Below are 178,204 nucleotides of genomic sequence, written 5' to 3'. Positions count from 1 at the left end.
GTGTTTCCGACTCTATCAGACTCTTTCGTGTCCGATTCCCCGTCGGAGCGGGGTTTGCCTTCCAGTTCTTCGCTTTCGCGTTTCCCTTTCCGGCGATTCCGACTCTATCAGATCCTTTCGGGCCTGATTCCCAGTCAGAGTGGGTTGTCTTTCCGGCTGTTCGGCCGTTCCGACGAGTGAGACTTTAGCGAATCCTTCTCCCCGACGCTAATCGGGACTGCGTCCCTTCGAACGCGGATTCCTCATTTCGCAAAAGCGCACGGAAAGCAGAACGACAGCAATGTGCCGTTCGCTTCTAGTGGTCTTGCGGAATGGCTGTCCGGGGCCGACCGGGGTCGGTGCTCACGTCGGACAACTCGGAGAACACTACGGACGGCGGAATCCCGTGTCAACCCGGGGCCTGCCCCGGACCCCGAGGCGTGTCAACTGGCTTGTGGGTGACGGAAAGAGGCCCGGTAGTCGCGGGGGCTGGTGGCCAGGTGGGCGGCGAAGTGCTGGCGCATGGTGACATCACTGCCGAAGCCCGCGCGGCGGGCGACCTCCGGGAGGGGGTGGTCCGTGAGCTCCAGGAGCTTCTGGGCGGCGGCCACCCGCTGGGTGATCAGCCAGTGGAGCGGGGTGGTGCCGGTGGTCGCCTGGAAGTGGCGGGCGAAGGTGCGAGGGGACATGCCGGCGCGTGCGGCGAGGGTCGCGACGGTGTGGGGTTCGTCGAGATGGGCGAGGGCATAGGCGCGGACGGTGGCGAGGGTGTCGGCCTCGCGGTCGGCGCGTGGGGTGGGGTGCTCGATGAACTGGGCCTGAGTGCCGGATCGGAAGGGCGCCGTGACCATCGACCGGGCGATGGTGGCGGCGGCTTCGGCGCCGTGGGCCGTACGGACGAGGTGCAGGCAGAGGTCGATCCCGGCGGCGGTGCCGGCCGAGGTCCAGATGTTGTCGTCGTGGAGGAAGAGGGCGTCGGGGACGACGGTGACCTCGGGGTGGTGCGAGCGGAGGAGGTCGGTGAGGTTCCAGTGGGTGATGGCCCGGCGGCCGTCGAGGAGGCCGGCCTGGGCCAGGGTGAAGGCGCCTCCGCACAGAGCGGCGAGGGGCGTGCCGCGTCGATGGGCGGCACGCAGGGCTTCCAGTACGGGGAGTGGCGCGGGGCTGAGGTGGTCGTCCAGGCCGGGGACGACGATCAGGTCGGCGGAGTCCAGCCACTCGAGGGTGCGGTCGGGCGTGAGGGTGAGGCCGCCGCGCATGGGGACGGGACCTCGGTCGGCGGCGGCCCTGCGTAGGTCGAAGGAGGGGACTCCGCGGTCGGTGCGGTCGACGCCCCACACCTCGGTGATGACGGAGACGTCGAAGGCGCGGATGCCGGGGAAGGTGACGAGGCCGATGCGCTGGGGGGCCGTGCGGCGGTTCGACGCGGACGGTGTCACCGGGGCTGTCACGGGGGTCGCCATGGATGGCAGTAAACCATCGATCGATGGCATTCATACGTCTGGGGTGCGGGGCCTCCCGGCGGCACCATCGAGGTATGGAGATCAACGAGAACGCAGCGCTGGTGGTCGTGGACGTGCAGAAGGGCTTCGAGGAGGAGGACTTCTGGGGGCGGCGGAACAACCCCGGGGCGGACGACAACATCGCCGCGCTGATCGACGCGTGGCAGACGAGCGGGCGGCCGGTCGTCTTCGTACGGCACGACTCGGTGAAGCCGGGTTCGCCGTTGCGGACGGGATATGAGGGCAACGGCTTCAAGGAGTACGTGGAGGAAAGGAGGGGGAAGGGCGCGGGCGACGAGCTGTTCGTGACGAAGAGCGTGAACTCCGCGTTCTACGGGACTCCCGATCTGCACGCGTGGCTGCGGGAGTCGGAAGTGCGGCAGATCGTGGTGGCCGGTATCCAGACCAATATGTGCGCGGAGACGACGGCCAGGATGGGCGGGAACCTGGGGTACGAGGTGTTCTTCGCGCTGGACGCGACGTACACCTTCGATCAGGCGGGGCCGTTCGGGTGGACGCTCACCGCGGAGGAGCTGGCGCGGGCCACCGCCGTGTCGCTGCACGGCGGTGGGTTCGCGCAGGTCGTGGCCACGGAGGAGCTGGTCGGGGCCGCGAAGGCGTGACGACCGGGCCGCTTCCTGTCGGGCGTCCCTGGCGTCAGCCGTTGCCGGAGGCGAGCTCGCGGCTGCGGTCGCGGGCCGCTTCCAGGGCGGCGATGAGGGCGGCGCGGACGCCGTGGTTCTCCAGTTCACGGATGGCGCTGATGGTCGTGCCGGCCGGGGAGGTCACGGCTTCGCGGAGCTTGACCGGGTGTTCGCCGCTGTCGCGGAGCATCACGGCGGCGCCGATGGCGGCCTGGACGATCAGGTCGTGCGCCTGGGCGCGCGGCAGGCCGAGGAGGATGCCGGCGTCGGTCATCGCCTCCACCAGGAAGTAGAAGTACGCCGGGCCGGAGCCGGAGAGGGCGGTGGCCGCGTCCTGCTGGCTCTCGGGGACGCGGAGCGTTTTACCGACGCCGCCGAAGATTTCCTCCGCGTGGGTGAGGTGTTCGGTGGTGGCATGGCTGCCGGCCGAGATGACGGACATGCCCTCGTCGACGAGTACGGGCGTGTTCGGCATGACGCGGACGACGGGGGTGCCGGCGGTGAGGCGCTCCTCGATGAAGGAGGTCGGGATACCGGCGGCGGCGCTGATGACGAGGCGGTCGGCGGTGACATGGGGGGCGAGCTCGTCGAGGAGCTTGCCCATGTCCTGCGGCTTCACGGCGAGGATGAGGGTGTCGGCGCGCTTGGCGGCGTCGGCGTTGGTGACGGGCTCGACGCCGTATCGGGCGCGGAGTTCCTCGGCGCGCTCGGTGCGGCGGGCGGTGACCAGGAGGTTGGCGGGACGCCAGCCGGCTCGGATCATGCCGCTGAGAAGGGCTTCGCCGATCTTGCCGGTGCCGAGGACTGCGACTGTCTGGGTCATGGCTCTGTTCACCTCGCCGGTGGGGGTACGTGTCGCCATCCTCGCACCGTGGGCGGGGGCCGGGGCGGGGTGTCCGAGGGGCGGTACGGGCCCGTCGGCTCGTATGGCGGCGGTCCGGTCAGCCCGTGCGGCGGCGGGGTCAGGCCGTACGGCGGCGAAGGGTGGCCGCGCCCAGGGTGAGGACGAGGACGGCGCAGGCGGCGACGACGAGGGCGTCGCGGATGAAGTCGCCGGTGACGTCGGCGTGCTTGAGGACCTCGTTCATGCCGTCGACCGCGTACGACATGGGCAGGGCGTCGGAGATCGCTTCCAGGACCGGCTGCATGGTGTCGCGCGGGGTGAACAGGCCGCAGAGGAGGAGCTGCGGGAAGATCACGGCCGGCATGAACTGGACCGCCTGGAACTCGGAGGCGGCGAACGCCGAGACGAAGAGTCCGAGGGCGGTGCCGAGGAGCGCGTCGAGCAGGGCCACCAGGAGCAGGAGCCAGGGCGAGCCGACGACGTCGAGGCCGAGGAGCCAGAGGGCCAGACCGGTGGCGAGGGCGGACTGGACGACGGCGAGGAGTCCGAAGGCGAGGGCATAGCCGCCGATGAGGTCGCCCTTGCCGAGCGGCATGGCGAGCAGGCGCTCCAGCGTGCCGGAGGTGCGTTCGCGGAGGGTGGCGATCGAGGTCACCAGGAACATCGTGATCAGCGGGAAGATGCCGAGCAGCGAAGCGCCGATGCCGTCGAACGTGCGGGGGCTCGCGTCGAAGACGTACCGGAGCAGGAAGAGCATCACGCACGGTACGAGGAGCATGAGGGCGATCGAGCGCGGGTCGTGACGCAGCTGGCGCAGGACGCGGGCGGCGGTGGCGAGGGTACGGGCGGTGCTCATCGGGGGGTCTCCTGGCGGGCGGTGTCCGTGCCGGTGGCGGCCGCGTCCACGGTGTCCGTGCGGGTGGTGTCAATGCCGGTGGTGACTGTGCCGGCGGTTCGGTCGCGGGTCGCCCGGTCGCGGGCGGCGGCCGCGTCGACCAGGTGGAGAAAGGCTTCCTCGACGGTCGCGGTGTCGTTGCGGCGGCGCAGGGCGTCGGGGGTGTCGTCGGCGAGGATCTCGCCCTCGCGCATGAGGAGGAGGCGGTGGCAGCGTTCGGCCTCGTCCATGACGTGCGAGGAGACGAGGAGCGCGGCGCCGCGCTCGGCGGCGATGCGGTGGAAGAGGTTCCACAGGTCGCGGCGGAGTACGGGGTCCAGGCCGACGGTCGGCTCGTCGAGCACCAGGAGCTCCGGAGTGCCGAGGAGGGCGACGGCGAGGGAGACGCGGCTGCGCTGTCCCCCGGAGAGGTTGCCGGCCAGGGAGTCGGCGTGGGAGCCGAGGTCGACGTCGTCGATCGCCCGGGCGACGGCGGCGCGGCGGGTGGCGTGGTGCCGGCGGCCGGGCTGGAGGACGGACGCGAAGTAGTCGAGGTTCTGCCGGACGGAGAGGTCGTCGTACACGGACGGGGCCTGCGTCACGTATCCGATGCGGGAGCGCAGCGACGCGTCGCCCGCGGGGCGCCCGAGGACGTGGAGGGTGCCGGTGACCTTGGCCTGAGTGCCGACGATCGCGCGCATGAGGGTCGACTTCCCGCAGCCGGACGGCCCGAGGAGCCCGGTGATCTGGCCCGGCGGCACGGTGAAGTCGAGACCGCGGAGGACGGTGCGGTCGCCTCGGACGACGGTGAGGGAGTGGGCCGAGATGGCCGGGGTGGCGGGACTCGGGCCCGCTTCGGGCGGGGCGGCGGCGCCGGGGCTCCCCGGCTCACCGGAGTAATTCATCATGCGATGAATAGTGCGCCTGGCGGGTGGGCGCGTCAAGGGTGGCGCGGGGACCGGGGTTGAGGGTGGGGGGAGGGAGCTCGACGGTGCTCCTCGCGGTCGGCGGAGCAGCGCCGGGCCTCGTCGCGGGGCCGCCTCGTCGCGGGGCCTCGTCGCGGGTTTCGCGCCTGCGGGCGCGCCCTGCGGGAGGCCGGCTGTCGTACGAATCGGGCGTGCGGCGCCGACGACCTCGGCGATCCCACGGAAGGCACGTCGAAGACGTCAGGACGGTGAAGAGCGCGATGCCGGCGGACTCGTCGGGCGGGGCGCGGTCCTCCGGGCCGGCCACGGCGAGTACGGCTCCGGGGAGCCGGGGCCGACCTGCATCTTGCGGCGGAACGCGCGGGCGTTTGCCGGTCCGTGGCAGAGGCGGCTGACGACGGTCGTCGGATGGGCGCGCGGGCCGGGGGCTCGTTCTCGATGTCGGCGCCCGAGCCGGTGACGCGGTACGCGATCCCCCGCAGGCCGGGGCGTGTTGCTCGAAGACGGCCGGGTCGGCCTGGACGCGCCAGCCCGGCTGCCCGCGGGGCCTACTTGCGCTTCGGCTTCTTGCGGGGTGCCGTCTTGCCCGCTCTGGTCGCCCGGCGCTTCTCGTACCGGACGCGCGCCGTCTCGTACTCCGCGCGCCGCAGCTTCTCCCCCGGCGCCTCGACGAGCGAGCGGAAGAAGTAGGCGAGGAGCGAACCGATGAAGCCGATCGCCTTGAGGCTGCGCAGCGAGTCCTCGCGGGCGGGGTCGGCCGGGCGGCGTGAGAAGCCCTCCCAGGTCTTGCGGAAGGCGATGGCGCTGCAGACCGCGAACATGACGACGAGCAGGGCGTTGACGAAGCCGCCGACCTCGGCGACCTCCAGGCCCTGGTAGGCGAAGCGGAGCACGAGACAGCCGGCGACCGCGGCGGCGAGCGAGCCGAGGGCGACGGCGGCGCGGCGCAGGCCGTACTGACCGTCGTGGTCGACCCACGTGGTCCCGAAGAAACGGATCTCTTCGGGGTGGGGGCCGGGGGCCGAGGCCGGTGCGGCGGGCTTGGCCGGGGCCGGGTGCTCGTTCTGGTCGTCGCTCACCCGTCGATTATCCCCGGGGCACCGTGTTCCCCGGCCCCCAGCCGCTGAGCCCACCCGACCACCGGCTCAGGCCACCAGTTCAGGCCGGCCGGTCGGGTCACCCGGTCCAGGTCACCCGGTCAGGAGCAGCGCGGGGCCACGTACCCGTCGCTGCCGGTCTTCACGTACGCGTCGGAGACGTACTCCCCGCTCGCGATGTTGTCCCAGAGCGCTGTGGTGCCGTACGGACCGCTGACGCGCTCGCCCGGGCGCTGGCAGCGGATCGCGACGGTGGACCCCTCCGGGAGCGTGCGCACGATCCGGTACTGGGTGCCCGGGCCGCTGCGGACGTTGACGCGGTAGCCCGGTGCGATCGGGTAGCGCGTCCCGGCGGCGGTCTCCGCGAGCGCCCCGGCCTCTTCGACGGTCATGTGGTTCTCCCCCGTGGACATGTGGTGCTCCTGTGTACGACGCGCGCAGGCTAGCAAGCTCCCCCGGGCTTCGACGCACCATGGACTAGGCTCCGTGCGTCGTGCACGCGCACGAATAAACGGGGAAAAATACGGGGTGGGGCTATGCCACCGTTGCGCGGTACCGGCAGGAGCCGGGAAGCGGAGGATCCGGAATACGCCGGCACATACCGTCTCGAAGCCTGTCTCGGCTCCGGCGGGATGGGGGTCGTGCATCTGGCCCGCTCCGCCTCGGGACTGCGGCTCGCGGTCAAGGTCGTCCATGAACACTACGCGTCGGACCCGGAGTTCAGAGCCAGGTTCCGGCAGGAGGTGGCGGCCGCGCGCCGGGTGAGCGGCGCCTTCACCGCGCCGGTCGTCGACGCGGACCCCGACGCGGCCCGCCCGTGGATGGCCACGCTCTACGTACCCGGGCCGACGCTCGCCGCGCAGGTGAAGCGGAACGGACCGCTGGCTCCGGCCGAGTTGCGGCGGCTGACGGCAGGACTGGCGGAGGCGCTGCGCGACATCCACCGGGCCGGGGTCGTCCACCGGGATCTCAAGCCGGGGAACGTTCTGCTCACCGACACCGGACCGAAGGTCATCGACTTCGGCATCTCACGGCCGGTGGACAGCGATCTGCACACGGAGACGGGCAAGTTGATCGGCTCGCCGCCGTTCATGGCACCCGAGCAGTTCCAGCGGCCCCGCCAGGTGGGGCCGGCCGCGGATGTGTTCGCGCTCGGGTCGGTGCTGGTGCACGCCGCGACGGGGTGCGGGCCCTTCGACTCCGACAGTCCGTACATCGTCGCGTACCAAGTGGTGCACGACGAGGCGGACTTGACGGGGGTGCCCGAGGACCTGGCGCCGCTTGTGGCGCGCTGCCTGGCCAAGGAGCCCGCGGAACGACCCACTCCGGACGAGATCATGTCGGCGCTGCTGCCGCCGTCGTACGAAGCGGCAGCGTTCATACCGGCTCAGCGGCGGCCGGAGAGCGTGCCGGCCAGGGACTCCGACACGCGGGCGCTGACGCCGCCCGGCGGGTCGGGGTCAGGGGCGGGGGCGGGTGCTGAGGCGGGAGCCGGGGCCGGGAGCGGTACGGGCGCGGCGCGGAGCGTGCGTCGGCGCCGGTGGCCGTTCGCCGTCGCCGCGCTCGCGGTACTGGCGGCGGGAGGCGTCCTCGCGGTGCAGCAGGCCGGCTCGGACGCGCGTACGGCCCGGCCGCAGCAGGCCGGGATGGCGGAGCCATTCGGCACCTGGCAGACCCCGCTGCTGCCGCGGGGGGACTCGGCGCCGGTCTGCGATCACACGAACGGCGGGCTCTACTGCACCGCGCGCGGCATCGGCGCCACCCGGCTCGACCCGGCGACCGGGCGGATTCTCTGGTCACGGCCCGCCCGGACCGAGGCCGAGATCGAGGCCCCCGCGTTCTCGGGCGGGCTGGTCGGCACGACGACCGCCGACGGGCGGTACCGGACGTACGATCCGGCTCGCGGCACGCCCGGGTGGAGCACGGACGTCTCCGGCTTCCTGGACGGCGTCCATCACGCGGGCGACACGCTGCTGTTCGGCTCCCGCTCCGGGACGGTGACGGCCGTGGACGCGGCCACCGGCAAGCAGCGCTGGCGGCACGCCCTGCGCGGGCACGCGGAACCGCGTTTCGGCCCGTACGACGCCGGGACCGGACTCGTCCATGTCTTCGAGGCGTCGGGCAGCGGCTCCGAGACGCTGGTCAGCGCGGTACGCGCGCGGACCGGGGAGACCGTTTGGCAGCGGCGGCTGAACGGGACGCTCTTCCCTGTCGGCACGGGCGCGGGCGGCGCGCTGTTCCTGACGTCCTCGCAGCGCGACTCGGGGACCGACGCGGTGGTCCGCTACGACCCCGAGCGGCGCAGCGCGCGCCGTGTGGCGCTGACCTTCCGGATGCCGGAGGCACAGGCCGCCGTGCGCGGGGACACGGTGTACCTCGTCTCCGGCGACGGCACGCTCCTGGCCGTCGACACGGCCGGTGACGCGGGTGGGGACGGGCGGGGGCGTGAGCTGTGGCAGCTGGAGATGGGCGGCCGCGTGTCGGCGCCCGTCATCGGCGAAGGCGACCGCCTGTACGTGTCGGCGGCGGACGGACGCCTCCTTGCGGTGGACACCGCACGCGGCGCGCTCCTGGGCCAGACGAAGCCCAAGCTCCGCGCGGGGAAGCTGGGTTACGCGGCCACCCTGCCGTCCCCGGTCGCGGCCTCGGGCGCCGTCTTCGCGACGGCCCCGGACGGCTCGGTCTTCGCGGTACCGGCGAACGACCCGGCGTCGTGGTGAGGGGACGGGGCCGGCGGCCGCCCGGGGCGCCCGGAGGGCCGCGGCACAGGCGGGTGGGCTGCGGCTCCGGGTAGCGGGCGCCCGGCAGCGCCACATGGGCGGGCGGCCGCGGCACCGGGCAGCGGGCGGGGGCCGGGGCGCCCGGCGACCCGCCGCATGGACAGGTGGCCGCGACACCGCGCAAAGCACCCCGGACCGGGACTCCGACACGCATGGGCTGGGGGCCCCGCACCGCACGGTCGGCGCCCGGGACGGTGCCGGCGCATGGACAGGTGGCCGCGACACCGCGCAAAGCACCCCGGACCGGGACTCCGGCCCGCAGGCGCCGGCACCGCCCCAGCAGGTCGGGTGCGGCACCTGACGTGCGGCCGGGCCGCGCACCGTGGTGGAGCGCCCGGGGCGCCCGGAGGGCCGCCGCATGGACCGGTGGCGCGGCAACGCCCGGCAAGTCGGGGTCAGGGTGCCTGGCTCCGGCGGCGCGCGCCGGGCGGTCGGTGCCGGCCGCCGCCCGTCGAGCCGCGGACACGCGGGCGCGGAAAGCGAAAAGCGGGGAGGGGCGTCGTCCGCCCTCTCCCCGCCTGGTCAGCTGTCTGGGCTCAGCCGAGCTTCGACACGTCCCGCACCGCGCCCTTGTCCGCGCTCGTTGCCATCGCCGCGTAGGCCCGCAGCGCCGCCGAGACCTGGCGGTCGCGGTTCTTCGGGGCGTAGACGCCGTTCAGGGCCTCGCGGCGGGCCGCCAAGTCCTCGTCGGAGACGAGGAGTTCGATCGAGCGGTTCGGGATGTCGATCCGGATCCGGTCACCGTCCTCCACCAGCGCGATCGCGCCGCCCGACGCCGCCTCCGGCGAGGCGTGGCCGATCGACAGGCCCGACGTACCTCCCGAGAAGCGGCCGTCCGTCACCAGGGCGCAGGCCTTGCCGAGGCCCCGGCCCTTCAGGAAGGACGTGGGGTAGAGCATCTCCTGCATGCCGGGGCCGCCGCGCGGACCCTCATAGCGGATGACGACGACGTCGCCCTCCTTGATCTCCTTGCGGAGGATCTTGTCGACCGCCTCGTCCTGCGACTCGCAGACGACCGCCGGACCCTCGAACGTCCAGATCGACTCGTCGACACCGGCCGTCTTCACGACACAGCCGTCGACCGCCAGGTTGCCCTTGAGGACCGCCAGGCCGCCGTCCTTCGAGTACGCGTGCTCGGCGGAGCGGATGCAGCCGCCGGCCGCGTCCAGGTCCAGGCTGTCCCACCGCTCGGACTGCGAGAACGCGGTCGCGGAGCGGACGCACCCCGGCGCCGCGTGCCACAGCTCGACGGCCTCGGCGGACGGCGAGCCACCGCGCACGTCCCAGGTCTTCAGCCAGTCGGCCAGGCTCGGGGAGTGGACGGAGTGGACGTCCTCGTTGAGCATCCCGCCGCGGTAGAGCTCGCCCAGGATCGCGGGGACGCCGCCGGCCCGGTGGACGTCCTCCATGTAGTACGTGCCGCCGGGGGCGACGTTCGGCGCGACCTTCGCCAGGCAGGGCACCCGGCGCGAGACGGCGTCGATGTCCTTGAGGTCGTAGTCGAGCCCGGCCTCCTGGGCGGCGGCCAGCAGGTGCAGGATCGTGTTGGTCGAGCCGCCCATCGCGATGTCGAGGGCCATGGCGTTGTCGAACGCGGCGCGGGTGGCGATGTTGCGCGGCAGGACCGACTCGTCGTCCTGCTCGTAGTAACGCTTGGCGATCTCGACGACCGTGCGGCCGGCGTCCTCGTACAGCGCCCTGCGGGCGGTGTGCGTGGCCAGGACGGAGCCGTTGCCCGGCAGGGAGAGGCCCATGGCCTCGGTGAGGCAGTTCATCGAGTTGGCGGTGAACATGCCGGAACACGACCCGCAGGTCGGGCAGGCGTTCTCCTCGATACGCAGGACGTCCTCGTTCGACACGTTCTCGTTCGCCGCGTCCACCATGGCGTCAATCAGGTCGAGCTTGCGGACCGTGCCGTCCACGAGGGTGGCCTGACCGGCCTCCATCGGACCGCCGGAGACGAAGACCACGGGGATGTTGAGGCGCAGCGCGGCCATCAGCATGCCGGGGGTGATCTTGTCGCAGTTGGAGATGCAGATCAGGGCGTCGGCGCAGTGCGCCTCGACCATGTACTCGACCGAGTCGGCGATCAGGTCACGGGAGGGGAGGCTGTAGAGCATTCCCGCGTGGCCCATGGCGATGCCGTCGTCGACCGCGATCGTGTTGAACTCGCGCGGGACCGCTCCGGCCGCCTTGATGGCGTCGCTCACGATCCGGCCGACCGGCGCGAGGTGGGTGTGGCCCGGGACGAACTCGGTGAAGGAGTTGGCGACGGCGATGATCGGCTTCCCGATGTCCTCGCTCGCTACGCCCGACGCCCGCATAAGGGCGCGGGCGCCCGCCATGTTGCGGCCGTGGGTGACAGTGCGGGACCTGAGCTCGGGCATCGTCGCTCGCTCCTTAGACAGATAGGGCTGTCTTCGAGCGTACGCCGCGACTCCAAGATCTGGACCGTCTGTCCGGAATACGAGACAGGCGGCTCAGTCTTCGGTCACCCCTCCGGGAGGGCCCCTGTGACCCTGGCCCGGGATCCGCTCACGCCTCGGTCAGGTAGCGCTGGAGCGTCGGCGCGACCATCCGCACGATCTCCTCCGGGTCCGCCGAGGCCAGCGGCTCCACCTGGATCACATACCGCACGATCGCGATCCCGATCATGTGCGAGGCCGCGAGCTCCGCCCGGAATTTCGGGTCCGGGACGTGCAGGTCCGCCGCCACGCGTTCCAGCATCCGCCGCAGGACGAACCCCCGCAGCACCTTCGCGGCCGCCTCGTGGGTCAGTGCCGACCGGATGACCGCCACCAGCGGGGCGCGGGTCGCCGGATTCTCCCAGACCCCGAGGAAGTACCGGGCCAGGCGCTCGCCCACGGCGTCCTTCTCCGCCTCCCCGCCGATCAGGGCGGGGATGGTCAGGGCCGGCTCGAAGGAGACCTCGATGGCGGCGGCGAAGACCTCGTCCTTGGTACCGAAGTAGTGATGGACGAGCGCCGGGTCCACCCCGGCCGCCTTGGCGATGCCACGGACCGACGTCTTGTCGTAGCCGCGCTCCGCGAACTGGGTCCTGGCCGCCTCCAGGATCAGCTCGCGGGCGCTGGGGCCGCCGTCCTCGGCCGCGCGGGCGGGCCGGCCGCGGCGCCGGGGAGCCGACGCGCCGGTCATGACCGGCGGGCGCGGGAGGAGGAGGCGGACGCGAGGTGCAGACGGGTGAAGGCCAGCGCCTCGGCGAGGTCGGCCTCACGTTCGGCGGCGGACATCGCGCGGCGGGTGTTGACCTCGATGACGACATGGCCGTCGAAGCCGTTGCGGGCCAGCCGTTCGAGGACCTCCGCGCACGGCTGGTCGCCGCGGCCGGGCACGAGGTGTTCGTCCTTGGCCGAGCCCTTGCCGTCGGCGAGATGGACATGCCCGAGCCGGTCGCCCATGCGGTCGAGCATCGCCAGGGTGTCGGTACGGGCCGTCGCGGTGTGCGAGAGGTCGATCGTGTAGTGCCGGTAGTCGTCCTTGGTGACGTCCCACTCGGGGGCGTACGCCAGCATCTCGCGGTCCTTGTAGCGCCAGGGGTACATGTTCTCGACGGCGAACCGGACGTCCGTCTCCTCGGCCATGCGCCAGATGCCGGTGACGAAGTCCCGGGCGTACTGGCGCTGCCAGCGGAACGGGGGGTGCACGACCACCGTGGACGCCCCGAGCTTCTCTGCCGCGGCCTGCGCGCGCTGGAGCTTCACCCACGGGTCGGTGGACCAGACGCGCTGGGTGATCAGCAGACAGGGCGCGTGGACGGCGAGGATCGGGACCTGGTGGTAGTCGGAGAGGCGGCGCAGGGCCTCGATGTCCTGGCTGACGGGGTCGGTCCAGACCATGATCTCGACACCGTCGTAGCCCAGGCGCGCGGCGATCTCGAAGGCCGTCGCCGTCGACTCCGGATAGACCGAGGCCGTCGACAGGGCGACCTTCGCATCCGGGATGCGCACCACTGGTTCTGCCACGAGGGACAGCGTACGGGCCACCGCCGGGGGACGGGGAGGCGGTCCGCACGGCGAGCGGTGGCACGGGGTCAGGCGCGAAGCGGGGCGGGCTGCGGGCGGGCTTCGGAGCGGGGCGGGGCGGGGCTGCGGACCGGCAGGGGCCGGGGCGGGGTTCGTACGAGCCCCGCCGGGGCCGGGGCGGGGCTGCGGACCGGCAGGGGCCCGCGCGGGGATTCGTACGGGCCCCATCGCGGGCCGGGGCGACCTCAGCCCGTCGGCAGGTGGTCCAGGCGGCGCAGGATGACGCCCTCGCGGAGCGCCCAGGGGCAGATCTCCAGCTCGTCCACGCCGAACAGGTCCATCGCGCCCTCGGCCACCATCGCTCCTGCCAGCAGCTGTGGTGCCCGGCCCTCGGAGACCCCCGGGAGGCTCGCGCGCTGGCCCACGGTCATGGCCGCGAGCTTGGGCACCCACTCCTCCAGGGCCTTGCGGCTCAGCACGCGCCCCACGTAGAGCCCTTCACCGGAGCCGGGCGCCCCGGCGATCCGGGCCAGTTGCTTGAAGGTCTTGGACGTGGCCACGACATGATCCGGCTTCCCGAAGCGGCTGAACTCGCCGACCGTGCGCGCGATCTCGGCCCGGACATGACGCCGCAGCGCCCGTATGGCGGTGGAGTCGGCCGGGTCCCCGGGCAGCCACGCGGCGGTCAGGCGGCCCGCGCCGAGGGGGAGGGAGACGGCCGCGTCGGGTTCCTCGTCCATGCCGTACGCGATCTCCAGCGAGCCGCCGCCGATGTCCAGGAGCAGCAGCTTGCCCGCGGACCAGCCGAACCAGCGGCGCGCGGCGAGGAAGGTGAGACGCGCCTCCTCCTCGCCGGTGAGGACCTGGAGGTCCAGGCCCGTCTCGTCCTTCACACGGGCCAGGACGGCCTCGACGTTGGTCGCCTCGCGCACCGCGGAGGTCGCGAAGGGCAGGACCTCCTCGCATCCCTTGTCCTCGGCGGCCTGAACGGCGTCGGCGAGCGTGGCGATCAGCCGGTCGACCCCGTCGTCCGCTATGGCGCCCGACCCGTCGAGCAGCTCGGCGAGGCGCAGCTCCGCCTTGTGCGAGTGGGCGGGCTGGGGGCGGGCGCCGGGGTGGGCGTCCACCACCAGCAGGTGCACTGTGTTCGAACCGACGTCGAGGACTCCGAGTCTCATGGGCGGAACGCTACTGCGCTCGCGCGCATACGCTTGGCGTGTGCCAAAGACGAAAAAGGCGAAGCCGGGCAAAGCCGATATCTCGGCGGTCCCGATGACTTCCAAGGCCTCCAAGAAGCCGATCAAGACCCTCGAACCGGACGAGAAGGGTCTGGATTTCGCGCGCGCGTGGGTCGAGTTCCCCGATCCCGCCGACGACGAACAGGTCTTCCGCTGCGACCTGACGTGGCTGACCTCGCGCTGGTCCTGCATCTTCGGCAGCGGCTGCCAGGGCATCCAGGCGGGCCGCGCGGACGACGGTTGTTGCACGCTGGGAGCGCACTTCTCGGACGAGGACGACGAGAAACGCGTCGCCTCCCATGTGGAACGCCTCACTCCGGATCTGTGGCAGTTCCATGACGTCGGCACGTCGAGCGGCTGGGTGCAGAAGGACGAGGACGGTGAGCGTCAGACGCGCCGCTGGGAGGGTTCCTGCATCTTCCAGAACCGTCCGGGCTTCGCCGGTGGCGCGGGGTGCTCGCTGCACATCCTGGCCCTCAAGGAGGGCAGGGAGCCGCTGGAGACCAAGCCGGACGTCTGCTGGCAGCTGCCGGTGCGCCGGACGTACGACTGGATCGACCGGCCCGACGACAGCCGGGTGCTCCAGATCTCGATCGGCGAGTACGACCGGCGGGGCTGGGGCCCCGGCGGCCATGACCTGCACTGGTGGTGCACCTCGGCGACTTCGGCGCACGGCGCGGGCGAGCCGGTCTATGTGACCTATCGGCCGGAGCTGACCGAGCTGATGGGCAAGGAGGCGTACGACGTGCTGGCGGGGCTGTGTGCGGCCCGCCTGGCGTCCCAGCTGCCGCTGGTGGCCCCGCACCCGGCCGACCCCACCGTCTGAGCCCGGCCTCCGGTCAGGCCCACCCGAGGTCCGGCCCTGCCCGCCCCAGTCCGGCCCCCGGCCCGCCCAAAGTCCGGCCCGGCCCTCCCGATTCCCGTTTCCGGATCAGTTCGACTGCGATGGTGACTCCGGTTCGCTCGGCGCCTGCGTCGAGTCCGACGGGGTCGGGTCCGGCACGGGCGGGGTGGGTGTGGGATCCGGCCCCGGCGGCGTGGTCGACGTCGGGTCCGGGTCCGGCGGCGTGGGCGTCGGGTCCGGGTCGGGCGGCGTCGGCGTGGGGTCCGGGTCCGGCGGCGTGGGGGTCGGCGGACGGTCCGGGCCGTATCCGTCGATCTCGACGATCGCGCCGGCCGGGTCGATGCCCACGCGCGCGCTCCACGGGCCCTGCGGCTCGCGGTCGTGGTCCACGGCGATGTAGATCGTGACGGACTCTCCGGGGCGGAGCGTGCCCGATGTCCGGCTCACGAACAGCCAGGAGGCGTTCGTCCACAGCGACCAGGCGACCGGGGCGCCGCCCGAGGCGGTGAGCGTGAGGGTCGTCGTGTCGCCTGCCGGGTGCGCCGCGACCGTGATGCGGCCGGGGCCCCGCCCGGCGTGGCCGGGAGGCGCCGGAGTACCGGCGCTGATCACCTCGACCGACACGTCCGGGGAACGGCTGCCCTGGGTGAAGCGCGGTTCGGACCGGGTGCTGGCGTTGCCCGCGTTCTCGTAGTGCTGGTACGGCCGGTCGTCGCCGCCGGGCACGTCCGCCTCGCTCGCCGTGACGGTGGAGACGTCCCGGCCCTCGCCGGTCAGCGGCGCACCCCGGTAGGCCGCCCACAGCGCGAGCACCGGCGCGGCGACCACGGCCGCGACGACCGTGGTCGTCACCGCCCGGGCCCTCATCCGGTCGCGGCGCGCCGCGTGGTCCTTGGGGTCCATCGGGAAACCGGTCGGCCCGAAGCGAGGTGCGCCGGCACGCGCCCGGGGGGCGTGCAGCATCGCCACGTACACGGCCGCCCTGGGCGCCTCGACCAGCGGGAGCTTCGCCGGGGTGACGGTCGCGCCCGGCCAGGGGGACGCGGCGCCCGCGCGCTCGGCGGCGCGCCGGCAGCGAGGGCAGTCGTCGACGTGGCGGACCAGCTCGCGGCGCAGGGTCGCGGAGAGCAGGACCCGCTGGTCGCCGGTGAGCTGGGCGACGCTCGGGCAGGTGCCCGTCTCGACGACCGCGAGCGCGGCGCGGGTGCGCTCGACCTCGCAGGCGGCGGAGGCCAGCAGCTCACGTGCGGCGAGGGCGCCGAGACCGAGGACGGAGGCGACCTCCTCGGGGGCGAGCTGGTGGCGTACGGCGAGCTCCAGGGCCTCGCGCTGCTCGGGGGTCGTACCGGCCGCCTCGGGCCAGGCGAGCAGGGCGAGCTCCGCGTGGCGGCGCTCGGCGGTCTCCTCGGAGACCGCGGGTGCGTGCGGCGGGACGACGGCGGGGCGGCCGGTGTGGGCGCCCGGACGGCGGCGGCGCTGCTCGCCGAGCGTGCGCAGGCATGCCCAGCGGGCCAGGGCGTAGAGCCAGGCCCTGCGCCCGGAATCGTCCCGCGCCGGACATCGGCCGTGATGGCGTTCCGCGATGGCGAGTACGTCTCCGAGGACGGTGGTCGCCGTGTCGTGGTCGCACAGCACCGCGAGGCAGTAGGTGAACAGTCCGTCCAGATGCGCCTCGTAGCGAGCGGGCGGCTGCTGCGCGAGCGTGCGGGGGCCCGCGCCGGCCGCCGCGGTCGCGTTCGGCGCGGGCGTGTTCGGCGCGGTCGTGTCCGCCGCGGTGGACATGCGGTCCTCGGTGGTCCGGGTGGCGGTGGGGGACGCGGTGGCCGTCGGGCGCGAGCCGGCCGGGGTGTCCGAGGCCGACCGGGGCGCGCGACGGTGCGCCCGGTGTGCGCCGGTGGTGTGCGTAGGGGGTTCCAGCCTGCTGCTCGTCACCCGGCGACGGTAGGCAGGCGAAGGCACACTCTTCGTACCTCTTCGGCTCTTTTAACACTTACGGGTGAACGTATCCCTCAAAAGGGGACAGTCACGGTTGCCTTGGTCCCGGCCGAAGCGTTATGGGACAACGGCGGCGAACGGGGGCGGAATGGACTGCGGGACGGAGTGTCAGTGGGTGCGGCTACGGTTTCCGCATGGCTGCCCGTACTAAATCCGCCAAGGACAGGCCGTCCTACCGCTGCACCGAGTGCGGGTGGACGACCGCCAAGTGGCTCGGCCGATGCCCCGAATGCCAGGCGTGGGGCACGGTCGAGGAGTACGGCGCGCCCGCTGTCCGTACGACCGCCGCGGGCCGCGTCTCCACCGCCGCGCTGCCCATCGGCCAGGTCGACGGCCGCCAGGCCACGGCCCGCAGTACCGGCGTGCCCGAGCTCGACCGGGTCCTCGGCGGTGGGCTGGTGCCGGGCGCGGTCGTGCTGCTCGCGGGCGAGCCCGGCGTCGGCAAGTCGACGCTGCTGCTCGACGTCGCGGCGAAGGCGGCCAGCGACGAGCACCGGACGCTCTATGTGACGGGCGAGGAGTCGGCCAGCCAGGTGCGGCTGCGCGCGGACCGGATCAAGGCGATCGACGACCACCTCTATCTCGCGGCGGAGACCGACCTGTCGGCGGTACTGGGGCATCTGGACGCGGTCAAGCCGTCGCTCCTGATCCTCGACTCGGTGCAGACCGTGGCGTCCCCGGAGATCGACGGGGCGCCGGGCGGCATGGCCCAGGTCCGCGAGGTGGCGGGCGCGCTGATCCGCGCCTCCAAGGACCGCGGCATGGCCACGCTGCTCGTCGGCCATGTCACCAAGGACGGCGCGATCGCCGGGCCCCGGCTCCTCGAGCACCTCGTCGACGTCGTCCTCTCCTTCGAGGGCGACCGTCATGCGCGGCTGCGGCTCGTGCGGGGCGTGAAGAACCGCTACGGCGCGACGGACGAGGTCGGCTGCTTCGAGCTGCACGACGAAGGGATCACCGGGCTCACCGACCCCTCCGGGCTCTTCCTGACGCGGCGCGACGCGCCTGTGCCGGGCACCTGCCTGACGGTCACGCTGGAGGGGCGCCGTCCCCTCGTCGCCGAGGTGCAGGCGCTGACGGTGGACTCGCAGATCCCCTCGCCCCGGCGGACCACCTCGGGTCTGGAGACCTCCCGGGTCTCGATGATGCTGGCGGTCCTGGAGCAGCGCGGGCGGATCACGGCGCTCGGCAAGCGCGACATCTACAGCGCGACGGTCGGTGGCGTGAAGCTCTCCGAGCCGGCGGCGGACCTGGCGATCGCGCTGGCTCTCGCCTCGGCCGCGAGTGACACCCCGCTGCCGAAGAACCTGGTCGCGATCGGCGAGGTGGGCCTCGCGGGCGAGGTCCGGCGGGTCACCGGCGTCCAGCGCCGGCTGACGGAGGCGCACCGCCTCGGCTTCACCCACGCCCTGGTCCCCACCGACCCGGGCCGGATTCCTCCGGGCATGAAGGTCACGGAGGTCGCCGACATGGGCGACGCCCTGCGGGTGCTGCCCAGGAGCCGCAGGTCGGCCCCGAAGGACACGGCGGAGACGAACGGCTGAGGCGGGAGCGAGGCGGGAGCGAGCCGGGGCCGAGGCGCGGGCCCGGGTGCGCGCAGGCCCACCGCCCGGCCCCGGCCCAGGTACGCGCGGGGCGCCGACCGCCCGGCCCGGGGACGAGTGCCCGCAAGGCCCCCACTGCCCGGCCCCGGCCCCGGGCACGCCGGGGCGCCTTACGCGCAAGGCCCCGACCACCCGGCCCCGCCCGAGTGCGCGCCGGCCGCCCGGCCCGGGTACGAGTTCCCGCAAGGCCCCCACCACCCGGACACGGTTCGGATACGCGCACGCCCCCCGGCTCCCCGCCCTCGGTTCGCGGTCGCGCCACCGGGGTAGGGACCGCCCCGCGGGGCCGGGTCCGCAGGGGGCGGCGCACGGGCCCCCGGCCCGGTCGCAGACGTCCTCGCAGCACCCCGCTGTGCCGCGGCGCAGCCCGGGGGCTAGCGGGGTCGCTAGACTTTGCCCTGGTCTCGCCCATCCGTACGAGCCGGAGGAGTGCAGTGGCAGCCAAGGACGGGGCATCAGCTCCCGGAAAGTCCGGCGGAGGCTCCGGCAACGAAGCCCTGATGCGTGCGTCCCTGAGCGCTGTCGCCCCCGGCATGGCCCTGCGTGACGGTCTGGAGCGCATCCTTCGCGGAAACACGGGCGGCCTGATCGTTCTCGGCATGGACAAGACCGTCGAGTCGATGTGCACGGGCGGGTTCGTGCTGGACGTGGAGTTCACCGCGACCCGGCTGCGCGAGCTGTGCAAGCTCGACGGCGCGCTCATCCTCGACAAGGACATGACCAAGATCCTGCGGGCGGGCGTCCAGCTCGTCCCGGACGCGTCCATCCCCACCGAGGAGACCGGCACCCGCCACCGCACCGCCGACCGGGTCTCCAAGCAGTGCAACTTCCCCGTGGTCTCCGTGTCCCAGTCGATGCGGCTCATCGCCCTGTATGTGAACGGTGAGCGCCGCGTCCTGGAGGAGTCGGCCGCGATCCTCTCCCGGGCCAACCAGGCACTGGCGACCCTGGAGCGGTACAAGCTCCGCCTCGACGAGGTCGCCGGCACCCTCTCCGCCCTGGAGATCGAGGACCTGGTGACGGTCCGGGACGTCACGGCCGTCGCGCAGCGCCTGGAGATGGTGCGCCGGATCGCCACCGAGATCGCCGAGTACGTCGTGGAACTGGGCACGGACGGCCGGCTGCTCTCCCTCCAGCTCGACGAGCTGATCGCGGGCGTGGAGCCGGAGCGGGAGCTCGTCGTACGGGACTACGTGCCGGAGCCGACGGCCAAGCGGTCCCGCACCGTCTCCGAGGCGCTCACCGAGCTGGACGCCCTGAGCCACACCGAACTGCTCGAACTGCCCGTCGTGGCCCGCGCGTTGGGTTACAGCGGGTCGCCCGAGACGCTGGACTCCGCGGTCTCGCCGCGCGGCTACCGGCTGCTGGCCAAGGTGCCCCGGCTGCCGGGCGCCATCATCGAGCGGCTGGTGGAGCACTTCGGGGGTCTGCAGAAGCTGCTGGCCGCGAGCGTCGACGACCTGCAGACGGTGGACGGCGTCGGCGAGGCCCGGGCCAGGAGCGTCCGCGAGGGTCTCTCGCGGCTCGCCGAATCGTCCATCCTCGAGCGGTACGTGTAGCGCGGTCCGCAAGGGGTTCCGCGCACCGCGGAGACCGGGAGAAGCGCGGCGGGCACTCCCGGCCCGCCAGGCCCGGCAAGTACCGAAAGGCAGGTCCTCAGTCCTTCGCCAGGGTGAAGGACGCCGGCAGCACCTTCACGCCCGGCACCTGCGCCTCGACCAGGTACGTTCCGGGGCCGGCGACCGCCGCGGGCGGCGTCGCGCACTGCGGAGCGCTCTGCCTGCGGTCCCACTCCACGGTGTACGTGACGGTCCCGCCCGCGGGGACACTCAGCAGCACGCTGCCGGCGCCGCGCGGGCAGTCCTTGGACGACCACACCTCGTCGTCCTGGTTGTCACTGATCGTCAGTACGGCGTGGACCGGCCCGAAGTCGGCCTTGCAGCTGACGGTGGAGGTGTTGCGGGCGACCAGCTGGAACTGCGGCTTCTCGCCGGGCTCGTACGAGACCTTCATGGAGCGCAGGGTCAACTGGAGACCGGCGGGCGCGCAGTTGGGCAGTGGCGAGTTCGCCGGGACCTGCTGGCCGGTGCCCGTGCCGGCGCCGCCGGAGCCGCCCGTACCGGTGGTGTCGCCGTTCTTGGCGCCCTCGGCGCCGCTCGCCGTGCCGCCCCCGGTGCCGCCGCCACTCGCGCCGGAATCGCCCGACTCGTCGCGTCCGCCCGGCTGTTCACTGATCGCGGGACCCGACGAGGAGGGCCCTGGGGTGATGGCGGGCGGCTTGGGAGAGGCGCCGTTGGCGCCGTCGCTGCCCTGCTTCGAGCCACCGCCGATGGAGGAGACGGACCACACCGCGAGCAGGACCAGCAGGGCGATCAGGCACAGCGCGACCGCCCTCCGTCGCCAGTAGATGGAGGAGGGAAGCGGCCCGACCGGATTGCGCATAGATCCCACGGACGGAACCTTACGAGAGATCGACGCCAACTCCCGCCCCACCCGCCGCCTCGCGGCCCAAGTTTTACGGATGATCACATCCGAACGCCCGTCAACGGGGCCCGGAGGGCCGTCGGGGCGTCTTGGGCGGCCGTCGCGCCGAGGCCGCGCGTGAGGTCGTGTCCCGGCCAGGTACGGTCCATCAGATGAGCCAGGACCTCTATCTCGACATCACCGACTTCGCCCGCACCACACCCTCGTGGTTCCAGACGCTCGCCGAGCTGTGGACCGAGGCCGGACTGCTCCTGTTCGGACTGCTCTTCGTGGTCGGCTGGTGGCTGGCGCGTTCCGCCGGCTCGCGGGTGATGGCGCTCGCGCTGCTCGCCCCGCTCTCGACCGCCTTCGGCTATGTGGTGAGCGAGGCCCTGAAGTCCCTGGTGGACGAGGAGCGGCCGTGCCGGGCCGTCGCCGGCGCCGGCCGCCCGCTGGTGGAGTGCCCGCCGTACGGGGACTGGTCGTTCCCCAGCAACCACTCCGCGATCGCGGGCGCCGCCGCGGTCGCCGTGACCTTCGCCCTGGTCGCATTCTGGCGGTGGATCGCCTGGCCGGCCGCGGTGATGGCCGTACTGATGGCGCTGTCCCGGGTGTTCGTGGGCGTGCACTACCCGCACGACGTGGCGGCGGGCCTCGTACTCGGCGCGACCTTCGCGTTCGTCTTCGTACGGCTGCTGACCCGCCCCGTCCTGGCGCTCGTGGAGACGGCCCGGACCAGCCGCAACACCCTCGCCGTGTGGTGCGTGGGTCGCGGGCCGCGCGCACACGCCTCCGTGCGCCCTGAGCGGGTGCCGCACCGGTCGTTGTGAACGTGTCAGGATCGGAGGTGCCATGACTGCCACTGACGCCCCCATCCCGGTCGACGACCCGGTCGACGCCCCCCTCGACGCCCCCGCGGCTGCCCGCCTCCACGCGCCCGTCCTCGCGTGGTTCGAGCAGCACGCCCGTGACCTGCCCTGGCGCCGCCCCGAGGCGGGCGCCTGGGGCGTGATGGTCAGCGAGTTCATGCTGCAGCAGACCCCGGTCGCCCGGGTCCTGCCGGTGTACGAGCAGTGGCTGGCCCGCTGGCCTCGCCCCGCCGACCTGGCCGTCGCCGCGCCCGGGGACGCCGTGCGCGCCTGGGGCAGGCTCGGCTATCCGCGCAGGGCCCTGCGGCTGCACGGGGCGGCCGTGGCGATAACGGAGCGGCACGGCGGAGACGTACCGAAGGACCACGCCCATCTGCTCGCGCTGCCGGGCATCGGCGAGTACACCGCGGCTGCCGTGGCCTCGTTCGCCTACGGACAGCGCCACGCCGTGCTCGACACCAATGTGCGCCGGGTCTTCGCCCGGGCCGCGGCCGGGATCCAGTACCCGCCGAACGCCACCACGGCCGCCGAGCGCAGGCTGGCCCGCGCCCTGCTGCCCGACGACGACGCGAGGGCGGCCCGCTGGGCGGCGGCCTCGATGGAGCTCGGCGCGCTGGTGTGCACCGCGAAGAACGAGGACTGCGGGCGCTGCCCCATCTCGGGGCAGTGCGCGTGGCTGCGGGCCGGGAAGCCCGCCCATGACGGGCCGGCGCGGCGCGGCCAGACGTATGCGGGTACCGACCGCCAGGTGCGGGGGCGGCTGCTGGCCGTCCTGCGTGACGCGGTGGGCCCGGTGTCGCAGGCGGCGCTGGACGCCGTGTGGGACGAGCCGGTGCAGCGGGCCCGGGCGCTGGACGGGCTGGTCGCCGACGGGCTGGTGGAGCCGCTGGCGAACGGTGCGTACCGGCTGCCGGCCTCGCGGCCCGTCCAGCCGGGAACCGCTCCCGTTCCCCCGGCCGGATCACGGCCCCGCGAAGCCTGACACAAACGCTGTTACACAACCGATGGGCAGCCGTGCGTCCGCCGACGGCTGCCCCGGACAGCCCCGTGACAACCGCTCCGTAGCTTCAGTGGCGCAACGGAAAACAGGCTGTATCACGGGGATCGGAGGCGGTTGAGAATGGCGCACGGCGAGGTGCTCGAATTCGAAGAGTACGTACGCACGCGACAGGAGGCCCTGCTGCGCAGCGCCCGCCGCCTCGTCCCCGACCCGGTCGACGCCCAGGACCTGCTCCAGACCGCGCTGGCCCGTACGTACGGCCGGTGGGACGGGATCGCGGACAAGTCGCTCGCCGACGCGTACCTTCGCCGGGTGATGATCAATACGCGGACCGAGTGGTGGCGCGCCCGGAAGCTCGAAGAGGTGCCCACCGAGCAGCTTCCCGACGCGAGCGTCGACGACGCCACCGAGCAGCACGCCGACCGGGCCCTGCTGATGGACGTCCTGAAGGTCCTCGCGCCCAAGCAGCGCAGTGTCGTGGTGCTGCGGCACTGGGAACAGATGAGCACCGAGGAGACCGCCGCCGCGCTGGGCATGTCGACCGGTACGGTGAAGAGCACGCTTCACCGGGCACTGGCCCGTCTGCGCCAGGAACTGGAGAGCCGCGGCATCGACACCGACGCCCGCGCCCTGGAGCGGTCCGGTGGACGACACGACGAAGGGTGGCGGGAGCGGTGCGCGGCGTAGCTGCCAGACGCGAGAGCGACGGCGCGAGCCACACGACGACGAGCCCCGGCCGCATGGCGGACCAGGGGCTCCCGCACGGCGGCGGCAGCCGGCACGGTGGCGGGATCAGGGCGGCGGGCACCACGGCACTGGCCGGGCTCGCCGCCATCGGCCTGCTCGTGGGCGGGTGCTCGTCCGGTGGGACGGGCTCGCGCGACGAGGGCGCCGCACGGCCCGACCAGGGAACGCCCACGGCCTCCCTGCCCTCCCCGTCGGCATCGTCGCCCCCGCCCTTCAAGAAGGTCGACGCGGCCCGGCTGATCAAGAGCGACCCGAAGGTCAGCGACCGGGTGAAGGACGATCTGAAGCCCTGCGCGGCACATGCGTACCCGGTGGACACCACGTACGGGAATCTGACGGGCGGCTCGTCCCCGGATGTGGTCGTCAACGTGGTGACCTGCGGTGATGCCGTGGGCATCGGCACGTATGTGTACCGCCAGGAGAACGACACGTACAAGAATGTCTTCGCGGTGGAGGATCCGGCGGTCTACGCCACCATCGACCGGGGCGACCTGGTGGTCACCAAGCAGGTGTACGCCAAGGGCGACCCGGTGGAGTACCCCTCCGGCGAGGACGTGGTCACGTACCGCTGGTCGGGGAACAAGTTCATCCAGCACGACTGGGTGCACAACGACTACAGCAAAGCGGTCGGCGACGGCGACGGTCCCGCGCCGTCCGCGCCGAGCGAGAACTGAGAGCGGACGATGGCCGAGACCCATGTCCTGTTCGTCGAGGACGACGACGTGATCCGCGAAGCCACCCAGCTCGCCCTGGAGCGGGACGGCTTCGCGGTCACCGCCATGCCGGACGGCCTGTCCGGGCTGGAGGCGTTCCGGGCGCGGCAGCCGGACATCGCGCTGCTGGACGTGATGCTGCCGGGCATGGACGGCGTCAGCCTGTGCCGGCGGATCCGTGACGAGTCGACCGTCCCCGTGATCATGCTCTCGGCGCGGGCCGACTCCATCGACGTGGTGCTCGGCCTGGAGGCCGGGGCCGACGACTACGTCACCAAGCCGTTCGACGGCTCGGTGCTCGTCGCCCGGATTCGTGCCGTTCTGCGGCGCTTCGGGCACGCCGGCGGGCCGGCGGGGGGCGCGGCCGACGCGGGCCAGCCGACGCGCGACGAGCAGGGCGGCGTGCTGGTCTTCGGCGACCTGGAGGTCGACACGGACGGCATGGAGGTCCGCCGCGGCGGCGCCCCGGTGGGTCTGACGCCGACCGAGATGCGGCTGCTGCTGGAGTTCTCGGGCGCGCCGGGGACGGTCCTGTCGCGGGACAAGCTGCTGGAGCGGGTCTGGGACTACGGCTGGGGCGGTGACACCCGGGTGGTGGACGTCCATGTCCAGCGGCTGCGGACGAAGATCGGGCAGGACCGGATCGAAACAGTCCGCGGTTTCGGATACAAGCTGAAGGCGTGAGCTGAAGGCATGAAGCGACACGCGGTACGCGTCGGGGCCATACTCGCGGAACGGGACCCACTCGTATGAAGCCGCTCGCCCTTCGTATGAAGCCGCTCGCCCTGCGCACCGGGGTCCGCTGGAAGATCGCCATCGCCATCGGGGCGGTCGGCGCGCTGATCGCCGTGACGCTGAGCCTCGTCGTGCACAGCGCCGCCCGTATCTCCATGCTCGACAACGAGCGTGAGGTGCAGATGGAGCGGCTGCTCTTCGCGCAGCGGATGTACGAGACGTCCAAGCCGAAAGAGCCCAAGTTCAACACCGAGATCAACGACCGGGCCCTGCCGCCGCAGCTCCACCGGCTGATGCGGGACAAGCGGCGCGGCACGTTCGTGCAGGAGCAGACGGACGGGGGCCCGCCCGACATCTGGGCGGCCGTGCCGCTCGCCAACGGCGATGTGCTGTCCCTGCACACCCGTTTCACCGACCGCAGCACGACGATCATGAAGGACCTCGACCGGGCGCTGATGATCGGCTCAGTGGCGGTCGTCTTCGGCGGCTGCGCGCTCGGTGTTCTGATCGGCGGGCAGCTCTCCCGCAGGCTCCGCAAGGCCGCGGCGGCGGCCGGGCGGGTCGCCCAGGGCAACACGGAGGTACGGGTACGGGACGCCATCGGCGGAGTCGTACGGGACGAGACGGACGAGCTGGCCCGGGCGGTCGACGCGCTGACCGACGCGCTGCAGGAGCGGATCGAGGCGGAGCGGCGGGTCACCGCCGACATCGCGCACGAGCTGCGCACCCCGGTGACCGGACTGCTCACGGCCGCAGAACTGCTGCCGCCCGGCCGCCCCACGGAGCTCGTACGGGACCGGGCGCAGGCGATGCGCACCCTGGTCGAGGACGTGCTGGAGGTGGCCCGGCTGGACAGCGCGTCGGAGCGGGCCGAGCTTCAGGAGATCTCGCTCGGGGAGTTCGTGGCCCGTCGGGTCACCGCGCTCGACCCGGAGATCGTGGTGCGGGTGGTTCACGAGTCGTGGGTGAGCACCGATCCGCGCCGGTTGGAGCGCATCCTGATCAATCTGCTGGCCAACGCCGCCAAGCACGGCAAGCCCCCGGTCGAGGTGACCGTCGAGGGCCGCGTGGTCCGGGTCCGCGACCACGGCCCGGGCTTCCCCGAGGCGCTGCTGCGGGAGGGGCCGAGCCGTTTCCGTACGGGCGCGAGCGACCGGGCGGGCCAGGGGCACGGCCTGGGCCTGACGATCGCGGCGGGCCAGGCCCGCGTCCTCGGCGCCCGGCTGACGTTCCGCAACGCGGCGCCGGAGGGGGCGGAGGGCTCGACCGGGGCGATCGCGGTCCTCTGGCTCCCGGACCATGCCCCGACGAACACGGGCAGCTTCCCCATCCTCCAGTTCCCGGAGGGGACGCTGCCGTAGGCGGAAGGCCGCCCTCTCTCCACCGGGAAGGCCCCGGGCGCTCATGCGCCCGGGGCCTTCCCTTCGTATCCGCTTGTGCCTCGCCGGTCAGACCGTCTCCGCGACCTTTCCGTCGGACGTCGGGCTCGGTGCGGCGGTCGGCTTCGGACCCGCGCCCCTCAGCGGGACCTCCTTGACGAAGAAGGCCGCGAGGAAGCCGACGATCGCGATGGCCGAGCCGAGCAGGAAGGCCCCGTGCGTCCCGGACGCCACCGCGACCTGGTACGCCTCACGGAGGTCCTCCGGGAGCCGCGCCAGGCTCGCCGCGTCCAGCTGCGCGGACTGCTGCGTCAGCTGACCGCCGCCGTGTCCCGCCATCTCGGACTGGACCCGGCTGGTGAAGAGGGCGCCCATGATCGCCACGCCGAAGGAGGAGCCGAGCGTACGGAACAGGGTGGCCGACGAGGAGGCGACGCCCATGTCCTTCATCTCGACGCTGTTCTGCGCGACCAGCATGGTGATCTGCATCAGGAAGCCCATGCCCGCGCCGAGCACCGCCATGTAGAGGCCGGAGGTCAGCCGCGAGGTGCCGGTGTCCATCTGGGCGAGCAGGAAGAGCCCGACCACCATCAGCGCGCCACCCACGATGGGGAAGATCCGGTACTTGCCGCTGCTGGTCGTGACCCGCCCCGCGATCAGTGAGACGACCATCATCGACATCAGCATGGGCAGGAGCAGCAGGCCGGAGTTGGTGGCCGACGCCCCCTGCACCGACTGCTGGAACAGCGGCAGGAAGAGGACCGCGCCGAACATCACGAAGCCGGTCAGGAACCCGATCACCGACATCAGCGAGAAGTTGCGGCTGCGGAAGATGTGCAGCGGCAGGATCGGGTCGGAGGCGCGGGTCTCCGCGTACAGGAAGCCGGCGAGCGAGACGACGCCGGTGGCGATCAGGGCGAGGATCGTGCCGGAGCCCCAGGCGTACTCCGTACCGCCCCAGGTGGTGACCAGCACGGTCGAGGTGATGCCGACGGTGAGCAGCGCGGCGCCGAGGTAGTCGATCCGGGTCTTGCCGGTCCGCTCCTTCTTCGGCAGGTGGAGCACGGCGGTGACCATGGCGAGGGCGACGACGCCCAGCGGCAGGTTGATGTAGAAGGACCAGCGCCAGCCCCAGTGGTCGGTGATCGAGCCGCCGACGAGCGGTCCGCCGATCATCGCGAGCGCCATGACGCCGGCCATCATGCCCTGGTACTTGCCTCGGTCACGGGGCGGGATCAGGTCGCCGATGATCGCCATCACGCCGACCATGAGCCCGCCGGCGCCGAGGCCCTGCACGGCGCGGAAGCCGATGAGCTGGGCCATGTCCTGAGCCATGCCACTCAGCACGGAGCCGATCAGGAAGATCACGATCGAGGTGAGGAAGATGCCCTTCCGCCCGTACATGTCACCGAGCTTGCCCCAGATCGGGGTGGAGGCGGCGGTGGCGAGGGTGTAGGCGGTGACGACCCAGGAGAGATGCTCCAGGCCCCCGAGCTCGCCGACTATGGTCGGCATCGCCGTGCCGATGATCATGTTGTCGAGCATCGCGAGCAACATCGCGATCATCAACGCGAGCAGAACCACCCGCACGCTGCGGGGTGCGGCCGAGCCGTCCGCCTCTTTCCCGGTGTCCGTCGCTGTTGCCATGGTCCCTACTCCCCTGTGGTCCCGGTACGTGGTGCCGCCGGGCACTTACTTGCCGCCCGGCTAGTTGACTACAATGGGGAAGGTAGCCCCGTAACTAGCCGGGCGTCAAGTAAGTTTGTGGGATGTAGGAGAGCAGCATGGCCCGAGGCAATACCCGCCAGCGCATCCAGGACGTAGCCCTCGAACTCTTCGCCGAGCAGGGGTACGAGAAGACCTCCCTACGGGAGATCGCCGAGCGGCTCGACGTCACCAAGGCCGCGCTCTACTACCACTACAAGACCAAGGAAGACATCCTGGTCAGCCTCTTCGAGGACCTGACCCGGCCCATGGACGAGCTGATCGCCTGGGCGCAGGACGAGCCGCGCACGCTCGAGACCAAGCAGGAAGTGCTGCGCCGCTACAACGACGCGCTCAGCGGCGCGGCCCCGCTGTTCCGCTTCATGCAGGAGAACCAGGCGACCGTGCGCGAGCTGAGCGTCGGGGAGTCCTTCAAGGACCGCATGATCCGGATGCTGGCGCTGTTCAAGGAGCCGGACGCCGCCCTGGTCGATCAGGTGCGCTGCATCAGCGCGCTGTTCACGCTGCACGCGGCGCAGTTCGCCATGAAGGACATCGAGGGCGACCCCGAGGAGAAGCGCGCGGCTGTCCTCGAGGTCGCCCTCGGTCTGATCACTCAGGCTCACACCCCGTAGGGCCCGGGCCGCGTCAGACCACGACGCCCGCGGAGCGGAGGAAGGCGACCGGGTTGAGCGCGGAGCCGTAGTTCGGGGTGGTGCGGATCTCGAAGTGCAGGTGCGGGCCGGAGGAGTTTCCGGTGTTGCCGGAGCGGGCGATGACCTGGCCGGCCTTCACCTTCGAGCCCACGCCCACGCCGATCTTCGACAGGTGCGCGTACTGCGAGTACTTGCCGTTGGCGTGACGGATGACGATCGCGTTGCCGTACGCGGGGCCGTCGCCGCCACCGTTCGGGCCGGCCTTCACCACGGTGCCGGAACCGGCGGCCTTGACCGCGGTGCCGATCGGCACGGCGAAGTCCTGGCCGGAGTGCTTGTGGGACCACATCGAGCCGCCCTGGTTGAAGCTGGCGGTCTTCGTGTACGAGCTGACCGGCTTCACCCACGCCGGGTTCTTCTTGGCCTTCACGACGGCCTTCTTGACCTTCGCGGCAGCCTTCGCCTTCGCGACGGCCTTCGCCTTGGCGGCGGCCTCGACCTTCGCCGCGGACACGGCGGCGGCGTGGGCCTGCGCGTCCGCCTGGGCGGCGATGGCGGCGGACGTACCGGCCACAGCGGCCCCGGCCTGGCTCTCGGCGGCGAAGGCGTTCCCGGCTCCGGACACGACGGTCGCTCCGAGGCCGGCGGCGATCAGGGAGACGACGGCGGTACGGGCGGGATGCTGGACGCGCTTCGACATACGGGGGAGACCTCCGGACATGAACGGACCCGACGCGAGCGGTGCGCCGGGCGGTGGTGCCATCCCTTGGTAACCCGAGCCCCCATCTCGGCTCAAACACCCCATCTACGACATCGTGTCGTAGCGATCTCCTCCGGATGGCGGGTCTTGACGCCGCCGGATGCGCTTCCCCGAATCCGGGCAAACCGCTCTCGATCAGAGGTTTAACCCCATGTCCGGCCTGCCCGCATTCGACAGCGGGGCGGGGTCGTCGGACCCATGGAACCCGGGGGCCCGAAGACCCCCTCCTGGGTGCGCCAAAAGTCCCGAATCGACACTTAACATGACGACTATTCCGGCTAGTACCGCCGAAATCGCCTGTGCGCCTTGTCACGGCCGGTGGGCCGAAAGACCCCCGATCCCGGGACCACCGGCCGCCACCGTCGCTAGGCTGGCCGGCCGGACACACAGGGGAACGGCTTCGGGGGACGCACGTGGATCCAGCGCTTATCGGTACCCGTCTGGCATCGAGCGCGATCGGCCCGCTGATCAAGAAACTGCTGGTCCAGGAGGCGCCCGGGGCCGGGCTCACCGAGCGCCGCATCCGGCTCTCCCGGCTCTTCTCCTTCCGCGGCGAGAAGCGCACGCTCACCGAGCGGGACGTCCGCACACTGGCCGCGACCCTTGTCGGGGACTCCCTCGCCACCCCTGGTGAGCAGCCGTTCCCGCCCGACGAGGCCGAGGCCGTCGCCGGCGCACTGAGCCGTACGCTGCTCTCCCTGGGCGACCTCGACATGGACGACGTCCAGGCCGTCCGCCTCGGCCACCGCGAGCTGGCCCGCCGGCTGCGCACCGCGGGCCCCGGCCCCGACGGCCTCTCGACCGACGCCGCGCTCTACCTGGACTCGGTCACCGAGTGGGCCTGCCTGCACATCCTGCACTTCTTCACCCAGCGCTCGACCTTCGTGGCGCGCACCCTGGTCGAGCAGAGCCGCGACCAGGCGGAGCTGATCGCCAAGGTAGACGAGCTGATTGCGCGCACCCCGAGGGCGGACGCGCGCGACGGAAAGTTCGAGCGCCGCTACCTCTCGTACGTGGCGAAGAAGCACGGCAGGCTCACCATCTACGGCATCGACCTGCACCACTCGCCCGACGCGTGGCCGCTGGACGTGGCGTACCTGTCACTGGAGGCGAGCGTTCCGGAGCGCGAGCACGTCCTCGGCCAGGACCAGGTCGCCGGCGCGCCCGAGGCCACCGCCGCCCACGCCCGAGCCCTCCCTCCGGGAGCGGCACCGGTCCTCGTCCGCCACCAGGGCGACTTCCGGGACATCGGCCATCTGATCCCCCACGCCGCCCCGGTCTCCGCGGACCAGGCCCTCGCCCGCCACGACCGCGTCCTGCTGCGCGGCGTCGCCGGCTCCGGCAAGACGACCCTGGTGCAGTGGCTGGCGGTCTCCGCCGCCCGCCAGGACCTCGACGAGCGGATGTCCTACCTCCGCGACCGCATCCCCTTCGTCCTGCCGCTGCGCACCCTGACCCGCCACGGCGGGCGTCTGCCCGCGCCCGACGCCTTCCTCTCCGCCGTGGGCTGCCCCCTCGCCGCGCCCGACGGCTGGGCCGACCGCGTCCTTGCCGCCGGACGCGCCCTGATCCTCATCGACGGCATCGACGAGGTCCCCGAGGCGGAACGCGACCGGACCCTGCGCTGGCTGCGCGACCTCCTCCTCACCTACGAGGGCAACCGCTGGCTGGTCACCTCCCGCCCCTCCGCCGTGCGCGACGACTGGCTCACCCCCGACGGCTTCACCGAGCTCACCCTCTCCGCCATGAGCACGGCCGAGGTCACCACCTTCGTGCGGCGCTGGCACCAGGCCGCCGGCCCGGGCTCGGAGCCGTACGCGCAACCCCTCGTCGACGCCCTGCGCACCACCAAGGACCTCGCCCTCCTCGCCACCAACCCGCTGATGTGCGGCCTCATCTGCGCCCTGCACCGGGACAGGCGCGGGTACCTGCCGCACGGTCGCAGAGCCCTGTACGAAGCCGCCCTGTCGATGCTCCTCAGCCGCCGCGACCGGGAGCGGGACATGGGGGCGCCGTACGGTGTCGAACTGGGCGAGGCCGCCCAGATCCAGCTGATCCAGCGCCTGGCCCACTGGCTCACCGTCAACGGGCGGGCGGTGATGGACCGTTCACGCGCCGAGTCGATCGTCCGGAGCGCGGCCCCGTCGATCCGGGAAGCCGCCGCACACGACGCCGGGGCGGTCTTCGCGCACCTGCTGCACCGCAGCGGCCTGCTGCGCGAACCGGGCCCGGGCCAGGTCGACTTCATCCACCGCACCTTCCAGGACTATCTCGCGGCGAAGCACCTGGTGGACGAGTGGCACATCGGCGTCCTGGCGGATCACGCCGCCGACGACCAGTGGGAGGACGTCATCCGCATGAGCGTGGCGCACGCCCGGCCCCGCGAATGCGCCGAAATCCTCCAGGAGTTGATGGCGACGGCGGACCGCGCGAAGGACCGCTCCACCCAGCTGCGCATTCTGGTCGTCGCGGCGACCGCCCTGGGCCACGCGACGGAAGTGCCCACGACCGTGCAACGGGCGCTGCGGGAGCGCACCTCGGCCGTGATTCCGCCCCGCTCGGCCGACGAGGCCCGCGAGCTGGCGGCGGCCGGGCCGCTAGTACTGGAGTTACTGCCGGGACCCGAGGAACTGGACGACCCCGCGGCGGAGATGGTGGTCATCACCGCCTCCCACGTCCCGGGCGAGGCCGCGATCCCCTTCCTGGCCCGGTTCACCGCCCACCGGTCGCTCCGGGTCCGCTCCCAGCTGATGTGGGCGTGGGGCCGCTACGACACCAGGCAGTACGCCGAGGAGATCGTCACCCGGCTCGAGCCGACCGGTCTTCGCTTCACCGTTCGCTCCGACGAGCACGCCGACGAGCTCCTGCGCCAAGGGCTGCGCCCGGAGATCCTCGACATCCGAGAGGACGTGTCCGAGGGCCGGTTCGCCACGCTCCTCGCCACGGTGTCCCCGAGCTCGATCCTCCTCACCCCCTCCGGCCGGCTGCCGGATCTGCGCCTGCTGCACGAGCACCCGACGGGGGTCAGCCTCGACCTGATGGCCGTCGACGACCTGTCGCCGGAAGACTGGCGGCGGCTCGCCGAGCTGCCCCACCTCGACGTGCTCTTCGCCACCGCGCGGACGTTCCGTTCGCTGCCCGCGGGGTTCCGGCTGCCCGGTGTATCGGCCATGTCGGTCTACCTCCGCCACACCGAGGACGTCCTGGGTCTGGTGGCCGGGGCCTTTCCCGGCCTCCGCGCGATCGAGGTCTTCAGCGGCCGGCCCGGCACACAGCTGGATCTGCGGCCGCTGGCCGCGCTCCCGCACCTGGAACGCGTCCTGGCCCCCGCCCACAAGGTCGTCGGCACGGAACATCTTCCTCCGACCGTCCAGGTCGTGTACTGACCCGTCGGGGCCGCCACAGGACGCCGGCACAGGACCGACAAAAAAAGGGGCTGCCCCGGTCCGTACGTCTCCGTACGGACCGGGGCAGCCCCTTCAACCACTCAGCGAAGCGTCACGCGTCCTTCGAGAGGTTCGGCCCGGCTCCGCCGGCCGCCTGCTCGATCGGCGGGACGTCCGGCAGAGCGGACTTCTCCTCGCCGCGGAAGGTGAACTTCTTCGCCTCACCCTCGCCCTCGGTGTCCACGACCACGATGTGACCGGGGCGCAGCTCACCGAAGAGGATCTTCTCCGACAGCGAGTCCTCGATCTCACGCTGGATCGTCCGACGCAGCGGACGGGCGCCCAGCACGGGGTCGTAGCCCTTCTTGGCGAGCAGCTGCTTGGCGTCCGCGCTGAGCTCGATGCCCATGTCGCGGTCCTTCAGGCGCTCGTCCACCCGGTTGATCATCAGGTCGACGATCTGCAGGATGTCGTCCTCGGTCAGCTGCGGGAAGACGATGACGTCGTCCACACGGTTGAGGAACTCCGGGCGGAAGTGCTGCTTCAGCTCGTCGCTGACCTTGTTCTTCATCCGCTCGTAGTTGGACTTCGTGTCGCCCTGGGCCGCGAAGCCCAGGTTGAAGCCCTTCGAGATGTCCCGGGTCCCGAGGTTGGTCGTCATGATGATGACCGTGTTCTTGAAGTCCACCACTCGGCCCTGGGAGTCGGTCAGGCGACCGTCTTCCAGAATCTGGAGCAGGGAATTGAAGATATCGGGGTGGGCCTTCTCGACCTCGTCGAAGAGGACGACGGAGAACGGCTTCCGGCGCACCTTCTCGGTGAGCTGGCCACCCTCTTCGTAACCCACGTATCCGGGCGGGGAACCGAAGAGACGGGAAACCGTGTGCTTCTCGCTGAACTCCGACATGTCGAGGGAGATCATCGCGTCCTCGTCGCCGAAGAGGAATTCCGCGAGCGACTTGGAGAGCTCGGTCTTACCGACACCGGACGGGCCGGCGAAGATGAACGAGCCACCGGGGCGCTTGGGGTCCTTCAGACCGGCACGGGTACGGCGGATCGCCTTGGAGAGGGCCTTGACCGCGTCCTGCTGGCCGATGACGCGCTTGTGCAGCTCGTCCTCCATGCGCAGCAGTCGCGAGGACTCCTCCTCGGTCAGCTTGAAGACCGGGATGCCGGTGGCGGTCGCGAGGACCTCGGCGATCAGCTCGCCGTCGACCTCGGCGACGACGTCCATGTCGCCGGCCTTCCACTCCTTCTCCCGCTTGGCCTTCGCCGCCAGCAGCTGCTTCTCCTTGTCGCGGAGAGACGCCGCCTTCTCGAAGTCCTGGGAGTCGATCGCGGACTCCTTGTCCCGGCGCACGCCGGCGATCTTCTCGTCGAACTCGCGGAGGTCCGGCGGCGCGGTCATCCGGCGGATGCGCATCCGGGAACCGGCCTCGTCGATCAGGTCGATCGCCTTGTCCGGCAGGAAGCGGTCCGAGATGTACCGGTCGGCCAGGGTCGCGGCCTGGACCAGCGCCTCGTCCGTGATGGAGACGCGGTGGTGGGCCTCGTAGCGGTCGCGCAGACCCTTGAGGATCTCGATCGTGTGCGGCAGCGACGGCTCCGCGACCTGGATCGGCTGGAAGCGGCGCTCCAGCGCGGCGTCCTTCTCCAGGTACTTGCGGTACTCGTCGAGCGTGGTGGCACCGATGGTCTGGAGCTCACCGCGCGCGAGCATCGGCTTCAGGATGGAAGCCGCGTCGATCGCGCCCTCGGCGGCGCCCGCACCCACCAGGGTGTGGAGCTCGTCGATGAACAGGATGATGTCGCCGCGGGTGCGGATCTCCTTGAGGACCTTCTTCAGGCGCTCCTCGAAGTCACCGCGGTAGCGGGAGCCGGCGACCAGCGCGCCGAGGTCGAGGGTGTAGAGGTGCTTGTCCTTGAGGGTCTCGGGCACCTCGCCCTTGACGATGGCCTGCGCCAGTCCCTCGACGACGGCGGTCTTGCCGACGCCGGGCTCGCCGATGAGAACGGGGTTGTTCTTCGTCCGGCGGGACAGCACCTGCATGACCCGCTCGATCTCCTTCTCGCGCCCGATGACCGGGTCGAGCTTGGACTCACGGGCGGCCTGGGTGAGGTTCCGGCCGAACTGGTCGAGGACCAGGGACGTGGAGGGGGTGCCCTCGGCAGGGCCGCCCGCCGTGGCGGCTTCCTTGCCCTGGTAGCCGGAGAGCAGCTGGATGACCTGCTGCCGCACCCGGTTGAGATCGGCGCCGAGCTTCACGAGGACCTGGGCGGCGACGCCCTCGCCCTCGCGGATCAGGCCGAGCAGGATGTGCTCCGTGCCGATGTAGTTGTGGCCCAGCTGAAGAGCCTCCCGGAGCGACAGCTCCAGGACCTTCTTGGCACGAGGGGTGAAGGGAATGTGCCCGGACGGGGCCTGCTGGCCCTGACCGATGATCTCCTCCACCTGCTGTCGGACCGCCTCGAGCGAAATCCCGAGGCTCTCCAGGGCCTTAGCGGCGACACCCTCACCCTCGTGGATAAGGCCCAGGAGGATGTGCTCGGTGCCGATGTAGTTGTGGTTGAGCATCCGGGCTTCTTCCTGAGCCAGGACGACAACCCGCCGCGCGCGGTCGGTGAACCTCTCGAACATCGTTAATCGCTCCTCAGAGCGGTCAGTCAGTTAGGGGTCGATCCCCTCCCTGTCCTTCCGCAGCTTAGTCCCGCAAGCGGGGACCGCTCATTCCAACTGCCGACACCGTCCTTGGCCTCCTGACCCCGAACGCCGACATCTGCTCCAACCCGATGGTGCGAGACGATGTTCCCGCAGGCCAAGCAGTTACCCGCGCCTTGTGTACGCCCATGGCGAACGTGAGACGTGGAAGCCTGCGTGTCGCCCCTTCCCACTAGGAATGTCTTACCCGTAAGCACTGACACTCCATGCGGCATACCCGGGTTCCCTCCGCTACGGGCGAACATCCTTGCGCTGCCGAATGCGTCCGCACGCCCCCATTGCGGACACTCTTCGCACACCCGCCAGTACGCTGGGTAGCGGAACGCGTAACCAAGAGTCCCGCTCGGCAGTTGCCCCGGGTATGGCCATCACTGTTCCGCTCCCCCGGTCGCCCCTCGACGGCGGCACTGCCCGGTGGTACGAGAACGAGCTCGGCTGGGCCATCCTGAGCGGCCCCCCGGTGCAGCTGCTCACGGGACTGCGTTTCGATGTGCTGGAACTACCGGCGGCCGCGGGCTTCGCCGTGCTGCGACGGGTGGGCAGCACGGGCCCTGTGGCCCTCTTGAGGCACCGCATGGGGCTGCTGGTGGCCGCGGGGAGCGCGGAGGAGCTGCCGGGGCTGCTCGACTGGCTGGAGTGGGGCGGCATCGCCCTCGATCTCACGATCCGCGGCGCGGGCGGCCGGATCACCGCCCCGGTTCCCCCAGGAGAGAGCGGTTCCGGCTCGCGGGGGGCCGCCGTGTGGCTGCGGCCCCCCGAGCCCGGACGCGAGGTCGAGTCGTCCCTGCCCGCCCTGCCCTCGATCGGGGGCGGCGGCGCGGCGCACTGGGGCTCCGGGCTGGTACGACTCGTGGACGCGGCGGCGACGGAATGCCACCGGGCCCGGTTGCTGCGAACTCAGCCGTTGGCCTTCTCGTAAGCCTCACGCACCGTGGCCGGAACGCGGCCGCGGTCATTCACCTCAAAGCCGTTCGCCTTCGCCCATGCGCGGATTTCGGCGGTGTCCTTGTTCCCGCCGGTGGCGACACGGCCCTTGCCCCGGCCGGTGGCGGAACGGCCACCGGTACGCCGGCCGCTCTTGGTGTACGGCTCGAGCAGGCCGCGGAGCTTGTCCGCGTTGGTGGTGGTGAGGTCGATCTCGTAGGTCTTGCCGTCCAGCGCGAACGTCACGGTCTCGTCCGCCTCGCCACCGTCGAGGTCATCGACAAGAAGGACCTGAACCTTCTGTGCCACCGGATTTCCTTTCATCGAAAATGCAGTACGCGGAAAGGAAACCGCTTTTCCCTGAAAAACACAAACCCCTGGGAGAGGTTCAGAACCCCGGGAACGCGGGAAACGTGCGCGATTCGGACATAGGGTTCCGCGCGATCGATACGATCACAGGTGCAGAAGCATCCGGCTGTTGCCCAAGGTGTTCGGCTTCACTCGTTCGAGACCGAGGAACTCCGCGACACCCTCGTCATAGGAACGCAGCAGCTCGCTGTAGACATCTCCGTCGACCGGTGTCTCACCGATCTCGACGAAGCCGTGCTTGGCGAAGAAGTCGACTTCGAAGGTGAGGCAGAAAACCCGGCGCACACCGAGCCAGCGGGCCGTGTGCAACAACTTGTCCAGCACCTGGTGGCCGACGCCGGCGCCACGGAAGTCGGGGTCCACCGCGAGAGTGCGGACTTCCGCGAGGTCTTCCCACATCACATGCAGTGCGCCGCAGCCGACGACCAGTCCGTCCTCGTCGCGTTCGGCGACCCAGAACTCCTGGATGTCCTCGTAAAGCGTGACCGTCGCTTTGTCGAGCAGGATGCCTTCGGTGACGAACGGATCGACGAGTCGGCGGACCGCCGCGACATCGCTGGTCCGCGCCCGCCGTACGGTGACGGCTTTCGCTGCGGGATTGGGTGTGTGGGGCGTCGGAGGCGGAGGCACGGAGGACGGCATGGGTGGACGCTATCGCCCCGGCTCCGCCTCGCCGTCGGCGCCCTCCGGCGGAAGTGGCGAAGGCTCGCCGGGAGGTTCGGGGCTCTGCTCGGTGGGCAGTTCCGGGGCGTCGGGCTGGACCATACGGACCGCGTCGTTGAGTGCCACGCGCTGCTCGGCCGACATCATGCCGAAGAAGGCCACCAGAGCGGCGGCGGGGTTGTCGCTCTGCGACCAGGCTTCGTTCATCAGTGCGGCCGCGTAGGCGGCTCGGGTGGAGACCGCGGTATATCGATAGGCGCGGCCGTCGACTTCCCTGCGCACCCAGCCCTTCTGATGGAGATTGTCCATTACCGTCATGACGGTGGTGTAGGCGATGGAGCGTTCCTGCTGCAGATCTTCCAGGACTTCCCGGACCGTCACCGGCCGGTTCCATTGCCAGACGCGGGTCATGACGGCGTCTTCCAGCTCTCCCAATTGACGGGGCACAGCGCCACCATAGTGGGCGATGTCGGAATGGCCCACTATTGACGTAACAAAAAGGACGTACGACTTGAACGCAGTCGTACGTCCTCGGAGGTGGCGCCCCGGGCTACGGGGTGCCCTCCGCCTGGCGGGTCGCCTCGGCGCGGGCGAGCGCCGCGTCCACGGCGGCATCCTCCTTGGCCTTGTTCGGGCCGCCCTGGCTCTTGACGATCGTCACGACGAGCCCGATGAAGAAGGCGGCCATCACGACGGGGGGCAGGAGCGCGGATACGTATTCCATGCCGTCCAGGGTAGCTATCCGGCGGCGCGCTGTGCGGGCGGGGGCGCGGGGCGGCGGCGGGGCGGGAAGACCTCGGACGGTTTGGGGACCGGCTTCTCGGTCGGGGCGGGCTCCGGCGGCTTCGGCGCGGGCTTCGGCTTCTCCTCCTCGCCCGACCGGCCGCCCTGCAGGGCGAAGAGCCGGGTGCGAGGCGCGGTGACACGGGCCAGGCGCGCCCGTACGGAGTGCTCGGCGAGGAGCCGGCAGCGGTCGAGGAGCGCCGCGCCGACGGGCGTGGAGCGCAGGGTGCGCAGTGCGCCGAGATCCTCGGGCTGTGGGTCGTACCCGGCGGCCAGGGCGTCCTGGAGCAGCTCCAGGTAACCGGGGGCGGTGCCGGGCAGGGCGTCGCGGTAGCGGGCCAGGTCGGCGAGGAGGAAGGCGCGCAGCCGTCCGGCTTCGCGGACCGCCTCGTCCAGGGAGTCGGCGAGGCGCAGGCAGTCCTGGACGTCCTCGTCATCGAGGGGGGTCGGGTGAAGGGCAACGGCCAGGGCGCGTCGGAGCACACGCAGCTCGTCTGCGCCGAACGCCATGCCGCCGCGGGATCCGTAGGGCGTGGGCATGGGCCGACGATACGCGCTAATCAGACAAAATTCCCTTAACGGACTTTCCCTGGCGCGCCTCGCCGGCCCGGCCGCTCGCGCGGCGGCGCGGCCGTCACATCCGGGCGATGTTCCGTTCGTAGACCAGGCGCAGACCGATCAGCGTCAGCCAGGGCTCGTGCTCGTCGATCATCGACGACTCGCTCAGCACCATCGGCGCGAGGCCGCCCGTCGCGATCACCGTGACGTCCGACGGGTCGCCGCCCGGGCCGGTCAGCTCGCGCTTCATCCGCTCCACGACACCGTCGACCTGTCCCGCGAAGCCGAACACGATGCCCGACTGCATCGCCTCCACCGTGTTCTTGCCGATCACGCTCCGCGGCGGGGACAGCTCGATCTTCCGCAGCTGGGCGCCCTTGACGCCCAGTGCCTCGACCGAGATCTCGATGCCGGGGGCGATGACGCCGCCGGTGTACTCACCGCGCGCGCTGACCGCGTCGTACGTCGTCGCCGTGCCGAAGTCGACGACGATCGCCGGGCCGCCGTAGAGCTCGACGGCCGCGACCGAGTTGATGATGCGGTCCGCGCCGACCTCCTTCGGGTTGTCCGTCAGGACGGGCACGCCCGTCTTGATGCCGGGCTCCACCAGGACGGCGGGGACGTCGCCGTAGTACCGGCGGGTCACCTCGCGCAGCTCGTGCAGGACCGAGGGAACGGTCGAGCAGATCGCGATGCCCTCGATGCCGTCCCCGAGCTCCACGCCGAGCAGCGGGTGCATCCCCATCAGGCCCTGGAGCAGGACCGCCATCTCGTCGGCGGTGCGGCGCGGGTCCGTGGAAATGCGCCAGTGCTCGACGATCTCCTCGCCGTCGAAGAGGCCGAGGACGGTATGGGTGTTGCCGACGTCGATGGTGAGCAGCATCAGACGTTCGCCTCGTTCGCCTCACGCAGGTCGAGGCCGATGTCCAGGACCGGGGCGGAGTGGGTGAGCGCGCCGACCGCGAGGTAGTCGACGCCGGTGGCGGCGTACGCGGCGGCGTTGTCCAGGGTGAGGCGGCCGGAGGACTCGAGCGCGGCGCGGCCGGCCACCAGCGCGACGGCCTCCTCGGTCTCCAGGGGGGTGAAGTTGTCGAGCAGGATCAGGTCGGCGCCCGCCTCCAGGACCTCGCGGACCTGGTGCAGCGTGTCGACCTCGACCTCGATCGGGACGTCCGGGGTGCCCATCTCGGCGAGCGTCTCCCGTACGGCCTTGAAGGCCTGCGCGACGCCGCCGGCGGCGACCACGTGGTTGTCCTTGACCAGGGCCGCGTCGGAGAGCGACATGCGGTGGTTGACGCCGCCGCCGCAGCGCACCGCGTACTTCTCCAGGGCGCGCAGGCCCGGCGTGGTCTTGCGGGTGTCGCGTACCCGGGCGCCGGTGCCTTCGAGGGCGTCGGCCCACGCGCGCGTGGCGGTGGCGATGCCGGAGAGACGGCCGAGGATGTTGAGGGCGCTGCGCTCGCCGGTGAGCAGGTCGCGGGTGCGGGTGGTGACGGACAGCAGCTTCTGGCCGGGCTCCACGCGCGCGCCGTCCTCGACGTGCCGCTCCACCTCGAAGGTGTCGGTGCAGACGATGGAGAGCACCGCCTCGGCGACGCGCAGGCCGGCCACCACCCCGTGCTCGCGGGCGGTGAAGTCGGCGGTCGCGACGGCGTCCTCGGGGACGGTCGCCACGGTGGTGACGTCCACACCGCCGTCGAGGTCCTCCTCGATGGCGAGGTGCGCGATGTCCTCGACCTGTACGGGGTCCAGGCCCGCGTCGGCCAGGAGCTGGGCCAGCGCCGGGTCGAGCCCGCACTCGTAGACCTCGTCGCCACCGCAGCCGCAGCCGTCACCGCAGCCGGCCTCCTCGGCCTGGGCACTGGGGGCGCTGATCTGGATCAGCGGTACGTCCACGGGGCGCGGGCGTTCTTCTTCGGGCGTGCTCACGGTTACGGCTCCCTGGGGGCGTCGGCGGCGGTCGGGGGGAAGTCTTGGGTGCCGGTGGGCCGGACGTCCAGGGTCCGGTCGGGGCTGAGGCTCACGACGAGGTGGCGGCGCCAGGTGGTGTCGTCGCGGTCGGGGTGGTCCTCGCGCCAGTGGCAGCCGCGGGTCTCCTCGCGGCGGCGGGCGGCGGCGACCAGGACACGGGCGACGCACAGCAGGTTGGTGGTCTCCCAGGACTCGACGCCGGGCTCGGAGGACTTGTGGTCGTCGCCGTCCCCGGCGACGGCGTCGGCGTGGAGGTTCTCCAGGGCCTCGGCGGCGGCGGCCAGGCTCGCGGCGGAGCGCAGCACTCCGGCGCCCCTGGTCATGATCCGCTGGATACGGACGCGGGCGCCCGGGTCGGGCAGCGGCAGCGTGACCGGGGCCGGGTGCGGGACCGGCGCGCCCGGGACGGCGACGGTCGCCGCGGTGATGTCGTCGGCGATGCGCTCGGCGAAGACCAGTCCCTCGAGCAGGGAGTTGGACGCGAGCCGGTTGGCGCCGTGGACGCCGGTGCAGGCCACCTCGCCGCAGGCGTACAGGCCGGGAACGGTGGTGCGGCCGTGCAGATCGGTGCGGACACCGCCGGAGGCGTAGTGCGCGGCGGGGGCGACCGGGATCGGCTCGGTGACCGGGTCGATGCCGTGGGAGCGGCAGGCGGCCAGGATCGTCGGGAAGCGGTGCTCCCACATCTCGGCGCCGAAGTGCCGGGCGTCCAGGTACATGTGCTCGGCGTCCTGCTCCCGCATCCGCCGCATGATCGCCTTGGCGACGATGTCCCGGGGGGCGAGCTCGGCCAGCTCGTGCTGTCCGAGCATGAAGCGGGTGCCGGACGCGTCGACGAGATGGGCGCCCTCGCCCCGTACCGCCTCGGAGACCAGCGGTTGCTGGCCTTCGGCGTCCGGGCCCAGGAAGAGCACGGTGGGGTGGAACTGCACGAACTCCAGGTCGCTGACCTCGGCGCCGGCCCGCAGCGCGAGCGCGACCCCGTCGCCGGTGGAGACGGCCGGGTTGGTCGTCGCGGAGAAGACCTGGCCCATGCCGCCGGTGGCGAGGACGACCGCGGGGGCGTGGACGGCGCCTACGCCGTCGTGCTGGCCCTCGCCCATGACGTGCAGGGTGACGCCCGCCGTACGGCCCTCGGCGTCCGTGAGGAGGTCCAGGACCAGCGCGTTCTCGATGGTGCGGACGGAGTCCGCACGGGCCGCCTCGACCAGGGCCCGGGAGATCTCGGCGCCGGTCGCGTCGCCTCCGGCGTGCGCGATCCGGCGGCGGTGGTGGCCGCCCTCGCGGGTGAGCGCGATGTCCCCGTCGGGGTCCTTGTCGAAGTCCGCGCCGGTGGCGATCAGCCGGCGCACGGCGTCGGGGCCCTCGGTGACCAGCGTCCGTACGGCCACCTCGTCGCACAGGCCCGCGCCCGCGACGAGCGTGTCGTCCAGGTGCTGCTCGGGGGTGTCCCCGTCGCCGAGGGCGGCCGCGATGCCGCCCTGCGCCCAGCGGGTGGAGCCGTCGTCCAGGCGGGCCTTGGTGACGACGACCGTACGCAGCCCGGCGGCACTGCAGCGCAGGGCGGCGGTGAGTCCCGCGACGCCGGAGCCGACCACGACGACGTCGGCGTCGATGGCCCAGCCCGGCGCGGGCGCGTGCAGCCGTATTCCGGTCACTTGGGGGCTCCGAAGGTCAGGGGGATGTTGTCGATGAGGCGGGTCGAGCCGACGCGGGCGGCGACGGCGAGGATCGCCTCCCCGCCGTGGTCGTCGGGAACTTCGGTGAAGTCGGACGGGTCGACCAGCGCCAGATAGTCGAGGACCAGCGGCGGGTCGGCCTTGGCCGCGTCATCGAGAACCGCGCGGGCCGCGGCCCGTACGGCGTCGGCGCCGCCGCTCTCGGTGGCCTGGGCGACCGCGTGCGCGTCGGCGGCCGCGCGGGCCTCGCCGATCCGGGACAGCGCGGCGGCCCTGGCCTGGGGGGCGGGCAGCGACTCGGCACGCGCGCGCAGCGCCAGCTGGGCGGCGAGCCGGTCCTGGGCGGCGAACAGGGCACCGGACAGGGCGAGCGCGGTGTGGCGCTCGGCCGGCGAGAGGTAGCGGTTGCGGCTGGAGAGCGCGAGACCGTCCGGCTCCCGCACGGTCGGGACACCCGCGATGTCGACCGGGAAGTTGAGGTCGTGGGCCATGCGCCGGATCAATGCCAGCTGCTGGGCGTCCTTCTGGCCGAAGAGGGCGACATCGGGGCGGGTGAGGTGGAGCAGCTTGGCGACGACGGTCAGCATGCCGTCGAAGTGGCCGGGCCGGGAGGCGCCTTCGAGCCGCTCGCCCATGGGGCCCGCGGTGATCCGGACCTGCGGCTCCCCGCCGGGGTAGACCTCGTCGACGGAGGGGGCGAAGACGGCGTCGGCGCCCGCCTCCTCGGCGGTCCTGAGGTCGGCGTCCAGGGTGCGGGGGTAGCGGTCGAGGTCCTCGCCGGCGCCGAACTGGAGTGGGTTGACGAAGACGGTGACGACGACGAAGCCGTCGGGGCCGACCTGCCCGCGGGCGTTGCGGACGAGGGTGGCGTGGCCTTCGTGGAGGGCGCCCATGGTCATGACGACGGCGCGCCTGCCGCCGTTGCCCAGCGCGTGGAGTTCGGCCGCCGTGCGGACCGGTGCGAGGCTCATCGGTCGTTCCCCTCGGACCCCTCGGGCCCCTCGGCCAGGACACTTTCCGCCAGGACGCCCAGCAGGTCCTCGGCGAGCTCGGGCTTGAGCAGGCCGTGGGCGAGCGCCCGGTCGGCGGTCGCCCGGGCCATCGCGAGATAGCCGGCGACCGTGGCGGGCGCGTGCGTGCGCAGTTCGGCGACGTGTGCGGCGACCGTGCCGGCGTCACCCCGGGCCACAGGGCCGGTGAGCGCGGCGTCGCCGGACCTGAGCGCGTTGTCCAGGGCCGCGCCGAGCAGTGGTCCGAGCATCCGGTCGGGGGCGGCGACCCCGGCCGTACGCAGCAGCTCCATGGACTGGGCGACCAGGGTGACCAGATGGTTCGCGCCGAGGGCGAGGGCCGCGTGGTAGAGCGGGCGGGCCTCCTCCTCGATCCACTCGGGCTCGCCGCCCATCTCGATGACGAGCGCCTCGGCGGCCAGCCGCAGCTCCTCGGGCGCGGTGACGCCGAACGAGCAGCCGGCCAGCCGCTGGACGTCCACGGACGTGCCGGTGAAGGTCATCGCGGGGTGCAGGGCGAGCGGCAGAGCCCCGGCGCGGCGGGCCGGGTCCAGGACCCTGGCGCCGTACCGCCCGGAGGTGTGCACCAGGAGCTGTCCGGGGCGTACGGCTCCGGTCTCGGCGAGGCCCTCGACGAGGCCGGGCAGGGCGTCGTCGGGAACCGTCAGCAGCACCAGGTCGGCGGCGGCCATGACCTGCGCGGGCGGCACGATCGGCACGTCCGGCAGGAGCGCGGCGGCGCGGCGCACCGACGCCTCGGAGACGCCGGACACGGCGACCGGGTGGTGGCCGGCGAGCCGCAGGGACGCCGCGAGTGCGGGTCCGACCCGGCCGGCGCCGACGACGCCGACGGTCAGGCGGGCCGGGCGGGGTTCTGGTGGTGCGTTCACGCTGACGGTGGCCTTCCGTTCCAGTCCGCGGGGGGTACCGGACGATTTCTCGTCATGCTACGCCAGCGTTTCGCGACCTTCCCCGACTGTCCACAGGGTCCGGGCGGCGATGTGATGATCGGTGGATGGACGATGAGCCGGGCGAGGACGAGCGGAACGCGAGGCGCCGGAGGATCGAGGCCTGGCGGTCCTCCACGAGGACGTTGTGGCGGCCCTCGGTGGACCTTCCCCTCGGGGAACGGCTGAGAGCGCTCGCGGACGACGCGGCCTCGGTCGCCGACGTGGCGGCGCCCGTCGACGTGTACGGCGACGGGGTCGTCGCCGAGGTCGAGCGGCGCGTCGCCGACCTGCTCGGTTTCCCCGCCGCCGCCTTCTTCCCGACCGGGACGATGGCGCAGCAGGTGGCGCTGAGGTGCTGGGCGGGCCGGACCGGGAACCCGGTGGTCGCCCTGCACCCGCTGGCGCATCCGGAGGTCCACGAAGGGGGTGCGCTCGGCGCGGTGAGCGGCCTGCGGACGGTCCATCCGACGGACGCGGCGCGGCTGCCGACGGCCGAGGAGATCCGGGACCTGGCGGACCCCTTCGGCACGCTGATGCTGGAACTTCCGCTGCGGGACGCCGGATTCGTCCTGCCCTCGTGGCAGGAGCTGGTGGACGTGGTGGAGGCCGCGCGGGAACGCGATGCGGTGGTGCACTTCGACGGCGCGCGACTGTGGGAGTGCGCCCCTCACTTCGGACGCGAGCTGGCCGAGATCGCGGCCCTCGCGGACACCGTGTACGTCTCCTTCTACAAGTCCCTCGACGGGCCGTCGGGCGCGGCCCTCGTCGGATCCGAGGACCTGATCGCCGAGGCGAGGGCGTGGCGGCACCGGTACGGCGGGCTGGTCTTCCAGCAGTCCGCGGCGGCGGTGGGAGCCCTGGCCGGGATGGCCCGGAAGCTTCCACGGCTGCCCTCGTACGTGGCGCACGCGCGCGTGGTGGCGGCGGGACTGCGGTCGGGGTTCGAGGCGGCGGGAACGGCGTGGTTCCGCGTCCATCCCGAGGAGCCGCACACCCATCAGTTCCAGGTGTGGCTCCCGTACGACCCGGACGCCCTGACCGAGGCGTCGGTCCGGCAGGCCGAGGACACGGGCGTCACCCTCTTCCGCCGCTGGTTCTCCCCGGGCGCCGGGGGCCCGCCGGGGGTGGCGGTCACCGAGGTGACCGTGGACGAGCCGGGGCTGGCGTGGACGGAGGCGGACGTCGCGGAGGCGGTCGAGGGATTCATGGCGCGCCTGCCCTGAGCCGGACGCGGCCCGGGGAGTGGTCCACGAGGTGGCGTCGTCCGCCGGAGGCGGACGGGGCTCCGGCTCCACGGACACGGCCTAGCGGCAGCCCCTCGCCGACGGCGGGCGGTGCGACCCGTGCGGCAGAGGCAGGATGTGGGAGAGAGCCGAGAGCCGGGACACCAGCCGGGTCAGCGCCGGCCCGGTGCGGCCCCCGGCGGGGCGGCCGGCGACGACCGCGGTGAAGCGGTGGTGGTCGCGGACCGAGGCGAGCGCCGACCAGTCGTGCGCGCCCGGCAGCGGTGGGGCCGGCTCGCCGTGCTGGGCCGAGCGGTAGGCGTCGATCATGTGCTGCTCGATGGCGTTCATGGCATTCACGATGCGCCCGGACGGCCCAGCGCGCCCGTCGATCGACGAGGCCTGTCAAACGACGCGACGCCGCACCCCCCGCTCGCGGCGGTCGCCCGGATCGGCAGCGGCTTCCTGGAGACGGTGCTGCGCCAGGTGCCGCGCCGGGGACGCTCCTCGCCACCGGCCCCGTCCTCGCCCCCCGTGCCGAGCGTCGCCACCGGCCCGCGCGTCGCCACCTTCGCGGTCCTCGCCACCGCCTCAGTCGAAGCGGATGTGGGCGAGGCCCACCCGGATGCGCCGCAGCCGGTGGCGCAGCGGCCCGTCCTCGTTCGGCAGCAGCCGCAGACCGGCCGAGCGTGCCACCGCTTCCGCAACCTGGGGGATGCCGAGCCGGTCCGTACGGATGTGCTCGGCGAACTCCGGTCCGCTCAGCCGCTCCAGGCAGTGGTCCAGCTTGCGCACCGCGAAGCTCTCGCGCTTCAGACCGCGCCCCAGGCCGCGCTCGGTCAGCCGCCGCAGGACCGTCTCGCGCTCCGCGAGCAGCGCGAAGTGGTGCACCTCGTGCCCCGCCTCGGTGCGCAGCCGGCCGACGATCTCCTGGAAGTACCCGGCGTCCACCAGCGTCATGGGGGCGATCACCGGCCCGCCGCGGTGCTCGCGCAGCGCCAGGTCCAGCACCTCGTACACCCCCTCCCGCCAGGACCGCAGATCCTGGAAGTCACCGCGCAGTTCGCGCGGCAGCATCCGGTGCAGGCCGAATCCGACGTGCTCCGGATCGCACACGACACTGCCCGGCAGCCGCCGCCGGAGCTCGTACGCGGTCTGGGTCTTGCCGCCCCCGAAAGGGCCGTTGATCCACAGCAGCATCGGACCAGGATGCCCGATCAGGAGGCTCCTGCGCCGCCCGCCCGAACGAGGCCCGTCTCGTATGCGAGCACGACGACCTGCACCCGGTCGCGGAGATCCAACTTCGTGAGGATGCGCCCCACATGGGTCTTGACGGTCGCTTCGGAGAGGACGAGACGCGCCGCGATCTCGCCGTTCGACAGGCCCTGGGCGACCAGCATCATGACCTCCCGCTCCCTTTCCGTCAGCTTCGCGAGTGACGCGTGCTGGGGCTCCTTGCCACCCGAAGGCAGCATCGGCGCGAAGCGGTCGAGCAGGCGCCGCGTCGTGGACGGAGCGACGACCGCGTCGCCGCTGTGCACCGACCGGATCGCGCTGAGCAGTTCGGACGGCGGCACGTCCTTGAGCATGAAGCCGCTCGCGCCCGCCTTCAGCCCCGAGAAGGCGTACTCGTCGAGGTCGAAGGTGGTCAGGATCAGGACCTTGGGGGCGTCCGGTTCGGCGCAGATGCGGCGGGTGGCCTCGACGCCGTCGAGCTTCGGCATACGGACGTCCATGAGCACGACGTCCACGCTGGTGGAGCGGAGGTTCTGGATGGCCTCGACGCCGTCGCCCGCCTCGGCGACGACCTCCATGTCCGGCTGGGCGGCCAGCACCATACGGAAACCGGTGCGCAGCAGCATCTGGTCGTCGACGAGCATCACGCGGATCGTCATGTCAGGGGTCCTCGGGATCGGGTGCGGCGGGGGCGGGGCGGGGCTGTCCTGGCCTGGGCTGGGCCGGGCTGGGCTGGGCTGACGGGTGCGGGGCGTGCGGGGCGTGCGGGCTCCGGGCGGACTAGTGGGCGGCCTTGAGCGGAAGCAGGGCGCTGATCCGGAAGCCGCCGCCGGGCCGCGGTCCCGCGTCCAGCGTGCCGCCGACCATGCCGACCCGCTCCCGCATCCCGATCAGGCCGTGGCCGCGGCCGTCGGCGCCGCCGTCCTCGTACATCTCGTGGGTCGCCCCCCGGCCGTCGTCCTCGACCAGCAGGCCGAGTCCGTCGTCGAAGTACACCAGCCGCACGCTCGCGCCCGCCTCCGGGCCGCCGTGCTTGCGGGTGTTGGTGAGGGCTTCCTGCACGATCCGGTACGCGGTGAGCTCGACGCCGCTCGGCAGCGGCCGCGGTGTCCCCTCGATCTTGAAGTCGACGGTGAGGCCGGAGCCCCGGACCTGCTCGACGAGGTCACCGATCTGCTCGACGTCGGGCTGGGGGACGTACTCCCCGGCTTCCTCGTGTTCGCCGGTGCGCAGGATGCCCAGGAGCCGGCGCATCTCGGCGAGCGCCTGCCGCCCGGTGCTGGAGATCGTCTCCAGCGCCTGCCTGGCCTGGTCGGGCGCGGCGTCCAGGACGTACGCGGCGCCGTCGGCCTGCACCACCATCACGGACACGTTGTGGGCCACGACGTCGTGCAGCTCGCGGGCGATGCGGGCGCGCTCGGCGGCCACGGCGACCTTCGCCTGCGCCTCGCGCTCCCGCTCCAGCCGCGACGCCCGTTCCTCCAGCTGTGCGAAGTAGGCGCGCCGGGTGCGCACCGAGTCGCCGAGCACCCAGGCGAGGGCGAACGGCACCGTCATGATCATGGAGAAGAAGATCTTGGATCCGATGCCCATGCCGCTCTCCTGCCAGCGCAGCTGCGACAGGGTCGCGGCGCTGAGCCCGCCCGCCAGCGCCACTCTCGACGCCCAGCGCGGGCCGTCGTGGGCGGCCACCGTGTAGATGATGACAAGCATCGCGAAGTCGGCGATGGTCGGCACGATGTCCAGCGCGAGCTGGCCGACTCCCACGGCGGCCGCGAGGAGCAGCATCCGCTCGGGGGCGCGGCGGCGCAGGGCGACGACGAGGGAGAGCAGCAGGGCGACGCACACATGGCCGGCGACGGGTTCGCCCGTGGGAGCCTTCGAGATCACCCACAGCATGGAGAACCCGAGAAGGACGACGGCCCAGAAGGTGTCGACGCCCGTCGGGTGTCTGCGGAGGAAGTCGTAGAGGCTCTGCACGTGACCAAGCGTAGGGAAGGCCGATAGGTGCATGGGTCAACCGGAGGGGCGATCCCGTCACCGGAGGCGTACTCCGCAAGGTGGAGACTGGTGCCCGTGACGGATGAGACGTGTAAGTCCGCGGGGTGGAGCGGCTGGCGGCAGGCCGCCGAGACGGCGTTGTACGGGCCTGACGGCTTCTATCTGCGGCCCGAGGGACCGGCCGGCCACTTCCGTACGTCCGTCCACGCGTCCCGGCTCTTCGCCTCCGCCGTCGCCCGGCTGCTGGAGCGGGTCGCGCGGGAGATCGGCGGGGACGAGATCGCGCTGGTGGACGTGGGCGCGGGCCGTGGGGAGCTGCTGACCGGGGTGCTGGCGGAGGTGGATCCCGGACTGCGGGTCCGGGCCCACGCCGTCGAGCGGGCCGCCCGCCCCGAGGGCCTCGACCCGCGCATCGCCTGGAGCGACCGGCCGCCCGCCGGAGTGCGCGGGCTGCTCTTCGCCAACGAGTGGCTGGACAACGTGCCGGTGGACATCGCCCAGGCCGACGACGCGGGCGTGCCCCGGTACGTCGAGGTGCGGGCCGACGGCACCGAGCGGCTCGGCCCGCCGGTCGCCGGCCCGGACGCGCGCTGGCTGGAGAGGTGGTGGCCGCTGGGAGAGCCCGGTGAGCGGGCCGAGATCGGGCGTCCGCGCGACGAGGCCTGGGCGGCCGCGGTCGCCACCCTGGACGAGGGCCTGGCCGTCGCCGTCGACTACGCGCACGTCCGGGAGGCCAGGCCGCCGTTCGGGACGCTGACCGGATTCCGGGGCGGGCGGGAGGTGCGGCCGGTCCCGGACGGGAGCTGCGACCTGACCTCCCACGTGGCCCTGGACGCCTGCGCGGCGGCCCCCGCGCTGCCCGGCACCGACCTGCTGTCCCAGCGGGAGGCGCTGGCCGGCCTGGGCGTGAGCGGGGGCCGGCCGCCCCTGGCGCTCGCCTCCTCCGACCCGGTGGCGTACGTGCGGGCGCTGTCGGCGGCGGGCGAGGCGGCCGAGCTGACGGCGAGGGGCGGCCTCGGGGACTTCACCTGGCTGACGCAGCGGGTGTCCGGCGCCCCGGAGAAGTCCGGGGGACCCGCCACGTCCGGGGCGCCCGCCGCACCCGTCCCACCCGGCACGGAATAGCGCGTACCGGCGAGGGATACTGTCCGGCATGACGGAGACCACGGTCGGCATCGGCGGCGCGGCGGAGAGCACCGACATGGTGCTCAACATCGGCCCCCAGCATCCCTCCACCCATGGCGTGCTCCGCCTGCGCCTGGTCCTGGACGGCGAGGTGATCCGGCACGCCGAGCCGGTCATCGGCTATATGCACCGTGGCGCCGAGAAGCTCTTCGAGGCGCGGGACTACCGGCAGATCGTGATGCTGGCCAACCGCCACGACTGGCTGTCCGCGTTCTCCAACGAACTCGGTGTGGTCATGGCGGTCGAGCGGATGCTCGGCATGGAGGTCCCCGAGCGGGCGGTCTGGACGCGCACCCTGCTCGCCGAACTGAACCGGGTCCTCAACCACCTGATGTTCCTGGGGTCGTACCCCCTTGAACTGGGCGGAATCACCCCGATCTTCCACGCCTTCCGCGAGCGCGAGGACCTCCAGCACGTCATGGAGGAGGTCTCCGGCGGCCGGATGCACTACATGTTCAACCGGGTCGGCGGCCTCAAGGAGGACCTCCCGGCCGGCTGGACGGGCCGTGCCCGCGAAGCCGTCGCCGCCCTCCGCTCCCGGATGGACGTCTACGACCGGCTGGTTCTCGGCAACGAGATCTTCCGCGGCCGCACGCGCGGTGTGGGCGTCCTTGCCGCCGAGACGGTGCACGCCTACGGGGTGAGCGGGCCGATCGCCCGCGCCTCCGGGGTCGACTTCGACCTGCGCCGCGACGAGCCGTACCTCGCGTACGGGGAGCTGGCGGACGTACTGAAGGTCGTCACCCGTGAGGAGGGCGACTGCCTCGCCCGCTTCGAGTGCCTGCTCGACCAGACGCACAACGCCCTCGACCTGGCGGACGCCTGCCTGGACCGGATCGCGGAGCTGCCGCCCGGCCCGATCAACCAGCGGCTGCCGAAGGTGCTCAAGGCGCCCGAGGGCCACACCTACGCGTGGACCGAGAACCCCCTCGGCATCAACGGCTACTACCTGGTCTCCAAGGGTGAGAAGACCCCGTACCGCCTCAAGCTGCGCTCGGCGTCGTACAACAACATCCAGGCGCTGACAGAGCTGTTGCCCGGGACGCTGGTCGCGGACATGGTGGCGATCCTGGGCTCGCTCTTCTTCGTCGTCGGCGACATCGACAAGTAGCCGGATCCGAGGCGGCGACCGGCAAGTTCCCAGCCTGGACGGCCGGGATGTCCAGAGCCTGGACGGCCGCGACGTTCAGGGCCCGAGGGGCCCGGTCAGGAGTTCACGGCCCCGCGCAGCTCGACCACATCGATCTGCTCGGTCTCGTCGTGCGCGGTCAGGTCGATGACCTGGCCGACCGCCCGGTCCTCGGAGCTCGTGTGCACGGCGAGGGCCTCCTCGCCCACCACATCGGCGAGGTCCTCCTGCGCCACCGCCTCGATCGCGGCCGCCGCCTTCTTCTGCGTACCGAAGAAGTCGAAGCCTCCCTCGGGGCGCGGGGCGGGACGGCGCTGGGCGGCGTACGGCACGATCGCCGTGGCGGCCGGGACGACACGGACGGCGGGCAGCGCCGACATCGGCCGGGCGTGCTGCTCCGACCCGCCCGGAGCGCTGTGCGCCGGGGCACCGCCCGGCTGTGTCGGGGCGCTGACCGCCGCGTGCTTCCCCTGCGGTTCGTCCGCCTCCCGTGCCCGCTCGGCCAGGTCCCGGCGCCGCGCCTCCTCGGTGGTGCGCCGGGCCTCCTGGGCCGCCGCGTTCCGCGTGAGGTTCTCCAGCGCCTTCGCCGCCTGCAGATACGCGGCCGGCGACGGCGTGGAACCACCCGCCGTCAGCGCCTTGGCGGGGGCGGCCGCCTCCAGGGCGAGCTGCCTGCGGCCCTCGAGGGCGCTGGCCCGCTCGGTCTCCGCGGTGGCGTACCGGCGCAGCAGCGCCGCGTGCTCCCCGCGCAGCGCGGCCAACTCCACCCGCTTGGCCCGCAGCTTGGCGTCGAGCCTGGACCGCAGCTCGCGGGACTCCTCGATGTCCGCCTCGAGTTCGGCTATGCGCTCCTCGGTCCGCCACTCGTCACCGAGCCGCGCACGCATCAGCTCCGCGACCTTGCGGCCGGCGCTGCGGTCCCAGCGGCGCATGAGGACCGCGCCGGTGACCGCGGCGCCCGCCGCAGCGGCGACCAGCACCCGGAGCAGTACCGGATCGGCGAACAGCCAGGCGCCGGCGGCACAGAGGACCGGAGCTCCGGCGACCGCGGAGGGCGGCAGGAGCCTGTGGAGAGGTGGGGAATGGCGGTGGCGTCCACGTGGCATGGCCTGAAATTTACCGTGCGTAGGCGCCGTATGGGGTGTCGGCCCGGCATTCTCTTGCTCACTTGTCGGCAACAAGCGGAACGACGGGCGACGAACTGCGTCGCCTCCCGGCGCGGGCCGACTCCTTCTTCCCCGCGCGGGCCGACTCCGCTTACCCGCTCCTTACTTCTTGATCAGCCCCTTGGACTTCAGGTACTCCTTCGCGACGTCCTGCGGCTTGGCCCGCTCGGCGTCCACCTTGCGGTTCAGCGCGATGAGATCGGCGGTCGTCAGCGTCTTGGTCAGCTTGTCCAGAGCGGCGGCTATCCCGGGCGCCCCGGCGTCCTTCGCATTGACGACCGGCAGCACATTGTCGGCATTCTGCAGCTTCTTGTCGTCCTGGAGGAACACCAGCCCGAAGGAGTCGAGGGTGGCGTCCGTGGTGGTCGTCAGCACCAGCTGGTCCACCCCGTCCTTGACGGCCTGCTTGGACTGCGGCGTACCGACACCCTTGGGGTCGACTCCGGTGACGTCGATGCCGTACGTCTTCTTGAGACCGGGCGCGCAGTACGGCCGTATCGAGCATTCGTCGGCCGCGGCGATCTTCACCTTCAGCTTCGACCTGCCGAGATCGGAAAGCGTCGTGAGCTTGTTCTTCTCGGCGAATTCCTTGGTCACCGCGAACGCGTTCTGATCGACGGCCTCTCCGGCGGTGAGCACCTTCAAACCACGCGGTTCGGCGAGCTTCTTCAGCGCCTCGACGGTGGCGGCCGCGTCACCGGAGGCGACCGGCTTCTCTTCCGGCGCCTTCGGGCCGTTCACCTTCGCGTTCAGGAATTCCGCGATCGTGGCGGCGTATTCCGGCACGACGTCGATGTCGCCCTTCTCCAGCGACGGCTCGTACAGTTCGCGATTCTTCACCGTGGTGATCGACGTGCCGTAGCCGGCGTCGGCGAGGACCTGTGCGTAGAGCTCCGCCAGGACCTTCGACTCGGTGAAGGCCGCCGCGCCGACGACGAGCGAACCCTTCTTGCCGTCGCCGGAACCGGACGAACCGCCCGACTTCTCCTTCTCCAGGCTGTCGCCGCCGCACGCGGCGAGACCCGCCGTCAGCGCCGCAACGCCCAGTACCGCACCCGCGATACGCGAGATCCTGCTCACGAGCTCACCATCCAGTCATACGTCTCAGCCGCCAGGGAGCGTCCGCAAAGTATCGTCGTCCGCCCGGAGTGCGGGCGAGACTTTGCGGACACGACCTCGGGCTTCGGTCAGGGGTCGTCGGGTCTGTCGGAGGGGTCACGGTCCGGCGGTGGGGATCTTGCGGTCGGGTCCCGTCGCAGGGGACCGGGTGGAGGCCGGGCGCGGCGAGGGGCGTCCGGGGCTGAAGAGTCGGTCCACGCCCACCAGCGCCGCCTCCACCAGCAGGGCGAGCAGGGCCACGAGCAGCGCGCCCGCCACCACCTGCGCGGTGTTGTACGTGTTGAAGCCGGCGGTGATGATCCGGCCGAGGCCGCCCTGGCCGACCATCGCGGCGATGGTCGCCGTGGCGACCACCTGGACCGCCGCCGAGCGGAGCCCGGTCATGATCAGCGGGTGGGCCAGGGGCAGTTCGACCCGGAGGAAGAGCTGGCGCCCCGACATCCCCATCCCCCGCGCGGCCTCCACGACCGCCCGGTCCACCTCCCGCATTCCCACATACGCGTTGGTCAGCAGCGGCGGCACGGCGAACAGCACCAGTGCGATCACCGTGGGCAGATAGCCGGCGTTGCGCAGCGGCGACACCATGAAGAGGGCGAGGACCGCGAAGACGGGTATCGCCCGCCCCACGTTGGACACGTTGATCGCCAGTGTGCCGCCCCTGCCGAGATGGCCCAGGAACAGCCCGAGCGGCAGAGCGATCAGACAGGCGACGGCCAGCGCCACCCCGCTCACGTACACATGCTCGCCGAGCCGGTTCCAGACGCCGCCCTCCCCCGACCAGTTGGCGCCGCTGCCCAGCCAGCTCCACGCCTCGCCCAGAACCCCCATCAGCCGCTCCCCTCGGCGGTACGCATGCGCGTCCAGGGCGTCAGCATCCGCTGGAGCCCCAGCAGCAACAGATCCGCGACGACGGCGAGCAGGACGCACAGCACCGAGGCGGCCAGCACCTGCGCCTTGAAGAAACTCGGCAGCGCGTCCTCGATGAGATTGCCCAGACCGCCCCGGCCCACGATGGAGCCGACGGTCGTCAGCGCGATCGTCGACACCGTCGCCATCCGTATGCCGGCCATCAAGGCGGGCAGCGCGAGAGGGAGTTCGACCTCCCACAGCAGCCGGGCGGGGCCGTAACCCATCCCGTGCGCGGCCTCCCGCGCCTCGGCGGGCACCGCCTCCAGGCCCGCCAGCATGTTCCGCACGAGAATCGTCAGCGAATAGAGCACGAGGCCGGTCACCACGAGCGCCGCCGAGAGCCCGAAGAACGGCAGCAGCAACGAGAACATCGCCAGCGAGGGAATCGTGTAGAGCACGGTCGTCAGGCCCAGCACCGGTCCCGCGAACCTCGGCCGGGCCCGGGCGACGAGCGCGAGCGGCACGGCGATCACCAGCCCGATCAGCACCGACACCACGGTGATCCCGACATGCTGGAGCGTCGCGTCGGTCAACTCCTGGCTACGGGTGCGGAGGTACTCCCCGCAAATCCAGTCGTTCGTCGCCAGACAGCTCATGTGCCCACCCCCCACCACGGACCGATCCGCTGTTCGACTGGAAACCGACCCTATCCCCGACCACTGACAATCGCCGAGGCCCGCCACAGTGCGGCAACATGGCCTTCACACACTCCCCCGTCCGACCGGCCACAATGGGGAACCATGATCCGATTCGAGAACGTGACGAAGCGGTACGCCGACGGCACGACCGCCGTGGACGACCTCTCCTTCGAGGTCGCCGAGGGTGAACTGGTCACGCTCGTCGGTCCTTCCGGCTGCGGCAAGACGACCACGATGAAGATGGTCAACCGCCTCATCGAGCCCTCCGAGGGCCGCATATACGTCGGCGGCGAGGACATAGCCGCGATCGACCCGGTACGGCTGCGCCGCCGGATCGGCTATGTCATCCAGCAGGTCGGCCTCTTCCCCCACAAAACCGTCCTCGACAACACCGCGACCGTGCCGCATCTCCTCGGCGTCAGCCGTGCCAAGGCCCGCGAGCGCGCCGCCGAACTCCTCGACCTGGTCGGCCTCGACCCGAGGACGTACGGCGACCGCTACCCCGAGCAGCTCTCCGGCGGCCAGCGTCAGCGCGTCGGTGTGGCGAGGGCACTGGCGGCCGATCCGCCGGTCCTCCTCATGGACGAGCCGTTCGGCGCGGTCGACCCGGTCGTCCGCGAGCACCTGCAGAACGAGTTCCTCAAGCTCCAGTCCCAGGTCAAGAAGACCGTCCTCTTCGTCACCCACGACATCGAGGAAGCCGTCCGGCTCGGCGACCGCATCGCCGTGTACGGGCACGGCAGGATCGAGCAGTTCGACGCCCCCGCCACGGTGCTCGGAGCGCCCGCCACCCCGTACGTCGCGGACTTCGTCGGCGCGGACCGGGGGCTCAAGCGCCTGTCCGTCACCCCGATCGAGACGGGTGACCTCGAACAGCCCCCCGTCGTCCATCTCGACGACCCGCTGCCCCGGGACCTCGGCTCACGCTGGGCGGTCGTCCTGGACGCCGACGACAATCTGCACGGCTGGATCTCCGCCGAACAGGCCGCGTCCGCCCCCTCGGGCGGCACCGTACGGGCACACGCCCGACGCATGGAGGCCTGGCTGCCCGTCGGCGCCTCCCTCAAGCAGGCCTTCTCGACGATGCTCCAGCACGACGCGGGCTGGATCGCCGTCATCGACCGCGAGGAGACCGGGCGCTTCCTCGGCGTACTGACGCCGGCCCGGCTGCACGAGGCGCTGCGCCGCTCCATCGACGCGGACGCCCAGGACATCGCCCGCGCGGAGGTGGCGCTGGAATCGGTCAGCTCGCGCTGAGCCGGCCGCTGATCCACTCGAGGGCCGGCGGGATCTCCCGGTTCCAGGTGTTGAAGTTGTGCCCCCCGCTGTCGAGCGTGATCGAGGAGACGCGCGCGGGCTTCCTCACCTTGGAGACGAAGGCCAGGGTCCCCTTCAGGTTCCCCTCGCCCTGCTTCGACGTCGTGACCAGGAAGGACGTCGGGCCCTGGGGCAGGTGGTCCAGGGACCACAGCAGGTTGGCGCGGTTGCGCTTCTTCCTGTCGCCGTGGAAGAGGTCGCCGGTGGTCATGTCCTCGGCGGCCTTGTAGTACGCGGAGAGCCCGACGCCCGCGGTGAACTGCTCCGGGTGATGCAGGGCGAGCTTGAGCGCGCAGTAGCCGCCGGTCGAATTGCCGATGAAGCCCCAGTTCCGCGCCGCCTTGCCGACCCGGTACGACTCAGAGACGGCCTTCGGCAGGTCCTTCGCGAAGAACGTCTCGGTCTGCGGGCCGCCGGGGATGTCGACGCACTCGGTGTCGCGCGGCGGAGCGACCGTCGGCCGCATCATGACCAGGATCATCGGCTGCGTCTTCCCCGCCTTGGCCTGCTGGAAGGCGGTCTTCGGGTACTTCAGGCCCTTGAGCAGGTTCTCGGCGGTGCCCGGGTATCCGGTCAGGACGACAGAGGCCGGAAAGGTGCGCTTCGCGTACTTCGGCTGGAAGTACTCCGGCGGCAGATAGACGTATGCCGGGCTGTCGATCTTCGACTTCTCACCCGCTATGACGACCTTCTGGATCTGGCCGCCGGTCGCCGGCCGGCCGCCCCCCGGCACGTCGACCTTCTGCGTGGCCACCACCTTGACGTCCCTGGCCCCCGCCGAGTGGTCCACGACCACGCCCAGCTCCTGCTCCTGGCCGAAGAGGTCGGCCCACGACCCGTAGAAGAGGAACGAGTTGTTGGCCGCGAGGCCGACCGAGGCGAACAGCGCCACCTGGGTCGCCAGCAGCAGGCCCACCCGGCCCAGCACCGCGCGCCAGGTGCGGCCCGAGAGCCGCGGCCAGAGCCAGATCGTGGTGGCGAAGAGCACCACGGCCAGCACGATGGCCAGCGCCAGGACTGTGTTGCTGGTGAGACCCATGAGTCGATTGAGCTTTCTGCCTTGAGTTGCTTGAGAATTTCCTGAGAGCGAGTGAACCCACTCCCCGGAAGTGCCGTCCTAGAGAGCGCAAAACGTCCGGTTCGGCCCCTGCCACGCACGGCGGCCGGTGGGCCGGACTCCAAGAATTCTCTCGCGGAGCCACGGGAAGCGATGTCTGTCACGGTAGATGGGGACAAAACAGGATTGGTTCCGGATCAGGTACGCCGGATACTGCGCGGACCGCGACCGGAAGTGGTCCCCGCACTGGTCGGGACGGCCTGCACCTTCATCGGCCTGATCGACATCGCGGCCGGGGTCTTCCCCCGCTTCCGCGCCAGCCGCATGCACGCGTTCGCCGAAGTGCTGCCGGGGACCCTGAGCCCGCTCTCCGCGGCCCTCTCCCTCAGCGCCGGCGTGCTGCTCCTCCTGCTCGCGCACGGCCTCAAGCGCCACAAGCGCCGCGCCTGGCGCGCGGCCGTGATCCTGCTGCCGGTGGGGGCGGCCGCCCAGTTCATCTACCGCCACTCGATCATCGGCGTCCTCTTCTCCCTCGTCCTCCTCACGCTGTTGCTGCGGCACCGCGGCGAGTTCGCCGCCCTGCCCGACCCGCGCAGCCGCTGGAAGGCGCTGGCGAACTTCGTCCTGATGGGCGCCGGGTCGATCTCCCTCGGTCTGGTCATCGTCAGCGCGCACCCCGGCCGGGTGGTCGGCAACCCCGGCATCGCCGACCGGCTGGAGCACGTCCTGTACGGGCTCTTCGGCATCGAGGGCCCCATCAGCTACTCGGGCAACGTCGACTGGACCGTCGGCTACTCGCTCGGCGCGCTCGGCCTGCTGACCGCCGTCACCACCATCTACCTGGCCTTCCGCCCCGAGCACCCGGCCGCCCGGCTCACCGAGGACGACGAGACCCGGCTGCGCGAACTGCTCGCCAAGCACGGCGGCCGCGACTCCCTCGGCCACTTCGCGCTCCGCCGCGACAAGGGCGTCGTCTTCTCCCCGAGCGGCAAGGCGGCCGTCTGCTACCGCGTCGTCTCCGGCGTCATGCTCGCCAGCGGCGACCCGATCGGCGACGTCGAGGCCTGGCCAGGCGCCATCGAACGGTTCATGGACGAGGCCAAGGCCCACTCCTGGACCCCCGCCGTCATGGGCTGCTCCGAGACCGGAGGCGAGGTCTGGACCCGCGAGACCGGCCTGGACGCGCTGGAACTCGGCGACGAGGCGGTGGTCGACGTCGCGGATTTCTCCCTCTCCGGACGCGCCATGCGGAACGTTCGCCAGATGGTGAAGCGCATCGAGCGCAATGGTTACGAGACGCGGGTCCGGCGCGTCCGTGAACTCTCCGAAGGAGAGCTGGAGCGGATACGGCGCGCGGCCGCCGACTGGCGCGGCACCGACACCGAGCGGGGCTTCTCCATGGCCCTCGGCCGGATCGGCGACCCCGGCGACGGCGACGCCGTCATCGCCACCGCGCACAAGGCGGACGCCGAGGGCACGAACTCCCCGTACGGCGACCTGAAGGCGATCATCCACTTCGTGCCCTGGGGCAAGGACGGGATGTCGCTGGAGCTGATGCGCCGCGACCGCTCCGCCGACCCCGGCATGAACGAGCTGCTCATCGTGGCCGCCCTCCAGGAGTCCCCGCGCCTCGGCATCGAGCGCGTCTCCCTGAACTTCGCCATGTTCCGCGCGGCCCTGGCACGCGGCGAGAAGATCGGCGCCGGACCGGTCCTGCGCGTCTGGCGCGGCCTGCTGGTCTTCCTCTCCCGCTGGTTCCAGATCGAGTCGCTGTACAAGTTCAACGCCAAGTTCCAGCCCCGCTGGGAACCGCGCTTCGTGGTCTACCGCAAGAGCCGTGACCTGCCCCGCATCGGCTTCGCCGCGATGCAGGCCGAAGGATTCGTCACCCTCGCCCTGCCCCGCCCGTTCGCCCGCCGCGGCGCCCCCTCCCAGCCCCGCCCCTGCGCGCACATCGTCCCCGCGCAGGCCGTCGACCAGGAGGCCCGGGCGGCCTGACCCTGGCCGCCGGCCCCCGCCCGCGGAGTGATCCGGCCACCGACGGCCCTAGGCTGGACATATGAGTACGTTGCGCGGACGGGGTACGGCCTGGGGCCTGCCGGAGTGGGATCGCTGTGCGGTCATGGGAGTCGTCAATGTGACGCCGGACTCCTTCTCCGACGGCGGCCGCTGGTTCGACACCACGGCCGCCGTCAAACACGGCCTGGACCTGGTCGCCGAGGGCGCCGACCTGATAGACGTCGGCGGCGAATCGACCCGGCCCGGCGCCAGCCGCGTCGACGAGGCAGAGGAGCTGCGCCGCGTCGTACCGGTCGTGCGCGGCCTGGCGGCCGAGGGCGTCACCGTCTCCGTCGACACCATGCGCGCCTCCGTCGCCGCCCAGGCCGTCGCCGCCGGGGCCCTGCTCGTCAACGACGTCAGCGGCGGCCTCGCCGATCCCGGCATGGTCCCGGCCGTCGCCGCGGCCGAGGTTCCCTTCGTCGTCATGCACTGGCGCGGATTCAGCCAGGACATGAACAAACTCGCCGTCTACGACGACGTCGTCGCCGAGGTCGTCGCCGAACTGCGCACCCGGATGGAGGCAGTCATCGACGGCGGCATCGCCCCCGAACGGCTCGTCGTCGACCCCGGCCTCGGCTTCGCCAAGCAGGCCCCCCACGACCTGGCCCTGGTCGCCCATCTCCATGAGCTGCGCGAACTGGGCCGGCCGCTGCTCGTCGCCGCCTCCCGCAAGCGTTTCCTCGGTCACGTACTCGCAGGTCAGAGCGGCCCGCCCCCGGCCCGAGAACGCGACGCCGCCACCGCCGCCGTCTCCGCCATCGCCGCCCACGAGGGCGCCTGGGCCGTCCGGGTCCACGAGGTCCGGGCCACCGCCGACGCCGTACGCGTGGCACGAGCCGTCGAGGGAGCCGCGTGACCCGGCCGACCGACACCGAGGCCGTCGAGGCCGCCAACACCGCCTTCTACGAGGCGATGGAACGCGGCGACTTCGAGGAGATCTCCGACCTGTGGCTGGACGACAACGGAGACCTCGCGGGCGAGATCTCCTGCGTCCACCCCGGTTGGCCGGTGCTCACCGGCCGCGGCGAGGTCCTGCGCTCGTACGCCCTGATCATGGCGAACACCGAGTACATTCAGTTCTTCCTCACCGATGTCCAGGTCTCCCTCGCCGGGGACACCGCCCTGGTCACCTGCACCGAGAACATCCTCAGCGGCGGCCCGGCCGAGGACGGCGCCGAGCTCGGCCCGCTCGTCGGACAGCTCGTGGTCGCCACCAATGTGTTCCGTCGCACACCCGGCGGCTGGCGGATCTGGTCCCACCACGGCTCGCCCGTACTCGCCGAATCAGGTGACGAAGAAGGCGACGACACCGCCGCCTGAGTGGGTAGGCGGCCGGTAGACGCACCCCATGGGCGGGCACTGTCAGTACCCGCAGGTAGATTCGAAGTGGTCACAACGCCGTCCGCACGCGGCCGCGTGCCCGCAATTCCTACGAACAGCAGGAGTGATTCGCGTGGATCGTGTCGCGCTGCGCGGCCTCAAGGCCCGCGGGCACCACGGCGTCTTCCCCCGGGAGCGCGAGGAGGGCCAGACCTTCATCGTGGACCTGGTGCTCGGCCTCGACACCCGCCCCGCGGCTGCCGACGACGACCTGGCGAAGACCGTGCACTACGGCGTGGTCGCGGAAGAGGTCGTCGACGTGGTTCAGGGCGAACCGGTCGATCTGATCGAGACGCTCGCCGAGCGGATCGCCCAGCAGTGCCTCAAGCACGAGGGCGTCCAGCAAGTCGAGGTGGTCGTGCACAAGCCGGACGCACCGATCACCGTCCCCTTCGACGACGTGACCATCACCATCACCCGGAGCCGAGCATGAGCGACCCCACCGTCCAGCCGGTCCCCGCGTCGGTGACGGAGACGGTCGACGCGGCGGACATCACCCTGTCCAACCCCAAGCGGGCCGTGATCGCCCTCGGCTCCAACCTCGGCAACCGGCTGGAGACGCTCCAGGGCGCCATCGACGCCCTGGAGGACACGCCCGGCCTGCGGGTCAAGGCGGTCTCCCGCGTGTACGAGACGGAGCCCTGGGGCGTCGACCCCGGCTCCCAGCCGTCCTACTTCAACGCGGTCGTCGTGGTGAAGACGACCCTGCCGCCGTCCTCGCTCCTGGAGCGCGCCCACGCCGTCGAGGAGGCGTTCGCCCGCGTCCGCGACGAGCGCTGGGGCCCCCGCACGATCGACGTCGACATCGTCACGTACGCCGATGTGCTCTCCGAGGACCCGACCCTCACCCTGCCCCACCCGCGCGCCCACCAGCGGGCCTTCGTGCTCGCCCCCTGGCACGACGTCGACCCGGAGGCCCAGCTGCCGGGGCGCGGCGCGGTCGCCGAGCTGCTCGAGGAGGTCGGCACGGCCGGGGTCGTCCCCCGCGCCGATCTGGAACTCCGTCTGCCCGAGTAGTCGTTGGTCCCAGCGACAGCCACGACGTGAAAGGCACCCGGTGAAGCAACTGAGGCTCAAGGTACTGGCCGGACTCTTCGTCGCCGCCGGCGTCCTCTCCTGGGGAGGCGCCCGGCTCTGGGAGTCCTTCGCCACCCTGCCCAGCGTGCCCCTCGCCGCCCCGATCGTCCTGGCGGCGATCGCCGTGGTCCTCACCGCGACCGCCCTGTCGATCCGCGCGCGCCTGAAGGCCCAGCGGGAGCGCCGACCCGGCGCCAAGGGCGTGGAGCCCCTGATGGCGGCCCGCGCGGTCGTCTTCGGCCAGGCCAGCGCCCTGGTCGCGGCCCTGGTCGCCGGGATGTACGGCGGCACCGGCGTCTTCCTGCTCGGCTCGCTCGACATCCCGGCCCGCCGCGACCAGGCGATCTACGCGGGCTTCTCGGTCCTCACCGGCATCGCGGTGATCGCGGCGGCGTTCTTCCTGGAGCGCGTCTGCAAACTCCCGGAGGACGACGAGCCGGCGGGCACGGCGACGGCGTAGGCAGGCGCCTCACCGGCTCCGGTGTCAGTGCGCCATGATCAGGCTCATCGCCTCGTTGCGCGTGGCGGGGTCCCTGAGCTGGCCGCGCACCGCGGACGTGATCGTCTTCGCGCCGGGCTTGCGGATGCCGCGCATGGACATGCACATGTGCTCGCACTCGAAGACCACGATCACCCCGCGCGGCTCCAGGATCTCCATCAGCGAGTCGGCGACCTGGGTGGTCAGCCGCTCCTGGACCTGCGGGCGGCGGGCGTAGACATCGACCAGCCGGGCCAGCTTGGACAGACCGGTGATCTTCCCGGAGGTCGAGGGGATGTAGCCGACGTGCGCCACGCCCCGGAACGGGACCAGATGATGTTCACAGGTCGAGTACACCTCGATGTCCTTGACGAGCACCAGCTCGTCGTGGCCGAGGTCGAACGTCGTCGTCAGGACGTCCTCGGGCCGCTGTCGCAGCCCCGCGAATATCTCCTGATACGCCCGGGCCACCCGCGCCGGCGTCTCCCTCAGTCCCTCGCGGTCCGGGTCCTCACCGACCGCGATGAGGAGCTCCCGCACGGCGTTCTCGGCACGCTTCTCGTCGAATTCGCCGATCGTGCCCTCGCCGTCAAGCGTCACCGGGTCGGTCATCTGTGCCTCGTTCCATTTACCTAGTACGCGAAATGCCGCGCCCCCACAGGCTAAAACCTGGGGGGCGCGGCATCCATTCCGGGGCTGCCGGGGGCCAGCGGGCGGCCGTCAGGCCTCCGGGCGGTCCTCCGGGGCCACCTCGATGCCGGGCGCCGCCGGGGCGGCGTCGGCGGAGGTGGTCGCGTTGGAACCGTTGGCGCCGTTGGTCAGCGCCAGCTCCTTCGGGGAGAGCACCGGCGGGCGCGTGGAGGGCGTGCGCCGGGAGGAGCCGGTCCACGCCGGGCGGGCCGGGCGCTTCACGATCGGGGCGAAGATCTCGGCGATCTCCTCCTTGCCCAGCGTCTCCTTCTCGAGGAGCTGGAGGACCAGGTTGTCGAGAACGTCGCGGTTCTCGACGAGGATCTCCCACGCCTCGTTGTGCGCGGTCTCGATCAGCTTCTTGACCTCTTCGTCGACCAGCGCCGCGACCTCTTCCGAGTAGTCGCGCGGGTGCGACATCTCGCGGCCGAGGAACGGCTCGGTGTTGTCGCCGCCGAACTTGATCGCGCCGAGCCGCTCGGTCATGCCGTACTGCGTGACCATGGCGCGCGCCGTGGCCGTGGCCTTCTCGATGTCGTTCGCCGCGCCCGTGGTCGGGTCGTGGAAGACGAGCTCCTCGGCCGCGCGCCCGCCCAGCATGTACGCCAGCTGATCGAGCATCTCGTTGCGCGTGGTCGAGTACTTGTCCTCGTCCGGGAGGACCATGGTGTAGCCCAGGGCCCGGCCGCGGGACAGGATGGTGATCTTGTGGACCGGGTCGGAGTTCGGCGAGGCCGCCGCGACCAGGGCGTGACCGCCCTCGTGGTACGCGGTGATCTTCTTCTCCCGGTCGGACATGATCCGGGTCCGCTTCTGCGGGCCCGCGACCACACGGTCGATCGCCTCGTCCAGGGAGTGGTTGTCGATCAGCTTCTTGTCGCTGCGCGCCGTCAGGAGCGCCGCTTCGTTCAGCACGTTCGACAGGTCCGCGCCGGTGAAGCCGGGCGTGCGCCGGGCGACGGCGCCCAGGTCGACGTCCGGGGCGACCGGCTTGCCCTTCTGGTGGACCTTGAGGATCTCCAGACGGCCCTGCATGTCGGGGCGGTCGACGGCGATCTGCCGGTCGAAGCGGCCCGGGCGCAGCAGCGCCGGGTCGAGGATGTCGGGCCGGTTGGTGGCGGCGATCAGGATGACGCCGCCCTTCACGTCGAAGCCGTCCATCTCGACGAGCAGCTGGTTGAGCGTCTGCTCGCGCTCGTCGTGGCCACCGCCGAGGCCCGCACCGCGGTGCCGGCCGACGGCGTCGATCTCGTCGACGAAGACGATCGCCGGGGCGTTCGCCTTGGCCTGCTCGAAGAGGTCACGGACCCGGGAGGCGCCGACACCGACGAACATCTCGACGAAGTCGGAACCGGAGATCGAGTAGAACGGCACCCCGGCCTCGCCGGCGACGGCGCGGGCGAGGAGCGTCTTGCCCGTACCGGGCGGGCCGTAGAGCAGCACACCCTTCGGGATCTTGGCGCCGACGGCCTGGAACTTCGCCGGCTCCTGGAGGAACTCCTTGATCTCGTGGAGCTCCTCGACCGCCTCGTCCGACCCGGCCACGTCGGCGAAGGTCGTCTTGGGGGTGTCCTTGGTGATGAGCTTGGCCTTGGACTTCCCGAACTGCATGACCCGGGAGCCGCCGCCCTGCATCTGATTCATCAGGAACAGGAAGACCACGACGATGAGGACGAAGGGCAGCAGCGAGAGCAGCACCGAGATGAACGGGGACTGCTTCGACGGCGAGACCGTGTAGCCCTTGTCGATCTCACCCGCCTCGAACTTCTTCTGCAGCGTCGTGGCCAGATCGGAACCCTGGGTGCCGATGTAGCTGGCCTGGATCTTGTCGCCGCCGTACTTGGCCTTGTCGGCCCCGTCCTTCAGCTCGACCTTGATGACCTGTTCATCGCCGGTTGTCAGCTTGACCTGATCGGCCTGATTGTCGTCGATCGCCTGGACGACCTTGGCGGTGTCCACCGTCTTGTAGCCGCCGGACGAGCCGACGACCTGCATCAACACGACCACGGCGAGGACGGCCAGCACGATCCACATGACCGGCCCACGGAAGTATCGCTTCACGTCCATCCATACGGAGCGAGAACGCCCCGTCCCTCCTGCCCGTAGGTAAATGCTGCTGTGAGAAAAGACTGTTCTTCGGACGGTACCCCAGCATTGTCACCCGTGGCCGTCTTCCCTTGCTCCAACGGCGGGAAGGGGCTGTGGGTTCCCGTGCGGTCCGGCGGGTTCAGCCGCCGTAGACGTGCGGGGCGAGCGTGCCGACGAAGGGGAGGTTGCGGAACTTCTCCGCGTAGTCCAGGCCGTAGCCGACGACGAACTCGTTGGGGATGTCGAAGCCGATCCACTTCACGTCGATCGCGACCTTGGCGGCGTCGGGCTTGCGCAGCAGCGTGCAGACCTCGAGGGACGCCGGCTCGCGCGAGCCGAGGTTCGACAGCAGCCACGACAGGGTCAGGCCGGAGTCGATGATGTCCTCGACGATCAGGACGTGCTTGCCCTTGATGTCGGTGTCGAGGTCCTTGAGGATCCGTACGACGCCGGAGGACTGGGTGCCCGCGCCGTACGACGAGACGGCCATCCAGTCCATGGTGGCGGGGGTGGACAGCGCGCGCGCCAGGTCCGCCATCACCATCACGGCGCCCTTGAGGACTCCGACGAGGAGCAGATCCTTGCCCGCGTACTCCGCGTCGATCTTCGCGGCCAGCTCGGCCAGCTTCGCGTCGATCTCTTCCTTGGTGATGAGCACCGACTTGAGGTCGGTGCCCATGTCCTTCTCGTTCACCCGGGTCACTTTCGTTGCAGCGTGCGTCAGCCTTGCCGAATGACCAGTCTGCCACCCTGCCGACGTGCCTCGACGCGGCCGGGCAGATTGATGGCCCCCTGGCCGCGCCAGCTCGTGATCAGCCGGTCGACTTCTTCGATGTGGCGGGCGAAGAGGGAGCCGGCTGGGGCGCCCTCGGCGATGACCGCGCGGCGCAGCACGCGGCGGCGGACGGCGGGCGGCAGTCCGAAGAGCTTGGCGCACTCCAGCTGGCCGGCTTCGTCGCGTACCGAGGAGTCCGCCTCGGCAGCCCAGGAGTCCAGGGCGTCGGCGTCGTCGCGGGAGAGCCGGGCGGTCCGGGCGAGGGCTTCGACGACACCCTTGCCGAGCGCCTTCTCGAGGGCGGGCAGGCCCTCGTGGCGCAGCCGGGAGCGGGTGTAGGCGGGGTCGGTGTTGTGCGGGTCGTCCCAGACGGGCAGCTGCTGGACGAGGCACGCCTTGCGGGCGGTCTGGCGGTCGAGCTGCAGGAAGGGCCGCCGGTAGCGGCCGGCGGCGCCGGAGACGGCGGCCATCCCGGAGAGCGAGCGGATGCCGGAACCCCTGGCGAGACCGAGAAGGACGGTTTCCGCTTGGTCGTCGCGGGTGTGGCCGAGGAGGACGGCGGCGGCGCCGAGCCGGTCGGCGGCCTCGTCGAGCGCGGCGTAGCGGGCATCGCGGGCGGCCGCCTCGGGGCCGCCTTCGCGGCCGACGCGGACGGCGATGGATTCGACGGGGTCGAGCCGCAGCGCGTGGAGGCGTGCGACGACCTCGGCCGCGCGGAGGTCGGAGCCGTCCTGGAGGCCGTGGTCGACGGTGATGCCACCGGCCCGGACGGAGAGCTTGCGGGACTCGAAGGCCAGGGCGGAGGCGAGCGCCATCGAGTCGGCGCCTCCGGAGCAGGCGACCAGCACGAGAGGGGCGAGCGGCTCGCCCTGCGCGGAGTCGCGGTCGGTGTGCTCGGTGATGTCGTTCAGTACGTCGTGGAGTACGCGGCGGACCGCCAGGCGTATCGCCGCGACCGCAGGATGGGGACCCATGTCCGGTGCCCTTCGTGGAAGTTGGGGGTGCCTCGGTCGGAGTCTTAACGGTCGTAACAGGGGGTTCGGTCACTCAGAGTGCGTCGATGGTGACAGAACACGGCCGTTCCCCGAGCATTGCACGCCTACCCATGCCTCACGGTCCCTCGGATGGGTGATTAGGGGGGCGTTCCTGTGCCGTCCGGCCGTAATGGGCTCATGAGTCCGTCCTGCGGTGCACCCGCGCGATCCAGTCCGCCGGTTTGGCGATCTCCGCCTTTGTGGGCAGCGTGTTGGGGGAGGTCCACACGCGGTTGAAGCCGTCCATGCCGACCTCCTCCGCCACGGCGCGTACGAACCGCTCGCCGTCGCGGTACTGGCGCAGCTTGGCGTCGAGGCCGAGCAGCTTGCGCAGTGCCTGGTCGAGGCGGGAGGCGCCGCGAGCCCGGCGCTGCTGGAACTTCTCGCGGATCTCGGCGACGGAGGGCACGACCTGGGGACCGACACCGTCCATGACGTAGTCGGCGTGGCCTTCGAGCAGGGACATGACGGCGGTGAGGCGGCCGAGGATCTCGCGCTGCTCGGGGGTCTGCACCAGTTCGACGAGGGAGCGCGCCTCGTCGCCCTCCTCGGCCTCGGGGCGGCCGCCGGAGAAGGCCTGGACGGCCTCACGGAGGCGTTCCAGCACGGTCGTCGGGTCGATGTCGGTGGCGTTGAGGAATGACTGGATTTCGCCCTGAAGGTGGTCGCGGAGCCAGGGGACGGCGGTGAACTGGGTGCGGTGGGTCTCCTCGTGGAGGCACACCCAGAGCCGGAAGTCGTGCGGGTCGACCTCGAGTTCGCGCTCGACGTGGACGATGTTCGGGGCGACGAGCAGGAGCCGGCCGCCGCCGTTGCCACTGCCGGGCAGCTCACGGGTGACGGGGGCGAAGGTCTCGTACTGCCCGAGGACGCGGGATGCGAGGAAGGACAGGAGCATGCCCAGCTCGACGCCGGTGACCTTGCCGCCGACGGCGCCGAACACGGCGGCGCCGGGGGTGCCGGAGCGCCGTTCGCGCATCTTGTCCAGGAGGGGGGAGAGCAGTTCGCGGAAACCGGCGACGTTGGCCTTCACCCAGCCGGCCCGGTCGACCACCAGGACCGGGGTGTCGTCCGGTTCATGGCCCTCGGGCACCATCCGCGTGTAGGCGCGGACGTGTTCCTCGGCGGCCTTCGCGTGCCGCCGCAGCTCGGCGACGACCTCTCTGGCCTCTTCCCGGGTCACCTCCGGCCCGGGACGCACGAGTCGGATCGCGGTCGCGACCGCGAGGTTCCAGTCGACCATCTCGGCACCACCGATGCTCGTCATGCGTCAACCGTACGTGGTGACGACCGCATCGGTGAGAGTCATGCGGGACGCGGCGGTCAGCTGTTCGGGGCGAGTGCGGCGGAGAGCCGGTCGAGGGCGGGCTGTGCGGTGTACGGGGAGGGAGTGCGTCCGGCGAGGAACGCGAAGGCGAGGAGGCGGCCTTCGGCGGTCACGACGGTCCCGGCGAGGGCGTTCACGCCGGTGAGGGTGCCGGTCTTGGCGCGGACCAGCCCGGCGCCGGGCGAGTGGGCGTCGAAACGGGTCCTGAGGGTGCCGCTGAAGCCGCCGACCGGCAGGCCGGTGAGCACGGGCCGCAGCCCGGGGCGGGCGGGGTCGGCGGCGCGGGTGAGCAGCGAGGTGAGGAGGGCGGCGGAGACCCGGTTCTGCCGGTCCAGGCCGCTGCCGTCGGTGAAGCGGGCAGCGGTGAGGGGCACCTTGAGCCTGGCGAGGGTGGTCCGGACGGCCTCTCCGGCGCCCTGGAAGCTCGCCGGCCGGCCGGTGGCCAGGGCGGTCTGGCGGGCCAGGGCCTCGGCGAGGTCGTTGTCGCTGTAGGTCAGGGTGCGCTCGACGAGGGCGTCGAGCGGGCGGGACTGGGTCCTGGCGATCGGGGTGCCCTTGGGGGCGCGGCCGGGCACGGAGGCGGACCCGACGGAGACACCGGCCTCGGCGAGGGCGCCGGCGAAGGCGGCCGCCGCGTCGCCCGCCGGGTCGCCGCTGCGGGGGGCCGGGCCGCTGTTCGACGTGTCGAGGCGGCCGGCGTTGAGCATCAGGGCGCTCACCGGGGCGATGTTGTCGTTGACTCCGATGCGGTGGAGCGCGGGTCCCTTGTAGAGGGAGGTGTCGTGGCTCAGCCGGACGGTGGTGACGCCCCGGTCGCGCAGGACGCGGGCGGCGCCGGCGGCGAGGGCGCGCAGCCTGGTCCGGTCGAGGGTGGGGTCGCCGCCGCCGACCAGGGTGATGCTCCGGTTGTCCGGGGACGCGACGACGGTGGTGGGGATGCGGTGGTCGGGTCCGAGCGCGGTGAGCGCGGCGGCCGCGGTGGCGATCTTGATGGTGGAGGCGGGGGTCATGGGGACGGCGTCGCCGTTCCCGTACAGGCGCTCGCCGGTGGTGACGTCGACGACGGAGGCCGTGCGCAGCGGTCCGAGTCCGGGGTCGTTCAGCAGCGGGCCGAGGGTGGCGGCCAGACCGGCCGGGCCGCGGTGCGAGGTGCCGAGGGCGGTGAGTACCCGGGCGGCGCTGGGCGCGGGGGCGGGGCGGTGGACGGAGGGGGTTTCTTCGTGATGTGCGCCACCTGTTCGGCCCTGGGCGGCTGCCCGGGACCGCTCGGCCTTACGCTGACCGGAGTCCCAGGGCCCGGCCGTGGCAACCGCTCCGGCCGCCAGGACCAGGCCGAGTACGGCTGAGCCTGCCGTGAGCTGCCACAATCTCGGCTCCGGCATCGCTGACCAGCCCCTTTCGCGATCACACACATGCGTGAGGGACACTTAATCACTGCGCCCTGTCGCAAGCAGACATATGTGTTGATCAGGAGGAGCCACCCGTGGAGTTCGACGTCACCATCGAGATCCCGAAGGGATCGCGGAACAAGTACGAGGTCGACCACGAGACGGGTCGGATCCGGCTGGACCGTCGCCTCTTCACCTCGACCAGCTACCCGGCCGACTACGGCTTCGTGGAGAACACCCTCGGCGAGGACGGCGACCCGCTGGACGCGCTGGTGATCCTGGACGAGCCGACCTTCCCCGGCTGCCTGATCAAGTGCCGGGCGATCGGCATGTTCCGGATGACCGACGAGGCGGGCGGCGACGACAAGCTGCTCTGCGTGCCGGCCTCCGACCCGCGTGTGGAGCACCTGCGGGACATCCACCACGTGTCCGAGTTCGACCGCCTGGAGATCCAGCACTTCTTCGAGGTCTACAAGGACCTGGAGCCGGGCAAGTCGGTCGAGGGTGCCAACTGGGTCGGCCGCGCCGAGGCCGAGGCCGAGATCGAGGCCTCGTACAAGCGCCTCGAGGCGCAGGGCGGCGCCCACTGAGTGGGGCCCCATTGAACGTCTGACGGGCGGTGCACCGATACGGGTGCGCCGCCCGTTGCGCGTGGGACGGTCTGCTCGTGCCCATACTGGGCAGACAGTCCGAATGGGAGCGAGGGCATACACAGTGGTGGCGGAGCCGGACGGCCCGGAAGACCGGAAACCGCAGTCGGACGAGGCGCGCAGCGCGTTCACTCCGCCGACCGGGGTGGAACAGCCGGCCTTGCCCGAGGAGGAGCATCCGACCTCGGAGTTCGCCGTTCCGGACGGGCTGTCCCCGGAACCGCCGAGCGAGGCGGAGGGCTCGGCCTTCGCGCCGCCGTCCACGTACTCGGCACGGCAGTCGCCGCCCGCGTTCACGCCCGCGCACGGCATCCCGATGATCAGGATGTCGAAGGACGCGCCGTGGCAGGACCGGATGCGCACGATGCTGCGGCTGCCGGTGAGCGAGCGGCCGGTGCCGGAGCTGACGCGCAAGGACGACGAGGCCGGGCCGCCGGTGGCGCGCGTTCTCGACCTCACGCTCCGTATCGGCGAGCTGCTGCTGGCGGGCGGCGAGGGCGCGGAGGACGTCGAGGCGGCGATGTTCGCGATCTGCCGTTCCTACGGCCTCGACCGGTGCGAGCCGACCGTCACCTTCACCCTGCTGTCGATCACGTACCAGCCGTCCCTGGTGGACGACCCGGTGACCGCGAACCGGACCGTACGGCGCCGCGGCACCGACTACACCCGGCTGGCGGCGGTCTATCAGCTGCTCGCCGACATCAACGCCGAGGACCACGACGTGTCCCCGGAGGAGGCCTACCGGCGCCTCGCGGAGATACGGCGCAACCGGCACCCGTACCCGGGCTGGGTGCTCACCCTGGCCGCGGGCGTCCTCGCCGGGGCGGCGTCCCTGCTGCTGGGCGGCGGGCTGACGGTGTTCCTGGTGGCGGCGCTGGGCGCGGTGCTGGGTGACCGGCTGGCCTGGCTGTGCGCGGGGCGCGGGCTGCCGGAGTTCTACCAGTTCCTGGTGGCGGCGATGCCGCCGGCGGCCATGGGTGTGGCGCTGACGCTGCTGCACGCGGATCTGCAACCGTCCGCGGTGATCACCGGTGGGCTCTTCGCCCTGATCCCGGGGCGGGCGCTCGTCGCCGCCGTGCAGGACGGTCTGACCGGCTTCTACATCACCGCCTCGGCGCGGCTGCTCGAGGTCGGCTACTTCTTCGTCGCCATCGTCATCGGGGTGCTGTCGGTGCTGTACGTCGCCGTGCAGTTCGACGCGAACCTGAACCCGGAGGGCGTGCTGAACCCGGTGGAGCGGCCGGTGGTGCAGCTGCTCGCGTCGATGGTGCTCTGTCTCACCTTCGCGATCCTGCTCCAGCAGTCGCGCGACACGGTGCTGTTCGTGACCCTCAACGGCGGCGTGGCCTGGGTGATCTACGCGTCCATCGCGGTGACCGCCGACGGCTCGGCGGTGATGGCCACGGCGGTGGCGGCCGGTCTGGTGGGACTGTTCGGGCAGCTGATCGCGCGCTACCAGCACACGTCGTCGCTGCCGTACGTGACGGCGGCGATCGGGCCGCTGCTGCCCGGTAGCGCGACGTACTTCGGTGTCCTCGCGATCGCCCAGAACAACCTGGATCAGGGCTTCGCCTCGCTGGCCAAGGCATCGGCGCTGGCTCTGGCGATCGCGATCGGGGTGAACCTGGGCGGCGAGCTGGCCCGGCTGTTCATCCGGGCACCGGGCTCGGGCGCGGGCCGCCGCGCGGCCAAGCGGACACGCGGATTCTGACGCTCCTGGCGGCTCTCTCAGCGCTTGGCGTGACGGCCGCGGGGGGCGGCAGGGGGCTCCTCGATGCCGTCCGCCGGCGCCTGGCCCTTGCTCTTGTTGCCCTTGGAGCGGGCGCGCAGGAACTCGATGGCGATCGGGACGACCGAGATCAGCACGATGGCGACCAGGATCAGCTCGATGTGCTTGTGCACGAACTCGACCTTGCCGAGCGAGGCACCGAGCAGGGTGACGCCCGCGCCCCAGAGCAGGCCGCCGATCACGTTGAACGTGATGAACGAGCGGTAGTTCATCCGGCTCACACCGGCGATGATCGGCGTGAACGTGCGCACGATGGGCACGAAGCGGGCCAGGATCAGCGACTTGGGGCCGTGCTTCTCGAAGAACTCGTGGGCCTTCTCGACGTTCTCCTGCTTGAAGAGCTTGGAGTCGGGGCGCTTGAAGAGCGACGGGCCGACCTTGCGGCCGAAGAGATAGCCGACCTGGTCGCCGATGACCGCGGAGAGCACCACCAGGGTGCACACCAGCCACAGCGGGGTGTCCAGCACTCCGGTCGTCACCAGCAGACCGGTGGTGAACAGCAGCGAGTCGCCGGGCAGGAAGAAGCCGATGAGCAGGCCCGACTCGGCGAAGACGATGACCAGGACGCCGATCAGCCCAAAGGTCTCGATCAGATAGTCGGGGTCCAGCCAGCTCGGTCCGAGCGCAAGCGTATTCACGGGTTCCGGGCTCCAGGGTCGGGGGGGCGGGACGGCTGCCCAAAGCTATCAACGGTTGCCGTCGGCGCCGCGTTCCACCAGTTCCCCCAGGATGCGCTGTGCGGGCGCCGGGGCAAAGCTGTGCGCCAGGAGGTATGTGCCCATGAGCATCGATGACTACGGCGGCGGGCAGGGCCCGCAGTCGGATGTGCTGGTCGTCACCACGAATGACGTGCCCGGCTATCAGGTGCAGCAGGTGATCGGTGAGGTCTTCGGGCTCACCGTGCGCTCGCGGCATCTGGGCAGCCAGATCGGCGCGGGGCTGAAGTCCATGATCGGCGGGGAGCTGAAGGGGCTGACGAAGACGCTCGTGGAGACCCGCAACCAGGCGATGGAGCGGCTGGTGGAGCAGGCCCGGGCGCGCGGCGCCAACGGGGTGCTGATGTTCCGCTTCGATGTGACGGAGGCTGCGGACGTGGGGACGGAGGTCTGCGCCTACGGCACGGCGGTGGTGCTGGCCCGCACGTGACCGCGCCGGGGCGGCGAGGGGTACGGGAGCGGGGGACGGAGGCGCCTTCCTCCCCCGCTCCCGTACCCCTTCACCCGATCAGGCGTGACGGGCCGCGTTGGCGAGGATCGCGTCCCGCAGGTGCTCGGCGAGCCCGGGGCGCATGGAGTCGTAGAACGCCTTGAAGCGCTCGTCCGCCACGTACATCTCGCCGAGACACCGGTGCATCTCGTACGGGCACTCGTAGAACCACTGGTTGATCTGCTGCCGGTGCTCCTCGGCCAGGTCCATGGCCCGCTCGCCGGAGGACGGTTCGCCGTCGGCCATCAGGGCCGTGTAGCGGACGCTCCAGTCGTCCGTCTCGGCCTTCATCCGCTTCCAGTCGTCCTTGGTGTAGCGGGCCGCCCTGCGCTGCGACTCGGCGTACGCCTCGGTCCCGCCCCAGCGTTCCTCGGCCTCTTCCGCGTACTGCTCCGGGTCGTTGTCCCCGAAGACCTCGAACCGCTCCTCGGGCGTGAGGTTGATGCCCATCTTCTTCGCCTCCATGGCGTGCTCGACGGCCTCGGCCATTTTCTGCAGCTCGGCGATCCGCGCGGACAGCAGCTCGTGCTGGCGTCGCAGGTGCTCCTGCGGGTCCACTGACGGGTCGTCGAGCAGGGCCGCGACCTCTTCGAGCGGGAAGCCCAGCTCGCGGTAGAACAGGATCTGCTGCAGCCGGTCGAGGTCGCCGTCGTCGTAACGCCGGTGGCCCGCGCGGCTGCGGCCGCTCGGGGAGAGCAGCCCGATCTCGTCGTAGTGGTGCAGCGTGCGCACCGTCACTCCGGCGAAACCGGCGACCTGTCCCACGGAGTAGCTCATGCTCCCCGCTCCCTTCTTCTCGGTACGCCCATCAGCCTGAGCCCTCACGCAACGGGAGGTGCAAGCCCGAATCTCGGGATGTTGTGCGTCATTTGCCCACTTATGGTGGGCGCGTGGCCACCGAAGCTCCCCCGTCACCGCCTTCACAGCCGGCCGCCCCCGCCCGGGCGCTGCTGCCCGTGATCCTGCCCGCTCTGGTGGTCGGGGTGGGGACCAGCCTGCTTCTGCTGGGGGTGAGCGTGGCCGCCGGGAAGCTCCAGGACGTGCTCTGGGAGACGCTTCCGGACGCGCTGGGGGCCGGCCGCTACTCGTCTCTGTGGATGATCACCGTACTGACCGCGACCGGGCTCGCCGTGGGTCTCGTCGTCTGGAAGGTGCCCGGACACGCCGGGGCCGATCCGGCCACCACCGGGCTCGTCGATCCGCCGATCCCGCCCCGCGTGGTGCCGGGGCTGCTCCTCGCCGCCGGCCTGGCGCTGGCCGGCGGGGTCAGCCTCGGCCCCGAGAACCCCGTCACCGCCGCCAACATCGCCCTCGCCTACTGGATCGGCCGCAAGGCCTTTCCCCGCGCGCCCGCCGAACTCTGGGTGTCGCTGGCCGCCGCGGGCACCATCGGGGCTCTGTTCGGAACGCCCGTCGCGGCCGCGCTGATCCTCACCGAGACCCTCACCATGCGGCCGGGGCCCGGTCTGCTCTGGGACAAACTCTTCGGGCCCCTGCTCGCGGCGGGCGCGGGCGGGCTGACGACCGTCCTGATCGCCACCCCCACCTTCGACATCTCGCTCCCCGACTTCTCGGGGCCGCGCTGGGGCGATGTCCTGGCAGCGCTGATCGTCGCGTCGGCCGGCGCCCTGCTCGGCATGGCGGCGGTGTACGCGCTGCCCCACGCCCATGCCGTCTTCCGGCGTCTGAGGCACCCGGTACTGATGCTGACCTGCGGGGGGATCCTGCTGGGACTCCTTGGGGCGCTCGGCGGGCATCTGACGCTCTTCAAGGGCCTGGACGAGATCAAGGTGCTGGGCGCCGACCCCGACGGCTGGTCGTGGGACGAGTTCGCCCTGATGACGGTGGTGAAACTGGCCGCGCTCACCCTCGCCACGTCCTGTGGCTTCCGCGGTGGACGGATCTTCCCCGCGGTCTTCGCCGGGGTGGCCCTCGGGCTCGCCTGCCACGGCCTCGTACCCGCCGTCCATCCCACCCTCGGTGTGGTCTGCGCCGTGCTCGGCGTCCTGCTCGCGGTCACCCGCCAGGGCTGGCTGAGCCTGTTCACGGCGGCCGTCCTGGCCCCCGACCCGAACGTCCTGCCCCTGTTGTGCTTCGCCACGCTCCCCGCCTGGCTGCTGGTCACCGGCCGCCCGCAGATGCAACTCCACCCTTCCGGCGCGCCGTTGCGCTGACCGCCCGCACCCCCTTCAGAAGGAGTTTCCATGCCGCTGCACCAGGGGCCGGCCGAGCCCGACCGCCCGCTGACGTTCAACCCCTTCTTCGGCGAGGCGAACCCGGTCGGCGGCATGACCTCGGCACCCCCCAAGCACCGCCTCCCGGACGGACCGCTGCCTCCGACGAGCGCGTACCAGCTGGTCCACGACGAGCTGATGCTCGACGGCAACTCGCGGCTCAACCTCGCCACGTTCGTCACCACCTGGATGGAACAGCAGGCCACGGAGCTGATGGGCGAGTGCCGGGACAAGAACATGATCGACAAGGACGAGTACCCGCGCACCGCCGAGCTGGAGCGGCGCTGTGTCGCGATGCTCGCCGACCTCTGGCACGCCCCCGACCCGTCCACCGCCGTCGGCTGCTCGACCACCGGCTCCAGCGAGGCGTGCATGCTCGCGGGGATGGCCCTCAAGCGCCGCTGGACACGGTCCAACAGCGACCGCTATCCCGCAAGCGCCCGGCCGAACCTGGTGATGGGCGTCAACGTCCAGGTCTGCTGGGAGAAGTTCTGCAACTTCTGGGAGGTCGAACCCCGGCTGGTCCCGATGGAGGGCGACCGCTTCCATCTGGACCCGCAGGCGGCCGCCGCGCTGTGCGACGAGAACACCATCGGGGTGGTGGCCGTCCTCGGCTCCACCTTCGACGGGTCGTACGAACCGGTCGCCGACATCTGCGCGGCCCTCGACGCCCTTCAGGAGGTGACGGGTATCGACGTCCCGGTCCATGTGGACGGGGCGTCGGGCGCGATGGTGGCGCCGTTCATCGACGAGAAGCTGGTCTGGGACTTCCGGCTGCCGCGGGTCTCCTCCATCAACACCTCCGGTCACAAGTACGGACTGGTCTATCCGGGCGTCGGCTGGGCACTGTGGCGCTCCCCCCTCGAACTCCCCGAGGAACTGGTCTTCCGGGTCAACTACCTGGGCGGCGACATGCCCACCTTCGCCCTGAACTTCTCCCGGCCAGGGGCGCAGGTGGTCGCGCAGTACTACACGTTCCTGCGGCTGGGCAGGGAGGGCTTCCGGGCCGTCCAGCAGACCACCCGGGACGTGGCCCTCGGACTGTCCGACCGGATCGAAGCCCTGGGCGACTTCCGACTCCTCACCCGGGGCGACCAGTTGCCCGTCTTCGCCTTCACCACGGCCCCAGACGTACGGAACTTCAATGTCTTCGACGTCTCGCGCCGGCTTCGGGAACGCGGCTGGCTGGTGCCCGCCTACACCTTCCCGGCCAACCGCGAGGACCTCTCCGTGCTGCGCGTGGTCTGCCGCAACGGCTTCTCGAAGGATCTCGCCGCGCTGCTCATCGAGGACCTGGAGCGGCTGATGCCCGAACTGCGGGGCCAGTCCGCGCCGGTGACCCATGACAAGGAGGCGGCGACCTCCTTCCACCACTGACGCCGGCTCCGGACGCGGCGCCGATCTCCCAGCGGCGTCAGCCTCTCAGCCGCCACAGTCTCCCGGCGTCGATCCCCCGGCGGTCGCTCAGCGGCTCAGCCCCCTGAACCTACGGACCGCCAGCGGGAAGAACACCGCGACCAGCACCAGCGGCCACACCACCGCCGCCGTCAGATGTCCCGGCTCGCCGCCCGGGTTGCCGAACAGGTCCCGTACCGCCGTCGCCGTGGCCGACATCGGGTTCCACTCCACCACCGTCCCCAGCCACCCCGGCATCGTCTCCTCCACCGCGAACGCGTTGGAGAGGAAGCCGACCGGCCAGACGAGGATCTGCACGGCCTGCACCAGCTCGGGACGGCCCGCCACCATCCCCAGGTAGATCCCGATCCAGAGCATGGCGAACCGCAGCAGGAGCAGCAGCCCCACCGCCCCCAGCGAGGCCGCCGGGCCGCCGTGGGTGCGCCAGCCGATCGCGCATCCGACACCGATCATCAGTGCGAGGCCCACGGCGGACTGGAGCATGTCGGCGGCCGACCGCCCCACCAGGACCGCGGAATCGGCCATCGGCATGGACCGGAACCGGTCCACCACCCCCTTGTTGAGGTCCTGGCTGACCGCCGTCATCGTGCCTTCGAGGCCGAAGGCCATGGTCAGCGCGAGCATCCCCGGCACCAGATAGTCGACGTACTCCCCCTCGACCTCCCGGCCGCCGCCCATGAGGTAGCCGAACATCAGCAGCAGCATCACCGGGAAGACCAGCCCGACGGCGAACCGCACGGGCTGCCGGGCCCAGTGGGCCAGCTCGCGTCGGGTCATGGTCCAGCTGTCGACGACGGCGTACGGGAGCACGGGACGGCTCACTTCGCTCGTCGCACTCATGCCGCTCATGCCGCCACCCCCTCCTGCCCCTGCCCCTGCTCCTGCTGCTTCCGCGGGCCCGTCAGCCGCAGGAAGACCTCGTCCAGCGTCGGCCTGCGCAGGGCGATGTCCTCGGCCTCGATCCCGGCCTCCTGGAGCACCTCCACGGTCCGGGCCAGCGCCGCCATCCGGTCCACCACCGGCGCGCTCACCAGCCGCCGGTACTCGTCCACGGCCGCCTCGCCCGGCAGCAGCGCCGCGGCCCGCCCCAGCTGGGACGCGTCCCGCAGCACCACATCGATCCGGTCGCCGCCGACCTCGGCCTTCAGCTCGTCCGCCGTGCCGCCCGCGATGGCCCTCCCCCGGTCGACCAGGGTGATGCGGTCGGCCAGTTGATCGGCCTCTTCGAGGTACTGGGTGGTGAGCAGCACGGTCGTGCCGCCGCCGACCAGGGAGCGCACGGCGTCCCACACATCGGCGCGGCCGCGCGGATCGAGGCCGGTCGTCGGCTCGTCCAGGAAGAGCACGGCGGGCTCGTTGCCGCCTCCCGTGCCCATGAGCGAGGCGGCCAGGTCGAGCCGGCGCCGCATCCCGCCGCTGTACTGCCCCACCGCCTTGCGGCCGGTGTCCGCGAGCCCGAAACGTTCGAGGAGCTCGTCCGCCCTCGTGCCCGCCCGCCGCGCGCCCAGGTGGTGGAGGCGCCCGAACATCTCCAGGTTCTGCCGGCCGCTGAGCTCCTCGTCGACGGCCGCGTGCTGGCCGAGGAGCCCGATCCGGCGGCGCACCTCGCGGGCCTGGGTACGTACGTCGTATCCCGCCACCCGCACCATGCCCTCGTCGTGGCGCAGCAATGTGGCGAGGATGCGGACCGTGGTCGTCTTTCCCGCCCCATTGGGGCCGAGCACGGCGTGCACCGTGCCGCCGCCGACCACCAGGTCGAGCCCGTCCAGCGCCTGCTTCCCGCCGAATCTCTTGCGCGCGCCCTCGACGACGATCGCGTCAGTCATCCCGCTCCTCCCGGCAAAACGCCCAGTAGTCAAACTTGACCACTGAATCGAAGGTAACCCCGGCCGCATCATTGGTCAAACTTGATTAGTGAAGGTCTCCCTCATGCGGGACACCCGTCGCGTACGGGTTCTCCTCGTCGTCGGCGAGCACCCCGACGAAGGGATCACCGGCCTCACCGGCGAAGACGTACGCGCCCCGCTCGATCCGCTCGATGAGGCCGCGCGTCCACTGGGCACCCGCGTCCGCCGAGTGCACCCACATGTGCATGATCTCCCCGATGTGACCCAGCCGTTCGGGGCCGCCCTCGGGCGTGTAGTGCTCCGTGACGGTCGCCCGCCACTCCTCCAGCTTCCGCACCCGCTGCCTGAGCAGGGCCACGGCCTCCTCGCGCGGCAGGTCGACGATGAAGCCGATCCCCGCCGACAGGACGTCCATCTTCTGGTCGTAGGCGGTCAGCGCCTCGCGCAGCAGCGCGAAGTACTCGGCCGTGCCCTGCTCCGTGAGCTCGTACTCGGTACGCGGGGGCCCGCCGGCCGTACTCGGCGCGGTCTCGTAGGCGTACAGCAGTCCCTGCTTCGCCATCTGCTTCAGCGCGTGATAGATCGAACCCGGCTTGCCGTTGGACCACTCATGCGCACCCCAGTACTCCAGGTCGTTGCGCACCTGGTAGCCGTGCGCCCGCCCGTGGCGGCGCACGGCACCGAGAACCAGAAGCCGGATCGCTGACATCGCCGCACTCTCCCTGATCAATCTGATCAATTCGACCAGGGTACGGCGGCCCTCAGCCCCGTTCGAGCGCGATCAGGTCGAAGGCGCCCTTGCCGTCCAGGGACTCACGGATGATGTCCGCGTGTCCGGCGTGCCGGGCGATCTCCTCGACGAGGTGGATCATCATCCAGCGCATCGACACCGCACCGTCCTTCGGGAACCAGGGAGCCGGCGGGAGTGGGAAGGTGTCGTCCAGGCTCGGCACCGAGCGGATGAACTTCTCCGTCTCCTTCGCCACACCGTCCCAGAAGGCGAGAACGCCGGGGATCGTCTCCCCCTCGACCAGCCGGAAGCTGTCGCCCCAGGTCTCCTCGGTGCGCTGCTTTTCGTTGGGCAGCTGCTGGGCCATGCGCAGCCAGTTCAGCTCCGTCTCGGCGACGTGCTTCAGCAGACCGGACAGGGACAGCTCACTGGCGCTCGGACGGCTCGCCGCCTGCTCCTCGGTCAGGCCGAGGACGGACCGGCGGACCGCGCCGCGCTGCGCCTCGACGAAGCCGATCAGCGCGCCGCGCTCGTCGCCCCTGTCCTCCGCGGGAACGTGAGTGACCATGGTGTCCACCTTCCGGTCCTGTCCGGGGAGGCCCTGCGCCTCCCTGACACCTCATAAGCTACGGACCCTTGAGGTCAGATCCTGTCCGCAATCCCGCACGGATCCGCGACTGCCCCAGGAAACCGCAACCCCCGGCACGTGCGCGCGACTTCCGCATGGACAAGGGCTCCCCACGCCGGCTCAGAAGGGGAAGCGCGTCCGCCCGTGCTGCACAGAGATCCACTTCTGGGTGGTGAACGCCTCGATCATCGCCTCACCGTTCAGGCGCCCGATGCCCGAGTGCTTCTCACCCCCGAACGGCACGATCGGCTCGTCGTTCACCGTGCCGTCGTTGATGTGGATCATCCCGGTGTGAATGCGCCGCGCCAGTCGCACGCCCCGCTCCACATCGCCGGTGTGCACGGCCCCGCTCAGCCCGTACGGCGTGTCGTTCGCGATCCGTACGGCCTCGTCCTCGCCGTCGAACGGCACGATCAGCGCCACCGGCCCGAAGATCTCCTGCCCCAGGACGGGCGCGTCCGCGGCGATCCCGCTCAGGACGGACGGGGAGACCAGGGTGCCCCGCGCACCGCCGTGCAGCAGCGCCGTCGCCCCCGCCGCGACGGTCTGGTCGACCAGCGACGTGACGGCCTCCGCCTGCTGGGAGTTGATCAGCGGGCCGATGTGGGTGGTGGGCTCGGCCGGGTCGCCGACGTTCAGTGTCTTCACCTTGGCCACGAACTTCTCGGTGAACTCCTGCTCCACCTTGCGGTCCACCAGGATCCGGTTGGCGGCCATGCAGACCTGCCCCTGGTGCACGAACCGGCTGAAGACCGCCGCGTCCACCGCGTAGTCGACATCGGCGTCGTCGAGCACGATCAGCGCGCTGTTGCCGCCCAGTTCCAGCACCACATGCTTGAAGTTCGCCGCACACACCGTGGCGACATGCCGTCCGACCCGGTCCGAGCCGGTGAAGGAGATGACCTTCGGCACCGGGTGCTCGATCAGCGCGTCACCGATCTCGGCGATGTCGGTGATCACCACATTGAGCAGGCCCGCGGGCAGACCCGCCTCCTCGAGCACCTTCGCCACCAGGGTGCCGCCGCAGATCGGCGTGTTCTGGTGCGGCTTGAGGACCACGGCGTTGCCCAGGGCCAGCGCCGGCGCGACCGACTTGATCGACAGCAGGAAGGGGAAGTTGAAGGGGCTGATGATCCCGACGACGCCGACGGGCAGCCGGTAGACGCGGTTCTCCTTGCCGTCGACCGGAGACGGCAGGATGCGCCCCTCGGGCCGCAGCGCCACATGCACGGCCTCGCGCAGGAACTCCTTGGCCAAATGCAGCTCGAAGGCGGCCTTCAGCCGTGTGCCGCCGAGCTCCGCGATGATCGTCTCGCTGATCTCCTGCTCGCGCTCCTCGACGATCCGCAGGGCCCGCTCGAAGACCAGCCGGCGGGCGTACGGGTTGGTCGCGGCCCAGGCGACCTGTGCGCGCTCCGCCGCCCGGTAGGCCTGGTCCACCTCATCGGCCGTGGCCACGGTGATCGACGCCAGCTTCTCCCCGCTGTACGGGTTGAAGTCGATGATGTCCCAGGAGCCGCTGCCGGGCTTCCACTCACCGTCGATGTACTGATGGGCCAGGTCGGTGAAGTAGGACATGAGACGGGACCCCTCATCGCCAAGGCGCAGCAGGCCGGTCCGACCGCTCACGCGAGCTCACAGCTGATGTCACGTCATCCTACTTATGAGTCAGGAGAGTTGGAGGAGACCCCTCAGAAGATCCCGGCTTTCGGCCGGATCGGGACTGTCCTCCTGGAGCCGCTCCATGACCCGCTCGTACTGGGCGACCTCCTCGCGCTTGTCGAGATAGAGGGCGCTGGTGAGCTGCTCCAGATAGACGATGTCGGAGAGGTCGGACTCGGGGAAGCGCAGCATCGTGAACGCGCCGCTCTCGCCCGCGTGGCCGCCGAAGCTGAACGGCATGACCTGGAGCGTGACGTTGGGATGCTCCGAGATCTCGATCAGATGCCTCAACTGGCCCTGCATCACGGCCCGGTCGCCGTACGGACGGCGCAGCGCCGCCTCGTCGAGCACGGCGTGGAAGCGCGGGGCGCGCTCGGAGACCAGTACCTTCTGGCGCTCCAGGCGCAGCGCGACCCGGCGCTCGATCTCGGCGCGCGGGGCGTCGGGGATGCCCCGGGCCACGACGGCGTGGGCGTACGCCTCGGTCTGCAACAGGCCGTGGACGAACTGGACTTCGTAGATCCGGATGAGCGAGGCGGCGCCTTCGAGGCCGACGTACGTCTGGAACCAGCCGGGGAGCACATCGCCGAAGCTGTGCCACCATCCGGCCACATTGGCCTCGCGGGCGAGACCCAGCAGCGAGGCGCGCTCCGTCTCGTCGCCCACGCCGTACAGCGTGAGAAGGTCCTCGACATCCCTGGCCTTGAAGCTCACCCTTCCCAACTCCATACGGCTGATCTTGGATTCGGATGCGCGGATCGAGTAGCCGGCCGCCTCGCGCGTGATGCCGCGCGATTCCCGCAGCCGCCTCAGCTGGGACCCCAGAAGGATCCGCCGCACCACAGACCCTCCTCCTGGCCCCTCGCCCCGGGGGTATCCCCAGGATTCACCTGCGGTCACGACTCCGGCCCTCCCCTTCGCGTCGGTGTGTTCACGTCTGCACGCCTGTCTCACGTCGGTGTGACGGAGCACCCCCGAACTCCGAGCCCCGGATTCTGCCACCAAAACGCTTCAGCCCGTACTCATTCGGTTACGGAAAGAGGAAGCGCCCGGCAACCCCCTGAAAGTAGTCCAGGGAAGATATGAGCAACAAACGGCACGGGCGGGGACGGATCCGGCGCGTGCACGTGCATCTGCCCTTGCATCCGCCCGGCGCATTCGGAACCATGGTCCTCGCGCACCTGCGTGCTCGTTCGTGTTGTAGCGTCACAGCCGCGATTCCCGGGAGTGCCTCGCATGGGGACGAATGGATCGACCATGCTCGAGCCGTTACGGCAGGGCCTTCCGCCGATCGATCCCGCGGCCGTCTCCACCTCCGCCTCCTGCGCCCTGCCCGCCCGCTTCGAAGCCGTCGGCGGCGCACGGAAGTTCACGAGATCGACACTCTGCCAGTGGGGTCTCGACGACCGTTTCGACGATGTCGCCCTCGTCGTCTCCGAGCTCGTGACGAACGCCCTGCGGCACGCCGTACCGGCCGAGGAGAGTGCCCACGGGTCAGCCGGCCGGGGAAGCGCGCAGGAGTCTCCCGTACGGCTGCACCTGATGCGCTGGACGACACGGCTGGTGTGCGCGGTGCGCGACCCCAGCCACTTCGGGCCGCAGACGCGGGAGTCCGAGGAGGACTTCGCCGCCGAGTCCGGCCGGGGGCTGTTCCTGGTCGATTCCTTCAGCGACAGCTGGGGCTGGCACCCGCTCGCCGGGACGCTGCACGGCAAGGTGGTCTGGGCGCTGTTCCGGCTGGGCTCCGAGCCGAGTGCGACGGGGCAGGCGTAGCCGCAGGCGCGTGGCGCGGTGGACGGTGCGGCGGTGACGCGTTGGACCCGTGAGGCGGCTGACCGGTGTCAGCCGCCTATCAGGTGGTCGAACTCCCCGTCCTTCACACCCAGCAACAGCGCCTCTATCTCCGCCGGCGTGTAGACAAGGGCGGGGCCGTCCGGGTGCCGTGAGTTGCGCACCGCCACGTCCCCGCCGGGCAGTTTGGCGAACTCCACGCACGAGCCCTGTGAGTTGCTGTGCCTGCTCTTCTGCCAGACGACCCCATGAAGTTCCGTGGCCGCCATGCCGTTGTACGCGTGGTGCACAGGAAGCTCCCCGAGATGCTTGGTGCAGGTGTCAACTTTCCCGGATCATAGCTGTGTTCATATGCCAATGCATGTGCAGATGCACGTGCACGCGAGGTGCCGCGATGACCACACCTACTGGGAAACGCCTCTCGGGGGCGGGCCGTTCCCAGGAAAGAGACGCAGGGAGCGTCCTTCCGGATCCCTCGCGGGCTAGCGGGTTACCGACACGTACGGAAGCAGGGCCATTTCCCGCGCGTTCTTGACGGCACGCGCGAGCTGACGCTGCTGCCGGGCGCTCACCCGGGTCACCCGGCGGCTGCGGACCTTGCCGCGATCCGAGATGAACTTCCGCAGCAGGTCGGTGTCCTTGTAATCGATGTACGTGACCTCGTCCCGGTCCAGCGGGTTGGGCCGGGTCCTGGGCGCGGGCCGCCGCGGGGGCTTGGGCATGGGTCAGACCTCCAGGAGGGTGTCGAAGGCGGGCGGCAGCAGCTTCCAGGCGGCGCGCCCGGCTGCGTATTCCGCGTCGGTGAGCAGGCAGGAGTCGAGCAAGTCGGCCAGCCCCTCGCGGTCGAGGCCGGGCGAGGTGAAGACCAGGTGCTGGCAGCGGTCCCCGTGCTCGGGTTGCCAGTCCAGGGCGGCCGCGGCCCGGCGCACCGGCGGGACCATCTCCCAGGCGGCGTCCGGCAGGGAGGCGAGCCAGGGCCCCGCGCTCTCCACACAGAGCGCGCCCCCCGCCGCTTCCCACGCCAGCAGCGTGTCGGGCCGGTCGGCGAGCCAGAACCGGCCGCGGCTGCGAACCGCGGCGCAGGTCAGGTCCTCGAGCGCCGCGTACAGCCGCTCGGGATGGAAGGGCCGGCGGCGGTGCCACACGAACGTGCCGACCCCGCTCGCGTCGGCCTCCTGCGGGAGCAGCGCGCAGGCGGGATGCTGGGCGGCGGCGGCCGCCTCGACGTCGAAGCCGGCCTGTGCGGCGGCGGCCAGATCCCCGCCGCCGGCTCCCTCGGCGTCGATGCGCACCTGGCGGGCGGTGGGGTGCAACTGCGCGAGCAGCGCGCGGTCCTCGTCGTCCGCCTCGTCGTGGTCGAGCACGGCGAGGACGGGGGCGTACTCGAGTTGCCGCGCCCAGGTGTCGGCGACCGTACGCTGATCGCCGGGGGCGGCGGCGAGTCCCGCGTCCATGAGGTCGTCGCCGTTGCCGAGGTAGGGCAGAAGCAGCGCCGGGTCGACCGCGGTGATGACGGCGGTGACGCGGAGTCCGGCGGACGCCACGACTTCGGCCATCGCCCTGGGCTCGACGGAGTCCCACAGCTCGACGACCGCGAGACGCGTCGGACCGCCGTCCGCGAGCCGCTCCAGCTCCGGGACGAGATCCTCGCGCAGCGCGCAGCAGGCGCAGTCGTTGACGAGGGGCGCCTCGCCGGTCGAGAGCGCACCGGTCGCGTCCCGGACGGTCCGGACGACGGTGCCCCGCACGGCCGTCGACAGGTCGTGGTGGAGCACGACGCTGCCGGGGACGGTGGCGAGCAGCCGGTCGACGGCGGCTCGGCGGGCGTCCGAGTGGAGCCCGCCGACGAGGGCGATGTTCATCGCGTGCCGTACCGCCGCTCGAACCGTTCCACCCGGCCGGCCGTGTCCAGCACGCGCGCGGTGCCGGTGTAGAAGGGGTGGCTCGCCGAGGAGATCTCGACGTCGATGACGGGGTAGGTCCGTCCGTCCTCCCACGCGACCGTCTTGTCGCTGGTGGCGGTGGAGCGGGTGAGGAAGGCGAAGTCCGCGGCCCTGTCGCGGAAGACGACCGGGCCGTACGCGGGATGGATGCCGGGCTGCATGGTGATCAGCGCTCCTCTCGGAAGTCGACGTGCCGACGGGCGACCGGGTCGTACTTGCGCAGGGTCATGCGGTCGGGGTCGTTGCGGCGGTTCTTGCGGGTGACGTAGGTGAATCCGGTGCCGGCGGTGGACCGGAGCCTGAGGATCGGGCGGAGCTCGTTGCGGGCCATGGGGCTAGAATAAATGGAAATGGTTTCCATTGCCAATAACGAGAGCGAGAGGTAGGTCACCTTGTCCGCCCACTGTCAGCTGACCGGCGCCCAGCCGGGCTTCGGCAACCGCGTCTCCCATTCGCACCGGCGCACGCCGCGCCGCTTCGACCCGAACATCCAGCGCAAGCGCTACTGGCTGCCGAGCGAGGGCCGGTACGTCCGCCTCACGCTCAGCACCAAGGCGGTCAAGACCGTCGACACGATCGGGATCGAGGCCGCCGTGGCCCGGATCCGCGCACGAGGAGTGAAGGTCTGATGGCGAAGAAGAGCAAGATCGCTCGCAACGAGCGGCGCCGCGAGGTCGTCGAGCGCTACGCCGCGCGGCGGGCCGAGCTGAAGGAGATCATCCGTCGGCCCTCCTCGACGGAGGCCGAACGGCTGGCCGCGCAAGGTGAGTTGCGTCGTCAGCCGCGTGACGCGAGCGCGACGCGGGTCCGCAACAGGGACGGCGTGGACGGCCGACCCCGGGGATTCCTGCGGAAGTTCGGACTGTCGAGGGTCCGGACGAGGCAGCAGGCACACGCCGGCTTCCTGCCGGGCGTACGCAAATCCTCCTGGTAGCTTGACGCGGTCTGTCGATCAACCGTTGTTTCCACAGGGGGACTTTCCGTGCTCAAGCGCGTACGTATCTGTGTCGCCGCCGCCGGCGTCGCGGCCGCTCTCGTCGTCACCGGCTGCTCCAGCGGCGGTGACGACGGTGGAAAGAAGGACCGGGCCGGCAGCGCCGGCGCCGAGAGCGGTGGCGGCCAGGGTGGTTCCACCGGCGGCACCGACAAGGACACCGGAGCGGACGTCAAGGACGGCAGCCTGGAAGGCGGCTGGATCTCGATGAAGACTCCGGGCAAGGGTGTCGTCCTCAGCGTCAAGAACAAGATGGCGATCCTGGTGGAGACCAGTACGGGCAAGAGCTGCCAGGGCAGCGCGGAGAACGGCACGCTCACGCTGTCCTGCCCGGACGGCGGTGAGCGCACCTCCGGTCGCGTGGAGTCCGTCGACGCCACGAGCCTGAAGGTCGCGTGGGACGGCGTCGGGACCGACACCTTCCAGAAGAGCGAGCCGGGCAAGCTGCCGACGGGGCTGCCCCACTCCTAGGGAGTGTCCGCAAAGCATCGCCGTCCGCCCGGAGCGCGGGGCCTGCGGGCCGGGCGAGACTTTGCGGACACGACCCAGGACCCGGGGCGACGAGCCCGGTCACCGGTCATGGGCCGCGGTCCCTCAAAGGGCCGCGGCCCTTCCTCGTCCAGAGCGGCCGAGAGGTCGTCCAGCGCCTCCAGGAGGAGCCCCGCGGCCTTGCGGAACACGGGATGGGGCGCGCCCTCCGCCTGCCCGCCCCCGCCACCGGGTGAGCGCCTCGCGGATCTCGTGGCGCAGGTCGCCCCCGGGGTCCGACACGAGCCAGGAGTGACCGGTCCCGCCGGCCGCCGATGCCCCTCCGCCTTACGACCCGATCGGCCGGTGCCGCCCCGGCATCCGCGCGCTGTCCGCCGCCGCTCTGCCGTCCTCCCACCCCGCCAGGTCCGTCGCCCCCCGCACCCGCGTCGCGACCGTCTCCGGGAACATCTCCTGGGCCCGGTCCACCACGGCGACGTCCCTCGCCGCGAGAACCGGCAGCAGGTCGTCGGAGGCGACGACGGCGCCCGCCGCGGCTGCGAGGCGGTCGCCGATCCGGGTCGCGTACGCCATCAGGAAGGACTGCCGGAAGGTCTTCGTCCGCTTACGGCCGCTGGCCCGCTGCCCCGCCTCCGCCTTCGTCATCGCGGCGGTCCCCTGGACCAGCAGGGACGTATGGAGCAGCTCGACCGCCTCCAGGTCGGCCTCGAAGCCGACGACCGTGGAGAAGCCGAGGGCGCTGTTCCACACGGCCCGGCAGCGGTTCGCCTCGGCGATCGCGTCCAACAGGATCGCCTTGGCCGTCTCGTACGGCGCGTCGATGCCGATCCGGCAGGCGCCGGGTACGTCGTGGGCGTGCGTCCGGTGGGCGAGCGCCGCCTCGTCGAGGCTGTGGCGGGCCATCAATTCCTGGGCCTTGGCCGTGAGCGCCTCGGCCTCCTCCGGGTAGCCGGTCGCCTCCGCCTTGGCCAGCAGTGCCCGGATGCGGCTCAGCATCCGCGGCTCGCCGGGGGCCGGCGGCGCGTGGAGCGACGCCCCGGGGGCCGGCCCGACGGGCTCGATCGCGGGGAGCCGGGCGAGAAGGCGGTACAGCTCCAGAACGGCCGAGGCATACGAGAAGCGGTCGGCGCGCCAGGGCTCCGCGGTGAGCTCGGCGAGTTCGGCCAACTGGGCGTCCCAGCGGGGCGGCAGCTGCTCGTACCGCCGGGTCTCGGACTCGATCAGGCCGGCGGCGAGACGCACATGACGCTCGTCGAGGTCGCGGCGGACGATCCGTACGACGTCGGCGGGCTGCCAGCCCCGCTGCCAGGCGCGGCGTACGAACTCCTCGCCGCGCCGCGCGAGTTCGGCGTCGGCGCCGGGGTCGGCGGCGAGCAGCGACGCGCCGGTGTCGAGGGCGGCGTCGCCGTCGATGTACAGCGCCGCTGCCAGGGCCTGTTCGGTGGTGCTGCTGCTCACGTCTGCTTCTCGTCCCATTCCCGGCGGGATTCGGCGATCACGGCGCGATGGTCGAGCGACCAGTCGATCAGCGCCTTGATCAGGTGGGTCATGCTGTGGCCGGTCCCGGTCAGCTCGTACTCGACCTGGGGCGGGATGGTGGGGTGGACGGTCCGGGTGACGAGACCGTCGCGCTCCAGCCGACGCAGGGTGAGGGTGAGCATCCGCTGGGAGATGCCCGTCACGAGCCGCTGCAGCTCCTTGAACCGCTTGACCCCGGCGGCGAGCTCGACGACGACGTGCACGGTCCACTTGTCGCCGAGCCGGTCCTGAACGTCCCGTACGCCGCACTCCTCGGCGCAGCTGACCAAGGGATCGGTGGTCGGGGTGGTTACCCCGGTGTGCCCCACTGACATCGAAGTGCCTCCTTTTGCGATCACGCGCCGCCCCACAAGATGGTCCCAGCCATCGAACAGAACCACGAACACGGACCGGCCCTCGAGCACGGCCGGCTCACGTGCACAGCGCGGCCGGACCGGGCCCGAAGACCCGGACCGCACACTCAGGGGGACCCTTCCATGCTGCTCATCACCGGTGTCTCGGGCGGGCTCGGCAAGCTGATCGCGGAGCGCGTCGCCGGGCGCGACGACGTCGTCCTCGGCACCCGCGGCGACGTCCCGGGCGCCCGCCGCGTCGACTTCGACGACCCGGCGTCCCTGCCCGACGCGCTGACCGGCGTCGACACGCTGCTGCTGATCTCGGCGGGGTACGGAGAGGACGACACGGTCGTCGCCCGCCACGAGGCGGCCATCTCCGCCGCCGAGAAGGCGGGCGTGGGCCACATCGTCTACACCTCGCTCTCGGGCGACGGCGACCACCTCGCTTACGCCCTGCCGCACCGCTGGACCGAGCGCCGGCTGCGGCGGTCCTCCGTGCCGTGGACGATCCTGCGCAACGGCCTGTACGCCGAGATGCTGGTGTGGCTCGCCACCCCGGACGCGGACGGTCGGATCACCGCGCCCCTGGGCGACGGGCGCCTGGCGGCCGTCGCGCGGGAGGACCTCGCCGAGATCGCGGTCCGGGTGGCGACGGACCCGGCGCCGCACGGGGGCAGGGTCTACGAACTGGTCGGTGAAGTCCCCCTGGGCGGCACGGACCTGGCGGCCGCGCTCTCGGCCACCTACGAGCCCTCGACCCTGGCGGAGGCCCGCGCCTCGATCGCCGCGTCGGGCGCGGAGGGCTTCCAGGTCCCGATGCTGACCGGCACGTACTCGGCGATCGCCCATGGCTTCCTGGACGGCGCGGACATCGCGAACGACCTGCGGACACTGCTGGGCCGGGAGCCGCTGTCGGCGCTGGAGGTGTACGCGAAGGCGGCCCGAGGATGAGTCCCGGGGTCCGCTAATCTCACGCACGGATGTACGAGGGGGAGGACCCGCGTTGCGTAAGAGCAGCAGATTCATCACCGCCGCACTGGTGCCCACGCTGACCCTGGGGGTCGTCGGTCTGGGCATCGCCGCCACCACCGTCCTGGCGACGGCGACGGTGGCAGCGGCGGCGCAGACCGGGCCGTGGAGTGCGCCGACCGCACTGACCGGCCTCGGGGACTTCGTCACCGTCGTCGACGTACGGACGACCACGGACGGCAGGACGGTGGCCGTCTGGGAGCGCGCGTTCCAGGAGACGGCCGACTCCGAGCTGTGGACCGCCGTCCGCCCGGCGGGAAGCGCCGTGTGGGGCACTGCGCACCGGCTGAGCCTGCTGCCGGAGGGGCGGCGGGGCATCGAGGTGGTGCCCGCGGCGGACGGCTCGGTCACCGTCACCTGGGTGAACGAACTCGAGTCCGGCATGGCCCTGCGCACGTCGACGCTGCCCAAGGGCTCGACCACGTGGTCCGCCGCCGACGACATCGCGACGAGCACGAGCATCGGCGAAATCGCCTACGCGGGAAGCCCGTCCGGCAAGAGCGTGGCGGTCTGGCGGGGCAACGGCGGTCGGGACGGCACCCTGTACGTCTCCGAGCGCACGGGTCCCGGCGGAACCTGGTCGGCGCCGGCCGTGCTGGTCGCCGGCGACGGATGGTGGCCCCAGGCCGCGGTCGCGCCCGACGGGGCGGTCACGGTCGTCTGGAACCATTCGGTCGAGGCCGGCCAGACGGTGAAGACCGTCCACAAGGCAGCCGGTGCCACGGCATGGACCGCGGCGAAGGACCTCTCCGCCACCAATGACGGCGGCGCCCCGCTGCTGTCCCTGGCCGCCGACGGCACCACCTCCGTGGCCTGGGTCGCCATCAAGGAGGGCGAGACCACGGACATCGACGTGGTGTCCGTCGTCCGTCCCGCGGGAAGCACGGCGTGGGGGGCGCCCGAGAGGATCCAGTCCTCCGACATGGCCCAGCTCCGCGCGCCGCTGATCGCGCCGAACGGTGAGATCACGCTCGCCTGGGTCGACTACCGCGAGGCCGGCGGTGTGGGCGTGCGCACCTCCACGCGCTCCGCCACGGGTGGCTGGTCACCGGTCAAGACCCTCTCCACCGGTTACGTCCCCGAGCAGTTCGACGCCGCCATCGGCGCCGACGGGACGGTCCAGGTGGGCTGGGCCCAGGACGCCACGACGGAGGAGAACAGCCCCCGGGTCTTCTCCACCGCCGCGCGGATCAACGGCACATGGACGGCTCCCACCAAGCTCAGCAAGGCCCCCTCCGGCTACGCCGAGGGCGCGGTCGCCGTCGCCCCCGACGGCAACGCCACCGCCGTCTGGGCGCAGGACGACCAGCTGTGGACGGCCGGCACCGGCCTGACGACGACCCCGCCCACGCCGACTCCGGCCAAGCGCCGGGACTACGTCGGCGCCGACGGGTTCCCCGACCTGTACGCGCGGACGTCGACCGGTGGCCTGTCCGTCTACAAGGGCAACGCCTCCCAGACCTTCTCCGCGCAGGTCAGCGGCGGCACCTGGCCCACCACCTCGGTCCTCATCCCCTTCGGGGACCTGAACGCCGACGGCTGCAACGACACGCTCGTGCGCAACAGCGCGGGCGAGATGCACCGGTACAGCCCCAGGTGCGGCGAGGCCGTCACCCCCCAGTCCCCCGCGCTGAAGCTCAGCACCGGCTGGAACGCCTTCGACGGCTTCTCCTACTCCGGGGACTTCAACCGTGACGGCCTTCCCGACCTGATCGCCCGCCAGATCTCCACGGGCGACCTGTACATGTTCGCCGGCACGAAGTCCGGGACCCTCACGCGTACGGGAAGGGTCGGCACCAGCTGGAAGTCCCTGACCATCGTGGGCGCCGGTGACCTCAACGGCGACAAGGTGGGCGACCTCCTCGCGCGGACGACCGGCGGCGACCTCTACCGGTACTACGGCACGGGAACCGGCGCCATCGGCTCCGGCGCCAAGATCGGCAGTGGCTGGGGCGGCATGGTCAACTTCGTCGGCGTCGGTGACCTCACGGGCGACCGCAAGGACGACATCCTCGGCCGCACGACCGGCGGTGACCTGTACCGCTACGCGGGCAACGGCACCGGCGGCATCGGCTCGGGCGTGAAGATCGGCACCGGCTGGAAGGCGTTCACCAGCATCGGCTGACGCCGCTCGCCCGGCTGTCACAGGCCACTGTTACGTTGGCGCACACGTGTACGTAGGCATGTGCCCGTGAGCACGTGCACAGGGGGGAACTCGTGTTTCGCAACAGTGGGTTGGTGACAGCCGCGCTGGTACCCGCGCTGGCCCTGGGGGGCTTCGGCGTGGGTACCGCGGCCGCGACGGTACTGGCCACGGCCTCGGTCGCCGCGGCCGCGGACGCCGGGTCGTGGAGCACACCGACGGCCCTGACCGGCACCGAGAAGTACAGCCGGCTCGCCGATGTGGCGACCATGGCCAACGGGGACACGGTCGCGCTGTGGTACCGGACGCTCGCCGTCCCCTCCTCGGAAGAGGAGGTCTGGGCCGCCGTGCGGCCCGCCAAGAGCACCAAGTGGGGCCCTTCGCAGCTGCTGGGCCATATCGCGGTACCCGAATTCCACGTCGCCCGACTGGCCGCCGCGGACGACGGCTCGGTCACGGCGATGTGGGTCGAGCGGCCCGACGCGACCTCCGTGCTCCGCGAGATCCGCACCACGGTGCTGAAGCCCGGCGCCACCGCGTGGGCACCCGCCGCGACCGTCGGTACGACGACCCCGATCCAGGACCTGAGCCTGTCGGTGACCGCCAACGGCCGTGCCGTGGCGGTGTGGCACGGGAACTCCAGGAACGGCACCGGGTACGAAATCCTCGCCGCCGAGCGTGCCCACGCCGACGCGAGCTGGTCGCAGCCGGTCCGGGTCGCGTTCAGCGAGACCGGGGGCGCCTCCGAACCCCGGGCCGTGGTGGCCCGTGACGGCGCGGCCACGGTGACATGGAGCGAATCCGGCGCGGCCGGACGGTTCGTGAAGACCGCCGACAAGACCGGAAGCGGCCCGTGGAGCGCCCCGAGGACGATCGGCGATCCGGCGCGGAGCGGGCACTCCGCCACGCTGGGCGTGACCGGTGACGGCACCTTCGTCGTCACCTGGCAGCAGTCCGGGGCGTCCGCCTCCGAGAGGGTGCTGATCTCGGCGCGGCGCAAGGCGGCCGACCGGGACTGGGTGCTCGCCGAGGCCGTCGCGACCCGCACGCGCGACTTCCGGACCTCCTCCCCCCTGATCGGCCCGAACGGCGACGTCACGCTGGTCTGGTCGGACGCGGGCGGCTCGGGGCCGTACGCCATCCACACCTCGACCCGCTCCGAGACCACCGGCGCGTGGTCCGCGCCGAAGGCGCTGTCGACGGACGCCGCCCGGGAGGAGTTCGACGCCGCCATCGGCACCGACGGGACCGTAAGGCTGGGCTGGGCGCAGAACGCGCCGGGTCTCACGGGCGAGGTGTTCGTCACCGCCTCGATGTCTGCCGGCACCTGGTCCGCGCCGAAGACCCTCAGCGTGGCCGCCTCCCACTACGCCGGGGGCCATGTCGCCGTCGCCTCCGACGGGAACGTCTCCGCCGTGTGGAACCAGCGCGGGCAGCTGTGGGCGGCGGGAACTGGGCTGACCGCACCCGGGACCCCGAAGCCGCCGGCCGAGCGCCGCGACCACGTGGGCGCCGACGGCTTCCCCGACCTCTTCGCGCAGAGCCCTTCCGGCGCGCTGCTCCTCTACAAGGGCAACGCGAGCCAGGTCGTGTCCGCGAAGGTCGAGGGCGGCACATGGCCCACGACCTCCACACTGGTGCCCTTCGGAGATCTGGACGGCGACGGCTGCAACGACACCCTGGTGCGCAACGCGGCCGGGGAGCTGCACCGGTACACCCCCCGGTGCGGTGAACCCGTCACGCCGCAGACCCCGGCCGCGAGGATCGCCACCGGCTGGAACGGATTCGATTCCTTCGCCTCTTCCGGCGACCTCACCGGTGACGGCCTCCCGGACCTGGCCGCCCGGCAGACGAGCACCGGTGATCTCTTCCTGTACGCGGGCACGATCGACGGTGGCCTCAGCCATGTCGGGAAGATCGCGTCCGGGTGGACGGCGGTGACAGTCGTCGGCGCCGGCGATCTCAACGGAGACCGCCACGGCGACCTGGTGACGAAGGACGCCTCCGGGAACCTGCTGGCGTACTACGGCACCGGCAAGGGCACCATCGGCTCCGGCACCAGGATCGGCACCGGATGGGGCAGCTTCACCGACATCGTGGGGATCGGTGACCTCACCGGGGACGGCAAGGACGACATCGTCGGCCGTCACACCAGCGGCGATCTCTACCGGTACGCCGGAAACGGCACCGGCGGGGTCGGTTCCGGAACCAGGATAGGCACCGGCTGGAAGGCCTTCGGCAGCATCCGCTGACACGTACGGAGCCTCGGAGGCGGCCTTGGGGAGGGGCCCTGAGGAGCCCTGGGGGAGAGTCCTGAGTGTCCCTGGGAGAGGGCAGGTTCTACCCCAGGGACACCTCTCCACGGCCGTGATCCGCGCCGCGGCAGCCGGTTCGCTTGGGGCATGGCCTCAACAGCCGTACGCATCAGGCACGTTCGCCGCACCAGTGAGCGGCGGCTGACGCTGCTGCGGCGGGCCGGGCGACGCCCGTCCCGTGGGCAGGTGCGCGCGGCTCTGGAGCGGGTGGGCCTCGCTGAGCGGACGGACACCGGCCCGCGGAGATGTCGGGCGGGCAGCCGCGCGTGGCGCTCGCGCGGGCGCTGATCACACGTCCGGCGGTGCTGTTCGGGGACGGGCTGCCCCGCATGCCAGACCGTCCACAGCCTGTGGATACCGAACTCGCACACGAGCTCCGCGCCGGGCCTCGAACCGGAGCGGGATGCCGAAGCGCTCATGACCGTGAACGCGCTCCTCGGCACCGCGGGAGGCGTCACCGCCTTCGTCGCGGTCGCGGCCGTCAACCTCGCGGGCCTGGTCGCGGCCCTCGCCTCACTGGCCGCGCCGGTGACTCCGGCGGTGCCATGGTCCATGGTGGGCGCGGCGGACGGTGCCTGCGCGCTGATCGCGGTGGTGGCGGGCGCTACTGCAGGCGTGGCGGCTGACAGGTCACGAGAGGACGGGCATGGGTGAGAACAAGCGTCGGATGCTGGCCGGCGAGTGGTACCTGCCGGACGACCCCGAGCTGGACGCGGACACCGAACGGCGCTTCGCGCTCTGCGCCGCGTACAACGCCGACGACGGAGCCCCTCCCGCCGAACGGTCCCGCATTCTGGCCGAGTTGCTGGGCTCCGTGGGCGAGGACGTGCGCATCCGGCCCCCGTTCCGGTGCGACTACGGCCGGTACATCACCGTCGGAGACCGTACGTTCGTGAACTTCAATGCCGTCTTCCTGGACGCCGCGCCGATCACCATCGGATCCGATGTACAGATCGGGCCGAACGTCCAACTCCTCACCCCCACCCACGAGCTGGACGCCGAGCGGCGCCGGGCGGGCTGGGAGAAGGCGGAGCCGATCACGATCGGCGACAACGTCTGGCTGGGCGGCGGGGTGATCGTCTGTCCCGGAGTGACGATCGGCGCGAACACGGTGGTGGGCGCCGGTGCCGTGGTCACGAAGGACCTGCCCGCAGGTGTACTGGCGGTGGGGAACCCGGCGCGGGTCGTACGGGCCTTGGACTAGCCAGGGCGGGAGGAGGCGGCGCCCACCCCCGTGGGGCGCCACCCTCCGCCCAGGACCGTCAAGGCGACCAGGAGCGTCAGGGCCGTCAGAACTGTCAGGACCGCCAGGACCATCGAGCCCATCAGGGCCATCAAGGCATCAGGGCGTCAGGGCGTCAGGGCTTGATGATCAGCTTGCCGCGCGCGTGGCCCGACTCGCTCAACTCCTGCGCCTTGGCCGCGTCCGCCAGTTCGAAGACCTCCGCGATCCGGACGTCCAGTCGGCCCTCCGCGGCCAGCCGGGCGTGTTCGGCCAGACCCGTGACGACCGCGGCCGGGTCCGTGGCGCCGCCGGAGAAGACGACTCCGTGCGCGGCCGCGTCGGGATCGGCGATGGTGACGACGCGCTCGGCGGAGCCCGCCAGCTCGATGGAGAGCGGCAGGACGCCCTGACCGGCTGTGTCGAACACAGCGTCCACACCCTGGGGCGCGGCGGCCCTGATCCGCTCGGCGACCCCGTCCCCGTACTCGACCGGGACCGCCCCCAGAGAGCGCAGGTGGTCGTGGTTCGGGAGCGAGGCCGTGCCCACGACGGTGATCCCCGCGGCCACCGCGAGCTGCACGGCGACAGAGCCGACCACGCCCGCCGCGCCGTGCACCAGCAGCGTCTCACCCTCCTTCACCCGCAGCAGGTCGAGGACGCGCTGGGCGGTCTCGCCGGCCACCGGAAGGGACGCGGCCCGCTCCCAGGACAGGCCCGCGGGCTTGCGGACGATGTCACCGGCGATGGCGTACTCGGCGTAGGCGCCGGTCCGCGTCCAGCCCAGGACCTCGTCCCCGACGGCGACATGGGTGACGCCCCCGCCGACGGCGTCCACGGTTCCGGCGAACTCCAGGCCGGGGATCATGGGGAAGGTCGACGGGTAGAACTCCTCGACCCAGCCGTTGCGGCGCTTGTAGTCCAGCGGGTTGACGCCCACGGCCACCACCTTGACCCGGACCTCACCGGCTGCCGGCTGCGGCTTCTCGGCCTGCTCGTGGCGCAGTACGTCCGGTCCGCCGAACTCGTCGTAAACGATCGCTTCCATGTCGGTCTCCCCGCTGTGACGGCTTGTTGATACTTGTCCAGGTCCTCTGAGGGCCTGCTGAGGGCCCATTGAGTGCCTGTTGAGGGCTTCTCGATGCCCTGTCGTGGCCTTGTCGACGGCTCAAGCCTCGTGCGGAGCGACCAGCGAACCGGTCAGTCTTTGGTCCAGTACGACCTGGCCGAAAGACCAGTCGGGGTAGGGGCGGTCCTCGTTAGGCTGGCCGCATGGAGCTGATCGGAACCGTCGCGACCCTGCCCACGGCCACCCCCGCGTCCCGCGTGTCTTCGGGGTCCCGCGCGCAGACTCCCCACGCCTCGGTCCCGCCGGCTCCCCCCCAGACATCGCCCCAGGCACCTCGTCTGCCGGCCCTGGCGGCGGCCCCGGCCCCCTCGGCCCCGAGCGCTGCCGCGGCCTCGCCCGCCTCCGCGACCGGTCCGGTCACCACGCTCGCTCCGGGGGAGGCGACGGTCACCGCGCTCGCCGCCGGGTACGACATCATCCGGCAGCCGCTGGGACAGATCCTGCCCCGGCTCTCGGCGACCCTCGCCGACCTGGTGCCGCACCGCGCCGCCGCCGAACTGTCCACCCACTGCGCCCACTCACCGTTCAAGAGCGTCGGCGACGAGGAGTACGTGGCCCGCATCAGCACGGCGGACCTGGAGCCGCTGTTCCTGTCCGGCGTCCCCGGACAGCCCTGGCAGGGCACGGTGACGATCGCCGGGGCCCAGCGGCCCGTCGTCGCGGTCGCGACCGACGCGACCCCGAGGGGCGCGCTCCTGGTGCTCGTACGCGACGAGGGCGCCACCCCCGTCGACGACTCCGTCCTCGCCGTCGTCCAGATCCTCTGGTCGCTGGTGACCAGCCACTTCGACCGGCTGGCGGCGGAGGCGGCCCCCGGGGCGCTGGCCCGCTCGCGGGCCGCGGCGGACACCCGCGCCCGGGTCACCGCCGAGCTGAGTGCCCGGTACTCCGCCACCCTGGCCGGTCTCCTCGGCATCCTGCGCAGCCGCGGCCTGGACGACGCGGCCGCCCGCTCCACCGCCACCGAGCTCGCCGTGTCCGCGATGATCGAGCTGCGGGCGGAAGTGGAACGGGACCGCACCATCGCCGAGGAGCGGGTGGACGAGGCCTTCGCCCGGCTCGCGGACTCGCTGCGTCCGCTGCTGCGCCACAGCCCCGTACGGCTGGAGCTGGGCGCGCCGGACTCGACCCGCAGGGTCGCCGCGGACGTGGTGCACGCGGGGCGGGTGATCGCCCGCGAGCTGGTCCTCGCGGTCCTGGAGCAGGAGCCGGTGAGCCGCGTCCATGTGGGGTGGCAGGTCACCGAGCAGGAGCTGCGGGTGACCGTACGGGACGACGGGCCGGGCGGGATGAGCTACTGCGGTCTCGGCCCGACGCGGATCGCGGACCGACTGGCGGTCCTGGGCGGCCGGCTCGACATCGACGCGGTGCCGGGCTGGGGCACGACGGTCACCGCCGTCGTGCCCCTGACCACTCCCGACGCGCCGGCCGCGACCACCATCGATCCGCTCGGTTCACTGGGGCCCCGGGAACTGGAAGTGCTGGCCCACCTCGCGCTCGGTCACCGCAACCGGGTGATCGCGCAGGAGCTGCACATCAGCGAGTCGACGGTGAAGTTCCATGTGGCGAAGATCCTGACGAAGCTGGGTGTCGCGTCCCGGGGCGAAGCGGCGGCGCTGTTCCACGCGGCGGCCTAGGCCCGTCCTTCGGATCGGCCCGGCAAGCTCCGGGAGACCGGCCCCGGGTGGTCCCTCCGGTGGGCCGGCCAGGTACGCCCCGGGCTCGCCCGCACACCTCCCGGCCTGGTCGTCCGTCTTTGTCAGTGCCGGATGCCACACTCGCACCCATGAGCGAAAGGTGGGCTCTGGCCGCTGCGGAAGGGGACGGGGCGCTGCTCGTCCCCCTCGGCCCCGGCGGTCTGCCCTCCGGCCCCGTCCGCCACGAACCGGACCTCGTGGAGGCCGTCCGGTCGCGCCCCGGCGTCACCCGCTGGGTGTGGCGGTCCACCGGCGAGATCTACCCCCGGCTGCTGGCCGCCGGCGTCAGGGTCGAGCGGTGCTACGACATCGAGGACGCGGAGCTGCTGCTGCTCGGCCACGAGGGACGGCTCGGGGAGCCCCGGTCGGCGGCCGCGGCCTGGGCGCGGCTGCGGAACGCCCCCGTACCACCCGACCCTCCGCAGCGCGCCGCCGAGCCGGGCTCGCAGTCCTCGCTCTTCGAGCCGCAGCCGACGACCATGCCCTTCGACGCTCTCCTCGAGGTGTACGCGGAGCAGCAGCGAAGACACGAGGCCGCCGAGCACCCCGGCAGGATGCGGCTGCTCACCGCCGCCGAGTCGGCCGGGATGCTGGTGGCCGCCGAGATGAACAGGGCCGGGCTGCCCTGGCGCGCGGACGTCCACCGGGCGCTGCTGCACGAGCTGCTGGGCGAGCGGTACGCGGGCGGGGGCGAGCCGCGCCGTCTGGCGGAGCTGGCGGACGAGGTGTCGGCGGCGTTCGGGCGCAGGGTCCGCCCGGATCTCCCGTCGGACGTGGTGAAGGCCTTCGCACAGGCGGGAATCCGGGTGAAGTCCACCCGCCGCTGGGAGTTGGAGGAGCTCGACCATCCGGCCGTGGAACCACTGATCGCCTACAAGAAGCTGTACCGGATCTGGACGGCCCACGGCTGGAGCTGGCTCCAGGACTGGGTACGGAACGGCCGCTTCCGCCCCGAGTACCTGCCGGGGGGCACGGTGTCCGGGCGCTGGACGACGAACGGCGGCGGGGCGCTCCAGATCCCGAAGGTCATACGCGCAGCCGTCGTCGCCGACGAGGGCTGGCGGCTGGTGGTGGCGGACGCCGATCAGATGGAACCCCGTGTCCTGGCGGCCATCTCCCGCGATCCGGGCCTGATGGACGTCGCGGGTCACCCCGACGACCTCTACACGCGCCTGTCCGACCGGGCGTTCTCCGGCGACCGGGCGCACGCCAAGATCGCGCTGCTCGGCGCGATCTACGGCCAGACCAGCGGCGACGGCCTGAAGAACCTGGCGGCACTGCGCCGCCGCTTCCCCCTGGCCGTGGCGTACGTCGACGAGGCCGCGAAAGCCGGCGAGGAGGGCCGGCTCGTACGGACCTGGCTGGGGCGGACGAGCCCGCGGGCGGCCGGGGCGGGCGACGCCGACGAGGCGGGGATCCCGCAGGAGAGCGACGAACCGGCCGCCGGCGACGGCGCGTTCACCCCGGGCTACGCGTCGGCGAACGCCCGGGCGCGGGGCCGTTTCACCCGTAACTTCGTGGTGCAGGGAAGCGCCGCCGACTGGGCGCTGCTGATGCTGGCCGCGCTGCGCCGGGCGACTGCGGGGATGCGGGCGGAGCTGGTGTTCTTCCAGCACGACGAGGTGATCGTGCACTGCCCTGCGGAGGAGGCGGAGGCGGTCACCGAAGCGATCCGCTCGGCGGGCGACGAGGCCGGGCGGATCGCCTTCGGGCGGACGCCGGTGAGGTTTCCGTTCACGACGGCGACGGTGGAGCGGTACTCCGACGCGAAGTGAGCGCCGCCGGTGGCGCGGCCCATTTCGCGCCGGGGTCGGAGTGGCACTCCGAGGCGAAGGCAGCACGGGAGACGGAGTGGGCGGCGCACGCGGCGCGGCCCACTCCCCCTCACAGGCGCTGCTGCTTCCCGGCCTTCAGCCGCTCCGGGCGCCGGGCAATGGGTACTACTACACCGCGCCGGCGGCCCCTGTTCGCTCAGGCGGCCGAGCTGCTGTCCATGTCCGGAATGGTCGTCAGCAGTTCCCGGAGCAGATCGATGGTCTCGTCCTCGGCGTCCGTTCCCAGCTCCTCGTTGAGACGGTTGAGCTTGTCCGCGACCTCGATGATGGCCGAACGGTCGCCCTCCGCCGCATAGGCACGGAAGAGATCGCGGCAGAGCAACTCGCTCTCCGGCGAAGCGGCCAGCCCCTGTGTGGCCGCCGCGAGGGCGCCGGCGTGGTCGTGCGCCGCGAGACGGCGAGTCGCCAGTTCGTGAGCCACATCCACGATGGCGGAGAGCATGTCGTGGAAAAGGGCGTCCGCCCAGATGTAGTGGCGCGGATTCGTCTCGGCGAACGGGCAGCCACGGACCAGTGCCAGGGCCTTCGCGAGAGCCGTGTCGGCTGCCTCGCCGGTGGCGTGCATACCTTGCCGGTAGAGCTCCTGAAAGTCCCACCAGTCGCACCGTACGGGTGATGCGAAGGCATAGCGGCCGTCCGTGACGAACGGGAGGTACGACTGCCCGCCCACCCACGCACGCAGCTTGCTCATATTGGAATTGCGCAGCGAGTGTCCAACCGGGCGTCCGGGCCAGATCGCCTCGTCGAGGGCCTGGTGCTCCAAGCCCGGGTTCAGGACGAGCCATGCGGCGATCTCGGTGAGCCGGCCACGGCGGTTCGGTTCCACCGGGCCTTGCGCGCCCACCAGTTCGACCTGACCGAGCACCCGGACATACGGCATGTCCGGGGCGGGCGGCCGTGCGGCGATCACCTCCGCGACGGGAACACTCACCGGCTCTTCGCTCGGTTCGCGCTCTTCCGTCGTCTCCATGTCCGGGACCGCCGCCACCGCGAGGGCCAAGCGAGGGTCCTCGCGTCTGGCCCAGGTCGGCGTCGGTTCGTCCGTCGTCCGGTCGGCGACGTCCATGAGCTTCAACAGGCTCTTGTAGCGGGCAGGTTCGAGACGCTGGAGCTCGACCTCAAGGTCACTGCCGGGGATCTCGGCCAGGACTCCGGGTTCCGTCGGCACGGTCCATGCACCGGGAAGGACGAAGGCGTCCGCGGCGCTCGTCACAGCGGCCAGCGCGGTACGGGGCTGCGCCGCCACCAGGTCGAGGAGGTCCATGGCGTCCTCGTCCGCTTCTCCCAGGGGGAGGGAGCACAGCACGATCTGTGGCGCCCACGCGTCCGCACCGGCACCGCGCAGCCGCGCCTCAGGCAGACTCTCGACACCGGCCTGCGTCAGGGCGCGGCGCTGGGCCTCGTCATGCGCACGCACTGCGGCGACTGCCGCGGCGACCGTCGCATGATGGACGACACGGCCGGGGAACGCTGTTTTCAGCTCCCGCCCAAAGCCGACAAGCCGGACGGTGTGCTCGGCGTGGAAGGAGTCGGAGGCCAGCTCGACCGCCAGAGCCAGGAGTACGTCCAGGACGTCACCCTCGGCACCGTCGAGCCGCAGCATGCCGATGCGCTCGAGGTCCACCAGCACCGGGTGGCCTTCGGTACTCGTACCGAGGCTGACCAACGCCGGGTAGGGCAACGCCGCCCGGGACGCCTCCTCGGCCGGGAGGAGGGCGTCCGTATCCTTCGGGCACCACCAGATGCCGTCCCCACCAATCACTGGGACGAAGGGAGATATCGCCGGGTCCGGAGCGGAGAGGTGGAGAGCGGCCCCTTCCGGCGTGATGACCGCGGCCATCAGGGGTGGCAGCTCGGACTCGGCGTCAGCCTGTCCGACGGCGAGTGTGCGCAGCGCCCGGTCCAGCAGCTCAAGGCCCTCGGGCGCGTCCGCCGCGGCCAGGCGCAGATCGCGCTCCAGGCCGGCCGCCTCACCCTCCGGCAGCGTGATCCGGCGCCGGGGCCGGCGCCTACGCTGCTGCCTGATGCGCCGGGCACCGAGTATGCCGAGCACGCCGGCGGCGAGGAGCGCCCCGACACCTGCCACCGTTCGGAGGGTCACGCCCTCTTCTTCGTCCTCTGCCCCGGCGGCGGGCTTCTCGTTCGCGTCCGGTGACGTCTCCGACGGCTCAGCGCTCTCGTGGGGCCGTGCGGTTTCCGAGGGGCGGGACGTCTCCGTCGGCTGCGGAGTGGGCCGGGCGGGTTGCGACGGACGCGCGGTCTCCGTCGGGGGCACGCTCTGGGCCGGCCCGGCACCACCGGCGTCACCCCGGTCGCCGGGGGTCTCCGGCTTGTCCGGCTTCTCGCGCTCAGCAGGCTTGGACGGCTTACTCGGCGTCTCCGGCTTATTCGGCGTCTCCGGCTTGCTCGGCGTCTCCGGCTTACTCGGCGTCTCCGGCTTACTCGGCGTCTCCGGCTTACTCGGCGTCTCCGGCTTGCTCGGCGTCTCCGGCGCGGCGCCAGGCTTGTCACCGGCCTCGGGAGCATCCGCGGGCAGGCGCAATTTCTGCCCGGGAACGATGACGTCGGGGTCGGTGAACGTGCCACCGTCCGGCTGAGCAGCGCCCCGGTTCAGATCGAAGATCTCGCCGTAGCGAGCGGGATCACCCAGTTCGCGGTCCGAGATGGACGCCAGGCTGTCGCCGGGACGCACCGTCGTCGTGCCCCCGGTTGTCCCCGCGGTGGTGCCTCCGGGCATGCGGAGCTTCCAGCCGGGCTGGATGAACGTCTGCGCGTGGAAGACAGTGCCGTCGGCCATCACCCGCCCTTCGTTGAGCGCGGCGATCTCCTGCCATCTGCTGCCGTCGCCCAGCACGCTCTCGGCGATGCTCCACAGACTCTCCGCGGGCCGGACGTCCCGCACCGTATAGCTCCGCCTCTGGTCCTCGCTCCCCGCGCTCCTGCCCTGCGGCGTGCTCGCGGAATCGGAGTCATGGGCGTTGACGTGCGGCTGGGACACCGAGCTGGGTGCGACGGCAGGCGCCGCGAAGGCGGCCCCGGTCGTCGGTAGCAGCACCAGGATGCCGCCGATCAGAGACGCGGCGGCCCGCTGACTCATACCGAGGCCGCTCAGGCGCCGGGCCGTCCGGCCTCGCAACTGGGCAGGAATCTCCAGCAGCACGGAGAACGCGAAGCCCGCCCAGCCGATCCACCCGACGCCGGCGAGAAGCAGGAGGAAGGCCCCGCCGGTGTCCTGGCGGGAGAACAGATGCGCCAGGTCGTCGAGCCCGCTTTCCAGGACGAGCCCACTGGCCCACCACAGAAGCACGGGCAGGCCGAAGAGCAGGGCGACCAGTGCCGCCAGACTCACAACGGCCCGCAGGAGATTTCGAAGTCTACGCACGGAGATCACGTTCCTTCCGGGGCGACAACACCGTGGAGCAAGGTGGCCTGCCCCTCTCCGGTTACGCCCATGGAGCCAATGCCGACCACGCTGAGGAAGCGAGTGGCGTAGGTGGTGCTGACGCGTACGGTGAGCGTCTTTCCGTCGCCGGAGACCCTCACCGAGCCGCCGACGCCGGCGGTGGAGAGGTAGGTGAGAGCGGCGGCGCGCGCGCCCTCCGGATCGACGACCACTGCTTCGCCGGGTATGGCTTTGCCGGGATCGATGGCTTGACCGCCTGCCCTGGCGGCTTCCATCGCGATGGCATCGGCGCGTTCGGTGGCGCGCAGCTTTCCGCCGCCATCGACGACGATCCCGATGATGGCGAGCAACGACACAGTGAGGATGGCGCTGTAGACGGCTATTCCGCCGCGGTCGTCGTAGGCACGCATCAGTTGCGCTCCCGGAATGCGTCAACCGCCGAGGTGAAGGTTGAACTGAGGGTATGGCTGCCCGGTGCTCCGGGCAGCAGCAGATCGGACAGCGGCACGGTGCAGCGCACGGTCACCGTGACCGTACCGACCGAGCCGAGGGGGGCGTTGAGACCTGAGGCGTCCACGGAGACGGCGGTACCGGCGCAGCGGATGCCCTGGTCGGCCAGCGTCTCCCTTGCGGCTGCGTAGGCATTGGCCTGGGCCGTGGCGGCGGTGCGCGCGATCGACGCCTCGCGTGCGGCGTCCTCGGCAGCGGCGTCCAGCTTGCTGCCCGAGGTCACCACACGGCCGGCCGCGAGCGCCATGCACAGAAACATGATCATCAATGGGGTGACGATCGCTGCCTGGATCGCCTCACTGCCCCGGTCGTCCCAGTTCACCTATCCCCCGGCCGTCCAGCGCTCCACCGGTCCGGACGCGCTCTGTGTAATGGTCAGGCCCGGAACCCCCGGCAGCATCGATGGTGCGGTACCGGACACCTGGATGCGGATGCGCTCGCCGTCGCTGCCGGCCGTCGACACCGACGCGCCCTGCAGGTTGTTGCCGGCGATACGGCTGAGCACGGCTCGGGCGCGGGCCGCGCCGGCGCCCGGATCGGATTCGTAGATCCGGGCGGTGGCCACCCCCTCCCGTGCTGCGGTGAGAGCCACGTTGCGCGCGTAGTACCACATGGACACCTGCACCACGGCGATCGTCAGCAGGATGACGAACGGGAAGACGATCGCCATCTGGATCGACGAGTCGCCACGGTCGTCCGGGGCCCGGCGCACGGCAGGGGGACGCTGCACTAGATGCCCGCCAGCTGGCCGTTGTACCTCGCGACGATCACACCGATGGTCCCGGCGATCAGCAGGGCGCCGGCGACCGCCGCGACCCAGATGATGACAGTCGTGATGCTGATGTCGCCACGCTCGGGGTTCCGCGTACCGCGCTCGATGCGCTCGGTCAGCACACTCAGAACCATGGCCAGGGATGCGGTGGTCCGGATCGTCAGCTTGTTGAACATGTCCATGCTGGAGACAGCCCCCTTGTACTTTCGTTGCGTCATAACTGTTGAGATGGTTGGCAATTCGGTGTGCACCGGGTCAGGTGGTCAGGATGTTGACCACGGCGGGGAAGGCGACGAGCAACATCACGAGCACGGCGAGCAACGCGCCAGGGGCGGTCATCTTCTCGCTGTTCTCGTTCGCCTCGGTCGCCTGCTTGGAGAGCAGTTCAATACGGAGCGACTTGGCCCGTGCCCGAAGCGTCGTGTAGACCGCCGCACCGTCGTGCGCGGACATTCGCATGATCTCGGCGACGTCCTCGAGGACCGGCAGATCGAGCTCTTCGGTGAGCTGTACCAGGGCCTCCCACGGTGGGATCTTGTCGACCCGCGCCCTCAGCATCGCTTCCTGAAGCCTGGAGAATGCCCAGCCCTTGCCGATCGCCGCGGCCCGCTCCAGAGCTTCGGTGGGTCCCGAGTCGGCTGCTCGCTTGAGTGCGACCAGATCGAGGTATGCCGCGACGGCGTGGGAGAACTCCTCGCGGGCCCGCCTCGCCTGGTCCCGTACGGACAGGTCGGGAATGAACCACAGGAGCGCGCCCAGACCGAGCCCCACGGCGGCCGGTATGTAGAACGGCACGCTCAGGCCCATCAACGTCCACGCGCCCACGAGCAGCGGCGGAATCAGCAGCCCGAAGCCGGCAAGTGCGGACTTGAGCAGCAGGAACCGCTCGGCCGACTGCCCGACGAGTGCCAGGTCCTTCCGTGGAATGGTGACGCCTGGAAGACCCTGCAGATTCTTCAGCAGCCACTCGCCCCACACGTCGTCGCGCGTGGCCGAGGTGGTGCGCTCCTCCTCCGGAGTGGCGTTGAGGCGGCGCAGTGAGGAGGCCAGATCCGGCTGTGGCCGGACGAGTTCGCGTACGAGCAGGGCGAGGCCCCCGCCGACGGCGAGGCCGGCGAAGATCGCGGCAGGCGGGATCACGAGACCTCCTGGGGCGTTTCTGGCAGTTCCGCGATCTTGACGCGGCTGCGTGGGTCTGCGATCAGGAACCGCGGCACCGGCTTGTGGTCGGCCAGCGAGCGCATCCACACCAGGACACCCGCGAACCCGGCTGCCAACAGGCCCAGAACGAGCTGACCGAGGAGGGTGCCGTACGGAGCCGTATAGCTGGGGATGAGGAAGCCGGCCGCCACCACGCCCAGGGTGATGATCGTCATCCACCGCACCGTCGTACGCGGCTTTGCCCGGTCGGCCTCGATCTGCCTGCGCTTGCCCACCTCTTCCCGCAGGGCTTCGGAAAGGTCCTCGAGTGCCTGGGCGAGCCCCGGTCCGCGGTCCGAGGCGCACAGGATGAGGGCCGCCAGGACCTTGTCCGCGGTGACGTCGTCGAGTGCGTCCGCGAAGGATTCCAGTGCCTCGGCGGGCCGCCAGCCGACCTGCAACCGGTCGGCCAGGTCGGCGACCTCCTGTTCCAGCTCGGCGGGCGCGCCCCGACGGCTGGCGATCATCGCCTGCTCCAGGCCCATGCCGAGGCGCAACACATCGGCCAGGCGCTGGGTCCACTCGCCGAGCGCCTCCAGCTTGTCGATGCGTACGGTGGCGTTCTTCGTCGGGGACAGCAGCCACGGCACACCGACGACAGCGAGCCCGGCGAGGCCGCCGCCGACGAACACGCCACTGATCAGCCATATGCCGAGGCCCACGACGGCCGCGGCGGCCCAGCGGGTCCGGCGCCACATGGACGCCTCCGGATCGACGTCACTGACCTTGCCCCGTACGAATCGCCTCGTGGTGGGCGGGGCGGTCGTCCCGACGACTCCGGCCACCACGCCCACCAGGCCTCCGGTGGTGGCGAGCCCTGCGAGCACCCACAGCAGAATGGTGTTCATCCGGCCATCACACGAAGGTCCAGCGGACGCTGCCAGGAGCCGCGCGGATTGTCGAGGAGGTAGCCGGGGAAGCCGACTCGAACGAGATCCTCCAGGCACGACGGGTGCATGTGGGGCACGGCCCTCGGTTCACCGGGCGCCGGAGCGAAGATCCTGTTGGTGGCCGGTCGGCCGTTCTCCCCCATGCCCGTCACCTCCAGTACGTGCGAGACGAACCGGTGACGCTTGCCCTGGACCCGTGTCTCGTCGCGCATGGACACGAAGACGATGAAATCGAGACCGTTGGCGGCCTGACGGTAGGCGAGTTGCTCGGTCATGTTCTCCTGCGCCAGGAGGTACAACTCGGCGATCCGGTCGAAGACGATTTCAGGACGGCGGGCGTGGATGGTGCAGAGATTGCCACCCTTGCCGTTCGTCATCGCCTGCATCATGGCCACGATCTCCTGGCCCCGGACCTCGCCGACCACCACGCGGGAAAGCGACATGCGCAGTGCCCGGTGGATGAGATCGAGGAGGGTGATCTCGCCGGCACTGCGACCGTCCACACCACGCTCGCCATTGGACTCGCGGGATTCCATCGGTACGACCTGCCGGTGGAAGCCGTTGGTGTGCGCGAAGAGTTCGAACTCCGTCTCGATGGTGGCGAAGCGCTCGTCGGGGTCGATCTCCTTGAGCAAAGCACGCAGCAGAGAGGTCTTACCCACCGCCTGCTCGCCAGTGATCATGATGTTCTTCTCGGCGCGCACGGCGGCGGAGAGGAACGCCGCCAGGGTCTCGTCGATGGCCCCGAGCTGCACCATGCCCGCCAGGTCCACGTCCTTGACGCGGTGCCTGCGAATGGTGACGAAGGTCTTCGGCGTCACCCCGGTGACGGCCTGCAGCCGTGATCCGTCCGCGAGCCGCAACGCGAGGAACGGGTCGGCCGTGGACAGGGTGCGCTCACTCTGGCCGTTGCGCCGGGCCAGGTCCCTGAGCATCTCCTGGAGTTCCTCGTCGGATTCCGCGACGGGGGCGGCGCGGACCCGGTGGCTGTCGCCGTAGTCGAGCCACACCTCGTCATAGCCGTTGATGAGGATGTTTTCGACCCGGTCGTCGTCAAGGTACGGCTGCAGGCGACCGGCCCTGAAGAGCATGTCGTAGACGGCGGCGGCGAGGGCAGTGTCCTCGGCCTTTGTGGTGCTCACGCCACGCTCGATGGCGATGGCGTCGGACCATACGGCGACGGCCTCGTTGATCAGGGCACGACCCCGCTGGGCCTGAGATTCCTGGCCCATCCGTCCCGCGGACTTGATCTCCTGCGCGAGCCGGTCGGCGACGCGCCTCTTGATCTCCCCGGCGACCCGGTGGTCCACCGTGACCTGGGGAAGCGCGTTCTCGCTGAGCGCACGAGGGGCGGAGGCACTGGTGAGCCCGTACGTCACGGCCGTCGGAGGACCGAACCGCCCGGGGATCACGGTCCGCTCGGCAGCGGCCGCCTCAGGGCGGACGTCCGGATCCGGATGCAGGGGATTAGCGCGCATCGGCCAGCTCCCCTCCTCCGTATGGTGCCTGCGAACGGGGCGCGAGCCGGTCGCGTCGGAGCAGCACGCGCTGGCGCAACGGGCTGGTGAGCGAGCGGGCCGCGCGCATCAGCTCCGAGCGTTCGAAGCGGCTGCCCCCGTCGGCCCCGTCGGAAAGCACTTCGGCCTGCTTCGGCCGCCACGGCATCGTGCCCAGTACGGGAGCGTGAAGAACCCGTTCCACTTCACCCGGCTTGTACGGGCCGCTTTCGACCACGACCACGGCCAGCGCGTCGGCACCGGTGCCGCCCGGTCCGTCCAGTTCCTTGCGCAGCGCCGCGGCACGCACCTGCGCGCTCTGGACGCCGCGCAACGTGTTGCGGACCACCAGCACCACGACATCGGCCTTCTTGACCAGGACGGAGGAGGCGCCGAACGCACCCCGGCGCCCGAGGTCGACCAGGACGTCGTGGTCGTGGTTCTCGATTCTGGCGAAGAGCTCCGCGAGGCTCGACCACGCGGGATCAAGACCAGCGGCCTGTGCCGGGTTGGTTATTCCGGGAAGGAGCAGTCGTGTACTGCTTTCGTCTTCGGAGAGGTCGACGAGCTGCCGCCAGAACGCCTCGACCAGCTGGTCCTTGCGCGATGCGACGGCCAGGTTACGCAGTCCATAGCGCGAATCCATCCGCCCCTGGAGGGCACCCGCCAGCACGGCTCCGCCGTCCGGATCGCACTCGGCGAGGATCAGCCGCCGCCCGTGCTCCAAGGGCCAGGCCAGCAGCAGCGCGAGTGCTGTGCTGGTCACCCCGGGAGCGCCGGTGGTACCGGCGAGAGCGATAACTGACATCAGGAACCGCTCCCGTTCTCCACGACAATGGCGACCCGGCCAGTGGCGGCACGCGCCGCCAGCGCCGGACCGTCGGTCGAGGGAACCGCCACGTCGACCGTGACAACACCTGTCGTGTCACTCGCCTTGCCCACCGACACGACCGTGGCCGGGATGGTCTTGGGCGGGGAAGAGGGCACCGCCTCGTCCTGGCCCGGCGTGCTGACGACGAGCACCTTGCGACCGGGGGTCAGTCCGGAGGTGGGCCGTTGCGACGGCTTGACGGAAACACCGACCAGCATGTCCCCCTCGCGCAGCAGTGACTTCTCCGTTACCTGATCGGCGGAGAGCAGGGACCCCGCGGTCAACGCGACTGCGGCACGCTTGCCCACGACGCTGTCCCTGGAGGTCGCCTTCACCGGCTTGAGCACCGGGTCGAGCGAGATGGACGCCTCGGTCAGGTCGGCGTCCTCGATCACGTCACCGGCCTGCACATCCTGGCTGATCGCCAGAACCTGCGTCCGCTCCCCGGTCGCGGTGAACAGCAGTGCGCCCGAGAGACCACCGGCCGCGGTCAGCGCGAGCGACAGCGCGATGAGAGCCGGACGGCGCCGTCGCTGCTTCAGAGCGCGTGGCGGCGCCACGGGCGTAGGGGCGGAGCCGCCGGGCCCACCCTGCACGGGCGGGGCGGCGGTCTTCGTCCTGGTCAATTCCTGCCTCCAGCAGATGTGTTGCCATTCAGCGCGCGCTGACTATTCACCGACGACCTGGAGCTCACCGACAGCGATCTCGGTGTTGGACACCCGGGTCTGGGTCAGCTCTCCGGTCTCGCCGCCGCCCTCCCAGTGGATGGTCCATGTGGCGGTCGCGGTGATCTTGTACTTGTTGCCGGCCTTGCCCTTGGACGTGCGGCTGTATACGTGACCGCAGTCGGGCGACTCCCGTTTGCCGTAACTGGCCTTGTACGGCGTGCCGGGCTTGGTGCACGTGACGGAACTCCCGTCACCCATGCTCCAGACCACCTTGTCGACCTTGGCCGTCGCGGTGACGGTGACGCTGCCGGCGGAAGCGGTCACGGTCTGAGGTCCGGTGGTTTCCTCGCCCGTGCGGTTCCACATCCAGACCGGAAGTCCGACCAGCCCCGTCTTTCCGGGTTCGGGCACGATGCTGATGGCAGGGCCCTTCAGCGTCATCCGCGCGACGGCGCGCTCGGCGAGTTCCTCCGGGGTGACGGTCGGGACCCCGTTGAACTTGCCGTCGGGGAAGAATATGTCCCGAGGGACGAACGTGCCCGATCCCACGTAGTCGAAGTCCGGGCAGGACGTGGGCCGGTAAATGTCACCCTTGCTCGGGTCGTTGCCGCCCCAGACCAATGCGTCGGCAGGCGGCTGGGGCTGCAGAAGCTGCCAGTAGCACTGCTCGCTCCAGAAGCCGAGCCCGGGAACGTAACAGGGGATCTTCTCTCCGTTCGCCCGTCGGCACGCGCTCGATCCGCCGCCGCCGGACCCACCTCCCGAGCCCCCCGAGCCGCCGTTCCCCGGCTTGCCCGGGTCCTCGGCCTCCACATCGCAGACCTGGACCTCGGGCGGGCACGTGACCGGACCATCGGCCAGGGCCGCGTTCGTTCCGCCGAACATCAGCCCACCGGCGGCCAGGAGCACGAGGCCCGCGCGTATCAGGCGCCCGCCGCTCAGCATGTCCTGTCCTTGTCGATCGTGTAGTCGGTGACGCGCCATTCGGCGCCGCCCGCCTTCGCGGTGGTGGCCTTGGCGGTCCAGGGGCGTCGGGCGTCGTCCTTGCCCACCGGAACGGCCTTGCCCGTCGCCCGCTTGACCACGACGCCCGTCATGTCGACACAGTCGCTGATCGTCGCCGTGTGGGGATCGGACGCGACGTCGACCGCGGTCACCTTCGGCGCGATCTGGGGCTTGCCCTTGTAGGCAAGGCCCCGTTCGCTGTAGTAGGTGAAGCCGGTGATGATGTTCTTGGCCGCTTCGCCGGTCGTGTAGTCGCTGAGCCGGGCGTTCTTCATGCTCCCCGAGGTGTAGGCCTCCACCTGGGCGTCCCACATGCCGCGGTATGCGGCCAGCGCCTTCGCCTGCGCGTCGGCCCTCTGCTTCTGCGCGTCGCCCTGACCCGCACTCGCCTTGGGCGGCTCAGGCTTGTCCTCACCTGACGAGCCGCAGCCCGCGATGAGCAGGAGCGTGGCTGCGGCCACTCCAGCACCGACCCTGCGGACAGTGTTCTCCCCGTACCTCATCAGACCCCCCTTGGTCATGTGACGTAACACTTCTTCCACATCCGGCATGTGACCCGCCGTCATTCTGCATCAGAATCAGACACCACTGCTGTCTTGTTCTGTCACAACCGTGTACTCCTGCGGTCACAACGAGGCAGGCCGACGTCAGAGTTGAGGCAAAGTCAGACATGCACGACCAGGGCCACTCGGGCCACGGTGTCACACCCGCACTCCGTCACGCGCGAACATTTGGGCAGGTCCGGTCGCCGGACATACCCGACGCACCGCCCCCAACCCAGCGTAAGACGTCAGTTCGAATAACCGTGTGACACCGTCGTGTTGATCGGACAAGATCTTGGCCGGCGTACGGTCCGGAACCGCGTTACCCCTGGACCGGCAACCGTCGCCGTCAGTCCCGGGGAGCGGACAAGGGGGGAGTGGAACTGTTGTCGCGTTCCACAGCAAGCCACAGGGGGATCACCGTGTACAGCAGTACCGTCCACATCCGAAAGAGCAACGGCCTGGTCGGGCGACTGAACGCCGAGTGGGAGCGTCTGCAGCAGGACGAGACCGCACGGCTCGCCGTTCGTGACTGGTACGGCGAGGAAGGGCTCGCCGTACCGCAGGACGTACTCGAAGCCTTGGGCGCCTGCCGCACCCGCGTCGAGCAGGACCGCTTTCTGCTGCCTCCACTGCGCTCGGCGGTCGCCGGCGGCGCGCAGGCGCAGATCGCCGCACGCGTGATCGTCCAGGCAATGCTGCCGAAGGCCATACGCATCGCGCGCAGCCAGCTGCGCCCCGGGCACGACTGGGAGGAGACGGTCTCCCTGACGGTCGGCGCACTGTATGAAGTAATCCGGACATACCCGGTTGAACAGCGCGCAGAGCGTATCGCCGCCAACCTTGCCCTGGAGACGCTCCGTCTGACGCACCGTCTGATCGGCTCTGAGCCAAGCGTCGTCCCACTGGACATCGCCGTCGCCGCCGGCCTCTCCGCCACCGACGCAGGCCCCGCTTCGCAGGCGGAATTGGCCATGCTGCTCGCGCAGGCGGGCGAGTACCGGCTGTTGGCCGACGACGAGCCGGGTCGCATGGCTGGGTGGGATGCCCGCGCGGAGCTCGTGGAACTGCTCGTCTGGGCCCTGGACACCGGCGCCTTGAGCGTGGACGACGCGCGCCTCATCACCAGTTACTACCGCGACAGCCCTGTGCGGGACGCGATCACCCCCGACCCCCTGGGCCGGGCTGGAGCCAGCCAACGCCAGCGCCGCAGCCGCGCCGTCCGCCGACTGACGCACGCCGCTTCTGACAGGTTCGCGACAGCAGGGTGACGGCTCAGTGACACAACTCACGCAAACTCTGAGCCTGTTGGGCGTCACACCAGCACCGTCCGACGCACCTTCCCCAGGAGGAGTCCCATTCCTCACTCATATGACAGTCACTCGAAAGGCTCGGAGGGTCCCTTGACCGCCACCCCCACCACGTCCTTGGACGAGAGCGGACAACGCGTCGTCGATCTCGGGCGCCCGGTGCTGTGGATCGCTCAGGGAGGCATGCGATGAAGCGCGACCGGAAGCTCATGAGCAAGAAGCAGGAGAAGGACCAGGCACGCAGGGGCCGCGCGAGCACCCGGACGACGCGCCAGGACGCGGTGGCGCCGCAGGAGCACGACGAGATCCACGAGGGCGGTGAACTGGACGAGGCGGTCACCGGCTGGCAGCAGAGCACCGCCAAGATGGCCGGCCTCACCAGACTCGCCACCGTCGGTATCTGGGTTCTGCTCGTGGCGGGGCCCGGCCTCGGTCTCCTCGCGGTGACCATGGCCGGCTCCCGGGCCCCCGCACAGCACGCGTCGGACACGGCGAAGGCCGCCGCGCCCTCGCCCACCGGCCCGGCGGGCTTCGCCGAGCTGTACGTGGCCACGTACCTCTCGGCGGGCGAAGGCACGGAGGAGACCCTCGAGCCGTACTACGCGCAGCACGTGACGCTTGCCAACGAGCCCGGTTCGCGGACCGCGACGCATCTGGTCACCGTCGCGGCCCAGCAGGTGGGCGACGGCTACTGGGCAGTGACGGTCGCGGCGCGCATCTCGGCGAAGGCCGACAAGGGCAAGACCGTCGACAAGGGAGTGCACTACTTCCGCGTCGGAGTCCAGGTCTCCGGGACACCGGCGGCGGGAGGCACCGCCAAGCCCGGTGGCGGCCAGGCACTCTACGCAGCGACCTCGCTGCCCGCCGAGGTCAACGCTCCCAGCTCGGCGAGCCATGGGGACCTCGACTACGGCACGGACACCAACTCGAGCCTCAACGGCCCGGTGGGCGACACGGTCAGCCGCTTCATCGCCGCCTACCTCACCGGTCAGGGGGAACTCAGCCGTTACGTCTCCCCCGGCCTCCAGGTCGCGCCGATCGTCCCGGCCCCGTACACCACGACCCTTGTCACCGGCCTCCGGGACGATCAGGAAGAGGCGAAGACCCCGGACACGCCCTCCGTCCCTGCGGACGGCACGCGGCGCCGTGTGCTGGCGACCGTGAGCGCCACGGTCGGTGGCCAGGACTACACGCTCAACTACGCGCTCACTCTGAGCACTCGGGACGGCCGGTGGGAGGTCGCGGCGTTCGACGTCGCGCCCGCTCTCTCGCCCGGCCAGACCGGTCCCACACCCGACAGCGCCTCGGCCGCGCCGAGTACCGCACAGTCGCCGGACCCAGCTTCCCCGTCGGCCTCCGCCGGGGAATGACCGCCCAACAGCTCATTACACGAGGGGATTTACACATGAGCTCCGCCCATCCCGCCATGATCACACTGGCCGCCAACGGCAAGGTGTTCACCTGGATCGACCAAACACTCAGCAACGTACAGACTCTGGCCACGACGGCGGCCGGCGTGCTCGCCGTCGTCGCGACGGTCCTGGCCTACTGGAAGACCCGTTCCTGGGCAGGCACGCTTACGGCGGCGATCCTCGGCGCCGTGGTCGTCTTCGCAGTCAAGAACATCACCGACCTCAGCAGCATGGTGGACAGCGAAGTGCCCGACGCCGGCAAGGCAAATCCGGGCCAGGTCCTCGTCGTGGACCCGCCGCAGTCCCTGCCTCAGCAGCTGAACGGCGCTGACCTGCTGTGAGCAAGTCGCCGTCCGACGAGGGGGTGCTTGTCGGGCATTCCTACACGCGGGCCCGCAAGCACCCCCTCGTCATCGGCAAACTGCCCGGCGGCGGGCGGATCCCGGGCGGCCCGTACACGATCACCCAGATCGTCACCATGGTGGTGGTCTTCATCCTGCTGATCACCACGCGGGATCTCTGGGCGGTCTTCGGGCTGGGGAACGCGTTCATCCTGATCGCGTTCCCCTGGGGGCTCGCGTGGCTGATGCGGTACGCGCGAATGGACGGGCGTGACCCCGCGCGGGCGCTGCTCGGGCTGATCGTCTACGGCACCTCCCCGCCGGGCGGCCGGCTGGCCGGCCGCCCTCAGCGGCCGTTCCGGACCAAGCTGGTCACCGGCCGCGTGACGATTCGGCTGCGGCCGCCGGAGCCGGCTCGGGACACCGAAGACCGGCCGGTCCGGCTCGTCACACCGGCGCCGCCCACCCTGCGTCCCGCAGAACAGCTCGCGGGCCGGTCCACGGACCGGCCGGCCCCCGCGGCCCGGCCCCGCACCCGCCTCCAGGAACTGCTTGACGAAGCAGAGCGGAACTAACCCGCCCTGAACCGAAGGATGGACGAACTGCCATGCGCCTTCCCGTGCGCCACATCAGCGGCAATCTGATCTGGACCACCAACGCGACGGTGTGGGCTGTGTGGCGGGTCGACTCCGACAACTACAGCCACGCCTCCCGGGCCGCCAAGCGCGAGCGGCTCAACGCCCTGGAATCGCTGTTCAAGTCGATCAAGGGCGAGGCCCTGCTGCTCAGCCTCTGCCCGCAGGTGGATGCCGCGAGCATCGTCACGCGCATGACGGCGGGCATCGACCTGGACGCCTCCCCCGAGTACGTGGACCTCTCCCTGCGTGTTCTGGACGAACTGGAGGAGATGGAACTCTCCGGACGCGTCGACTTCCTCGCCGTTCCCATGAGGCACACGGACTTCAAGCAGGCCACCAAGTCGGTGCTCTCCTCGGCGCAATACGAGGTGATGAGCGCCTTCGGCCTGCCCACCACTCCGATCGGCAAAGCCGAGGAAGAGCGGCGCATCGAGCAGGCACGGCACCTCGCGGCCACCTGGCCGTCCGCGGTGCGGCTGCGCCCGGCGACCGAGGGGGAAATCCTGTGGATCTACGGGCACTGCGCCCGGCGGGGAACGGCTGAACCGCTTCTGCCCGAACAGGACGAGCCGAGGGGCGTGGTCGGACGCGGTCGCGCCGTGGCTGCCTACTCGGAGGTGATTCTGGACGAGGGCGGGCGCGGTGATGGCATCGAGGAGCGCCGCGGCGTGCCCGTCAACCCGTTCCGCCACCGGTACGTGAAGTCGACGACCGAGTTCGGCGACAGTTACCAGGCCTTCTCCATCCTGGCCGAGATGCCGGACTCGTTCGCCTTTCCGGGCAGCGAATACCTGGCCGCTCTGGACGACTTCGGCTTCCCCGTGGACTGGGCCGTGCGGCTGAACATCGAGCCCGGTTCCAAGGCCGAACCCAAGTCCCGTCGGCAGGCCCGCGAACTGGCCCACCAGCGAGGGGAGTACGACGGAGAGACCGCCGGTGTCCCGGCCAGCCTGGACAAGGCCGGCGCCGCCCTGGACGAGTACCGGTCACGTCTGACCTCGTCGTCCACCGAGGTGGAGATCCGGGCGAGCGTGGTCACGTGCGTCTGGGGCGCGACCCCGGAGGAGACCGAGGAGAAGGCGTCGGCGCTGATCAACCACTTCGGCGGCAACGAGTACACCCTGGTCCGTCCGATCGGCGAGCAGACACCCCTCTTCCACAGCATGCTGCCCGGCACTACTACGCCCCGGGTCATGAACGACTACGCGCAGTACCTCCTGGCCAGGGACTTCGCCATGGCACTTCCCTTCTGCGGTCAGGCACTCGGTGACGACGGCGGATCGCTGTACGGGCTCCAGCTGAACGGCGGCGGGGCCCGCCCGGTCCTGGTCGACTTCAGCCTGGGCCCGCGATTGAACGCCTCGGCCTCGGCCGTGTTCATCGGCGAACTGGGCTCCGGCAAGTCGGTGGCCATGAAGACGGCCATGTACTCCATCCTCACCACCGGTCGCCGCATCGGCCGCGCCCGCAGCCGTGGCCGGGCACTGGCCATCGACCGTACGCCGCAGCAGGAGTGGGCCCGCTTCGCGCGTGCCTGCCCCGGCGAGACCCAGGTCATCACCGTGGACGAAGACGCCGAGGTGTCCCTCGATCCGCTGCGCGTCTTCAAGGGGCCTCGGGCCGCCCGCTACACCGAGTCCTTCCTCACCCCGCTGCTGGACATCGCCTCGATGAGCACCGAAGGTGTCACCCTCGCCGACGCCATCGACGCCACCCACAAGTCGCCGCAGCCCAGCATGCGCCTTCTCATGGACAAGCTGACGGAACGGGCCCAGACCCCCGATCCGAGCGACCCGGACGACCACAACGTCCGAGCCTCGGCCAGCGAACTGTCCCGCAAGCTCCGCTCCCTGGCCAAGAAGGACCTGGGCCGGGTGGTCTTCGATCCGGACCTGCCGATCGTGGAGATCTCGGACGCCGACACGATCGTCTTCTCGGCCGCGAACATCGGTCTGCCCAAGAAGACGGAGCTTGAGGGACATCGGCTCTCCAGCCTCGAGGTGGAGAAGAAGTTCGGCTGGCGGCTGATGTACCTGGTGGCGGCGCTGTGCCGGGAGATCGCCTTCGCCGACCCGGAGGAGTTCGTCGGGGTCTTCCTCGACGAGTGCTGGTGGCTGACCTCTTCGGCCGAGGGCACCGAACTCCTGCTCGAGATCATCAATGACGGTCGTAAGCACGGCTGTGGGGCGTTCGCCGGCTCCCACGACCCGTACGACGTCGGTCCGGCCAACTCCGAGTACGGGGAGAAGATCCGTGGTCTCGTCTCGCACCGCTTCCTCTTCCGGCACCGCAACAAGCAACTGGCGGCGCGAGGACTCGAGTTCCTCGGCCTGGACGGCACCGACTCGCAGCTGGTCAAGCTGGTGACCGAGAACCTGTCGCCGATCAACGTCTCGGAGGATGAACGGCTGCTGCGGGCCGGTGAATGCCTCTACTACGACCTGAAGAAGCGAATCGGCGGCATGAAGGTACTCATTCCCGCCGACGAGGCGGCCGCCGAGGCGATCCACACCACTCCTGGCCGGGCCACGCTCGACGAGCCGGTGGAAGCGGTCGAGGAGGACGAGGTGGCGACGATATGACCGCTCTCCCGGGGGTGGTCCAGCACCCCCGCTTCTGGTTGCGCCTGCTGGTCCTGGTGGCGTTGCCTCTCGTGGTCACGCTGTTGCTGGGACAGCACGCATGGGCGGACGGCGACCTGTGCAAGCCCAACGAAGCGGTGCCGAACCTCTATTGCGAGCCGCCGCCGCCGCCCAAGGACGCGGGCAAGGTGCTCGGCATCTTCGAGGTAGTCGACAGGAACGGCGTACCGATCAGCGCCTATGGTCTGAACGTCGACCAGGGCGGCACGCTCGATGTGATCAGTAAGATCATCGCCTTCCTCATTGGTGTCGGCTTCATGGTCACGAAGGTCGTGATCGGCTTCGCCTGCTGGCTGGTGGACTGGGCTCTGGACTTCGGCCTGGCCAAGACACTGCTCGACCCGGTGTCCGACGTCGCCGCCAGCATCAAGGCCCAGGTGATCGACAAATTGGGGCTTCCAGGGCTCTTCCTGACGATCGTCGCACTGTGGGGCGGATATCACATTCTGTTCAAACGGCGGTCCAAGGGCTGGAGCGAGATCGCCATGTCCCTGGTCATCGCCTCCATCGCCACGGTGACGCTGGCGAATCCCGGCGCCACGCTGATCGGCAATGCCGACGACTCGGGTGTGCTGGGCACGACCAAACAGTTTTCGCTGGCTCTCGCCGACGTGGTCCTCGAGGACATGTGCAAGGAGCCTCCGGCCGGCAGCCAGAAGAAGAACCCGGACACCACCTGCTCCGGCCAGCAGAAGGGCGACAACGAGGCGGACGCGGTCAGCCGGCCCATCACCGACGGCCTGGTCGACGCGTTCATCCAGCGTCCCGTCTGGGTCCTCTACACCGGCAGAGCCATCGACGGTCAGTGCAACGCCGCCTACGGCAAGGCCGTCCTCGCCCGGTACAACTTCAACCGCATGGTCATGCCGAGGATCATCCAGGCCGAGCAGGACAAGGACTTCTGGGACAGACTCGGCGACGCCTTCAGTGACGCCTTCTCGCTCGAGGGGCTGAAGGACAACCTGCTGCTGGCCACCGGCAACCCATGGGCCATCTACACGGTGATCAACGACAAGCAGAAGGCGGCAGTCGAGGAACTCAAGAAGAAGGCGACAGAGCACGCGGCCTGGAAGCAGTACGTCGTTCCGGCCGACGCGGAGGTCAAATCCGTCTGCGGGGGTGAAGCCCCCATGGACGACCAGCAGTTGTCCGCCTCTCTGGACAACCTCCTCAGCGTCTGGTTCATCGCACTCGCCGCGCTCATCGTCGTACTCCTTGTCTTCGGCGTCTCCCTCACATTCCTCATCTCCCAGGTGTGGATGGCCATCGAGGTCATTCGGGCACAACCAGCGCTGGTTGCCGGCATCTTGCCAGGCGGCGGCCGGACGGCCATGTGGAACTGGGTCTCGGGGGTCTTCAGAGTCGTTCTCGCGATCTTCCTTTCCGTGATGTTCTTGACGTTCTTCCTCGTCATGGTGATCGCCGTACTGAACGCGGACACCGGCGAGGTCATGACGGTCAAGTTCCTTACGATCGACTTCCTGGCCGTGGGTTTCCTGGTCTTCCGCAAGAAGGTCACAGCCGCTGCCAAGACCATCTCCAAGAATCTCGGCGATCGGCTGAACGCGAACACCGGTGGCGGAGGGGCGTCGGTCTTCAGCGGCGCCGCGTCGGCCGGTCCCAAGGGCCTTGACCAGCTCAAGAGCGACGCGTCGACGCTCAGCAGCGTGGGCCGCAAGGCCCGCGACCTGTGGGTCGGCAAGCCCAAGAGCGGCGGCGGCGCAGGCGGTGGAGCCGGCGGTGGCGGTGGTGCCGGTGCCGGCCAGGGCGGCAAGCCGAAGAGGAACCTCAAGCAACGAGTTCAGGGCGCCGTCAAGTTCGGCACCCAGGTGGCCGCGGCCGTGGGAACCGGAGGTACGACCGCCGCGGTGCAGGCAACCGCCAAGACGGCCCTGAAGAACCGGCTGAAGAACGCCGCGAAGAAGCGTCTGGAGAAGAACCGCGTCGGACGTGGTGCGCTCGCCACCGCGCGCACCGGCCGCTACCTCAAGAACGAGGCGCCCATCACCCGCAGCCGGTTCAGGAACGCGGTCGGGGCGGAGCGGCGCAACCTCGAGAGGGAGTCGCGGGCCGCCGCACGTCGTCCCCGCAACGCCCCCCAGCAGGACGCCTCCAGGCGGGTGCGCGACGCCAGGAGCCAGGCGCGCAGTGACTCACAGCGGTTGAACCGGGCCGTGAACGGCAGGCGGACGCAGCAGCAGAACCGGCGCCGCTCGTCCACCGGAGGGCCCAGAGGCACCGGAGGCAGCGGAGCCAACCGTCGCGGAGGGCCCGGTGGAGGTCGCGGCAGGTGACCGCAGCCGAAGAGAACGAGCCGATGAGCGGCGCGAAGAAGCTGCTCATCGCGCTCGCGATCCTCACCGTCCTTCCCTGGGCCTTCCTCATACTCGGGGTCGCCATGGCGTCGAATCTGCTGCCCGGCGGTCAGAAGGGCCAGCAACAGGTCCCCGTGGAGGTCAGCTGCGAGAAAGTGGCGGGCATCCCCAAACCGACCTGTGAGGCGTACCTGGCGGCCGAAATCAAGATCAGGGAAGTCCGCCCCAAGTGCAAGAATCTCAGGTGGACGCTGCTGGCCGGCATCGGGAAGATCGAGTCGCATCACGGCACGTACGCCGGCAGAAAGGTCATCGACAAGCACGGCAAGGATTACGGCAACGTCACGCCCCCGGTCATCGGCATTCCGCTGAACGGCCGCGAGGGCACCGCGCTCATCTACGACACCGACGACGGCAAGTACGACCAGGACACCGTGTACGACCGCGCCGTCGGACCCACCCAGTTCATTCCTGAGACCTGGGAGAGCGTCGCCCAGGACGGTGACGACGACGGCGACACCGATCCGCAGAACGTCTTCGACTCGGCGCTGACCACCGCCGCGTACCTCTGCGGCACCGGTGAGGTGGACTTCGGCGACAAGGAGACCGAGCACGACGCCGTCTTCCGTTACAACCACTCCGAGCAGTACGTCGCCGACGTCCTGGCGGCCAAGGCCGAATACGACGCGCTCGGCGACATTTCCGGCCCCATCGAAGCCTCGGACAAGGCCAAGAAGATCATCGAGGCAGCCCGGAAGCACAAGGGAGCCGACTACTCCTGGGGCGGCGGGGACGCGGACGGTCCCTCCTACGGCATCTGTTGTTCGCCAGGCGGACAGGACGGACGCAGGGTCTTCGGGTTCGACTGCTCGGGCCTGACCGAGTACGCGTACGCGCAGGTCGGCCTCAAGATCGGCACCACGGCGCAGGCGCAGCACGACAGCGGCAAGGTCCGGATTACCACCAAGGCCAGAAGCCTGGCCGGAGCGCAGCCAGGCGACCTGCTCTTCTTCTCCGACAACCCGGGAAGTGGGAGCGGGCTCTTCCATGTGTCCATCTATCTCGGCCAGAACAAGCAGATCGAGGCTCCCCGGCCAGGAGAAGTGGTCACGGAGTCCGCGGTGCGCATGAACAGCCTCGACAGCATTGGACACCTGGAATGAACAGCGCGGAGCGTTCGGGCGTCGTCATGCTGGCCATGTCCGCCGTCCTCTCGGTGATCGGAGTCGTGCTGCTCTGGCCACAGCCCAACGGTGCCCCGCCGCCCGCGGCGGGGCCTCCGGCACATTCCCCGGCCCCGCCGACCCAGTCCGTCCAGCCGTCGTCTCCGGTCAGCCCAACGCCGGCGTTGTCCGCGCCGACGCCCACCACCGCGCGAGACGCCGACCCGCTCGCCGGCGATGTCAGTGACGCCGTTCTGCAGAAGGCACTGGATCAGAGCAGAAGGGCGAGCATCCCGCCCACCCTCGAAAGGCGACTCGTGGAACTCGCCGGAAAGGTTCTGCTCGCCGATGTCACCGGTGAGGGCAGGAACGCGTTCCCGGAGTACTTCAAGGGCCTGCCCCCCACAGAACGCTGGCGTGAATGCCGTGTACGGGCAGGCGTTGCCGAACGTTACGACGTCCGGTCCGACGCGGTCCGGGTCCACCTCGTATGGGCCGGCACGAGCCCTGAAGGCGTCCGCGACGATCGACAGCCGGCGACGGTCCTACTGGTCAGGAACGTGGCTGGCACCTGGGCTCCCCGGTCGTTCTCGGACGAGCAGGACTGACTGGTCGACACGCCGGTGTTGAGGGGAGTGGGGGTAGGTGTCGCCATGGCGGGCCGTCGCCGAACAGGCCTCGCGCACGCCTTCGGCCCTCGGCGATGGCATTCGGGGTTCTCATCAGCAGCAGCCGGCCGACCACGAGGACCTCGCGGGCCGTGACACAGGCGGCGAGGCGGGCTGGGTCGTGGGATGGCCAGTAGGCGAGGAGGTCGTCCACGTTCTTCGGGTCACCGAAGCGCCGATGCAGGACCAATAGCGCGGCGAGGTCCCATTCGGGCGGGGCGACACAGACGTACTCCAGGTCCACGAGCCAGCAACGCTCTGAGGTGTCGATCAGGGCGTTGCCTGGATGCAGGTCGTCGTGAGCGACTACTCGTCGGCTCCACGCCCGTCGCTCGGTGAGAGCCGACCGGGCGTCTTCCCAACGGGCGGAGAACCGCCCGCCCGCGTCGGGGCCCAAGAGCTCGCGCCATCCTGACTGGGCAATCTCGGGCATGTGGATCGGCTGGATGCCCTCAACAGCGGCTTCGGCGACCAACGACGCCTGCTCGGCAATCAAGGTCCAGGCACGTTCACGGGAGAGGGGTGGCGCGTGGTCCACCCACTCGGTCACGAAGGCGAACCGCTGACCTGGCACCCGCATGGGCCCGGACAACAACCTTGGGGTCCGGACACCGGCATCCGCGAACGCGCCGATCGCGCGGGTTTCGTGGGTCACCTGCTCCAGGTTCTTGGTTCCGGGCCTGGTCACCGTGATCGCGGCGTTCGCGTCCGGGGCGTGCCAGACCAGCCGGGAGGAGCTGGACACGAGCCGCATCCCGTCAGTGCTCAGTCCCGCTGCCCGCGCCGCGTGGAGTGCCGCGCGTTCGTCCTCGATCTCGTGCATCCCAATGTCTCCCAACAAGGCGGGGGCTCGTCCAATGGCCACGGCAGACGGGGAGTACCGGCTGGGGTGGCCTTGATGAAGTAGAGAGCTCTCAACGCACAGGGGGCCAGCCTGCACGAGGAGTTGGTGGTGCGCCTCCCGGTTCCACCGGTCGCACTGCTCGACCTGCTCCCACACCTCTCGCACGGTCGCTCGCCACACCGGGTCACGGTCCGGGGAGTGGTAGCGCAGGAGGGCCAGCATGACGACGTACGGTGCTGGGTCAGCTGGCATGGCTTCGGAGGGGCATCGCACGCCTCCCATGCCTGCTCCATAGCCGCGTTGCGGCCTCCGCCTCCGCGAGGTGCGGCGCACACTCGCCCCCTGGCAGAACGAACAGTGCGTCCGGACCCTCGATGATCGTGTCTATGTCTGGGGCACGACGGTCAGCGCCCTTCAGCGTTGAACTTGGCAATCTTCTCCGGCAGCTCCGCAAGCGAGTCGATGCGCATCGTCGTGATCGCATTCGCGTCCGGATCGCGCTGCTGGATCCCCAGGGGCCACGCCGGATGAGGGCAGTCAGCAGCCCCGCCTGTACGGCCGGGCGGATGTCGTTGTCGAGCCGGTCGCCGACGTAGAGAATCTCGCCCGGCTCGGCAGGTGTCGCCCCGATGACGTGCTCGAAGAACTTCACGTCTGGCTTCGATGCCCCCCAGTCGTCACTGGTGGCGATCAAGTCGGAGGGAAGGTCCAGCCCCCGCAGCAGGCCGCCAGCCCCGAACGGTCTGGTTCCCGGCGATGCCCACCCAGAGCCCCGCCTCCCGCAGAGAAGACAGCGTGGGCGGAACATCCTGGTACAGGTCTTCCTCACCGAACCACTCCGGCTTCCCGGCAGCCGCGCGCTTCTCTCGCTCCTCAGCCAGGTCGAACCCGGGCCGGAACTCCTGGAACGTCTCCCTGTAGTCGCGTCCCTGCGCGATGACTGCCCCGAACATCGCAGCAAAGGTGTGCCGCGGTACTCCCAACCAGTCCGCCCACGTCCCGTACTCCCGGGTCTCGTCAACAAGACACTCGCCCACGTCGAATACAACCGCACGAATCATGTTCCGCAGATTAGACGGTCCCGTACGACGGCGAAGCAGCCCTTTCGGACTGCGTGTCGTATGAGAAATCCGTCGCGCAGGCGGAAATCACGGGCGAGTCGACGATTCGCGTCACTACCCTCCGGGCATGTCCGGTCGGACATCGCGACCGGGGTATTTGGACTGGTCGACCCGGGACAGGAGTTCGCACTCGTCGTTACTCAACGTAATGAATCCAGAGTAGTGCTGCCGAAATTTCGGGTGGCGCCTGCCACGAACGGTGCATCACCCTCGGTTGTGACCATCTTCTACTTAGTGCAGCATGCGGAGAAGGAACGACAACTCGGGGACCCGGGCCTGACTATCCTTGGTCGTCAGCAAGCGGCTCGAACAGCGGAGTGGCTGCAGCACGTTGGGATCGGTTCGGTGCTGAGCAGCCCGCTACGGCGTGCCCGTGAGACGGCGCAGTTCATCGCGGACTCGTGCGGACTGCCGGTTCAGGAGGATGCCCGACTGCGGGAGCGGATGAACTGGGCTGATGACGAACCCATCGCCGACTTTCTCGCTGACTGGGCTGCAACGGTCCGGGACCGGGACTACGTTCCCCGGTCCGGAACCTCCTCGCGTCGGGCCGGTGACCGATTCCTCGCGTGCTTGACCGACCTGGCTGGCGAACCACGGCCGGTCGCGGTTGTCACACACGGTGGTGTCACCGTGGACCTGCTTCGCACACTGGTCGGTGACGAGGTGCTGCCGGACAGCCTGCTGCATGACGGAGTCCCCTCCTGCGCGATCACCACGCTCGACAGCACGGCCGTCGTGGACATCGCATCGCAGGCACACCTTCAATAGGGCCAAGCGCTGAACCGGTCGCAAGGCCGAACTGCTCCTCGCTGTAGACAGGCTGTTGCCCGTAGCCTCCCGCGGCCATTGATCGATTCGATACGAGCTCTGGGGCCACCGACCACGAGCAACCGCCGTTTCACACGCCCCGGGAGCAGAGAGATCAACGTGGGCATGCTGGTAGTGCCACGCCATGCCTTGACCAGAGTCTCTACTGAGCGGAAGCGGTGAGCCGGGTTGATGGCGGTGACACATTCAATGACTGCCAGTTGCGCCGACGAGCCGCGCCATTGCCGTTCTTCATCACCTGCATCCAGCAGTAGACGGATAGCCCGTCCCAGCGCGTGCACGGTCGTTCGGATGTCGACGGTCGAGCCCTTGGTGAATTCTTCGGGCGCCATGTAACGCCGACTCCCCGGCAGCCGGTCAGCCTCCAAGGTGAACGGCTCAGGTAACCGCCGAACGGTGATGACCTGGCCGCCATGGATGCGTTCCGCGATGCAGACCGGCAGCGGGCGGCGGCCGGCTGTACGGAGCGGCCATCCGCCATCTGCACAATACGTTGGACCGCGGCTCCTCGATGCCCACTCTGAGAGCGCGACAGAAGAAGAGCAGGAGGAGGAGCAGGGCAGCGGACACAGCGACGACGCCCAGGATGTTCCCGACCAGGACTCCGCCGGACGGTCACGTTCCCAGGGCGTTCCCATTCACTCACGCAGACGACCAGGAAGGCCCCTCCGAGATCAACTCGGAGGAGCCTTCCTCGGTCAAAGAAAGGCAAAAGCCCCAGGTCACGGCGAGTGAGTCCTGGGGCTTCTACAGGGCCGCCTTCGGGATTCGAACCCGAGACCTACGCATTACGAGTGCGTTGCTCTGGCCAACTGAGCTAAGGCGGCATGCCGTGCTAATCCCGTGGTGGGTGCAGCAGCGACGCCAAGTCTACACAGTGAAAACGGGTGCCTCGCACACCCCCGATTGTCCCCCGGCCGACCCCGGGCCCGGGCGCCCGCACCGGCTCCGGCGGGCGCCGCGGCCGGGCCGCCCGGCGCAGGAGCGGGCTCGGGCGGTTCCGCGCGGCGCCAGGCCGGGCCGGGTTCAGCGGCAGCGGGTGCCGTCGGCCGGGACCGTGCCCTCCAGCAGGTAGCGGTTGATCGCCGAGTCGATGCAGTCGCTGCCGCGGCCGTACGCCGTGTGCCCGTCACCCTCGTACGTCAGCAGCGTCCCCGTGGACAGCTGGCCCGCGAGGGACTTGGCCCACTTGTACGGGGTCGCCGGATCCCTCGTCGTGCCGACCACCAGGATCGGGGCCGCGCCCTTCGCCTCGATGCGGTGCGGGGCGCCGGTGGGCTTCGCCGGCCAGTACGCGCAGTTCAGCGCCGCCCACGCGAGGCCCTTGCCGAAGACCGGGGAGGCCTTCTCGAAGGAGGGCAGGGCCCGTGTCACGGCGTCGGGGCCGGTGAAGGAGGGGGGCAGGTCCAGGCAGTTCACGGCGGCGTTGGCGTACATCAGGTTCGAGTACGAACCGTCGCCCTCCCGCTCGTAGTAGCTGTCCGAGAGGGCGAGCAGCTCGGACCCCTCGCCTCCCATCGCCCGCGTCAGCGCCTCGCGCAGCTGGGGCCAGGCGCGCTCGTCGTACATCGCGGTCATGACCCCGGTCGTCGCGAGGGACTCGCCCAGGGACCGGGTCTCCCCGGTCGGCACCGGCTTGGCATCGAGTTCCGCGAAGAAGGCCTTGAGGCGGGCGGAGGCCGCGGCGACCGATTCCGTACCGAGCGGGCACTCGGGCTTCTTGACGCAGTCCGCGGCGAAGGAGCGGAAGGCGGTCTCGAAGCCCGCCGTCTGCTCGCGGTTGAGGTCGACGGCGGGCAGTGAGGGGTCCATCGCCCCGTCGAGCACGAGCCGTCCGGTGCGCTTGGGGAACAGTTCGGCGTAGGTCGCTCCGAGGAACGTGCCGTACGACGCCCCGATGTACGACAGCTTCTGGTCGCCGAGCGCCGCGCGCAGGATGTCCATGTCGCGGGCGGCCGAGACGGTGGAGACGTGCGGCAGGACCCTCCCCGAACGCGCCTTGCAGCCCGCAGCGAAGCCCTTGAAGGACGCGGCGAGGCGGGCGGTCTCGCCCGGGTTGTCGGGGGTCGTGTCGACCTGCGTGTACGCGTCCATGCGCGGGCCGTCGAGGCACTCGACGGGCTCGCTGCGGGCGACCCCGCGCGGGTCGACGGCGACCACGTCGTAGCGGGCGCGGACCGGCGCCGGATAGCCGATCCCGGCGTACCCCTCCAGGTATCCGACGGCCGAGCCTCCCGGACCGCCCGGATTGACCACCAGCGACCCGAGGCGCTTGCCGGGTCCGGTGGCCTTTGCCCGGGACACGGCCAGTTTCACCTCGCCGGCGTCGGGCTTCACGTAATCGAGCGGGGCCCGCAGGGTGGCGCACTCGAAGCCGGGGGTTCCGCAGGCGCGCCAGGTCAGACGCTGCGCGTAGTACGCCGTGAGGTCTCCGACGACCACCTTCGGTGTCACGGCCGGGGCCCCGGGACCGTTTGTCGCCCCTGGAGCGGCCGCGCTTCCGCCCGAACAGCCCGAGAGGACGAGGCCGGTGGCCGCCAGGGCGATCGCGGAGCCACGGAGGAAACGCCTGGAGTGCGTATAAGCCATATGCGGAGCGTAGCCGGATGGTGACACATAGCGCCGCTTCCTGCCCGTACGGGTGACAAGCCCGCGGAGGCCGGGCCCGGACGTCAGCCCTCCCTCAGCGCCATCGTCATGGCCTCCACGGCGAGCAGCGGGGCCACATTACGGTCCAGCGCCTGCCGGCAGGCGATCACCGCCTCTATCCGGCGCAGCGTGCGTTCCGGCGTCGAGGCCCGGGCGATCCGCTCGAGGGAGTCCCGGACGTCCTCGTTGGCGAGCTCGGTGCGCGCCCGCATCTGGAGCGCCAGGACATCGCGGTAGAAGCAGGTCAGATCAGTGAGCGCGAGATCGAGGCTGTCGCGCTGCGTGCGGGTCCTTCGGCGCTTCTGGCGCTCCTCGAGCTCCTTCATGGCCCCGGCGGTGCCCCGCGGCATCCGGCCGCCCTGCCCACCGCCCAGCGCGGCCTTCAGGTCCTCCGTCTCCTTGACGTCGGTCTCCTCGGCGACCTGCTTGGCGTCGTCGCCCGCCGCGTCGATCAGCTCCTGGGCCGCCTTGAGACAGCCACCGATGTCGTCCACCCGCAGGGGCAGCTTCATGACGGTGGCCCGGCGCGCGCGGGTCCGTTCGTCGGTGGCGAGGCGCCGGGCCCGGTCGATGTGGCCCTGGGTGGCGCGTGCGGCGGCGGCCGCGATCTCCGGCTCGATGCCGTCGCGCCGTACGAGCACATCGGCGACGGCCGCCACCGGGGGTGTCCGCAGGGTGAGCAGGCGGCAGCGCGAGCGGATGGTGGGCAGCACGTCCTCGAGCGAGGGCGCGCACAGCATCCAGACCGTGCGGGGCGCGGGCTCCTCGATCGCCTTCAGCAGCACATTGCCCGCGCCTTCGGTGAGCCGGTCGGCATCCTCCAGCACGATGACCTGCCAGCGGCCGACCGCGGGCGACAGTTGGGCGCGGCGGACGAGATCGCGGGTCTCCTTCACGCCGATGGAGAGCAGGTCGGTACGCACGACCTCCACATCGGCATGCGTACCGATGAGGCTGGTGTGGCAGCCGTCACAGAAGCCGCAGCCCGGCTCACCGCCGAGCGCGCGGTCGGGACTCACACACTGCAGTGCGGCGGCGAACGCGCGCGCGGCGGTCGCGCGGCCCGAACCGGGCGGGCCGGTGAACAGCCATGCGTGCGTCATCCGGGACGCGTCGGGCGGGGCCGTGTCCGACGCGTGGGCGGTGACGAGGGCGTCGGCGTCCCGAGCGGCGGCAGCGAGCTGCTCCTGGACCCGCTCCTGCCCCACGAGGTCGTCCCATACGGCCATGTCTGCCCCTCCTCAGGTACGGATCCATTGTGGGGCACCGCACTGACAACCCGGTCCGACGGCGGCGTGGCAGCCCGGTCCGAAGGGGCTTCGGGCCGGTCCAGGCCGGGGGTGGGCATCGGTCCCGGCCGAGGGTTTCGGTCCCAGCCGGGGTGCTGGGGCCTGTCCGACGGCGGCTTCGGGCCGGCCCCGCGCAGCCGAGCCCCGCCCGGCCGTCGGCCAGACGAGCCCGGCTTCGGCCCGGCCGACCCCGTCGGCTCAGCGACCGCGCCGCCGGCCCTCGTCCTCGTCGTGCGGCCCGAGCAGCTCGTCCGCGAGCGACGGCAGGTCGTCCAGCGGAGTCTCCTCGGCCCAGTCCCAGCGGCGCCTCGGACGGCCCTGCTCATCGACCTGGGGCAGCTCGGCCGTGCGGTCGTTCGGGCCGGGAGTCCGGGTCTGGCCCGCGTTGTCGTCCCGGAAGATCCCCGGCGGGACCCGGTCGGCCGGATCGGCGTCCCGTACGGGAGGCAGCACGGCCGTCTCGTCGGCGGCACGCACGTCCCGCACCGGAGGCAGCACAGCCGTCTCATCCGCGGCACGCGCGTCCCGCACCGGAGGCAGCACAGCCGTCTCATCCGCGGCACGCGAGTCGGCGGCACCCGAGCCGGCGCCCCGCGAGCCAGTACCCCGCGCGTCCGTGCCGTGCCGGTCGCCGGCTCGGGGGTCGGCCCCCCGCGCGTCAGGCTTACGCAGGTCAGCCTTACGCGGGTCAGCAGTACGCGGATCGGCGCCACCCCCGTCCCGTACCGGAGGAAGTACCGCCGTCTCGTCGACCGCCTCCGCCGGCACCACCGGCGTCGGCACCGTCTGCGTCACCTCGTCCGGCTGGACGATCGGCGTCGGGACCGTGAGGTCGTTCGGGGAGACCTCCGCAACCCCGGCCGCCGCCTCCGCCTCGGCTGCCACTTCCGCCGCCGAGGCCGCCGCAGCAGCCTCAGCCAGTCGGCGCGCCTCCTCGGCCCGCAGCAGTGCCTCTTCCGCCTTGCGCTGCTTCTCCCGGCGCCGCTCCTCGGCCTCGGCCCGGAGACGGGCCTCCTCCTCGGCCTGCTTCCTGCGCCGCTCGTCTTCCGCGCGGCGCGCCTTCTCCTCGGCCTCGCGCCGGCGGCGCTCCTCCTCGGCCGCCTGCCGCGCCTCTTCGGCGCGCCTGCGGGCCTCCTCCGCCTGCCGCTCGGCCTCGCGCCGGCGCGCCTCCTCCTCCTCGCGGCGCTTGCGCTCCTCCTCCTCGGCGCGGAGCTTGGCGAGCTGGGCCTGGCGCTCGCGCTCCAGACGCTCCTCCTCCGCCTTGCGCGCGGCCTCTTCCTCTGCCTTGCGCCTGGCCTCCGCCTCGGCGGCCTTGCGCGCCTCCTCCTGGGCCTTGACCTCGGCCTCGGACAGGGGGAGCACCTGGTCGAGCCGGTGGCGTACGACGGTGGTGACCGATTCGGGGTCCTGGCCGGCGTCCACGACGAGGTAGCGGCTCGGGTCCGAGGCCGCGAGGGCCAGGAAACCGGCCCGCACGCGCGCGTGGAACTCGGGCGGCTCCGACTCCAGCCGGTCCGGCGCCTCCGTGAAGCGTTCCCGCGCGGTGTCCGGCGAGACGTCGAGCAGCACGGTCAGATGCGGAACGAGTCCGTCCGTCGCCCACCGGGAAATACGGGCGATCTCCGTCGGGGACATGTCGCGGCCCGCGCCCTGGTAGGCCACGGACGAGTCGAGGTACCGGTCGGAGATGACGATCGCGCCGCGCTCCAGTGCCGGACGGACCAGCGAGTCCACGTGCTCGGCGCGGTCCGCCGCGTACAGCAGTGCCTCGGCGCGGTCGGACAGCCCCGCGCTCGACACATCCAGCAGGATCGAGCGCAGCCGCTTGCCGATGGGCGTCGCGCCCGGCTCGCGGGTGACGACCACCTCGTGGCCCTTGGCCCGGATCCACTCGGCGAGCGCCGCGACCTGGGTGGACTTGCCGGCGCCGTCGCCGCCCTCCAGGGCGATGAAGAACCCGGTCGCGCTCGGTGCCTGGGCCGGGTCGGCGCCGCGCAGCGCGTCCCGCAGGTCGCGGCGCAGCGGCACACCGGAACGGTCGTCGGTCTTCGCCAGGACGAGGGCCGCGACGGGCAGCAGCAGGGCGCCCACCAGCATCAGCGTGAACGCGGCGCCGCCGTGCGCGAAGACGAAGTCGCCGCCGGCGAGCCGGTGCGGCCCGATCGCGGCGGCGAGCAGCGGCGCGGCGAGCACGCCGAGGGCGATCGCGACACGGACGACGGCCTGGAGGTGTGCGGTGATCCGGGGGCGCCGGAACTCCTCGGTCTCCAGGTCGGTCAGCGCGTGTCCGGTGTTCGCGGCGACTCCGGCGGCGAGGCCTGCGAGCAGCGCGATGAACAGCACGGTCGCCGTGTCCGGAACCAGACCCATCGCGAGCAGCGCGATGCCGGTGACGGCGATCGCGAGCGCGAGGAGGCGGCGGCGGGAGAGGGCGGGGAGTACGGAACCGGCCGCACGGATCCCGAGGGCCGTGCCGCCGATCAGCGTCAGGATCAGCAGCGCGAAGGTGAGGGGGCCACCGCCGAGGTCGGGGGCGTGCAGAACGGCGACGGCCGCGGCGGAGGCGATGGCTCCGGCGACGGTGGCGCAGGCGACGACGAGCAACGGCACGGCGCCGGTACGGCCCTTGTCGGGACCGTTTCCGGTCGACGGCCGCCGCAGCCCCTCGAGGGGGGAGCGGAGACGGGGCGTCTGGGTGTCCGGCAGTTCGATGACGGACAGGACGGAGACGGAGGCGGCGAAGAGGCCGGCCGCGACGTACGCGCCGAGGGCCGCCTGGTGCAGCGAGAACCACTCGACACCGGTCCCGAGCAGATTGCCGATCAGGGCGGCGACGAGCAGCGCGGCGGCCGCGGCGGGAATGGCGAGAAATGCCGTGCGCAGGGAGAGGCGCCGGAGTGCGTCGAGATGGTCCGGCAGGGGGCGCACGGCGGCGCCCTCCAGCGGCGGCGGGGGAAGCAGCGCGGGGGCCGCGCTCTCCCTCGCTGCCGACCAGAACCGCTCGGCGACCCCGGCGACGAACACCGTGCCCAGCAGGAACGCGAGGGCCTTGTCCGGCGTCCAGTCGATCCACAGCGGTGCGACGACCAGCAGCCCGACCCGTACACCGTCCGCACCGATCATGGTCCAGCGGCGGTCGAGCGGGCCGGACGGCGCGGTGAGGCTGGTGAGCGGCCCGAGGAGTACGGCTCCGAAGAGCAAAGTGGCCAGTATCCGCGCACCGAACACCGCGGCGACGGCGAACGCCGCTCCCCGGTACCCTCCGCCGAACGCCCCCTCGGAGACGGACGCCTGAAGCGCCAGCAGAAGGAGGACGAGCAGGGCGAGCGCGTCGCCGACGCTGCCGACGACGTGTGCGCTCCACAACCGCCGGAGCGGCTGGTTGCGCAACAGAGCTCTTACGGCGCGCTCGCGTGAGTCTGCGGCAAGTGAGGCGTCGGAGCCCGGGGTGTAGCTCACGACGACTGGCTGCTCGGCTGGCTGCTCGGCTCGCGTCATCCGCCCAGCCTATCCGGAGCGCCCCCGTCCCCGGAGTCCCCACCCGAACAAACGCCCGCGTGATCGCCTCCCCGAGTGGCGGCTGATCGCCACGACGCGTCCATCGCCGAGCGGCGACCGACGGCTCGGCGGGTGCATCACCGAGCCGCGACCGACGGCTCGGCGGGTGGCGGGTTATGGCCGCGTGATCTCCCACCCCGTGGCACGTGCTCGCCACGACGAGTGCACCACCGAGCGGCGCCCGAGCGGCTCGGCAGAGGTGCCTCACCGGGTGGCCTCACCGGACGGCAACCGAGCCGCTCGACAGCCACCTCACCGGGTAGCGCCCGAGCCGCCCGACAAGTGTCGGGTGATCGCCACGAAAGCGACCCACCCGCCCCCTGCCGTCGTTCCCGTTCCCCTACTCGTCCGCCGTACCGGTCGAGGCCGAGGCCGTCTTCTTGGCGGCCGTCTTCTTCGCGGCGCTCGTCTTGGCAGCGGTCTTCTTCGCCGTGGTCGTCTTCTTGGCCGCGGTCTTCTTCGCCGTCGCCGTCTTGGCCGCCGTCTTCTTCGCGGGGGCCTTCTTCGCGGCCGCCTTCTTCGCCGTCTTCTTGGCCGGGCTCTTCGCCCGCTTCTCGGCGAGCAGCTCGTAGCCCCGCTCCGGCGTGATCTCCTCGACGCTGTCGCCCGTCCTCAGCGTCGCGTTCGTCTCGCCGTCGGTGACGTACGGCCCGAACCGGCCGTCCTTCACCACCACGGGACGCTCGCTGACCGGGTCGGTGCCCAGTTCCTTCAGCGGCGGCTTGGCCGCGGCACGGCCACGCTGCTTCGGCTGGGCGTAGATCGCCAGCGCCTCTTCCAGCGTGATCGTGAAGAGCTGCTCCTCGTCGGTCAGCGACCGGGAGTCCGTGCCCTTCTTCAGGTACGGGCCGTAGCGGCCGTTCTGCGCGGTGATCTCGACGCCCTCGGCGTCGGTGCCCACCACGCGCGGCAGCGACATCAGCTTCAGCGCCTCGTCGAGGGTGACCGTGTCGACCGACATCGACTTGAAGAGCGAGGCCGTCCGCGGCTTCACCGCGTTCTTGCCGGTCTTCGGCGTGCCCTCGGGCAGCACCTCGGTCACGTACGGGCCGTACCGCCCGTCCTTGGCGATGATCTGGTGGCCGGTGGCCGGGTCGGTACCCAGCTCGAAGTCACCGCTCGGCTTGGCCAGCAGTTCCTCGGCGTACTCGACGGTCAGCTCGTCCGGTGCCAGGTCGTCGGGAACATCGGCGCGCTGGTGGCCTTCCTGCTCCTTCTCACCGCGCTCGATGTAGGGGCCGTAACGGCCGACTCGGAGCATGATGCCCTCGCCGACGGGGAAGGACGAGATCTCGCGCGCGTCGATCGCGCCGAGGTCCGTCACCAGCTCCTTGAGGCCACCGAGGTGGTCGCCGTCGCCGTTTCCGGCATCGGCGGCGGCGCCCGCGCCGGAGCTCTCGCCCTCACCGAAGTAGAAACGCTTCAGCCACGGCACGGACTGCGCCTCGCCCCGCGCGATGCGGTCGAGGTCGTCCTCCATCCTGGCCGTGAAGTCGTAGTCGACGAGCCGGCCGAAGTGCTTCTCCAGCAGGTTGACCACGGCGAAGGACAGGAACGACGGCACCAGGGCCGTGCCCTTCTTGAAGACGTATCCGCGGTCCAGGATCGTGCCGATGATCGACGCGTACGTCGACGGGCGGCCGATCTCGCGCTCTTCCAGCTCCTTGACCAGCGAGGCCTCGGTGTAGCGGGCCGGCGGCTTGGTCGCGTGGCCGTCGGCGGTGATCTCCTGGGCGGAGAGGGCGTCGCCCTCGGCGACCTGCGGCAGCCGACGCTCGCGGTCGTCCAGCTCGGCGTTCGGGTCGTCGGCGCCCTCGACGTACGCCTTCATGAAGCCGTGGAAGGTGATCGTCTTGCCGGACGCGGTGAACTCGGCGTCCCGGCCGTCGGCCGCCCGGCCACCGATCTTCACGGTGACGGAGTTACCGGTCGCGTCCTTCATCTGGGAGGCGACGGTCCGCTTCCAGATCAGCTCGTAGAGACGGAACTGGTCACCGCTCAGACCGGTCTCGGCCGGCGTGCGGAAACGATCACCCGACGGACGGATCGCCTCGTGCGCCTCTTGGGCGTTCTTGACCTTTCCGGCGTACGTGCGCGGCTTCTCCGGCAGGTAGTCGGCACCGTACAGCTGCGTGACCTGCGCCCGGGCCGCGGAGACCGCGGTGTCCGAGAGGGTCGTGGAGTCCGTTCGCATATAGGTGATGAAGCCGTTCTCGTACAGCTTCTGGGCGACCTGCATGGTCGCCTTCGCGCCGAATCCGAGCTTCCGGCTCGCCTCCTGCTGGAGGGTGGTCGTGCGGAACGGCGCGTACGGCGAGCGGCGGTACGGCTTGGACTCGACCGAGCGGACCGAGAACGAGGTCTCGGCCAGGGCGGCGGCCAGACTGCGGGCGTTCGCCTCGTCGAGGTGGAGCACCTGGTCCGACTTCAGCCGGCCGTCCGAGCCGAAGTCACGGCCCTGCGCGACACGCCGGCCGTCGACCGCGGCCAGCCGGGCGGTCAGCGTCGAGGGGTCGGAGGCGTCACCGGTGCGGCCGGTGGAGAACGTGCCCGTCAGGTCCCAGTACTCGGCGGAACGGAAGGCGATGCGCTCGCGCTCCCGCTCGACGACGAGACGGGTGGCGACGGACTGCACACGGCCGGCGGACAGCCGCGGCATGACCTTCTTCCAGAGGACCGGCGAGACCTCGTAGCCGTAGAGGCGGTCGAGGATGCGGCGGGTCTCCTGGGCGTCGACCATGCGCTGGTTCAGCTCGCGCGGGTTGGCGACGGCGTCGCGGATCGCGTCCTTGGTGATCTCGTGGAAGACCATCCGGTGGACGGGGACCTTGGGCTTCAGGACCTCCTGGAGGTGCCACGCGATGGCCTCGCCCTCGCGGTCCTCATCGGTGGCGAGGAAGAGCTCGTCGGATTCGGCGAGCAGCTCCTTGAGCTTCCTGACCTGGGCCTTCTTGTCGGCGTTGACGACATAGATCGGCTGGAAGTCATGCTCGACGTCGACGCCGAGGCGGCGCACCTCGCCGGTGTACTTCTCGGGCACCTCGGCGGCGCCGTTCGGCAGGTCGCGGATGTGCCCGACGCTCGCCTCGACGACATAGCCGGGGCCGAGGTAACCCTTGATCGTCTTCGCCTTGGCAGGCGACTCGACGATGACGAGTCGGCGGCCGCCGTGTGCGGTCTCGCTGGTCGGGGACAACTTCGCTCTTCTCTCCGGTCGACGCTCAGTGGCACATACGGCGCAGGGGGCGCAGTGCGTGCAGTAGGCGCAGTAATGAGGACTGCGCGCGCTGCGATGACGCTGCTTACGCTGCTGTCGCTGCGGAGTGTGACGGTACAACCCGCCCCCGTGTCAAACGGCAAAAGACCGCAACGGCCACTCGAACGGTAACCCGAGTCCTGCCATTCCTGCCGCCCGGACTCCCACCCCGGCATTGCGGCGCAGCTCACGCAGCCCGGAGGGGCCCGCGGTCAGACGCGCCCGAAGCACCACACCCCGAGGACGAGGAAGGCCGCGCCGAAGGTGGTCGTGAGGGCCGCGGCCGCGGCGGGGCTCACTCCGTAGGCTATGGGCGCACGGTGCAGGGCGCGCGCTCCTGTCCAGAGCAGCAGCCCCGCTCCGAACAGCGCGAACGCCGTCCCGGCGAAGATGGCAGGTCCGCTCTCCATGTCCATGCCCCGTTCCCTCGTGATCGGTGGGCGTCCGTGGTTCCGGCCGCGATCCGGGCGTCGATCCGTCGATCCCGTCGTCGATTCCGGTCGTCGATCCCGGGCCGACATCGGGCCCCACGGCCCGGAGCGAGAGGCTGGCACCTCCCGGCGTCCTGGACGCGAATTCCCGGTGAACGACGTGGGCACTCCTCCCGGGCGCCCGCCCGGCCCCGGCCGGCCGGCAGATGCCAGGGTTCCCCGAGCGGGCCGAATATGGCCGGTAGCGGACGGCCCGGGCGCCCGTCGCGCCACCGGGTACGTCACGTTCCGCCGGACCAGGTCGCCTCCCAGCTCCGAGTACGTCACATTCCGCCGCAGTACGTCATGTCGCACGCGTCCCGCCTACCCACTGCGCGCTGAGCGTCACCTACGTCGAGAGTCGCGCGGCGCCGGCCTCGGGCGAGGCCTCGGGCACGCCGGGCAGTTCGCGAATGCTCGCGAGGTGCTGCTCGCCCGTGCCGTAGGCCTCCGTCTCCAGGACGTCCCGTTCCTGGACCCGGGGCGTGAGGGTGCCGGGCGTGCCCAGCGCCCGGATCCCGCCATCGGCGACGATCACGACGCGGTCACACAGCTCGTCGGCCTCGGCCGTGCGGTGCGGGGTCAGCAGGACCGTCGTACCGTTCCCGGCGGGATCGGCGAGGGTCCGCCGCAGGTCGCGGGCGGCGACGGGGCAGACATACGCGGCCGGCGGGTCCGTCAGGCAGGGCCCGCGGGAAGGCTCTTCGGCCGATCCCGGGTGGCGGGCGGCCGCCGGTTCCCGTACGAATTCCGGGTCGGTGGCGCGCAGCGGATCCAGTTCCTCGTGCATCGACGCGGTGCCCACGGGCCCGGTGGCAGAAGGTCGGAGACCTCGTGCCGTCCCTCCGTGACCGGCGCCCGCAGCGGTACTACGCGCGGCCTCTCGGGTCCGCGTCCGCCCCCACCGGTTCGAGGAAGCCCTCCTCCACGAGCACCCGGATCGCCTGCGGTGTGCGGTCGCGCAGCAGGACCGGATCCTCGCCCATCAACTGGCCGATGGCGTCCAGGATCCGCCCGGCGCTCAGCGTCCCGTCGCACACGCCCGCGAAGCCCGCGCCAATGGTGTCGACCTTCGTCGCGCGGCGCATTCCGCGGTTCTGGCGGAGCACCACATGCTCGGGGTCCTCGGCCCCGGGCAGCCCGACCTGCTCCTGGACCACCTCAGGTGCGAGGCGGAAGTGGTCGGCGAGGAGCGCCGCGTCGTCGTGGGTCCGCAGATAGTCCTGGCGCGCGAAGTGGGAGCGGACGGTCTCGCCCAGCGGCTGTTCGACCGGGTGGGGCCACTCCTCGATCACGATCGACGGCCGGTCGGCGCCCGACTTGCGCAGGGTGATCCAGCCGAAGCCGACCGCCTTGGTACCGCGCGCCTCGAACTCGTCCAGCCACGCGCCGTACCGCTCCGCATACTCCCTCGGTTCGGCGCGGTGGTCACCGCTGTCCCGCAGCCACAGCTCGGCGTACTGCGTCACGTCCTGGACCTCACGCTGCACGATCCAGGCGTCGCAGCCACCCGGCACCCAGGATCGGAGCCGCTCCTGCCACTCCTCGCCGTTCGAGTGCTCCCAGTTGGCGAGGAAGTGCGCGAACCCGCCGTCGTTCAGCCGGTCGCCGGCCTGCTGGACGAGCGAACGGCACAGATCGTCCCCGGCCATCCCACCGTCGCGGTAGGTGAGCCGCGCTCCGGGAGAAATGACGAACGGCGGATTGGAGACGATCAGGTCGTACGTCTCGTCCGCCACCGGCTCGAAGAGCGAGCCGGCGCGCAGGTCGGCCTGCGCCGCGCCGGAGAGGGCGAGGGTGAGCCGGGTGAAGTCGAGCGCCCGTGGGTTCAGATCGGTGGCGGTGACCCGCGTGGCGTGCTGCGCGGCGTGCAGCGCCTGGATGCCCGAGCCGGTGCCGAGGTCCAGGGCGGAGGCCACCGGGGTGCGGACGGTGATGCCGGCGAGCGTGGTGGACGCCCCGCCGACGCCGAGCACGACGCCCTCGTCCTTGTTGCCGATGCCTCCGGCGCCGCCGACCGCGCAGCCGAGGTCGGAGACGATGAACCAGTCCCGCCCCTCGGGCCCGCTGTACGGACGGACGTCCACGGTGGCGCGGATCCCCTCGCCTTCGAAGGAGTCCTTGTCCCTGACGGCCCAGCCGTCGGCCAGGCACTCCTCCAGGGGGAGCGCGGCGCCGGCCGCCGCGGCGGAGACCGGCCGCTGGAGGAGGAAGAGCCGCACGAGCGTCTCCACCGGCGTGTCCCCGCGGGTGGCGCGCAGGGCGGGCACGGTCTCGCTGCGGGCGAGCGCGGCATAGGCGGGCGCGCCGAGGAGGTCGAGCAGACCGTCGGCGGTGAAGTCGGCGGCGAGCAGGGCGTCGCGGAGGCGGGCGGCGCGGTCGGGGACCGGGAGGCTGGCGGTAAGGCTGGTCGTACTCACCCGCCCATTGTGACCGTCACCACTGACAAACGCCGCACGGCCCGGCCCCCGTTGCCGGGATGCCGGGCCGCGCCGTCCGCTCGTGACTCTGCGGCCGGTCTACTCGGACGCCGCCGAGGCGGAAGCAGAAGCGGAGGCCGAATCGGAGGCGGCGGGCTTCGACGCCGAAGCGGAGGCCGAGGCGGAGGGCTTCACGGAGGCGGACGCGGCCGGCTTCGAGGCCGTGGCGCCCGGCTTCGCCGACGTCGACACGGACGGCTTGGCGGTCGGCGCCACCGACGGCTTCGCCTTCTGGCAGCCGGGCTGCTTCGCCATCGCCGAACCCAGCTCCCCGGACTGGAGCTTGGACAGCGCGTCCTGGTCCATCTTCTCGATCTTCTTCAGACCCTCGGCGACACCCTGGAGCCCGTCGGCGAACTTCTCCTGGTTGTTCGGGTCGAGCGCGTCGACCTGCTTCTTCAGGCCCTCGTACGCCACTGCCGTGGCGTTGAGCTCCTTGACGGCGTCCTGCTGAAGCTTCTCGCCGTTGTCGACGGGCGGCGCGCCCGCGCCCTGGACGGCCTTGGCGAGCGCCCGGTCCGCGTCGGCGATGTCCTGGAAGGCCTTGGAGTCGGCCGCCTGGATGTCGGCGGGCTTGCCGTCGGCCGCCGTCGAGATGATGATCTGCTGGGCGTTGGCCCGCTTCTGAATCTGGGGCTTCGCCTGGTCGCAGACCGTCTTGGCCCAGGCATCCACCTTGTTGTCGCCGTCGTCGTCGCTGCAACCGGACAGCGCCAGCACCAGTACCGCGCCGCCGGACAGCGCGGCCGCAAGCTTCTTGTTCACCGGATCGGTCCCTTCCAAGGCTCTCGGCCCCGGAACATACACGCCAACTGGGCGACATCCACCTTTCGTGCGACCGGTCCATGCCCTATTGCAGCCATTTGCACCAAGGGAGACACGCCTCACGCACCAACGACAGCGGGCGGACGACGCGTCAGTACGCGTTGCCCGCCCGCTCTTTGACCAGGTGTTACGAAACCACCGCCGGGTCTTGTGACGTGGCCGTACGCTCAGCCGCGTTGCCTTCGTCACCCACGGCGACGGAACGGCGCTTGGAGACGTACACCGCACCGACGATGACGATGATCGCGAGCGTCGCGACCGCCGCCCGTACACCGGCGCTGGCGTCGTCCCCGTAGCTGAACTGCACGACCGCCGGGGCGATCAGCAGTGCCACCAGGTTCATGACCTTCAGCAGCGGGTTGATGGCAGGGCCCGCGGTGTCCTTGAACGGGTCGCCGACCGTGTCGCCGATGACGGTCGCCGCATGGGCCTCGCTGCCCTTGCCGCCGTGGTGCCCGTCCTCGACCAGCTTCTTGGCGTTGTCCCAGGCGCCGCCCGAGTTGGCCAGGAAGACGGCCATCAGGGTGCCCGCGCCGATGGCGCCCGCGAGGAACGATCCGAGCGCCCCGACCCCGAAGGTGAAGCCGACCGCGATCGGCGCCATCACGGCGAGCAGCCCGGGCGTGGCGAGTTCGCGCAGCGCGTCCTTGGTGCAGATGTCGACGACGCGCCCGTACTCGGGCTTCTCGGTGTAGTCCATGATCCCGGGGTGCTCGCGGAACTGGCGCCTCACCTCGTAGACCACCGCGCCGGCGGAACGCGACACGGCGTTGATCGCGAGCCCCGAGAAGAGGAACACGACCGCCGCGCCGAGGATCAGCCCGACCAGGTTGTTGGGCTGCGAGATGTCCATGGTCAGGTTCATCTCGCTCGCCTTGGCGCCGACTTCCGAGACCGCGGTGGAGATGGCGTCGCGGTACGAGCCGAAGAGCGCCGCCGCGGCCAGTACGGCCGTGGCGATGGCGATGCCCTTGGTGATCGCCTTGGTGGTATTGCCGACGGCGTCGAGGTCGGTGAGGACCTGGGCACCCGCGCCCTGCACGTCACCGGACATCTCGGCGATGCCCTGCGCGTTGTCGGAGACCGGGCCGAAGGTGTCCATGGCGACGATCACACCGACGGTGGTGAGCAGGCCGGTGCCGGCGAGGGCCACGGCGAACAGCGCGAGCATGATCGACGTGCCGCCGAGCAGGAACGCGCCGTAGACGGCGAGACCGATGAGCAGCGCGGTGTAGACCGCGGACTCCAGGCCGATGGAGATGCCCGCGAGCACCACCGTGGCGGGGCCGGTCAGCGAGGACTTGCCGATGTCCCGCACGGGGCGCCGGCTGGTCTCGGTGAAGTACCCGGTGAGCTGCTGGATGAGTGCGGCCAGCACGATGCCGATGGCGACGGCCACCAGAGCCAGGATGCGCGGGTCGCCGGAGTGGCCGAGGATCCCGGCCTCGGTGACGCCCTTGAGCTCGGCGTAGGTGGCCGGCAGGTAGATGTAGACCGCCGCGGCCACCAGCGCGAGCGAGATCACCGCGGAGATGAAGAAACCGCGGTTGATGGCGGTCATGCCGCTGCGGTCCGCGCGACGCGGGGAGACCGCGAAGATGCCGATCATCGCGGTGATCACACCGATCGCCGGGACGATCAGCGGGAAGGCCAGTCCGAGGTCGCCGAAGGCGGCCTTGCCGAGGATGAGCGCGGCGACGAGGGTCACCGCGTACGACTCGAAGAGGTCGGCGGCCATGCCGGCACAGTCACCGACGTTGTCGCCGACGTTGTCCGCGATGGTGGCGGCGTTGCGCGGGTCGTCCTCGGGGATGCCCTGCTCGACCTTGCCGACGAGGTCGGCGCCGACGTCGGCGGCCTTGGTGAAGATGCCGCCGCCGACACGCATGAACATCGCGATCAGCGCGGCGCCGAGGCCGAAGCCCTCCAGCACCTTGGGGGCGTCGGCCGCGTAGACGAGGACCACACAGGCGGCACCCAGCAGGCCGAGGCCCACCGTGAACATGCCGACCACACCGCCCGTACGGAAAGCGATCTTCATGGCCTTGTGCTTGACGGCCGTCAGATCCTTTTCCGGCTCGCCCTCCGCGGGTGTCGCTTCACGCGCGGCAGCTGCCACGCGCACATTTGCTCGTACGGCAAGCCGCATGCCGATGTATCCGGTGGCCGCCGAGAAAAGCGCACCCACCAGGAAGAACACCGAACGTCCGGCACGCTGCGACCAGTCGTCGGCCGGAAGCAGCATCAACAGGAAGAAGACCACGACGGCGAAGATGCCGAGGGTGCGCAACTGCCTTGCCAGATAGGCATTCGCGCCTTCCTGTACGGCTGCCGCGATCTCCTTCATGGAATCGGTGCCCTCACCGGCAGCCAGTACCTGGCGTGTCAGCAATTGGGCGACGATCAACGCCGCCAGGGCGACGGCCGCGATGACGATCACGATCGTCCGGTTCTCGTCGGTGAGTACCGCGGCTGCGAGAGAAGTGGGGTGGTCGGTCAGTTCAGGGTTGAAGAGCCCCGCCATTCGTCCTCCTTGACGCTCAGAGCTCAAGATGTGGACGGATTGTAGGTAGCGGAACCTGATCAAAACAGGGCGCCGCAAACGGAATTGACCTTCGAGTGCTACTCAGCAAATGATCGGGTTCCGAAAGTGGCCCCGAAATGAGTAATGGGCCAGATGCATTGACACTTGATCAATGATCTAGATAAATGAAAAAAGGCCCTGCTCAGCAGGGCCTCTCGGGACACACTGCCGCCGGAACTCCCGGCGCGACATGCCGGGGACCCTGGCGCCAGGGGCGCGAGTGAAACTAGGGCACAACAATGGCTGATGTTGTCGGCCAGCTCATCCGGATCACGCCGCCGCGCTCGCCGGCGGACACCTCGACGTCGTCGACGAGCCCGCTGATGACCGCGAGACCCATCTGGTCCTCGCCCTCGGCGTCGTCGAAGTCCTCGGCGGGGGCGCCACTGCGCGAGCCGGGGACACCGGCCGCGTCGGCCGCCGCCACCCCAGCTCCCGGCACCTCGTCGCCGACCTCGATGGAGAAGGTCTTCTCCTCCTCGGTCAGCACCACGCGGACCGGCGCGGTCACGCCGTTGCTGCGGTGCAGTCCGACAGCGCGAGAACACGCCTCGCCCACGGCGAGTCTGACCTCGTCGAGGACGGCTTCGTCGACCCCGGCCCGGCGCGCCACCGCGGCCGCCACCAGACGGGCGGTCCTGACGTGCTCGGGTTGGGCGCTGAAGCGGAGTTCAACGGTGGCCATGCGGTCCCCCTCGGACATAAGGGCGTGCTTCGCAGGGGACCGGGCTGGCCGCCCGGTACCCCTGTCGTTCCTCATGAAGTCGCGGGGCGACTTCAGTCGGTGGCGTTGACGGCCTCTTCGACCGTGGTGTGAATGGGGAACACCTTGGTCAGGCCCGTGATCCGGAAGATCTTGAGAATGCGCTCCTGGTTGCAGACCAGGCGCAGCGAGCCTTCGTGCGCGCGCACGCGCTTCAGACCGCCCACGAGCACGCCGAGGCCGGTCGAGTCGAGGAAGTCCACGCCCTCCATGTCGACGACCAGGTGGTAGCTGCCGTCGTTCACCAACTCGACCAACTGCTCGCGCAGCTTGGGCGCGGTATACACATCAATCTCGCCACCGACCTCGACGACCGTACGGTCGCCACTCGGTCCAGACACGTTGCGAGTCGACAGGGACAGGTCCACGGATCCTCCAGCACCTTGCTATCGGGCGGTCGCCCCTCGGGTCTCCCCGACGGAGGCCAGGGGACGTATCGCCAGCCGCGATGGCATTCAATCACTTACCAACAGCCATGCACGACGCCTTGGGAGCATTGTCCGTCACGCCAGTGACAGACTCGGTGCCGATGGCCAAGAATCACCGTCCCAGCCGACGACCCGAGAGCGGGGACACCCGCCCTACTCCCCGTACGGTCCTCGACCGGCTCACCGCGGGGGAGAGTCGGGCTGCGCGCATCACCCATACGGAGCACTTGCCCCCGAGACCGGGTCGTCATGCCCTCTGGCCTGATCGAATCCGGCCCGAAGTGATCAGTGCCATTCAAGATGCGGGCATCGACCACCCCTGGGCCCACCAGGCAGAGGCCGCCGAGCACGCCCTGGACGGCGAGTCCGTGGTGATCGCCACCGGCACCGCGTCCGGCAAGTCGCTGGCCTATCTGGCCCCCGTGCTCACCGCCCTGCTGGACGGCTCCGAGGCCGCGAACGGGCGCGGCGCCACCGCGCTGTATCTCGCCCCCACCAAGGCCCTGGCCGCCGACCAGCGGCGCGCCGTACGAGAACTGGCGGCCCCCCTCGGCAACCGTGTCCGGCCCGCGGTCTACGACGGCGACACGCCCGTGGAGGAGCGCGAGTGGGTCCGGCAGTACGCGAACTACGTGCTGACCAACCCCGACATGCTCCACCGCGGCATCCTGCCCGCCCACCCGCGTTGGGCCTCCTTCCTGCGCGCCCTGCGCTATGTCGTGATCGACGAGTGCCACACCTACCGGGGCGTCTTCGGCTCCCATGTCGCCCAGGTCCTGCGCCGCCTGCGGCGCGTCTGCGCCCGCTACGGCGCCGATCCCGTCTTCCTCCTCGCCTCCGCCACCTCCGCCCAGCCCGCCCTGGCCGCCGGCCGACTCACCGGCCTGCCGGTGTCCGAGGTCGCCGACGACGCCTCACCGCGCGGTGAGCTCGTCTTCGCCCTGTGGGAGCCGCCGCTCACCGAACTCCAGGGCGAGCAGGGCGCCCCCGTTCGGCGTACCGCCACGGCGGAGACGGCGGACATTCTCACCGACCTGACCGTCCAGGGCGTCCGCACCGTCGCCTTCGTACGCTCCCGCAGGGGCGCCGAGCTGATCTCGGTGATCGCCCAGGAGCGGTTGGCCCAAGTGGACCGCTCACTGCCCGGGCGTGTCGCCGCCTACCGGGGCGGCTACCTCCCCGAGGAGCGCCGGGCCCTGGAAAGAGCCCTGCACTCCGGGGAACTCCTCGGTCTGGCCGCGACCACCGCACTGGAACTGGGTGTCGACGTCTCCGGCCTGGACGCCGTCGTCATCGCCGGATATCCCGGCACACGCGCCTCGCTCTGGCAGCAGGCCGGCCGCGCCGGACGCTCCGGCCAGGGCGCCCTGGCGATCCTGGTGGCCCGCGACGATCCGCTGGACACCTTCCTCGTCCACCACCCCGAGGCCCTCTTCGACCAGCCGGTCGAGTCGACCGTCCTCGACCCCGACAACCCCTACGTCCTCGCCCCCCATCTGTGCGCGGCCGCCTCGGAGCTTCCGCTCACCGAGGACGACCTGACCCTGTTCGGCCCCGCCGTGCCCGAGCTGCTGCCCCAGCTGGAGGCGGCCGGGCTGCTGCGCCGGCGCGCCTCCGGCTGGTACTGGACCCGCCGCGAGCGGGCCGTCGACCTCACCGACATCCGCGGCGAGGGCGGCCGGCCCGTACAGATCGTCGAGGCCGGCACCGGCCGCCTCCTCGGCACGGTCGACGAACCGGCGTCCCACGCCGCCGTCCACGAGGGCGCCGTCCACCTCCACCAGGGCCGCACCTATCTGGTCAGGGAGCTCGATCTGAAGGACTCGGTGGCCCTCGTCGAGGAGGCCAGCCCGCCGTACTCCACCACCGCCCGCGACACCACCTCCATCTCCGTCCTCGACACCGACACCGAGATCCCCTGGGGAGCCGGCCGTCTCTGCTACGGCTCCGTCGAGGTCACCAACCAGGTCGTCTCCTTCCTCCGCCGCCGTCTCATCACCGGGGAGGTGCTCGGCGAGACGAAACTCGACCTGCCTCCCCGGACCCTTCGCACGCGCGCGGTGTGGTGGACGGTCACCGAGGACCAGCTGGACGCCGCCCGGGTCAACCCCGAGCAGCTCGGAGGCGCCCTGCACGCCGCCGAACACGCCTCCATCGGCATGCTGCCGCTCTTCGCCACCTGTGACCGCTGGGACATCGGCGGGGTGTCCGTCCCGCTCCATCCGGACACCCTGCTGCCGACCGTCTTCGTCTACGACGGCCATCCGGGTGGCGCCGGCTTCGCCGAGCGGGCCTTCCACACCGCCCGCGAGTGGCTCACCGCCACCCGCGAGGCCATCGCCTCCTGCGAGTGCGACGCGGGCTGCCCGTCCTGCATCCAGTCCCCCAAATGCGGCAACGGCAACGATCCGCTCCACAAGCGCGGAGCCGTCCGCCTCCTCACGGAACTCCTGCGGGAAGCCCCGGATCCGGCAGGCCCGGGACAGGACCCGGAGGCCCCGCCCGCGCCCTGACCGTGGGGGCGTAGGCACCGAACCGCGCCCGGGCCGTCACATCGGCCACACCGCCCCTGAGCGCGCAGCTGACCACCTGTGCCTCCTGGGCCCCGGCCACCCGCTCAGCGGCCGCACAGGCGGCCTCCTGGCCCCACAGAGCCCGGTCCGCGGCGGCGAGCGCCGCCAGGTCGGCGGCCCCACCCGCGCGATGCCGTGCGGCGACTGCCTGCCCCAGGGCCAGCTCCACCGCGAACACCGCGCACATCGCGCTCACCGCCACGGCGGTCCAGACCGTCGCCGAGCCCCTCTCGCCTCCCCTCACGGCCCCGTCTCCAGCCCCTGAGGGTCCGCGCCCACCGTGTCCTCGGCGAGCGCGGCCGCCTGCGTCCGCAGAGTCAGCCCCATCCCGCCGGGACCCGGTGCCGGGGCCTCGACCGTGACCCGCCACAGCTCCCCCGACCGGCGAACCGAGATGTCGGCGCCGTCCGGAGCCGCCGAACGGGCGGCCGCCACGGCTGCCTCCGGCGGCTCCGACCGAGCCGCCGCTCGCGCCCCGGCCCGCGCCGCGTCCACGCACTGGATGTACGCGGCCGCCGCGAGCAGCCCCCAAAGGAGCGCCGTCGTGAAGACGACCATCGCGGGGATCACCATGGCCGCCTCCGCGGTCACCGAACCCCGGTCGGCTCGGGCACCGGACGCCTCAGAACTGCGCATTGAGCGCCTTCCCGATCACCGACTCCAGCCCGCCCGACACCGTGTCACTGGTGACGATCTTGTACAGGACGGCCGCGAAGGCACACGCGGCGAGCGTTCCCATCGCGTACTCCGCCGTGCTCATCCCCGCGTCCTGCCGCCTCCGGCGCAGTACGCCCCGAAAGCGGTTCTTCAGCTGTTTCCACATTTCAACCCCCTTGGTCATGTGCCTTGTTCGTGTGCTGTGCGAAGTTCCGTCGTCGGTCAGCCCCGCAGCAGTCCGCTCGCCAGACCGATCACCACCGGCGCCACCCCCACCGCCAGAAACGCGGGCAGGAAACACAGCCCCACCGGCGCCGTGATCAGCACCTGTGCGCGCTGCGCCCGGGTCGCGGCCTCCCTCGTGCGGGCCGCCCTGAGCCCTGCCGCGAGCCTCGCCACCGGCTCGGCCGCAGGCGCCCCCGAGGAACCCGCCCGCTCCAGACAGCGGGCCAACCCCTCGGCGCCCGGTATCTCGCCGAACCTCCGCCACACCTCGGCGGGTTCACCACCCAGCCTCAGCTCGGCCGCCGTCCTCGACAGCCGCTCCCCCACCGGCCCGCCCAGGGACAAGCCGACCGCCTCGACCGCTTCGCGCGGCCCGGCCCCGGCCGAGGCGCAGGCCGCCAGCAGGTCTGCCGCGAGGGCAAGTTGCGGCGTCACCTCGCCGTCGGCTCGTACCGGGCCGGGTCGTTGCTGCCTCCGGAACACCCCGTACGCCCCCACGAGCCCCACGAGACAGCCGGCGAATCCACCGATCAGGACATAGCCCGTGAGCACCGCCCCGAGCGGCCCGCCCCACCGCCTCGCCCACCGCCCGTACTCGGGCCGCCGACGCCGCTCCCGCGCCCTCTCCGCCTCTGCCTCCACCGCGGTCCGCAGCAGCGCCGCGATGCGCCTGCGAGCCCGTACCTCCTCTCTCCGCCGGGTGATCGAACCGATCAGCCACGCCGCCCCGGCCAACACCGCGAGCACTACCCCCAGCCTGTGGACGACCTCCCCGGTCACGGCTCCTCCCCGGCCCGCACGATCCGGGCGGCCCACGCGATCCCACCGGCCTCCAGGAGTCCGCCGACAACCAGGCACGCCAGTCCCGCGGGTGTGTGCAGCAGCACCCGGAGCGGGTCCGCCCCGAGCGCGGCGCCGAGCGCGAGACCGACCGCCGGCAGCACCGCCAGCACCGCCACCGTGGCCCAGGCCCCCGCCAGCTGGGCCCGCAACCGCTCCCGCTGGTCGCGGTGTTCACGCAGTGCCGCTTCCAGCCGGTCGAGCCCGGCCGCCAGACCCGCCCCGCCGTCCACGGCCACCTGCCAGCAGGCCGCCATCCCGGCCAGCCCTTCCGCCCCCTCCTCCCGCGCCGCCCTCCGCAGCGCCTTCGGTACGTCTCCGCCGAAGCGGCCCGCCGCCAGAACCTGGGCTTCGGCGCCGCCCAGCGCCCCCGTGGACCCGGCCCCGAACATCAGCGCCTGCGCCGGTTGGCAACCGGCCCGCAGCTCGCCCGCGACCGTCCCGCACAGGGCGATCACCGCGTCCACCCGCGCCTGGCGGGCCCTCCCCCGATCCCGGGCCCGGAGCCGCCGACCCACCAGAGGTACCGCGGCCGCCCCGGCGACCAGTGGCAGGACGGAGTCGCCCAGTACCGCAAGCAGCAGTCCCCCGACCGGACAGAGCCATTCCGGCCGCTCACGCAACCAGGGCCACCAGCATTCCCAGGCCCACGACGCCGGCGCCCCCACAGCACCCTCGTCCCCGCCCGCGCCCTCCCCCGGGCCACCGCCCCCACTCGCACCCGCGCCCGTCTCCGCGCCGCCGCCCATGCCGGCCAGCACCAGCCGTGCCCGCCGGGTCCCCCTGCGCTGGTCCACCAGCAGCCACACCGCCGCGCTCCCACACAACGCCATCGCGAAAGCCAACTGCGTCGTCGTCACCACCTCGCACCCCCGATCTGCGACCGCAGCCGCTCCCATCCCCGTTCTTCCATGAAGCCCTCCGGTCCCCAGCGCAGTGCCGGTACCGCCACCACCAGTCCCCTCGGATCGCGCTCCAGGACATGCACCTCGGCGATCCGCCGCCGGCCCGCCCGGTCCCTGGCGAGGTGCAGGACGGCCGAGAGGCCGGCGCCCACCTGGCTGTGCAGCGCCGCCCGGTCCAGGCCCGCCGCCGTCCCCAGCGCCTCCAGCCGCGCCGGGACGTCCGCCGCCGTATTGGCGTGCACCGTGCCGCAGCCTCCTTCGTGGCCCGTGTTGAGGGCCGCGAGCAGGTCGGTCACCTCGGCCCCGCGCACCTCTCCGACCACCAGGCGGTCCGGCCGCATCCGCAGCGCCTGCCTGACCAGGTCCCGCAGGGTCACGCGGCCGGCACCCTCCTGGTTCGCCGGCCGGGCCTCCAGCCGCACCACATGCGGATGGTCGGGCCTCAACTCGGCCGAGTCCTCGGCCAGCACGATCCGCTCCCGCTCGCCCACCAGACCCAGGAGAGTGGACAGGAGCGTCGTCTTCCCCGAGCCGGTGCCGCCGCTGATCAGGTACGAGACCCTGGCCTCGATCAGCGCCCTCAGCACCCGGTCCCCGCCCGGCGGCACCGTGCCCGCCGCCATCAGTTCGTCCAGGGAGAAGGCCCTCGGCCGCACCACCCGCAGCGACAGACACGTCGAACCGACCGCCACCGGCGGCAGCACCGCGTGCATCCGGGTTCCGTCCGGCAACCGGGCGTCCACCCAGGGGCGGGCGTCGTCGAGCCGCCGCCCCGCCACGGCCGCGAGACGCTGGGCCAGGCGCCGGACGGCCGAACCGTCCGAGAAGGACACACCGGTCAGTTCGAGCCCCGCGCCTCGGTCGACCCAGACCCGGTCGGGCGCCGACACCAGCACATCGGTCACCGACGGGTCGGTGAGCAGCGGCTCCAGCGGCCCCGTCCCGACCAGCTCACACCGCAACTCCTCGGCCGCGCCGAGCACTTCCGTGTCCCCGAGCAGCCGTCCCTGCTCCCTCAGAGCCGCGGCGACCCTGGCGGGTGTCGGTTCGGCCCCGCTCTGCGCGAGCCGCTGCCGTACGGCGTCCAGCAGCCCCGCGCCGCCCGGCGGCGCCACCGTCATGAGACACCGTCCGCGGCCAGCGCACGCTCCCAGAACGCCGCGCAGAACCTGGCCAGCGCGCCCCGTGCGCTGCCACCCGGGGGCGCCCCGCCGCCCTGCGCCTCGAACATGCCCGGCTCGTGCGGCAGTTCACCGGCGAGGGGGAGCCGCAGCGCCTCCGCGACCCACTGGGCGTCCAGACCGGCCGCGTACGGTCCGCGTGCCACCACCCGGAGGTCACGCAGCACCATGCCGGCCATCGAGGCGACCCTGTTCGCCGCCGCCACCGCCCTCAGCTCGCCCGGCACGACCAGCAGGCCCAGGTCCAGCTGCGCCAGCGCTTCGGCCACGCCCTCGTCGATCCGGCGGGGCAGGTCCACGACCACGGCGCCGCCTCGCCGCCGTGCGGCGGCAAGGACGGACCTCATCGCCTCAGGCGCGACGGTCACCGAGTCGCCCCGGTCCCAGCTGAGCACCCGCAGCCCCCGCACCGACGGCAGCGACTCCTCCAGCGCCCCACCGGCCACCCGCCCCTTCGAAGCGGCGAAATCCGGCCAGCGGCGTCCCTCGGCCTGTTCGCCGCCGAGCAGGACGTCCAGGCCCCCGCCGAGCGGATCCCCGTCGATGAGCATGGTGCGCGTGCCCGCCCGCGCCGCCGCGAGGGCGAGAGCGCAGGCCAGCGTCGACGCACCGGCCCCGCCCCTGCCGCCGATGACCCCGACCGTCAGCGCCTGCCGTCCCACGCCTTCGACGGTGTCGGCGATCCGGTCCACAAGCCAGCTCTCGGCGTCCGGCAGCCGCAGTACACAATCCGCGCCGATCTCCACGGCCCGCCGCCAGACGGCGGGGTCGTCCTGGTCGCGGCCGACCAGTAGCACGCCGTTTCTGCGGGTTGCTCCACGGCACCTCGCCGCCGCGTCGTCGCCCACCAGGACGAGCGGCGCCTCGTCCCAGTCGGACCGGTGCTCCGGCACCCCGTGATGCACCTCGGGCTCGGCGCCCGCGGCGGCGCACAGCCGCAGCAGATCGTCGAGCAGTGCCATGTCCTCGGTCACGATCAGCGGTCCGGCCCGCCGCCCTTCGGCGGTCGGCGGCCGATCGGAAGTGATGAATCCGGCCACGATCCCGCGCCCCCTCTCCGTACGATCTCCGCGCGATCTCCCCGCAATGGGTGTGTGCGGTGAGATCGCGATTCCTGCTGCCCGCGAACTTCGCGGCAGGAATCACCCTGGGGCGATCCGGAAAATCGTGTGGATCTTGCTGAAAAGCTGTGGACAACTCCCCAGTTGTGAATAACTTCATCGCCCTTACCGGTGACTTCCGGAGAGCAGCACAACCGCTACGCTCGGTGACGAGACTCGACAAGCGGAAGGTGACAACGATGCGAACGTCTGGAGCGGCTCGGGCGCCGATTCGACGGACGAAAACGCGTCCGGACATGCGACGACCCCCGCCGGGGGGGAGAGCGGGGGTCGTCTTTCCGGCCGACTCGGGGGGGGAGGAGCCGGACCGGGTTAGCACGGTCGCGAACGATCCGTGACTTCCATGGTGTACCCGAGAGCCTTCTCAGGCAAACCCACGCGCCCCAGCGTACGCCGAATGGCGGGCACCTATGCTCGAGCTCGTGGAAAACCACTCGTTGCCGCGCACAGCTGCCTTCTTTGACCTGGACAAGACGGTCATTGCGAAGTCCTCGACGCTGACCTTCAGCAAGTCCTTCTACCAAGGCGGACTGATCAACCGCCGTGCCGTCCTGCGGACGGCCTACATCCAGTTCGTCTTCCTCGTGGGCGGTGCCGACCACGACCAGATGGAGCGGATGCGCGAGTACCTCTCAGCGCTCTGCAAAGGCTGGAACGTGCAGCAGGTCAAGGACCTCGTGGCCGAGACCCTGCACGATCTCATCGACCCGATCATCTACGACGAGGCGGCGTCCCTCATCGAGGAACATCACGCCGCCGGCCGGGACGTGGTGATCGTCTCCACCTCCGGCGCCGAGGTCGTCGAGCCGATCGGCGAGCTGCTCGGCGCCGACCGCGTGGTCGCCACGCGCATGGTGGTCGGCGACGACGGCTGCTTCACCGGGGAGGTGGAGTACTACGCCTATGGGCCCACCAAGGCCGCGGCCATCCGCGAGCTGGCCGAGTCCGAGGGGTACGACCTGGCCCGCTGTTACGCGTACAGCGACTCGGCCACCGATGTGCCCATGCTCGAATCGGTGGGCCACCCCTACGCGGTCAATCCGGACCGTGCGCTGCGCCGCGAGGCCACCGCCCGGGATTGGCCGATTCTCGTCTTCAGCCGGCCGGTCCGGCTCAAGCAGCGGATCCCCTCGTTCCGTATGCCGCCCCGGCCCGCCCTCGTCGCGGGGGGGGGGGGGGGGGGGGGGGGGGGGAAAACCCCCCCCCCCCCCCCCCCCCCCCCCCAACCCCCCCCCCCCCCCCCCCCCCCCCCCCCCCCCCCCCCCCCCCCCCCCCCCCTCCGCCCCCCCCCCCCCCCCCCCCCCCCCCCCCCCCCCCCCCCACCGCCGGTCTCGTCTGGTACGCCAGCCGACGGAGGCACGCGGCACTTGCCGATCGCTTTGCCCGAATTTGAGCCTAAAAGTAAAGAAGCCTGGTCAGGGCTTCCGCTTCCACCCCGACAGGAGTAGAAAGGAATCAACGGCCCGCGAGACCAAGGCATCCGAGAGGATCACCTGTTGAGCATGAAGGCCCCACGGACCGAGCATGGAAGCTGAGCACCCACGCGACGTCGACCCGTCGATTACGGGCCAGCCGCACCAGGCGTCGGGCAAAGTCCCCGCTTGATGGGCACATATCGAGGACGCATGGTAACTCGGCGGATATGCCAGCGGCGGTACCAGATCCTGGTACCGCCGCAACCCTGTGTTCAGGGGCTTTTCCCGGTCAGGCGGCTCCGCGCTGAAGCGCCTCGCACACCGCCGTCGACTCCCTGACACCCAGCTCCACCGCGCGCCCGCAGTGCGCGATCCACTGCGCCATTCCCTCGGGCGTTCCGGACCGGTACCCCTCGAAGGCCGCGACGTACGCCGCGCGCCCCTGCTCCGCGTGCCCCACCTCCGCCGGGCAGATCGCCTTGGGGTCGAGCCCGCTGCCGATCAGCACGATGCGCTCGGCGGCCCGCGCGACGAGCCCGTTGTACGAGGTGAAGGGCCGCAGAGCCAGCAGCTCGCCGTGCAGCACGGCCGCCGTCACCAGCGCCGGGGCGGACCCGCCCGCGATGATCAGTCCTGAGAGGCCCTCGAGCCGGCCGGCGACCTCGTCCGCGTCCGGCAGAGGGGCCTCGATCAGCGGCTCGTCGACCTTCTCGCCCACCAGCCTGGGCCGGCCCGTCGTCCCTGCCGTGTCACCCGCGGCAACCAGGTGCAGCCTGGCCAGCACTCGCAGCGGCGACTGCCGCCAGATGGACAGCAGCTGCCCCGCCTCGGCGCTCAGCCGCAGCGCCGCACCGACGGTCCGCGCCTCCGGATCGCCGCTGAAATCGGTGCGCCTGCGGACCTCCTCCAGCGCCCAGTCGGCGCCGGACAGCGCCGCCGAGCCCCGCGCCCCGCGCAGGGCCGCCTCCGCCGTGATCTCGTTGCTGCGGCGCCGCATCACGCGGTGCCCGTACACCCGGTCGACGGCCTTGCGTACGGAGTCCACCGAATCGGCGACACCCGGCAGGGAGCCAAGGGCGGCCAGGGGGTCAGAGGCGTGCGTACTCATAAGTAGCGAGGCTACGCGCCCTCGGCCCACACCCCACCTTGGAGTGGTCTTCTTCACGCAGCTTGACAACACTGTGCGATAGACCCACTACTCTAGGTGAACATGAAGATCGCTTTCGTGGGGAAGGGCGGCAGCGGGAAGACCACGCTGTCCTCGCTCTTCATCCGTCACCTTGCCGCCAATGAAGCCCATGTCGTCGCCGTGGACGCCGACATCAACCAGCATCTGGGGGCCGCGCTCGGCCTCGACGAGGCGGAGGCCGCCGCGTTGCCGGCGATGGGCGCGCACCTGTCCTTGATCAAGGAGTACCTGCGGGGCACGAATCCGCGGATCGCCTCCACCGAGACGATGATCAAGACGACGCCGCCCGGGGAGGGCTCGCGCCTCCTGCGGGTCGTGGAGGACAACCCCGTCTACGACGCGTGCGCCCGGCACGTGCGGCTGGACGACGGCGTCATCAGGCTGATGGCCACCGGGCCCTTCACCGAGTCCGACCTCGGGGTGGCCTGCTACCACTCGAAGGTCGGCGCGGTGGAACTGTGCCTGAACCATCTGGTCGACGGTGAGGACGAGTACGTCGTCGTCGACATGACGGCAGGCTCGGACTCGTTCGCCTCGGGCCTGTTCACCCGCTTCGACATGACCTTCCTGGTGGCCGAGCCCACCCGCAAGGGCGTCTCCGTCTACCGCCAGTACAAGGAGTACGCACGGGACTTCGGCGTCTCGCTCAAGGTCGTCGGCAACAAGGTCCAGAGTCCGGACGACCTGGACTTCCTGTGCCAGGAAGTCGGCGACGACCTGCTCGTGACCGTGGGCCATTCGGACTGGGTGCGCGCGATGGAGAAGGGCCGCCCCCAGCGGTTCGAGCTCCTGGAGGCGGACAACCGGATGGCGCTGCAGGCGCTTCAGAACGCGGCGGAGGACTCGTACCAGCACCGCGACTGGGAGCGCTACACACGCCAGATGGTGCACTTCCACCTGAAGAACGCGGAGAGCTGGGGGAACGCGAAGACGGGCGCCGACCTGGCCGCCCAGGTCGACCCCGCCTTCGTCCTGAGTGAAGGGCTCAGCTCTCCTCAGCCGGTGTGACCCCCTCGTCCTCCGCGAGAGCCGGCGGACCCGCCGGAGCCTGCGGGACCGGGGGAGACTCCGGGGCCGCAGGAGACTCAGAGGCCGCGGGGGACTTCGGGGTTTCCGGAGACTCGGAGGCCGCGGGGGACGCGGAAGCCCCCGGAGACCGCGGCGTGGACGGAGTGTTCGGCCGCTGGGCCAGGAAGGTCGGCCAGCCACCCGCGGGCGCCTGGCCGACCTTCAGGGTGCGGAGCTTGGCGATGACCGCCGGGTCCTGGGCGTCCAGCCAGTCGGCGAGCTGACGGAAGGACACACACCGCACTTCCTTCTGCACGCAGACCGTCGCGATCGTCTGCTCGATGGCGCGCATGTACGTGCCGCCGTTCCAGGACTCGAAGTGGTTGCCGATGATCAGCGGCGCGCGGTTGCCGTTGTACGAGCGCTGGAAGGCCTGCACCAGGCCGTCGCGCATCTGGTTGCCCCAGTGCCCGTGCTGCGAGGAGTCGCCCTGGGTCGTCGCGCCCGACTGGTTCACCATGAAGTTGTAGTCCATGGAGAGGGTTTCGAAGGCGCGGCCGGGGACCGGGACGAGCTGCAGGGACAGGTCCCACAGGCCCTCGTCCTTCTTGGGCCAGATCTGGTCGTTCACGCCACTGGTGTCGTAGCGGAAGCCGAGCTGGCTGGCCGCCCGCACGAAGTTCTTGCGGCCCTCGAGGCAGGGCGTGCGGGCGCCGACGAGTTCCTTGTCGTAGTCGAAGGGCAGCGGCTGCTCGGCGGGGAGGCCGGCGTTCGTCTTCCAGTTCTTCACGAACGACTTGGCCTGACTGATCTCGCTCTTCCAGTCCTCGACCGACCAGTTGCCGACACCGGCCTCCTTCCCGCAGAAGTGGCCGTTGAAGTGCGTGCCGATCTCGTTGCCGTCCTGCCAGGCGCCGCGCAGCTCACGCACGGTGGCGCGGATGCCCTCGGTGTCGCCGAACCCGATCTCGGAGCTTCCGGGGGCGTGCTGCGGCGGGAGGTACAGCTTCGCCTTCTCCTCGGGCAGCAGATACACGCCGCTCAGGAAGTACGTCATCGTCGCGTTGTACTTCTTCCCCACCTTGCGGAAGTGGGAGAAGAGCTTCTGGCTGTCCTCACCGGCGCCGTCCCAGGAGAAGACCACGAACTGGGGAGGACGCTCACCGGGCTTCAGCTTCTTGGCCACCGGCTGGTGGGGCTGGAGGCCGGTGAAGGCAGTGGAGCCGTCGCCGATGAGGCGCACCGCCTTCTTCTTCGGGGCGGCGGCGCCCTTCTTGGCGCCGGCCGCGCCCTTCGTCGGGGCGGTGGAGTCGTCGGAGTCGGAGCATCCGGCGAGTCCGGCAAACAGGGCCACGGCGATGGCACCCGCGGCGATCCTCTTCGTGGCGGCTGGCATCCGCCCACCTCTCCTCTGTTAACCCGATAAACGGACAGTACGAGCGGCGCCAACGTCGCATCAGGCGGCGGAGGTAGAGGTCCCGACAAGCGGCGAGAAGAGAGGTAATCACCGAAACGGGTGAACTATTGCCCTATTTGCCCGGAAAATCATGCCCGAGTCTTTACCCTGCATTACGATCCATTTACCGAGTGTTGAGAGAGCCGAGCCTCTGAGCGAGCTCCCGAGCAAGCCTCTGAGCGAGCCGTCGAGCAAGCGCACGGGCTCCAGATCCCGCCACTGCACGCCGTGACCCACGGCCGCGACCCCATGTTCGTCACGCACGTTCCGCGACCGCGCTGCCCCGGAGGAGACGGGAACCATGTCAGCCTGCGTCCCCACCCGCACCGACCGCCCAGCCCACACCGCCCCCACCACTCCCCGCTCCCGCTTCCAGCGACCGCACGGGCCGCCCGCCGGCGGCCGCCGGTTCCGTATCGCCGGCGCCGATGTCTCCGCCTCCATCTCCGTCTTCCTCATCGCGCTGCCGCTCTCCCTCGGCATCGCGCTCGCCACCGGAGCGCCCCTCCAGGCGGGCCTGGTGGCCGCCGCGGTCGGCGGACTCGTTGCCGGCCGGCTCGGCGGCTCCCCGCTCCAGGTCAGCGGGCCCGCCGCCGGACTCACCGTGGTCACCGCCGACCTCATCCAGAAGTACGGGTGGCGCACCACCTGCGCGATCACCGTCCTCGCCGGAGTCGCCCAACTCGTGCTCGCGTCCCTGCGCGTGGCCCGCTCCGCCCTCGCCGTGTCCCCCGCGATCGTGCACGGCATGGTCGCCGGCATCGGCGTCACCATCGCTCTCGCCCAGCTCCATATCGTCCTCGGCGGCACCGCACAGAGCTCGGCCGTCGAGAACGTCCGCGGCCTGCCCGCCCAGTTGGCCGACCCGCATCCGGTCGCGCTCTCCGTGAGCCTGCTGACGATCGCCGTCCTGCTGCTGTGGCCGAGGATTCCGGGGCGGATCGGCCGGGTGGTGCGGAAGGCGCCCGCGGCGCTGGCCTCGGTGGCCGCGGCGACCGTGGTCGCCGCCGTCGCCGGGCTCCGGCTGCCCCATGTCGACCTGCCCTCATGGAGCAACCACGCCCTGCCCGGCCTTCCCGAGGGCCCCGCCCTCGGGATCGCCGCCGCTGTCCTCACCATCACGCTCGTCACGAGCGTCCAGTCACTCCTGTCGGCCGTCGCCGTCGACAAGCTGACGGCCGGGCGCAAGAATCCCGGAAAGGCGGTGCCCCGGTCCGAGCTCGACCAGGAGCTGGCCGGGCAGGGCGCCGCCAACATCGTGTCCGGTGCGCTCGGCGGGCTGCCCGTCGCAGGTGTCGCGGTGCGCAGTGTGGCCAATGTGTCGGCGGGGGCCGTGAGCCGTCACTCCACGATGCTGCACGGTCTGTGGATCGTGCTGGCCGCCCTCTTCCTCGTACCGGTCCTCGATCTGATCCCGCTGGCCGCGCTCGCCGCACTGGTGATGGTCGTCGGAATCCAGATGGTCAGCATCACCCACATCCGCAGCGTCACCCGTCACCGCGAGGTTCTGGTGTACGCGGTGACGCTGGCCGGGGTCGTGTGCGCCGGGATCCTGGAGGGCGTCGCGCTCGGGATCGCCGCCGCCACCGCCGTCGCGCTGCACCGGCTGACCAGGACGCGGATCACCCGGGAGGAGCGGGACGGCACTCATGTCGTGCGGGTCCGGGGCCAGTTGACCTTCCTGGCCGTGCCCCGGCTGAGCCGGGCGCTGCACCAGATCCCCCTGGGCGCCCATGTGGTCGTCGAGTTGGACGGATCGTTCATGGACCACGCAGCCTACGAAGCCCTGCAGGACTGGCAGACGTCCCAGGTCATGCGGGGCGGCCGGGTGGAGGTGACAGGACGGTCCGGCGGGCAGATTTCGGAGCCGGCGTCCAGCGCGCACAGCTGCTGCCGGCCCTGGACGCCCTGGCGCAATCATCACTGCGGCGACCACCCCACCGAGCACCCTGCCGAGCACTCCGGTGATCACCCGGTCGAGCACTCCGTGGAGGCCACCGCCGGGACACCCGCGGGATCCGCCGGGGCATCCGCCGAGACCTCCGTCGGGCAATCGGCCGAACCCCCCGTCCGGCGCCGACGCCGGACCGGCCACCAACTGGCGGGCGGCCTCAGCTCGTTCCAGCGCAACACGGCGCCACTGGTTCGCGACGAGCTGGCCCGGCTCGCCCGGGAAGGACAGCGGCCCTCGCAGCTCTTCCTCACCTGTGCCGACTCCCGGCTGGTCACCAGCATGATCACTTCCAGCGGCCCGGGCGACCTGTTCACCGTACGGAACGTCGGCAATCTGGTGCCCCTGCCCGGCGAGGAGAGCGGAGACGACTCGGTCGCCGCCGCCATCGAGTACGCGGTCGACGTCCTGCAGGTCGAGTCGATCACCATCTGTGGGCACTCCGGCTGCGGAGCGATGCAGGCACTGCTCACCGGCAATCCGGACGCGCCGCAGACGCCGCTGCGGCGCTGGCTGCGCCACGGACTGCCCAGCCTGGACCGGATGGCGAGCCGCCGGCACGCCTGGGCCAGGATCTCCGGACGGCTGCCGGCTGACGCGGTGGAGCAGTTGTGTCTGACCAACGTGGTCCAGCAGTTGGAGCATCTGCGGGCACACGAGTCGGTGGCCCGCCGGCTCGCCGAGGGCACGCTGCAACTGCACGGGATGTACTTCCATGTCGGCGAGGCCCAGGCGTATCTGCTGGCGGACACGGATGAGGCCGACCGCTTCGCCGACGTCTTCGACCGGGTCGATCCCACGTCCCTGGAAGGAGCGCGCGCCTGAATCCTTCCCGTGGGTCCAGGGGCGGCCGTGTGCGCGACGGCGGCCCCTTCGGCCACGCGTCTGAACCTTTCCGGTGCCGTGCCCGTGAGACGGTATGGCCCCTTCTTCCCGCCGCCCGGGGAGAAGGGGTCACCCACACCCCCTCCGCCAGATAGGTCTAAACCAATTTCCTGGATGCTCTTGTCACCGGGACCTCTGGCTGATGAGCTATGGCCTGGGACACATAGGCACATAGGACGCCCTGGGAAAGGGAGATGTCGTGAGCAACGAAAGCCTGGCCAACCTGCTCAAGGAGGAGCGGCGGTTCGCGCCGCCGACCGAGCTGGCCGCGAACGCCAATGTCACGGCGGAGGCGTACGAGCAGGCAGCGGCGGACAGGCTTGGCTTCTGGGCCGAGCAGGCGAAGCGGCTCACCTGGGCCACCGAGCCGACCGAGACCCTCGACTGGTCGAACCCGCCCTTCGCGAAGTGGTTCGCCGATGGTGAGCTCAACGTCGCGTACAACTGCGTCGACCGCCATGTCGAGGCCGGCCACGGCGACCGGGTCGCCATCCACTTCGAGGGCGAGCCGGGCGACAGCCGGGCCATCACCTACGCGGAGCTGAAGGACGAGGTCTCCAGGGCGGCCCACGCGCTGACCGAGCTGGGTGTCCGCAAGGGCGACCGGGTCGCCGTCTACCTGCCGATGATCCCCGAGGCCGCCGTCGCGATGCTGGCGTGTGCCCGCATCGGAGCCGCCCACTCGGTGGTCTTCGGCGGCTTCTCGGCCGACGCCGTGGCCTCCCGTATCCAGGACGCCGACGCCAAGCTGGTGATCACCGCCGACGGCGGCTACCGGCGCGGCAAGCCGACCGCGCTCAAGCCCGCGATCGACGAGGCCGTCGCCAAGTGCCCGCAGGTCGAGCACGTCCTGGTGGTGCGGCGCACCGGCCAGGACACCGCCTTCACCGAGGGCCGGGACGTGTGGTGGCACGAGATCGTCGCCCGTCAGTCCCCCGAGCACACGCCGGAGGCGTTCGGCGCCGAGCACCCGCTCTTCATCCTCTACACGTCCGGCACGACGGGTAAGCCGAAGGGGATCCTGCACACCTCCGGCGGTTACCTCACCCAGGCCGCCTACACCCACCACGCCGTCTTCGACCTCAAGCCGGAGACCGACGTCTACTGGTGCACGGCCGACATCGGCTGGGTCACCGGCCACTCGTACATCGTGTACGGGCCGCTGGCCAACGGTGCGACCCAGGTCATGTACGAGGGCACGCCGGACACCCCGCACCAGGGCCGCTTCTGGGAGATCATCCAGAAGTACGGCGTCACGATCCTCTACACGGCGCCCACCGCGATCCGGACGTTCATGAAGTGGGGCGACGACATCCCCGCCAAGTTCGACCTGAGCAGCCTGCGGGTCCTGGGCTCGGTCGGCGAGCCGATCAACCCCGAGGCCTGGATCTGGTACCGGGAGAACATCGGCGCCGGCAAGACCCCCATCGTGGACACCTGGTGGCAGACCGAGACCGGCGCGATGATGATCTCGCCGCTGCCGGGCGTCACCGAGACCAAGCCCGGCTCGGCCCAGCGCCCGCTCCCCGGCATCTCCGCGACCGTCGTCGACGACGAGGCCAACGAAGTACCCAACGGCGGAGGGGGCTACCTGGTCCTGACCGAGCCGTGGCCGTCGATGCTGCGCACCATCTGGGGCGACGACCAGCGGTTCATCGACACGTACTGGTCCCGCTTCCCCGGCAGGTACTTCGCCGGTGACGGTGCCAAGAAGGACGACGACGGCGACATCTGGCTGCTCGGCCGGGTCGACGACGTGATGCTGGTGTCCGGCCACAACATCTCGACCACCGAGGTCGAGTCGGCGCTCGTCTCGCACCCCTCCGTCGCCGAGGCAGCGGTCGTCGGCGCGGCCGACGAGACGACCGGCCAGGCCATCGTCGCCTTCGTGATCCTGCGCGGGAGCGCCAGCGAGGACGAGGGACTCGTCGCGGACCTGCGCAACCACGTCGGCGCCACGCTCGGACCGATCGCCAAGCCGAAGCGGATCCTTCCGGTGGCCGAGCTGCCGAAGACCAGGTCGGGCAAGATCATGCGGCGCCTGCTCCGAGATGTCGCGGAGAACCGCCAGCTCGGAGATGTGACGACGCTGACGGACTCGTCGGTCATGGACCTGATCCAGACACAGCTGCCCGGCGCCTCCAGCGAGGACTGACCGAGACCCCGCATACGACCGGTGGGCCGGCGCCGAGACTTCGGGCCGGCCCACCGCGCTGTGACCCCACCCCGCACCTCCCCCGCGCCTTTTGCTCCGCGCCTTCTCCCCCCTGCCTCTCCCCCGTGCCTCTCCTGAAGTCCCGCCCACGAGGGCCGCCCAGGAACGTCTCGCCCCTGAAGATCACCGGGCATGCATGCGCGTCGTTAGGTAGGGTAAAGAAAACGTCATAGGTGCGCCGGGAAGTCTGGTCGGCATGTGCTTCGCCCTGCCCACTCGACCCGGAGGTCCCCGCCCGTGGCCGCGCCCCGCCCCGCCCCCCGCACCTTCCTCGGTCGGCTCACGCTGCCCGAGCGCAGGTACGTGGCCGAGGCGTTGCGCGCCGAGACCGTCGGTGGCGTGCTCCTTCTCCTCGCCGCCATCGCCGCCCTCCTCTGGGCCAACACACCGCTCGGCGACAGCTACGAATCCGTACGCGACTTCCACATCGGCCCCGCGTCCCTCGGGCTCGACCTCTCCATCGAGCACTGGGCCGCCGACGGACTGCTTGCCGTCTTCTTCTTCGTCGCGGGCATCGAACTCAAGCGTGAACTGGTCGCCGGCGAGCTGCGCGACCCCAAGGCCGCGGCCCTGCCCGTCATCGCGGCGATCTGCGGCATGGCCGTACCCGCCCTGGTGTACGCGCTGGTCAACGGCGTCGGCGGCGGGTCGATGGCCGGCTGGGCCGTGCCGACCGCCACCGACATCGCCTTCGCGCTCGCGGTGCTGGCCGTCATCGGCACCTCGCTGCCCTCCGCGCTGCGCGCCTTCCTGCTGACGCTCGCCGTCGTCGACGACCTCTTCGCCATCCTGATCATCGCGGTCTTCTTCACCAGCGACCTCAACTTCGGCGCGCTGGGCGGCGCCTTCGCGGGGCTCGCGCTGTTCTGGCTGCTGCTGCGCAAGGGCGTGCACGGCTGGTACGTCTACCTGCCGCTCGCGCTCGTCATCTGGGCACTGATGTACAACAGCGGTGTCCACGCCACCATCGCCGGTGTCGCCATGGGCCTGATGCTGCGCTGCACCAGGCGGGACGGCGAGGAGCACTCCCCCGGCGAGCACATCGAGCACCTGGTGCGGCCGCTGTCGGCCGGGCTCGCGGTGCCGCTGTTCGCGCTGTTCTCGGCCGGTGTCTCGATCTCCGGTGGCGCGCTCAGCGATGTGTTCACCCAGCCCGAGACGCTCGGGGTCGTCCTCGGCCTGGTGGTCGGCAAGGCGGTGGGGATCTTCGGTGGTACCTGGCTGGCCGCGCGCTTCACCCGGGCGGAACTCAACGAGGACCTGGCCTGGCCGGACGTCTTCGCCGTCGCCTCGCTCGCCGGCATCGGCTTCACCGTCTCCCTGCTCATCGGCGAACTGGCCTTCACCGGCGACCCCGTGCTCACCGACGAGGTCAAGGCGGCGGTGCTGATCGGCTCGCTCATCGCGGCCGTGCTCTCCGGCGTGCTGCTGAAGCTGCGGGTGCGGAAGTACCGCGTCCTCTTCGAGGAGGAGGAGCGCGACGAGGACCAGGACGGCATCCCCGACATCTACGAGCAGGACAACCCGGCGTACCACCTCCGGATGGCCGAGATCTACGAGAGGAAGGCCGCCGAGCACCGGCGCCGGGCCGAAGTCGCGGGGGCATCGCGCGACGACGCCGACAGTCCGGCATGATCTGAGGTTCGGACCGTAGAAGAGAAGAGGGAGCAGCGATGAGCGACCCCGGCAACGGTGTAGTGCTCGGTGCGGAGCGCAGTCTCGGCCAGCTGGTCGCCTCGGCGACAGCCGAGATGTCCGCGCTGGTGCACGACGAAATCGCCTTGGCCAAGGCCGAGCTGCGGCAGGACGTCAAGCGCGGCGCGATCGGCGGTGCGGCCCTGAGCATCGCGGGCGTGCTGGCGCTCTTCTCGCTGCCGGTGCTGAGCTTCGCGGCGGCGTACGGCATCCACAACCTGGGGCTCGGCCTCGCCTGGTCGTTCCTGATCGTGGGCGGCGCGTTCCTGGTCGTCGCGGGGCTGGCGGCGTTGCTCGCGGTGTCCAAGTTCAAGAAGGTCAAGCCGCCGGAGAAGTCGATCGCCTCGGCCAAGCAGACGGCTGCCGTACTGGGGAGCGTCAAGCCGCATCCCCGTACCGTCAGCACGGTCAAGGACGAGGCCGTACCTGTGGCACGCTCGTCTGCATGACGGTCCCTGAAAGCGGCAACGGAAGCGCGAACGGCAACGGCGGTCCCGTACGGATCGACGGTCCCTGGACACACCGGGACGTGGCGGCCAATGGCGCCCGCTTCCACATCGCCGAGATGGGCGAGGGGCCGCTGGTGTTGCTGCTGCACGGCTTCCCGCAGTTCTGGTGGACGTGGCGCCATCAGCTGCCCGCCCTCGCCGACGCCGGGTTCCGGGCCGTCGCCATGGACCTGCGCGGCGTGGGCGGCAGCGACCGGACTCCCCGGGGTTACGACCCCGCCAATCTCGCGCTCGACATCACCGGGGTGGTCCGCTCCCTCGGCGAGCCGGACGCGGCTCTGGTCGGGCACGACCTGGGTGGTTATCTGGCGTGGACGGCGGCCGTGATGCGCCCCAAGCTGGTGCGCCGGCTGGCGGTCTCGTCGATGCCGCACCCTCGGCGGTGGCGCTCGGCGATGCTCTCCGACTTCTCGCAGACCCGCGCGGGTTCGTACGTGTGGGGGTTCCAGCGGCCGTGGCTGCCGGAGCGCCAGCTGGTGGCCGACGACGCCGAGCTGGTGGGCCGGCTGATCCGCGACTGGTCGGGGCCGGGGCTGCCCGACGAGGAGGCGGTCGAGGTGTACCGGCGGGCGATGACCATTCCGTCGACGGCACACTGCTCGATCGAGCCGTACCGGTGGATGGTGCGGTCGCTGGCGCGGCCGGACGGCATTCAGTTCAACCGGCGGATGAAGCGGCCCGTACGGGTGCCGACGCTGCATCTGCACGGTTCCCTCGACCCGGCGATGCGGACCCGCAGCGCGGCGGGTTCGGGTGAGTACGTGGAGGCGCCGTACCGCTGGCGGCTCTTCGACGGCCTGGGCCATTTTCCGCACGAGGAGGACCCGCAGGCGTTCTCTTCGGAACTCATCAACTGGCTCAAGGACCCCGAGCCCGACCGGTGAGTCACTGGTGACACTCCGGTGGCCACGGGAAACAGCCGTGAACGCTTGTCCTACGAACAGCCAAATGCCTGGCGCATAGGCCAATTGGCCGCCCCGGGGGCGGTTACCGACCTTGGGGCCCGGGCACACGTCGAGGTATGGGCTGGACGCACGACTACGGTGACGCGGCACGCAACCGACGCTCGGCCACGCGGCCGGTGAGCTATGAGAGGGGTGGCCCGCAGGACCCGGGCCACTCGCATCCCGGTGAAGGCATCGGGATCTCGCGGATCCTGCGGCGCCGGGCCCGGTGGGTCTCCGCGCGGCTCCGGCATACGCGCGACTGACCGGCCCCGGCGGCGACGCCGACGGGTCCACCGACGTCACCCCGGGCCGTTCGTCCGGCCTACAAAGCACATCCCTGGCTGTCGACCTGCTGGTTGACCGTGCTGCCCCGGGTGATGTCGTCGCGGATCTCGTCCGCCGTCAGCGCGTAGCCGGTGTTCACGTCGTCCAGTGAGCGGGCGAAGATCACGCCGTAGACCCTGCCGTCCGGGGTGAGCAGCGGGCCACCCGAGTTGCCCTGACGGACCGTCGCGAACAGCGAGTACACATCGCGGCGGACTTCACCCCGGTGGTAGATGTCGGGGCCGTTGGCGTTGATCCGGCCGCGGACGCGGGCGGAGCGCACGTCGTAGCCGCCGTTCTCAGGGAAGCCGGCGACGATCGCGCTGTCGCCGCTGCGGGCGTCCTCGTCGGTGAAGCGGAGCGGGGTCGCGTCCAGGTCGGGTACGTCCAGGACGGCGATGTCGCGCTGCCAGTCGTAGAGGACGACCTTCGCGTCGTACAGCCTGCCCTCGCCGCCTATCTGGACGGTCGGCTCGTCGACGCCGCCGACGACGTGGGCGTTGGTCATGACCCTGCGTTCGGCGAAGACGAAGCCGGTGCCTTCGAGGACCTTGCCGCACCCCGGGGCGGTGCCGACGACCTTGACGATGGAGCGCTGGGCGCGGGCCGCCACCGGGCTGTTGGCCAGGGCCGGATCGGGGGCGCGTACCTCGGTGATGGGCTCGTTGGCGAAGGGGCTGAAGACCTGCGGGAAGCCGTTCTGCGCGAGCACCGAGGAGAAGTCGCTGAACCAGGTGGACGCCTGATCGGGCATCACCCGTGAGACGCCGAGCAGCACCTTGGAGTTGCGGACTTCCTTGCCCAGTGTCGGCAGTGACGTTCCGGCGAGAGCCGTGCCGATCAGCCAGGCGACCAGCAGCATCGCGACGACGTTGACCAGCGCGCCGCCGGTCGCGTCCAGCGCGCGCGCCGGTGACCAGGTGATGTGGCGCCGCAGCCGGTTTCCGAGGTGGGTGGTGAAGGCCTGGCCGATCGAGGCGCACACGATCACGATGACCACGGCGACGATCGCCCACGTCGTCGATACCTGGCCCTCGTCCGTCAGCTGACCCCAGATGAGGGGGAGCAGGTAGACCGCGACGAGGCCGCCACCGAGAAACCCGATCACCGACAGGATGCCGACGACGAAGCCCTGGCGATAACCGACGATCGCGAACCAGACGGCGGCGACCAGCAACAGGATGTCCAGCACGTTCACCGTCAATAGCCTCGCAGATTCGTCTTCGGTCGCCGGGGTCAGCCTGTCATGCGCGCCAGTCGAGCGGGACCTGCTTGCTCCGGTCCCATGGCTTTTCCCAGCCGGCGAAGTGCAGGATGCGGTCGATCACACCGGCCGTGAAACCCCAGACCAGGGCCGATTCGACAAGGAACGCGGGGCCTTTGTGCCCGCTCGGGTGGACGGTGGTCGCACGGTTCGCCGGGTCCGTGAGATCCGCCACGGGGACGGTGAAGACCCGGGCGGTCTCTCCCGGGTCGACGACACCGACCGGGGTCGGACGGTGCCACCAACCCAGTACGGGCGTGACGACGAACTCACTCACCGGGATGTAGAGCCGGGGCAGTACCGCGAAGATCTGGACCCCGGACGGGTCGAGTCCGGTCTCCTCCTCGGCCTCGCGCAGCGCGGCCCGCAACGGGCCCTCGGCGCGCGGGTCGCCGTCCTCCGGGTCGAGGGCGCCACCGGGGAAGGACGGCTGTCCGGCGTGCGAGCGCAGGGTGCCGGAGCGCTCCATGAGGAGCAGCTCGGGGCCGCGCTCGCCCTCGCCGAAGAGGATCAGCACGGCCGACTGGCGGCCGTGGCCGCTCTCGGGCGGCAGAAAGCGGCTGAGCTGCTCGGGGGCGATGGTGCGCGCGGCGCGGGCCACATCGGTCAGCCAGCCCGGGAGGCCCTCGTCGGTCACGGTGACCGGTAGGGCATGGCCGGCTGCCTGGTCGTAGGTGTTCTCTGTAGCGCGCGTCATAGGCACCCCGTGTTTCACAACGCGGACGGACGATCGTTTCGTTCCCTCATCGCACCGCTCACCCCTCGCCGAGCGGCGGGGCGGGGGCGCCGGGATAGTCCGGTGGCGGGGAGAGCCGTTGCCCCGGCCGGCCGCCCTTCTCGTACTTGAGGAGCTTCTTCGCCTTCTCCGGGTCGGTCTCGCCCTCGCCGTACGAAGGACACAGCTCGGCGATCGGGCAGGCGCCGCACGCCGGCCTGCGGGAGTGGCAGATGCGGCGGCCGTGGAAGATGACCCGGTGGGAGAGCATCGTCCACTCCGACTTGGGGAAGATCGCGCAGATCTCCGCCTCGACCTTCTCCGGGTCCTCCTGCTCGGTGAGCTTCCAGCGCCGCACGAGCCGTCCGAAGTGGGTGTCGACGGTGACGCCGGGGACTCCGAAGGCATTGCCGAGGACCACGTGGGCGGTCTTGCGGCCGACTCCCGGCAGCGTGACGAGGTCCTCCAGGCGGCCGGGGACCTCCCCGCCGAAGTTGTCCCTGAGGGCGGCGGAGAGGCCCATCAGCGCCTTCGCCTTGGCGCGGAAGAAGCCGGTGGGGCGGATGAGCTCCTCCAGCTCCTCCGGCACGGCCGACGCCATGTCCTCCGGCGTCGGGTAGGCGGCGAAGAGCGCGGGGGTGGTCTGGTTGACCCTGAGGTCGGTCGTCTGGGCCGAGAGGACCGTCGCGACGAGCAGCTCGAAGGGATTCCGGAAGTCCAGCTCGGGGTGGGCGTAGGGATAGACCTCGGCCAGCTCACGGTTGATCCGGCGGGCGCGGCGGACCATCGCGAGGCGGGATTCCGCTTTGGCGGGCCGCACGGTCTTCGAGGTCTTCGCGGCTGCCTTTGCCGGTGCCTTCGCGGCCCCGTTCACCGTCACCCCGGCGGAGCTTTTTGTCGCTTTTGCGGCTTTCTTAGGCTTCGCCGACGACTGTTCGCCCACAGCAGAATCACGCGTTCCGGACACGCTCCCGCCCCCCTTGGCCTGCGCTCTCACCGGCGAATTGGACACCCGGCCAGCCTAAGCCTCACCACTGACATCCGCCCCGGGCACCGCCCAGGACGCCCCAATCGGGCCCCTGACGTACGGACACGCGTGCCAGTACGTCAAACTTGTTGTGATTGATCGCACGATTTTTTACCTGGCCCGGGGGTCCGGGGGGTCGTCTCCCCGGGATAAAACTGCACCGTCCGGCATGATGGGACACCGGTCCCTGAGCAGGTCGACAAGGAGAGAACTCGTGGACGACGTTCTGCGGCGCGCCCCGCTCTTCGCGGCGCTCGATGACGAGCAGGCCGCGGAGCTGCGCGCCTCGATGAGTGAAGCGACGCTCGCCCGTGGCGACGCGCTCTTCCACGAGGGCGACCCCGGCGACCGTCTGTACGTGGTCACCGAGGGCAAGGTGAAGCTCCACCGCACCTCGCCCGACGGCCGCGAGAACATGCTGGCCGTCCTCGGCCCCGGCGAGCTGATCGGCGAGCTGTCCCTCTTCGACCCGGGCCCGCGCACCGCCACGGCGACCGCGCTGACCGAGGTCAAGCTGCTCGGCCTCGGCCACGGCGACCTCCAGCCCTGGCTGAACGTGCGCCCCGAGGTGGCCACCGCCCTCCTGCGCGCGGTCGCCCGCCGGCTGCGCAGGACCAACGACCAGATGTCCGACCTGGTCTTCTCCGACGTTCCGGGCCGCGTGGCCCGAGCGCTCCTCGACCTCTCGCGTCGCTTCGGTGTGCAGTCGGAGGAGGGCATCCACGTCGTCCACGACCTGACCCAGGAAGAGCTGGCCCAGCTGGTCGGCGCTTCCCGCGAGACGGTCAACAAGGCCCTCGCCGACTTCGCGCAGCGCGGCTGGCTGCGGCTGGAGGCACGCGCGGTGATCCTCCTGGACGTCGAGCGGCTCGCGAAGCGTTCGCGCTAGTACGCCCAGTACGCCGGTACGCCTGACAGGGCTGTACGCGAAGGGCCGCCCCGGATCCGTCCGGGGCGGCCCTTCTGTGCGTACGGAGCTACCAGCGCGTGCGTACGGGCTACTTCTTCGTGCTGTCCACGATCAGCGGGTTGCCGCTGCCGCCGCCGCAGGGCACCGCGTACACAGGGTTCTTGGCAGCCGCCTCCTTGTACGCCTCGATGCACTGGTTCATCAGGACCTTGTCGGTCAGGGAGGCGTTGAGGATCCGGTTCGCCTGCGCGATGCCCTCGGCCTCGATCTTGCGACGGTCGGCCTCGGCCTTCGCCGTGCGGGCCGCCTCGGTGGCCCGCTCGGTGGCCTGCTGCTGCTGAATCTTGCGGTCGATCTGGTCCTGCAGCCGGTCGGAGGGCTTCACATTGCGCAGGTTGACCGTGGTGACGTCGATGCCGCGGGGCGCCAGGCGGTTCTTGATGAGGGTGCCGATCTCGGCGTTGATCTTCTCGCGCGCGGAGGCGTAGCCCTCCTCGCTGGTGTAGCGGGCGAAGACGTTGCGGATGATCTCGCGGCTGTCCGGGAAGACCAGCCGCTGCTGGATCGCGTCCTCACTGCCGGCGAGCTTGTACAGGTCGACGGCCTTCGTGGGGGCCACCGCCCACTTCACGGTCGCCTCCACGTACATCACGCCGCCCTGCGACGAGCGCACCTCTACCACGTCCTTGTCGGACAGGTTGAGGTCCACCGGGCGCGTGGAGAACGTCGTGATCGTGGTGAACGGTGACGTGAGGTGCATCCCCGAGGTCATCGGCGAGCCGACCTTGCCGAAGGCGACGGGGACGCCGACCTCGTAGGCGCTGATGACCGTCAGCACGCTGGCCAGACCGGAGAACAGAGCGGCGATCAGGGCGCCGAGCGCGCCGAGTTTCAAGCCGCGCCGGTCACCGCCTCGCCCGACGAAGAACAGCACCGCCGCGGCGATGACGAGCACGATGGACAGGACGAACACGGTATTCCCCCCACAGGAAAGGACAGCCAGAAGTAAGCGGAGCGTAAGGCATGGGCCAGCGCCCTCCGCACCCCAGCCGTACGAGACCGTGCTCGCGCTACACCAGGCCGTGCTCCCGGAGGTACTCCAACTGCGCCCGCACCGACAGCTCCGCCGCGGGCCACAGCGAACGGTCCACGTCGGCGTACACATGGGCCACCACGTCCGACGGGTTCACATGGCCGTTCTCGACCGCCGTCTCCACCTGCGCCAGCCGGTGGGCCCGGTGGGCCAGATAGAACTCGACCGCGCCCTGGGCGTCCTCCAGGACCGGGCCGTGGCCCGGGAGGACCGTATGGACACCGTCGTCCACGGTGAGGGACCGCAGCCGGCGCAGGGAGTCGAGATAATCGCCGAGCCGGCCGTCCGGGTGGGCCACCATCGTGGTGCCGCGCCCCAGGATCGTGTCCCCCGTCAGCACTGCGCGGTCGGCGGGCAGGTGGAAGCAGAGCGAGTCCGAGGTGTGCCCGGGCGTCGGGACGACCCGTACCTCGAGGCCGCCGAGCGCGATCACATCGCCCGCGGCGAGTCCCTCGTCACCGAGGCGCAGGGCCGGGTCCAGGGCGCGGACATGAGTACGGGTCAGTTCCGCGAAGCGGCCCGCCCCCTCGGCGTGGTCGGGGTGGCCGTGGGTGAGCAGCGTCAGCGCCACCCGCTTGCCGAGCTTCTCCGCCGTCGCGATCACACGGTGGAGATGGGCGTCGTCCAGCGGACCCGGGTCGATGACGACGGCCAGCTCGGAGTCCGGCTCGGAGAGGATCCAGGTGTTGGTGCCGTCGAGGGTCATCGCGGACGGGTTCGGCGCGAGGACATTCACCGCGCGGGCGGTGGCCGGGCCGTCGAGAACCCCGCCCCTCGGCTGCCCCGGCAGGGCTGCGGCGTCGGTCATCGTGTCGTCCCTCCTGTCTCGTGGCCCGTCGGGATGTGCTTGGTGAACTCGTCGTGTCCCGGCCAGCTCAGTACCACCTTGTCGCCCTCCAGGCGCGCCTGCGCGAGGACCGGCGCGAGATCCTGGCTCCGCGCCCCCGCCAGTGCCTGGGCCGCCGTCGCGTACGGCTCGAGCGAGCGCAGGGTGGCGATCGTCGGAGGCATCATCAGCAGCTCGCCGCGGTCGTAGCCGGCGGCGGCGTCCGCCGGGCGGATCCACACCGTGCGGTCGGCCTCGGTGGAGGCGTTCCTGGTCCGCTGCCCGGCCGGGAGCGCGGCCACGAAAAACCACGTGTCATAGCGCCGGGGTTCGAACTCGGGGGTGATCCAGCGGGCCCACGCGCCCAGCAGGTCCGAGCGCAGGACCAGGCCCCTGCGGTCCAGGAAGTCGGCGAAGGAGAGGTCCCGGGCGACCAGCGCCTCGCGGTCGGCCTCCCAGTCGTCGCCGGTCGTGTCGCTCACCACCGAGACCGGGGTCTCCCCGGCGAGCAGGACGCCGGCCTCCTCGTACGTCTCCCGGACCGCCGCGCAGACGACGGCCTGGGCCTCGGCCGGGTCCGGTACGCCGAGACGCGCCGCCCAGTCGGCCAGCGACGGGCCCGCCCATCGCACGGGGTGCTCGTCGCGCGGGTCCACACCGCCGCCGGGATAGGCGTAGGCGCCCCCGGCAAAGGCCATGGACGCGCGTCGGCGCAGCATGTGCACGGCCGGCCCCTCGGCGCCGTCGCGCAGCAGCAGTACGGTCGCGGCCCGTCTGGGGGCGGCGGCCGTCAGCTCACCGCCGGCGAGGGCGCGGATGCGGTCGGGCCATTCCGGGGGGTACCACTGACCATTGGACATGGCCGGATGCTATGCGCATCCATCCGGATGTTCGAGAGGTCGTCACGGCCTGTTCGTTGCCGGGTACACGATGTCGCGCCGGGGAACACGTACGGCCCCGCGCCCACCGCTCGCGCGGCGGCCCGGGGCCGTACGGAAAAGCTCTCGGATCCTTGTCGGCTCCTCGTCGGGAATCCACCGGGACCCGCCGCCGGTCAGGCGTGGTCGATCTCCACCTGGATCTCGACCTCGACCGGCGCGTCCAGCGGCAGCACCGCGACGCCGACCGCGCTGCGCGCGTGCACGCCCTTGTCGCCGAGGACCGCGCCGAGCAGCTCACTCGCGCCGTTGAGGACGCCCGGCTGGCCGGTGAAGTCCGCGGCCGACGCGACGAACCCGACGACCTTCACGACGCGCTTGACGCGGTCGAGGTCACCGGCGACCGACTTCACGGCGGCCAGGGCGTTCAGCGCACAGGTACGCGCGAGGTCCTTGGCCTCCTCGGCGGTCACCTCGGCGCCGACCTTGCCGGTCACCGGAAGCTTGCCTTCCACCATCGGGAGCTGGCCCGCGGTGTAGATGTACACACCGGACTGCACGGCCGGCTGGTACGCGGCCAGCGGCGGCACGACCTCCGGCAGCGTCAGGCCCAGCTCGGCCAGCTTGGCCTCGACGGCGCTCACGAGGCGCGCTCGCGCTTCAGGTAGGCCACCAGCTGCTCGGGGTTGTTCGGTCCGGGAACGACCTGGACGAGCTCCCACCCGTCCTCGCCCCAGGTGTCCAGAATCTGCTTCGTCGCGTGCACGAGAAGGGGCACGGTCGCGTATTCCCACTTGGTCATGGAGCCGACTGTATCCGCTGCCACGGACGGCTTCCCGCACGGGCGCCGCCCTCGCCGAATCCGACCCGGGCACGTCTAGCCCATGCCCTCACTGGTTAGGCTCCAAGGCGTGAGCAGGCTCCAGGTCGTCAGCGGCAAGGGCGGTACCGGTAAGACGACGGTCGCCGCCGCCCTCGCGCTCGCCCTCGCGACCGAGGGCAAGCGGACTCTTCTCGTGGAGGTCGAGGGCAGACAGGGCATCGCACAGCTCTTCGAGACGGAGGCGCTTCCCTACGAGGAACGCAAGATCGCCGTCGCGCCGGGCGGCGGCGAGGTGTACGCGCTGGCGATCGACGCCGAGCGCGCGCTCCTCGACTACCTCCAGATGTTCTACAAACTCGGCGGCGCGGGCCGGGCGCTGAAGAAGCTCGGCGCCATCGACTTCGCGACCACCATCGCGCCCGGTGTACGGGACGTCCTGCTGACCGGCAAGGCGTGCGAGGCGGTCCGCCGGCGCGAGAAGCAGGGCGGCTACACCTACGACCACGTCGTCATGGACGCGCCGCCGACCGGCCGCATCACCCGCTTCCTCAACGTGAACGACGAGGTCGCCGGGCTCGCGCGCATCGGCCCGATACACAATCAGGCCCAGGCCGTCATGCGGGTCCTCAAGTCCCCCGAGACCGCCGTGCATCTGGTGACCCTCCTGGAGGAGATGCCGGTCCAGGAGACCGCCGACGGCATCGCGGAGCTGCAGGACGCCGATCTGCCGGTCGGGCAGGTCATCGTGAACATGGTCCGGCCGCATGTCCTCGACGAGGAGGCCGTACGCGCCGCCGACGGCGACCACCGGGCCGGCATCGCCCGGACGCTCGCCTCGGCCGGTGTCCCGGGCGCCACGAAGCTCGTCGCGCCACTGCTCCGGCAGGCCGCCGAGCACGCCCAGCGGGTGGAGCTGGAGCGGGAACAGCGCGCGGCCCTGGAGAAGCTGAAGGTGCCGTTGTGTGAACTGCCCTTCCTGGGGGAGGGCGCGGACATCGCCGGCCTCTACCGGCTGGCCAAGGAACTACGGAAGCTCGGGGTGGGCGCGTGACGCTGGAGACGGCAGATGTTCCCGGTCTGACAGGGGCTCCCGGCCTGGAGGTCGATCCCCTGATCGACGACCCCGGTACCCGGATCATCGTCTGCTGCGGCGCGGGCGGCGTCGGCAAGACCACGACGGCGGCGGCCCTCGGCGTACGGGCGGCGGAGCGCGGCCGCAAGGTCGTGGTCCTCACCATCGACCCGGCCCGCAGGCTCGCCCAGTCGATGGGCATCGACTCGCTCGACAATGTGCCGCGCGAGGTCAAGGGCGTGGACGGCGAGGGCCGGCTGCACGCCATGATGCTCGACATGAAGCGGACCTTCGACGAGATCGTCGAGGCCCACGCGGACCCCGACCGGGCCCGCGCGATCCTGGAGAACCCCTTCTACCAGTCCCTGTCGGCCGGCTTCGCGGGCACGCAGGAGTACATGGCGATGGAGAAGCTGGGGCAGCTGCGGGCGCGTGAGGAGTGGGACCTGATCGTGGTCGACACTCCCCCGTCGCGCTCGGCGCTTGACTTCCTCGACGCGCCGAAGCGGCTGGGGTCGTTCCTGGACGGGAAGTTCATCAAGCTGCTGATGGCCCCGGCGAAGATGGGCGGCCGGGCGGGGATGAAGTTCCTGAATGTCGGCATGTCGATGATGACCGGGACCCTGGGGAAGCTGCTGGGTGGTCAGCTGCTGCGCGACGTGCAGACGTTCGTGGCCGCGATGGACACGATGTTCGGCGGCTTCCGGACCCGGGCGGATGCCACGTACCGGCTGTTGCAGGCGCCGGGGACGGCGTTCCTGGTGGTGGCGGCGCCGGAGCGGGACGCGCTGCGGGAGGCGGCGTACTTCGTGGAGCGCCTGGCTGCGGAGGACATGCCGCTGGCCGGTCTGGTGCTCAACCGGGTGCATGGCAGCGGCGCCGCCCGGCTGTCGGCCGAGCGGGCACGTGCCGCCGCGGAAAATCTTGAGGAAAGCCGCATTGTGGATCAGGAGGCCGGGAAGGCTGCTGTGCGTGGCTCCAGGGCCACCTCTCCCGAGCCCGAGTCCAAGCCCGGCACGACCAATGCACAGCCCGCCTCCACTGACCCCGGGGCTGCCGAAGGTGATTCACAGGCAGCACAGGCTGCCGACCCTGACGTACGCCCTGAGGTCGAGCCCGCAGTACTGCTGGAACCGGAAACCGGTGAGCCGCACACGGTGGAGCAGCTGACCGCGGGTCTGCTTCGCCTGCATGCCGAGCGGATGCAGGTGCTCGCGCGTGAACAGCGAACGCGCGACCGCTTCACCGCGCTCCATCCCGAGGTTCCGGTGACGGAAGTGCCCGCTCTGCCCGGAGACGTACACGACCTCGCAGGGCTTCGGGCCATCGGTGATCGGCTCGCGACCGGTGGGGCGTCTCCGGTCGGAGCTGCGTAGAAGGTCACGGGCGCCGAAGTGACGGGGCGTGGGGTGCGCCGGGCTGACCCGAGCGCTAGCCCACCGCCGCGAACGCCTCGTACGTCTCGTCGTCCTCCATGGCCACAGGCAGCAGGCCCGCGCCCCGCTCGTACTCCGTACGCGCGGTCTCCAGCAGCCGTCGCCACGAGGTGACGGTCGGCCGCCGGCGCAGCAGTGCACGGCGCTCGCGCTCCGTCATGCCGCCCCACACGCCGAATTCGACGCGGTTGTCCAGCGCGTCGGCCAGGCATTCGGTCCGCACCGGGCATCCGGTGCACACCGCCTTGGCCCTGTTCTGCGCTGCTCCTTGTACGAACAGTTCATCCGGATCGGTAGTGCGGCAGGCTGCCTGCGCACTCCAGTCGGTTACCCAGCCCATCACGGCGCCGTCCTCTCCCGAATCGAGGCTCCCCCACGGCGGTAGCGGCATATTCACCGCTGCCAGTTGAGGACGTTACGGAAGGTGGGCACAGCGCAACACCCCCTTCGGGCCCAATCTTGAATGGCCCGAACGGACTATGCGTACGCGGCAGATCACCCAGGGGAGTGACCGAAGGACATGCCCGACCATTCGGGCAAACCGGTGCATTTCAGTTGAGTCACAACGGGCTTCGGATGACGCATGAGACGCAATCGGACACGACGTCACACGCTTCGGGTGCGCGGAAAGTCATACCGATGTCACACCGGGGCCTTGATACGGATCCACACTGCTGTGACAGTTGAGAGCAGCTTAGGCCAAGGCATATACGCGTGTCCGGCGAATGAGAACGTAGGCTGCCCCCATGGCAAAGAAGCGCTCGGGCGGAGGCCTGACCGGGGCCCAGCAGGCCGCAAAGTTCCTCGGCGTCAGCGTGCTCTCAGGAGCCGTCCTGGCGGGCATCGCGCTGCCCGCAGCGGGAGCACTGGGACTCGGCGCCAAGGGAACGGTCGAGGGATTCGACGAAATCCCGGCCAATCTGAAGACGCCCCCGCTCAGTCAGCGCACCACGATCCTCGACTCGCAGGGCGGCCACATCGCCACGGTCTACTCGCGCGACCGGACCGTCGTCCCGCTCGAGAAGATCTCGCCCTACATGCAGAAGGCGATCGTCGCGATCGAGGACTCGCGCTTCTACGAGCACGGGGCGATCGACCTCAAGGGTGTGCTGCGCGCGATCAACCGCAACGCGCAGTCGGGTGGGGTCGCCCAGGGCGCCTCGACCCTCACCCAGCAGTACGTGAAGAACGTCTTCGTCGAGGAGGCCGGCGACGACCCCGACAAGGTCGCGCAGGCCACCCAGCAGACCATCGGCCGCAAGGTTCGCGAGCTCAAGTACGCGATCCAGGTCGAGGAGGAGCTGGGGAAGAAGAAGATCCTCGAGAACTACCTCAACATCACGTTCTTCGGGCAGCAGGCGTACGGCATCGAGTCGGCGTCCCAGCGCTACTTCTCCAAGCCCGCCAAGGACCTGAAGCTGGAGGAGGCGGCGCTGCTGGCCGGCATCGTCCAGTCGCCGAGCCGCTACGACCCCGTCAATGACGCGCAGGAGGCGACCCGGCGCCGCAATGTCGTCCTGCAGCGCATGGCCGACATGAAGGACATCACCCAGGCGGAGGCCGATCTGGCCAAGGCGACGCCCATCACGCTCAAGGTCAGCAAGTCGAAGAACGGCTGCATCACGGCCACGAACGGCGCCGGGTTCTTCTGCGACTACGTCAAGCAGGTGTTCCTCACCGACCCGGTCTTCGGGAAGAGCCGCGAAGAGCGGGCCAAGGTCTGGAACCGCGGCGGCCTGGTGATCAAGACGACGCTCGACCCGCAGGCGCAGGCGGCGGCGCAGCAGTCGCTCAAGGACCACGTCGACCAGGACGACACGGTCGCGGCCGCGGTCACCATGATCCAGCCCGGCACGGGCAAGATCCAGGCGATGGGCCAGTCCAAGCCGTACGGCTTCGGCGAGCACGAGACCACCATCAACTACTCGGTCAACAAGCGGATGGGCGGCTCGAACTTCGGCTTCCCGGTCGGATCGACGTTCAAGCCGTTCGTGGCCGCGGCGGCCATAGAGCAGGGCAGGCCGCCGACCCAGCAGTACTCGGCGCCGTACGAGATGCCGTACCCGGCGTCGATCGCGACGTGCAGCGGCAAGCCGTGGGTCAACACCGACGGGTTCCGGCTGGAGAACGAGAACGAGAGCGAGGTCGGTCCGTACGCACTGAAGGACGCGATGGCCAAGTCGGTCAACACGTACTTCGTGCAGATGATCGAGGACATCGGACTGTGCCCGGTCGTCGAGATGACCGACAAGCTGGGCGTGGTGCAGGGCAACGGCACGAAGCTGCCGGTGTCGCCGTCGCCGCTGACGCTGGGCTCCACCGGTATCTCGCCGCTGACGATGGCGACGGCGTACGCGACGTTCGCCAACCGGGGCACGTACTGCACGCCCACGGCCATCGAGTCGATCAGGACGCCGGGCGGCAAGAGCCTCGACGTCCCGAAGACGAGCTGCAGCAAGGCGATGAACGAGCAGACCGCGGACACGATCAACGCGCTGCTGCGCGGAGTGGTCGACTCCGGTACGGGCCAGGAGGCGGGCCTGCAGGACCGTGACAACGCCGGTAAGACCGGTACGACGGACGAGCGGAAGAACGCCTGGTTCGTCGGCTACACGCCGAACCTGTCGGGCGCCGTGTGGGTGGGCAGCGCGAGCCAGCAGGTGCACATGGAGAACATCACCATCGGCGGCGTCTACCACGACAAGGTCTTCGGCGGTAAGGTCCCCGGCCCGATCTGGAAGGGCGCGATGACCGGAGCGCTGGAGGGGCACGAGGCTCCGTCCTTCGTCCCCGTCGTCATCCCCGACGCGCCGAAGGACAAGCCCCGCGGCGACGGGAAGCCGGGCGGCAACAAGCCCGGCAGGACGGGCGGCAACGACGGCAACCCGTTCCCGGGGATCACCATCCCGCCGGACCTGATCGGCGGGGGCAACAACCGCGGGCAGGGCAATGGCGGGGGGCACGGGTGGCCGCGGCCTTGAGGTGAGCGGCGCCGAGCCAGTGAGCTGAGCGAGCTGAGCTCAGGTCGATGAAGGGTCCCCGTGCGTGGCACGGGGACCCTTCGTCGTTGCTGCGCGGGGTGGGCGCGGCCTTGTGCTCAGGCGGGTGCGCGTCCGCGGCGTCACCGGGACCGCGTGGTCCGCGGCGTCACCGGGACCGCGTGGGATCCCCGTCGGAACGGGCGCACGTGGGCGCCGCTCGTCAGCCGGCGAGGAGCTGCTTGACCGCGGAGGCGACGCGGCCGCCCTCGGCGCGGCCCGCCACCTTCGGGTTCACGATCTTCATGACGGCACCCATGGCGCGCGGGCCCTCGGCACCGGCGGCCTTGGCCTCCTCGACGGCCTGGGACACGATCGCGTTCAGCTCGTCGTCGCTCAGCTGCTTCGGCAGGTACGCGTCGAGGACCTCGCCCTCGGCCAGCTCACGCGCGGCGGACTCGGCGCGCCCGCCCTGCTGGAAGGCGTCGGCGGCCTCACGACGCTTCTTCGCCTCCTTGGCGATCACCTTCTGGACTTCGTCGTCGGAGAGCTCGCGGGCCGTCTTGCCGGAGACCTCCTCCTTGGTGATCGCGGCGAGGGTCAGCCGGAGCGTGGACGAGATCAGCTCGTCGCGCGCCCTGATGGCGGCGGTGAGGTCTTCCTTGAGCTTGGACTTGAGCGTGGTCATGCGGACAAGTGTGGCAGGTGCGGCAATGTGCTCGCCCGCGCATTTCCGAGCCCCTCCAGGTCTGCGACGATGGAGACATGCGTGCGCGATACGGGCTCCCCATGAAGATCACGGCAGGAATCACGGCCACCGCTGCGGCGGGTCTGGTGTACGCGGCGGGCTTCGAGGCCCGCTCTTTCAGGCTCCGGCGCGTCACCGTGCCCGT

Annotated in this window: 161 protein-coding genes, 1 tRNA gene and 3 pseudogenes (1 of these 165 cut by a window edge); 64 read left to right on the top strand and 101 right to left on the bottom strand. The window is 71.0% G+C overall.

The genetic code is table 11. From position 1 onward, the window contains the following. Positions 1–422 precede the first annotated feature (422 nt). Entirely contained in the window at positions 423–1,442 is a 1,020-nt protein-coding gene (locus ACZ5VC_RS16950; protein ID WP_469120794.1) for a GlxA family transcriptional regulator, read from the bottom strand. Between the two features lie 74 nt (positions 1,443–1,516). Between ACZ5VC_RS16950 and ACZ5VC_RS16945 the strand changes: the two genes are divergently transcribed. After that, positions 1,517–2,104, top strand: a complete 588-nt coding sequence (locus ACZ5VC_RS16945; protein WP_469120793.1) for a cysteine hydrolase family protein — start codon at positions 1,517–1,519, stop codon at positions 2,102–2,104. Between the two features lie 34 nt (positions 2,105–2,138). Here the strand turns inward: ACZ5VC_RS16945 and proC are convergent, their stop codons facing one another. The 5 genes from proC to ACZ5VC_RS16920 form a co-directional block, all read right to left on the bottom strand. Then, complete coding sequence (gene proC, locus ACZ5VC_RS16940; RefSeq protein WP_469120792.1) at positions 2,139–2,948, bottom strand: pyrroline-5-carboxylate reductase; 810 nt, start codon at positions 2,946–2,948, stop codon at positions 2,139–2,141. A gap of 139 nt (positions 2,949–3,087) precedes the next feature. Beyond that, positions 3,088–3,825 (bottom strand): ABC transporter permease, encoded by a 738-nt coding sequence (locus ACZ5VC_RS16935; protein ID WP_469120791.1) that lies wholly within the window; start codon positions 3,823–3,825, stop codon positions 3,088–3,090. Then, positions 3,822–4,751 (bottom strand): ABC transporter ATP-binding protein, encoded by a 930-nt coding sequence (locus tag ACZ5VC_RS16930; protein WP_469120790.1) that lies wholly within the window; start codon positions 4,749–4,751, stop codon positions 3,822–3,824. The genes ACZ5VC_RS16935 and ACZ5VC_RS16930 overlap by 4 nt, the downstream gene beginning before the upstream one ends. Positions 4,752–5,317: 566 nt before the next feature. Further along, the gene (locus tag ACZ5VC_RS16925) at positions 5,318–5,848 is read right to left on the bottom strand and encodes a hypothetical protein (RefSeq protein ID WP_469120789.1); all 531 of its coding nucleotides are present in this window, start codon (positions 5,846–5,848) and stop codon (positions 5,318–5,320) included. A 119-nt stretch (positions 5,849–5,967) separates the two neighbouring features. Next, the gene (locus tag ACZ5VC_RS16920; protein ID WP_469120788.1) at positions 5,968–6,279 is read right to left on the bottom strand and encodes an SH3 domain-containing protein; all 312 of its coding nucleotides are present in this window, start codon (positions 6,277–6,279) and stop codon (positions 5,968–5,970) included. Between the two features lie 123 nt (positions 6,280–6,402). On the opposite strand from ACZ5VC_RS16920, the gene ACZ5VC_RS16915 reads away from it, so the two are divergent. Beyond that, positions 6,403–8,586 carry a protein kinase domain-containing protein gene (locus ACZ5VC_RS16915; protein ID WP_469120787.1) on the top strand — a complete coding sequence of 728 codons (2,184 nt, stop codon included), beginning with the start codon at positions 6,403–6,405 and terminating at the stop codon, positions 8,584–8,586. A gap of 596 nt (positions 8,587–9,182) precedes the next feature. Here ACZ5VC_RS16915 and ilvD read toward each other — a convergent pair. From ilvD to ACZ5VC_RS16895, 4 genes are all read right to left on the bottom strand, one after another. Further along, entirely contained in the window at positions 9,183–11,033 is a 1,851-nt protein-coding gene (ilvD, locus tag ACZ5VC_RS16910) for a dihydroxy-acid dehydratase (RefSeq protein WP_469120786.1), read from the bottom strand. A 148-nt stretch (positions 11,034–11,181) separates the two neighbouring features. Beyond that, positions 11,182–11,802 (bottom strand): TetR/AcrR family transcriptional regulator, encoded by a 621-nt coding sequence (locus ACZ5VC_RS16905; protein ID WP_469120785.1) that lies wholly within the window; start codon positions 11,800–11,802, stop codon positions 11,182–11,184. Next, complete coding sequence (locus ACZ5VC_RS16900; protein ID WP_468711352.1) at positions 11,799–12,629, bottom strand: sugar phosphate isomerase/epimerase family protein; 831 nt, start codon at positions 12,627–12,629, stop codon at positions 11,799–11,801. The genes ACZ5VC_RS16905 and ACZ5VC_RS16900 overlap by 4 nt, the downstream gene beginning before the upstream one ends. 245 nt (positions 12,630–12,874) lie before the next feature. Further along, positions 12,875–13,807 (bottom strand): Ppx/GppA family phosphatase, encoded by a 933-nt coding sequence (locus tag ACZ5VC_RS16895; protein ID WP_469120784.1) that lies wholly within the window; start codon positions 13,805–13,807, stop codon positions 12,875–12,877. Positions 13,808–13,847: 40 nt separating this feature from the next. Here ACZ5VC_RS16895 and ACZ5VC_RS16890 point away from each other — a divergent pair, with 40 nt between their 5' ends. Next, a complete protein-coding gene (locus ACZ5VC_RS16890; protein ID WP_469120783.1) occupies positions 13,848–14,693 on the top strand; it encodes a DUF3109 family protein in 846 nt (281 codons plus the stop codon). Between the two features lie 105 nt (positions 14,694–14,798). Here the strand turns inward: ACZ5VC_RS16890 and ACZ5VC_RS16885 are convergent, their stop codons facing one another. Then, positions 14,799–16,493, bottom strand: a complete 1,695-nt coding sequence (locus tag ACZ5VC_RS16885; protein ID WP_469120826.1) for a BACON domain-containing protein — start codon at positions 16,491–16,493, stop codon at positions 14,799–14,801. A 347-nt stretch (positions 16,494–16,840) separates the two neighbouring features. Here ACZ5VC_RS16885 and radA point away from each other — a divergent pair, with 347 nt between their 5' ends. Further along, a complete protein-coding gene (gene radA / locus ACZ5VC_RS16880) occupies positions 16,841–18,250 on the top strand; it encodes a DNA repair protein RadA (RefSeq protein WP_469120782.1) in 1,410 nt (469 codons plus the stop codon). A gap of 494 nt (positions 18,251–18,744) precedes the next feature. Then, entirely contained in the window at positions 18,745–19,869 is a 1,125-nt protein-coding gene (disA, locus tag ACZ5VC_RS16875) for a DNA integrity scanning diadenylate cyclase DisA (protein WP_469120781.1), read from the top strand. Between the two features lie 97 nt (positions 19,870–19,966). On the opposite strand, the gene ACZ5VC_RS16870 is transcribed toward disA, so the two are convergent. Next, complete coding sequence (locus ACZ5VC_RS16870) at positions 19,967–20,761, bottom strand: hypothetical protein (RefSeq protein WP_469120780.1); 795 nt, start codon at positions 20,759–20,761, stop codon at positions 19,967–19,969. Positions 20,762–20,946: 185 nt separating this feature from the next. Between ACZ5VC_RS16870 and ACZ5VC_RS16865 the strand changes: the two genes are divergently transcribed. The 6 genes from ACZ5VC_RS16865 to cseC all read left to right on the top strand — a co-directional run bounded on the left by ACZ5VC_RS16865 (position 20,947) and on the right by cseC (position 26,198). After that, positions 20,947–21,603 (top strand): phosphatase PAP2 family protein, encoded by a 657-nt coding sequence (locus tag ACZ5VC_RS16865; protein WP_469120779.1) that lies wholly within the window; start codon positions 20,947–20,949, stop codon positions 21,601–21,603. Positions 21,604–21,625: 22 nt separating this feature from the next. Further along, positions 21,626–22,624, top strand: a complete 999-nt coding sequence (locus ACZ5VC_RS16860) for an HhH-GPD family protein (protein ID WP_469120778.1) — start codon at positions 21,626–21,628, stop codon at positions 22,622–22,624. A 138-nt stretch (positions 22,625–22,762) separates the two neighbouring features. Then, a complete protein-coding gene (locus ACZ5VC_RS16855; RefSeq protein WP_469120777.1) occupies positions 22,763–23,329 on the top strand; it encodes a SigE family RNA polymerase sigma factor in 567 nt (188 codons plus the stop codon). Continuing rightward, positions 23,317–24,063: a hypothetical protein gene (locus tag ACZ5VC_RS16850; RefSeq protein WP_469120776.1), complete on the top strand. Its 747-nt coding sequence runs from the start codon at positions 23,317–23,319 to the stop codon at positions 24,061–24,063. The genes ACZ5VC_RS16855 and ACZ5VC_RS16850 overlap by 13 nt, the downstream gene beginning before the upstream one ends. A gap of 9 nt (positions 24,064–24,072) precedes the next feature. Further along, the gene (gene cseB, locus ACZ5VC_RS16845; RefSeq protein ID WP_469120775.1) at positions 24,073–24,786 is read left to right on the top strand and encodes a two-component system response regulator CseB; all 714 of its coding nucleotides are present in this window, start codon (positions 24,073–24,075) and stop codon (positions 24,784–24,786) included. 86 nt (positions 24,787–24,872) lie between these two features. After that, positions 24,873–26,198, top strand: coding sequence for a two-component system sensor histidine kinase CseC (gene cseC, locus ACZ5VC_RS16840; RefSeq protein ID WP_469120825.1), 1,326 nt, complete (start codon positions 24,873–24,875; stop codon positions 26,196–26,198). A gap of 87 nt (positions 26,199–26,285) precedes the next feature. On the opposite strand, the gene ACZ5VC_RS16835 is transcribed toward cseC, so the two are convergent. Beyond that, a complete protein-coding gene (locus ACZ5VC_RS16835; RefSeq protein WP_469120774.1) occupies positions 26,286–27,863 on the bottom strand; it encodes an MDR family MFS transporter in 1,578 nt (525 codons plus the stop codon). 137 nt (positions 27,864–28,000) lie between these two features. Here ACZ5VC_RS16835 and ACZ5VC_RS16830 point away from each other — a divergent pair, with 137 nt between their 5' ends. Then, positions 28,001–28,555, top strand: coding sequence for a TetR/AcrR family transcriptional regulator (locus tag ACZ5VC_RS16830; RefSeq protein WP_469120773.1), 555 nt, complete (start codon positions 28,001–28,003; stop codon positions 28,553–28,555). A gap of 13 nt (positions 28,556–28,568) precedes the next feature. Here ACZ5VC_RS16830 and ACZ5VC_RS16825 read toward each other — a convergent pair whose 3' ends face one another. Continuing rightward, the gene (locus tag ACZ5VC_RS16825) at positions 28,569–29,276 is read right to left on the bottom strand and encodes a M23 family metallopeptidase (protein ID WP_469120772.1); all 708 of its coding nucleotides are present in this window, start codon (positions 29,274–29,276) and stop codon (positions 28,569–28,571) included. A gap of 473 nt (positions 29,277–29,749) precedes the next feature. Here ACZ5VC_RS16825 and ACZ5VC_RS16820 point away from each other — a divergent pair, with 473 nt between their 5' ends. Then, positions 29,750–32,722, top strand: a complete 2,973-nt coding sequence (locus ACZ5VC_RS16820; RefSeq protein WP_469120771.1) for an NACHT domain-containing protein — start codon at positions 29,750–29,752, stop codon at positions 32,720–32,722. A 112-nt stretch (positions 32,723–32,834) separates the two neighbouring features. Here the strand turns inward: ACZ5VC_RS16820 and ACZ5VC_RS16815 are convergent, their stop codons facing one another. Next, on the bottom strand, positions 32,835–35,360 hold the full coding sequence (locus ACZ5VC_RS16815; protein ID WP_469120770.1) for an ATP-dependent Clp protease ATP-binding subunit: 2,526 nt from the start codon (positions 35,358–35,360) through the stop codon (positions 32,835–32,837). 442 nt (positions 35,361–35,802) lie between these two features. Between ACZ5VC_RS16815 and ACZ5VC_RS16810 the strand changes: the two genes are divergently transcribed. Further along, positions 35,803–36,360: an SCO3374 family protein gene (locus ACZ5VC_RS16810; RefSeq protein WP_469120769.1), complete on the top strand. Its 558-nt coding sequence runs from the start codon at positions 35,803–35,805 to the stop codon at positions 36,358–36,360. Here ACZ5VC_RS16810 and ACZ5VC_RS16805 read toward each other — a convergent pair. The 10 genes from ACZ5VC_RS16805 to ACZ5VC_RS16760 form a co-directional block, all read right to left on the bottom strand. Beyond that, positions 36,339–36,674 carry a histone-like nucleoid-structuring protein Lsr2 gene (locus ACZ5VC_RS16805; RefSeq protein WP_468711381.1) on the bottom strand — a complete coding sequence of 112 codons (336 nt, stop codon included), beginning with the start codon at positions 36,672–36,674 and terminating at the stop codon, positions 36,339–36,341. The genes ACZ5VC_RS16810 and ACZ5VC_RS16805 overlap by 22 nt on opposite strands. Before the next feature lie 144 nt (positions 36,675–36,818). Next, positions 36,819–37,376, bottom strand: coding sequence for an amino-acid N-acetyltransferase (locus ACZ5VC_RS16800; protein WP_469120768.1), 558 nt, complete (start codon positions 37,374–37,376; stop codon positions 36,819–36,821). A 9-nt stretch (positions 37,377–37,385) separates the two neighbouring features. Further along, positions 37,386–37,844 (bottom strand): BlaI/MecI/CopY family transcriptional regulator, encoded by a 459-nt coding sequence (locus ACZ5VC_RS16795; protein ID WP_469120767.1) that lies wholly within the window; start codon positions 37,842–37,844, stop codon positions 37,386–37,388. A gap of 103 nt (positions 37,845–37,947) precedes the next feature. Further along, on the bottom strand, positions 37,948–38,121 hold the full coding sequence (locus tag ACZ5VC_RS16790; protein ID WP_469120766.1) for a hypothetical protein: 174 nt from the start codon (positions 38,119–38,121) through the stop codon (positions 37,948–37,950). 14 nt (positions 38,122–38,135) lie between these two features. After that, a complete protein-coding gene (locus tag ACZ5VC_RS16785) occupies positions 38,136–38,690 on the bottom strand; it encodes a hypothetical protein (protein ID WP_469120824.1) in 555 nt (184 codons plus the stop codon). Positions 38,691–38,814: 124 nt separating this feature from the next. After that, positions 38,815–39,621, bottom strand: a complete 807-nt coding sequence (locus ACZ5VC_RS16780; protein WP_469120765.1) for a type III pantothenate kinase — start codon at positions 39,619–39,621, stop codon at positions 38,815–38,817. Next, positions 39,621–40,667: a carboxylating nicotinate-nucleotide diphosphorylase gene (gene nadC, locus ACZ5VC_RS16775; protein ID WP_469120764.1), complete on the bottom strand. Its 1,047-nt coding sequence runs from the start codon at positions 40,665–40,667 to the stop codon at positions 39,621–39,623. Before nadC ends, ACZ5VC_RS16780 begins: the two co-directional genes overlap by 1 nt. Before the next feature lie 2 nt (positions 40,668–40,669). Continuing rightward, positions 40,670–42,367, bottom strand: coding sequence for an L-aspartate oxidase (locus tag ACZ5VC_RS16770; RefSeq protein ID WP_469120763.1), 1,698 nt, complete (start codon positions 42,365–42,367; stop codon positions 40,670–40,672). After that, entirely contained in the window at positions 42,364–43,359 is a 996-nt protein-coding gene (panC, locus tag ACZ5VC_RS16765; RefSeq protein ID WP_469120762.1) for a pantoate--beta-alanine ligase, read from the bottom strand. Before panC ends, ACZ5VC_RS16770 begins: the two co-directional genes overlap by 4 nt. Continuing rightward, positions 43,356–44,288 carry a Rossmann-like and DUF2520 domain-containing protein gene (locus tag ACZ5VC_RS16760; RefSeq protein WP_469120761.1) on the bottom strand — a complete coding sequence of 311 codons (933 nt, stop codon included), beginning with the start codon at positions 44,286–44,288 and terminating at the stop codon, positions 43,356–43,358. Before ACZ5VC_RS16760 ends, panC begins: the two co-directional genes overlap by 4 nt. Positions 44,289–44,413: 125 nt before the next feature. Here ACZ5VC_RS16760 and ACZ5VC_RS16755 point away from each other — a divergent pair, with 125 nt between their 5' ends. Further along, entirely contained in the window at positions 44,414–45,571 is a 1,158-nt protein-coding gene (locus ACZ5VC_RS16755; protein ID WP_469120760.1) for a threonine aldolase family protein, read from the top strand. Positions 45,572–45,652: 81 nt separating this feature from the next. Here ACZ5VC_RS16755 and ACZ5VC_RS16750 read toward each other — a convergent pair whose 3' ends face one another. The 4 genes from ACZ5VC_RS16750 to ACZ5VC_RS16735 all read right to left on the bottom strand — a co-directional run bounded on the left by ACZ5VC_RS16750 (position 45,653) and on the right by ACZ5VC_RS16735 (position 48,787). After that, on the bottom strand, positions 45,653–45,922 hold the full coding sequence (locus ACZ5VC_RS16750) for a hypothetical protein (protein WP_469120759.1): 270 nt from the start codon (positions 45,920–45,922) through the stop codon (positions 45,653–45,655). Positions 45,923–46,162: 240 nt separating this feature from the next. Continuing rightward, positions 46,163–46,771: an AAA family ATPase gene (locus ACZ5VC_RS16745; RefSeq protein ID WP_469120758.1), complete on the bottom strand. Its 609-nt coding sequence runs from the start codon at positions 46,769–46,771 to the stop codon at positions 46,163–46,165. A gap of 17 nt (positions 46,772–46,788) precedes the next feature. Then, the gene (locus ACZ5VC_RS16740; RefSeq protein ID WP_469120757.1) at positions 46,789–47,466 is read right to left on the bottom strand and encodes a response regulator transcription factor; all 678 of its coding nucleotides are present in this window, start codon (positions 47,464–47,466) and stop codon (positions 46,789–46,791) included. A 121-nt stretch (positions 47,467–47,587) separates the two neighbouring features. After that, positions 47,588–48,787 carry a sensor histidine kinase gene (locus tag ACZ5VC_RS16735; RefSeq protein WP_469120756.1) on the bottom strand — a complete coding sequence of 400 codons (1,200 nt, stop codon included), beginning with the start codon at positions 48,785–48,787 and terminating at the stop codon, positions 47,588–47,590. 96 nt (positions 48,788–48,883) lie between these two features. Here ACZ5VC_RS16735 and ACZ5VC_RS16730 point away from each other — a divergent pair, with 96 nt between their 5' ends. Together ACZ5VC_RS16730 and ACZ5VC_RS16725 are read left to right on the top strand one after the other, a co-directional pair. Then, positions 48,884–49,933 carry an SAM-dependent methyltransferase gene (locus ACZ5VC_RS16730; protein WP_469120823.1) on the top strand — a complete coding sequence of 350 codons (1,050 nt, stop codon included), beginning with the start codon at positions 48,884–48,886 and terminating at the stop codon, positions 49,931–49,933. Between the two features lie 28 nt (positions 49,934–49,961). After that, positions 49,962–51,104 carry an NADH-quinone oxidoreductase subunit D gene (locus ACZ5VC_RS16725; protein WP_468711396.1) on the top strand — a complete coding sequence of 381 codons (1,143 nt, stop codon included), beginning with the start codon at positions 49,962–49,964 and terminating at the stop codon, positions 51,102–51,104. Between the two features lie 95 nt (positions 51,105–51,199). On the opposite strand, the gene ACZ5VC_RS16720 is transcribed toward ACZ5VC_RS16725, so the two are convergent. From ACZ5VC_RS16720 to ACZ5VC_RS16705, 4 genes are all read right to left on the bottom strand, one after another. Further along, positions 51,200–52,228: a coiled-coil domain-containing protein gene (locus ACZ5VC_RS16720; RefSeq protein WP_469120755.1), complete on the bottom strand. Its 1,029-nt coding sequence runs from the start codon at positions 52,226–52,228 to the stop codon at positions 51,200–51,202. 162 nt (positions 52,229–52,390) lie between these two features. Then, the gene (locus ACZ5VC_RS16715; protein WP_469120754.1) at positions 52,391–53,368 is read right to left on the bottom strand and encodes an ABC transporter substrate-binding protein; all 978 of its coding nucleotides are present in this window, start codon (positions 53,366–53,368) and stop codon (positions 52,391–52,393) included. Between the two features lie 135 nt (positions 53,369–53,503). Beyond that, on the bottom strand, positions 53,504–54,235 hold the full coding sequence (locus ACZ5VC_RS16710) for an ABC transporter permease (protein WP_469120753.1): 732 nt from the start codon (positions 54,233–54,235) through the stop codon (positions 53,504–53,506). Next, positions 54,235–54,912, bottom strand: a complete 678-nt coding sequence (locus ACZ5VC_RS16705; protein WP_469120752.1) for an ABC transporter permease — start codon at positions 54,910–54,912, stop codon at positions 54,235–54,237. The genes ACZ5VC_RS16710 and ACZ5VC_RS16705 overlap by 1 nt, the downstream gene beginning before the upstream one ends. Before the next feature lie 144 nt (positions 54,913–55,056). On the opposite strand from ACZ5VC_RS16705, the gene ACZ5VC_RS16700 reads away from it, so the two are divergent. Further along, a complete protein-coding gene (locus ACZ5VC_RS16700) occupies positions 55,057–56,211 on the top strand; it encodes an ABC transporter ATP-binding protein (protein ID WP_469120751.1) in 1,155 nt (384 codons plus the stop codon). On the opposite strand, the gene ACZ5VC_RS16695 is transcribed toward ACZ5VC_RS16700, so the two are convergent. After that, entirely contained in the window at positions 56,198–57,310 is a 1,113-nt protein-coding gene (locus ACZ5VC_RS16695; protein WP_469120750.1) for an alpha/beta hydrolase, read from the bottom strand. The two genes, ACZ5VC_RS16700 and ACZ5VC_RS16695, sit on opposite strands and share 14 nt — an antisense overlap. A gap of 171 nt (positions 57,311–57,481) precedes the next feature. Between ACZ5VC_RS16695 and ACZ5VC_RS16690 the strand changes: the two genes are divergently transcribed. The 6 genes from ACZ5VC_RS16690 to ACZ5VC_RS16665 all read left to right on the top strand — a co-directional run bounded on the left by ACZ5VC_RS16690 (position 57,482) and on the right by ACZ5VC_RS16665 (position 62,306). Next, positions 57,482–59,326 (top strand): phosphatidylglycerol lysyltransferase domain-containing protein, encoded by a 1,845-nt coding sequence (locus ACZ5VC_RS16690; protein WP_469120749.1) that lies wholly within the window; start codon positions 57,482–57,484, stop codon positions 59,324–59,326. A 61-nt stretch (positions 59,327–59,387) separates the two neighbouring features. Further along, positions 59,388–60,245, top strand: coding sequence for a dihydropteroate synthase (gene folP, locus ACZ5VC_RS16685; RefSeq protein ID WP_469120748.1), 858 nt, complete (start codon positions 59,388–59,390; stop codon positions 60,243–60,245). Then, a complete protein-coding gene (locus ACZ5VC_RS16680) occupies positions 60,242–60,709 on the top strand; it encodes a nuclear transport factor 2 family protein (protein ID WP_469120747.1) in 468 nt (155 codons plus the stop codon). The genes folP and ACZ5VC_RS16680 overlap by 4 nt, the downstream gene beginning before the upstream one ends. 133 nt (positions 60,710–60,842) lie before the next feature. Further along, a complete protein-coding gene (gene folB, locus ACZ5VC_RS16675) occupies positions 60,843–61,202 on the top strand; it encodes a dihydroneopterin aldolase (RefSeq protein WP_469120746.1) in 360 nt (119 codons plus the stop codon). Further along, positions 61,199–61,786 carry a 2-amino-4-hydroxy-6-hydroxymethyldihydropteridine diphosphokinase gene (gene folK, locus ACZ5VC_RS16670; RefSeq protein ID WP_469120745.1) on the top strand — a complete coding sequence of 196 codons (588 nt, stop codon included), beginning with the start codon at positions 61,199–61,201 and terminating at the stop codon, positions 61,784–61,786. The genes folB and folK overlap by 4 nt, the downstream gene beginning before the upstream one ends. A 40-nt stretch (positions 61,787–61,826) precedes the next feature. Then, positions 61,827–62,306 carry a DUF3180 domain-containing protein gene (locus ACZ5VC_RS16665; RefSeq protein ID WP_469120744.1) on the top strand — a complete coding sequence of 160 codons (480 nt, stop codon included), beginning with the start codon at positions 61,827–61,829 and terminating at the stop codon, positions 62,304–62,306. Between the two features lie 24 nt (positions 62,307–62,330). On the opposite strand, the gene folE is transcribed toward ACZ5VC_RS16665, so the two are convergent. The 6 genes from folE to dacB form a co-directional block, all read right to left on the bottom strand. After that, the gene (gene folE, locus ACZ5VC_RS16660) at positions 62,331–62,936 is read right to left on the bottom strand and encodes a GTP cyclohydrolase I FolE (RefSeq protein WP_469120743.1); all 606 of its coding nucleotides are present in this window, start codon (positions 62,934–62,936) and stop codon (positions 62,331–62,333) included. A gap of 108 nt (positions 62,937–63,044) precedes the next feature. Beyond that, on the bottom strand, positions 63,045–65,081 hold the full coding sequence (gene ftsH, locus ACZ5VC_RS16655) for an ATP-dependent zinc metalloprotease FtsH (protein ID WP_469120742.1): 2,037 nt from the start codon (positions 65,079–65,081) through the stop codon (positions 63,045–63,047). A gap of 160 nt (positions 65,082–65,241) precedes the next feature. Then, positions 65,242–65,781 carry a hypoxanthine phosphoribosyltransferase gene (gene hpt, locus ACZ5VC_RS16650; RefSeq protein ID WP_468711626.1) on the bottom strand — a complete coding sequence of 180 codons (540 nt, stop codon included), beginning with the start codon at positions 65,779–65,781 and terminating at the stop codon, positions 65,242–65,244. Positions 65,782–65,822: 41 nt separating this feature from the next. Beyond that, positions 65,823–66,851 carry a tRNA lysidine(34) synthetase TilS gene (gene tilS, locus ACZ5VC_RS16645; RefSeq protein WP_469120741.1) on the bottom strand — a complete coding sequence of 343 codons (1,029 nt, stop codon included), beginning with the start codon at positions 66,849–66,851 and terminating at the stop codon, positions 65,823–65,825. A gap of 196 nt (positions 66,852–67,047) precedes the next feature. Beyond that, positions 67,048–68,178 (bottom strand): zinc-dependent metalloprotease, encoded by a 1,131-nt coding sequence (locus ACZ5VC_RS16640; RefSeq protein WP_469120740.1) that lies wholly within the window; start codon positions 68,176–68,178, stop codon positions 67,048–67,050. Between the two features lie 56 nt (positions 68,179–68,234). Then, positions 68,235–69,620: a D-alanyl-D-alanine carboxypeptidase/D-alanyl-D-alanine endopeptidase gene (dacB, locus tag ACZ5VC_RS16635; protein ID WP_469120739.1), complete on the bottom strand. Its 1,386-nt coding sequence runs from the start codon at positions 69,618–69,620 to the stop codon at positions 68,235–68,237. Between the two features lie 101 nt (positions 69,621–69,721). Between dacB and ACZ5VC_RS16630 the strand changes: the two genes are divergently transcribed. Together ACZ5VC_RS16630 and ACZ5VC_RS16625 are read left to right on the top strand one after the other, a co-directional pair. Further along, positions 69,722–70,216 (top strand): inorganic diphosphatase, encoded by a 495-nt coding sequence (locus ACZ5VC_RS16630; protein ID WP_019888410.1) that lies wholly within the window; start codon positions 69,722–69,724, stop codon positions 70,214–70,216. Positions 70,217–70,340: 124 nt separating this feature from the next. Next, positions 70,341–71,987, top strand: a complete 1,647-nt coding sequence (locus ACZ5VC_RS16625; protein WP_469120822.1) for a threonine/serine exporter family protein — start codon at positions 70,341–70,343, stop codon at positions 71,985–71,987. Between the two features lie 17 nt (positions 71,988–72,004). On the opposite strand, the gene ACZ5VC_RS16620 is transcribed toward ACZ5VC_RS16625, so the two are convergent. Continuing rightward, complete coding sequence (locus tag ACZ5VC_RS16620; RefSeq protein ID WP_469120738.1) at positions 72,005–72,703, bottom strand: DedA family protein; 699 nt, start codon at positions 72,701–72,703, stop codon at positions 72,005–72,007. Between the two features lie 142 nt (positions 72,704–72,845). On the opposite strand from ACZ5VC_RS16620, the gene ACZ5VC_RS16615 reads away from it, so the two are divergent. After that, on the top strand, positions 72,846–73,211 hold the full coding sequence (locus tag ACZ5VC_RS16615) for a YbjQ family protein (RefSeq protein WP_469120737.1): 366 nt from the start codon (positions 72,846–72,848) through the stop codon (positions 73,209–73,211). Between the two features lie 78 nt (positions 73,212–73,289). Here the strand turns inward: ACZ5VC_RS16615 and ACZ5VC_RS16610 are convergent, their stop codons facing one another. Next, positions 73,290–74,048, bottom strand: a complete 759-nt coding sequence (locus tag ACZ5VC_RS16610) for a MerR family transcriptional regulator (RefSeq protein ID WP_469120736.1) — start codon at positions 74,046–74,048, stop codon at positions 73,290–73,292. A gap of 113 nt (positions 74,049–74,161) precedes the next feature. On the opposite strand from ACZ5VC_RS16610, the gene ACZ5VC_RS16605 reads away from it, so the two are divergent. Continuing rightward, the gene (locus tag ACZ5VC_RS16605; RefSeq protein ID WP_469120735.1) at positions 74,162–75,445 is read left to right on the top strand and encodes an ion channel protein; all 1,284 of its coding nucleotides are present in this window, start codon (positions 74,162–74,164) and stop codon (positions 75,443–75,445) included. A gap of 30 nt (positions 75,446–75,475) precedes the next feature. Further along, positions 75,476–76,882, top strand: a complete 1,407-nt coding sequence (locus tag ACZ5VC_RS16600; protein WP_469120734.1) for a glutamate decarboxylase — start codon at positions 75,476–75,478, stop codon at positions 76,880–76,882. Positions 76,883–76,969: 87 nt separating this feature from the next. Here ACZ5VC_RS16600 and ACZ5VC_RS16595 read toward each other — a convergent pair whose 3' ends face one another. The 6 genes from ACZ5VC_RS16595 to ACZ5VC_RS16570 all read right to left on the bottom strand — a co-directional run bounded on the left by ACZ5VC_RS16595 (position 76,970) and on the right by ACZ5VC_RS16570 (position 82,688). Further along, on the bottom strand, positions 76,970–77,761 hold the full coding sequence (locus tag ACZ5VC_RS16595) for an ABC transporter permease (RefSeq protein ID WP_469120821.1): 792 nt from the start codon (positions 77,759–77,761) through the stop codon (positions 76,970–76,972). Between the two features lie 5 nt (positions 77,762–77,766). Next, positions 77,767–78,747: an ATP-binding cassette domain-containing protein gene (locus ACZ5VC_RS16590; protein WP_469120733.1), complete on the bottom strand. Its 981-nt coding sequence runs from the start codon at positions 78,745–78,747 to the stop codon at positions 77,767–77,769. A gap of 85 nt (positions 78,748–78,832) precedes the next feature. Then, entirely contained in the window at positions 78,833–79,477 is a 645-nt protein-coding gene (locus tag ACZ5VC_RS16585) for a PadR family transcriptional regulator (protein ID WP_469120732.1), read from the bottom strand. A gap of 52 nt (positions 79,478–79,529) precedes the next feature. After that, on the bottom strand, positions 79,530–80,066 hold the full coding sequence (locus ACZ5VC_RS16580) for a DinB family protein (protein ID WP_469120731.1): 537 nt from the start codon (positions 80,064–80,066) through the stop codon (positions 79,530–79,532). 180 nt (positions 80,067–80,246) lie between these two features. Continuing rightward, positions 80,247–81,704 carry an aldehyde dehydrogenase family protein gene (locus tag ACZ5VC_RS16575; RefSeq protein WP_469120730.1) on the bottom strand — a complete coding sequence of 486 codons (1,458 nt, stop codon included), beginning with the start codon at positions 81,702–81,704 and terminating at the stop codon, positions 80,247–80,249. Positions 81,705–81,794: 90 nt separating this feature from the next. After that, positions 81,795–82,688 (bottom strand): helix-turn-helix domain-containing protein, encoded by an 894-nt coding sequence (locus ACZ5VC_RS16570; protein ID WP_469120729.1) that lies wholly within the window; start codon positions 82,686–82,688, stop codon positions 81,795–81,797. A gap of 336 nt (positions 82,689–83,024) precedes the next feature. Between ACZ5VC_RS16570 and ACZ5VC_RS16565 the strand changes: the two genes are divergently transcribed. Beyond that, a complete protein-coding gene (locus ACZ5VC_RS16565) occupies positions 83,025–83,561 on the top strand; it encodes an ATP-binding protein (RefSeq protein ID WP_469120728.1) in 537 nt (178 codons plus the stop codon). 68 nt (positions 83,562–83,629) lie between these two features. Here ACZ5VC_RS16565 and ACZ5VC_RS16560 read toward each other — a convergent pair whose 3' ends face one another. The 5 genes from ACZ5VC_RS16560 to rpmG all read right to left on the bottom strand — a co-directional run bounded on the left by ACZ5VC_RS16560 (position 83,630) and on the right by rpmG (position 85,853). Beyond that, positions 83,630–83,869, bottom strand: a complete 240-nt coding sequence (locus ACZ5VC_RS16560) for a DUF397 domain-containing protein (RefSeq protein WP_468711434.1) — start codon at positions 83,867–83,869, stop codon at positions 83,630–83,632. A gap of 192 nt (positions 83,870–84,061) precedes the next feature. Next, positions 84,062–84,301, bottom strand: coding sequence for a 30S ribosomal protein S18 (gene rpsR, locus ACZ5VC_RS16555; protein WP_469120727.1), 240 nt, complete (start codon positions 84,299–84,301; stop codon positions 84,062–84,064). Positions 84,302–84,304: 3 nt separating this feature from the next. Continuing rightward, the gene (locus ACZ5VC_RS16550) at positions 84,305–85,441 is read right to left on the bottom strand and encodes a CobW family GTP-binding protein (RefSeq protein ID WP_469120726.1); all 1,137 of its coding nucleotides are present in this window, start codon (positions 85,439–85,441) and stop codon (positions 84,305–84,307) included. Continuing rightward, complete coding sequence (locus ACZ5VC_RS16545; RefSeq protein WP_469120725.1) at positions 85,438–85,683, bottom strand: type B 50S ribosomal protein L31; 246 nt, start codon at positions 85,681–85,683, stop codon at positions 85,438–85,440. Before ACZ5VC_RS16545 ends, ACZ5VC_RS16550 begins: the two co-directional genes overlap by 4 nt. A 5-nt stretch (positions 85,684–85,688) precedes the next feature. Continuing rightward, positions 85,689–85,853 carry a 50S ribosomal protein L33 gene (gene rpmG / locus ACZ5VC_RS16540; protein WP_469120724.1) on the bottom strand — a complete coding sequence of 55 codons (165 nt, stop codon included), beginning with the start codon at positions 85,851–85,853 and terminating at the stop codon, positions 85,689–85,691. Between the two features lie 61 nt (positions 85,854–85,914). Between rpmG and rpmB the strand changes: the two genes are divergently transcribed. From rpmB to ACZ5VC_RS16525, 3 genes are read left to right on the top strand one after another with little or no spacing between them, the layout of a single operon-like run. After that, on the top strand, positions 85,915–86,151 hold the full coding sequence (rpmB, locus tag ACZ5VC_RS16535) for a 50S ribosomal protein L28 (protein ID WP_469120723.1): 237 nt from the start codon (positions 85,915–85,917) through the stop codon (positions 86,149–86,151). Then, complete coding sequence (gene rpsN / locus ACZ5VC_RS16530; RefSeq protein WP_469120722.1) at positions 86,151–86,456, top strand: 30S ribosomal protein S14; 306 nt, start codon at positions 86,151–86,153, stop codon at positions 86,454–86,456. Before rpmB ends, rpsN begins: the two co-directional genes overlap by 1 nt. 48 nt (positions 86,457–86,504) lie before the next feature. Beyond that, positions 86,505–86,987: a hypothetical protein gene (locus ACZ5VC_RS16525; protein WP_469120721.1), complete on the top strand. Its 483-nt coding sequence runs from the start codon at positions 86,505–86,507 to the stop codon at positions 86,985–86,987. 345 nt (positions 86,988–87,332) lie between these two features. On the opposite strand, the gene ACZ5VC_RS16520 is transcribed toward ACZ5VC_RS16525, so the two are convergent. Continuing rightward, entirely contained in the window at positions 87,333–88,463 is a 1,131-nt protein-coding gene (locus ACZ5VC_RS16520; RefSeq protein WP_469120720.1) for a DUF2786 domain-containing protein, read from the bottom strand. After that, on the bottom strand, positions 88,460–88,858 hold the full coding sequence (locus ACZ5VC_RS16515; protein ID WP_469120719.1) for a winged helix-turn-helix transcriptional regulator: 399 nt from the start codon (positions 88,856–88,858) through the stop codon (positions 88,460–88,462). The genes ACZ5VC_RS16520 and ACZ5VC_RS16515 overlap by 4 nt, the downstream gene beginning before the upstream one ends. 162 nt (positions 88,859–89,020) lie before the next feature. Between ACZ5VC_RS16515 and ACZ5VC_RS16510 the strand changes: the two genes are divergently transcribed. The 6 genes and pseudogenes from ACZ5VC_RS16510 (at position 89,021) to ACZ5VC_RS16485 (ending at position 95,570) form a co-directional block, all read left to right on the top strand. Then, positions 89,021–89,830, top strand: a complete 810-nt coding sequence (locus ACZ5VC_RS16510; protein ID WP_469120718.1) for an NAD(P)H-binding protein — start codon at positions 89,021–89,023, stop codon at positions 89,828–89,830. Between the two features lie 52 nt (positions 89,831–89,882). Next, positions 89,883–92,033: an FG-GAP repeat domain-containing protein gene (locus ACZ5VC_RS16505; RefSeq protein WP_469120717.1), complete on the top strand. Its 2,151-nt coding sequence runs from the start codon at positions 89,883–89,885 to the stop codon at positions 92,031–92,033. A 113-nt stretch (positions 92,034–92,146) separates the two neighbouring features. Continuing rightward, on the top strand, positions 92,147–94,303 hold the full coding sequence (locus tag ACZ5VC_RS16500; protein ID WP_469120716.1) for an FG-GAP repeat domain-containing protein: 2,157 nt from the start codon (positions 92,147–92,149) through the stop codon (positions 94,301–94,303). 213 nt (positions 94,304–94,516) lie between these two features. After that, positions 94,517–94,683, top strand: a pseudogene (locus ACZ5VC_RS16495) (ABC transporter ATP-binding protein); the annotation flags it as partial. 100 nt (positions 94,684–94,783) lie between these two features. Continuing rightward, complete coding sequence (locus ACZ5VC_RS16490) at positions 94,784–95,020, top strand: hypothetical protein (protein ID WP_469120827.1); 237 nt, start codon at positions 94,784–94,786, stop codon at positions 95,018–95,020. Next, a complete protein-coding gene (locus tag ACZ5VC_RS16485) occupies positions 95,013–95,570 on the top strand; it encodes a sugar O-acetyltransferase (RefSeq protein WP_469120715.1) in 558 nt (185 codons plus the stop codon). The genes ACZ5VC_RS16490 and ACZ5VC_RS16485 overlap by 8 nt, the downstream gene beginning before the upstream one ends. A gap of 154 nt (positions 95,571–95,724) precedes the next feature. Here the strand turns inward: ACZ5VC_RS16485 and ACZ5VC_RS16480 are convergent, their stop codons facing one another. Further along, complete coding sequence (locus ACZ5VC_RS16480) at positions 95,725–96,636, bottom strand: NADP-dependent oxidoreductase (protein WP_469120714.1); 912 nt, start codon at positions 96,634–96,636, stop codon at positions 95,725–95,727. Positions 96,637–96,860: 224 nt separating this feature from the next. Here ACZ5VC_RS16480 and ACZ5VC_RS16475 point away from each other — a divergent pair, with 224 nt between their 5' ends. Together ACZ5VC_RS16475 and ACZ5VC_RS16470 are read left to right on the top strand one after the other, a co-directional pair. Then, positions 96,861–98,354, top strand: coding sequence for a helix-turn-helix transcriptional regulator (locus ACZ5VC_RS16475; RefSeq protein ID WP_469120713.1), 1,494 nt, complete (start codon positions 96,861–96,863; stop codon positions 98,352–98,354). 149 nt (positions 98,355–98,503) lie between these two features. Further along, positions 98,504–100,189 carry a bifunctional 3'-5' exonuclease/DNA polymerase gene (locus ACZ5VC_RS16470; protein WP_469120712.1) on the top strand — a complete coding sequence of 562 codons (1,686 nt, stop codon included), beginning with the start codon at positions 98,504–98,506 and terminating at the stop codon, positions 100,187–100,189. 196 nt (positions 100,190–100,385) lie between these two features. On the opposite strand, the gene ACZ5VC_RS16465 is transcribed toward ACZ5VC_RS16470, so the two are convergent. The 12 genes from ACZ5VC_RS16465 to ACZ5VC_RS16410 are packed head-to-tail and all read right to left on the bottom strand — an operon-like array spanning position 100,386 to position 111,585. After that, positions 100,386–103,631: a BTAD domain-containing putative transcriptional regulator gene (locus ACZ5VC_RS16465; protein ID WP_469120711.1), complete on the bottom strand. Its 3,246-nt coding sequence runs from the start codon at positions 103,629–103,631 to the stop codon at positions 100,386–100,388. 5 nt (positions 103,632–103,636) lie between these two features. Further along, on the bottom strand, positions 103,637–104,062 hold the full coding sequence (locus ACZ5VC_RS16460) for a hypothetical protein (protein ID WP_469120710.1): 426 nt from the start codon (positions 104,060–104,062) through the stop codon (positions 103,637–103,639). After that, positions 104,062–104,484 (bottom strand): TadE/TadG family type IV pilus assembly protein, encoded by a 423-nt coding sequence (locus ACZ5VC_RS16455; RefSeq protein WP_469120709.1) that lies wholly within the window; start codon positions 104,482–104,484, stop codon positions 104,062–104,064. The genes ACZ5VC_RS16460 and ACZ5VC_RS16455 overlap by 1 nt, the downstream gene beginning before the upstream one ends. Beyond that, the gene (locus tag ACZ5VC_RS16450; protein ID WP_469120708.1) at positions 104,485–104,874 is read right to left on the bottom strand and encodes a TadE/TadG family type IV pilus assembly protein; all 390 of its coding nucleotides are present in this window, start codon (positions 104,872–104,874) and stop codon (positions 104,485–104,487) included. 17 nt (positions 104,875–104,891) lie between these two features. Continuing rightward, the gene (locus ACZ5VC_RS16445) at positions 104,892–105,152 is read right to left on the bottom strand and encodes a hypothetical protein (protein WP_469120707.1); all 261 of its coding nucleotides are present in this window, start codon (positions 105,150–105,152) and stop codon (positions 104,892–104,894) included. Positions 105,153–105,189: 37 nt separating this feature from the next. After that, a complete protein-coding gene (locus ACZ5VC_RS16440; protein ID WP_469120706.1) occupies positions 105,190–106,074 on the bottom strand; it encodes a hypothetical protein in 885 nt (294 codons plus the stop codon). After that, on the bottom strand, positions 106,071–106,982 hold the full coding sequence (locus ACZ5VC_RS16435; protein ID WP_469120705.1) for a type II secretion system F family protein: 912 nt from the start codon (positions 106,980–106,982) through the stop codon (positions 106,071–106,073). The genes ACZ5VC_RS16440 and ACZ5VC_RS16435 overlap by 4 nt, the downstream gene beginning before the upstream one ends. Continuing rightward, entirely contained in the window at positions 106,979–108,502 is a 1,524-nt protein-coding gene (locus tag ACZ5VC_RS16430) for a CpaF family protein (protein ID WP_469120704.1), read from the bottom strand. The genes ACZ5VC_RS16435 and ACZ5VC_RS16430 overlap by 4 nt, the downstream gene beginning before the upstream one ends. After that, on the bottom strand, positions 108,492–109,328 hold the full coding sequence (locus ACZ5VC_RS16425) for a hypothetical protein (protein WP_469120703.1): 837 nt from the start codon (positions 109,326–109,328) through the stop codon (positions 108,492–108,494). Before ACZ5VC_RS16425 ends, ACZ5VC_RS16430 begins: the two co-directional genes overlap by 11 nt. Next, positions 109,328–110,017, bottom strand: coding sequence for an SAF domain-containing protein (locus ACZ5VC_RS16420; RefSeq protein ID WP_469120702.1), 690 nt, complete (start codon positions 110,015–110,017; stop codon positions 109,328–109,330). Before ACZ5VC_RS16420 ends, ACZ5VC_RS16425 begins: the two co-directional genes overlap by 1 nt. Positions 110,018–110,059: 42 nt before the next feature. Beyond that, positions 110,060–111,004, bottom strand: a complete 945-nt coding sequence (locus ACZ5VC_RS16415) for a hypothetical protein (RefSeq protein ID WP_469120701.1) — start codon at positions 111,002–111,004, stop codon at positions 110,060–110,062. Beyond that, entirely contained in the window at positions 110,998–111,585 is a 588-nt protein-coding gene (locus ACZ5VC_RS16410; protein WP_469120700.1) for a hypothetical protein, read from the bottom strand. The genes ACZ5VC_RS16415 and ACZ5VC_RS16410 overlap by 7 nt, the downstream gene beginning before the upstream one ends. 443 nt (positions 111,586–112,028) lie before the next feature. Between ACZ5VC_RS16410 and ACZ5VC_RS16405 the strand changes: the two genes are divergently transcribed. From ACZ5VC_RS16405 to ACZ5VC_RS16370, 8 genes are all read left to right on the top strand, one after another. Then, positions 112,029–112,877 carry a hypothetical protein gene (locus ACZ5VC_RS16405; RefSeq protein ID WP_469120699.1) on the top strand — a complete coding sequence of 283 codons (849 nt, stop codon included), beginning with the start codon at positions 112,029–112,031 and terminating at the stop codon, positions 112,875–112,877. 227 nt (positions 112,878–113,104) lie between these two features. Beyond that, positions 113,105–114,286, top strand: coding sequence for a conjugal transfer protein (locus tag ACZ5VC_RS16400; protein ID WP_469120698.1), 1,182 nt, complete (start codon positions 113,105–113,107; stop codon positions 114,284–114,286). A 35-nt stretch (positions 114,287–114,321) separates the two neighbouring features. Continuing rightward, positions 114,322–114,669 (top strand): hypothetical protein, encoded by a 348-nt coding sequence (locus tag ACZ5VC_RS16395; RefSeq protein ID WP_469120697.1) that lies wholly within the window; start codon positions 114,322–114,324, stop codon positions 114,667–114,669. Next, positions 114,666–115,244 (top strand): hypothetical protein, encoded by a 579-nt coding sequence (locus tag ACZ5VC_RS16390; protein WP_469120696.1) that lies wholly within the window; start codon positions 114,666–114,668, stop codon positions 115,242–115,244. The genes ACZ5VC_RS16395 and ACZ5VC_RS16390 overlap by 4 nt, the downstream gene beginning before the upstream one ends. Before the next feature lie 32 nt (positions 115,245–115,276). Beyond that, complete coding sequence (locus ACZ5VC_RS16385; protein WP_469120695.1) at positions 115,277–117,889, top strand: ATP-binding protein; 2,613 nt, start codon at positions 115,277–115,279, stop codon at positions 117,887–117,889. Beyond that, positions 117,886–120,243 carry a hypothetical protein gene (locus ACZ5VC_RS16380; protein ID WP_469120694.1) on the top strand — a complete coding sequence of 786 codons (2,358 nt, stop codon included), beginning with the start codon at positions 117,886–117,888 and terminating at the stop codon, positions 120,241–120,243. Before ACZ5VC_RS16385 ends, ACZ5VC_RS16380 begins: the two co-directional genes overlap by 4 nt. Next, complete coding sequence (locus tag ACZ5VC_RS16375; RefSeq protein WP_469120693.1) at positions 120,240–121,427, top strand: C40 family peptidase; 1,188 nt, start codon at positions 120,240–120,242, stop codon at positions 121,425–121,427. The genes ACZ5VC_RS16380 and ACZ5VC_RS16375 overlap by 4 nt, the downstream gene beginning before the upstream one ends. Beyond that, positions 121,424–122,035 (top strand): hypothetical protein, encoded by a 612-nt coding sequence (locus ACZ5VC_RS16370; protein WP_469120692.1) that lies wholly within the window; start codon positions 121,424–121,426, stop codon positions 122,033–122,035. Before ACZ5VC_RS16375 ends, ACZ5VC_RS16370 begins: the two co-directional genes overlap by 4 nt. Here the strand turns inward: ACZ5VC_RS16370 and ACZ5VC_RS16365 are convergent. Together ACZ5VC_RS16365 and ACZ5VC_RS16360 are read right to left on the bottom strand one after the other, a co-directional pair. Then, positions 121,980–122,918: a phosphotransferase gene (locus ACZ5VC_RS16365; protein ID WP_469120691.1), complete on the bottom strand. Its 939-nt coding sequence runs from the start codon at positions 122,916–122,918 to the stop codon at positions 121,980–121,982. The genes ACZ5VC_RS16370 and ACZ5VC_RS16365 overlap by 56 nt on opposite strands. Positions 122,919–123,343: 425 nt before the next feature. Then, positions 123,344–124,000 (bottom strand): annotated as a pseudogene (locus ACZ5VC_RS16360) (HAD family hydrolase). Between the two features lie 276 nt (positions 124,001–124,276). Here ACZ5VC_RS16360 and ACZ5VC_RS16355 point away from each other — a divergent pair. After that, the gene (locus ACZ5VC_RS16355; protein ID WP_469120690.1) at positions 124,277–124,831 is read left to right on the top strand and encodes a histidine phosphatase family protein; all 555 of its coding nucleotides are present in this window, start codon (positions 124,277–124,279) and stop codon (positions 124,829–124,831) included. 813 nt (positions 124,832–125,644) lie between these two features. Here the strand turns inward: ACZ5VC_RS16355 and ACZ5VC_RS16350 are convergent. The 12 genes from ACZ5VC_RS16350 to ACZ5VC_RS16295 form a co-directional block, all read right to left on the bottom strand. Continuing rightward, positions 125,645–125,718 (bottom strand) — tRNA-Thr (locus ACZ5VC_RS16350). 199 nt (positions 125,719–125,917) lie between these two features. Beyond that, entirely contained in the window at positions 125,918–127,480 is a 1,563-nt protein-coding gene (locus tag ACZ5VC_RS16345) for an alpha/beta hydrolase (RefSeq protein ID WP_469120689.1), read from the bottom strand. An 83-nt stretch (positions 127,481–127,563) separates the two neighbouring features. Further along, the gene (locus ACZ5VC_RS16340; protein ID WP_469120688.1) at positions 127,564–128,769 is read right to left on the bottom strand and encodes a DNA polymerase III subunit delta'; all 1,206 of its coding nucleotides are present in this window, start codon (positions 128,767–128,769) and stop codon (positions 127,564–127,566) included. 258 nt (positions 128,770–129,027) lie between these two features. Then, a complete protein-coding gene (gene tmk / locus ACZ5VC_RS16335; RefSeq protein ID WP_469120687.1) occupies positions 129,028–132,327 on the bottom strand; it encodes a dTMP kinase in 3,300 nt (1,099 codons plus the stop codon). A gap of 400 nt (positions 132,328–132,727) precedes the next feature. Beyond that, on the bottom strand, positions 132,728–135,583 hold the full coding sequence (gene topA, locus ACZ5VC_RS16330) for a type I DNA topoisomerase (RefSeq protein WP_469120686.1): 2,856 nt from the start codon (positions 135,581–135,583) through the stop codon (positions 132,728–132,730). A gap of 272 nt (positions 135,584–135,855) precedes the next feature. Beyond that, a complete protein-coding gene (locus tag ACZ5VC_RS16325) occupies positions 135,856–136,053 on the bottom strand; it encodes a hypothetical protein (protein WP_469120820.1) in 198 nt (65 codons plus the stop codon). Between the two features lie 409 nt (positions 136,054–136,462). Then, positions 136,463–136,918: a hypothetical protein gene (locus ACZ5VC_RS16320; RefSeq protein WP_469120685.1), complete on the bottom strand. Its 456-nt coding sequence runs from the start codon at positions 136,916–136,918 to the stop codon at positions 136,463–136,465. A gap of 64 nt (positions 136,919–136,982) precedes the next feature. Beyond that, a complete protein-coding gene (locus ACZ5VC_RS16315; RefSeq protein ID WP_469120684.1) occupies positions 136,983–138,533 on the bottom strand; it encodes a DUF7059 domain-containing protein in 1,551 nt (516 codons plus the stop codon). Between the two features lie 99 nt (positions 138,534–138,632). Further along, complete coding sequence (locus tag ACZ5VC_RS16310) at positions 138,633–139,358, bottom strand: small secreted protein (protein ID WP_469120683.1); 726 nt, start codon at positions 139,356–139,358, stop codon at positions 138,633–138,635. A gap of 187 nt (positions 139,359–139,545) precedes the next feature. Further along, a complete protein-coding gene (locus tag ACZ5VC_RS16305) occupies positions 139,546–141,942 on the bottom strand; it encodes a sodium-translocating pyrophosphatase (protein ID WP_469120682.1) in 2,397 nt (798 codons plus the stop codon). Positions 141,943–142,228: 286 nt separating this feature from the next. Continuing rightward, positions 142,229–142,687, bottom strand: coding sequence for an ATP-binding protein (locus ACZ5VC_RS16300; RefSeq protein WP_469120681.1), 459 nt, complete (start codon positions 142,685–142,687; stop codon positions 142,229–142,231). A 92-nt stretch (positions 142,688–142,779) separates the two neighbouring features. Beyond that, a complete protein-coding gene (locus ACZ5VC_RS16295) occupies positions 142,780–143,133 on the bottom strand; it encodes an STAS domain-containing protein (RefSeq protein WP_147979000.1) in 354 nt (117 codons plus the stop codon). 80 nt (positions 143,134–143,213) lie between these two features. Here ACZ5VC_RS16295 and ACZ5VC_RS16290 point away from each other — a divergent pair, with 80 nt between their 5' ends. After that, positions 143,214–145,706 carry a DEAD/DEAH box helicase gene (locus tag ACZ5VC_RS16290; RefSeq protein ID WP_469120680.1) on the top strand — a complete coding sequence of 831 codons (2,493 nt, stop codon included), beginning with the start codon at positions 143,214–143,216 and terminating at the stop codon, positions 145,704–145,706. Here the strand turns inward: ACZ5VC_RS16290 and ACZ5VC_RS16285 are convergent. From ACZ5VC_RS16285 to ssd, 7 genes are read right to left on the bottom strand one after another with little or no spacing between them, the layout of a single operon-like run. After that, positions 145,633–146,010, bottom strand: a complete 378-nt coding sequence (locus tag ACZ5VC_RS16285; RefSeq protein ID WP_469120679.1) for an Rv3654c family TadE-like protein — start codon at positions 146,008–146,010, stop codon at positions 145,633–145,635. The genes ACZ5VC_RS16290 and ACZ5VC_RS16285 overlap by 74 nt on opposite strands. After that, on the bottom strand, positions 146,007–146,402 hold the full coding sequence (locus ACZ5VC_RS16280; RefSeq protein ID WP_469120678.1) for a TadE family type IV pilus minor pilin: 396 nt from the start codon (positions 146,400–146,402) through the stop codon (positions 146,007–146,009). The genes ACZ5VC_RS16285 and ACZ5VC_RS16280 overlap by 4 nt, the downstream gene beginning before the upstream one ends. After that, positions 146,389–146,589: a DUF4244 domain-containing protein gene (locus tag ACZ5VC_RS16275; RefSeq protein WP_469120677.1), complete on the bottom strand. Its 201-nt coding sequence runs from the start codon at positions 146,587–146,589 to the stop codon at positions 146,389–146,391. Before ACZ5VC_RS16275 ends, ACZ5VC_RS16280 begins: the two co-directional genes overlap by 14 nt. Positions 146,590–146,645: 56 nt before the next feature. After that, positions 146,646–147,428, bottom strand: coding sequence for a type II secretion system F family protein (locus tag ACZ5VC_RS16270; protein WP_469120676.1), 783 nt, complete (start codon positions 147,426–147,428; stop codon positions 146,646–146,648). Next, positions 147,425–148,321: a type II secretion system F family protein gene (locus ACZ5VC_RS16265; protein WP_469120819.1), complete on the bottom strand. Its 897-nt coding sequence runs from the start codon at positions 148,319–148,321 to the stop codon at positions 147,425–147,427. Before ACZ5VC_RS16265 ends, ACZ5VC_RS16270 begins: the two co-directional genes overlap by 4 nt. A gap of 23 nt (positions 148,322–148,344) precedes the next feature. Beyond that, the gene (locus tag ACZ5VC_RS16260) at positions 148,345–149,514 is read right to left on the bottom strand and encodes a TadA family conjugal transfer-associated ATPase (RefSeq protein WP_469120675.1); all 1,170 of its coding nucleotides are present in this window, start codon (positions 149,512–149,514) and stop codon (positions 148,345–148,347) included. Continuing rightward, positions 149,511–150,614, bottom strand: a complete 1,104-nt coding sequence (ssd, locus tag ACZ5VC_RS16255) for a septum site-determining protein Ssd (protein ID WP_469120674.1) — start codon at positions 150,612–150,614, stop codon at positions 149,511–149,513. Before ssd ends, ACZ5VC_RS16260 begins: the two co-directional genes overlap by 4 nt. Positions 150,615–151,105: 491 nt before the next feature. Here ssd and ACZ5VC_RS16250 point away from each other — a divergent pair. Then, positions 151,106–151,876, top strand: a pseudogene (locus tag ACZ5VC_RS16250) (HAD family hydrolase); the annotation flags it as partial. A gap of 523 nt (positions 151,877–152,399) precedes the next feature. Here ACZ5VC_RS16250 and ACZ5VC_RS16245 read toward each other — a convergent pair. After that, positions 152,400–153,218 carry a Fic family protein gene (locus ACZ5VC_RS16245; RefSeq protein ID WP_469120673.1) on the bottom strand — a complete coding sequence of 273 codons (819 nt, stop codon included), beginning with the start codon at positions 153,216–153,218 and terminating at the stop codon, positions 152,400–152,402. Between the two features lie 102 nt (positions 153,219–153,320). Here ACZ5VC_RS16245 and ACZ5VC_RS16240 point away from each other — a divergent pair, with 102 nt between their 5' ends. Continuing rightward, on the top strand, positions 153,321–154,307 hold the full coding sequence (locus ACZ5VC_RS16240; RefSeq protein WP_469120672.1) for an ATP-binding protein: 987 nt from the start codon (positions 153,321–153,323) through the stop codon (positions 154,305–154,307). On the opposite strand, the gene ACZ5VC_RS16235 is transcribed toward ACZ5VC_RS16240, so the two are convergent. Continuing rightward, entirely contained in the window at positions 154,285–155,703 is a 1,419-nt protein-coding gene (locus ACZ5VC_RS16235; protein ID WP_469120671.1) for a polysaccharide deacetylase family protein, read from the bottom strand. The two genes, ACZ5VC_RS16240 and ACZ5VC_RS16235, sit on opposite strands and share 23 nt — an antisense overlap. Positions 155,704–156,064: 361 nt before the next feature. Here ACZ5VC_RS16235 and ACZ5VC_RS16230 point away from each other — a divergent pair, with 361 nt between their 5' ends. From ACZ5VC_RS16230 to ACZ5VC_RS16205, 6 genes are all read left to right on the top strand, one after another. Further along, positions 156,065–158,539, top strand: coding sequence for a bifunctional SulP family inorganic anion transporter/carbonic anhydrase (locus ACZ5VC_RS16230; RefSeq protein ID WP_469120670.1), 2,475 nt, complete (start codon positions 156,065–156,067; stop codon positions 158,537–158,539). A 259-nt stretch (positions 158,540–158,798) separates the two neighbouring features. Next, entirely contained in the window at positions 158,799–160,754 is a 1,956-nt protein-coding gene (gene acs, locus ACZ5VC_RS16225; RefSeq protein ID WP_469120669.1) for an acetate--CoA ligase, read from the top strand. A 297-nt stretch (positions 160,755–161,051) separates the two neighbouring features. Further along, positions 161,052–162,449, top strand: coding sequence for a Na+/H+ antiporter NhaA (gene nhaA / locus ACZ5VC_RS16220; protein ID WP_469120668.1), 1,398 nt, complete (start codon positions 161,052–161,054; stop codon positions 162,447–162,449). A 38-nt stretch (positions 162,450–162,487) separates the two neighbouring features. Beyond that, positions 162,488–162,958, top strand: a complete 471-nt coding sequence (locus ACZ5VC_RS16215) for a phage holin family protein (protein ID WP_469120667.1) — start codon at positions 162,488–162,490, stop codon at positions 162,956–162,958. Then, positions 162,955–163,902 carry an alpha/beta fold hydrolase gene (locus tag ACZ5VC_RS16210; RefSeq protein WP_469120666.1) on the top strand — a complete coding sequence of 316 codons (948 nt, stop codon included), beginning with the start codon at positions 162,955–162,957 and terminating at the stop codon, positions 163,900–163,902. The genes ACZ5VC_RS16215 and ACZ5VC_RS16210 overlap by 4 nt, the downstream gene beginning before the upstream one ends. Before the next feature lie 137 nt (positions 163,903–164,039). Then, entirely contained in the window at positions 164,040–164,228 is a 189-nt protein-coding gene (locus ACZ5VC_RS16205) for a hypothetical protein (RefSeq protein WP_468711502.1), read from the top strand. 59 nt (positions 164,229–164,287) lie between these two features. On the opposite strand, the gene ACZ5VC_RS16200 is transcribed toward ACZ5VC_RS16205, so the two are convergent. Genes ACZ5VC_RS16200 through nth form a run of 3 tightly spaced genes read right to left on the bottom strand, consistent with a single transcriptional unit; the run spans position 164,288 to position 167,211 of the window. Further along, on the bottom strand, positions 164,288–165,487 hold the full coding sequence (locus tag ACZ5VC_RS16200) for a MarP family serine protease (protein ID WP_469120665.1): 1,200 nt from the start codon (positions 165,485–165,487) through the stop codon (positions 164,288–164,290). 46 nt (positions 165,488–165,533) lie between these two features. Continuing rightward, positions 165,534–166,250 (bottom strand): NUDIX hydrolase, encoded by a 717-nt coding sequence (locus ACZ5VC_RS16195; protein ID WP_469120664.1) that lies wholly within the window; start codon positions 166,248–166,250, stop codon positions 165,534–165,536. 58 nt (positions 166,251–166,308) lie between these two features. After that, positions 166,309–167,211, bottom strand: coding sequence for an endonuclease III (gene nth, locus ACZ5VC_RS16190; RefSeq protein ID WP_469120818.1), 903 nt, complete (start codon positions 167,209–167,211; stop codon positions 166,309–166,311). 298 nt (positions 167,212–167,509) lie between these two features. Here nth and ACZ5VC_RS16185 point away from each other — a divergent pair, with 298 nt between their 5' ends. Next, complete coding sequence (locus ACZ5VC_RS16185) at positions 167,510–168,184, top strand: Crp/Fnr family transcriptional regulator (RefSeq protein WP_469120663.1); 675 nt, start codon at positions 167,510–167,512, stop codon at positions 168,182–168,184. 109 nt (positions 168,185–168,293) lie between these two features. On the opposite strand, the gene ACZ5VC_RS16180 is transcribed toward ACZ5VC_RS16185, so the two are convergent. The 5 genes from ACZ5VC_RS16180 to ACZ5VC_RS16160 form a co-directional block, all read right to left on the bottom strand. Next, the gene (locus ACZ5VC_RS16180; protein ID WP_469120662.1) at positions 168,294–169,178 is read right to left on the bottom strand and encodes a prohibitin family protein; all 885 of its coding nucleotides are present in this window, start codon (positions 169,176–169,178) and stop codon (positions 168,294–168,296) included. 97 nt (positions 169,179–169,275) lie between these two features. Then, complete coding sequence (locus ACZ5VC_RS16175) at positions 169,276–170,106, bottom strand: MBL fold metallo-hydrolase (protein ID WP_469120661.1); 831 nt, start codon at positions 170,104–170,106, stop codon at positions 169,276–169,278. Then, entirely contained in the window at positions 170,103–170,984 is an 882-nt protein-coding gene (locus tag ACZ5VC_RS16170) for an NUDIX hydrolase (protein ID WP_469120660.1), read from the bottom strand. The genes ACZ5VC_RS16175 and ACZ5VC_RS16170 overlap by 4 nt, the downstream gene beginning before the upstream one ends. Before the next feature lie 194 nt (positions 170,985–171,178). Then, positions 171,179–171,646 (bottom strand): RidA family protein, encoded by a 468-nt coding sequence (locus ACZ5VC_RS16165; protein WP_469120659.1) that lies wholly within the window; start codon positions 171,644–171,646, stop codon positions 171,179–171,181. Continuing rightward, positions 171,643–171,804, bottom strand: coding sequence for a DUF4177 domain-containing protein (locus tag ACZ5VC_RS16160; protein WP_356630092.1), 162 nt, complete (start codon positions 171,802–171,804; stop codon positions 171,643–171,645). The genes ACZ5VC_RS16165 and ACZ5VC_RS16160 overlap by 4 nt, the downstream gene beginning before the upstream one ends. 109 nt (positions 171,805–171,913) lie before the next feature. Here ACZ5VC_RS16160 and bagA point away from each other — a divergent pair, with 109 nt between their 5' ends. Both bagA and bagB read left to right on the top strand, forming a co-directional pair. Next, positions 171,914–172,876, top strand: coding sequence for an ATPase BagA (gene bagA, locus ACZ5VC_RS16155; RefSeq protein ID WP_469120658.1), 963 nt, complete (start codon positions 171,914–171,916; stop codon positions 172,874–172,876). Beyond that, positions 172,873–174,273 carry an ATPase BagB gene (gene bagB / locus ACZ5VC_RS16150; protein ID WP_469120657.1) on the top strand — a complete coding sequence of 467 codons (1,401 nt, stop codon included), beginning with the start codon at positions 172,873–172,875 and terminating at the stop codon, positions 174,271–174,273. The genes bagA and bagB overlap by 4 nt, the downstream gene beginning before the upstream one ends. Before the next feature lie 55 nt (positions 174,274–174,328). Here the strand turns inward: bagB and ACZ5VC_RS16145 are convergent, their stop codons facing one another. After that, positions 174,329–174,673, bottom strand: coding sequence for a WhiB family transcriptional regulator (locus tag ACZ5VC_RS16145; protein WP_019888264.1), 345 nt, complete (start codon positions 174,671–174,673; stop codon positions 174,329–174,331). 406 nt (positions 174,674–175,079) lie between these two features. Here ACZ5VC_RS16145 and ACZ5VC_RS16140 point away from each other — a divergent pair, with 406 nt between their 5' ends. Beyond that, complete coding sequence (locus tag ACZ5VC_RS16140) at positions 175,080–177,314, top strand: transglycosylase domain-containing protein (RefSeq protein ID WP_469120656.1); 2,235 nt, start codon at positions 175,080–175,082, stop codon at positions 177,312–177,314. A gap of 220 nt (positions 177,315–177,534) precedes the next feature. Here ACZ5VC_RS16140 and ACZ5VC_RS16135 read toward each other — a convergent pair whose 3' ends face one another. Beyond that, positions 177,535–177,999 carry a GatB/YqeY domain-containing protein gene (locus tag ACZ5VC_RS16135; RefSeq protein ID WP_469120655.1) on the bottom strand — a complete coding sequence of 155 codons (465 nt, stop codon included), beginning with the start codon at positions 177,997–177,999 and terminating at the stop codon, positions 177,535–177,537. Positions 178,000–178,076: 77 nt separating this feature from the next. Here ACZ5VC_RS16135 and ACZ5VC_RS16130 point away from each other — a divergent pair, with 77 nt between their 5' ends. Continuing rightward, a protein-coding gene (locus tag ACZ5VC_RS16130) for a metallophosphoesterase (RefSeq protein WP_469120654.1) crosses the window boundary here: on the top strand, positions 178,077–178,204 show its 5' portion. 811 nt of this gene lie beyond the right edge of the window; only the first 128 of its 939 coding nucleotides appear in the window; its start codon is at positions 178,077–178,079; its stop codon lies off the right edge, out of view.

The organism is Streptomyces sp. NPDC033174, from assembly GCF_055577795.1.
Note: the sequence above shows the minus strand (reverse complement) of the source record. Positions and strands in the feature narration are given on the sequence as shown.

Excerpts from the sequence above, each read along its gene's own strand:
- ACZ5VC_RS16140 (WP_469120656.1), top strand. The coding sequence starts at position 175,080 with ATGGCAAAGAAGCGCTCGGGCGGAGGCCTGACCGGGGCCCAGCAGGCC.
- ACZ5VC_RS16720 (WP_469120755.1), bottom strand. The coding sequence starts at position 52,228 with ATGCCACGTGGACGCCACCGCCATTCCCCACCTCTCCACAGGCTCCTG.
- ACZ5VC_RS16430 (WP_469120704.1), bottom strand. The coding sequence starts at position 108,502 with ATGCGCGCTAATCCCCTGCATCCGGATCCGGACGTCCGCCCTGAGGCG.
- ACZ5VC_RS16930 (WP_469120790.1), bottom strand. The coding sequence starts at position 4,751 with ATGATGAATTACTCCGGTGAGCCGGGGAGCCCCGGCGCCGCCGCCCCG.
- ACZ5VC_RS16290 (WP_469120680.1), top strand. The coding sequence starts at position 143,214 with ATGGCATTCAATCACTTACCAACAGCCATGCACGACGCCTTGGGAGCA.
- ACZ5VC_RS16210 (WP_469120666.1), top strand. The coding sequence starts at position 162,955 with ATGACGGTCCCTGAAAGCGGCAACGGAAGCGCGAACGGCAACGGCGGT.
- ACZ5VC_RS16345 (WP_469120689.1), bottom strand. The coding sequence starts at position 127,480 with ATGGCTTATACGCACTCCAGGCGTTTCCTCCGTGGCTCCGCGATCGCC.
- ACZ5VC_RS16755 (WP_469120760.1), top strand. The coding sequence starts at position 44,414 with ATGGACGATGAGCCGGGCGAGGACGAGCGGAACGCGAGGCGCCGGAGG.
- panC (WP_469120762.1), bottom strand. The coding sequence starts at position 43,359 with ATGAGCCTCGCACCGGTCCGCACGGCGGCCGAACTCCACGCGCTGGGC.
- ACZ5VC_RS16725 (WP_468711396.1), top strand. The coding sequence starts at position 49,962 with ATGACGGAGACCACGGTCGGCATCGGCGGCGCGGCGGAGAGCACCGAC.
- ACZ5VC_RS16205 (WP_468711502.1), top strand. The coding sequence starts at position 164,040 with ATGGGCTGGACGCACGACTACGGTGACGCGGCACGCAACCGACGCTCG.
- ACZ5VC_RS16265 (WP_469120819.1), bottom strand. The coding sequence starts at position 148,321 with ATGGCGTTGTGTGGGAGCGCGGCGGTGTGGCTGCTGGTGGACCAGCGC.
- ACZ5VC_RS16950 (WP_469120794.1), bottom strand. The coding sequence starts at position 1,442 with ATGGCGACCCCCGTGACAGCCCCGGTGACACCGTCCGCGTCGAACCGC.
- ACZ5VC_RS16835 (WP_469120774.1), bottom strand. The coding sequence starts at position 27,863 with ATGGCAACAGCGACGGACACCGGGAAAGAGGCGGACGGCTCGGCCGCA.
- ACZ5VC_RS16215 (WP_469120667.1), top strand. The coding sequence starts at position 162,488 with ATGAGCGACCCCGGCAACGGTGTAGTGCTCGGTGCGGAGCGCAGTCTC.
- ACZ5VC_RS16915 (WP_469120787.1), top strand. The coding sequence starts at position 6,403 with ATGCCACCGTTGCGCGGTACCGGCAGGAGCCGGGAAGCGGAGGATCCG.
- ACZ5VC_RS16580 (WP_469120731.1), bottom strand. The coding sequence starts at position 80,066 with ATGGTCACTCACGTTCCCGCGGAGGACAGGGGCGACGAGCGCGGCGCG.
- ACZ5VC_RS16445 (WP_469120707.1), bottom strand. The coding sequence starts at position 105,152 with ATGACGCAACGAAAGTACAAGGGGGCTGTCTCCAGCATGGACATGTTC.
- ACZ5VC_RS16385 (WP_469120695.1), top strand. The coding sequence starts at position 115,277 with ATGCGCCTTCCCGTGCGCCACATCAGCGGCAATCTGATCTGGACCACC.
- ACZ5VC_RS16395 (WP_469120697.1), top strand. The coding sequence starts at position 114,322 with ATGAGCTCCGCCCATCCCGCCATGATCACACTGGCCGCCAACGGCAAG.
- ACZ5VC_RS16235 (WP_469120671.1), bottom strand. The coding sequence starts at position 155,703 with ATGCCAGCCGCCACGAAGAGGATCGCCGCGGGTGCCATCGCCGTGGCC.
- folP (WP_469120748.1), top strand. The coding sequence starts at position 59,388 with ATGAGTACGTTGCGCGGACGGGGTACGGCCTGGGGCCTGCCGGAGTGG.
- ACZ5VC_RS16905 (WP_469120785.1), bottom strand. The coding sequence starts at position 11,802 with ATGACCGGCGCGTCGGCTCCCCGGCGCCGCGGCCGGCCCGCCCGCGCG.
- ACZ5VC_RS16710 (WP_469120753.1), bottom strand. The coding sequence starts at position 54,235 with ATGGGGGTTCTGGGCGAGGCGTGGAGCTGGCTGGGCAGCGGCGCCAAC.
- ACZ5VC_RS16325 (WP_469120820.1), bottom strand. The coding sequence starts at position 136,053 with ATGGAGAGCGGACCTGCCATCTTCGCCGGGACGGCGTTCGCGCTGTTC.
- radA (WP_469120782.1), top strand. The coding sequence starts at position 16,841 with ATGGCTGCCCGTACTAAATCCGCCAAGGACAGGCCGTCCTACCGCTGC.
- ACZ5VC_RS16885 (WP_469120826.1), bottom strand. The coding sequence starts at position 16,493 with ATGTCCACCGCGGCGGACACGACCGCGCCGAACACGCCCGCGCCGAAC.
- ACZ5VC_RS16935 (WP_469120791.1), bottom strand. The coding sequence starts at position 3,825 with ATGAGCACCGCCCGTACCCTCGCCACCGCCGCCCGCGTCCTGCGCCAG.
- ACZ5VC_RS16825 (WP_469120772.1), bottom strand. The coding sequence starts at position 29,276 with ATGTCGAAGCGCGTCCAGCATCCCGCCCGTACCGCCGTCGTCTCCCTG.
- ACZ5VC_RS16550 (WP_469120726.1), bottom strand. The coding sequence starts at position 85,441 with ATGAACATCGCCCTCGTCGGCGGGCTCCACTCGGACGCCCGCCGAGCC.
- rpsN (WP_469120722.1), top strand. The coding sequence starts at position 86,151 with ATGGCGAAGAAGAGCAAGATCGCTCGCAACGAGCGGCGCCGCGAGGTC.
- ACZ5VC_RS16460 (WP_469120710.1), bottom strand. The coding sequence starts at position 104,062 with ATGCGTGCCTACGACGACCGCGGCGGAATAGCCGTCTACAGCGCCATC.
- ACZ5VC_RS16300 (WP_469120681.1), bottom strand. The coding sequence starts at position 142,687 with ATGGCCACCGTTGAACTCCGCTTCAGCGCCCAACCCGAGCACGTCAGG.
- ACZ5VC_RS16470 (WP_469120712.1), top strand. The coding sequence starts at position 98,504 with ATGAGCGAAAGGTGGGCTCTGGCCGCTGCGGAAGGGGACGGGGCGCTG.
- folK (WP_469120745.1), top strand. The coding sequence starts at position 61,199 with ATGAGCGACCCCACCGTCCAGCCGGTCCCCGCGTCGGTGACGGAGACG.
- ACZ5VC_RS16740 (WP_469120757.1), bottom strand. The coding sequence starts at position 47,466 with ATGACGATCCGCGTGATGCTCGTCGACGACCAGATGCTGCTGCGCACC.
- ACZ5VC_RS16945 (WP_469120793.1), top strand. The coding sequence starts at position 1,517 with ATGGAGATCAACGAGAACGCAGCGCTGGTGGTCGTGGACGTGCAGAAG.
- tmk (WP_469120687.1), bottom strand. The coding sequence starts at position 132,327 with ATGACGCGAGCCGAGCAGCCAGCCGAGCAGCCAGTCGTCGTGAGCTAC.
- ACZ5VC_RS16480 (WP_469120714.1), bottom strand. The coding sequence starts at position 96,636 with ATGGAAGCGATCGTTTACGACGAGTTCGGCGGACCGGACGTACTGCGC.
- ACZ5VC_RS16175 (WP_469120661.1), bottom strand. The coding sequence starts at position 170,106 with ATGACCGACGCCGCAGCCCTGCCGGGGCAGCCGAGGGGCGGGGTTCTC.
- ACZ5VC_RS16145 (WP_019888264.1), bottom strand. The coding sequence starts at position 174,673 with ATGGGCTGGGTAACCGACTGGAGTGCGCAGGCAGCCTGCCGCACTACC.
- ACZ5VC_RS16705 (WP_469120752.1), bottom strand. The coding sequence starts at position 54,912 with ATGAGCTGTCTGGCGACGAACGACTGGATTTGCGGGGAGTACCTCCGC.
- ftsH (WP_469120742.1), bottom strand. The coding sequence starts at position 65,081 with ATGGACGTGAAGCGATACTTCCGTGGGCCGGTCATGTGGATCGTGCTG.
- ACZ5VC_RS16475 (WP_469120713.1), top strand. The coding sequence starts at position 96,861 with ATGGAGCTGATCGGAACCGTCGCGACCCTGCCCACGGCCACCCCCGCG.
- hpt (WP_468711626.1), bottom strand. The coding sequence starts at position 65,781 with ATGGGCACCGACCTCAAGTCGGTGCTCATCACCAAGGAAGAGATCGAC.
- ACZ5VC_RS16695 (WP_469120750.1), bottom strand. The coding sequence starts at position 57,310 with ATGGGTCTCACCAGCAACACAGTCCTGGCGCTGGCCATCGTGCTGGCC.
- ACZ5VC_RS16400 (WP_469120698.1), top strand. The coding sequence starts at position 113,105 with ATGAAGCGCGACCGGAAGCTCATGAGCAAGAAGCAGGAGAAGGACCAG.
- dacB (WP_469120739.1), bottom strand. The coding sequence starts at position 69,620 with ATGCCGGAGCCGAGATTGTGGCAGCTCACGGCAGGCTCAGCCGTACTC.
- ACZ5VC_RS16230 (WP_469120670.1), top strand. The coding sequence starts at position 156,065 with ATGTCAGCCTGCGTCCCCACCCGCACCGACCGCCCAGCCCACACCGCC.
- ACZ5VC_RS16750 (WP_469120759.1), bottom strand. The coding sequence starts at position 45,922 with ATGAACGCCATCGAGCAGCACATGATCGACGCCTACCGCTCGGCCCAG.
- ACZ5VC_RS16865 (WP_469120779.1), top strand. The coding sequence starts at position 20,947 with ATGAGCCAGGACCTCTATCTCGACATCACCGACTTCGCCCGCACCACA.
- ACZ5VC_RS16485 (WP_469120715.1), top strand. The coding sequence starts at position 95,013 with ATGGGTGAGAACAAGCGTCGGATGCTGGCCGGCGAGTGGTACCTGCCG.
- ACZ5VC_RS16365 (WP_469120691.1), bottom strand. The coding sequence starts at position 122,918 with ATGCACGAGATCGAGGACGAACGCGCGGCACTCCACGCGGCGCGGGCA.
- ACZ5VC_RS16920 (WP_469120788.1), bottom strand. The coding sequence starts at position 6,279 with ATGTCCACGGGGGAGAACCACATGACCGTCGAAGAGGCCGGGGCGCTC.
- ACZ5VC_RS16160 (WP_356630092.1), bottom strand. The coding sequence starts at position 171,804 with ATGACCAAGTGGGAATACGCGACCGTGCCCCTTCTCGTGCACGCGACG.
- ACZ5VC_RS16575 (WP_469120730.1), bottom strand. The coding sequence starts at position 81,704 with ATGTCCTACTTCACCGACCTGGCCCATCAGTACATCGACGGTGAGTGG.
- folE (WP_469120743.1), bottom strand. The coding sequence starts at position 62,936 with ATGACCGACCCGGTGACGCTTGACGGCGAGGGCACGATCGGCGAATTC.
- ACZ5VC_RS16370 (WP_469120692.1), top strand. The coding sequence starts at position 121,424 with ATGAACAGCGCGGAGCGTTCGGGCGTCGTCATGCTGGCCATGTCCGCC.
- ACZ5VC_RS16810 (WP_469120769.1), top strand. The coding sequence starts at position 35,803 with ATGGCCATCACTGTTCCGCTCCCCCGGTCGCCCCTCGACGGCGGCACT.
- ACZ5VC_RS16565 (WP_469120728.1), top strand. The coding sequence starts at position 83,025 with ATGGGGACGAATGGATCGACCATGCTCGAGCCGTTACGGCAGGGCCTT.
- ACZ5VC_RS16415 (WP_469120701.1), bottom strand. The coding sequence starts at position 111,004 with ATGCTGAGCGGCGGGCGCCTGATACGCGCGGGCCTCGTGCTCCTGGCC.
- ACZ5VC_RS16815 (WP_469120770.1), bottom strand. The coding sequence starts at position 35,360 with ATGTTCGAGAGGTTCACCGACCGCGCGCGGCGGGTTGTCGTCCTGGCT.
- ACZ5VC_RS16895 (WP_469120784.1), bottom strand. The coding sequence starts at position 13,807 with ATGAGACTCGGAGTCCTCGACGTCGGTTCGAACACAGTGCACCTGCTG.
- ACZ5VC_RS16595 (WP_469120821.1), bottom strand. The coding sequence starts at position 77,761 with ATGAGTGCGACGAGCGAAGTGAGCCGTCCCGTGCTCCCGTACGCCGTC.
- ACZ5VC_RS16780 (WP_469120765.1), bottom strand. The coding sequence starts at position 39,621 with ATGCTGCTCACCATCGACGTCGGCAACACCCATACCGTCCTCGGCCTC.
- rpmG (WP_469120724.1), bottom strand. The coding sequence starts at position 85,853 with ATGGCCCGCAACGAGCTCCGCCCGATCCTCAGGCTCCGGTCCACCGCC.
- ACZ5VC_RS16790 (WP_469120766.1), bottom strand. The coding sequence starts at position 38,121 with ATGGAATACGTATCCGCGCTCCTGCCCCCCGTCGTGATGGCCGCCTTC.
- ACZ5VC_RS16640 (WP_469120740.1), bottom strand. The coding sequence starts at position 68,178 with ATGACGAGCATCGGTGGTGCCGAGATGGTCGACTGGAACCTCGCGGTC.
- ACZ5VC_RS16590 (WP_469120733.1), bottom strand. The coding sequence starts at position 78,747 with ATGACTGACGCGATCGTCGTCGAGGGCGCGCGCAAGAGATTCGGCGGG.
- ACZ5VC_RS16785 (WP_469120824.1), bottom strand. The coding sequence starts at position 38,690 with ATGGCGTTCGGCGCAGACGAGCTGCGTGTGCTCCGACGCGCCCTGGCC.
- ACZ5VC_RS16515 (WP_469120719.1), bottom strand. The coding sequence starts at position 88,858 with ATGTCAGTGGGGCACACCGGGGTAACCACCCCGACCACCGATCCCTTG.
- ACZ5VC_RS16245 (WP_469120673.1), bottom strand. The coding sequence starts at position 153,218 with ATGAGTACGCACGCCTCTGACCCCCTGGCCGCCCTTGGCTCCCTGCCG.
- ACZ5VC_RS16305 (WP_469120682.1), bottom strand. The coding sequence starts at position 141,942 with ATGGCGGGGCTCTTCAACCCTGAACTGACCGACCACCCCACTTCTCTC.
- ACZ5VC_RS16240 (WP_469120672.1), top strand. The coding sequence starts at position 153,321 with ATGAAGATCGCTTTCGTGGGGAAGGGCGGCAGCGGGAAGACCACGCTG.
- cseC (WP_469120825.1), top strand. The coding sequence starts at position 24,873 with ATGAAGCCGCTCGCCCTGCGCACCGGGGTCCGCTGGAAGATCGCCATC.
- ACZ5VC_RS16170 (WP_469120660.1), bottom strand. The coding sequence starts at position 170,984 with ATGTCCAATGGTCAGTGGTACCCCCCGGAATGGCCCGACCGCATCCGC.
- ACZ5VC_RS16195 (WP_469120664.1), bottom strand. The coding sequence starts at position 166,250 with ATGACGCGCGCTACAGAGAACACCTACGACCAGGCAGCCGGCCATGCC.
- ACZ5VC_RS16745 (WP_469120758.1), bottom strand. The coding sequence starts at position 46,771 with ATGCTGCTGTGGATCAACGGCCCTTTCGGGGGCGGCAAGACCCAGACC.
- ACZ5VC_RS16280 (WP_469120678.1), bottom strand. The coding sequence starts at position 146,402 with ATGCGCAGTTCTGAGGCGTCCGGTGCCCGAGCCGACCGGGGTTCGGTG.
- ACZ5VC_RS16410 (WP_469120700.1), bottom strand. The coding sequence starts at position 111,585 with ATGACCAAGGGGGGTCTGATGAGGTACGGGGAGAACACTGTCCGCAGG.
- ACZ5VC_RS16830 (WP_469120773.1), top strand. The coding sequence starts at position 28,001 with ATGGCCCGAGGCAATACCCGCCAGCGCATCCAGGACGTAGCCCTCGAA.
- rpsR (WP_469120727.1), bottom strand. The coding sequence starts at position 84,301 with ATGCCCAAGCCCCCGCGGCGGCCCGCGCCCAGGACCCGGCCCAACCCG.
- proC (WP_469120792.1), bottom strand. The coding sequence starts at position 2,948 with ATGACCCAGACAGTCGCAGTCCTCGGCACCGGCAAGATCGGCGAAGCC.
- ACZ5VC_RS16275 (WP_469120677.1), bottom strand. The coding sequence starts at position 146,589 with ATGTGGAAACAGCTGAAGAACCGCTTTCGGGGCGTACTGCGCCGGAGG.
- ACZ5VC_RS16435 (WP_469120705.1), bottom strand. The coding sequence starts at position 106,982 with ATGAACACCATTCTGCTGTGGGTGCTCGCAGGGCTCGCCACCACCGGA.
- ACZ5VC_RS16340 (WP_469120688.1), bottom strand. The coding sequence starts at position 128,769 with ATGGCCGTATGGGACGACCTCGTGGGGCAGGAGCGGGTCCAGGAGCAG.
- tilS (WP_469120741.1), bottom strand. The coding sequence starts at position 66,851 with ATGGGTCCCCATCCTGCGGTCGCGGCGATACGCCTGGCGGTCCGCCGC.
- ACZ5VC_RS16860 (WP_469120778.1), top strand. The coding sequence starts at position 21,626 with ATGACTGCCACTGACGCCCCCATCCCGGTCGACGACCCGGTCGACGCC.
- ACZ5VC_RS16510 (WP_469120718.1), top strand. The coding sequence starts at position 89,021 with ATGCTGCTCATCACCGGTGTCTCGGGCGGGCTCGGCAAGCTGATCGCG.
- ACZ5VC_RS16600 (WP_469120734.1), top strand. The coding sequence starts at position 75,476 with ATGCCGCTGCACCAGGGGCCGGCCGAGCCCGACCGCCCGCTGACGTTC.
- cseB (WP_469120775.1), top strand. The coding sequence starts at position 24,073 with ATGGCCGAGACCCATGTCCTGTTCGTCGAGGACGACGACGTGATCCGC.
- ACZ5VC_RS16585 (WP_469120732.1), bottom strand. The coding sequence starts at position 79,477 with ATGTCAGCGATCCGGCTTCTGGTTCTCGGTGCCGTGCGCCGCCACGGG.
- ACZ5VC_RS16800 (WP_469120768.1), bottom strand. The coding sequence starts at position 37,376 with ATGCCGTCCTCCGTGCCTCCGCCTCCGACGCCCCACACACCCAATCCC.
- ACZ5VC_RS16425 (WP_469120703.1), bottom strand. The coding sequence starts at position 109,328 with ATGTCAGTTATCGCTCTCGCCGGTACCACCGGCGCTCCCGGGGTGACC.
- ACZ5VC_RS16610 (WP_469120736.1), bottom strand. The coding sequence starts at position 74,048 with ATGAGCTACTCCGTGGGACAGGTCGCCGGTTTCGCCGGAGTGACGGTG.
- ACZ5VC_RS16690 (WP_469120749.1), top strand. The coding sequence starts at position 57,482 with ATGTCTGTCACGGTAGATGGGGACAAAACAGGATTGGTTCCGGATCAG.
- ACZ5VC_RS16855 (WP_469120777.1), top strand. The coding sequence starts at position 22,763 with ATGGCGCACGGCGAGGTGCTCGAATTCGAAGAGTACGTACGCACGCGA.
- ACZ5VC_RS16380 (WP_469120694.1), top strand. The coding sequence starts at position 117,886 with ATGACCGCTCTCCCGGGGGTGGTCCAGCACCCCCGCTTCTGGTTGCGC.
- ACZ5VC_RS16700 (WP_469120751.1), top strand. The coding sequence starts at position 55,057 with ATGATCCGATTCGAGAACGTGACGAAGCGGTACGCCGACGGCACGACC.
- ACZ5VC_RS16490 (WP_469120827.1), top strand. The coding sequence starts at position 94,784 with ATGACCGTGAACGCGCTCCTCGGCACCGCGGGAGGCGTCACCGCCTTC.
- ACZ5VC_RS16135 (WP_469120655.1), bottom strand. The coding sequence starts at position 177,999 with ATGACCACGCTCAAGTCCAAGCTCAAGGAAGACCTCACCGCCGCCATC.
- ACZ5VC_RS16615 (WP_469120737.1), top strand. The coding sequence starts at position 72,846 with ATGAGCATCGATGACTACGGCGGCGGGCAGGGCCCGCAGTCGGATGTG.
- ilvD (WP_469120786.1), bottom strand. The coding sequence starts at position 11,033 with ATGCCCGAGCTCAGGTCCCGCACTGTCACCCACGGCCGCAACATGGCG.
- ACZ5VC_RS16260 (WP_469120675.1), bottom strand. The coding sequence starts at position 149,514 with ATGACGGTGGCGCCGCCGGGCGGCGCGGGGCTGCTGGACGCCGTACGG.
- ACZ5VC_RS16545 (WP_469120725.1), bottom strand. The coding sequence starts at position 85,683 with ATGCAGCCCGGCATCCATCCCGCGTACGGCCCGGTCGTCTTCCGCGAC.